The 230,686-nt window shown below is 48.6% G+C and carries 190 protein-coding genes and 1 tRNA gene (1 of these 191 cut by a window edge); 108 read left to right on the top strand and 83 right to left on the bottom strand.

Annotated elements, in window-relative coordinates; translation table 11 throughout:
* Positions 1 to 5: the start of a helix-turn-helix domain-containing protein gene (locus ACFOET_RS01755; protein WP_379018937.1), read on the bottom strand. Its footprint begins 328 nt before the window's first position; 5 of the gene's 333 nt are visible here — the first part of the coding sequence; the start codon lies at positions 3 to 5; the stop codon falls past the left edge of the window.
* Positions 6 to 104: 99 nt separating this feature from the next.
* Here ACFOET_RS01755 and ACFOET_RS01750 point away from each other — a divergent pair, with 99 nt between their 5' ends.
* Together ACFOET_RS01750 and ACFOET_RS01745 are read left to right on the top strand one after the other, a co-directional pair.
* A complete protein-coding gene (locus ACFOET_RS01750; protein ID WP_379018935.1) occupies positions 105 to 428 on the top strand; it encodes a SymE family type I addiction module toxin in 324 nt (107 codons plus the stop codon).
* The gene (locus ACFOET_RS01745; protein WP_379018933.1) at positions 425 to 706 is read left to right on the top strand and encodes a CHC2 zinc finger domain-containing protein; all 282 of its coding nucleotides are present in this window, start codon (positions 425 to 427) and stop codon (positions 704 to 706) included. The genes ACFOET_RS01750 and ACFOET_RS01745 overlap by 4 nt, the downstream gene beginning before the upstream one ends.
* Before the next feature lie 102 nt (positions 707 to 808).
* On the opposite strand, the gene ACFOET_RS01740 is transcribed toward ACFOET_RS01745, so the two are convergent.
* From ACFOET_RS01740 to ACFOET_RS01715, 6 genes are all read right to left on the bottom strand, one after another.
* Positions 809 to 1,384: a hypothetical protein gene (locus ACFOET_RS01740; RefSeq protein ID WP_379018931.1), complete on the bottom strand. Its 576-nt coding sequence runs from the start codon at positions 1,382 to 1,384 to the stop codon at positions 809 to 811.
* Positions 1,385 to 1,486: 102 nt separating this feature from the next.
* Positions 1,487 to 2,200 carry an ATP-binding cassette domain-containing protein gene (locus ACFOET_RS01735; protein WP_379018929.1) on the bottom strand — a complete coding sequence of 238 codons (714 nt, stop codon included), beginning with the start codon at positions 2,198 to 2,200 and terminating at the stop codon, positions 1,487 to 1,489.
* A gap of 7 nt (positions 2,201 to 2,207) precedes the next feature.
* On the bottom strand, positions 2,208 to 3,152 hold the full coding sequence (locus tag ACFOET_RS01730) for a glycerophosphodiester phosphodiesterase family protein (RefSeq protein ID WP_379018927.1): 945 nt from the start codon (positions 3,150 to 3,152) through the stop codon (positions 2,208 to 2,210).
* A 59-nt stretch (positions 3,153 to 3,211) separates the two neighbouring features.
* Entirely contained in the window at positions 3,212 to 3,727 is a 516-nt protein-coding gene (locus ACFOET_RS01725) for a shikimate kinase (RefSeq protein ID WP_379018925.1), read from the bottom strand.
* Between the two features lie 4 nt (positions 3,728 to 3,731).
* Complete coding sequence (locus ACFOET_RS01720; protein WP_379018923.1) at positions 3,732 to 4,895, bottom strand: BT_3928 family protein; 1,164 nt, start codon at positions 4,893 to 4,895, stop codon at positions 3,732 to 3,734.
* On the bottom strand, positions 4,888 to 5,436 hold the full coding sequence (locus ACFOET_RS01715) for a DUF1599 domain-containing protein (RefSeq protein ID WP_379018921.1): 549 nt from the start codon (positions 5,434 to 5,436) through the stop codon (positions 4,888 to 4,890). The genes ACFOET_RS01720 and ACFOET_RS01715 overlap by 8 nt, the downstream gene beginning before the upstream one ends.
* A 71-nt stretch (positions 5,437 to 5,507) precedes the next feature.
* Between ACFOET_RS01715 and ACFOET_RS01710 the strand changes: the two genes are divergently transcribed.
* Entirely contained in the window at positions 5,508 to 6,302 is a 795-nt protein-coding gene (locus ACFOET_RS01710) for a HipA family kinase (protein WP_379018919.1), read from the top strand.
* Positions 6,280 to 6,663, top strand: a complete 384-nt coding sequence (locus ACFOET_RS01705; protein ID WP_379018917.1) for a DUF3037 domain-containing protein — start codon at positions 6,280 to 6,282, stop codon at positions 6,661 to 6,663. The genes ACFOET_RS01710 and ACFOET_RS01705 overlap by 23 nt, the downstream gene beginning before the upstream one ends.
* A gap of 6 nt (positions 6,664 to 6,669) precedes the next feature.
* On the opposite strand, the gene ACFOET_RS01700 is transcribed toward ACFOET_RS01705, so the two are convergent.
* From ACFOET_RS01700 to ACFOET_RS01685, 4 genes are read right to left on the bottom strand one after another with little or no spacing between them, the layout of a single operon-like run.
* On the bottom strand, positions 6,670 to 7,101 hold the full coding sequence (locus ACFOET_RS01700) for a c-type cytochrome (RefSeq protein WP_379018915.1): 432 nt from the start codon (positions 7,099 to 7,101) through the stop codon (positions 6,670 to 6,672).
* Positions 7,098 to 7,742, bottom strand: a complete 645-nt coding sequence (locus ACFOET_RS01695; RefSeq protein ID WP_379018913.1) for an SCO family protein — start codon at positions 7,740 to 7,742, stop codon at positions 7,098 to 7,100. Before ACFOET_RS01695 ends, ACFOET_RS01700 begins: the two co-directional genes overlap by 4 nt.
* 5 nt (positions 7,743 to 7,747) lie before the next feature.
* Entirely contained in the window at positions 7,748 to 8,191 is a 444-nt protein-coding gene (locus ACFOET_RS01690) for a transposase (protein ID WP_379018911.1), read from the bottom strand.
* Between the two features lie 46 nt (positions 8,192 to 8,237).
* Entirely contained in the window at positions 8,238 to 8,894 is a 657-nt protein-coding gene (locus tag ACFOET_RS01685) for an AlbA family DNA-binding domain-containing protein (RefSeq protein ID WP_379018909.1), read from the bottom strand.
* Positions 8,895 to 8,988: 94 nt separating this feature from the next.
* Between ACFOET_RS01685 and ACFOET_RS01680 the strand changes: the two genes are divergently transcribed.
* The 3 genes from ACFOET_RS01680 to ACFOET_RS01670 all read left to right on the top strand — a co-directional run bounded on the left by ACFOET_RS01680 (position 8,989) and on the right by ACFOET_RS01670 (position 11,922).
* Positions 8,989 to 10,215 (top strand): MFS transporter, encoded by a 1,227-nt coding sequence (locus ACFOET_RS01680; RefSeq protein ID WP_379018907.1) that lies wholly within the window; start codon positions 8,989 to 8,991, stop codon positions 10,213 to 10,215.
* A 335-nt stretch (positions 10,216 to 10,550) separates the two neighbouring features.
* Positions 10,551 to 11,249: a CoA transferase subunit A gene (locus tag ACFOET_RS01675; RefSeq protein WP_379018905.1), complete on the top strand. Its 699-nt coding sequence runs from the start codon at positions 10,551 to 10,553 to the stop codon at positions 11,247 to 11,249.
* Positions 11,250 to 11,262: 13 nt separating this feature from the next.
* Positions 11,263 to 11,922: a 3-oxoacid CoA-transferase subunit B gene (locus ACFOET_RS01670; protein WP_379018903.1), complete on the top strand. Its 660-nt coding sequence runs from the start codon at positions 11,263 to 11,265 to the stop codon at positions 11,920 to 11,922.
* A gap of 3 nt (positions 11,923 to 11,925) precedes the next feature.
* On the opposite strand, the gene ACFOET_RS01665 is transcribed toward ACFOET_RS01670, so the two are convergent.
* From ACFOET_RS01665 to ACFOET_RS01655, 3 genes are read right to left on the bottom strand one after another with little or no spacing between them, the layout of a single operon-like run.
* Positions 11,926 to 12,561: a uridine kinase family protein gene (locus ACFOET_RS01665; protein ID WP_379018902.1), complete on the bottom strand. Its 636-nt coding sequence runs from the start codon at positions 12,559 to 12,561 to the stop codon at positions 11,926 to 11,928.
* Positions 12,551 to 13,462, bottom strand: coding sequence for a DPBB and LysM peptidoglycan-binding domain-containing protein (locus ACFOET_RS01660; RefSeq protein WP_379018900.1), 912 nt, complete (start codon positions 13,460 to 13,462; stop codon positions 12,551 to 12,553). The genes ACFOET_RS01665 and ACFOET_RS01660 overlap by 11 nt, the downstream gene beginning before the upstream one ends.
* Positions 13,463 to 13,480: 18 nt before the next feature.
* Entirely contained in the window at positions 13,481 to 14,236 is a 756-nt protein-coding gene (locus ACFOET_RS01655) for a DUF4905 domain-containing protein (RefSeq protein ID WP_379018898.1), read from the bottom strand.
* Positions 14,237 to 14,265: 29 nt separating this feature from the next.
* On the opposite strand from ACFOET_RS01655, the gene ACFOET_RS01650 reads away from it, so the two are divergent.
* A complete protein-coding gene (locus ACFOET_RS01650; protein WP_379018896.1) occupies positions 14,266 to 15,621 on the top strand; it encodes an NfeD family protein in 1,356 nt (451 codons plus the stop codon).
* 60 nt (positions 15,622 to 15,681) lie between these two features.
* Complete coding sequence (locus tag ACFOET_RS01645; RefSeq protein WP_379018894.1) at positions 15,682 to 16,161, top strand: Dps family protein; 480 nt, start codon at positions 15,682 to 15,684, stop codon at positions 16,159 to 16,161.
* Positions 16,162 to 16,235: 74 nt separating this feature from the next.
* On the opposite strand, the gene ACFOET_RS01640 is transcribed toward ACFOET_RS01645, so the two are convergent.
* Together ACFOET_RS01640 and ACFOET_RS01635 are read right to left on the bottom strand one after the other, a co-directional pair.
* Positions 16,236 to 17,792, bottom strand: coding sequence for an OmpP1/FadL family transporter (locus tag ACFOET_RS01640; protein ID WP_379018892.1), 1,557 nt, complete (start codon positions 17,790 to 17,792; stop codon positions 16,236 to 16,238).
* Between the two features lie 109 nt (positions 17,793 to 17,901).
* Positions 17,902 to 19,086 (bottom strand): hypothetical protein, encoded by a 1,185-nt coding sequence (locus tag ACFOET_RS01635; protein ID WP_379018890.1) that lies wholly within the window; start codon positions 19,084 to 19,086, stop codon positions 17,902 to 17,904.
* Positions 19,087 to 19,270: 184 nt separating this feature from the next.
* Between ACFOET_RS01635 and proS the strand changes: the two genes are divergently transcribed.
* The 5 genes from proS to ACFOET_RS01610 all read left to right on the top strand — a co-directional run bounded on the left by proS (position 19,271) and on the right by ACFOET_RS01610 (position 24,285).
* Positions 19,271 to 20,743 carry a proline--tRNA ligase gene (gene proS / locus ACFOET_RS01630; protein ID WP_379018888.1) on the top strand — a complete coding sequence of 491 codons (1,473 nt, stop codon included), beginning with the start codon at positions 19,271 to 19,273 and terminating at the stop codon, positions 20,741 to 20,743.
* A gap of 9 nt (positions 20,744 to 20,752) precedes the next feature.
* A complete protein-coding gene (locus tag ACFOET_RS01625) occupies positions 20,753 to 21,544 on the top strand; it encodes a Rossmann-fold NAD(P)-binding domain-containing protein (RefSeq protein WP_379018886.1) in 792 nt (263 codons plus the stop codon).
* Positions 21,545 to 21,633: 89 nt separating this feature from the next.
* The gene (locus ACFOET_RS01620) at positions 21,634 to 22,782 is read left to right on the top strand and encodes a cystathionine gamma-synthase (protein WP_379018885.1); all 1,149 of its coding nucleotides are present in this window, start codon (positions 21,634 to 21,636) and stop codon (positions 22,780 to 22,782) included.
* Between the two features lie 6 nt (positions 22,783 to 22,788).
* Positions 22,789 to 23,670 carry a TIGR02757 family protein gene (locus tag ACFOET_RS01615; protein ID WP_379018883.1) on the top strand — a complete coding sequence of 294 codons (882 nt, stop codon included), beginning with the start codon at positions 22,789 to 22,791 and terminating at the stop codon, positions 23,668 to 23,670.
* A gap of 18 nt (positions 23,671 to 23,688) precedes the next feature.
* Positions 23,689 to 24,285 (top strand): TlpA family protein disulfide reductase, encoded by a 597-nt coding sequence (locus ACFOET_RS01610; protein ID WP_379018881.1) that lies wholly within the window; start codon positions 23,689 to 23,691, stop codon positions 24,283 to 24,285.
* A 24-nt stretch (positions 24,286 to 24,309) separates the two neighbouring features.
* Here ACFOET_RS01610 and ACFOET_RS01605 read toward each other — a convergent pair whose 3' ends face one another.
* Positions 24,310 to 25,290 (bottom strand): 2-hydroxyacid dehydrogenase, encoded by a 981-nt coding sequence (locus ACFOET_RS01605; protein WP_379018879.1) that lies wholly within the window; start codon positions 25,288 to 25,290, stop codon positions 24,310 to 24,312.
* Positions 25,291 to 25,373: 83 nt separating this feature from the next.
* Between ACFOET_RS01605 and pyrF the strand changes: the two genes are divergently transcribed.
* Entirely contained in the window at positions 25,374 to 26,207 is an 834-nt protein-coding gene (gene pyrF / locus ACFOET_RS01600) for an orotidine-5'-phosphate decarboxylase (protein WP_379018877.1), read from the top strand.
* 13 nt (positions 26,208 to 26,220) lie between these two features.
* Here the strand turns inward: pyrF and ACFOET_RS01595 are convergent, their stop codons facing one another.
* The 3 genes from ACFOET_RS01595 to lon are packed head-to-tail and all read right to left on the bottom strand — an operon-like array spanning position 26,221 to position 30,613.
* Complete coding sequence (locus ACFOET_RS01595; RefSeq protein WP_379018875.1) at positions 26,221 to 26,775, bottom strand: NADPH-dependent FMN reductase; 555 nt, start codon at positions 26,773 to 26,775, stop codon at positions 26,221 to 26,223.
* Between the two features lie 37 nt (positions 26,776 to 26,812).
* The gene (locus tag ACFOET_RS01590; protein ID WP_379018873.1) at positions 26,813 to 28,105 is read right to left on the bottom strand and encodes a hemolysin family protein; all 1,293 of its coding nucleotides are present in this window, start codon (positions 28,103 to 28,105) and stop codon (positions 26,813 to 26,815) included.
* Positions 28,106 to 28,153: 48 nt separating this feature from the next.
* Positions 28,154 to 30,613 carry an endopeptidase La gene (lon, locus tag ACFOET_RS01585; protein WP_379018871.1) on the bottom strand — a complete coding sequence of 820 codons (2,460 nt, stop codon included), beginning with the start codon at positions 30,611 to 30,613 and terminating at the stop codon, positions 28,154 to 28,156.
* A gap of 422 nt (positions 30,614 to 31,035) precedes the next feature.
* Between lon and ACFOET_RS01580 the strand changes: the two genes are divergently transcribed.
* Positions 31,036 to 31,710, top strand: coding sequence for a tetratricopeptide repeat protein (locus ACFOET_RS01580; protein WP_379018869.1), 675 nt, complete (start codon positions 31,036 to 31,038; stop codon positions 31,708 to 31,710).
* Positions 31,711 to 31,762: 52 nt separating this feature from the next.
* Here ACFOET_RS01580 and ACFOET_RS01575 read toward each other — a convergent pair whose 3' ends face one another.
* Together ACFOET_RS01575 and gpmI are read right to left on the bottom strand one after the other, a co-directional pair.
* A complete protein-coding gene (locus ACFOET_RS01575; RefSeq protein WP_379018867.1) occupies positions 31,763 to 32,275 on the bottom strand; it encodes a hypothetical protein in 513 nt (170 codons plus the stop codon).
* A gap of 62 nt (positions 32,276 to 32,337) precedes the next feature.
* Complete coding sequence (gpmI, locus tag ACFOET_RS01570; RefSeq protein WP_379018865.1) at positions 32,338 to 33,867, bottom strand: 2,3-bisphosphoglycerate-independent phosphoglycerate mutase; 1,530 nt, start codon at positions 33,865 to 33,867, stop codon at positions 32,338 to 32,340.
* Positions 33,868 to 34,150: 283 nt separating this feature from the next.
* Here gpmI and ACFOET_RS01565 point away from each other — a divergent pair, with 283 nt between their 5' ends.
* The 7 genes from ACFOET_RS01565 to ACFOET_RS01535 all read left to right on the top strand — a co-directional run bounded on the left by ACFOET_RS01565 (position 34,151) and on the right by ACFOET_RS01535 (position 39,575).
* Positions 34,151 to 34,504, top strand: a complete 354-nt coding sequence (locus ACFOET_RS01565) for a DUF4783 domain-containing protein (RefSeq protein WP_379018863.1) — start codon at positions 34,151 to 34,153, stop codon at positions 34,502 to 34,504.
* Between the two features lie 141 nt (positions 34,505 to 34,645).
* Positions 34,646 to 35,506 (top strand): carboxylating nicotinate-nucleotide diphosphorylase, encoded by an 861-nt coding sequence (gene nadC, locus ACFOET_RS01560; protein WP_379018861.1) that lies wholly within the window; start codon positions 34,646 to 34,648, stop codon positions 35,504 to 35,506.
* Between the two features lie 46 nt (positions 35,507 to 35,552).
* Positions 35,553 to 36,203 carry a glycerol-3-phosphate 1-O-acyltransferase PlsY gene (gene plsY / locus ACFOET_RS01555; RefSeq protein WP_379018859.1) on the top strand — a complete coding sequence of 217 codons (651 nt, stop codon included), beginning with the start codon at positions 35,553 to 35,555 and terminating at the stop codon, positions 36,201 to 36,203.
* A gap of 99 nt (positions 36,204 to 36,302) precedes the next feature.
* Positions 36,303 to 37,115: a M48 family metallopeptidase gene (locus tag ACFOET_RS01550; RefSeq protein WP_379018857.1), complete on the top strand. Its 813-nt coding sequence runs from the start codon at positions 36,303 to 36,305 to the stop codon at positions 37,113 to 37,115.
* Positions 37,116 to 37,189: 74 nt separating this feature from the next.
* Positions 37,190 to 37,843, top strand: coding sequence for a pyridoxamine 5'-phosphate oxidase (gene pdxH / locus ACFOET_RS01545; protein ID WP_379018855.1), 654 nt, complete (start codon positions 37,190 to 37,192; stop codon positions 37,841 to 37,843).
* 17 nt (positions 37,844 to 37,860) lie between these two features.
* Complete coding sequence (locus ACFOET_RS01540) at positions 37,861 to 38,361, top strand: NADH-quinone oxidoreductase subunit C (RefSeq protein WP_379018853.1); 501 nt, start codon at positions 37,861 to 37,863, stop codon at positions 38,359 to 38,361.
* A gap of 8 nt (positions 38,362 to 38,369) precedes the next feature.
* Positions 38,370 to 39,575 carry an NADH-quinone oxidoreductase subunit D gene (locus tag ACFOET_RS01535; protein WP_379018851.1) on the top strand — a complete coding sequence of 402 codons (1,206 nt, stop codon included), beginning with the start codon at positions 38,370 to 38,372 and terminating at the stop codon, positions 39,573 to 39,575.
* A 232-nt stretch (positions 39,576 to 39,807) separates the two neighbouring features.
* Here the strand turns inward: ACFOET_RS01535 and ACFOET_RS01530 are convergent, their stop codons facing one another.
* From ACFOET_RS01530 to ACFOET_RS01505, 6 genes are all read right to left on the bottom strand, one after another.
* A complete protein-coding gene (locus ACFOET_RS01530) occupies positions 39,808 to 40,398 on the bottom strand; it encodes a porin family protein (protein WP_379018849.1) in 591 nt (196 codons plus the stop codon).
* Positions 40,399 to 40,764: 366 nt separating this feature from the next.
* Positions 40,765 to 41,913 (bottom strand): molecular chaperone DnaJ, encoded by a 1,149-nt coding sequence (gene dnaJ / locus ACFOET_RS01525; protein WP_379018847.1) that lies wholly within the window; start codon positions 41,911 to 41,913, stop codon positions 40,765 to 40,767.
* Positions 41,914 to 41,927: 14 nt separating this feature from the next.
* On the bottom strand, positions 41,928 to 42,512 hold the full coding sequence (locus tag ACFOET_RS01520; protein WP_379018845.1) for a nucleotide exchange factor GrpE: 585 nt from the start codon (positions 42,510 to 42,512) through the stop codon (positions 41,928 to 41,930).
* Between the two features lie 141 nt (positions 42,513 to 42,653).
* Positions 42,654 to 43,334: a cell division ATP-binding protein FtsE gene (locus ACFOET_RS01515; protein WP_379018843.1), complete on the bottom strand. Its 681-nt coding sequence runs from the start codon at positions 43,332 to 43,334 to the stop codon at positions 42,654 to 42,656.
* A 3-nt stretch (positions 43,335 to 43,337) separates the two neighbouring features.
* Positions 43,338 to 43,541, bottom strand: a complete 204-nt coding sequence (locus tag ACFOET_RS01510) for a fructose-6-phosphate aldolase (protein ID WP_379018841.1) — start codon at positions 43,539 to 43,541, stop codon at positions 43,338 to 43,340.
* Positions 43,542 to 43,583: 42 nt separating this feature from the next.
* Entirely contained in the window at positions 43,584 to 44,600 is a 1,017-nt protein-coding gene (locus tag ACFOET_RS01505; RefSeq protein WP_379018839.1) for an acyl-CoA reductase, read from the bottom strand.
* Positions 44,601 to 44,753: 153 nt separating this feature from the next.
* On the opposite strand from ACFOET_RS01505, the gene ACFOET_RS01500 reads away from it, so the two are divergent.
* Entirely contained in the window at positions 44,754 to 45,104 is a 351-nt protein-coding gene (locus ACFOET_RS01500; RefSeq protein WP_379018837.1) for a 4Fe-4S dicluster domain-containing protein, read from the top strand.
* A 106-nt stretch (positions 45,105 to 45,210) separates the two neighbouring features.
* Here ACFOET_RS01500 and ACFOET_RS01495 read toward each other — a convergent pair whose 3' ends face one another.
* The gene (locus ACFOET_RS01495; RefSeq protein WP_379018835.1) at positions 45,211 to 45,681 is read right to left on the bottom strand and encodes a universal stress protein; all 471 of its coding nucleotides are present in this window, start codon (positions 45,679 to 45,681) and stop codon (positions 45,211 to 45,213) included.
* Positions 45,682 to 45,757: 76 nt separating this feature from the next.
* On the bottom strand, positions 45,758 to 46,405 hold the full coding sequence (locus ACFOET_RS01490; protein WP_379018833.1) for a YceH family protein: 648 nt from the start codon (positions 46,403 to 46,405) through the stop codon (positions 45,758 to 45,760).
* Between the two features lie 165 nt (positions 46,406 to 46,570).
* On the opposite strand from ACFOET_RS01490, the gene ACFOET_RS01485 reads away from it, so the two are divergent.
* Complete coding sequence (locus ACFOET_RS01485; RefSeq protein ID WP_379018831.1) at positions 46,571 to 47,410, top strand: histone deacetylase family protein; 840 nt, start codon at positions 46,571 to 46,573, stop codon at positions 47,408 to 47,410.
* Positions 47,411 to 47,441: 31 nt separating this feature from the next.
* Complete coding sequence (locus ACFOET_RS01480) at positions 47,442 to 48,497, top strand: nucleoid-associated protein (RefSeq protein ID WP_379018829.1); 1,056 nt, start codon at positions 47,442 to 47,444, stop codon at positions 48,495 to 48,497.
* A gap of 17 nt (positions 48,498 to 48,514) precedes the next feature.
* Here the strand turns inward: ACFOET_RS01480 and ACFOET_RS01475 are convergent, their stop codons facing one another.
* The 8 genes from ACFOET_RS01475 to ACFOET_RS01440 all read right to left on the bottom strand — a co-directional run bounded on the left by ACFOET_RS01475 (position 48,515) and on the right by ACFOET_RS01440 (position 56,599).
* Entirely contained in the window at positions 48,515 to 49,642 is a 1,128-nt protein-coding gene (locus tag ACFOET_RS01475) for a Gfo/Idh/MocA family protein (RefSeq protein WP_379018827.1), read from the bottom strand.
* A 150-nt stretch (positions 49,643 to 49,792) separates the two neighbouring features.
* A complete protein-coding gene (locus tag ACFOET_RS01470) occupies positions 49,793 to 50,686 on the bottom strand; it encodes a sugar phosphate isomerase/epimerase family protein (protein WP_379018825.1) in 894 nt (297 codons plus the stop codon).
* A 67-nt stretch (positions 50,687 to 50,753) separates the two neighbouring features.
* Entirely contained in the window at positions 50,754 to 50,972 is a 219-nt protein-coding gene (locus ACFOET_RS01465; protein WP_379018823.1) for a heavy-metal-associated domain-containing protein, read from the bottom strand.
* 135 nt (positions 50,973 to 51,107) lie between these two features.
* The gene (locus tag ACFOET_RS01460; RefSeq protein ID WP_379018821.1) at positions 51,108 to 53,525 is read right to left on the bottom strand and encodes a heavy metal translocating P-type ATPase; all 2,418 of its coding nucleotides are present in this window, start codon (positions 53,523 to 53,525) and stop codon (positions 51,108 to 51,110) included.
* A gap of 121 nt (positions 53,526 to 53,646) precedes the next feature.
* Entirely contained in the window at positions 53,647 to 54,210 is a 564-nt protein-coding gene (locus ACFOET_RS01455) for a helix-turn-helix domain-containing protein (protein ID WP_379018819.1), read from the bottom strand.
* Positions 54,211 to 54,485: 275 nt separating this feature from the next.
* The gene (locus ACFOET_RS01450) at positions 54,486 to 54,938 is read right to left on the bottom strand and encodes a methyltransferase family protein (RefSeq protein ID WP_379018817.1); all 453 of its coding nucleotides are present in this window, start codon (positions 54,936 to 54,938) and stop codon (positions 54,486 to 54,488) included.
* A 282-nt stretch (positions 54,939 to 55,220) separates the two neighbouring features.
* Positions 55,221 to 55,961: an SDR family oxidoreductase gene (locus ACFOET_RS01445; protein WP_379018815.1), complete on the bottom strand. Its 741-nt coding sequence runs from the start codon at positions 55,959 to 55,961 to the stop codon at positions 55,221 to 55,223.
* A gap of 59 nt (positions 55,962 to 56,020) precedes the next feature.
* Positions 56,021 to 56,599, bottom strand: coding sequence for a Crp/Fnr family transcriptional regulator (locus ACFOET_RS01440; RefSeq protein ID WP_379018813.1), 579 nt, complete (start codon positions 56,597 to 56,599; stop codon positions 56,021 to 56,023).
* 677 nt (positions 56,600 to 57,276) lie between these two features.
* On the opposite strand from ACFOET_RS01440, the gene ACFOET_RS01435 reads away from it, so the two are divergent.
* From ACFOET_RS01435 to ACFOET_RS01400, 8 genes are all read left to right on the top strand, one after another.
* Positions 57,277 to 58,524 (top strand): site-specific integrase, encoded by a 1,248-nt coding sequence (locus ACFOET_RS01435; protein WP_379018811.1) that lies wholly within the window; start codon positions 57,277 to 57,279, stop codon positions 58,522 to 58,524.
* 34 nt (positions 58,525 to 58,558) lie between these two features.
* Positions 58,559 to 58,699: an AlbA family DNA-binding domain-containing protein gene (locus ACFOET_RS01430; protein ID WP_379018809.1), complete on the top strand. Its 141-nt coding sequence runs from the start codon at positions 58,559 to 58,561 to the stop codon at positions 58,697 to 58,699.
* Positions 58,692 to 59,891 carry an ATP-binding protein gene (locus ACFOET_RS01425; RefSeq protein WP_379018807.1) on the top strand — a complete coding sequence of 400 codons (1,200 nt, stop codon included), beginning with the start codon at positions 58,692 to 58,694 and terminating at the stop codon, positions 59,889 to 59,891. The genes ACFOET_RS01430 and ACFOET_RS01425 overlap by 8 nt, the downstream gene beginning before the upstream one ends.
* Before the next feature lie 134 nt (positions 59,892 to 60,025).
* A complete protein-coding gene (locus ACFOET_RS01420) occupies positions 60,026 to 60,832 on the top strand; it encodes a hypothetical protein (RefSeq protein ID WP_379018805.1) in 807 nt (268 codons plus the stop codon).
* A 130-nt stretch (positions 60,833 to 60,962) separates the two neighbouring features.
* The gene (locus tag ACFOET_RS01415; RefSeq protein WP_379018803.1) at positions 60,963 to 61,232 is read left to right on the top strand and encodes a helix-turn-helix domain-containing protein; all 270 of its coding nucleotides are present in this window, start codon (positions 60,963 to 60,965) and stop codon (positions 61,230 to 61,232) included.
* Between the two features lie 247 nt (positions 61,233 to 61,479).
* On the top strand, positions 61,480 to 61,950 hold the full coding sequence (locus ACFOET_RS01410) for a plasmid mobilization protein (protein WP_379018801.1): 471 nt from the start codon (positions 61,480 to 61,482) through the stop codon (positions 61,948 to 61,950).
* Positions 61,940 to 62,914, top strand: coding sequence for a relaxase/mobilization nuclease domain-containing protein (locus ACFOET_RS01405; RefSeq protein WP_379018799.1), 975 nt, complete (start codon positions 61,940 to 61,942; stop codon positions 62,912 to 62,914). Before ACFOET_RS01410 ends, ACFOET_RS01405 begins: the two co-directional genes overlap by 11 nt.
* Positions 62,915 to 62,950: 36 nt before the next feature.
* A complete protein-coding gene (locus ACFOET_RS01400) occupies positions 62,951 to 63,565 on the top strand; it encodes a hypothetical protein (RefSeq protein ID WP_379018797.1) in 615 nt (204 codons plus the stop codon).
* 5 nt (positions 63,566 to 63,570) lie between these two features.
* On the opposite strand, the gene ACFOET_RS01395 is transcribed toward ACFOET_RS01400, so the two are convergent.
* The 10 genes from ACFOET_RS01395 to prmC all read right to left on the bottom strand — a co-directional run bounded on the left by ACFOET_RS01395 (position 63,571) and on the right by prmC (position 75,255).
* Positions 63,571 to 64,503: a helix-turn-helix transcriptional regulator gene (locus tag ACFOET_RS01395; RefSeq protein WP_379018795.1), complete on the bottom strand. Its 933-nt coding sequence runs from the start codon at positions 64,501 to 64,503 to the stop codon at positions 63,571 to 63,573.
* A 560-nt stretch (positions 64,504 to 65,063) separates the two neighbouring features.
* Positions 65,064 to 65,444, bottom strand: coding sequence for a hypothetical protein (locus ACFOET_RS01390; RefSeq protein WP_379018793.1), 381 nt, complete (start codon positions 65,442 to 65,444; stop codon positions 65,064 to 65,066).
* A 13-nt stretch (positions 65,445 to 65,457) separates the two neighbouring features.
* Positions 65,458 to 65,787 carry a hypothetical protein gene (locus ACFOET_RS01385; RefSeq protein WP_379018791.1) on the bottom strand — a complete coding sequence of 110 codons (330 nt, stop codon included), beginning with the start codon at positions 65,785 to 65,787 and terminating at the stop codon, positions 65,458 to 65,460.
* 15 nt (positions 65,788 to 65,802) lie between these two features.
* Positions 65,803 to 66,603, bottom strand: a complete 801-nt coding sequence (locus ACFOET_RS01380) for a hypothetical protein (protein ID WP_379018789.1) — start codon at positions 66,601 to 66,603, stop codon at positions 65,803 to 65,805.
* 206 nt (positions 66,604 to 66,809) lie between these two features.
* Positions 66,810 to 70,136, bottom strand: a complete 3,327-nt coding sequence (locus tag ACFOET_RS01375; RefSeq protein ID WP_379018787.1) for a TonB-dependent receptor — start codon at positions 70,134 to 70,136, stop codon at positions 66,810 to 66,812.
* A 147-nt stretch (positions 70,137 to 70,283) separates the two neighbouring features.
* Positions 70,284 to 71,219: a FecR family protein gene (locus ACFOET_RS01370; protein WP_379018785.1), complete on the bottom strand. Its 936-nt coding sequence runs from the start codon at positions 71,217 to 71,219 to the stop codon at positions 70,284 to 70,286.
* Between the two features lie 166 nt (positions 71,220 to 71,385).
* Positions 71,386 to 71,964, bottom strand: coding sequence for an RNA polymerase sigma factor (locus tag ACFOET_RS01365; RefSeq protein ID WP_379018783.1), 579 nt, complete (start codon positions 71,962 to 71,964; stop codon positions 71,386 to 71,388).
* 511 nt (positions 71,965 to 72,475) lie between these two features.
* Positions 72,476 to 72,548: transfer RNA gene (locus tag ACFOET_RS01360), tRNA-Lys, on the bottom strand.
* A gap of 161 nt (positions 72,549 to 72,709) precedes the next feature.
* Positions 72,710 to 74,359 carry an amidohydrolase gene (locus tag ACFOET_RS01355; protein WP_379018781.1) on the bottom strand — a complete coding sequence of 550 codons (1,650 nt, stop codon included), beginning with the start codon at positions 74,357 to 74,359 and terminating at the stop codon, positions 72,710 to 72,712.
* Between the two features lie 11 nt (positions 74,360 to 74,370).
* Positions 74,371 to 75,255, bottom strand: coding sequence for a peptide chain release factor N(5)-glutamine methyltransferase (gene prmC / locus ACFOET_RS01350; RefSeq protein ID WP_379018780.1), 885 nt, complete (start codon positions 75,253 to 75,255; stop codon positions 74,371 to 74,373).
* Positions 75,256 to 75,340: 85 nt separating this feature from the next.
* Here prmC and ribD point away from each other — a divergent pair, with 85 nt between their 5' ends.
* From ribD to ACFOET_RS01325, 5 genes are read left to right on the top strand one after another with little or no spacing between them, the layout of a single operon-like run.
* Positions 75,341 to 76,405, top strand: a complete 1,065-nt coding sequence (ribD, locus tag ACFOET_RS01345) for a bifunctional diaminohydroxyphosphoribosylaminopyrimidine deaminase/5-amino-6-(5-phosphoribosylamino)uracil reductase RibD (protein ID WP_379018778.1) — start codon at positions 75,341 to 75,343, stop codon at positions 76,403 to 76,405.
* Positions 76,405 to 77,283: an ABC transporter permease gene (locus ACFOET_RS01340; protein ID WP_379018776.1), complete on the top strand. Its 879-nt coding sequence runs from the start codon at positions 76,405 to 76,407 to the stop codon at positions 77,281 to 77,283. Before ribD ends, ACFOET_RS01340 begins: the two co-directional genes overlap by 1 nt.
* A gap of 12 nt (positions 77,284 to 77,295) precedes the next feature.
* Entirely contained in the window at positions 77,296 to 78,051 is a 756-nt protein-coding gene (locus ACFOET_RS01335; RefSeq protein ID WP_379018774.1) for an ABC transporter ATP-binding protein, read from the top strand.
* A gap of 38 nt (positions 78,052 to 78,089) precedes the next feature.
* Entirely contained in the window at positions 78,090 to 79,388 is a 1,299-nt protein-coding gene (locus ACFOET_RS01330) for a DUF2851 family protein (RefSeq protein ID WP_379018772.1), read from the top strand.
* A complete protein-coding gene (locus ACFOET_RS01325; RefSeq protein ID WP_379018770.1) occupies positions 79,382 to 79,603 on the top strand; it encodes a PspC domain-containing protein in 222 nt (73 codons plus the stop codon). Before ACFOET_RS01330 ends, ACFOET_RS01325 begins: the two co-directional genes overlap by 7 nt.
* A 3-nt stretch (positions 79,604 to 79,606) precedes the next feature.
* On the opposite strand, the gene ACFOET_RS01320 is transcribed toward ACFOET_RS01325, so the two are convergent.
* Positions 79,607 to 80,248, bottom strand: coding sequence for an ankyrin repeat domain-containing protein (locus ACFOET_RS01320; protein WP_379018768.1), 642 nt, complete (start codon positions 80,246 to 80,248; stop codon positions 79,607 to 79,609).
* 459 nt (positions 80,249 to 80,707) lie between these two features.
* Here ACFOET_RS01320 and ACFOET_RS01315 point away from each other — a divergent pair, with 459 nt between their 5' ends.
* The 10 genes from ACFOET_RS01315 to ACFOET_RS01270 all read left to right on the top strand — a co-directional run bounded on the left by ACFOET_RS01315 (position 80,708) and on the right by ACFOET_RS01270 (position 89,657).
* Positions 80,708 to 81,871 (top strand): COG1470 family protein, encoded by a 1,164-nt coding sequence (locus tag ACFOET_RS01315; protein ID WP_379018766.1) that lies wholly within the window; start codon positions 80,708 to 80,710, stop codon positions 81,869 to 81,871.
* A gap of 3 nt (positions 81,872 to 81,874) precedes the next feature.
* Positions 81,875 to 82,858, top strand: a complete 984-nt coding sequence (locus tag ACFOET_RS01310) for an ABC transporter ATP-binding protein (protein WP_379018764.1) — start codon at positions 81,875 to 81,877, stop codon at positions 82,856 to 82,858.
* The gene (locus ACFOET_RS01305; protein WP_379018762.1) at positions 82,842 to 83,906 is read left to right on the top strand and encodes an ABC transporter permease; all 1,065 of its coding nucleotides are present in this window, start codon (positions 82,842 to 82,844) and stop codon (positions 83,904 to 83,906) included. Before ACFOET_RS01310 ends, ACFOET_RS01305 begins: the two co-directional genes overlap by 17 nt.
* Before the next feature lie 47 nt (positions 83,907 to 83,953).
* The gene (locus ACFOET_RS01300) at positions 83,954 to 84,520 is read left to right on the top strand and encodes a UbiX family flavin prenyltransferase (RefSeq protein ID WP_379018760.1); all 567 of its coding nucleotides are present in this window, start codon (positions 83,954 to 83,956) and stop codon (positions 84,518 to 84,520) included.
* A 131-nt stretch (positions 84,521 to 84,651) separates the two neighbouring features.
* The gene (locus ACFOET_RS01295) at positions 84,652 to 85,923 is read left to right on the top strand and encodes a dihydroorotase (protein ID WP_379018758.1); all 1,272 of its coding nucleotides are present in this window, start codon (positions 84,652 to 84,654) and stop codon (positions 85,921 to 85,923) included.
* 1 nt (position 85,924) lies between these two features.
* Positions 85,925 to 86,602 carry a hypothetical protein gene (locus tag ACFOET_RS01290; RefSeq protein WP_379018756.1) on the top strand — a complete coding sequence of 226 codons (678 nt, stop codon included), beginning with the start codon at positions 85,925 to 85,927 and terminating at the stop codon, positions 86,600 to 86,602.
* Positions 86,603 to 86,613: 11 nt separating this feature from the next.
* Complete coding sequence (locus tag ACFOET_RS01285) at positions 86,614 to 87,195, top strand: DUF4199 domain-containing protein (protein WP_379018754.1); 582 nt, start codon at positions 86,614 to 86,616, stop codon at positions 87,193 to 87,195.
* Between the two features lie 56 nt (positions 87,196 to 87,251).
* Positions 87,252 to 88,202, top strand: coding sequence for a glycosyltransferase family 2 protein (locus ACFOET_RS01280; protein ID WP_379018752.1), 951 nt, complete (start codon positions 87,252 to 87,254; stop codon positions 88,200 to 88,202).
* 468 nt (positions 88,203 to 88,670) lie between these two features.
* On the top strand, positions 88,671 to 89,432 hold the full coding sequence (locus ACFOET_RS01275) for an MBL fold metallo-hydrolase (protein WP_379018750.1): 762 nt from the start codon (positions 88,671 to 88,673) through the stop codon (positions 89,430 to 89,432).
* Positions 89,433 to 89,504: 72 nt separating this feature from the next.
* On the top strand, positions 89,505 to 89,657 hold the full coding sequence (locus ACFOET_RS01270; RefSeq protein ID WP_188753692.1) for a lmo0937 family membrane protein: 153 nt from the start codon (positions 89,505 to 89,507) through the stop codon (positions 89,655 to 89,657).
* Here ACFOET_RS01270 and ACFOET_RS01265 read toward each other — a convergent pair.
* Positions 89,654 to 90,346, bottom strand: a complete 693-nt coding sequence (locus ACFOET_RS01265) for a 2-C-methyl-D-erythritol 4-phosphate cytidylyltransferase (protein WP_379018748.1) — start codon at positions 90,344 to 90,346, stop codon at positions 89,654 to 89,656. The genes ACFOET_RS01270 and ACFOET_RS01265 overlap by 4 nt on opposite strands.
* Positions 90,347 to 90,363: 17 nt before the next feature.
* Positions 90,364 to 91,413 carry a tRNA preQ1(34) S-adenosylmethionine ribosyltransferase-isomerase QueA gene (gene queA, locus ACFOET_RS01260; protein ID WP_379018746.1) on the bottom strand — a complete coding sequence of 350 codons (1,050 nt, stop codon included), beginning with the start codon at positions 91,411 to 91,413 and terminating at the stop codon, positions 90,364 to 90,366.
* 173 nt (positions 91,414 to 91,586) lie between these two features.
* On the opposite strand from queA, the gene ACFOET_RS01255 reads away from it, so the two are divergent.
* Positions 91,587 to 92,831, top strand: coding sequence for an ABC transporter permease (locus ACFOET_RS01255; RefSeq protein WP_379018943.1), 1,245 nt, complete (start codon positions 91,587 to 91,589; stop codon positions 92,829 to 92,831).
* 32 nt (positions 92,832 to 92,863) lie between these two features.
* Here the strand turns inward: ACFOET_RS01255 and ACFOET_RS01250 are convergent, their stop codons facing one another.
* Positions 92,864 to 94,006, bottom strand: coding sequence for a pyridoxal phosphate-dependent aminotransferase (locus ACFOET_RS01250; RefSeq protein WP_379018941.1), 1,143 nt, complete (start codon positions 94,004 to 94,006; stop codon positions 92,864 to 92,866).
* Positions 94,007 to 94,271: 265 nt separating this feature from the next.
* Between ACFOET_RS01250 and purL the strand changes: the two genes are divergently transcribed.
* From purL to ACFOET_RS01230, 4 genes are all read left to right on the top strand, one after another.
* A complete protein-coding gene (gene purL / locus ACFOET_RS01245; protein WP_379018744.1) occupies positions 94,272 to 97,952 on the top strand; it encodes a phosphoribosylformylglycinamidine synthase in 3,681 nt (1,226 codons plus the stop codon).
* A 72-nt stretch (positions 97,953 to 98,024) separates the two neighbouring features.
* A complete protein-coding gene (locus tag ACFOET_RS01240; protein ID WP_379018742.1) occupies positions 98,025 to 98,996 on the top strand; it encodes a cation diffusion facilitator family transporter in 972 nt (323 codons plus the stop codon).
* A gap of 172 nt (positions 98,997 to 99,168) precedes the next feature.
* Positions 99,169 to 101,592 carry a penicillin-binding protein 1A gene (locus tag ACFOET_RS01235; protein ID WP_379018739.1) on the top strand — a complete coding sequence of 808 codons (2,424 nt, stop codon included), beginning with the start codon at positions 99,169 to 99,171 and terminating at the stop codon, positions 101,590 to 101,592.
* Positions 101,593 to 101,665: 73 nt separating this feature from the next.
* Positions 101,666 to 104,803: a peptidase MA family metallohydrolase gene (locus tag ACFOET_RS01230; protein ID WP_379018737.1), complete on the top strand. Its 3,138-nt coding sequence runs from the start codon at positions 101,666 to 101,668 to the stop codon at positions 104,801 to 104,803.
* A gap of 50 nt (positions 104,804 to 104,853) precedes the next feature.
* Here ACFOET_RS01230 and ACFOET_RS01225 read toward each other — a convergent pair whose 3' ends face one another.
* Positions 104,854 to 105,192, bottom strand: a complete 339-nt coding sequence (locus ACFOET_RS01225; RefSeq protein WP_379018735.1) for a GIY-YIG nuclease family protein — start codon at positions 105,190 to 105,192, stop codon at positions 104,854 to 104,856.
* Positions 105,193 to 105,303: 111 nt separating this feature from the next.
* On the opposite strand from ACFOET_RS01225, the gene ACFOET_RS01220 reads away from it, so the two are divergent.
* From ACFOET_RS01220 to ACFOET_RS01165, 12 genes are all read left to right on the top strand, one after another.
* Positions 105,304 to 106,086 (top strand): XRE family transcriptional regulator, encoded by a 783-nt coding sequence (locus ACFOET_RS01220; protein WP_379018733.1) that lies wholly within the window; start codon positions 105,304 to 105,306, stop codon positions 106,084 to 106,086.
* Positions 106,087 to 106,192: 106 nt separating this feature from the next.
* Positions 106,193 to 106,663: a ribosome assembly cofactor RimP gene (gene rimP, locus ACFOET_RS01215; protein ID WP_379018731.1), complete on the top strand. Its 471-nt coding sequence runs from the start codon at positions 106,193 to 106,195 to the stop codon at positions 106,661 to 106,663.
* A gap of 1 nt (position 106,664) precedes the next feature.
* Complete coding sequence (nusA, locus tag ACFOET_RS01210; protein WP_379018728.1) at positions 106,665 to 107,903, top strand: transcription termination factor NusA; 1,239 nt, start codon at positions 106,665 to 106,667, stop codon at positions 107,901 to 107,903.
* Between the two features lie 108 nt (positions 107,904 to 108,011).
* Positions 108,012 to 110,963 carry a translation initiation factor IF-2 gene (gene infB / locus ACFOET_RS01205; RefSeq protein ID WP_379018725.1) on the top strand — a complete coding sequence of 984 codons (2,952 nt, stop codon included), beginning with the start codon at positions 108,012 to 108,014 and terminating at the stop codon, positions 110,961 to 110,963.
* Between the two features lie 131 nt (positions 110,964 to 111,094).
* Positions 111,095 to 112,465, top strand: coding sequence for a tryptophanase (locus ACFOET_RS01200; protein ID WP_379018723.1), 1,371 nt, complete (start codon positions 111,095 to 111,097; stop codon positions 112,463 to 112,465).
* 136 nt (positions 112,466 to 112,601) lie between these two features.
* Positions 112,602 to 113,564, top strand: coding sequence for a formylglycine-generating enzyme family protein (locus ACFOET_RS01195; RefSeq protein ID WP_379018721.1), 963 nt, complete (start codon positions 112,602 to 112,604; stop codon positions 113,562 to 113,564).
* Positions 113,565 to 113,597: 33 nt separating this feature from the next.
* Entirely contained in the window at positions 113,598 to 114,917 is a 1,320-nt protein-coding gene (locus ACFOET_RS01190) for a Gfo/Idh/MocA family protein (protein WP_379018719.1), read from the top strand.
* 23 nt (positions 114,918 to 114,940) lie between these two features.
* On the top strand, positions 114,941 to 115,951 hold the full coding sequence (locus ACFOET_RS01185) for an FAD:protein FMN transferase (RefSeq protein WP_379018717.1): 1,011 nt from the start codon (positions 114,941 to 114,943) through the stop codon (positions 115,949 to 115,951).
* A 1-nt stretch (position 115,952) separates the two neighbouring features.
* Positions 115,953 to 116,873 carry a hydroxypyruvate isomerase family protein gene (locus ACFOET_RS01180; protein WP_379018715.1) on the top strand — a complete coding sequence of 307 codons (921 nt, stop codon included), beginning with the start codon at positions 115,953 to 115,955 and terminating at the stop codon, positions 116,871 to 116,873.
* Between the two features lie 91 nt (positions 116,874 to 116,964).
* On the top strand, positions 116,965 to 118,221 hold the full coding sequence (locus tag ACFOET_RS01175; RefSeq protein ID WP_379018713.1) for a nucleoside permease: 1,257 nt from the start codon (positions 116,965 to 116,967) through the stop codon (positions 118,219 to 118,221).
* 108 nt (positions 118,222 to 118,329) lie between these two features.
* The gene (locus ACFOET_RS01170; RefSeq protein WP_379018711.1) at positions 118,330 to 120,009 is read left to right on the top strand and encodes a GMC oxidoreductase; all 1,680 of its coding nucleotides are present in this window, start codon (positions 118,330 to 118,332) and stop codon (positions 120,007 to 120,009) included.
* A gap of 154 nt (positions 120,010 to 120,163) precedes the next feature.
* Positions 120,164 to 120,733, top strand: a complete 570-nt coding sequence (locus ACFOET_RS01165) for a gluconate 2-dehydrogenase subunit 3 family protein (protein ID WP_379018709.1) — start codon at positions 120,164 to 120,166, stop codon at positions 120,731 to 120,733.
* 17 nt (positions 120,734 to 120,750) lie between these two features.
* On the opposite strand, the gene ACFOET_RS01160 is transcribed toward ACFOET_RS01165, so the two are convergent.
* Positions 120,751 to 121,641, bottom strand: coding sequence for a M20/M25/M40 family metallo-hydrolase (locus ACFOET_RS01160; protein ID WP_379018707.1), 891 nt, complete (start codon positions 121,639 to 121,641; stop codon positions 120,751 to 120,753).
* 181 nt (positions 121,642 to 121,822) lie between these two features.
* Between ACFOET_RS01160 and ACFOET_RS01155 the strand changes: the two genes are divergently transcribed.
* From ACFOET_RS01155 to ACFOET_RS01135, 5 genes are all read left to right on the top strand, one after another.
* The gene (locus ACFOET_RS01155) at positions 121,823 to 122,467 is read left to right on the top strand and encodes a LuxR C-terminal-related transcriptional regulator (protein WP_379018705.1); all 645 of its coding nucleotides are present in this window, start codon (positions 121,823 to 121,825) and stop codon (positions 122,465 to 122,467) included.
* Between the two features lie 270 nt (positions 122,468 to 122,737).
* A complete protein-coding gene (locus tag ACFOET_RS01150; RefSeq protein WP_379018703.1) occupies positions 122,738 to 123,250 on the top strand; it encodes a hypothetical protein in 513 nt (170 codons plus the stop codon).
* 28 nt (positions 123,251 to 123,278) lie between these two features.
* On the top strand, positions 123,279 to 129,146 hold the full coding sequence (locus tag ACFOET_RS01145; RefSeq protein ID WP_379018701.1) for a DUF7927 domain-containing protein: 5,868 nt from the start codon (positions 123,279 to 123,281) through the stop codon (positions 129,144 to 129,146).
* An 84-nt stretch (positions 129,147 to 129,230) separates the two neighbouring features.
* Positions 129,231 to 130,241 carry a PorP/SprF family type IX secretion system membrane protein gene (locus ACFOET_RS01140; RefSeq protein ID WP_379018699.1) on the top strand — a complete coding sequence of 337 codons (1,011 nt, stop codon included), beginning with the start codon at positions 129,231 to 129,233 and terminating at the stop codon, positions 130,239 to 130,241.
* 19 nt (positions 130,242 to 130,260) lie between these two features.
* A complete protein-coding gene (locus tag ACFOET_RS01135) occupies positions 130,261 to 132,204 on the top strand; it encodes an OmpA family protein (protein WP_379018697.1) in 1,944 nt (647 codons plus the stop codon).
* A gap of 72 nt (positions 132,205 to 132,276) precedes the next feature.
* Here the strand turns inward: ACFOET_RS01135 and ACFOET_RS01130 are convergent, their stop codons facing one another.
* Together ACFOET_RS01130 and ACFOET_RS01125 are read right to left on the bottom strand one after the other, a co-directional pair.
* Complete coding sequence (locus ACFOET_RS01130) at positions 132,277 to 133,116, bottom strand: prephenate dehydrogenase (protein WP_379018695.1); 840 nt, start codon at positions 133,114 to 133,116, stop codon at positions 132,277 to 132,279.
* Positions 133,117 to 133,151: 35 nt separating this feature from the next.
* On the bottom strand, positions 133,152 to 134,318 hold the full coding sequence (locus ACFOET_RS01125) for a pyridoxal phosphate-dependent aminotransferase (RefSeq protein WP_379018693.1): 1,167 nt from the start codon (positions 134,316 to 134,318) through the stop codon (positions 133,152 to 133,154).
* Between the two features lie 107 nt (positions 134,319 to 134,425).
* Here ACFOET_RS01125 and ACFOET_RS01120 point away from each other — a divergent pair, with 107 nt between their 5' ends.
* From ACFOET_RS01120 to ACFOET_RS01100, 5 genes are read left to right on the top strand one after another with little or no spacing between them, the layout of a single operon-like run.
* Positions 134,426 to 136,246, top strand: coding sequence for an ABC transporter ATP-binding protein (locus tag ACFOET_RS01120; protein WP_379018691.1), 1,821 nt, complete (start codon positions 134,426 to 134,428; stop codon positions 136,244 to 136,246).
* A gap of 59 nt (positions 136,247 to 136,305) precedes the next feature.
* Positions 136,306 to 137,514, top strand: a complete 1,209-nt coding sequence (mqnE, locus tag ACFOET_RS01115) for an aminofutalosine synthase MqnE (protein ID WP_379018939.1) — start codon at positions 136,306 to 136,308, stop codon at positions 137,512 to 137,514.
* 9 nt (positions 137,515 to 137,523) lie between these two features.
* Entirely contained in the window at positions 137,524 to 138,150 is a 627-nt protein-coding gene (locus ACFOET_RS01110; protein ID WP_379018689.1) for a histidine phosphatase family protein, read from the top strand.
* Entirely contained in the window at positions 138,150 to 138,896 is a 747-nt protein-coding gene (locus ACFOET_RS01105; RefSeq protein ID WP_379018687.1) for a menaquinone biosynthetic enzyme MqnA/MqnD family protein, read from the top strand. Before ACFOET_RS01110 ends, ACFOET_RS01105 begins: the two co-directional genes overlap by 1 nt.
* Before the next feature lie 12 nt (positions 138,897 to 138,908).
* Positions 138,909 to 139,358, top strand: coding sequence for a MarR family winged helix-turn-helix transcriptional regulator (locus ACFOET_RS01100; protein WP_379018685.1), 450 nt, complete (start codon positions 138,909 to 138,911; stop codon positions 139,356 to 139,358).
* Positions 139,359 to 139,452: 94 nt separating this feature from the next.
* Here the strand turns inward: ACFOET_RS01100 and ACFOET_RS01095 are convergent, their stop codons facing one another.
* Complete coding sequence (locus tag ACFOET_RS01095; RefSeq protein WP_379018683.1) at positions 139,453 to 140,214, bottom strand: ZIP family metal transporter; 762 nt, start codon at positions 140,212 to 140,214, stop codon at positions 139,453 to 139,455.
* Positions 140,211 to 140,795, bottom strand: coding sequence for a phosphatase PAP2 family protein (locus tag ACFOET_RS01090; protein WP_379018681.1), 585 nt, complete (start codon positions 140,793 to 140,795; stop codon positions 140,211 to 140,213). The genes ACFOET_RS01095 and ACFOET_RS01090 overlap by 4 nt, the downstream gene beginning before the upstream one ends.
* A 154-nt stretch (positions 140,796 to 140,949) precedes the next feature.
* On the opposite strand from ACFOET_RS01090, the gene glmM reads away from it, so the two are divergent.
* The 3 genes from glmM to ctlX are packed head-to-tail and all read left to right on the top strand — an operon-like array spanning position 140,950 to position 144,772.
* On the top strand, positions 140,950 to 142,335 hold the full coding sequence (gene glmM, locus ACFOET_RS01085) for a phosphoglucosamine mutase (protein WP_379018679.1): 1,386 nt from the start codon (positions 140,950 to 140,952) through the stop codon (positions 142,333 to 142,335).
* A 57-nt stretch (positions 142,336 to 142,392) separates the two neighbouring features.
* Entirely contained in the window at positions 142,393 to 143,832 is a 1,440-nt protein-coding gene (locus tag ACFOET_RS01080) for an arginine deiminase family protein (RefSeq protein ID WP_379018677.1), read from the top strand.
* 25 nt (positions 143,833 to 143,857) lie between these two features.
* On the top strand, positions 143,858 to 144,772 hold the full coding sequence (gene ctlX, locus ACFOET_RS01075; protein ID WP_379018675.1) for a citrulline utilization hydrolase CtlX: 915 nt from the start codon (positions 143,858 to 143,860) through the stop codon (positions 144,770 to 144,772).
* A gap of 130 nt (positions 144,773 to 144,902) precedes the next feature.
* Here ctlX and ACFOET_RS01070 read toward each other — a convergent pair whose 3' ends face one another.
* The gene (locus ACFOET_RS01070; protein WP_379018673.1) at positions 144,903 to 145,898 is read right to left on the bottom strand and encodes an acyl-ACP desaturase; all 996 of its coding nucleotides are present in this window, start codon (positions 145,896 to 145,898) and stop codon (positions 144,903 to 144,905) included.
* A 156-nt stretch (positions 145,899 to 146,054) separates the two neighbouring features.
* Here ACFOET_RS01070 and ACFOET_RS01065 point away from each other — a divergent pair, with 156 nt between their 5' ends.
* Positions 146,055 to 146,513 carry an NUDIX domain-containing protein gene (locus tag ACFOET_RS01065; protein WP_379018671.1) on the top strand — a complete coding sequence of 153 codons (459 nt, stop codon included), beginning with the start codon at positions 146,055 to 146,057 and terminating at the stop codon, positions 146,511 to 146,513.
* A gap of 74 nt (positions 146,514 to 146,587) precedes the next feature.
* Positions 146,588 to 147,766, top strand: coding sequence for a glycosyltransferase family 2 protein (locus tag ACFOET_RS01060; RefSeq protein WP_379018669.1), 1,179 nt, complete (start codon positions 146,588 to 146,590; stop codon positions 147,764 to 147,766).
* Positions 147,767 to 147,773: 7 nt separating this feature from the next.
* On the opposite strand, the gene ACFOET_RS01055 is transcribed toward ACFOET_RS01060, so the two are convergent.
* Together ACFOET_RS01055 and ACFOET_RS01050 are read right to left on the bottom strand one after the other, a co-directional pair.
* Complete coding sequence (locus ACFOET_RS01055) at positions 147,774 to 148,550, bottom strand: 4'-phosphopantetheinyl transferase family protein (protein ID WP_379018667.1); 777 nt, start codon at positions 148,548 to 148,550, stop codon at positions 147,774 to 147,776.
* A gap of 2 nt (positions 148,551 to 148,552) precedes the next feature.
* The gene (locus ACFOET_RS01050; protein ID WP_379018665.1) at positions 148,553 to 149,776 is read right to left on the bottom strand and encodes an ROK family protein; all 1,224 of its coding nucleotides are present in this window, start codon (positions 149,774 to 149,776) and stop codon (positions 148,553 to 148,555) included.
* 204 nt (positions 149,777 to 149,980) lie between these two features.
* Between ACFOET_RS01050 and ACFOET_RS01045 the strand changes: the two genes are divergently transcribed.
* The 4 genes from ACFOET_RS01045 to ACFOET_RS01030 all read left to right on the top strand — a co-directional run bounded on the left by ACFOET_RS01045 (position 149,981) and on the right by ACFOET_RS01030 (position 156,343).
* Positions 149,981 to 151,252: a Gfo/Idh/MocA family oxidoreductase gene (locus ACFOET_RS01045; RefSeq protein WP_379018663.1), complete on the top strand. Its 1,272-nt coding sequence runs from the start codon at positions 149,981 to 149,983 to the stop codon at positions 151,250 to 151,252.
* 28 nt (positions 151,253 to 151,280) lie between these two features.
* The gene (locus ACFOET_RS01040; protein ID WP_379018661.1) at positions 151,281 to 154,688 is read left to right on the top strand and encodes a DUF1080 domain-containing protein; all 3,408 of its coding nucleotides are present in this window, start codon (positions 151,281 to 151,283) and stop codon (positions 154,686 to 154,688) included.
* Between the two features lie 193 nt (positions 154,689 to 154,881).
* Positions 154,882 to 155,271 (top strand): response regulator, encoded by a 390-nt coding sequence (locus tag ACFOET_RS01035; protein WP_379018659.1) that lies wholly within the window; start codon positions 154,882 to 154,884, stop codon positions 155,269 to 155,271.
* Entirely contained in the window at positions 155,255 to 156,343 is a 1,089-nt protein-coding gene (locus tag ACFOET_RS01030; protein ID WP_379018657.1) for a sugar transferase, read from the top strand. The genes ACFOET_RS01035 and ACFOET_RS01030 overlap by 17 nt, the downstream gene beginning before the upstream one ends.
* A gap of 16 nt (positions 156,344 to 156,359) precedes the next feature.
* On the opposite strand, the gene ACFOET_RS01025 is transcribed toward ACFOET_RS01030, so the two are convergent.
* On the bottom strand, positions 156,360 to 157,220 hold the full coding sequence (locus ACFOET_RS01025) for a beta-1,6-N-acetylglucosaminyltransferase (protein WP_379018655.1): 861 nt from the start codon (positions 157,218 to 157,220) through the stop codon (positions 156,360 to 156,362).
* Positions 157,221 to 157,456: 236 nt separating this feature from the next.
* Between ACFOET_RS01025 and ACFOET_RS01020 the strand changes: the two genes are divergently transcribed.
* The 5 genes from ACFOET_RS01020 to ACFOET_RS01000 all read left to right on the top strand — a co-directional run bounded on the left by ACFOET_RS01020 (position 157,457) and on the right by ACFOET_RS01000 (position 163,500).
* Positions 157,457 to 159,289, top strand: coding sequence for an ABC transporter ATP-binding protein (locus tag ACFOET_RS01020; RefSeq protein WP_379018653.1), 1,833 nt, complete (start codon positions 157,457 to 157,459; stop codon positions 159,287 to 159,289).
* 56 nt (positions 159,290 to 159,345) lie between these two features.
* Complete coding sequence (locus ACFOET_RS01015; RefSeq protein ID WP_379018651.1) at positions 159,346 to 160,485, top strand: glycosyltransferase; 1,140 nt, start codon at positions 159,346 to 159,348, stop codon at positions 160,483 to 160,485.
* A 1-nt stretch (position 160,486) separates the two neighbouring features.
* Positions 160,487 to 161,467 (top strand): glycosyltransferase family 2 protein, encoded by a 981-nt coding sequence (locus ACFOET_RS01010; RefSeq protein ID WP_379018649.1) that lies wholly within the window; start codon positions 160,487 to 160,489, stop codon positions 161,465 to 161,467.
* Positions 161,464 to 162,474, top strand: coding sequence for a UbiA family prenyltransferase (locus ACFOET_RS01005; protein ID WP_379018647.1), 1,011 nt, complete (start codon positions 161,464 to 161,466; stop codon positions 162,472 to 162,474). Before ACFOET_RS01010 ends, ACFOET_RS01005 begins: the two co-directional genes overlap by 4 nt.
* An 87-nt stretch (positions 162,475 to 162,561) precedes the next feature.
* On the top strand, positions 162,562 to 163,500 hold the full coding sequence (locus ACFOET_RS01000; RefSeq protein WP_379018645.1) for a class I SAM-dependent DNA methyltransferase: 939 nt from the start codon (positions 162,562 to 162,564) through the stop codon (positions 163,498 to 163,500).
* 78 nt (positions 163,501 to 163,578) lie between these two features.
* On the opposite strand, the gene ACFOET_RS00995 is transcribed toward ACFOET_RS01000, so the two are convergent.
* Entirely contained in the window at positions 163,579 to 165,021 is a 1,443-nt protein-coding gene (locus ACFOET_RS00995; protein WP_379018643.1) for a hypothetical protein, read from the bottom strand.
* A gap of 435 nt (positions 165,022 to 165,456) precedes the next feature.
* On the opposite strand from ACFOET_RS00995, the gene ACFOET_RS00990 reads away from it, so the two are divergent.
* The 10 genes from ACFOET_RS00990 to ACFOET_RS00945 all read left to right on the top strand — a co-directional run bounded on the left by ACFOET_RS00990 (position 165,457) and on the right by ACFOET_RS00945 (position 178,552).
* On the top strand, positions 165,457 to 166,134 hold the full coding sequence (locus ACFOET_RS00990; RefSeq protein WP_379018641.1) for a TolC family protein: 678 nt from the start codon (positions 165,457 to 165,459) through the stop codon (positions 166,132 to 166,134).
* A gap of 12 nt (positions 166,135 to 166,146) precedes the next feature.
* On the top strand, positions 166,147 to 168,309 hold the full coding sequence (locus ACFOET_RS00985; RefSeq protein WP_379018639.1) for a GumC family protein: 2,163 nt from the start codon (positions 166,147 to 166,149) through the stop codon (positions 168,307 to 168,309).
* Between the two features lie 59 nt (positions 168,310 to 168,368).
* On the top strand, positions 168,369 to 169,823 hold the full coding sequence (locus tag ACFOET_RS00980) for an O-antigen ligase family protein (RefSeq protein ID WP_379018637.1): 1,455 nt from the start codon (positions 168,369 to 168,371) through the stop codon (positions 169,821 to 169,823).
* Positions 169,824 to 169,951: 128 nt separating this feature from the next.
* A complete protein-coding gene (locus tag ACFOET_RS00975) occupies positions 169,952 to 171,139 on the top strand; it encodes a glycosyltransferase (RefSeq protein ID WP_379018635.1) in 1,188 nt (395 codons plus the stop codon).
* Between the two features lies 1 nt (position 171,140).
* Positions 171,141 to 172,331: a glycosyltransferase gene (locus ACFOET_RS00970; RefSeq protein WP_379018633.1), complete on the top strand. Its 1,191-nt coding sequence runs from the start codon at positions 171,141 to 171,143 to the stop codon at positions 172,329 to 172,331.
* A gap of 37 nt (positions 172,332 to 172,368) precedes the next feature.
* On the top strand, positions 172,369 to 173,403 hold the full coding sequence (locus tag ACFOET_RS00965; RefSeq protein WP_379018630.1) for an ATP-grasp domain-containing protein: 1,035 nt from the start codon (positions 172,369 to 172,371) through the stop codon (positions 173,401 to 173,403).
* A 1-nt stretch (position 173,404) separates the two neighbouring features.
* On the top strand, positions 173,405 to 173,983 hold the full coding sequence (locus tag ACFOET_RS00960; protein ID WP_379018628.1) for a gluconate 2-dehydrogenase subunit 3 family protein: 579 nt from the start codon (positions 173,405 to 173,407) through the stop codon (positions 173,981 to 173,983).
* 15 nt (positions 173,984 to 173,998) lie between these two features.
* Positions 173,999 to 175,501 (top strand): lipopolysaccharide biosynthesis protein, encoded by a 1,503-nt coding sequence (locus tag ACFOET_RS00955; protein WP_379018626.1) that lies wholly within the window; start codon positions 173,999 to 174,001, stop codon positions 175,499 to 175,501.
* A gap of 111 nt (positions 175,502 to 175,612) precedes the next feature.
* Positions 175,613 to 176,815 (top strand): glycosyltransferase, encoded by a 1,203-nt coding sequence (locus ACFOET_RS00950; protein WP_379018624.1) that lies wholly within the window; start codon positions 175,613 to 175,615, stop codon positions 176,813 to 176,815.
* 66 nt (positions 176,816 to 176,881) lie between these two features.
* Positions 176,882 to 178,552: a GMC oxidoreductase gene (locus ACFOET_RS00945; RefSeq protein WP_379018622.1), complete on the top strand. Its 1,671-nt coding sequence runs from the start codon at positions 176,882 to 176,884 to the stop codon at positions 178,550 to 178,552.
* Between the two features lie 7 nt (positions 178,553 to 178,559).
* Here ACFOET_RS00945 and ACFOET_RS00940 read toward each other — a convergent pair whose 3' ends face one another.
* From ACFOET_RS00940 to ACFOET_RS00895, 10 genes are all read right to left on the bottom strand, one after another.
* The gene (locus tag ACFOET_RS00940; RefSeq protein WP_379018620.1) at positions 178,560 to 179,798 is read right to left on the bottom strand and encodes a glycosyltransferase; all 1,239 of its coding nucleotides are present in this window, start codon (positions 179,796 to 179,798) and stop codon (positions 178,560 to 178,562) included.
* Between the two features lie 78 nt (positions 179,799 to 179,876).
* On the bottom strand, positions 179,877 to 180,635 hold the full coding sequence (locus tag ACFOET_RS00935; protein WP_379018617.1) for a hypothetical protein: 759 nt from the start codon (positions 180,633 to 180,635) through the stop codon (positions 179,877 to 179,879).
* A 29-nt stretch (positions 180,636 to 180,664) separates the two neighbouring features.
* On the bottom strand, positions 180,665 to 181,717 hold the full coding sequence (locus tag ACFOET_RS00930) for a sugar-transfer associated ATP-grasp domain-containing protein (protein ID WP_379018615.1): 1,053 nt from the start codon (positions 181,715 to 181,717) through the stop codon (positions 180,665 to 180,667).
* 157 nt (positions 181,718 to 181,874) lie between these two features.
* Positions 181,875 to 182,735 carry a glycosyltransferase family 2 protein gene (locus ACFOET_RS00925; protein ID WP_379018613.1) on the bottom strand — a complete coding sequence of 287 codons (861 nt, stop codon included), beginning with the start codon at positions 182,733 to 182,735 and terminating at the stop codon, positions 181,875 to 181,877.
* A gap of 37 nt (positions 182,736 to 182,772) precedes the next feature.
* Positions 182,773 to 183,672 carry a glycosyltransferase family A protein gene (locus ACFOET_RS00920; protein ID WP_379018611.1) on the bottom strand — a complete coding sequence of 300 codons (900 nt, stop codon included), beginning with the start codon at positions 183,670 to 183,672 and terminating at the stop codon, positions 182,773 to 182,775.
* A 223-nt stretch (positions 183,673 to 183,895) separates the two neighbouring features.
* A complete protein-coding gene (locus ACFOET_RS00915; protein ID WP_379018609.1) occupies positions 183,896 to 184,960 on the bottom strand; it encodes a sugar-transfer associated ATP-grasp domain-containing protein in 1,065 nt (354 codons plus the stop codon).
* 290 nt (positions 184,961 to 185,250) lie between these two features.
* The gene (locus tag ACFOET_RS00910) at positions 185,251 to 186,585 is read right to left on the bottom strand and encodes a hypothetical protein (protein WP_379018607.1); all 1,335 of its coding nucleotides are present in this window, start codon (positions 186,583 to 186,585) and stop codon (positions 185,251 to 185,253) included.
* A 166-nt stretch (positions 186,586 to 186,751) separates the two neighbouring features.
* The gene (locus ACFOET_RS00905; RefSeq protein WP_379018605.1) at positions 186,752 to 192,673 is read right to left on the bottom strand and encodes an amino acid adenylation domain-containing protein; all 5,922 of its coding nucleotides are present in this window, start codon (positions 192,671 to 192,673) and stop codon (positions 186,752 to 186,754) included.
* Positions 192,674 to 192,681: 8 nt separating this feature from the next.
* Entirely contained in the window at positions 192,682 to 201,168 is an 8,487-nt protein-coding gene (locus ACFOET_RS00900; RefSeq protein ID WP_379018603.1) for an amino acid adenylation domain-containing protein, read from the bottom strand.
* 11 nt (positions 201,169 to 201,179) lie between these two features.
* Positions 201,180 to 207,749, bottom strand: coding sequence for an amino acid adenylation domain-containing protein (locus tag ACFOET_RS00895; RefSeq protein WP_379018601.1), 6,570 nt, complete (start codon positions 207,747 to 207,749; stop codon positions 201,180 to 201,182).
* Between the two features lie 265 nt (positions 207,750 to 208,014).
* Between ACFOET_RS00895 and ACFOET_RS00890 the strand changes: the two genes are divergently transcribed.
* Positions 208,015 to 208,938, top strand: a complete 924-nt coding sequence (locus ACFOET_RS00890; protein ID WP_379018599.1) for a glycosyltransferase family 2 protein — start codon at positions 208,015 to 208,017, stop codon at positions 208,936 to 208,938.
* A gap of 44 nt (positions 208,939 to 208,982) precedes the next feature.
* On the opposite strand, the gene dapA is transcribed toward ACFOET_RS00890, so the two are convergent.
* From dapA to ACFOET_RS00865, 5 genes are all read right to left on the bottom strand, one after another.
* Entirely contained in the window at positions 208,983 to 209,876 is an 894-nt protein-coding gene (gene dapA, locus ACFOET_RS00885; protein ID WP_379018597.1) for a 4-hydroxy-tetrahydrodipicolinate synthase, read from the bottom strand.
* 231 nt (positions 209,877 to 210,107) lie between these two features.
* On the bottom strand, positions 210,108 to 212,132 hold the full coding sequence (gene ligA / locus ACFOET_RS00880) for an NAD-dependent DNA ligase LigA (RefSeq protein WP_379018595.1): 2,025 nt from the start codon (positions 212,130 to 212,132) through the stop codon (positions 210,108 to 210,110).
* A gap of 65 nt (positions 212,133 to 212,197) precedes the next feature.
* Positions 212,198 to 212,929 carry a hypothetical protein gene (locus ACFOET_RS00875; RefSeq protein WP_379018593.1) on the bottom strand — a complete coding sequence of 244 codons (732 nt, stop codon included), beginning with the start codon at positions 212,927 to 212,929 and terminating at the stop codon, positions 212,198 to 212,200.
* A gap of 111 nt (positions 212,930 to 213,040) precedes the next feature.
* Positions 213,041 to 214,072, bottom strand: coding sequence for a glycosyltransferase family 2 protein (locus ACFOET_RS00870; protein WP_379018591.1), 1,032 nt, complete (start codon positions 214,070 to 214,072; stop codon positions 213,041 to 213,043).
* A complete protein-coding gene (locus tag ACFOET_RS00865) occupies positions 214,069 to 214,944 on the bottom strand; it encodes a lysophospholipid acyltransferase family protein (RefSeq protein WP_379018589.1) in 876 nt (291 codons plus the stop codon). Before ACFOET_RS00865 ends, ACFOET_RS00870 begins: the two co-directional genes overlap by 4 nt.
* Before the next feature lie 94 nt (positions 214,945 to 215,038).
* Here ACFOET_RS00865 and ACFOET_RS00860 point away from each other — a divergent pair, with 94 nt between their 5' ends.
* Both ACFOET_RS00860 and ACFOET_RS00855 read left to right on the top strand, forming a co-directional pair.
* On the top strand, positions 215,039 to 215,644 hold the full coding sequence (locus ACFOET_RS00860; RefSeq protein ID WP_379018586.1) for a WbqC family protein: 606 nt from the start codon (positions 215,039 to 215,041) through the stop codon (positions 215,642 to 215,644).
* A 68-nt stretch (positions 215,645 to 215,712) separates the two neighbouring features.
* On the top strand, positions 215,713 to 216,366 hold the full coding sequence (locus tag ACFOET_RS00855; protein WP_379018584.1) for a hypothetical protein: 654 nt from the start codon (positions 215,713 to 215,715) through the stop codon (positions 216,364 to 216,366).
* 2 nt (positions 216,367 to 216,368) lie between these two features.
* On the opposite strand, the gene ACFOET_RS00850 is transcribed toward ACFOET_RS00855, so the two are convergent.
* Both ACFOET_RS00850 and ACFOET_RS00845 read right to left on the bottom strand, forming a co-directional pair.
* Positions 216,369 to 217,010, bottom strand: a complete 642-nt coding sequence (locus tag ACFOET_RS00850) for a hypothetical protein (RefSeq protein ID WP_379018582.1) — start codon at positions 217,008 to 217,010, stop codon at positions 216,369 to 216,371.
* A gap of 57 nt (positions 217,011 to 217,067) precedes the next feature.
* Positions 217,068 to 219,695, bottom strand: a complete 2,628-nt coding sequence (locus ACFOET_RS00845) for a valine--tRNA ligase (protein WP_379018580.1) — start codon at positions 219,693 to 219,695, stop codon at positions 217,068 to 217,070.
* A gap of 181 nt (positions 219,696 to 219,876) precedes the next feature.
* On the opposite strand from ACFOET_RS00845, the gene ACFOET_RS00840 reads away from it, so the two are divergent.
* Entirely contained in the window at positions 219,877 to 220,740 is an 864-nt protein-coding gene (locus ACFOET_RS00840; protein WP_379018578.1) for an EamA family transporter, read from the top strand.
* 59 nt (positions 220,741 to 220,799) lie between these two features.
* On the opposite strand, the gene ACFOET_RS00835 is transcribed toward ACFOET_RS00840, so the two are convergent.
* The 3 genes from ACFOET_RS00835 to ACFOET_RS00825 are packed head-to-tail and all read right to left on the bottom strand — an operon-like array spanning position 220,800 to position 224,642.
* Positions 220,800 to 221,696, bottom strand: coding sequence for a hypothetical protein (locus ACFOET_RS00835; RefSeq protein ID WP_379018576.1), 897 nt, complete (start codon positions 221,694 to 221,696; stop codon positions 220,800 to 220,802).
* 44 nt (positions 221,697 to 221,740) lie between these two features.
* Positions 221,741 to 222,571 carry a DUF2490 domain-containing protein gene (locus ACFOET_RS00830; protein ID WP_379018574.1) on the bottom strand — a complete coding sequence of 277 codons (831 nt, stop codon included), beginning with the start codon at positions 222,569 to 222,571 and terminating at the stop codon, positions 221,741 to 221,743.
* Position 222,572: 1 nt separating this feature from the next.
* Positions 222,573 to 224,642, bottom strand: coding sequence for a hypothetical protein (locus ACFOET_RS00825; protein WP_379018572.1), 2,070 nt, complete (start codon positions 224,640 to 224,642; stop codon positions 222,573 to 222,575).
* Positions 224,643 to 225,017: 375 nt separating this feature from the next.
* On the opposite strand from ACFOET_RS00825, the gene ACFOET_RS00820 reads away from it, so the two are divergent.
* The 4 genes from ACFOET_RS00820 to ACFOET_RS00805 all read left to right on the top strand — a co-directional run.
* On the top strand, positions 225,018 to 225,635 hold the full coding sequence (locus ACFOET_RS00820) for an IMPACT family protein (RefSeq protein WP_379018570.1): 618 nt from the start codon (positions 225,018 to 225,020) through the stop codon (positions 225,633 to 225,635).
* 1,704 nt (positions 225,636 to 227,339) lie between these two features.
* Positions 227,340 to 227,504 carry a hypothetical protein gene (locus ACFOET_RS00815; protein ID WP_379018568.1) on the top strand — a complete coding sequence of 55 codons (165 nt, stop codon included), beginning with the start codon at positions 227,340 to 227,342 and terminating at the stop codon, positions 227,502 to 227,504.
* A 7-nt stretch (positions 227,505 to 227,511) separates the two neighbouring features.
* The gene (locus ACFOET_RS00810) at positions 227,512 to 227,652 is read left to right on the top strand and encodes a hypothetical protein (protein WP_379018566.1); all 141 of its coding nucleotides are present in this window, start codon (positions 227,512 to 227,514) and stop codon (positions 227,650 to 227,652) included.
* Between the two features lie 119 nt (positions 227,653 to 227,771).
* On the top strand, positions 227,772 to 230,686 hold a 2,915-nt coding region (locus tag ACFOET_RS00805), incomplete at its 3' end, for a hypothetical protein (RefSeq protein ID WP_379018564.1).

Here is a 230,686-nt window from a genome sequence, read left to right as displayed (position 1 = left end):
GTCATTTTTGTAGGATTTAATACAGCAAAAGCTGTGTTTTTACAAAGATAGGAACAAAAAATGTAGGATAAAAATCAAGAATGTTTGTTTAAGTCATACACCTTGTGGTTTTACGGCAAGTTTGTAGGATTTTAAAATTTTTACTTCTGGCAAAGAAAAATAACAAACAGGTCAAGGTACAGGCGAAGTACCGCCCCAGTCAGAGCCGTTGTGTCGGGGCTACCGGCAAGGATGTGCCGTGGCTCAACCTGAGCGGGGTATGGCTGTCGGAAGCAGGCTTTAATATCGGAGATACGGTGCGGGTGGTATGGCGTTCGGGGCTGTTGCTGATAGAACGCATTGAGTTCAGCGAAGAAGAAAAGGAGCAGGTAGAATATAAAGCCGCTCTGCAGGAAGTAAAGCAGACCCTTAAAAAGCTTGCCCAATGACCATACCCGATATTAAGGCGCAGCTAAGCATTGTAACGGTACTGGAGCATTACGGCATCCGTATGAACCGTAACCGAATGGTATGCTGTCCCTTCCACGATGACAAAAATCCGAGTATGCAGGTGTACCCGGACACGAATACGGTGTTTTGCTTTAGCGGTAACTGCTCAAAGAACGGTAAAGCAATGGATTGTCTTGCCTCTTGCCATACCCTAAAGATTCAAACCAAGCCGTTGATATACAACAAAGTAAAAACAAAAACTTCTAACAGGATATAAGAGATATTGTGGAAAACGCCGGAATACCAAACTTGCAGAAACAAAAAGGCTGCCTCAAAAATTACTTTTGAGACAGCCTCTTGTCTAACTTGTATGCAGCGATTAACGCTGTCCGGGAAGGTAGATCTGGAAGCCTAAGGCTGCGCCCAGTCCGCTTTGTCCTGTTGCTCCGGAAACGGTGGCTTTGCTGTAGTTGTATCCTGCCGTAACTTCAAGTGCTACACTGTTGGTGATGAAATGTGCATAGCCGACGTTTGCACCCAACGCAAGTGATGCACCTGAACCGGGGGAACTGCCTGAAATGCCTACATCACCCTGTGCGAAGAAGCGACCGGTTGAGCTTGCCCCTTCAGGGAAATAATAGCGAACAAATGGCGCTACGCCGTATCCCCATATATTATCGTTGTCAGGTACGGTGGCCAATGAACCGATCACTGACAAACCGATAGCGACACCATCCGAAATAAAATAACCGGCGCGGGGATTCAAGCTAATATTAAAGTTTTCGCCTTCAAAGCTATAGCCTAAGCTGCCTAAACTACCGCCAACAATCCAATTGCCCTGCTGGATGGGCGTTACACCCACGTTGGCCGACGTCTGTGGCTTGTTGACTTGCTGGGCATTCACCGCGAATGCTCCCGCTAAAAACAATGCTGAGAATAGAAATACACGTTTCATGGTCTTCTGTTTAAAGTTTAATTATTAAATTGATATCGTTTTAACTATATGCAAGTAAACACAAAACGTGCCATATTGTTTATCAGGGTAGGGGCAAAGTGATTATTTGTTGACGGTCAGACGAATAAAAAGTGCCTCCAGACCTTTATCCGGATACCTTGAGCCGAGTTCGGCAAAGGGGAAGGCGGCAATGATCTTACCTTGGTGAATGATGACCACGTCATCACAGATGGCTTCAACTTCCTGCATGATATGGGTGGAGAGCAGGACGGTTTTTTGCCGGCCGAGCTGCTTGATGAGCGACCGCATGTCCTGTAGCTGATTAGGGTCGAGGCCTGATGTGGGCTCGTCCAGTATCAAGACGTCGGGGTCGTGCAGGATGGCCTGTGCCAGGCCCACGCGCTGGCGGTAGCCTTTGGACAGTTGGTTGATTTTGCGGTGCTGCATCGGTGCAAGACCGGTCATGTCGATGACATCGGCGATACGTGCTTGCCTGTTTGGTATGCGGTGTATATCAGCCAGAAAGGCAAGGGCTTCGCGCACGTAAAGACCGGCGTAAAGCGGGTTGTTTTCAGGGAGATAGCCCAGGTGCCGGCGCATCGCGGGGCCGCCATGCTGGATCTGTACACCGCATAGGGATGCTGCTCCGGAGGTAGGCGGTATGCTGCCGGAAAGGATCTTCATCGTGGTAGACTTGCCCGCACCGTTCGGGCCCAGAAACCCGAGAACCCGGCCGGGCCGGGCGGTGAACGAGATGCCGTTGAGCGCGGGCTGTGCGCCGTATGACTTATAAAGCTGGTTTACTTCGATCGACATACAGGGATTATTTCGTAAAAGGGGATGTCAGCTTGTGTCTGTTGCGGTACGCGTTTAGCGCTTTGCCAGCCTCTATCGGCCTGTCCGTGGAAAGGATGTCTGCCCCGCGTTCGACCAGGCCAACGTAAACAGTGTCGCCGCGTGTGGCTGCTTGTTTATCGAGGTTGCCCATGGTGCCCAGTATGCATAGTATGCCGTGTCCATGAAGCCGGTCGTATAGCTGCGGGGAGGCTTCGCTTGTACCCACAAAAGCAACAAGCCTGTTGTCAGGAACATTGCGGTCGCCAAGCCGGAGCAGGTCGTCGGTCGAGCGGATGGATGCTGAGATCATGATATTGGGGGCCAACTGGTGCACCGCCGCCGCCTCATCGGCGCTGTAGGTGATCACCACGCTGTAGGCCGCGGCGTTGTTGCGGCGTATCGCTTCAATCACCGCAGCGTAGGGAACACCCCGCTTGACGTCGATGGTGAAAACCACTTTTCCCTTACCCCATTTCAATGCCTCATCAAGCGTAGGTATGCGGTAATTGGTTGCCTTGCCCTCCGGGTCTTTCAGCCGCATTTTCCGCAACGCGGCGAAATCGGTTTCATGGATTTTTCCTGAGCCGGTGGTGGTGCGGTCGAGCGTTTCGTCATGCATCAGCACCAGCACCGAGTCTTTGCTCATGCGGACATCACATTCAATGATGAGGGGCTGGTACCGGAAGCTGTTTTCGAAGGTTTCAATAGCATTTTCGGGAAACCCGGGCATGGGACCGCCGCGGTGTGCGCTGATCAGGGGATAGCGCTTTTCATCATAGGTAAGAAAACGATACAAGTCTTTTACCGTGGAAAGCTGGATATGGTTGGGTGAATACCGGAAATCCGCACCTCCGATATTGGAGTGCAGGCATGAGCCGAAAAAAATAGAAACAAAGGCAACAGTGAAAAAAACCGTAAATCGTTGATTCATAAAAAAGAATTTAACCAACAGGCAAACTTGGCATAAAGATAACGATTTCTCGGCAAAGATCAACCGATCAGGCGTATCAGATCGGCTAATTGAAGGGATAGCTGGTTGACCTGGTGGGTCGCCTGCTCGTAATAGGGGGTGCGTTCTTCCAGCTTGGTGGTGATGTAGGCCAGCAATTCGTCGCCGGATAGACCGCGAAGTGCCGGTCGTGCCGCAATGTCGGTCTGCATAAGCCGGTCCCACAACGCTTTGGGCGGCAGGTAAAGATAAACCGTGGTGCCGGTTTGGTTCATCCAGGCCATGTTGTCGAAATAACAGGGGGTGCCGCCTCCGGTGGAAACGATAGCATGACGGTCTAAGGACAGGCTTTTCAGTTTGTCGCGCTCCAGTTCCCTAAAGGCAGCTTCGCCGTGGAGCGCAAAATAATCGGTAATGGCCATCCCGGTAGCGCTGACGATCTCATCGTCGAGGTCGATGAAAGGGCGTTTAGTCTTCGCAGCCAGCTTGCGCCCCCAGGTGGTCTTGCCGCTGCCCATGAAGCCGACCAGGAATACGGGCTTGCTGTTGTCACTCATCTTATTAATCCTTGCCGAAATACTGCTTGTCCAGCGTATCGAAGTCGGGAAGTGTGTTGTAATGCCACTTGTCGACGACGGTGCCGTTTTGCATTAACAAGACACCTGGATTGGCCCGTACCATGCTTTTGAGTGGCACGGCATCGGCATAGAACACTTCCGTCAGCAGGTCGAGCCTGGAGCTGATGCGGTCGGCTTCCGCTGCGCTGCTCGACGTCAGTAACACGGATCGGATGTTGTATGCTTCTGCTGCATGCTTCGCAAGTGCGTTGATTTTGCTGAGCGCATCGAGATTGGACTTTTCCAGATCCCACGCAACCACAATCAGGTTATAGTACGGGTTTTCGATGAGCTGCTGGGTGAAGTCTTCCCCATTGGCATCGGTGATCATGAGATCCGGGATGGGTACCTGATAGCCTTTTTTTACCAATTTGCTTTCGGGATCCCCGATGATTTCCCAGTTTTCGTCTTTCCACAGTTCATCGGCAAGGTACACCTTGTCGGATACTTTTTTCTCTTCTCCCGAGGTCTTGTGTTTGAGGGTATAGATTACATCGTACTGATCCCCGACCTCGCCTTCGGGCAATGCCATCAGGGACGGGAGGTGGTTGCCTTTTTTATAGGGCAGGAAATCAATGAACGGCAGGAAATTGACCGTGTATATGCCGATGCCCAGTGACACGACAACGAGTGCCGCGGTAATGATGGACCGGGTGTAGGCATCGTGGATGAGCGGGGCGATGTATTTCCGATTGACAAAAATGACCAGGATAAATGCCAGTAAGATCAGGTCTTTGATAAATGACTGCCATGGCGTGAGCGGGATGGCATCGCCGAAACAACCACAGGACGTTACCACCTCGAAAAACGCGGAATAGAACGTCAGGAAGGTGAAAAACAGAATCAACAGGAGCAGACCCCAGGCCACTGTGCGCGCCCAAAAGCCCAGCAGGAGAAGGGCGCCGAGCAGGATCTCAAGCCCACAGACGACCACGGCAATGGTTACCGAGTGGTCGTTGAGAAAATGGGTGCCAAAGACGTGAAAATATTCTTCCAGCTTATACCCAAATCCGGTGGGGTCGTTGGCCTTGATGAGTCCGGAGAAGATAAAAAGTAGCCCGGTGAATACCCGGCAAAACCATAGTATGTAGTGGCGTGCGCTATTCATAGTGGTCGGCGATTCCAAGTTTAATCAATGCAAAAACGGCGTAGTTGAGCATGTCCTGATAGTTGGCCTTTACCCCCTCGGACACAAGGGTTTGTCCGGCATTGTCCTCAATCTGCTTGACGCGGAAGATCTTCATCAGGATCAAATCGGTGAGCGATGTAAGCCGCATATCCCGCCAAGCTTCGCCGTAGTCGTGATTTTTTGCGAACATCAATTCCTTGGTTTCCCGGACGGCCTGGTCGTATTTTTGGCTCACGGTTTCTACTGGAAGATCTTCATTGCCGTCCTCACCGAGTTCCAGTTGTATGATAGCAATGACGCAGTAGTTGACAATACCGATATACTCTTCGGTGATCCCTTCGCCGACCATGGATATCTTGGTGTCTTCCAGCGTGCGGACGCGCTGGGCTTTGATAAAAAGCTGGTCGGTAATGGAGGAGAGCCGCATGATGCGCCAAGCGGTCCCGTAATCGGCGGTTTTTTTAATGAATAGTTGTTGACAATGTCTGATAACATTGTCGTATTGTTTTGAGGTATCCATGTCGGAGCAAAGATAAATAATTAGTTGGGGAAACAACTGCAACTTGCAAGTGCGCGCGATGTTATCTATGTTTGGGCGTGGATAATTCGACGATACGAACGGTGCAGGTGACCCGATACGTGACACCGTTGCGGGAAGGCGGGTCGCTGCCGGCAATTGCGGAGGCCGATGACGGCTTCCTGTATGCACTTAAATTTCGGGGGGCAGGCCAGGGGGCAAAGGCGCTGATCGCCGAGCTGCTGGGCGGCGAGCTGGCGCGTGCCCTGGGTTTCCGGATTCCGGAAATCGTATTTGCCCAACTCGATGAAGCGTTTGGCCGCACCGAGCCGGATGAGGAAATACAGGATTTGCTGCGGGCGAGCACGGGGCTCAACCTCGCCCTGCATTACCTGTCGGGTGCGCTGACGTTTGACCCGGTGGTGACCCGGCTGGATGCGTCGCTGGCCTCGCGCATCGTGTGGCTGGATTGCCTGCTGACCAATGTAGACCGGACAGCGAGAAACACGAATATGCTGATGTGGCATAAGGAGCTATGGCTTATCGACCACGGGGCGTGCCTGTATTTTCATCATTCCTGGGACAACTGGCAGGAGCAGGCGGCCAAGCCTTTCCCGCAGGTGAAAGACCATGTGCTGTTGCCGTGGGCAGCTGAACTGGCAGACGCTGACGCCGAACTGGGGCCGAAGCTGACGCCTGCTGTCATCCGGCAGATTGTACAGCTTGTGCCGGACGAATGGCTGGCGGGCCAGCAGGGAGTAACTCCTGAAGATGCGCGGGAGGTGTATGCCCAATTCCTTGAAATGCGGGTAGCTGCATCGGGTAGTTTTGTTAACGGAGCGCAAGATGCAAGGAAAAGAATTGTTTGAGTACGCGGTGATCCGCCTGGTGCCCAGGGTAGAGCGGGAGGAGTTTCTCAACATCGGTGTGGTGTTGTATTGCCGCGGGCAACGGTTCTTGTCCATGCGCTACGAACTGGATATGGCGAGGATGCAGGCTTTTGGGGCTGTATGTGATCTGGATGAACTGGAAGCATACCTCCAGGCGTTCGAAGCAATCTGTAAGGGAACAGCGGGCGGTGGGCCCATCGCCCTGCTGCCGATAGCGGAGCGCTTCCGGTGGCTGACCGCCAAACGGAGCGCCGTGATTCAGACCTCACCTGTACACCCGGGGCTGTGCGGAGATGCCGCTGAAGCGCTTCAGCGGCTATATGACGAGCTGGTAGCCTGACGCCGCTCAGCGCCCGCAGTCGGCCAACGACCGTTGCACCTCCTCTAGGGTGAAGATGCCCTGCTCGTTGCCGAACGAATTGCCGATATAGGTGAGTAGGTAAGCAATTTCTATCGGCGCAAGATGGGGGTTTGCGGGCATTGCCGTATCAAAATGCCGTCCGTCGACCTTAATGGGGCCGGATAGGCCGTTGCTGATCATGCAGGCGAGCTGCTCGCGGTGATCGATCAAAAACGTACTGTCCGTAAGCGGCGGATAAAGGTCGCCCAGGCCTTCGCCTTTTGCGCCGTGGCAGTTTTGGCAGTGCGCAACATAGAGCTTCTGCCCGTTTACCGCGTATTGCGCTGTACGGATGGCCTGCTCCCCCTGGCAGGACTGGACCATCAGGTACACGGCCAAAAGGGCCCAACCGATGCACAGGCAAGTGTTGCGTGTCACTTGTACTCGCTCAGCAGGATCTCCAATTCATCAAATAAAAGCTGCAACTGCGCGTCGTCCGTGCCGTCATAGGCTCCGCGGATGTGCTTGTCGTGGTCGACCAGCAGGAAGTAGCCCGAATGGTCGTATCCGCCGGGCGCGTTGCTGTCTTCTTTGGTGTAAACCATGTAGGCATCTGCCAAGCTATAGATGTCGGCTTTGCTGCCGGTCACGAACTGCCATTGGTCATTGGTGACGCCCAGTTTTTCGGCATATGCCTTGAGCACGGCGGGCGAGTCATGGCGGAAATCGATGCTGTGTGACAAGAAACGCACACGCTCATCGCCCTTGTATTGCTCGTATACCTTCAGCAGGTTGCGCTGCATGGTGGGGCAGATGCTGGGGCAGTGGGTGAAGAAGAAATTGGCGATGTAGACACTGTTGTCAAACGTGCGGTTGGTAATCAGCACGCTGTCTTGGTTGAGCAGCTGGAAATCGGGGATGCGATGATACACCGTATCCGTGACGGTTTGGCCGTCGACGTCTTTGGTTACCGGCTCGCGTGCCCCTAATATAGGAAGCGTCTTCTGGGTGCCGCCGGTACATGCGGCAATGGATATGAGCAGAAAGGCGCCAAGCAGTAAATGGATCGGGATGCGCATGCCGGTCAGAATTGTGCCAGTTTATCGGCGCTCTCCTTGCTGACTTCGTCGAAAAGCTGCCGCATTTCTTTTACTTTTCTTACTTCGCCCTCGTAGTATTCCTTGGCTTCGCCGGTCGATTTGTCCTGCGGATCTACCTCAAATTCGGTCATCCAGTCCATCATTGCATCGGTAGCCTTTTCCAATCGGCTCTTCAGCGCGGTAAGCTCGGTGCGGGTCTGCGCGGTGTCGATGTCTGGGTTGGCTTCCTTGATTTGGGGAAGGTGGACCAACAACGAGTCTATCTTGATGGTATTGCGGTCAAAAACACTGATCTGGGGCATGATTTCATCGTGGATCGCTATGGCCTCTTCACGTAGCTGGTCGACCTCTTCGGTTTCGTCATTGCCGCCGTTGCATGCCGTCAGAAACAGTAGGCCGGCACCAATGTGTAACATGGTTTTTTTCATGATCATTCGATACTGGTTATCCGGCAAATATAGGAAACAAAGGTAACTAACCGGACTTTTCCGTATAATATTCTTCCTGTGATCCGCTGTGTACTTCGAGGACGCCGGCGACGATCAGGTCGACCAGGATGCGCTGTGTCTTGCGCCTGGAAAGACGCAGGTGCTTGCACAGTTCAGGAAGCTGAGGCCTGGGGTGGGCATGCACGTATTCCAGCAGTGCTTTTTCCTTGTCGGTATAGTTGATAAACACACCCTGCGGTTCGTTGTCGCGGTGGAGCACGTCTACCACCACTTTCCCGGCGAGCACACTTTTGTCCTTCACCCGTATATATACCCACCACTTCTGGTCGTCGCCGAGGGCATAATGTGGCTTGGTGTCGCTTTCGGCCACTTCGGCCACCAACACCAGCTTGTCATCCACATAGACTTCTTCGAAATGGAGATCGATGGCGGGCCGGCAATACAGGTGGCCGGCACGCTGAAGCATATAGCGTTCTTCATCTTCGTTTTTTATGCCTTTGATATGACCGTTGTCTGCAACCCCCACCAGCAGCGTACCGCCTTTGTTGTTGGCAAAAGCAACCAACGTCTTGGCGATCTTTTTGCAGTTGCTGATTTTGTTTTTGAAATCGAGCCGCTCGCCTTCCCCTTGCAATATCAATGTCTTAATGGTCACGTTTTTCAGTTGCCAGATGATGAGCATTAGGCGTTACTAAGGTAGCCAAATATCTTGAAAATAGGAAAATAGTCTGGCATTGCGATTAAAATTTTATTTTAGCGCGTTAATTTGAAAAGCCATGGCCAAGGAGAACCTTTCCAACACCAAAAATGCCTGGTTGCTGGTCATTGTCGCCGCACTGGGTTATTTCGTAGATATTTATGACCTGGTGATTTTTTCCATTGTACGGGTGCAGAGTTTTCATGACATCGGCATCCCCGAGGCGGAGATGCGTACGGACGGTGAGTATGTGCTTAACATGCAGATGGGCGGCTTGCTGCTCGGGGGATTGCTCTGGGGCGTGCTGGGCGACAGGATTGGCCGCATCAAAGTGCTGTTTGGCTCCATCTTGCTGTATTCGCTGGCCAATATCGCGAATGGCTTTGTGCAAGACATTCATTCCTATGCGTTGATCCGCTTTATTGCGGGTATCGGCCTGGCCGGTGAGCTCGGTGCTGGCATCACCCTGGTGAGCGAGACCATGAGCAAAAACAAACGCGGCTACGGTACCATGATCGTGGCGTCCGTGGGGGTACTCGGGGCCGTGGCGGCCTACTATGTTTCTGAAGTATTCGATTGGCGCAACGCATACTTCGCCGGCGGGGCAATGGGCTTGCTGTTGCTGCTGCTCCGCGTGGGTACGTTTGAGTCGGGCATGTTCAGGGAGATGACGGGCAAACAGGTTGAAAAGGGAAAGCTGAGTATGCTGTTTACGGACAAGGCACGCTTCACACGGTATGTGTGGTGCCTGTTGATTGGACTTCCCATTTGGTTTGTGGTGGGCATATTGGTAACCCAGGCGCCGGAATTCGGTAGAGCACTGGGCGCGCCGGTAACGCTGAGTGCGGGCAAGGGGATCCTGTTTACGTACCTCGGCCTCTCCATCGGGGATGTGCTTGCCGGCTTGTTCGCGCAGGTGACCAAGTCGAGAAGGTTGGCCGTGTTCCTGTTTCAGCTACTGATTATCGCTACATCGGTGTGGTACCTCAGTAGTGAAGGCCTCACCGAGCAGCGGTTTCACTGGATCGCATTTTTTATGGGGATTGCCATCGGTTATTGGGCAACGTTCGTAACCATTGCTTCTGAACAATTCGGCACTAACCTCCGGGCCACCGTGACAACCACAGCCCCCAACTTCGTCAGAGGCGCATTGATACCCTCAACCCTGTTGTTTGAATTTTTTGTCCGGCGCTCAGACATCATCACGGCCGCCTATATCATGATCTTCCTGCTCACAGGCATTGCCATGTTTGCCATCAGCCGGCTGAAGGAAAGCTTCAATAGGGATTTGGATTTTGTAGAGTGACCGCGCGGCTACCGCTTTGGGCATTTTTTGCACTGTTTGCCGCGCTTATATTTCTTGCAGCATTTTTTGAAGTCGCAGCCACAACCCTCACGGTAGGGATTTATCCCCTTGTAGTTTTCGGGATCGGTAGGGCAGACCAGCCCCGTGGGTAGCTGTTCTTCAATGAAATATTGGAGTCCTTCGCACATGTCGCTGCAAATTTAATCTTTATTTAGATAAATTCCAGTTAAGCGTGAAAAATTTTATGGCCGGTGCCATTGATTTGCACCGTTCTTCCAACTTTTGTATCTTGTCGACGTCCTGATAAGCAGGGAATCACCAGATATAAGCATTTTATGATAAACAAAGTAGTAAACAATGCGCAGGAAGCTATTGCCGGTATGACCGATGGCATGACCTTGATGCTTGGCGGTTTCGGTCTGTGCGGCATTCCGGAAAACTGCATCAATGAAATCGTCAAACAGGGAATCACCGGCCTTACGTGCATATCAAATAATGCGGGCGTAGACGACTTCGGCATCGGGTTGATGCTGCGCAAGCGGCAGGTGAAGAAAATGATCGCTTCTTATGTGGGCGAAAACGCTGAATTTGAGCGACAGCTGCTCAGCGGCGAATTGGATGTGGAGCTGATTCCGCAGGGTACGCTTGCCACACGTTGCCTCGCGGCGGGATATGGCATGCCGGCCATCTTCACACCCGCGGGCGTGGGCACCGAAGTGGCTGAGGGAAAGGAGGTACGCAACTTCGGCGGCAAGGATTACCTGATGGAAATGGCGTTTGAAGCCGATTTTGCCATTGTGAAAGCGTGGCGGGGCGACACCGCGGGCAACCTTATCTATCGCAGGACGGCGCGCAACTTCAACCCGATTATGGCCATGGCAGGGAAGATCACCATCGCGGAAGTGGAAGAGCTGGTGGAGGTGGGCGAGCTGGACCCCGACCATATCCATACGCCGGGTATTTATGTGCACCGGATTTTCCGGGGAACAGACTATGAGAAACGGATCGAACAGCGGACGGTGAGGGCTAACTAACATCAACGACAACATGCTAGACAAAAACGGAATCGCTAAGCGGATTGCGAAAGAAATAAAGGACGGATACTACGTTAACCTGGGGATAGGTATTCCCACGCTGGTGGCCAACTACATCCCTGACGACATCAGCGTGGTGCTCCAGTCGGAAAACGGACTGCTGGGCATGGGCCCCTTCCCGTACGAAGGCGAGGAAGACCCCGACCTGATCAATGCGGGGAAACAGACGATCACCATGCTGCCCGGATCTGCCGTTTTTGACTCGGCGATGAGTTTTGGAATGATCAGGGCGCAGAAGGTGGACCTGACCATCCTTGGCGCCATGGAGGTTTCCGAGTACGGCGATATCGCCAACTGGAAGATACCGGGTAAGCTTGTCAAAGGCATGGGCGGCGCCATGGACTTAGTGGCATCGGCGAAAAACATTATCGTAGCCATGCAGCAGGTAAATAGGGCAGGGGAAAGCAAGCTGCTGCCTGCCTGCACGCTGCCGCTGACGGGTGTACGGTGTATCCGGAAGGTCGTCACCGAAATGGCGGTTTTTGAAGTGGACGCCGAAAACGGTGGTTTCTGCCTGCTCGAACGCGCGCCGGGGGTCAGTGTCGACGAAATACGCAATGCAACGGCCGGCAGGTTTTCGACGCGCGGCGATGTGCCGGAAATGCAACTATAGGGTCTATAGGGCGTTGCGCCGCAGTTCCGCGGATATTTCATTCGTGACGGCGATGATGGGTTGCGGGTCATCCGTGTTATTCATGATGACACGGTCGCATTGATCGCGGAACGGCAACAGGTATCGGTGGTAAGCAGGCATCACGTGGTTTACCCATTTATACCGTACATCATCGCCGTTATACCCGCGCTCCAGTAAATCCCTGCTCAGCCGCCTTTGCAGCGCCACCTCTTCATCGGCATGAAGGAAGATGCGGTGGTCTAACAGGGCATTGACCTCTTCGTAGTAGAATATGAAAAGGCCCTCGACGATGAGGATCGGGGCGGGCCTGGTTTCGCGTATTCGGGGCTTGATGGCGGGATTGTTGAACGTATATTCCTCGCGATATATGGTATGTCCACTAAACAGCGAGTCGATATCCCGGTAAAACGCCTCCCGGTCGATCGCCGTCGGCAGGTCGAAATTGTAAAGCTTGTTTTCTTCCTGCGTTTTGGTGTTGGCAGGAATGTAATAGTCATCCTGTGAGATCAAAGCGACCTCGTGTGCAGCAAAATGGTTGAGGAAGCAGTTGAGGAAAAATGTTTTTCCGGACCCGCTGCTTCCGGCGATACCGGCTACATAGGGGCGCTTAGTTGCCATCGACCGGGGCACCATACGATATTTCCACCTGGAACCGCCTATCAAGGACGCCGATGAGCGATGCTGCCGATTTTGAAACGACAATGATGGCGTCTTTCGTTTCGGCCGTATCGGCAAACTTGCCGACCACTTTGATCAGCGCCGTGCGGCTGGTCATGGGGTTGGTAATCTTGATGACGGTACCGATGGGTGCCGTACGGTGCAGGGCCAGCATGCTCCCCGAGCCCTGGTTGAGGTCGTCAATCCATACGCCGATGCCTTTTTCGGTCATCTCCCGGATCCCGTACCTGTTGGTCGGGATGTCGACGGTCTCGGTGTCCGCATCTGCTGCGGTATCGGTGACGATGATATCATTGGCGGTGGGGGCCGGCGGAGGCAATTCTTTATGCGGTATTTTCAATATCGTACCCGCCTTCAGGCTGTCGTCGGTAAGTCCATTTGCGCGCTTGATGCTGGCTACCGAAATGACAAACCGCTTGGAAATGGTAAATAAAGTTTCGCCTCGTCCAACCTTGTATTGGGTAAATTCACCCTCCGCAAGGGCGGCAGGTGATGCCGGCTGCCCACGGTGCGTGCCGGTGCCCGGATCTGCGGTGCCTTGGGCTGCTGCGCCCGACGCGTCAGCGGTTTCCGCCGGAATCCGTACGGTGTCACCAACTTTCAACGCTTTGTTGCCATTGGCGGATATGATGGTCCTGACAGGCACGCGGTACTGGCGGCTTAAACCGTAATAGGTCTCTTTGGCCTCCAACTGGTGGATGATGATTTTTTTGCCGTCCTCGTACTTGACGCCAATGGAATCTACGGGTGCCGATGCAGCTTTCAGCGATAAGCCGCTACCCCCGACCAGGACGGCTAAGAAAAGTGTGCGGTATAAATAGGTGTTATTGCTAATGTTCATGGTACAATTTAGTTGCAATTATACTAAATACGATACAATTTCCCGTTTAGTATCGCCAATTAAGAAAAGCTGGTCGGCAATCGCGAAGAATAGCTCGGGTGCCATCTTGGTCAACCCCTCCATCACCACGTTGTCGTCCAGGACGCTTAAGCCGTTTGATATAACCATTCTTACCTGATACGTTTGGTGCTCGCGCTCGTGAAATGCCCACACCTCATTCAACCCGACAGTACATTGGAAGACATCGCCATGTATCCGGTAACGTTGCAAAAAGACCGGAGGATCCGCAATGTGCCGCTTGGGTAAGACAATTTCCGGACCCGCAGGTTTATCTGCCGAATTGTTAATTTGTGTTAAATCTCCGGTGTGCAGGTCGAGCCGCTGCTCGAAGCCGCCCGCATAATTCCGGTGGCGTACGATAAGCTGACTGCCCTGGAGCGCAAGTAAAACATAGCTGTGCTGCTCCCAGACCACCTCGCCGTTGTGCGCGTCGATGCACGCTATACCTGCACTTTCCGGACTGTTTTGTCCGAAAGCCTTGACGACGAGTTTGCCGTCTGCAATGCCTGCCAGTGTCCAATTCCGGTCGGCATACGGTATTTCATGGATGCAGGATGTTCCTGTGCGGTAGTCCAACGCGGAGAATGACGGGTTGCCTGTGCGGTCTTCCCGTGTTTCAACGGCAAGCAAGCCGGAGGCAGTGTCTACCTCTATGCGCCAAATAAGTCGTAAAAAACTTTTTCGGAATACTGTTTTTAGCGTATATTTATCCATTGGCTCCAAAAATATAAGCTTTGACTGATATGGGTGAAAAAATCCGAAGGAAACTGCTGGCATGCCTGGCATGCTTGATCGGTATATTGGCCAGCGCGGTGGAGGTGCGGGCACAGCACGTCTATCGCTTCGACCTGAAGGAGGACATCGGGCCGAATGCCTGGCGGACCGTAAAAAATGCGTATGCCGAGGCGGAGAAGCGGAACGTGGACCTGGTGCTCATGGAAATGAATACCTTTGGTGGGATGGTTAACTTTGCGGACTCCATACGCGTCCGGATACTGGACTCTCCGCTGGAAACCGTGGTATTTATCAATCACAATGCTGCCTCGGCCGGTGCGCTGATTTCCCTGGCGTCAGATCGTATTTACATGAGCAAGGGGTCAAGTATCGGAGCGGCCAGCGTGGTGGACCAAAGTGGGCAGGTGCTGCCCGAAAAACATCAGTCGTATATGCGGGGCCTGATGCGCGCCACAGCGGAAGCCAAGGGGCGTGATCCGCGGGTGGCTGAAGCATTCGTGGATGGGGACGTGGATGTGCCTAACCTCAAACCGCCTGGGAAAGTACTCACGCTCACCTCGTCGGAAGCCGTAAAGATTAACCTGGCGGAGGCCGAAGCCTCATCTATCGCTGACGTATTGGCAGCGGAGGGGATAACTGAACCTCAGCTGACCCAGCATCAGGTGACGGCCATCGACCGGATTATTGCATTCCTGATTAACCCTGCGGTCAGCGGTGTGCTGATTTTGCTGATCATGGGCGGGATCTATTTTGAACTGCAGACGCCGGGAATCGGATTTGCGTTGGTGGTGGCGGCTATTGCGGCGGTACTGTTTTTCGCGCCTTTATACATCCAAGGGCTTGCCGACAACTGGGAGATCGCACTGTTTATCGTCGGCCTGATGCTGATTGCACTGGAACTGTTTGTTATTCCAGGCTTCGGCGTAGCCGGCATATTGGGCATCGCTTGTGTGATCTGCGGACTGGCGTTCAGCATGGTGATCAATGACTATTTCAATTTTTCAATCGGTGAACCAGGTATGTTATTCAATTCGTTTTTGTTGGTCACCGCATCCATGATCGGTGCTACGGTGATCATGGTAATCTTTGGCAAAAGCCTGCTCCGGACACGGGCGTTCAAACGGCTGGTGCTGCAGGATGAACAACGCTCGGCAGAGGGCTATACCTCGTCGGTAAAGGATGTGTCCATGGTCGAAAAGGAAGGTATTGCGAAGACGGTGCTCCGCCCGTCGGGCAAGGTGGAAATCGATGGACGGTGGTACGATGCTGTCGCGCTCGATGGGTTCATCGATATCGGGGAGGCGATATATGTCGAGAAACATGAAAACTATAATCTTTTTGTCAGAAAGAAGCGTACGATATAGCGCTGCCGGAAACATTTCGTACAATGGGGTGTTTTATCAACGAACATAAATTTAAGTATCATGAACCCAAAATCAATCAGTTTAGAGGAAAAGAAATTGCGACCTGTAGTTGATCACCTCAATGACCTCCTTGCCAACTACCATATCCACTATCAGAAATTGAGGGGGTGCCACTGGAATGTGCGGGGCAATCATTTCTTTACCCTGCATGCTAAATTTGAGGAGCTGTATACCAATGCGCTGACGACCATTGACGAGTTGGCCGAGCGTATCCTCACGCTGGGGAAGTCGCCGTACAGCACGTTCAGAGACTATGTGGAGCATGCGGAGATCCAGGAGGCGAATACCATCGGAATGAATGATATCGACATGGTGAAGGCCATAATAGATGATCTGGAGGCACTCATTGCCATGCAGCGCGACCTGTTGGAAATTACCTCGGAGGCGGAGGACGAAGGCACCAACGACATGATCAATGCGTTCATGCAATTCAATGAAAAGCAGAACTGGATGCTTCGTGCCTTTGTGAACAAGGCTTAGCTCAATAACGAATAGAAAAGGGCTGCCTGAACATGTTCAGGCAGCCCTTTTCTATTATCGATCTTCCGGGCGTCTTAAAATTTAAAACCCACGGTAAGAAATAAACTGTTGCGTGAATTGGTGATATCAGCTACGGGGCTGTAATCTCCCGCAGCATCATCCAACAGGTATGTCTGCCAGCCGTATTTCTGCGTAAAATTCTGATAGGCCAGATCGATGTAGACGTTGTCCAGCCGGTATCCAAGCCCGCCGGAAACCGTCTGGGTCGTCAGGTCAACGTCGCTGTAGGGGCTGCCGTTGTGGCCAAAACCCGCCCGTAACAGGAAGGAAGGCGCGATCAGGTACTCGCCGCCGACCCGGACGTTGACAGCGCTTGTATAGGCATTCCGGATATCGGTATTCATAAAATTGTCTGTAGTTGAATTGACGGAGGAAAATTGCATACTGGCGTAATCTACGTACTCGATATCAGCGCTGATAAGCCCCTGGCCGAATATCCCCGCGATTCCACCGTTGATGCGGTATGGCGTACGAAGGTTGTAGTCGTAATAACTCGGCTCGCCTTCACTTGGGAAATCCTCTACGGAACCATCAGTCAGGTAATTCGTGATGCCGAAGTAGTCCTCGTAGTCGTTGGTGAGCCGGTACCAGGTTGGGGTAGTGGCCGACACACCGATCTGAAGGTAATCGACCGGCCGGAAGATGACACCGAGTTTTGCCTTAAATCCATTTCCCGTGGTTGTAGACCAGTATTCATTGTCAAACTCATACTCGGACCCCAATAGTGGATTGTAGGCCTCGTAATCGTCATTGTTCGGATCTACAAACCGTGAACCGGGGTTCATACTGTGGATATATCCGTAATCTTGCATAAACCCGTCTTCCAGGAACAGGTAATTGACGTCGTGGTTGACGCGGGTGAAGCCTACACTACCACCGATGTAAAACCTGTTTGCGTAGTTGGCGCCGAAGGAAACGTTGGTCTCCGACTGAAAACCGGTTTCCCGATTAGTTAAGGTTTGTACGTTGTCCAGCATGGTCATGGGTACATAATCATACCCGTTATTGGTAGCGCGTTGGTCAACCATACCCGCGTCCCAGCCGAAATTACCATAGGCATTGGATTCGTCGTACGCCTCGTACGCCATAAAATCGGCGATGCTGTTTTCGAAGTTGACGCCCGTGAAGCCAACGGTGGAGTTGAAATTATTGGTCTTGTTATACGCGATACCAATGTTGAAGTTCAGCCAACCGGAGGTGAGGTTGGTACCCCTTGCCCGGCGCGCCGGCATATGGAAAACAGCACCGATTTGGTTGAAGCCCAATTTGTCTACATTGTACCGGCTGTTTGTGCCGAAATAATTCGCCCTGTTTAAGTCGTTGGCATAATCAAAGGAGATGCTGATGTCCGACTGTCCGAAAAAGCCCAGGCCAGCAGGGTTGCCGGAGATGGAACTCAGATCGCCGCCAAGCGCATTTTGAGCATTTCCCAGCCCTTTGAACCGGGCGGTCGCACCTTGCTCGGGTTGCGAAAAACGGAGAACATCCTGTAAGTATTGGGCCTGAACGGTTAAGCAGAAAAAGCCTAACAACAGCGAGGAGAGTGCTATTCTTTTGATATACATATTCATGGTTGGTTTCAATTGAAGTTATAGAAAAGCCAACTAAATTATATTTTCGGAACTGTACCGATAAAAATCGAATTTAGTTGGCTCCCTTTATACAACTATTTAAGGGTGCTTATCCGCGGCCTCTTCCGCCGCCGCTACTACGGCCGCCGCCGCCGCCACCACTTGAACCGGACGAGCGTGACGGAGGAGCTACGGATGACCCCCGTGAGCTGCTACCTGATGAACGCGGTGCTACGCTGCTGGGGCGAGAAGGAGCCGCAGGTCTTGCGCTACTTCCCGACGGGCGCGTTGTAGACGCCGGTCTTGCACTGCTTCCTGACGGACGACGTGTTGTAGACGCCGGTCTTGCACTGCTTCCTGACGGACGACGTGTTGTAGACGCCGGTCTTGCGCTGCTTCCCGATGGACGCGCAGTGGTTCCCGAAGGCCTCACGGCTTGTCCGGCAGGCCTGCGAGACGTACCACTTCTGACACCTTCGGTATTGCGAGTGCGGCTAGAGCTGGTACGAACCGCATCGCGTGAACCTGCGGCACGGCTGGTGCCTCTGACACTTGATGTGCCACTGCCCCGTGTAACTGCGGTACGCGATGAAATACGTCCGTTAGCATCGCGCGATATGGCGGTGCGGGTTGCAGTGCGGTTACTCATCCGGTCGCGTGACGAGGTGCGGGTTGCCATGCGGCGGTTGTCGATAATGACACCTCCGGGGTAATAGCCACCACCCCAGCCGCCCCAGCCACCCCAGCCCCAGCGGCTGTAAGCATATGGGCCGCCAAAGCCTCTGCCGAAATACGGCGAGCCCCAGCCCCAATATCCACCGAAATACGGGTTGTGCCAGCTGCTGCCCCAACCGAGGCCCCAGCCGCCGCCCATACCCCAGCCAAAGCCAAGGTTCCAGCCGCCGCCCCAGCCCCAACCGGGTCCATACCAAGAGTTGAACCCAAACCAGGGATCGAACCAAGGGTCGTAATATCCCATGCCGGGAGTGGCATAGTGGAACCGGTTTATCCGGTTGGCATATTCACTATCACTGTATTCGTCCGCGTAGTATTCATTATACTCACCGTTATCTGCATATTCGTCGGCGTAATATCCATCCTCGGCATAATACTCATCCTCGGCGGCACCTTCGTCATAATAATAGTCTGGGCTTTGATAGCTTTTTTCTACCGCCCGGGCGTTATTATTATAGACGTCGTCGCGGAAAGCAACCTGCCGGGAAGTGCTGCATGCACTTAAAAACAGGATGCTTGCTAAAGCTATCGCGCTGACTGTCAAATTTTTGGTATTCATGTTAATTATCCTTTCGTTTGGTTAAAGCCCTTGCTTTTATACTTATAGACTATTTAACGCCGGTTTGGTTTAACCGGGCCTTCATTTTTTATTCGGTATTTTGACAAAACGGGCTACCTTTGCTGGGCAAAACTTAAACGGGTGTCAGTCCGCGAAATGTTATACTAATTTTTGGAATACAACTATGAGCAAAGGAATTACAAGCCGGGAAACGGATTACTCCCAATGGTATAATGAATTGGTCGTGAAGGCTGATCTTGCCGAGCATTCCGCGGTGCGGGGTTGTATGGTTATCAAGCCCTATGGCTATGCCATATGGGAGAAGATGCAGGCCGCATTGGACAAAATGTTTAAAGACACGGGCCATAGCAACGCGTACTTCCCTTTGTTTATCCCCAAATCGTTTTTTTCTAAGGAAGCCTCCCACGTAGAAGGCTTTGCAACGGAGTGCGCGGTGGTGACCCACTACCGCCTGAAAAATGACGGATCGGGCAATATTGTGGTAGACGAAGATGCCAAACTGGAAGAAGAACTTATCGTCAGACCAACCTCGGAAACCATCATCTGGAACACCTATAAAGGTTGGATTGAGTCGTACCGGGATCTACCCATTCTGGTGAATCAGTGGGCCAATGTCGTCCGCTGGGAAATGCGGACGCGGTTGTTTCTGCGCACGGCTGAGTTCCTGTGGCAGGAGGGGCATACCGCACATGCCACCAAAGAAGAAGCCGTGGAAGAGGCTCAACGGATGCTGGACGTTTACGCTGATTTTGCCGAAAATTGGATGGCCTTGCCCGTGATACGCGGGAGGAAGACGGAAAATGAGCGGTTCGCAGGGGCGCTGGACACGTTGTGCATTGAAGCACTGATGCAGGATGGCAAGGCTTTACAGGCTGGAACGTCCCATTTTCTCGGGCAGAATTTCGCTAAGGCATTTGATGTGAAATTCACGGCGAAAGACGGGAAACAAGACTACGTTTGGGCGACTTCCTGGGGTGTATCGACGCGATTGATGGGCGCATTGATCATGGCACATTCCGACGACAACGGCCTGGTACTGCCACCGAAATTGGCGCCGATACAGGTGGTGGTTGTACCGATATTCAAAACCGAGGAAGAACAGCATGCCATCGGCGCGCTGGCCGACCGGCTGCTGGCCGAGCTGAAGGGAAAGGGTATCAGCGTGAAGTATGACGACCGTGACACGCATCGCCCGGGCTTCAAGTTTGCCGAATGGGAGTTGAAAGGCGTGCCGGTACGCATAGCTGTAGGCGCGCGCGATATGCAGAACGGCACGGTAGAGATCGCGAGACGCGATACGCAGGCCAAGGAAACGGTATCCCAGGACGGGCTGGCAGACCGGGTCGAACAATTGCTTGACGCGATCCAACGTAATATCTATGACCAGGCACTGGCGTTTCGCGAGGCGAACTCTGTGGAGGTAGACACTTATGATGAGTTTAAACGAGTGCTGGAAGAGCGCGGTGGCTTTATATCGGCGCATTGGGATGGTACCGTGGAGACCGAGAAGCTGATTAAAGAGGAAACAAAAGCGACCGTTCGCTGCATACCCTTAGCCAACAAAGAAGAAGCGGGTGTATGTATACGTACCGGGAAACCCTCAGCACAGCGCGTACTGTTTGCAAGGGCGTATTAGCACATGGTGATGATGAACGTGCTGATTGTGGGGTGTGGATGGGTAGGCACCTACGTGGCCACCCACCTGCTTGAAGAAGGCCACCGCATATGGGCTACCTGCACCTCCATCGCGAAGGCGGAACAACTGGCACAATGCGGACTGATGTCGCATGTGGTTGACTTCGATGTAGCTGATGGGTATCCGGACGTCAGCGGGACGGTGTTCGATCTGGTCGTCGTGAGTGTGCCCATCACCCGGAGGGATGCACGGGATGTGGTGGAACGCCGGTTTGATCGGTTATGTGCGTTTTTGAACAGGCTATCGTTCAGGCAGTCCATATTTTTCGGCTCGGTAGGGATCTATCCCAAGGTGAGCGCGGTGATCACGGAAGACACGTTTGCCGCTGATGAGCTGGATGACAAACTGTTCCGGGGTGAATCGATGCTGCGCTCGGCGTTTCCCGATATTAATATCCTGCGGCTGGGTGGCTTGTTCGGTTTGGAGCGCGTGATCGCCAAACATTTCGCGGGCAAGGTCTGCGAGATCGGCAGCGAGACCGCCAATTTCGTGCATGTTGAAGATGTCTACGGAATTATTCGATCCATGCTGATGCAGGGGTCCCGGCGGAAAACCTATAACGTGGTATGCCCTGAGCATCCGTTGAAAAGGGAGGTCATCGAAGTGTCTGCGGTGAAATATGGCTACGGCCTGCCTGCGGCCTTTGTGGATAACCACCGAACAGCCAAAGTGGTATCGCCGGATAGGCTCCTTGCCGACTTGGGCTACCGCTTCATATACCGGTCGCCATTGCACTTTTGACGGTACCGCGACCAAACCGTATTCTTTTATTCGGTAAAGTTTGGTTAACTTTGTCTTCGCAGTACCTGAAAACTAAATAAATACGCATCATGGGATATAAATTTGCAACGAATGCCATACATGCCGGCCAATCTGCTGACCCCACTACCGGAGCCGTGATGACACCCATCTACCAGACGTCTACCTACCAGCAGGCCGCACCGGGCGATCATAAAGGGTATGAATATTCGCGGGGTACCAATCCCACGCGAAGGGCGCTGGAAGAATGCCTGGCTGTGCTGGAAAACGGCAAATACGGACTTGCGTTTTCCAGTGGAATGGCGGCTACAGAAACGGTGTTGAAGCTGCTGAAGCCCGGCGATGAAGTGATAACCGGCGACGACCTGTACGGTGGTTCGTACCGGATTTTTACCAAGGTTTACGAACGCTATGGAATCCGGTTCCATTTCGTGGATATGTCTCAGCCTGAACAAATAGAAAGTAAGATAAACGGGAATACCCGATTGATATGGATCGAAACACCGACTAATCCGACGCTTAAATTGGCGGATATCGCTGCGGTCGGACAACTGGCTAAAGATGCTGGAGTGCTTCTTGCTGTGGATAACACGTTTGCGTCGCCCTATCTGCAAAATCCACTTGATCTAGGGGCAGACATCGTGATGCATTCGGTGACTAAATACATCGGTGGGCATTCGGATGTGGTAATGGGAGCGCTCGTAGTAAAGGAGCAGGAGCTTTACGACCGGTTGTTTTTCTATTATAATGCGTGCGGCGGGACACCGGGGCCGCAGGACTGTTTTCTCGTGCTGCGTGGCATCAAAACATTGCACCTGCGTATGCAGGCGCATTGCAATAACGGACGCGAAGTAGCTGAATATTTGAAAACGCACCCGCGCGTGGAAAAAATTTATTGGCCGGGATTTGAAGACCACCCCGGCCACGCCATCGCCAAGCAGCAGATGCGCGATTTTGGTGGAATGGTGTCTATCGTATTGAAGGGCGCATCACTCCAAGAGACCTTCGACGTGGCTTCTTCATTTAAGGTGTTTACACTGGCGGAGTCGCTCGGCGGCGTGGAATCGCTGATTAACCATCCGGCTACCATGACACACGGGTCCATCCCGAAAGCGTTGCGTGAGCAGGTGGGGGTGGTAGACAACCTCATCCGCATCAGTGTGGGCGTAGAGGATATCGGTGATTTACTGGCTGATCTGGAACAGGCGTTGGACAGGTAAGCTCCGTTGATTGAGGGTAAAGTGACTGCTGAGATCAAGACGTTTTTGGACCGTAAGGTCGCTGAATACAACCGGCCGGGGTTTATCGAAAGTGATCCCGTATGTATTCCGCACCGGTTTACACGCCGGCAGGATATCGAAATCATGGGGTTTTTTGCGGCGGTGCTGGCCTGGGGGCAACGTAAGACCATCATCAACAAGAGCACGGAGCTGATCGCGCGTATGGACGGGGCGCCGTTTGACTTCATCCGCAACCACCATGAAAGCGACCTGAGGCAGTTGCTGGGGTTCAAGCATCGTACATTCAATGATACGGACTTGCTTTATTTCATCGAATTCTTCAGGGTGCATTACGCTCGGTACGATTCATTGGAAGATGCGTTTATCCCACCCACGGCGAACGTTGAATTCCGTGCTGAATTCATCGAAGTGCATCCGCACGGGGATTCCGGCCAACGTGTTGCTTCTTCGGCGTGTTTTGCGCAGGAATTGAGCAGACCGGCGTTTACGATAGCGATGGCGCTGAACTGGTTTCGCAGCTACTTTTTCAGCTTGCCTGACTATCCGTTGCGTACGCGGAAGCACATCAGTTCGCCTGCCCAGCATTCAGCATGCAAACGGCTGAATATGTTTCTGCGCTGGATGGTGCGCAATGATGGTCAAGGGGTTGATTTCGGCTTGTGGACTCGGATTTCTCCTGCAGCGCTGGTATGCCCCTTTGATGTGCACGTAGAGCGTGTCGCCCGTAAACTGGGGCTGATCCGCCGTAAACAAGCTGACTGGAAGACGGCGTGCGAACTGACGGACACCCTGCGGATGTTGGATGCCCATGATCCGGTAAAATATGATTTTGCCTTGTTTGGACTAGGGGTCGAAGGGGCGTTATAGAACAAAACTCTGATTTAAATGAAAAAAATTAGCACTTCCACGGTTATCACCCTCTCGCTGTGTTTGTTTATGGCCGTACTGTTGTTGAGCCCGGACGCGAAGGCATGGGTGAGCCGCGGCCTGATGGCAATCGGTTTATACAAGCCCGATCTGGCCCAAAATGCGGATGATACAGCGCAGCCTACACCTTCCGCGGCCGCAGGACAGCCTTCGGTTTTCGTTATGGATGGCCAAGGTACCCCGATTGATGTTGCGAACCAATCGGATAAGGTGGTGTTTATCAATTTTTGGGCTACTTGGTGTCCGCCCTGTATCGCCGAGATGCCTTCTATCGACAAGCTGTACCAGCAATTCAAGGACGATGAGCGTATCGTCTTTGTGATGGTAGATGTGGATAATCAATATGAAAAATCCAGGCAATTTATGCTTGACAGAAAACTGAGCCTGCCTGTGCACGTTCCGTCTGGAAATATTCCGGGCGATTGGCTCGGCAATTCGATTCCGACCACCGTTATCCTTGACAAGCGGGGGCAAATCGCAGCGCGCCATGAAGGGATGGCCGACTACAGCCGCCCTGAGGTAGTCGAATTTATCCAAAAACTGGCTGCCGAATAGCCAACCGGCACATGGGGAAGGTAGTTATTGCTCGTATACTTCTGGGTTGACACAGTAGGGGAGGTGGTCGCCCCGGAGACCCGCGAGCAGATTTTCTACCGTCAGTTTCATCATCTTCATCCGGGTTTCAATCGTTGCCGAACCGATATGCGGTAAAACGGCGACATTGGACATTTCCAGGAGCGGATTATCAGGTGCCATCGGTTCCGGATCCGTGACGTCGAGGCCGGCCCCCCAGATTTCACCGTTTTCCAGGGCAACGCGGAGGTCTTCTTCATCATGCATTGAGCCCCTCGCAGTATTAACAAAGATGGCCGATGCTTTCATTTTGGAGAAGGCATCACCGTTGAATATCCCGTGCGTCTTGCCGCTGAGGTTGGCATGCACGCTAAGCACATCGCTTTGTTCGAGCAATTCGTCAAATGATACCCTGCGCGCATCCAGATCGCGTTCGGCCTGTTCGTTATGCCCCCGATTGTGGTAAATAACGGGCATGTCGAAGGCAAACCGGCAGCGCTTGGCCATCTCATAGCCGATGCGCCCCAAACCGTATATTCCCAGCGTTTTTCCCTGCAAATCGATGCCGAGATCAACCATGGGATCGAAAAATCCCCAATTGCCGCGCAGGATTTCCTTGTGTTTGTGAATCGCCTTGCGCGCAACATTTTGCATCAGTAAAAAGGCCGTGTCTGCAGTCGCTTTGCTTAATACGCCGGGTGTATTGCCAATGGGTATTCTCAGTCGGGTGGCAGCGGCCACGTCTACATGATCATAGCCTACGCTGCACAACGCAATGACGCGGAGATGCTCGCATGCCGTTAAAAAACGGTTATCGATAGCATGCCCACCAACGCTGAATACGGCATCACTGGATTTTGCATACCGGATGAGTTCGTCGGGAGCCAGATCGCGTTTTTCCGTCCACTCGGAAACAGTATGGCCTTGATCTGCCAATGATTGCTTGATCGTTTCGGGGACTACGCGGGTTATAAAAACACTTGCCATATTCGGATAAGTAAATATACGGTTTTAATTTTTTAACAGCGATTTTTGTCTTAGGTTTGCGGGAATAAAAAGCATACGCAACGATGACCAGAAGTGAACTCATCCGTCAAATCAAAACTAAGCGTTCTTTTCTATGTGTGGGCCTCGATACCGACATCAACAAGGTGCCGGCGCACTTGCTTGGCCACGATGATCCGGTCTTTGAATTCAACCGGCAGATCATCGAAGCAACCGCAGACCTTTGCGTTGCTTTTAAACCCAATATCGCATTCTACGAAAGCCGGGGTATGGCTGGATGGAAGAGTCTGCAGAAAACCTGGGAAATATTGCCCCGGGAGTGTTTCCGCATTGCCGATGCAAAAAGGGGTGATATAGGTAATACATCCGCGATGTATGCGGCAGCATTTTTTGATCAACAGGCCTCTGGCCTCGGCTTTGACGCGGTGACGATAGCGCCGTACATGGGGCACGATTCGGTGCAGCCGTTTCTGGCGTTTGAAGGCAAATGGGCCATTATTCTTGCACTTACTTCAAACACGGGGGGGCTGGACTTTCAAACCGTTGAAGACAGGAACGGCACACCGCTTTTTGAACAGGTGATCCGGAAAGCAAACACCTGGGGCAATGCCGGAAACCTGATGTATGTAGTAGGTGCCACCCGGGGAGAGGCATTTGCGGCGATACGAAAACATGCACCGGATCATTTCCTGCTGGTACCCGGGGTGGGCGCGCAGGGGGGAAGCCTCAGTGATGTATGCCGGTACGGGATGAACGCCGAATGCGGATTGCTGGTGAACGCTACGCGATCAATCATATACGCGTCGGCGGGGACCGATTTTGCTGAGCGGGCGAGGCAAGAAGCGTTGGCCCTTCAGCAAGAAATGGAAAAAGAACTGCTGAACAAAGGGATCATCTGACGTCGGTGGCGTATTAGCCGTTTATGGTCTCTACCCACCTGGCAAAGGCCTCCATAAAGTCCTGTAAAAACTTTTTAGTCGTATCCTTAACAAGGTCTCCATTTTCTCCGAAAAGCTCATTTGCTTGCCCGATGTATGCTTCGGGCTGTGCCATTGTCGGCACGTTGAGGTACGCTAAGGTTTGCCGCAGGTGATGATTTGCGCCGAACGCCCCGATTGCGCTGGGTGATACACTGACCACCGCGGCCGGCTTTCCATCCCACGAGTTTTCCCCATAGGGCCGGGATCCGACGTCCAATGCATTTTTGAGCGCACCCGATATTGAGCGGTTGTATTCGGGGGTCACAAACAAGAGACCATCACACGCCCTGAGCCGGTCGCGGAACATGACCCACTCTTTTGGGGGCGACTCATCAAAATCTTCGTTGTACAACGGCAACTGACCGATATCCATCCATTCAAACTGCAACGATTGGGGGGCAAGCGCCACCAATGCATTGGCAGTTTTCCGGTTCAGGGACGCCTGCCTAAGGCTTCCCACGCAAACTGCAATTTTATAAGTCGTCATATCCTTATAAGCAGTTACGTCGCGAAAATGTTTGTTGCTAGCCGACGAAAGTGGCCAATACCTTATCGATACGGTTGCCATCCATGTCTACCACCTCAAACCGATGGCCCTTCCATTGCACGAGTTCGCCCGCTGTGGGCATGTGGCCGAGTTTGAGCAAAATGAGGCCTGCAATGGTACTGATACTCCCCAAGCTTTCTTCATCTTCCTCTGTGATTTCTATGCCGAGCACAGTGAGTAGATCATTGAGCTGATACTGCCCGTCAACAAGCATGCTGCCGTCTTCACGGGTGACGATTTCGGGCCTTTCGGCGGTATCTCCATCGGAGATGTCGCCCACGAGACTGCTCAGTATGTCGTTGATGGTGACAATACCCTGCAGCGAGCCGTATTCGTCGAGTACCACCGCCTGGTGTATTTTGGACGTCCTGAATTTATTTAATATGCTATAAGCGGAGCTGTTTTCATGAACATAATTGAGCGGCTGTGTGAGCCCCTTAAGCTGGATCGGTTCTTCAATCAGGTATTGTTTGAGCAGCGACTTGATGTGTACCACGCCGATGATGTTATCTAAACCACCCTGACATACGGGATAAACCGTATGGCCGCTTTCCAGTATCGTTTCTCTGTGCGACTCGTAATCGTCATCGATATCCAGCCATACAATATTGCTGCGATGGGTCATCAGGTTGAATGCTTTTTTGTCTCCGAGGCTGAATACCCGGTCGACGATTTCATGCTCGATATGTTCGATGGCTCCAATATCTGCACCTTCATCAACCAAGGCCTTGATTTCTTCTTCAGTGACCGCATGTTGCGAAGTCTTTATATTAAGCAACCTGACTATGCCTTCGGTCGTTACGCTGAGCAGCCATACGAAAGGGGCGACCACTTTGCTTAAAAAGTTCATTGGAAAAGCGATAACCATGGCATATTTTTCGGGAACAGCTAGTCCGATGCGCTTTGGAACCAGCTCGCCAAGCACCAGCGTAAGGAACGTAATGAGGACGACCACGATGGTGATGGAGACCTGTGCGCTGTATCCGCTGAGCCAGGAAACGTCTGAGAGGTATATATCCAGGCGCTGGGCGATGGTAGCCCCTCCGAATAGACCCGTAAGGATCCCGATCAACGTGATGCCGATCTGTACCGTTGAAAGAAATCGATTAGGCGAGTCTTTAAGTTTCAGGACTTGCTTTGCGGCAAGGTTTTTTTTTTCGGCCAACACCTGCAAGCGTGCCTTTCGACTCGATACGATAGCAATTTCGGAAGCCGAAAAAATGCCGTTTAACAGAATTAATGCTAAGATAATCAGCGACTCTGTAAGCATGTAGCGAAGATAGCAATTAATTTATACAAACAAAAAGGTGAAGAGGCGTTACGCCCCTTCGGGAATAAGTATCTTGGCCTTCCTGACCTTCTGTTTGAGCAGCGCAATATTAATCACTTCATGCATCTCGGTGACATAGTGGAACGTTAGGTCCTTGATATAGTCTTCCTTGATTTCCACGATATCTTTCCGGTTGGCTTTCGAAAGGATCACTTCCTTGATGTTGGCACGCTTGGCCGCCAAAATTTTCTCTTTGATGCCGCCAACGGGGAGCACTTTGCCGCGAAGGGTAATTTCTCCGGTCATGGCAAGCTTCGCTTTAACCTTTCGTTGAGTGAAACTGGAGGCCAGCGCTGTAAGCATGGTGATACCGGCCGAAGGCCCGTCTTTAGGAGTGGCACCTGCAGGAACGTGTATATGTACGTCCCATTTGTCGAACACGCCGTAGTCGATTCCGAACTCATCGGCATTTGCCCGCAGGTACGCCATCGCGATACTGGCCGATTCTTTCATCACCTCACCCAGGTTTCCTGTCAGTGTCAGCTTGCCCTTTCCAGCGCTCAGGCTGGATTCGATATACAGGATATCGCCGCCGACCTGCGTCCAGGCTAATCCGGTGACCACCCCGGCTACCTCGTTGCCTTCGTAGAATTCCTTATCAAAGATGGGTGCGCCAAGGATTTTTTCTACTGCTTCAGCGTCAACCGGTTTTGGTAGGGGGTCGTTCATGACAACGCGGGTGGCTATGCCACGTACGATTGAACCGATTTTCTTTTCTAAGCCACGCACACCCGACTCGCGGGTATATTCATCGATGATTTTTTCGACAACCTTGGGCCGGAGGGATAGATCTTTGGGCTGAAGGCCATGCAATTCCCGCTGCTTGGGAATCAAGTGCTTCTTGGCGATCTCGATTTTTTCCTCGATAGTATATCCATTGACTTCAATGACTTCCATCCGGTCCAGCAACGCAGGCTGTATGTTGGCGAGCGAGTTGGCCGTGGCGATGAACATTACGTTTGAAAGATCGTAGTCCAACTCGACATAATGGTCATAAAACGCATTGTTCTGTTCGGGATCGAGTACCTCAAGTAATGCAGATGACGGATCGCCACGGAAGTCGCTCCCCACCTTGTCGATTTCGTCCAGTACGAATACCGGATTGGCCGCACCCGCTTTTTTCAGCGATTGGATGATGCGCCCCGGCATGGCACCGATATAGGTCTTCCGGTGCCCCCTGATCTCGGCTTCATCGCGGATGCCCCCAAGGGCCATGCGCGTATACTTTCGTCCGAGTGCCTTGGCTATCGATTTGCCCAACGATGTCTTTCCGACACCCGGAGGGCCAACGAGGCAAAGGATCGGCGCCTTCATGTTGCTCTTCAACTTCAGTACAGCTAAGTACTCAATGATCCGTTGCTTCACTTTATCCAAGCCGTAGTGGTCGCGGTCGAGTACCCGTCGGGCGCGCTGGAGATCAAAGTTGTCTTTCGTGACTTCATTCCATGGCAATTCAAGTAATAACTCGAGGTAATTGACCTGTACGGAATAATCTGCCGCAGCGGGGTTGATGCGTGCCAGTTTGTCAAGCTCCTTATGGAAATGGTTGGCTACCTCCTTTGACCATTTCTTGGCTTTGGCACGGTTGCGCAGGTCTTCCATTTCAAGGTCGGGTGTATTGCCGCCAAGTTCCTCCTGAATGGTTTTCAGTTGCTGGTTGAGGAAGTAGTCGCGTTGTTGTTTGTCCAGATCGCCCCTTACCTTATTCTGAATCTGGTTTTTTAACTCCAGCAACTGAAGCTCGATATTAAGCTGCTCGAGCACCTTTGATGCCCGTTTTTCCAAATCGGCGATTTCCAGCAATTGCTGCTTAAACGGAAGATCGGCATTGAGGTTGGAGGAAATGAAATTGATCAGGAAAGCAGGGCTTTCGATGTTCTTAATGGCGATGCCCGCCTCGCTGGGTATATGAGGGGAGAGCTGGATGATTTGCAGCGCCATCTCTTTGACAGACGAGATCAACGCATTAAGCTCTCTGCTCGGCTTGTGTTTTTTTTCCTCAAAACGTTCGATATATGCTTTGAGGTACGGCTCGCTTTGGATGAGGTTGCTCAATCTGAAGCGCTGTTTTCCCTGAATGATCACCGTTGTGTTGCCGTCTGGCATCTGCAGGATCTTGATGATCATTGCTACGGTGCCAACCTTGTTGAGCTGCTCAAACGACGGATCCTCAATAGCCATGTTCTGTTGTGACACCACACCGATGATGCGGTCTCCTTTATAGGCCTCCTTGACCAGTTTAATGGATTTGTCACGCCCTACGGTGATCGGTATCACAACGCCGGGGAATAGGACGGTGTTGCGTAGCGGGAGGATGGAGAGCGATTCGGGAAGATCCGCATTGCTCATTTCGTCTTCGTCTTGCTGACTCAAGAGGGGAAAGAATTCCGTATCTTCGTTTATAATGGGGATTGCCTGATTGAAATCAAATGGATCAAAATTGCTCATGAATAGTTTTTCGTATATGATGGCGCCAATATGGCAGCCAAGTTCATTGTGCTAAACGCTAAATTGCTTTTATTAGGTAATTGCAAGGCCTATGCCAATAGTAGACTTTTTGGTAATTATTTGCAAAGATGGGTCGTATAAGTCACAACCGCTGAAAAAAAGTCAGCCAAAGGAACAGGTGGCTTGGTTACTCACTGTTTTACATATCAGCTAAGATAAGGATTTATATTGAAATTTGCGTGTCAAATAATAAAATCACTGTTTTTGAGTTATAGTTCATATTAACGAGATGTGGCAGTAAATTGCGATTGCATGTAATTATCAGTATGTTTGTAGCACGAAAATTGAATTATAATGGACCGCTAGGCTGTTTATCAGGAAGATATGGGTTTGGCTAGAAAAATTGTCTAATTTTAAAAGTGATGAAAATAGGTAAATTGAACATGGTTTTTAAGCAGCTTAACCGGAGCGTCGTCGGAGGAATACTATGCTTGGCCACCTTCGTGGCACAGGCGCAGACCACCGAGACGGCCCCCAGCAACCCCAACGTTCGATTAGGGCAAAAGGCCTTGATTGACGGCGATTTCAAGGCGGCGGCAAGTCACCTGCAGAAAGCGCTGCCGGCGGAATCAGGCGATCCGGATGTGATGTACATGTTGGGCTATTCTCAATATCAGATTGGCGATTACAAGAAAGCCGTGGAGTCGTTTGGCAAAGTGGTGGAACTGCGGCCTGATCATGAGTCTGCTTATTACTACCGCGGGAAAGCCAGCAATATCCTTGCCGTTCAGACGGAAACCAAGACGAGTTCCGCTAATCGGGAAAAATTGCTGAATGCTGCGATCGCCGACTATACTAAGGCAATCGAATTAAACCCGGGTGACGTGAAGTATTTTCAAAACCGGGGAATAGCCTACCGGGATCTCGGTATTTTACGGGGCACAGCCGGCGTAGCGAACTATGACAAGGCGCGGGCAACCGAAGCGTATGACAAGAGTATTGCAGATTTCGAGCGGGTGCTGACGATGACGCCGGGCAAGAAAGATATTCAGACAGAGGTGAAGAAAGCGAAAGTGTATCGCGATAATCTAAAATAACGCATTAAATCAGTTGGTAAAGGCTTTGACGGATGTACTGTCAAAGCCTTTTTTATTGGATAGTGCCCGATACCATATACCGGCTCTCGCCGATGAAGCGGACCTGCTGTTGCTTGTTGATGCGATAAACCGAGTCGGGATAATAATCGAGCTGCTCTTCGGTTTGGTAAAGCATATTACTGACTCTGTTAACAACAGCAATATGTTTGACGGTGCCATCCGGCCGTTTTTCTACCGTAATCCGTGCGGTCCGCAATTTGGGGTCGAGGCTGGTATACGTCAGGGTGGACGCCGTACTGTCCACGCGGTAACTGGCGCGCCAGGCTGGTTTGTTGATGTCCGATTCGGTAAACAATGCCAGTTCTTTATGCCAGTTGTTTATCTGTATGGTGCGATGTTCGGGTTGTCCGCCTTTTGAGACTACTTTGTCGATGACAGGGGCCTCACGTTGCATTCGCGCTGCTTCGCTATTAAAGTAGCCCTCCAAACTGAAATAAGGCGTGGTAGCACTTGCAGGTTGCTCCACTTCCGGACGGTTGCAGGCAGCAGCAGCCCATATCAGCATTGCGCTTAGGCAAAAACAAGCGTTGGATAAACGATTGTGCTGGATCATAATCGTCCGTGCTGCTAAACCAATACATTGCCCGTCATTTCACCGGGGATAGGCAACTGCATCATCTTCAATATCGTAGGTGCAATGTCGCCTAATTTTCCGTCCGATATCGACCTATAGTCGTTGTCTATGAGAATGCAGGGCACCAGGTTGGTGGTATGGGCAGTATTGACCGATCCGTCTTCGTTGACCATGAATTCGGCGTTGCCATGGTCGGCGATGATGATAAACGAATAGCCTTCTGCAAGACCACATGATACCACTTGTTTGGTGCAGCGGTCTACCGTTTCGACGGCTTTGACTACCGCTTGGAATACGCCGGTATGACCTACCATATCGGGATTGGCAAAATTGAGACAGATGAAGTCCGGTTTGCGCTCCGTCATATCCTTGCATATCGCATCTGCGACATGCTGGGCACTCATCTCGGGCTGCAGATCATACGTGGCTACTTTCGGTGATGGGATAAGTATCCGGTTTTCGCCCTCGAACGCTTGTTCGCGTCCGCCTGAAAAGAAAAAAGTGACGTGGGGGTATTTTTCCGTTTCAGCTATGCGGGTTTGCGTTCGGCCATGAGCCTCCAACACTTCGCCAAGCGTGTTGGTGAGGTTGTCTTTGGTGAACAAGACTTGGACCTGCTTAAACGTTTCATCGTAGGTAGTCATGGTGAGGTACTGCAATTGCAATGGGTGCATGTTCAGCTCCGGGAACGCACGCTGTGTAAGCGCAATGGTAATCTCACGACCACGATCGGTCCGGAAATTGAAGCAGACCACTACATCGCCATCTTTTATCGTGGCAATGGGCGAGCCGTACGCGTCAGTCCTGACGATCGGTTGTACGAACTCATCGGTGACGCCCGCATCATACGATTGGCGGATGGCTTGGGCAAGGTCTTGAGCTGGTCTGCCGACACCGTGAACCAATAAGTCATAGGCTTGCTTAACCCTTTCCCAACGGTTGTCGCGATCCATGGCGTAGTAGCGCCCCACAGCTGAAGCCAGCTGTCCGGTACTGGAGCTGAGAAACGCCTCCATGTCGTTGACGTATCCGATGCCGGAGTTGGGATCGGTATCCCGGCCATCCAAAAACGCATGGATAAAGACCTGGTCACTACCCAATCCGGCTTGTTTCGCAGCCTCACAGAGCCCTTTCAGGTGCATGGTATGGGCGTGGACTCCGCCGTCGGACAACAGGCCTATGAAATGCACGTGCTTGCTGCCGGATTTGGCGTATTGGAAGGCGGCTTGCAGCGTTTCGTTTGTGCTGAACTCCCCGTCACTGACGGCTTTGTGTATTCTTCCGAGTTCTTGATATACCACCCGGCCGGCTCCCAGGTTCATGTGGCCGACCTCCGAGTTGCCCATCTGACCAGGGGGAAGGCCGACAGCCTCGCCGGAAGCTTCGAGTCTTGAGTTGGGATAGTTGGCTAGCAACTCATCTAAGTTTGGGGTATTTGCAGCCTGTACCGCATTCGTATGATCTTCTTTGCCATAACCTAATCCATCCAAGATTATGAGCGCTACTTTTTTTTGATTGTTCACGGAGCAAATATAGGGTTTTTTGACAAAAATGGCTTCAAGAACAAGGACAAGAGGGACAGCCGAGCAGGGTAAATACTGGCATGTTTTTGGCTATATTGGGTTAGGGGATAACGTTGCTCGATATAAAATTCGTTTTGTAGAAAAAAGGCTACACTGAATAACAGAAAGAACGTTTAATATTGTTGAATCAATGCAAAGGATATTTGAATAAACAATTACCGTGGAAGTGAAGGGAATCAGATTTATCAAAAAGGCAGGGTTGGCAGGGATAATGTGCTTGTGTATGGTGGCAACCCTAGCCCACACCAATGATGTAGTCGATGATATTGCATCGTGTATCAGGAGCGCAAACACCAAAGGGCTCTCCAAGTATTTTTCTTCTACCGTAAGCATGACCCTCATGAACGACGAAGGCATGTACTCGCGCGTGCAGGCGGAAATCATCTTGCGTGACTTTTTCACCAGGAATACACCGACGGGTGTAAAAATCGCACACCGGTTGGACTCCAATCCGAACTTCCGCTATGTGGTGCTCAATCTTGAAACGTCTAAAGACACGTTTCGGGTTTCCTATAAGCTTACCAACAACGAAAACGCATTCCATGTCACGGAATTCCGCGTGGAACCCATCTATTGACCGAAGCTAATTTTAACTTTTATTCTTATTTTTTTGTTTTAAATAGTCATCTTAGCAGCGTTTTTTCAAAGGATGCTCATGTGGTTATGTCATGGGCAAAGAGCCCCGTTGGAGGCTTTGTTGCATTTATCCGATAGCTAGATGATTCAGGAAGGAAAAGAAAAGCTGTACCGATTTATAACCGAGGCGCTTGCAGAAGACGTCGGCGACGGAGACCACACGTCGTTGTCAACGATTCCGAGTGGCAAACAGGGAAAAGCGTTGTTGATTATCAAGGAGCAGGGAATACTGGCAGGGGTTGAAGAAGCGCTTGCCGTGTTTGACCAGGTGGATAACACACTGCAAGTTGATGTACTCCGAACCGATGGCGTATCTGTGCATAAGGGAGACATCGCGTTTCGCGTCATCGGCCCCATGCGCAGTATACTCCTCGCTGAACGGCTGGTGCTGAATATCATGCAACGGATGAGCGGGATAGCGACGGCCACGCACCGTATCGTCACGGCAATGGAAGGGACCGGCACTAAGCTATTGGATACGCGGAAAACCACACCGTTGCTGCGCTTTTTGGAAAAAAAAGCGGTATCCATTGGTGGTGGCGTAAACCATCGATTCGGGCTATATGATATGATCCTAATTAAGGATAACCATGTAGACTATGCCGGCGGGATAAGCGAAGCCGTACAACGGGCGAATGAATACCGCAGCTTACTCGGCAAGCCATTGGCTATCGAAGTGGAAGTGCGGAATATGGATGAACTGAAGGAAGTGCTAAACGTAGGGCATATTGAGCGCATCATGCTGGATAATTTCACTCCGGATCAAATACGTGAGGCGTTGACGTTGATTGATGGCCGGTTCGTAACGGAAGCTTCGGGCGGGATAACCGAAGAGAATATCCGTGACTATGCTGATACAGGAGTGGACTACATTTCCATGGGCGCACTCACTCATTCGGTGAAGAGCTTGGACATGAGTTTGAAAGCCAGCCCCCTCGATTGACAGGGTAATTATTGTTTTTTGCGTCTTTTTCGTTAATTTGCGATTCATGATATCGATGTATTTAGTCGGAGCGGTTGTGTTGGCTTATCTCTTTGGTTCCATTCCTACAGCAGTATGGCTAGGGCAATCATTCTACGGCGTGGATGTGCGGGAATATGGAAGTGGTAATGCCGGGGCGACCAATACGTTTCGTGTATTGGGAACGAAAGCCGGAGGGGCTGTGATGCTGATCGATATCCTAAAGGGCTGGACAGCGACCAATCTTGCTTACTTCATCGGGCCGTCTGTGACAGGCCCCCAGGCAGCCGCTCAGTTTGTAAATTATCAACTCGCCCTCGGTGTAATTGCTGTTGTGGGCCACCTGTTTCCCGTCTTTGCCGGGTTCAGGGGAGGGAAAGGCGTGGCTACGTTGTTCGGAATGATATTGGCCGTGCATTTTCAGGCGGCGATGGTATGTGTTTCGGTGTTTATTGCTGTGTTACTGCTGACGCGCTATGTGTCGCTAAGCTCGATAAGTGCCGGGTTTGCATTTCCGTTTAGTATCGTTTTCTTATTTCATACATCGGTGAAATCAGTGCTGCTTTATGGCATGTGCATATGCGTACTTATTCTAATCACACACCAAAAGAATATCGAACGCCTGTTGAAAGGCAAGGAATCAAAAGTGTATCTGTTCCGGAGGCGAGCGAAGGTATAGCGCCCGCACAAAATCGGCATATATATTGCTTTTACTTGCCGTAGAAATTGCTTTCAACCAAGTTTTCTTTAGCTGAATTGTATATATACGTTAAATATCATGAAACTAATCATCAAAAAAATCTGCTTATTGTCAATTGTCGGGTTGTTCATCTCGTGCGCAACTGTACCATTGACTGGTCGTAGACAGTTAAGCCTGGTAAACGAATCAGAGATCCAGCAACAGGCTGCACTGGCCTATAAGGATTTCCTGGGCGACTCGAAGACCAAGGTTGTCAAGGGCACGTCGCAGGCACAGATGGTGCAACGCGTAGGCAAGAACGTAGCCGCCGCCGTGACACGCTTTCTGCAGGAAAATGGGTACGGCAACCAATTCGATTTCAATTGGGAGTTTAACCTCATTGACGAAAACCAAATCAACGCATGGTGTATGCCCGGCGGTAAGGTTGCGGTGTATACAGGCATTTTGCCGGTTACGAAAACTGAAGCGGGACTCGCCACTGTCATAGGACATGAAATAGCGCATGCCATTGCAAAGCATTCCGCAGAGCGCATGTCACAGTCGATTATCGCACAAGCCGGTGGCGTGGCGGTGGACGTGGCCACGGCCGAACGATCAAATACCACGAGGGCAGTGCTTAATACAGCCTATGGGCTGGGCGGGCAGCTTGCACTGCTAAGTTATTCCAGAAACCAGGAGAGCGAGGCTGATCGGTTGGGATTGGTCTTCATGGCGATGGCCGGGTATAACCCTAACGAGGCGGTTGGTTTCTGGGAACGGATGGCGCAAGCAAAGCAGTCGCAGGGTGGGGGAGCTCCGCCTGAATTCCTTAGCACACACCCCAGCGACGCACGCCGGATAATCAACATCCAGAAGTTGATTCCCGAAGCCATGACCTACTACAAGAAATAGGCGAACCGCTTCGTTTTTTGTATATTTGTGCCGCCGGGAACACCTGGAGTTTGCGGTCTGCAATCTCTTATGAAATGGTATCGAAGAAAAACGACATAGCTTCAATCCGTGTGGAATACGATATGGGTAGGCTAACCGAAGCCGAAGCAGCAACGGATGCACTCGCCCAATTCCGAAAATGGTTTGACGAGGCGGTAGAAAAAAAGGTCATGGAACCTAATGCCATGACGCTATCGACGGTGTCGGCCGACGGACGCCCTTCGTCGAGGATCGTATTACTGAAGCACTTCGACGATGTGAGCTTCGGTTTTTTCACCAACTATGAAAGTAAAAAAGGGGAGGAGCTGCGCATCAATCCCAACGCTGCGCTGTTGTTTTTCTGGCCGGAATTGCAGCGGCAGGTGCGGGTAGTCGGACGCGTGGAGAAAATGCCCGAAGCGCTTTCAGACACCTATTTTCAATCCAGACCCAAGGGCAGCCAACTGGGCGCTGTAGCTTCGCCGCAAAGCCGGGAAATTGAAGGGCGATGGGTGCTTGAAGCGCAGCTGGCCAAACTGGAAAGCGAATATAAGGATACGACCCCGGTGCCACGCCCTTCACACTGGGGCGGATATTTCCTGATTCCTGACCTGCTTGAGTTTTGGCAGGGGAGGGCAAGCCGGCTCCATGACCGGTTGGTATATAACAGGCAGGCGACCGGTTGGAAAATCACTCGTGTAGCTCCTTAACGCATATTTATACAAAGATGGAGCTTATCATACGCATAAAAGCACTGTTGGAAAGCCGGTTGGGAGATCAGGCTGTAGTTGCCTTGGAGGAAGCAGGTTTGCAGTCGGCACTGGTGCTCAACAGTGCGTACTTGCCGCAGGCATGTTTGATTTTGCGCGATCATGAGGAAACCTATTTCGACTTTCTGTCCTGTATCAGCGCGGTGGACGACGGCGTGGCGGCCGGCACGTTTACGGTGGTATATCACATAGCCTCTATTCCTTTCAAACAACAGATGGTGCTGAAAGTAGTTATACCGAACGACAGGAATTTGGAAGGCCTCCCTACCGTGCCGAGTGTTGCGACGATATGGCGGACAGCGGACTGGCATGAGCGAGAGGCATTTGACCTGATGGGCATTTATTTTGAGGGGCACCCGGATCTGAGGCGAATTCTGCTGCCCGATGACTGGGAAGGGTATCCGCTAAGGAAGGACTATGAAGACGCTGAATATTACCACGGAATCCCGATTAAATAAGTGGAGGAATGATAGCTAGAGGCGACACACCATATCAAGAAGCGTTAAGGGCTTATGAGGCACGTCTTGCGGCTGTGGGCGCCGAGGAGATGGTGATCAATATGGGGCCACAGCACCCCTCCACGCACGGTGTGCTGCGGCTGCAGCTGATTACGGATGGCGAATTGGTAAAGGAAGTCATTCCGCATGTCGGCTACCTGCATCGCTGCTTTGAAAAGCATGCAGAATCGATGAGCTATGGCAAGACGATCCCGTTTACCGACCGGATGGATTACCTCGCGTCGATGAACAACAGTCATGCCTTTGTGATGGGTGTAGAGCGGATGCTTGGCATCACAGATAGGATTCCGAAACGGATCGAATACATCAGGGTGCTGGTGTGTGAGTTAAACAGAATTGCTTCACATCTGATCGCAATCGGTACCTACGGCATCGATATCGGCGCCTTCACGCCGTTTATGTGGTGTTTCCGGGATCGCGAACACATCATGAATATGCTGGAATGGGCATCCGGGTCCAGAATGCTGTATAATTACATCTGGGTAGGTGGACTGTTCTATGATCTGCCGGTGGGTTTTGAGGAGCGCTGCGGCGAGTTTATCCGCTACTTCAGGCCTAAACTGACCGAATTGGACGAATTGTTGACCGACAACCAGATCTTTGTTTCACGGACCGCGAATATAGGGGTGTTGCCCGCCGATGTGGCTATAAACTATGGTTGCTCTGGACCTATGCTGCGTGCTTCAGGTATCCGCTGGGATCTGCGGCGAATCGACGGTTATTCAGTGTATCCGGAGATCGATTTTGATATCCCGGTGGGAAGCGGGGAAATGGGTAGCGTAGGCGACTGTTGGGATCGCTTCAAGGTGCGGGTCGATGAAATCAGGGAGTCTGCCCGCATTGTCGAACAGTGTCTTGATCGGTTGACCAAAGAACTGAAACGGACACCTGATTTCGATCCGCGAGCGCTGGTGCCGAAAAAAGTGAACCTGCGGGCACAGGACTATTACGTGAGGGCAGAAAATCCGAAAGGGGAACTCGGTTTCTACTTTGTGACCCAGGAGAAAAGTGATATTCCCAAGCGTATAAAAGCCCGTGGCCCCAGTTTTCACAACCTATCGGTGCTTCCAGAATTGGCGAAAGGGGTGCTTATCGCTGATTTAATTGCTATATTAGGGTCGATAGACATTGTTTTGGGCGAAGTGGACCGATAACTTGGTGTGGAAAATCGTAAAATAATTTGGATAGGTGTAGAATAAACACTATATTTGCAGTTCATAATTTAGGTTTATAATTGGTTAGTAAAGGTTTCCATTCTCCCCGTTTGGAAACCTTTCTTTTTTTTGAGCATATTGATTGAATTGAAGTGCCCATAACATAATTAATAAAAAAATGCTTGAGCTTATGGAGCCCAAGCATTTTTCATTATAATGGCGGCAGTTTTTCTTAAAAGTAAAACTGTACGCCGATACGCGGAGCCAATGAATTGGCGTTCAATCCGAACGAGTTGGTCGTAACGTTTCCGCCTTCTTCTGGTTTCAAGGTGGTGTTTTGATAGTACAGACCTCTTACCGAAAGTTCGATTCCGATCTTACTGGTGGGAAAATAAGCGAAGCCAGGAGCCAACTCAGCGCCATATTGCTCTGTGTTGCCTATTTTGGTGTCCCCGTCTTTGGCTGTGCCCCATCCCATAGGTACAGAAAGCTGGCCAAAGAACTTAAAGTCGCCATCACCTTTGTATAGTCGAGCAAACGGCGCAACACTGAAAACGCCAAGTTTGTTGCCATCGAAAGCGAAGGAACCGGTGTTTTCCTGATAAGAATAACCAATACCGGTTCCGATAGCGAAATTGTCGCTAACGAAAAATCCGACAGAAGGCAAAATGCCAAGAGCGTGAGCTTCGCCATCTGCATCTTTCACCTTCGTATAGTCATACGATACATTTCCGCCGAGGATGGTTTTGCCTTTTTCAGTTTGGGCATTGGCTGCAAATGTAACTGCAACGGCTGCTGATAAGGTTAAAAATAGTTTTTTCATTTTTGTAAATTATTTAGTTAAACAATTATGGTCATGTAATTCATATTAAACAGACCATCTGACTATGATGGTCAGTATGCAATACCGGTGCCAAGAACTGTCATGAAATCGTAACGAGTGTCACCAATGTGTCTCTTTTTCTTCGCAACAAGTAGTGGGCTGATAATTGTCTCTTTACGGTCAAATAAACGTCACTATAGCGTAGTGTTTTTCCGAGGGCATACGCCATAACGCTATGTTCTGCGACCTTAAGCATCCCCCCTAATTAGGTTGTTGACTTGTTGACATAATTTGTCAGCTTTGCTGATGTAAAAAAGGCCAAGCTGTCATAGCTTGGCTTATCAAAGCATTTTGTATGTCTGCGAGTTACTCGAAGTACTCCTTGATGCGTTCGAAAAAGGTTTTTTCAAACCTCCCCGGTTGCGGCCTGAAGTTCGGGGAGTTTCGCAGGCGCTCGAGCAGTTCCCGCTCTTCAGGTGATACGGCTTTCGGGGTCCACACGTTGACATAGACCAGTTGGTCGCCTTTGTGATACGAATTCACTTCGGGTACTCCTTTTCCTTTCAGCCGCAATATCTTTCCAGCCTGAGTGCCCGGTTCTATCTTGATTTTGGCCTTGCCGTCTATCGTCGGGATTTCTACGCTTGTGCCCAAGGACGCGTCGACAAAATTGATGTATAAGTCATAAACGACGTTGGTGCCATCCCTTTTAAGGCTCTCATGTGGTATCTCTTCAACAAGAATGATGAGGTCACCGGGAACACCGCCGCGGGGAGCGGCATTTCCTTTTCCGCTCATGGAAAGCTGCATGCCTTCGCTTACACCGGCCGGGATATTGATGCTGATGGTTTCCTCGCCACGAACAAGTCCATCACCGTGGCAAACCGAGCATTTCGCGGATATCTCCACGCCTTCGCCACTGCAGGTAGGGCATGTGCTTGTGGTCTGCATCTGTCCGAGAATGGTATTCGTCACCCTGCGCACGGCACCTGTTCCCCCACAGGTTCGGCAGGTGTGGAACGATGATTTATCTTTGGCGCCGCTGCCATCGCAAGCGGAACATACGACCTGTTTGTTTACTTTTATCTTTTTCTCCGCTCCTTTAGCGATTTCCTGGAGCGTTAGCTTAACTTTTATGCGCAGGTTGGACCCTTTGGCCACACGGCGTCCGCCGCGTTGTCCGCCGCCACCGAAAAAGCTTTCAAATGGGCTGCCGCCGCCGCCGAAAATGTCGCCGAATTGGCTGAATATGTCTTCCATATTCATGCCCCCACCCCCGTAGCCACCGGATGCACCGCCTGAATGGCCGAACTGGTCATAACGCTGCCGCTTCTCGGGATTGCTGAGCACTTCATAGGCTTCGGCTGCTTCCTTGAACTTTTCTTCGGCCTCCGAGTTGTTCGGGTTTTTGTCAGGATGGTACTTAATGGCCAGTTTGCGGTAAGCCGACTTTATCTCTGCTTGGTCCGCATTGCGCGAAACACCCAGTACGTCATAATAATCTCTTTTTGACATGCTTACTTAATGTGTTAACTTCCCACGACGACCTTGGCGTGCCGTAATACTTTTCCGTGTAAAAAATACCCCTTTTCGATTTCGTCGATCACTTTGCCTTTGAGGTCGTCGTCTGGGGCCGGTACGTTGGTGATCGCTTCCTGTAGTTCAGCATCAAAGGGTTTGCCGATAGATTCCATTTCGGTCAATCCCTGATGGGTCAATATGGTTTTTAATTTATGTCCTACCAACGATACGCCCTCTTTCAACGGGCCAACCTCCGTAGCGGTTTCAATAGCTTTTAATGCACGATCGAGATCATCAAGTACGGGCAGTAAATTTGCAATTATTTCTTTACCAGCTGTTTGCATTAACTCAATACGTTCCTTGGCCACACGCCGCTTATAATTGTCGAATTCGGCATACAACCTCAGGTATTTATCATTGACCTCGGCCAGTTCAGCGGCCAGCTGCTGGCCTGCCTGGGGCTCTTCCGTAGCAGTGGTTGCCTCCTGGTTTTCAACTGAGGTAGTATCGGTTGACTGTGCTTCTTTTTCAGCAGATTGTTGTTCTCCCATCAGATTGTTATCCTTTTCTTTTCTTTTCTTATTACTTGCCATAGTTGTCATATCGTATTGTCAACTGCAGCTGAATGTGTTTCAATTTCGCTGCCAATGGTTAAATGCCGTCACCCTGTCAGTTTTGGATGGTGTTGTGCTTACAAAATGTCGGTATGGACGAACTGGTACACGCATAAGCAGCTATATTGACACCTTGTCATGCATCGCGCCGTCAGCAGTTTTGACTATGCGGGACGGCATATTGCGAATAATTTGATAATCGTGGGTGGCCATCAAAATGGCCGTCCCCGACCGGCTGATTTCTTTCAGCAGCAACACAATTTCCTCGGACGTCTCAGGGTCAAGATTGCCCGTGGGCTCATCGGCGAGAATGATTTCGGGATTGTTTAGCAAAGCCCGGGCAATGACCACCCGTTGCTGCTCACCACCTGATAGCTCATGCGGCATTTTTTTCAGTTTGGAGCGAAGCCCTACTTTTTCCAATACATCAAGCATTCTATTATTAATGAGGGCTTTATCTTTCCATCCGGTGGCCCGTAGTGCAAACTCAAGGTTTTTTTCTACGGTGCGGTCGGTGAGGAGGTGGAAGTCTTGAAAGACAATGCCTAGTTTCCGGCGAAGGAAAGGAACCTCACGCTCGCTGAGTTTTTTGAGATCGAAACCGGCCACCATACCTTCACCGCTGGCGATATGAAGGTCGCCATAGATAATTTTAAGGAGACTGCTTTTGCCGCTTCCCGTCTGGCCGATAAGGAATACAAACTCGCCTTTGTCGATTTTCAGGTTCACGTTGGAAAGCACCAAGTGCTTCGGCTGGTAGATGTCAACATTTTTGAGTGTAATTACCGTATCGCCTATCATAAGCTATAATTCTAATTTCGTAATTTGTCCAAAAGGCATTTCCTTAACAACTTCCATGATGTATGCAGCTTTATCGGCCAATCCAAGTTTATCAAGCGATTTGTCCGGCCGGTCCACCCTGAAGTAGGCAAGCAATGTGAAGGAGTCGTCGCGTAACTGGACATAATCCGGTATTTTAGCTACGCCTTTGACCTTAATGACATACATGATGGGACAAAGTTAACATTAATTGGCTGAAAGATAAAGAGCTCATCGGTGTGCAGCCAAAAAATCTAGCGTATTCACGCCGTCGGCATAATCGGCTAAGGCGGGCAGTTGGCTTTGGCCAGGCGCAACCACCGGGGTCGGTACCCCAAGGTTTTCGATGCTCACCACGCATTGCAATTGTGGGGCCAATGTGCGCAACCGTTCGGCAAGTGTATCAGTGTTGGTGTATTCTTCGAGGTAAAGTACCGCCAGTGGCGACGCCATTCGGTCGTCCGGCTTTACCAAAAGAAAGCCGTTGTCATAATGAGATTCCCGGTTAATGAGGTAAATGGATTTATTGTAGTCGTAGTTGTTAGCGTACTTGTGATGATTGATTACGTCGGAAAATGGAGCTATCCCATCGAGGATCGTTTTGATGTCGTAACCCTCCGGAACAAACAATTTGGAGACGCTGCGGCAGCCGAGTCCGTAATAATCAAATATATCGCTGCCCAACTGCATGAGTTGGCTTGAGGTTTCTTTGCCGGTCAGCACAGCCACGCTGTTCCTATTTTTCCGGATAATATGTGGCTTTCTACCGAAATAATAAGAAAAATACCGGGCGCTGTTGTCGCTGCCCGTAGCAATAACCAGATCGAAATTCTGCAGCCGTTCGGCGATTGCGATTCTTGGCGTAAAACGAGGTTCGACCTCTTGCAGTTTGCTCAATAGGTGAGTGGTTAGCACCGGGTCGTCCGCCGAGGGCTTCACCTGAAGCTTAAAGCCTGCGCAAAGCACGCACAGGATATCATGGAATCCAACGAGCGGTATATTTCCGGCTAAGACCAACCCAGCCGTTTTGTCGCAATCCCCATCAAACGGATAGGGTGCCAACCAGCTGTGCAGTTTGTCTTCCGTTAGGTTTAGCGCCGCGGCATGCAGCGCTTTATGGACATTAGCGGGCGTAAACCAGGCGTTGTGCTGATAGGCTGCGTCAACAGCCTGTAACAGGCATTGCTTGTCAGATAGTAGGTATTCACCCAATCGGATGAAGGCTTCGATGCGTTGTTTCTTTGTCAAAATGTAACCGTTAGACTCTTAGTTGCACAATATTTGTTGTATATTTGCGAAATAAACAGCTGTCCCGTAAAAAGACTACTGACTTTGTAGTAAACTTTTGGGGATCAGGTTGCAAAAATAGGGTTTTATTTTATCATATAGCGTAAGAGTTAGATGGCGATCAAAATAACAGATGAATGCATTAATTGCGGGGCCTGTGAACCGGAATGCCCCAACAATGCGATATACGATGCAGGGGTGAGCTGGCGGTTTTCCGAAGGCACGGAATTGAAAGGAATCATTGACTTTGGTGATGGGACCACCCTTAATGCGGATGAAGAGCAGCCTTCGTTGTCAGACGAAGTCTATTACATCGTTTCGGATAAATGTACGGAATGCGTTGGTTTCCACGACGAGCCACAGTGTGCGGCGGTTTGCCCCGTAGACTGCTGCGTGGATGATGAAGACGTCCGGGAAACGGAAGAAGAGCTATTGGCGAAAAAAGCCTGGCTTCACGGGGAATAAGAAAATCATCGCGAAAGCATAAGTAGGTTAGTAGAGATATAAAGAGGCCTTCTGTTTTAACGGCGGAAGGCCTTTCCGTTGTGCGGGCTAAGCGCAGCAGCTAGCACTAACATTTTCCGGGCACCACGAGTACCGGGCATGATGCTCTTCTGACCACGCTTTCGGACACGCTGCCAGAGATAAAATGGTCAAACCCTGTGCGCCCATGTGTCCCCATGATAATCAGGTCAGCACCCCATTCGCTGGCTACGGTAAGGATCTCCTGCTTCGGGCTGCCTATCCGGTTGAAGACAAAAACCTCTTTCACGTCATGGAAATCTTTGCTGATTTCATCGAGCATGGCCCGGGAGTTTTCTTCCTGTATCTGGGTGGCTTCAGGAACAACGATAGGCTGTTGTCCCATCAATGGGTCGGCGCCATAATTTGTCGGTGCCGCTGGTTCGATCACATGAATCAGCGCAACCGATGCTTCCATGAGCTTCGCAAGACCGTATCCATGCTGCAACGCTTTTTTTGAACAGTCGCTGTCATCTGTAGCGATGAGTATGCGGCTGTATTTTGTAGGTTTCGTTTCCATATCAGTTTGTGTCATAGCCTTCGCAAACGTAACAAATATAAGATAGTTTAGTTTTTTTCGTTTATTCGTTGCCAACTTAAGATAGCTCTTGCATCAATTTGTCAAACTCGGCCCGCAGGGCTGCCATTTCAGCTTCGACTTTGGTAAGCCGGGCCTCCAGTTCTGAGGAAGGACCTGCTTCGTTAGGCTCCGTATCACTATCGTAGGGAAGCTCATTTCCTCCTAAGAGATGCATATAGCGCGCTTCTTTTTGACCGGGCCGTCTAGGCAGTTGGCGCACGTAAGGTTGGTCGGCGTTGGCAAGGTTGTCGAGAAACGATTGCAGGTCATCAAGCGATTCAAATTCGTGCATCCGGCCTGAATTGGTGTTCAGCTCGCCCGGGGTCTGCGGACCGCGTAGCAGCAGGAGGCAGATAATGACCACTTCAGCAGGGATAACCGGATATAATACCGCAAAATTGTGCTTGTATTTGGTTACTCGGCTTGAGCCTCCTGTCACCGTCGATACCAGCCCTTTTTTTCGAAGAGAATCCAGTGTGGTGATCACCGTCGTGTCATCGTAGTTTACCACGGGTTTGCGTGATGTTTTTTGGTTGCAAGCGGCGACCAGCGCATTCAACGTCAAGGGATAATATTCAGGCGTTGTTTTCGCTTTTTCCATCAGCACGCCCAATACGCGTTGTTCTTCGGTGGATAAGACGGGAAGTGTGGCAGTTGTATCCATGGTTTATGGCGCGTCAATTTTGTTAGTTTTCAAAAATGATGTTTTTATCCCAAATAAACAACTTTGTGTGTAAAAGGCTTCGTCAATTGCTATCTTCGTGGCGTGTTAAAAATCGCAAATCACCATTGCTATTCACACCCGCTGCCGGAGGGCCATCGGTTTCCGATGGCGAAGTATGAATTGATTCCGGCACAGTTGCTTCATGAGGGTACAGCAACAGCTGGCAGTTTTTTCGAACCGCAATTAGCAAGTTTCGAAACCATTACGTTGGCGCACGAACCTCAGTATTGCCGGCATTTACTGGATTTGACACTTGATCCGGCCATGGTGAGGCGGATCGGTTTCCCGCTGTCTCACCAATTGGTGGCGCGCGAGTTGCGCATTGTGCAGGGCACCGTGGATGGATGTCTGTATGCCATGGAAAATGGTGTCTCGTTTAATGTGGCAGGAGGCACGCACCACGCCGGCGCTGATTGGGGCGAAGGCTTTTGCCTGCTGAATGATCAGGCGGTGGCCGCAGCCTATCTCATCGATGAATCCATTTGCCGGCAGGTGTTGATCATTGATCTGGACGTACACCAAGGAAACGGTACGGCACAGATTTTTGAAGGCAAACCAAGCGTATTTACATTCTCCGTGCACGGTGAACGTAACTTCCCTTTTCGCAAGGAGCGGTCTGATTTGGATGTCGGGTTGACGGATGGGATCGGGGACGACGCGTATCTCAGCCTATTGGCTGACAAGCTGAACGAAGTTTTCAATATGGTAAGGCCGGATTTCGTGTTTTACCAAGCAGGAGTCGATGTGCTTGAAACGGATAAGCTGGGGAAACTTGCGCTGACCAAAGAAGGGTGTTTTAGACGAGACGAGCTTGTATTCCAGTCGTGCCGATCGGCGGGTGTGCCGGTGCAAGTAAGCATGGGTGGGGGATATTCCGCACACATCAAGGATATCGTCGATGCACACTGCAACACGTTTAAAGCCGCCGTTCGTATCTATGATTGAAATATATAATTGATAATTGTCATAACCGACCATGTTTTACCATACAGACGCCACTATTGAGCAGTTGGCTATTCATCGAGTGGGCAATAAGTGCCAGGACGAGTTTTATGTGCTTAGTGATAAGCCGGTGGTTTTGCAGGATGAATTGCTGGCAAAATTGCTGATGCATTATTTCCTTAGCCCATTCGGAAAAGTAAATGAAGTCTACCGCTTATTCCATTCCAGCGGCACCACTGCGCTGAATGAGATCTATCATTTCTCCCAAGCTTTCTTCGGTGGCGAATTGAGCTTTCACGAGTTGGGTGTGCAGGTCTGCAAACATTTATTTGAGGCGTCAAACCATCCCAATATCAAAGGCGGCGAACTTTATGTGGTACACCTCCGTGACGTGCAACTGGAAGGGGAGGTACATGAAGCCGTAGGGGTATTCAAATCAGAAAACAAGGAAGCCTACCTGAAAGTATCTCCGGTACAGGGTGCATTCGACCTTGGTTATGAACAGGAGGCGATAAACATCAATAAACTGGACAAAGGGTGCCTGATCATCAATTCAGAACCTGAGGAGGGGTACAAGGTATTGGTCATTGACCAGACGAACCGCCAACAGGAAGCTGCTTATTGGAAAGATGATTTCCTTGGTGTACGATTGCGTAATGATGCGTTCAACAAGACCGGTAATTTTCTTAAAGTCTATCGGCAATTCGTGAATGAGGGGTTGGATGAAACGTTCAACTTGGAAAAGGCGGATAAAATCGATTTGCTTAATCGGTCTATGGATTATTTTAAGGACAAAGAGGCTTTTAAGCAGGACGAATTTGAAGAGGAGGTATTGGGCAATCCTCAAGCGGCCAGCCTATTCAATACATACCGGCAGCAGTTCGAGGAGGAATATGAATCGCCCTTGGGGAGTCATTTCGATATATCGAGCCAGGCTGTAAAAAAAGCGCAGGCTACCTATAAGAGCGTTTTAAAATTGGATAAAAACTTTCATATCTATGTACACGGAAAACGGGAGTACATAGAAAAAGGCTATGACGAGGAGAAAGGTTTAAATTTCTATAAACTCTTCTTCAAAGAGGAACACTGACATTCCTGATGCCAGCACTAGACCAGCTTCAATTCCTGTTTGTTGCCAGTTGAACAGGCTTGATATATGGCGTCAAGTATTTTCAGGTCCTTTAAGCCCTCCAAGCCATCTACCGGCACGATCGGCTTATTGCCGTCGAGGATGATTCCGGCCATTTCGTCCATTTGCACGGTTTGATGAACGACATGAGGCTGCGTAAGCTCCCCCTTGTTTGTCCGCCCCTTTATGGGGCCATACCCGGTAGCAGGTTGCAGCTCAGCAAAGCCCTTTTCGCCATTAAGGAAAAAGCGGTCCAGGTAATTCATGTTATAGGTAGAGAGGCAAGAAGCCACCGCGCCGCTCGGGAAACCCAACTGGAATTGGATGGTTTCATCCACCCCATCCTTAAATTTGGCGGGATCTGTTTTGCTCTCTTGGGCGGTGACCCAAACAGGTTCTTCACCGACCATGTAACGGGCCCCATTAACCGCGTAGATGCCAATGTCCATCAAGGCACCGCCGCCCGCCAAATCCTTGTCAAGCCGCCATTGGTTGGGGTCTCCGATGCGAAAGCCCGACAACCCCTGGAAAAAAAGTATTTTACCTAACTCGCCCGATTGGCGCATGCGTACCACTTCCAAGGTGTTGGGCTCGAAATGCATACGGTAGCCAACCAGCAGTTTTACGCCTGCGGCTGCACATGCATCCACCATTTCCTGCCCTTCCTTTGCATTCACGGCCATTGGTTTCTCGCAGATCACGTGTTTCCCGGCTTTGGCTACGCGTATGGCCTGATCGTGATGAAGGGCGTTAGGAGTGATGATATAGACCGCGTCAATCGTTGGATTGTCGCGGATTTCATCAAAATTAGTGTAGTTGTAGCGACTCTTTTCAGGAACATCATACTTAGCTCCCCACTTTTCCAGCTTGCCCGGTGTGCCGCTGATAAGGCCGGTTATTTTAGCACGCTCGCATGACTGCATGGCCTCAGCAACCCGGGAGGCATAACCACCAAGGCCCATGAGCGCAACCCGTAACACTGGCCCTTGACTATGTTGCGCTAAGGGCGTTGCCTTGCCGAATGCAGCCTGCGAAGACAGGAATGGTAGGGTGATGGCCGAGGCAGCTAATTTTTGCAGAAAATCGCGACGTGAATTTGTGGTCATAATACTTGTCTTGGTTTGTACTTTTCAGTTAACAAAACTACCGCTGGATAGTTTTGTCTTTTGCCTTGTTGCAAACATATAAAATATCGCCTATTGGCAGGTAGCCCAAGGGCATTTAATTTTGGTCCCGATCTTGGCGAGGAGGTGACACTATAAATATTTCTGCAAATGTTTCTTAAAATAGGCTGCACTATCAGCCATACTTTTCATGGCGCTGTGGGTATAGTTGCCCCCTTGTTCCAGATAGAAAAATTCAAGTCCGGACGCGATGGGATCTGGAAGTACTTCAGCATAGTTGATGGCACCATTTCCGAGCTCGGTATAATCGTTTGTCGTTTTGTCCATATCTTTTATATGCCATAATGCGTAGCGGCCGGGTTGTCTGCTGACCAGCTCGCTTGGAGCGTACCTTGATGCACGCACGACCCAATAAATATCCATCTCAATTTTCACAAGGGCCGGGTCTGTCTCGTTCAGGATAATATCAAAACCGTTTTCCCCGTTGTAATCTATAAACTCGAAATCATGATTATGGTAAGCAAACCCAAGCCCTGCAGCAGCTACCTGCTCGCCTATGATATTGAGTTTGTTCGCTAACAGCTTGAAATGATCCAATGACCGTTGATCAGGGGCTAACCATGGCCAGGTAATATATTTCATATTCAGGGCACGCGCGCCGCTGATGCATTGGTCTACAAACCGTTTCAATACCTCATCGGATTGGTCTAGATATGGCGAAAACCCGAAGTGCCCGCTGGAGACAGTAAGCCCGAGATCATCTAATATCCTCCCGAATTGGGAAGATTTATAACCGTAGCATGTGCCTTTTTTTTCATCAAATCCAAAGATCTCAAAATCCTGATAGCCCATGGCTTTTGCCGCGCGCAACGAGGCGATTGCATCTTTCATCATCTCTTCGTGGATCGTAAAGAGCTGAAGACCTAGTTTAAACTTGGGTTTTTCAACTAACGAAAAACCAGGCAGGGGTAACATCGAGGTTGTTCCTAGGGCGGTTACAGACTTGATAAAACTTCTTCTTTTCATTTGTATAATCAGGGCTAATAATTGAAGATACTAAGAAATCGGCCAATTAACTGTCTTGTGTCAAGCGTTATACGATCGGCTCTGCTTTAAAGCCTTTGTGTTTGATGATGTTCACGACCTCGTCTTCGGTAATTCCTTTAGCACTTACAGTAAGTATTTTGTCGGCATTGTCCGTATCAACGTTCCAATGGCAGATACCCTCGGCGTTATCTAAATCAGACTGAACCTTTGATACACATCCACCGCAGTTGAGGGTGGTCTTAAATTTCAATTCTTTCGTTTCCATCGTTATAAACTTTTAATTGTGATATAATCATTGAAAATCATGCTGTTTGCGATTTATTCTTCTCTTACAAAATTCGCTACCGATGACTTTCTCATTGTTGTACAATTTCTTGTTTGATTTATGAGATTTACTGTTTTACTTTTTCCACTTCAGCCGTAAACTATTACTTACCACACTGACGCTGCTCAATGCCATTGCAGCACCTGCAATCATCGGACTTAGTAAAAAGCCGTTAATTGGATAAAGAATTCCTGCGGCAATCGGAATACCGATAAGGTTGTAGATAAACGCCCAAAACAGGTTTTGCCTAATGGTAGCTACGGTCTGTTTTGAAAGCCTGATTGCCTGCGGAATTTTAGTAAGATCTGACGAAATAACCGTCATTTTGGCTACATCCATGGCGATGTCCGAGCCTTTGCCCATCGCGATACTTACATCGGCTGTGGCAAGGGCCGTACTGTCATTGATACCATCGCCGACCATTGCAACGGTTTTGCCTTGCTGTTGCAGTTCTTTTACAAAATCAGCTTTGTGCTGTGGCAATACTTCGGCCTTATAATGTTTGATGCCTGTCTGCTCGGCAATGGCTTTTGCCGTGGCTTCGTTATCGCCGGTAAGCATATACAGGTCGATACCCATATCCTGCAATGCGCTGATTGCCTGTGCCGATGTTTCTTTTATTTTATCGGAAATAGCCACAACGGCGAGTGCTTCCTTGCTATTAGCAAACCAGATAACGGTTTTGGAGCGTTTGCCCCACTCATCGGCCTGCTGTTGTAATTGTTCGGCAATGCGGATGCTATTTTCTGCTAACAGTTTTTTGTTGCCAACGTAGTAGGCTTCATGATTATGGACGGCTTTTGCTCCTTTACCGGTGATGCTGTCGAAATTTGATATCGCGGTTGTCGCCGCTTCGTTCAGGTGTCTTACTACGGCTTCTGCCAAGGGGTGTTCAGATTGCTTCTCAATACTTAAAAGAATGTCTTTGGTGGCATCGTCATTGTTAAGCCACCTGATACCTGTTACCTGCGGCCTGCCCTCGGTAATCGTTCCGGTTTTGTCTAAGATAATTGCACTGACTTTTTTGGCTAATTCCAAACTCTCGGCATCTTTGATCAACACCCCTTGTTCCGCACCTTTACCTACACCGACCATTATAGCCGTAGGCGTAGCCAACCCTAATGCACACGGACAGGCAATAACCAATACCGTAACGGCTGCTAACAATCCATGTACGACGCCGCTTTCCCCGCCGAGTATCAACCAAAGCATAAAAGTAACGACTGCTATCCCCATAACGATGGGCACAAAAATCCCTGCAATCTTATCCACCAGCTTTTGTACGGGTGCTTTACTTCCTTGTGCGTCCTGTACCATTTTGATGATTTGGGCAAGCATCGTTTCTTTGCCCACTTTCACGGCTTTGAATTGAAAGCTTCCTTTTTGGTTGATTGTTCCTGCAAATACGTTCTCGTTTTCTTTTTTAAGTACCGGAACGGGCTCTCCGCTCAACATGCTTTCGTCGACATAGGAGTTGCCCGATATTACCATACCGTCCACCGCAATCTTCTCTCCGGGTTTTACCAAAATAACATCACCTGCGTTTACATCTTCGATAGCGGTTTGTTTTTCGGTTCCGTCTGCTTGAACGACGGTTACTGTTTTAGGTTGTAAGCCCATTAGCTTTTTAATGGCTGATGATGTACTGCCTTTGGCGCTCTCTTCCAACAGTTTTCCTAACAGGATGAATGCGATAATAACGGCTGCGGCTTCAAAATACACGTGGGCGTGTAGTCCTCTCTGATGCCAGAAATCAGCAAACAGCATATTGAATACGCTGAACACATAAGCAATCCCTGTACTCAATGCAACCAATGTATCCATATTGGCGGAACGGTGTTTTGCTTGTTTCCACGCATTGATGAAAAAGCCGCTACCTAACCACAACACAACAGGGGTTGAAAATGCCCACATAATCAGGTCGGCATAAGCGATATTCATAAAGAACATACCGATCACTACAACAGGTAAGGACAGGATGATTGCGCAGATGGTTTTGGTCTTCAGTTGTTTGAATTTCTTTTCGTGGATGGCTTTGATTGTCTCTTGCTGTTTGCTTTCGTCTTCAATCAATAAATCATAACCGCCTGATCGAACAGCCTTTTGAATTTTTGATACGTCCACCATATCAGGCAGGTATTCTACCGTAAGGTTTCCGGTAGCGAAGTTTACCGATGCATTGACTACGCCGGGTTCGTATTTGACAATGCTCTCGGCACTTCCTGCACAGGAAGCACACGTCATTCCTAAAACGGGGAACGTACGTTTTATGGTGGTAACGCCATAGCCGAGGTTTTTTTCGGCGTTAACCGCTTGGGAAACAACTTCTTCGTCTTTTACCGTTATGGCGGCTCTGTGGTTGTTCAGTTCCACCTTGTGGCTCTCGATGCCTTTGACCTTTGCAAGCGCCTTTTCTACGATCAAGGCACAGTGCTCACTGTCCACATCCTCTAATGGAAGATAAATGATTTCTTTATTATTATTTGTTGCCATACCTTGATTGTTCGCTATTTTACAAAGCAAAATTGGCAATTATTACAATGAAAGCTATTGTAGTATTATGGAATTGATTTGTAAGATTTACGGAAAAGTTTTGAAAGTAGTCGATGTAGCATTAAACCTCATCTAGCGGCTTTCTTTTATCCTCACGGATTTGTTTGAAATGGCTCGGCGAGAGTCCAGTTACTTTCTTGAATTGGTTACTTAGGTAGGCTACACTCGAATAGTTCAGCCGGTAGGCAATCTCGCTCAACGACAATTCGTCATATACCAGTAGCTCCTTTACCTTTTCTACCTTTTGAGCGATATAGTATTTTTCAATCGTAGTACCCTCAACTTCCGAAAAAAGATTGGACAGGTAGTTATAGTCGTGATGCAGCTTTTCGCTCAATACGTCCGATAAATTGTTTTTAATATCACCGTCCCGATAATGTACCAGCTCAATAATGACATTTTTTATCCGTTCTATCATCCGGCTTTTCTTGTCGTCGATAACTTCAAAACCTAAAGGGTTCAAAGCATTTTCCAGCTTCATTTTTTTTTCTGCTGTGGGTTCCTGTTCAAGTGTTATCTCTCCGAGTTTGATGTTTTTTATCGTTAAACCGAGTTTGTCTAATTCGTTTTGCACCACCATAATACAGCGATTGCAGACCATATTTTTTATAAATAGTGTTGCCATGCTAATTTTTGCTCACATCAGTAATGAATGATCCTATCGAACAAATTTACGATTTAATACGCTCAATTTCACCTTCAACAATATACAGAATACCTGTTTCAATCTTACGGTAATTGTTTTCAAAGGCCGGTTTATATTATATAACCCCGCTTTCATCAAAAAAGGCCAAAAACATGTGTGTTAGTGTGAAAATTTTCGACGAAGACATCGAACTTCGAAGTTGAAACCCCGAAATATCGGTATTTGTTGCCTATGCGGTATTGTCGGAAGTTGTTCTAAATCCACCGTCTTGTTTTGTGTTGGTAATCTCTGTACTCTTTGTCAAATTTTCTTTTCAATTCATTTTCTTCATAAGGGATATACCAAAGATTACAAATCAGAAAAAACACCAACGGAAAAATAAAACAAATCCAATTATTACATAGCAACGTAACTCCGATAACTATTAATAGAAAACCTAAATAAATCGGGTTTCTGCTCCATTCAAAAACTCCGTCAGTAATCAAATTTTGCGGTTCCTTGAAAGTGAGGATTTCGGTTTCGTTTTTTGTGATTTGTTTGGTTGCAGAAAAGACCAATACCGCACCAAGCAAACAAATTGCTATTCCCAGTGACTTAAATAAAACTTTGTTTCCAATAGGGAAGTTTGGCGAGAAATATGAACCTATAATCGTTAAGATAACGGTCGTCAATAAAAGATAAGGTGGGGTGAACCAATGCATAATCATATAGCGAACAATATTATTAATATAACAGTACTTCACAATCGAAGCCGTTATCTTTCAAGGGATTGGTTGTCACTTTTTGATACCTCTCGTGAAGTTTCAATCCTTAAAATTTTGTCGCAGTCTTCAAGGTCAAAATTCTACTGCATTTTCGGAAGCCTGCCCAAATTCGGTTTTAATGACTGCATGTCTGCCTTTGTAAATACCGACGTTTAAATACGTAAATCATTGTGCTGAAAAATTAGTTGCCAATCCATTATGGTATGGTTGAAATCATAGCTTTCATCATTCTATAGCGTTCATTTTCCTAAATGCGAGTTTGGGAAAAAACCTCGATAGTAAATATAGCTTTTTTACACCTGCAACTCTGATTTCGGTTTTGTTTTTGCTAAGTCCTGTAATCATTTCGTCGATCGCTTTTTCGGGGCTTATTGCAATTTTCGGAGGCGTACCACCGTGCCAAGGTGTATTTACGGCTGGGAAAAGGACTTCTATAACCTTTGTCTGATTGTTTTGCAACTGGTGCCGCAGCGTTTGGGTAAACGAGTGCAAAGCCGATTTGGTGGCATTGTAGAACGGATAAATGCTTCTCGGAATATAAACCAAGCCTGTTGTTATATTGATGAGCGTTGTGTTGGACTGTGCAGATAGGTAGTTCAAAAACAATTTGGATAAATGAATAGGAGCAATCAGATTGGTGTTTATTTCGTCAACGGCTTTTTCATAGCTTTTTTCATCATTCAGAAAGTCCGTTCTGTAAACAATAGCCGAGTTGTTAATGAAAACATTGAGTTTTGGGAAACTCTCCATTATCCGATTGTAGAGCTGTATTCGCTCCGCTTCTTTGGAAATATCGCATTGGTAGGTTTCTACGCTTGGGAGCAATCTTTTGGTTTCTTCCAACTTTTTAAGGCTTCGTGAGCAAACAATTACTTGGTTGCCTAGCCCTATAAACCTTTTCGCCATTTCCAACCCTAATCCCGAAGTACCTCCGGTAATCAGAATTACATTGTTCTTTAGTATCATAATGAATATTTTTATGATACAAAAGTATTTAGGTCAATTCGTATATAAATTGACCTATGTTAACTGGTGGTTTTTTTTCTAATTCTACTTAAACTCTCTGGTTTGATACCGAGATAGGAAGCGATAATTTGCAGTTTTATCCGCTTTTCGAGGGTCGGAAATTCTTCTTGGAAAATTTTATAACGTGTTTCTGCATCCAACAGGAGCAACTCACGTTCTCTTTTTTCTTTAACGCAATATCCTTTTTGCAATAAAAGGATTAAAAATTTATCCCAAAACGGATTTTGTTTTTTAAGTTCTAACCATAGGTTGTAATTGATTTCGAGAATGACGGCATCTTCCAACGCTTGAATGTAAAACAGCGATTTTTGCTGATGTAGCATTGCGGAATAGGCTGTCAGTACATTTCCTGTCAGTATCAATCCTTTGGTAAATTCATCACCTTTGTTATTGACGTAATAGTAGCGGAACAGTCCATCAATGACAATCCCGAATTTTTTAGGCACTTGTCCCTCGGAAATAAAAAACTCGTTTTTTTTTAATTGCTTGATTTTGGAGATACTCAATAAATCTTCTTGTTCCTTTTCAGGAAGATTTATTTGAGATAAAAGACTTTTTATTTCCGTGAGTTCAGCCACAATTTTCTTGTTTATAGATGTAACAAAATTAATAAATATTTCTATTGCTGTTTCGCTTTGCGTGTGGGATAGAATAAACGTCCTTTTGCGGTCCTGGGAGGCCCGCAAAAGTCACAGCGGATAGCCCGACCCGTCTGGGTTTTTTGATTGTCTGCCGCGACGAGGTGAAGTGCAGACGGTGGCACGTGCAAATCCTACTTTTCGTCCTGCTCGTCCATTTTCTTGATAAGCTCCTCCTCATCCCGGCTTAAATAACAAAGCCCCGACTTTCGCCGAGGCTTTGTGATCCCGCTGGGATTGTTGGCGTCCCACATTTCCCGCACTCAAAGGCCGCCAAGAGAAAGTTCGAACCCGGCCACCCCGACCGAGAAGCCTGCAAAGGCAGTCAAAACCCCTCTAATCGTATGATAAGAGGGGTTTTTCTTTTTTTCTTACCCCAATTTGTTCAAGTAAAATCAAAGAAAATGGGACCTATTCGGTTACCCATTTGCTTTTCCTAGGTTTGGGTCCCTGAAAAGGATTTAAAAATCTGAAAATCAGTTTACTGTATCTGTTTGTTTTGGCGCTTTTTGCAGCCTTCCGGTACCCGTGTCTCCCCATTTTCGGGACCCATTTTGTATCGGATGTGCGCAAACGGCACCAAAGCACGAGACATGAAACTTTAAAACAACGTTGATATGAAAATACAGAACTGCACATTCGGGGTAATATTTTACCTCAAGAGACAGAAAACAACGACACGGGGCAAGGCGCCCATCTGTGCAAGGGTAACGGTGAACGGAAAACGTACCGAAATATCGGTCAAGCGTTCCATCGCTGCCGGTCAGTGGGATGCTAAAAAGGGAATGGCCAAGGGCAGCCGTCAGGAGATTGCCGAACTCAACAGGTTCCTTGATCGCTTCAAGACAAAGATTATCGACACCTACCAGCAGATGGTACTTTCCGGCTGCACGATAGACGGCCCGGCGATCCGTGACCGGGTCATGGGGTCGGCCCAATCGGGGCCAACGCTCATCGGTTTGATCGACCACCACAACAAGGAGCAGGAAAGCAAGCTTGCCCACGGTACGATGAAGAACTACTATACCACACAAAGCTATATCAAACGCTTCCTGAAAGAAAAGTACCGCCGTACCGACATATCCCTGTCGGAGCTGAACTACACTTTTATTTCCGACTTTGAAAGCTACCTGCGTAACTACAAGCCGAAAGACCACCACAGGGCACTGAACAACAACGGTATCATGAAGCATATAGAACGCCTGCGCAAGATGGTCAACATGGCGGTTACTGCGGACTGGCTACCAAAGGACCCTTTTGCCAAGTTCCGCAAGCACTTTGACAAGGTGGAACGTGAAAGCCTGACAAAGGAGGAACTTACCAAACTTGAAAACAAACAGTTCAAGATCGAACGTTTACAGCAGGTGCTGGATATGTTCCTTTTTAGCTGTTACACAGGACTGGCGTACATCGACCTTTCCGAACTTACACCCGGTAATATTATTACGGGCATCGATGGCAATCTTTGGATATCCACAAGCCGGGCAAAGACGGACACCAGCGTCCGGGTGCCGATACTGCCAAAGGCAAAAGAATTGATGGAAAAATATAGGGACGATCCGAGGGCGGTCGCAAACGGTACGGTATTCCCGGTAATCTCCAACCAGCGCATGAACGGCTACCTGAAAGAGATAGCCGAAATATGCGGTGTCAACATAGACCTGACGTTCCATATTGCCCGCCATACATTTGCTACTACCGTGACATTGAGCAACGGCGTACCGATAGAGAGCGTATCGAAGATGCTCGGCCACACCAGCATCCGTACCACCCAGATTTATGCCAAAGTGGTCGAGAGCAAACTGAGCGAGGACATGGGCAGGTTGCAGGAGAGACTTGCGGAAACATTACAGATAAGCAGCTAAAAAGCGTATTTTTGTTAACCATAGGATAAGGGATATGCCTGAACAACAGAACATAGAATACAAACAGTCATGGCGTGACGAATACCTGAAATGGGTGTGCGGCTTTGCCAATGCGCAGGGAGGCCGGATTTATATCGGTATTGACGATAAGGGGAAACATTACCGGTGTGGATGATTATAAAAAACTTATGGACGACCTGCCCAACAAGATTGTCCAGCAGCTGGGGCTGGTGGTGGATATCGACCTGCATGAAAAAGAAAGCAGACATTATATAGAAGTCACGGTGCCGCAGAGCACTGTACCTATTTCCTATCATGGCATATACCATTACCGGAGCGGGAGCACCAAGCAGGAGCTAAAGGGAACAGCCCTGCACAATTGGCTGCTGAAGAAAAGCGGCAGGAGTTGGGAAGATATACCCGTCCCCGGTGCTACGGCCGATGATCTGGATATCGACACGATACAATCGTTTTTAAAAAAGGCCATCAGTAAAGACCGTATCCCGGCATCCGCCGCCGAAGAAGACATCATGTTGCTGATGAAACGTCTGAACCTGCTTACCAAGGACGGCGAACTGACCCATGCCGCAATATTGCTTTTCGGCAAACGGCCTTATGCCCTTTCCCCTACAACCAGTTTCAAGATCGGTCGGTTTGGCAAGAGTTCGAGCGACCTGCTGTTCCAGGATATCATAGAGACCAACCTGCTGACCATGATCGAAAAGATCATGGACAAACTGAAGGACCGCTATCTTATCCGGCCGATCTCCTACAAAGGCCTTGAGCGTATGGAGCCGTTGGAATATCCCGAACCCGCATTGCGCGAGGCCATATTGAACTCGATTATCCATAAAGACCATTCAAGCACCTGGATTTTTCTCCGTGTCTATGATGACCGCCTGCACCTCTGGAATCCGGGTATTTTACCGGAAGAGCTGACTGTTGAAGAACTAAAGCAGGAACATTCCTCTTATCCACGGAACAGGAATATTGCCGGTGTATTTTTCAAGGCCGGATATGTCGAAGCCTGGGGACGTGGCACCAATGATATTATCAAGGCTTGTAAAGAGGCGGGGCTACCCGAACCTCTTATCGAGGAAAATCAGGGTGGACTTAGCATCGTATTCCTGAAAGATATCTATACAGCGGAATATCTGCGTAAATTGGATATTAATGAAAGGCAGATCAAGGCTGTATTATACATTAAGGAATATGGAAAAGTCACCAATGCATCCTATCAAGAGATCAATAATACCGGCAAGACATTGGCCACCGAAGAGCTTAGCGATCTCGTAAATAAAGGGTTAATCCAACAATCGGGAACTAAAGGTAGGGGAAGCAGGTATGAGTTGGTGCGAAAGATTTAATTGGCCGCTAATTGGCCGTTATGACCACTAATTGGCCGCTAATTGGCCGGAAAGCGTTCATCGTTGCCTGTATATTCTTTTCTTTTCGCCCGCACAATCAGTATATTTGTCTGTTTACCAACAGATAAGCCACCATGAAAGAACTGTCCTATTTCAGTACCCGTCCACGTTTTGGCGAAGCGCATCCGTACGACATCGGCATGCCGTTCTTCTGGTGGAAAGGGCACTACGACATCCATTTCCTCAATACCCTTTACCGGATCGACGAGGACGAGTTTGCCGACTTCTATGCCTACCACCTCGATCATTTCAAAGAAGCGAACAGCAATGCAGATGAAAGCGAGTTTTTCGGCCATATGCGTGACATCGTCAAGGACGAACTCAAAAACCTCATTGTCGACGACAAGCGGAAGTCGAAAGACCTGCACCGCCGTACCGTGCAGCGCAAACTGCACCTGCGGGCATTCCTCGGTTACCTCGATACGGTGGACGACTGGAAAGCCGACAGGACAAAGGACGAGATCATTGCGGCAAAGGAGGCCGAAATCGTCCAGTTCAAAGAAATGGTAAACGAGCTCAAACAGCAGGTACGGGAACTGAAAAAGCGGGATACGGACGACTACATCAATATCCCCAAGGGCTACCTGCTGACCGTCGCCGACCTGCTCATCAAGATGCAGGAAAAGGAAACGCCCGAAAACAAAGAGCTTGTCTTTTCGATACATTCCAGCGTATGGGTCAAGATGCTGTGCCGCTACTTCCGCCACGACAACCGGCCGATCAGTCCCGAAACGTTGCGGCGCTATTTCCCTGCCGACCGTAACGACATGGGCAGCAAATATGCCGAAATCCCGAACAGATACCGACTGTTCGATATCGTCCCGGCAAAAAAGAGAAGCTACCCCACCCCTCATATTCCTATAAAACCGCACCGATTTTAACCAAGCGTTATCCGTTGGTCACGGGCGCGCCTCTTTATTCCTTTTTTTTGTACCAAAAGCAGACGGAAACGCACCGTTGTGTTTCCGTCTGCCGATAACAGAATTCTAACACCTAACAAAGGAGTAAACGATGAACGTAGAACTTATCACGAGTGGCGACCTTGACCAATTGAAGAAAGAGCTGATCGAAGAGATCAGGAAGAACAACCCCCATCCGAGGAAACACGGTGACGAGCCGAGGGCACGGCTGAAAAGCTATAAAGTGCGCAAACTTCTGGGCATCTCCGCCGGAACGTTGCAGAACCTGCGGGTAAACGGAACGCTGCCCTTTACCAAGATCGGCGGGCTGATGTATTACAAGTTTGAGGACATCCAGAAACTGATGGAGGGAAGGGAATGAAGACAAACCCAATAAGCAATTTAGCTGGACATATAGCCAATCATTGGGCAGGTTATCCAGTGGACTATTTGGCTATACATACCGTCCATCAATCGGCAAGCCAAATAGTAGGCAAGCCAACTGGCAAAGTAGCCTATCCGCCCGATGTTCCGGAGAGGGAAACCGTCCCCAAACCGGTATCTTCCGATGCCGTCATGACAAAGGTAGACCTTTGCCGTTTTGTAAGGAGCAAGTTTATTTTTTTGCAATGCAAAAAACCTTGCCGCCGGCCTTCGGGGATGGCGGCAGGGCCTCTGCTCCCGGTGGTCGCAACCGTCAAAACCTGGAGGGCACAGCGATGAAAGCACCGGCAAAAAAAGAAGAGAATGCCACCAAAAAGCGCACCCGTGGACGGCCGAAAAAGGCGGTCACCCGGAGCATCTCGCTGGTGGTACGGCTCACGCCCACCGAGCGGTTGCTGATTGCGGGCAAGGCGAGGGAAGCAGGCATCAGGATCAGTGACTGGTTCCGCCGTTCTGCAAGATCGGCTACCGTGGCACCGAGACTGTCCAGGGAGGATGCGTCCCACCTGCGTACCCTGTCGGGCATGGCTAACAACCTCAACCAGCTGACCAAGCTGGCACATACCCTCGGACTGGTATCGCTGCTTGCCGACCTGCGCACGTTACTTGGCATGGTGGAAAAACTGATGGAAAGGATAACCGGGTATGATCGCTAAGGTATTAACTGGCAAGAGCTTTGGGGGCTGTGTTCGCTACCTGCTGGAACGGGAGCAGGCAAAGGTCATCGATGCCGTAGGCGTACGTGACTACGATGTGAAGTCCATCATAGACGACCTGAACGCCCAGCGCAAATTGCGCCCCACGCTTGGCAATGCCGTAGGGCATACCGTACTGAGCTGGAGCAGCGAGGACAGCGGCAAACTGACGGTAGAAAAAATGGCGGAACATGCAAGGGAATACATGGCAAAGATGGGGATCAAAGATACCCAGTACCTTACCGTATTGCATACAGATAAATTGCATCCCCATGTCCATATCGTCTACAACCGTGTGGACAACATCGGCAAGACCATCAATAACTACAACCACTGGCAGAAGAGCCACAAAGTGTGCCGGGAGATGACCGAACGCTACAGCTACCATTTCGGCAAAGGCAAGGAACAGATGAACCGGCAGGCACTGCGCGGAAACGACAAACTCCGCTATGAAATATACGATGTCCTGAAAGCCACCCTGCAACAGGCCACCTCATGGAAGCAACTGAAAAAGCTGCTCCATGCAAAGGGCATAGCCATCCATTACAAATACCGTAGCGGCACGAACGAAATACAGGGAATTTCATTTGAAAAAGATGGTGTCAGATTCAAGGGTTCGGATATCGACCGCCAGTACAGCTATGGAAATATCAACAACCAACTGAACGGCAACCGTCAGCAGATGGCAGAAACCCCATCGGCCGGGCGCTCATTGGCAGATGAGATACGGGATATATTAAGGGAGCAGGATACCTCACAACACGCACAGCAACCAGACGAAGCATCACAGTTTACGGATCTGTTGGGCACCCTATTGGACGGGGTACAGATCTACAACGACCCCGATCCGGTGGGCGATGCCGAAAAGCACAGGCGCAAACGTAAAAAGCGGGAAGCGGAGCAATCTCGTGGAATGCGCAGATAAAAGACACAGTAACATGAAAATAGAAAAACAACAACTATGGAACATTTAGAGGAAATCAGCAAAACGGTGCAGGACATGGCAGAACTGCAACTGCAACAGGAAAAGCGGCTGGTCGAAGTGGAGAACCGCAAGGTACAGCTGCCGGATTACGGCCCGGTATTAAAAGCCATACTGAAACAGGTGGAAACCAACGGATCGCAGGCATCGGACAATACCGCTGTAAACGGTCTTTCCGAAAAGGTCGGACAGTTGAATGCAAAGATGCCGGACAGGTGGAGGATCATCCATCTGCATGATTTCTCGCCCGGGTCAACAGGGTTTATCATCGGAGGTTTCCTGCTTTTGCTGGCATTTGCTGCCGCTCTGGCCATAGCCATCAACCTCCGGCAACGGAACAGCGAACTATCCGCACATTCGGTCAGATACAGGCTGGTGCGCCAGTACTATCCCAATGCCGCAACGTGGACGGAACGGAAGTACGCCCGTGCCCCCGATTCGGCACGGATGGAGGTGGAGCGGCTGGAAGCCGAACAGGAGGCATTACGGCTTGCGGAAGATGCCGCAAGGAAGAAAGAGGCAGAGCTGCTGGAGGCGAGGGAAAGGGCCGAAGGCCTAAGACGGGGGCGCAAGCATAACCGGGGTACGGAATAACAATACTACAGATCGTTCATCTTCCTCGCCAGCTCCGATCTCGAATTGACGAGGACCTTTCCGAAGATGTTCTGTACGTGTTTCTTTACCGTCAATTCGGATATGAACAGCTTTTCGCCGATTTCCCTATAGCTCAACCGTTCACAGACCAGGTACACGATCTCGGTTTCCCTGCCGCTTAGCCCGAAATGCCTGCCGTTCCTTTCAATGGACTCCGGGTGGATCGGCACCAGTTCCAGATCGGCGATCAATTTCTGCTCGGCACGGCCAAGCCTTATCGAATGGCATAGCATCAGGACACTGACCGTGAGGAAGCCAAGATTGGCAAAAAGTGTCTCGGTGAGTTGTCCCCACCCGTTATAGACCACCATCGGCATGGCAGACCAGGGCACCATCGCGGCATAGGCTGCCAGTTCTTCGATGAACAGCCGTGTGTCGGGATTTTCCCGGTAGGCATGGCGGATGGACCCCGCCATGGAAACCAGCAGGACAAGGGAGTAAATAGTCGGGTCGATGAACCCGTAACGCCGGGTGAAGTCAATGTCCCCGTGGATGGAATAGGCGATGACGAAGAATACGAGGTATGGGAGCATCAGGAACAGGGGACCGCCGTAGATGGCATGGAACCGGAGCCTGTACAGCCGGAAGGCTTTATGGAAGTAGAGCGGATAATAGGAGGCTACGGAAAAACCGATGCCGTTTACGATGATGTGCTGGATATGGATGGGTATGGCATAACGTGAATCAGGGAACAATCCGTTTGCGGTGTTGAGCAGGAGCATGAGCACCAGCAGTCTGAGGTACCACAGCCTGGTTTTATCATGTGTCCTGCTCAGGTAGAGGGCGCCCTGTGCGCCGAGCAGGATGAGCTCGGTGATAATGGCCAACAGTGTGGCGGGGTGCATCTGTGTACAGGCTATGTTCATGTCTTTTTCCATTGGGCGATGGAAGGACATTCGCAGAATGGCCTGTTTGGGTAGGGGCTCGCTCCCCCCGTCTGTCAAAGTGGTACTGGTATACCAAACAAAACCGACAGGCAAGCCCATACCCAGGCAGGCCCGCACGTGTTCCGTTTTGTTTTTAAAAAATTACCAGTTTTCTTTGACCCGGAAGCGTGTGCACGCTAGTCTCTTCTATCGCTGTTTCCAGCGTTGTTGTTATTTGTTCATCGTATCATTTTACCATAGGCCGTTGAAAATTTAAAGGTCTTTCCCCTTATGTTCCCGGCGCAACAGCCGGAACGAGAAAAACAGAAAAATGCCGATCATGATGTATCCCGCTATGTAAATCATTCCATCCATATCGGCTCCATTTTATTTGCTTTCCCATATATACGGTTTGCGCATGCACTTGTAGCAGATGTAGCGCTTCAATGGCAAAAAGAAGAAAAATGTCTTCACCCACCATGCACGCGGTATCCGGTCATGCAACCAGACCGTCTTGCAGTGCGGGCAGCGGTGTAACGCTTGTTCCTGCATGATATGCTCCGCCACGGTTGTCATCGCCCTGCCAGTTGTCCACTCCGCGCTTCCGCTTCATCGGCGCAGGGAATGGCCATTGACCATCCCTCCGGTACGGTTTCCCCCATGTACTGCCGGGCGTCCGGGCTGCCTGCTTGTTTTTCAGCTTCCCGCATCGCAATCAGCGAACCGATGAAGCACACGGCCAGCAGCAGCGACCCCAACGGGCTGTGTACGAAACGTTCGAACCTGCCGATCCGGATAATCGGGTAGGCGTGGCCTACCGATGGGCCGATGCCTTTCAGTTCCCCGATCTTTCTGTCGAGGTAAACCGAATAGCATAGCATCGCCACATCCAGCAGGGCTATCGCAATCAAGAGTAACGTAATATCCATACCTGTTTCCTTTCGTTTTTCCATGAAAACCATCCCGTTAAACCGCCCTCACGCATTCCAGTTGTTCCAGCACCAACCGGTATTCCGGGGAGTCAGCTGTCGTTTTCTTGCGTGCCTGCCGCAGTGCGGGCGCCACGATGCCGACGCGGATGCTTCGGTGCAGGGCGTTGTATTCAGCAATGCAATCGGCCAGTTGGGCCAGCAGGATTTCGTAGCGGGCATACGCCGCTTCCAGCCGCTGGCGGCCTTCGGTTGCAGGGGTAGGGATGGCGCCGCTGCTGCTTCGGCTGCCATCCCCCTGTAATTCCTGCAAGTGGTTTAGGGCCGCCACCAATGCGTTATGCTGTCGCTTGCTGATGGCTTTCATAACGACTCTAATAATTTAATTCGAATATGCTGACTGTAGCGCTACGGAAAAGTTCCAATATGGTTCGATATTAGGATAAAAAGAAAATAGAGCTCCCTCAACGTCCGACAAGTACAATATATGTGCGCCTTTATTGATATCGATTGAATTGTATGTAACAAAAACTTCGACGCCTTCCACCATAACCGGGCTAAAATCCTCCTTCAATATCTGCGCTCTACCATCAAATCCAAAAGGGGAGTCCATATTGTCTGTAATATCTATGGTTTGATAGGTTTCGGGCAATTGATTGGTAATATTAAAAACGGTATCCCCTTTTTCATGATAAACAACCTTTCGACGCGCGGGAGGTCCGGACAATTGTTCAAGAACCTGATAAAACACTAAATGAAAAGGTTCGCCATTGGTCAACTCTGCTATCTCACTGTTGCTATTGACAATCCTAAATTTCAACTTCCCCTCCTCCTTCGGTTCGTTCAAATCTTCCTTGCGCATTAACGCAACAGGTATCTCTTCGTTGATTTTAAAAAGCACCAGCGTATCCCGATCGGGTTTGAGTTGAAAACTCCCTTCAAATTGCGTTTCATCATCGCCATTATACAGCGTAAAAGCGTTGTCGCCTTCGGTAACCGGTACTTTAATTGAACTTGAGGCGTACTTATGCCCGTCAATTTCTATCTTATAACCGTTTTCATAGTTTTCTATGAAGAGCGTAGTAAAGGGCGTGTAGCTGTTTTCCTCTTCCCACTTCTGGCAGGACTGCAATACGCCGCCCAGCATCCCTATGAGCAGCAGGTAACATATATTCTTTTTCATCTGTATATAATTTGTTTTTTAATGGTGATGAAGCTATCAGATTTATTCATTAGTGTATGTTTTCAATGGCATTCAAGATGGCTGAAGCCGTTTATTCATTCCCCTGTGTGGCTTGAATAAATCATGATGGTTTCATTTTTTATTTTTTTAATGGGGCCGCTTCAACATAAGCGATACGGCCCCGGTGTTTTTGTTTGTTCCCTTATTTAAAAATTATACGTCAGCGACAGGCTAAAACGGCTTCCCTCTTTCCGGCGGTACAGTATCGTGTCGTTATCTTCTTTGTTGTACCGTAAGTCTCCTTTTTGTAATTCCTCACTGATGCCTCCGCCTTCGATGTTGAATGCTTCCGTATTGGCATAAAAGATGCTCCAATCGTTCAGCAGGTTCGCCATATTGAATTTGACCTCCATGCGTTTTTTGAGTAGGCGGGCGTACAATTGCCCATCCAGCTGTCCCGGCACCTTTTCATATTCTACTTGCCAAGGGTCAGCCGCTGTCAGGTTGGTACGGTATCCGCGCTGGTTATAGCTTGCCGTCAATCCAAAGGATTCTCCCCAATAGCCCAAGCCCAGATTCAATAACCAGGGTGATTGTCCCAACAGTGGGCGGTCCTGGTTGCCCACTCTTTCCTGCCGGAATGCATATTCCCCATCGCCCTCTACGCCACCACCCCATGGTGTCATCACCTTCACGTTTGATTTTAATAAAGTTCCATTGCCATAGACAAAGATATCCTCCCACCAATCCTGCTCCCCCACAAAGCCCAGGTTTTTACGTACTTCCAGCTCCAGCCCCAGATTGGTTGCCGACTCCATATTGGTAAGTTTATAGTAATTACCCTGACGCAAAGAACCGTCCCTGATCAGCTCAATGGGCCTGTCCAGGTATTTATAATACCCTGTCAGGGAAACAATCTCCCCGGCTCCCGGATACAACTCAAAACGCAGATCCACATTGTCCACCACGGTAGACTCCACGCGGTCACCCGAGACATTGCCCTCCAGCTCAATATCATAGAACCCAAAGAACGAACTCTCCCGGAAATCCGGCCGGATGACCGTGCGTGAATAGGATGACCGTATATTGAACATGGAGGTGACCTCATAGGTGGCGTTGATGGACGGCAACCAGCGCCAGCCACTTTCCTTCACGCCCCGACGAAATGCAATAAAATCATCTACCTCTGTATACTGGCGATCCAAGATTTCCTCCTGGCTGTTGTTCAGGTCAAAGGATTCCCCGCGCACACCGTACACGAGGCGCAGTCTGTTCCATAACTTCTGGTCTGCCATCACATACACGGCGTGTGATTTCATATATCCGTCGAATACGCGGCCGTTAATATTTGTTGCCCAATAGTATGCCTCGTTGACACCGCTGCCGATATTCGCCGGATCCAGGATGACCTCATAGGGTTTTTCGATATTGCTTCCCCTTGCCGAAAACGGGATCATGCGGAATACCGACAGGTCCCGCCGTTTGTCAAAGCCCTGATAGCCCAATTTCACCAGGGTGCTGAGCGTTTCGCCTGTCCCCAGGGATTTGGCAAAGCTCGTTGCCCAGTGGAAATCATCCTCATTCACCTGCGTCCACATGCGCGAATCCTCCAATAGGTTATCACCACCGGATTGGGAAGGATTTCTAACATTGGGGGTCTGGAAATAATACTCGTCTCCGATCTGGGTGGTCAACCGGTATTTAAACTTGCGCTCATCCAGGATGCGCTGGCTAATTTTGTTGTAGGCGACCATGCCCGTCGCCTTGATATCCCAGGGCAGCTGGTATTCGCCGCTCAGCTGATGCTGCAGCAAGGACATGGCTTCGGGCAGCTGGTATTGCTCTTTACTGGGGCCTTGCGTCAGATCGGCATAATTCAAGCGGATGGTCTCGTTGTAATTGCTACTATAGGTACGCGCATACATGTTTTTTAGCGTAATCTTAAATCTGTCTCCCTGCAGCCCGAGGTTAGCCGCCAGCCCGCTGTTGCTGTTGAAGCGGTAGGACATCCCCGCGCCGTTCTGCCCCATTTTGGTGCTGTCGATAAAGTGAACTGCATTTCCGTGATTAGCGCCCCGCACATTGTTGAATTGCCATACCTGCTGCTCATTGCGCAGGCTTGCCGCTGCCGAGAAACCGAAACGCATGCCGCTATTCAGGTTGTATACCCGCCCGATAGACAGGCGGTAGTTTTGGTTGGGCGTTCCATTCGCGTGCTTCCTTATCAACGCGTCTGCCGAAAGCCTTTTAGACTGTGCCACGGCATCCAGGCTACTGTAGGGGATACCCTTTTTCGGAATCAGCTCGAAATCCCCCGTCTGATTGTTGCCCGGAGGCGGAACTTCAATATTGCTGGGGAACCGCCAGGACTGCATACCCTCCGGCAATTTCGCTGCTTGATCGAAGAAACCGAAATATTCCGCGTTTTTCCGCTCGCCCAGCTGGTAGAAATCCTTGCCGATGGCCTGGCTGTTGAAACCCGAACCGATCTGTATGCTCGTGAAGTTTGCATCCGGGATATCGATGGTATTCACCGACACCTGCCCACCGGAAAACTCGGAAGATACATCCGGCGTTGCGGTCTTGTTGACCACCACCGAGCTCACCATCTCGGCAGGGATGATGTCAAAAGAGAAATCCCGGCGGTTCATCGAGGTGCTCGGGATGCTTACCCCATCGAGCATCGCCTGGTTGTACCGGTCAGACATCCCCCGTACAATCACGTTACGGTTGTTGACGGTGGTCAAGCCCGTGATGCGTTTCAGCGCGGCGCCCATATCGTTGTCAGGCGTACGGGCGATCTGCTCGGCGGAGATGCCGTCGGTCACCGACGCTGCATTCTTTTGCTGTGCATACAAGCCGGCGACGCTCTCGCGCTTATAGCTGCCGGTAACCACCACCTGCCCCAGTTCGCTGGTCGCTGCGGCCAGTTCGACGCTCAGCCGGGTGAGTTCCCCTGGCCGGACAACCACCTCGGTAATCCGCTTGGTCTGGTAGCCCAGGTAGCTCACTTCCAACGTATAGGTGCCTGCGGGCAGGGGCAGCTGGTAGCTGCCGTCCACACCGCTCTGGGCGGCATTGCCGCTGCCCACCACCCTGATGGAAGCCCCCGCGAGTGTTTCGCCCCGGTCGTCTATGATTGTGCCGGAGATGCGGCCGGGGCGCTGGGACTGCGGGGTTGGTGCAAGCTTTTTGTTGTGGTCAACCGTTACGGCGATGGCCCGGCTGTTAACCATCCTGAATACCAGCGGGCTCTTGTGCGCTAATGCTACAAGTACGGTGCCCAGGGGTTGGTTGCGGTATTGCACATCGCGGAGCACGACGGAGTTGATCTGTTCGAGGTCATAGATGAAGTTGATATCGGTCTGTTCGCTGAAAGAGCCGATCAACTGATGTGCCTGCACACGCTGATGGCTGGCATTGACGGTTGCCTTGATGTCCTTTAGGCTTGCCTGTGTCTGGAACGGCATCATGAAAAAAAGGAGGATATGGCATAATGTGGTCATTATGGGTACTTGTTTAATATAATTCATTACTTTTTCCGTACTTTCGGAGATTAAATGGGTGAATAGTGTCGATACTTATTTACTCGTTTTTCAATCCGTTGCCCCGACCTAGTCGGTACAACATCGGGAAGTATCACCGGCCAGGGTGGTGCTTCCTTCTTTTCTACCGGGTAGCTATTTCTTCATAATGCTATAAGTTTCGTGATCGATCATGTTTATTTTCAGGGGATGGATATGCGCCAGTGATTGCAGTATTTCATCCGCCGTCATGCCATCGAATGAGCCGCTGACGCGGTAGGCCGACAATCGGTCATCGTCCAGCCTGATGGAAATGTTTTTTAAGTAGGCCACACGGTACAGCACACTTTTAAGACTTGCCTGTGCGAACGAAAGACTTTCCGCATCGGCAGGATTTGCCGCGATATCAAAATCGGAAAGCTGCCCCGTGGCATGCTGCGCATCCCATTCATAGCCCTGTCCGGGGGTTAATGCCAGCTCGTCAGCGGTTGCAGTATTGGTTATCTTTACCTTTCCGGTATAGAGGTTTACCTTTTCAAAACCTTGTTGTGCGTAGTTTTCTACGGTAAAGGAGGTTCCCAACACCGTAGTTTCCAGGTTGCCGGCACGCACCCTGAACGGCCGGGAAGCGTTTTCGGTTACCTCGAAAAATGCTTTTCCTTTCTCCACGAATACGTCCCGTAAAGTGTCGCTGAACCGTTCGGGATATGAAAATACCGTACCGGGGGCAAGGGAAACGGATGTTCCGTCAGTAAGGGTGATCTGCACTTTTTTGTTCCGTTCTACCTGTATGGTTTTATAGGTGATCTGCGGAACGGACATCTTTTTATATTGCCATAGCTGATAGCCTCCCATAAGTAGCAGCACTGCGGCCACCGCAGCCACACTCCGCCATATCTGCCGGGTTTTCGTTCTTCGGGGTGTTACAGGCTTTCCGGTATAGGGATACTGTTCCGCTACCCGGTCAAAATCAGGGAAATTCTCGTCAAACTTACCTTCGGCAGCCTGCTGTATATAGTTTTCCAGTTCCTCGCCGGAAAGTTCCCCGGCAAGGAAACGGCGGTGCAGTTCGTTCGCTTCGTTTTGCTCCATCGCGTTGTTTTTCTGTGCTTATCGTGTTTAATATGCACGGGAAGAGCAAAACGGGTAGTGGTTTAGCTAAATTTTTCTAAACTTTATGCAAGTAACTGTTTACCAGAGCGATTAATTCCGAAAAAATCGGCCTTTGGGTTGACTGATGGCGGGGATGTCAGAAAAGTTACCCCCAGAAGAGGGCGAACAGTACCAAAATCCGGCAAAGGTCGTCCATGGCCAACCGTTGTGCCTTGACAAAGCGGTCTGCTTTTTTGAGGTGGTATTTTACATTGTCTATCGAAATGGATAGCCTTTGTGCAGTCTCTTCGTAGCTTTTGTCTTCTATCCTGACCATCTGGAAAACTTCTTGCCTTTTGGACGGCAGGCATGAAACGGTTGATTTTACACGGTCGAGATCAATGGAAGCCTGTATTTTCCGTTCTGTATTTTCGTTGGACTGCGCATCCAGGTATCGCAGACGGAACGCTTCCCTCAGCTTTCTGTCGGATTTGATCTTTCTGAACCATCCCAACACGGCGGTACGGGCAATGGCCATCAAGTAGTTTTTTATGCCCTGCTCTGCATCCAGCCTGTGCCGGGCATCATACAGTTTGAGAAAAATATCGTGGGTGAGTTCTTCTGCCGTTTCACGGCAACGGGTGGTGCGGTAACAATAGGCAAGCACCTGCACGCGGTAGCGTTCATAGACCGCAGCAAAGGCAGCTTGTTCTCCTGCTATAAAATTCGCCGTGGTGTCTTCCATGGAAAATCACTAAGTGTTGACACGGCAAAGTTATGTGTAGCTGCATTAACAGGGTGTTAAATATCGGTGAAGAAAATTTTAACGGATTAATATGGCTATTGCCCCACGCGCATTTGCGGCCTGCGAAGCCCTGCCCATGCACAAATCCCCTTTCACGGCTCTCGCTTTGGGCATTTACGGAATGAATCCGTGGACTAAATTCCACCTGTACAACTATCGGAGGATAGCGGTCAAACAAAATGAAAAAGGATTACCACCATAACGGTTATTTTTGTACCTTTATGGCAACAGACGTACATTGACTGATTGAAACAGGTGCTGCCAAAAGACCAAACGACTGGAAAGCAGGTTATATAAAATGGGACCTATTCGGTTACCCTTTTTGGTAGATTACTTGGTAATAAGCATAAAATCAACGATTTAGGGGAGTGGTAGAAAATCCGGCCACCCCTTCTGTTCTCATCCCATCGGAAACAAAAAAAGCCCAATCTTTCGACTGAGCTTTTTTTTGTGATCCCGCTGGGATTCGAACCCAGGACCCATACATTAAAAGTGTATTGCTCTACCAGCTGAGCTACAGGATCGTTGCTTTTATATCCGTTAAAGGAACGCCTTTCCCGTTTTGGAAAGTGGTGCAAAGATAGAATTATCGACAGTATCGTCCAAAATAATTTTCAGATAATTTTGTGTCTGTGATTAACCTTCTTGGTTTCAGTGAAAAGCATTACCGGTTGTGGTTATGTAATCAGTCAAGTGCTCTTTCATACACGGTTTCGCCGGCGATGACGGTCTGCAATACGGCAACATCACGCAACTCGTCTGCCGGAATGCGCATGATGTCTTTTCCCAACCGGACGAAATCAGCTTTTTTCCCTATTTCAATGCTTCCTCTCGAATCCTCTTCAAACGCTGCATATGCTGCCCATATAGTCATGCCACGCAGTGCATCGGCGCGGGCTATCGCATCTTCTGGCTGAAAGCCTCCTTCAGGGTAGCCATCTTTGTCTGCGCGGGTTACGGCGGCGTGAAAGCCCCATAGCGGATTGATGCCTTCAACCGGAAAGTCACTGCCAATAGCCAGCAGCCCGGTCTCATTAAGCAGCCGCTTATAGGCGTAAGCGCCTTTGATGCGTTCGGAGCCGATACGATCGCCTGCCCAGTACATATCGGATGTAGCGTGGGTGGGCTGAACAGATGGAATAACGGAATACTTCCCGAACTTTTCGAAGTCTTCTGGCGCAACGATCTGAGCGTGCTCGATGCGCCAGCGACGGTTGTTTTCGCCGTTGAGATGTTTGCCATAGAGGTCCAGAATAAGGCGGTTGGTGGAGTCGCCGATGGCATGGGTCGCCACTTGGAATTCGCTGGCCGCGATGCGGGCGATCGCCGAGTCGATGGTCTGCAAATTGAACAGCAGAAAACCGGAAGTCTCCGCATCAGTGTATGGCTCCAGCAGGCATGCCCCGCGGGAACCGAGTGCACCATCGGCCAGTATTTTGAATGTATGGGCAGTGAGTCGCTCGCTCACATAAGGCCCGGTGGTGAGGTAGTGGTCAAGGTTTTCTTCAGACACATTGATCATCGCATGATCGCGTATACGCAGCACCCCTGTTTTGTATAGGCTGTCCAGCAGTTCAATCGTCGTACGGTCAAGGCCTGCATCGCTCACTGTGGTTAGGCCAACAGAGACGCAGGCGGCTTCAGCTTCCTGCAGCATCCGGACGAGATCCGGTACGGTTGGGTTGGGAATGACGGAAGACACGAGTCCCATGGCATTGTCGACCAATATGCCGGTGACACGATCGTTCTTTACTTCTACCATCCCGCCGTCAACTGTGACGGGGCCGGAGATGTTTGCCGATTCCAGCGCTTTGCTGTTGGCAATTGCTGCATGGCCATCCACCCGAACCAGGTAGACGGGGATGTCCGGAAATGCTTCATCGAGCGGGCTTCGATCTGGAAAGGCCTTGGTCTCCCAAAGGTTCTGATCCCATCCGCGGCCGCGCAGCCAGGAGGCATCGGGATGGCTTTCCCTGAATGTTTTGAGACGGTCTATAATTTCTTCAAATGATTTGGCCCCGGTCAGGTCAGCTTGACCGAATGTCAGTGCAAAACCGAGAAAGTGGGCATGCGCATCGTATAATCCAGGATACACCGGCAATCCCCGAGCATCAATGGTTTCCTTCGCTTGATATACCGAAAGGACCTCTTCATTGGTGCCAACAGCAATGAATTCGCCGTCACGTATGGCAAAGGCTTCGGCCGTCGAGAAGGCCGAATCGACCGTATAGACAACGGCATTGTGTACAATGAGGTCGGCTTGCTTGGTGCCATTGCACGAAAAAGACAATGCGGAAATGGCGATCAGCAGGGGAGCTAATGAGTTCTTTGTCATATGATATAAGGTTAGTCGTTATCTGCAATAGCATGAATTATGCGGTCGGCGCCGTGCATGTCCTGGTGAAGGGTTATCTGCCGAAAACCCTTTTTTACCAGTAAGTCGTATACATCCTGTCCGTATCTGCGGTTGATCTCAAAATAGAGATCGCCAGGAGGATGTGAATGCGTTGACGCGAATGCGGCGATATGCTCATAAAACAGCAGCGGAGCGCTTCCGTTTACAAAAAGCGCCAAGTGGGGCTCGTGGGCAAGCACATTCTGGTGCATTTCACGTCGTTCAACATCAGTGATGTAGGGTGGATTGCTTACCACGATGTCGAAGAGCTGATCTGACGGGAATACCGAGTCCCACTCCAGTATGTCGGCATGGATAAATGAGATTTCAGCCGACTGGATTTGAGCGTTTTGCCTGGCGACCTGCAACGCTTCCTCGGAAATATCCAACGCGTAGACAGTCGCATGGGGTAGCCGTTTTTTCAGTGAGATGGCTATGCAGCCGCTTCCGGTCCCGATGTCGATGATGCGAAGGGGCTTGTTTGTCGCTTTCCGGTGTTTGTTGATGACGAGATGTACCAATTCTTCGGTCTCCGGCCTGGGAATCAATACCGACTCATCGACAAGGAGCTTCATGCCCATGAACCAAGCGTATCCCAATAGGTATTGAACCGGCTTTGCCTGCTTGAGGAGCGCCAATGCGTGTGTAAGCCAGTCGGCGTCGGTTTCATTCAGCGGAGCTTGTTTTCTTAGCAAATAGTCCTGCTTGGACCATCCTAAGCGGTCTTCAAGCAATAGAAAACAGAGCAGCCGGGCTTCGTTGGCATCATATAGTGGGGCCAACTCATTTACAAACTGTTCTTCGGTAGCCGCTACGGTTCGCATCAGCACAAACATACAGCATACTTTCGGTTTACCAAAACGTTAGCAGTCGCGGCGCGGGGCTTCATGATAAAATAGCAATTTTGAGTAAGTTTGCACCATGCAGGAACATGAGCGTTATATCAGGCGTTGTTTGGAATTGGCTCAACTGGGAATTGGGGCGGTAAGTCCCAATCCGATGGTTGGTGCGCTGTTAGTGCACCAGGGGCGGATCATCGCCGAAAATTACCACCGTAAGTTTGGCGGGCCGCATGCTGAAGTGCTGGTAATTGAAGAGGTATTGGAGAAATTTGGCGACGGCGCGATGGCCGTGTTCAGCGAGAGCACGATGTATGTGAGTCTGGAGCCCTGCGCACATTATGGCAAGACCCCTCCGTGTGCCAAATTATTGGCTGAATACCGGATCCGGCGCGTGGTCATTGCGTGCCGCGATCCGTTTGACCAGGTAAATGGTCGGGGTATTCAGCTTTTGAAAGATGCCGGAATCGAAGTGATTGAAGGCGTGTTGTCTCAAAAGGCGCTTTGGTTGAACCGGCGGTTCGCCACGCGGGTGCAATACCAACGCCCTTATATTATTCTGAAATGGGCGCAAACTGCAGATGGCTTCATGGCGCCGGCAGATGGTACGCAACAATGGATAACGGGAGAAATGGCAAAGCAGCTCGTTCATCGTTGGCGCAGTGAAGAGGATGCCGTATTGGTAGGAGCAAGGACAGCACTCGCTGACAATCCTCGGCTGACAGTGAGGGAATGGCGGGGAAAGAACCCTTTAAGGATACTTATCGATAAGGACCTAGCTGTGACTACGGAAGCCAACATTTACGATAATGATGCAGACACCATTGTCTTCAATGCAGCAAAGTCGGACTGGGTCGGTGGTGTCAAGTACATCGCCGTAGAGGACATGGACTGGTATTTGCCGCAGAAAATTGCGTACCAGCTGTATTTGATGGATATACAGTCGCTTATTGTAGAAGGCGGGCGCAAGACGCTCGATTTGTTTCTTAATGCAGGGCTGTGGGATGAAGCGCGTGTATTTACATCTTCCGATGCATGGGGTACGGGCATTGAGGCACCGGTAATGCATGTGGCATCGGCAAGTAATCAGGCGGTAGGTCCGGACCGGTTGACGGTCTATCATCGGAACAATAATAGCGACGGTTGATGGATTTTTACTTAGCAGCACTTATCCAGGCTATGTGCTTCGGTCCATTGGTCATCGGGTTATTCCTGTCGATGAAGATCTTCAATATTCCTGACATCACAACGGACGGAAGCTATACGCTGGGCGCAGTTATCACGGCGGTGGGCATGGCGAATGGCTATTCGCCGCTTGGGGTCTTGTTGCTGGCTATGTTCGGCGGCGCGATAGCGGGCAGTTTCACTGCATTAATTCACACCCGGTTGCGCATTCATGCGCTATTGGCCGGTATACTGGTGATGACTGCGCTCTACTCAGTCAATCTGGTGCTGTTGGGTCGCGCAAATATGCCGTTGCTCGGCTATCGCGACGTGTTTACGGCATTCGGCTTATTTTCACGCGCGGACGACAATATGTTGGCGGTGCTGTCAGCTTTTTTGGTTATCCTGTTTTTTATTATGAGCTATTTGCTGCGTAGCGATTTCGGTATCGCTATGCGAGCCACCGGTGACAGTGAACCCATGATCAGGGCGCAGGGCGTAAATACGGCCCGAATGAAGGTGTTTGGCTTGGCGATTTCCAATGCACTGGTTGCTTGGAGCGGATCGCTGATGGCACAGTTCCAAGGGTTTGCGGATATCAACATGGGCATAGGTATTGTCATCAGCGGTTTAGGTGCCGTGATTATCGGCGATACGGCGATCAATTTTTTGAAGATACGAGCTATACCGGCAACACTGGGCTGTGTGCTTTTAGGTATGGTAATCTTCCAAAGTATACTGGCTACGGCGCTCAGTGCAGGCATCGACGCCAATTTATTGAAATTGACTACCGCTCTGTTGGTGCTTGTCATTGTGGCGTTGCCCCGAGTGGGCGAATTCTTGCAGTTTGGAAGACGATAACAGCGATAAACAGTGTTAGATATTCAACATGTAATCAAGGTTTTCAATTCGGGAAAAGCTACCGAGGTAGTTGCTATTGCTGATATGACGCTTCGGCTCGATGCCGGAAGCTTTACCGTTGTCGTAGGGGCTAATGGGTCTGGCAAAAGTACACTCCTCAATCTTATTGCAGGAAGCATGTATGCTGATAAAGGTAAGTTGCTGCTGCACGGGCGGGAGATCCAGCGGCTGCCCGATTATAGGCGCGCCCAATGGATTGCCCGTGTGTTCCAAAACCCGCTGATGGGCACCGCCGCTTCGCTGAGCATATTGGATAACTTTCGGATGGCAGCCCTTCGGAGATCGCCTAAGTGGATGAAGATCGGTGTCCATAAGCGTTTCCGGGAGTCGGTTTATGACAAGATAGCGGCCTTAGGAATGGGGCTCGAGCATAAGCTTGCCCAACCCATGGGGATACTGAGTGGCGGACAGCGGCAGGCACTAACCTTGCTGATGACCGTGATGGCAGGGGTGGACGTGCTGTTGCTCGATGAGCCATCCGCGGCGTTAGACCCGCGGTCTGCCCGGGAGGTTATGGAGATCGCCGACCGGCTTGTCCGCGAACATGGGCTCACGGCGCTGCTCGTGACGCATAACATCAGCGAGGCACTGAGGTACGGATCGAGACTCATTCAAATGGAGGGCGGGAAAGTGATCCGTGATTATGACCAAAACACTAAAAAATCACTCACCCATGCCGAAGTGGTGTCTTGGTTTGATTATTACTAAGATAGCTGTATATTTGATGTGCATTATTGCCTAAAACCATGGTCACCTTATCAGAAGATATCTTGCACTTCATCTGGAAGTACCGCCTATACCACCACCAGCACTTATGTACCGTATCGGGTAAATCGCTTACTGTCTTGGAGACGGGTGTGCACAATCGCAATGCGGGGGCAGACTTTCTGTCTGCGCGCATGCGCATCGGCGACATGGAGTGGTCTGGCAATGTGGAAATCCATGTCCATGCTTCGGACTGGTACGCGCATAAGCACCAACGAGATAACGCATACAATAATGTGGTGTTGCATGTGGTGTACGAAAATGACAGGTCCGTAAACCGTGCGGATGGAACGGTTCTGGAGTGTCTTGAGTTGAAGCCGCTAATCCCGACACCTATACTTCACAAATACCGGGAGCTGATGAGTGGCATGTACTGGATTCCCTGCGAAAAGCTCATTAGCACCGTTTCTTCACTACATTTGACGCAATGGCTTACGCGATTACTGGTGGAGCGCTTTGAGCGCAAGGTTGCCGCGTTTTATGAAGTGCTCAACCAACAGCAGGGAAATTGGGAAGAGACCTGTTATATATGGATAGCGCGGTATTTCGGAAGCAATGTAAATGCACAGGCGTTCGATCAGCTCGCCAGGAGCCTGCCCTCGCGCATACTCGCCAAACATAAGGACCGTCCGCTGGCTATCGAAGCCCTTTTTTTCGGCCAGGCCGGTTTTTTGGAAAACACCGCTTTTGAAGAAGAATACCCCCGTAGATTGCAGGAGGAATACCACTACCTTCGAAAACTACATTCGCTCATGCCCATGGATGCGTCGGTATGGAAATTCATGCGCGTACGTCCGGGAAACTTTCCCTCGATACGCATTGCGCAATTTGCCGCGCTCTGTGCGCGGGCGGAGCATTTGTTTTCGGCAATCGTGCAGACGGAGTGCACGGATGAGCTCAAGGCCTTATTTGAAGCCTTGCCTGTGAATCCCTATTGGCTGAGGCACTACCGTTTTGATGCGGCGTCTCCTTTACATAGCTGCCAATTAGGTGTACAATTTATTGATATGTTGTTGATCAATGTGATTGCTGGTATTTTATTTGCTTATGGTAAATATATTGGTAAAGAAATGTATATTTACCGAGCTGTTAGGTTGTTGGAAAACCTGAAAGCAGAAAGTAATGCGATTATAAAGCGTTTTTCAAAGTTGGGCGTCGGTGTGAAACAAGCTTCTGAATCTCAGGCTTTGTTGCAGATGAAGGCTTATTATTGTGATAAGAAGAAATGCTTGGATTGTGGAGTAGGGGTGCAGTTGATTAAACATAACGAAAGATGGTAAAGCGAGTACTCTTGTTTTTCGAACGACGCTCTTTTGGCGTATGTACCTATATTGGGGAGCGCCTTGGGATATCAATCTCTAAGCTACGTTTGTTTTTTATCTACACTTCCTTCCTCGCCGTTGGATTTCCCATTATTTTTTACTTTTTAGCCGGAATAGTGCTGGACTTTCGGAATTACATAAAGCGCATGCGTCATCAGCTTTGGGACTTTTGACAGTCATTCAATTTTCAGAATGTTGGCGATTTCCATGTGCCCTTTTTCTGCGGCTAGGTCAGACGCCGTTTTGCCCATATCATTCTTGATTTCGAGAAGCGCGCCGTTCTCCAATAACAGGATGATCAAGTCGATATTCCCGTTTTGCGAAGCGAGATGGAGCGGGCTGGTACGGGATGACTGCAATACATTTACCTCTGCACCTGCCTCGATCAGCATTTTAGCAATACTGTCAAACCCCGAACCGATGGCAGCATGAAGCGGGTATACATTATATCCGTTTTGTGACTGTATATTAGGGTCGGCTCCATTAGCCAATAGTAGGCGGACAATATCTTCGTTGCCAAAATGGGTGGCGACTCCCAGCGGGGTAAAGCCGTGTTCAGAAACAGCATCTATCAAATCAGCACGGTTCAGTACCTGCTCTACGAGGCCGGCCGCAGCCGCTTCGTGAATCGTCAATTCATCGATGTGTTTCAGGAGTACTTTTACGATCTGGGGCTTGTTATAATAGCAAGCCAACAGCAACGGGGATATGTCGTGACTGGTTTTCTGTTTACTAAGACCGGGATTTCCATTCAGCAGATTTTCTATGGCAACGCTGTTACCCATTTCAATGTATTCTTCCAATAGACTAAGACTCATATAGCTGTTATGTACCAACAATCAAAATACAAGGACGAATTAACTAAAAAAATATCAAACATGCACACTGTCGTGCATAAAACGAATTCGGTAAAGCGTTTTCTCGTTGGGAGGGAAAACGCCACGCAACAGGCGAAAGCTGGAGAAAGCAGCGGTTTTGTGTAATGAGAAAGGAACATGGTTCGATTTCTTGTAGTATTACATCTACAAAAACGTTTTTTAACACGATAAATGTTTTGTATCATCATTCTTAGGTGTACTTTTGTAATGCCCTCCCAAAGGGCATGTTTTTCATAGGTAGATGTAGGGTCGAATATTCAATTATTCGGCCCTTTTTTGTGTCTTGATTCCTCGCACTAGACAAAATGTTAAAAAATGCAAAAATGATTTTTGATTTTTCGTTGAATTTCTATTTTTGCGGGCGTACTGTTTATCATTCTAAATTAATTATAGTTTTTTATGCTAACATGTGCCAATACTTCGCCTAAAGGTATCATTTTATTATTGTGGTTTTTCGGACTAGTTCCGAATTCCCTGGGTTATCGGACGGTCGTAGCACAAGGTGTTACGCTGTATACCCCGTACACAAAAATTTCTGTGCCCCCCGGAGAGTCAATAGACTATTCCATTGATGTAATCAACAACGGCGGCGGATTAAGAAATGCCGAGATAGCCGTCGTAGGCCTGCCCGAAGGTTGGTCTTATGAGCTTAAATCTGGTGGTTGGACTGTTGAGCAGATAGCTGTGCTGCCGAAAGAGAAGAAGAATTTGTCCCTCAAGGTGCAAGTGCCCTACAAAGTGGACAAGGGTACCTACCGTTTTCAAGTTGCGGCGAAGGGAATTGCTCAACTGCCCCTGACCGTAGTGGTGTCTGAGCAGGGTACCTTCAAGTCGGAATTCAACACGGATCAAGCCAATATGGAAGGCGCGGCCAATTCGACGTTCACTTTTAATTCGACGCTCAGGAATCCGACCAATGAAGAACAGGTATACGGGTTGCGTGCTCAGGTCCCACAGGGTTGGAATGCGCTTTTCCGTGCCAACGGAAAGCAAGTGTCTTCGATAAATATTGGTCCCAACCAGACCCAGAACGTTACCATTGAGCTGGATCCGCCAGATCACTTGGGTACCGGCAAGTACAAGATACCCGTGGTAGCTTCCACCAGCGGGATGTCATCTAGCTTAGAGTTGGAAGTGGTGATCACAGGTTCTTACAACCTGGAGCTCACGACGCCTTCGGGACGATTGAACACCACCATCACCGCTGGTGGTGACGAAAAAATAGAAGTTGTCGTAAAAAATGTAGGGTCGGCACCGCTGAAAAATGTGGAGATGAGATCGTCGGCTCCTGTGGACTGGACAGTAGAATTTGAGCCAAGCAAAATTGATGTTATCGCTCCGGGCCAAAACGCACAAGTCTTCGCTACGATAAAAGCCAGCAGAAAGGCAATAGCCGGCGATTATGTAACGAATTTTGAAGCCAGAACCGCAGAGAAAACGGCGACCGCGTCCTTCCGCGTTTCCGTGCGGACGCCATTGTTGTGGGGGTGGCTGGGTATCTTAATTATTCTCGGCGCGTTGGGCGGCGTTTATTATTTATTTCGCAAATACGGAAGGAGGTAGTCCGTGGAGCAGCCCGTTATTGAGCTTAGAAAGCTTACCAAGAAATACGGCGACTTTTTTGCAGTGGACCATTTAGACCTTTCCATTTCGAAGGGCGAGATATTTGGTCTCCTTGGCCCGAACGGCGCCGGGAAATCCACAACGATTCTGATGATGCTCGGACTAACCGAACCTACGTCGGGTCAAGTTCGCGTGTGCGGGATCGATTCCACGGTGAATCCAATTGACGTTAAGCGGCGTGTCGGCTACTTGCCTGACGATGTGGGTTTCTACGATCAGTTGACCGGACGCGAGAACTTGCTGTACACCGCACGGCTCAATCGGTTGCCCAGGCAGGAAGCTGAACAACGGGTCGACAGATTGCTCGCACGGGTGGGTTTGTACGACGATGCCGGTAAAAAAGCAGGAAAGTACTCCCGCGGGATGCGCCAACGTTTGGGACTTGCTGACGTGTTGGTTAAGAATCCTGAAGTGATTATTCTTGATGAGCCGACGCTTGGCATCGACCCGATTGGGGTACGTGAATTCCTTGAACTAATCGTTTCGCTTAGTCGGGAGGAGGAAATTACTGTTCTTCTTTCTTCACATCACCTGCATCAAGTGCAGCAGGTATGCGACCGGGTGGGTATCTTTGTTGCCGGAAAACTCCTAGCCCAAGGAAACGTTGCGGCACTCTCCAAAGCATTATTCTCCGACAAAGAACCATATGTTATTGAAGCAAAGATTGCCAACATGTCATCTGATGCGACGGACAGCGTTGTAGAAGCGTTGAAACTGCAACTGCTCGGATTAGATGGAGTAGGTTCGGTGCAATTTGATACGGATCGATTTTATATTGGTGGCACCCAGAATGTATCGGTAGATGTGGCCCATGCGATTGTTAATTCTGGGTTGGGGCTTGCATCGCTAAGCATGAAAGAATACGGACTTGACGATATCTACGTAAAATATTTCGAGGGAGGCGAATTGTATGAAAAAACCGCATAACGCTATCCATCAATCAAAATATCAGCCATGGGCTACGAGGTTGGCAGACGCTATCGGGCGCTACCGGGCGGCCGCGATGGAAAAAAGCCGGCAAGCGGTGATTCATCCGTTTTGGGTGATTGTTCAAAAGGAGGTGGCTGACCATGTGCGCGGATGGCGGTTCAATATATTGCTGTTTTTAATCCTGCTGACATGTTTCGGCTCACTCTATACGTCGATCACCAGCTTGATTGAAGAAACGGCAAAAACCAAAAGCGCGGATGATCCGTTCTTTTTTTTGAAACTGTTTACCCTGTCTGACGGATCGTTGCCCCCTTTCCATGTATTCATCGGTTTTCTTGGCCCATTGCTGGGTATAGGCCTCGGATTTGACGCGATCAATTCTGAGCAGAATGCCGGCACCTTGAGTCGGGTTATGGCACAGCCTATCCATCGTGACTACCTGATTAATGCGAAATTTATGGCGGCACTGATTGTTATCGGCGTCCTCTTCTTTGCATTGGGTTTCTTGGTGATGGGGTTCGGTATGTTTATTATCGGCATACCGCCTACGGCCGAGGAATTTCTTAGAATCGTGTTTTTCGTTTTGTTGAGCGTGCTTTACGTGGCGTTTTGGCTGAATTTATCTGTGTTTTTATCCATCCGGTTTAGGCAAGCCGCTACTTCGGCATTGACGGCGATTGCTGTTTGGTTGTTTTTTACGGTGTTTTATCAGATCATCGTGAACCTGATTGCCCGGGCGATGCTGCCACCTGAAACGGCCTCGCCCCAGCAGCTTATCGGCTATCAACAGTTTGTTCTCAACTTGATGCGTGTCGTGCCAAGCCAACTATATACGGATGCGACAACCACCTTGCTTATGCCTTCCGTTCGGAGCCTGGGGCCATTGACAATGGAACAGGCCTATGGAGCAATACCAAGCCCGTTGCCACTGGGGCAAAGCCTGCTGATTGTTTGGCCGCAGCTTACCGGATTGATAGCGGCAACAGTAGTCTGCTTTGCGTTGTCGTACGTGTCGTTTATGCGAAAGGAAATTCGGTCAAGGTAGCGGTTTACGGCCACTTTTTTTTAGCTTTGGCATTTATATCTGGAATTATGCCGAGAAAAATTGTAGTGGCCATTACAGGCGCAAGCGGAGCTGTTTACGCCAAATTATTGCTTGACAAATTAGTTGCTATGCGATCGCAGTTGGATGCCGTGGGAGTGGTGATGTCTGATAACGCGAGAGCGGTGTGGAAATTTGAGCTGCAGAATGAAGACTATACCCAATACCCTTTTCAGTTTTATAAAAAAGATGATTTTTATGCGCCGTTTGCGTCCGGATCTGCAAAGTTTGATAGCATGATTGTGTGTCCCTGTTCCATGGGGACGTTGGCTCGGATCGCAAGCGGCATGTCATCTGATTTGACTACCAGAGCCGCTGACGTGATGTTGAAGGAAAGGCGGAAACTCATCCTAGTGTCAAGAGAAACGCCACTGAGTCTTGTACATCTGCGCAACATGACGACTGTCACCGAAGCCGGAGGCATCATTTGCCCGGCGAGTCCATCGTTTTATAGTAGTCCGCAAGATTTTACGGAATTAGCCGCTACCGTGATAGATCGCGTACTAGCGTTGGCCGGATTGCAAACGGATGGCTACGAATGGGGAGAAGGGCGATAAAATCAAAATAAAATAGTTTCCGTTACTTTTGATTTTGTACTTTTGTACGTTAATGAATGTGCATATCGCCATAATTCCCATAACAATCAGCTTTCCGGTTTTATTAGTACCTGTTTCTCGTTTATTTATACATGAATAACGCACTCATCAAATCTGCTAGGATTGCCTTTGCCGACACACCTTTCCACGGTAAAGAAATGGATGTATTGGTCGAAAAGGGAGTGATCGTTAAGATTGCAACCGAAATCACTGTTGACAATGAAAAGGTAAGCATTTTCGATGCGAAAGGGCAGTACCTCGCGCCCGGCTTTTTTGATATGAATGTCAATTTCGGCGAACCGGGGCTGGAAACAAAGGAGGACATCGATTCGGGATGCGCAGCCGCAGTGGCCGGCGGATTTACCGGCGTAGCCGTTCACCCCAATACGCACCCGCCCGTACATAGCCGATCAGAGGTGGCACTGATCGTTAATCGGGCGAAGCGTTTGCCGATTGATGTTTATCCCGTGGGCACCATCAGCAAGAAACGTGAAGGAAAAGAACTGGCCGAGCTATATGATATGAAACTCGCGGGTGCAGTAGCTTTCAGCGACGGGAACAGGCCTGTTCAGCAGGCTGGTTTAATGAGTAGGGCGCTGCTTTATTGCAAAGGGTTCGCTGGGACTGTTCTGTCCTATCCGGAGGATGTATCTGTTGCTGCGGGCGCCAAGATGAACGAGGGTGTCATGAGCACATACCTCGGAATGAAGGGCAATCCCAATCTCGCTGAAGTGCTTATGATCGCCCGCGACCTTTACCTTGCCGAGTACAACGCCGCGCCGATACACTTCACCACGATCAGTACAGCAGAAAGCGTAGCGCTGATCCGGAAAGCCAAAGCCAAAGGAATAAGCGTAACCTGCGACGTCGCTGCTCACCATCTGGTGATGACGGACGACCTTGTTGCTGGTTTCGATAGCAACTACAAAATGAGTCCACCGTTGCGCACCATCACTGATGTAAAGGCGCTTAGGAAAGGGCTTAAAGACGGCACCATCGATGCCATTGTATCGCAACATACGCCTCACGAGGTTGAAGTTAAGCAAGTGGAATATCAAATCGCAGCGGAGGGAATTATCGGGTTGCAGACCGTATTGCCATTGGTCCTGCAAGCTGGCTTGACCGTCGAGCAGTTGGTTGACAAGCTCGCGATTGGCCCAAGGCGTGTACTCGGGCTTCCATTTCCTGAATTCAGGGAGAAAGCGGAGGCCAATTTCATCTTGTTTGATACCGAAAAGCAATGGCGTTTTGATCGGCATAGTAATCGTTCCAAGTCAAGTAACAGTCCGTTGCTGGGCAGGGAATTGAAAGGGGGCGTAACAATGTTGATCAATAAGCGTCAACTAATAAAAACACAGCTTTGATATGATGGACCACCATGTGTATAGCGCTCTGGAAGCTGCCATAAAGACGTACGGAGAAAAATCAGGAAATTCTGTAGATAGCTTGTTGGCTCGGGTGCTGCGGGTGCTCGAGTCAGACGATGCGTTTCTGGAAAAGGTTTCGCAGTTGGATGAAGCAGTTGACGATTACCCGGCGTTTGAGGAATTAAGGGAGGTAATTTTCGATTTATTGTTGATAAATTTTTTCGCTGCCGACGTAAAAAAACTGGAAAGCGATTATTTGGAATCGGCTGAATGGGAGGATATTGAGGAGCAGACGATCGACAGAGGTACTGAAATATTGAATTTGTTGCTTTACCTGCGCGAGTGCGTTGACGAAGAAATTGAACCGCAGCTCGAAGATTACCTTAAGGAGTTCCTGCTCGTGGATGAGGACGAATTTCAGGACGAATATCGGATTTACGAGCCGATAATCGCCAATCAGCTATTGGTTGATAGCTCATATCGTGAAATTGCTGAAGTTTCAACTAAAATTCCCGAAAGCCAAGAGCTCAGCGAATTGTTTTACCCTATAATGGGTTTCTTTTACGAACAACGCCCCACTGCAGAAGACCTGAATGAATATGTCCGATATAGCAAAAAGAAGGCGCTCGACTTGTCCGTATATAATCTACTCGTAGCCTATAATCACTCATTGTAAATCACATAGCCATGACAACAAATCTAAACACCGAATTAAAGGCAAATGCAAAAAAAGTAGCGATCAATAATGCACTTATATGGGCCGTAATTAATATTATTATATTTCTGTTGGTGTACTATGCAGCACCCACCTTGCTTGGCAATTTTGCTTGGGGTTTTATCCAGATGGCCATCGGGATCGGATTGGCAATATACTTCACGCTTGATTTACGGAAAAAAATCGGTGGATATTGGTCCTTCCGGGAAGCACTGGGTAATATCTTTTTGATGTTCTTTGTGCAGGTGGTGACCGTAACAATTTTTACCACGGTATTTGCAAAGTGGATCGAGCCAACCTACGCGGATACGATGCGGGAAGTCACGCTTAATGCTACAACCAAGATGGCTGAAACCTTCAGCTCCGACCAGGAGGTCATTGATAAAATGATTGAAGAAGCAGAAAAAAGCGTTGAAAAGCAAGTCAATCCAGGTTTTATGGACATGATTCAAGGATTAGCCATTGCGACCATTTTCTACTTCGTCGGCGCGCTCATATTTGCTGCTATTTTCAAGCGGAATCCGCCATTGTTTACGCCTGTTGAAGAAGAATAGTGGGTTAAAGTCGTGCGATTTAGCTATGTTTGCAACATCGCATAGCTACACGTATTATGGATATTTCTGTTGTCGTCCCCTTATATAACGAGGTCGAATCGCTTCCGGAGCTAACCGCTTGGATTAAACGAGTAATGGAGGATCATGGATTCAGTTACGAGGTTATCTTAGTGGATGATGGCAGTACGGACGGATCGTGGATGGTCATCGAAAACTTGAAAGCTGTAGACCCTAGAATTACGGCGGTGAAGTTCAGGCGCAACTATGGTAAATCCGCGGCCCTAAATGTGGGTTTTGCGGCAGCGCAGGGCGATGTAGTCATCACCCTTGATGCGGACCTGCAGGATAGCCCTGATGAGATCCCTGAACTGTATCGAAGAATTACCGAGGAGAATGTTGACCTGATATCTGGATGGAAAAAACAACGGTATGATCCGCCAACTAAAACTATACCGACGAAGCTGTTCAATGCCGTAACCCGAAACATGTCAGGTATACACAATCTGCATGATTTCAACTGCGGGCTAAAAGCTTACAAAAAGGAAGTGGTGAAAAATATCGAGGTATATGGAGAGATGCACCGGTACATTCCCGTCATTGCCAAATGGGCCGGCTTTACGCGCGTCGAGGAGCAGGTGGTGCAGCACTACCCGCGCAAGTACGGCAGGACGAAGTTTGGCCCAGCGAGGTTTATCAAGGGCTTTTTGGACTTGCTGTCTATTTTTTTCGTCGGCAAGTTCGGTAAGCGACCGATGCATTTTTTCGGTGCAATGGGCGTGATTAGTTTTTTAACCGGGTTTTTCATTGCTGTCTGGTTGATTGCAGAAAAACTCATCAGTATCGCCAATCAAAGCCCCTACCGCAATGTGACCGAGCAGCCGCTGTTCTTTTTTGCCTTGGTGGCCATCCTTATCGGTACCCAATTGTTTTTGACCGGCTTCATCGCTGAACTGGTGTCTCGTAATAGCGTTGATCGCAACAACTACCAAATCGAAAAGGTGATATGAGCAGTTTGTGCGTCTCGTTGCATTTTTAGCACTATTTTATCATATGCTGCATAGGGCTGGGGTTCATCCAAAACTTCGCGACCGGCCAGTCCTAAGGCCCGAGTGCACGGACACGCCCTAGCAAACTATTTGTGGAGAAAACGCGTTTGCGATTTCATCGGATGTGTTGTATTTTGGCAAGCTAAAAATTAGTTTACCATTGTTGCCCAATACACAACACAGTCTTGACAAGCTGGAGTCCCTTTTGAAAGATATCGGATATCGAGTGAGGTATGAAAAAGGAAACTTCAAAACCGGCGCGTGCGTACTCCAAAACAGTAAGGTAGTGGTTGTAAATAGGTTTTCTAATCTGGAAATGAGAATTAATGCGTTAATAAGCATATTGCGGGACTTGCCAACCGATAGCGGCACACTCAATGAGAAGCAAAAGCAGTTTTTACGAAGTATTAAACAAACCAAGTTAACGATTTGACCGTTAAATTTTTAGGAACGGGTACATCTCAGGGCGTTCCCGTAATTGCATGCGATTGTCCGGTTTGCACATCTTCGGACAAGAAAGATAAGCGCTTAAGGTCTTCGGTTTTGGTGGAGATAGGTGATAGGCATATCGTCATTGACACGGGTCCGGACTTCCGGTATCAGATGCTCCGCGAGCAAGTTACCCAGTTGGACGCTGTGCTGTTTACGCACTCGCACAAGGATCACATAGCCGGGTTGGACGATGTGCGGGCATTCAACCGGCAGCAAGGGGCTATAGCGGTTTACGGCACAGCAGAGGTTCACCACGCTCTGAAACGTGAATTTTACTATGCATTTACGTTAAAGAAATATCCAGGTGTACCGCAGTTGAAGCTTTTTGAAATTTCAACACTCCCTTTTGATCTTTTCGGGGTGAAGGTAGTGCCCATTGAAGTCATGCACTATATGATGCCTGTTCTGGGGTTTCGGATAGGAGGGTTTACGTATATCACCGATGCGAAGACGGTTACTGACGCCGAGATCAGGAAGATCAAAGGCACTAAAGTTTTAATTGTGAATGCCCTGCAACGAGACCCACATATTTCGCATTTTACGCTGGACGAGGCGGTAGCTTTTGCGCAACGTGTCGGTGCTGAGCAGACGTATTTCACGCACATCAGTCATAAATTGGGGTTGCACAAGGAAGTGCAAAAGGAGTTGCCGGCTGGAATATCCCTTGCGTACGACGGGCTCGTACTGAATCGTTTTTAAATCGGCCGGCATCAAACATTTTTCACATCCTGCTGTTGGTATAATATTGTTAATCATTAACCTCTTACAGTTATGGGAAATTTGCTTTATGTTATCGCCGTGATTCTGGTTATCGCTTGGGCGATTAGCTATTTCGGTGGTTATTACACCGGTGGGATTATTCACATTTTATTGGTTATCGCTATCATAGCGATTCTGCTGCGCGTCATACGGAGCGCTGCCTAACGCCTTGCGCTAAGGAGTATCTCCGCTAAATGGAGGTCTTCAGGAAAGGTAATTTTGATATTACGGGTATCGCCATCCACCAGTGTGATGGGATACCCTTTTTTTTCTACGACGCAGGCGTCATCGGTCGATTGTTCGGCGTTGCCCTGCTCGTAGGCAGTCGCTAAGATAAGGCCGTTGAAGGTTTGTGGCGTCTGCATTAAATACACGTTCTCTCGTCTGTAAGCGTTGTTTTTTAAACCGCTAAGACTTTTCAGGCGAACTGAGTTAACACTGGGAATAGCCAGCGCCGCTGATCCGGAAATCGATGCTTGTTCGTACGTTTTATCGATGAAGGCTGGTGTGATCAAAGGCCGGGCACCGTCGTGGACCGCAACGATACTGCACGATAAATCTAAGCAACGCGACTTGATTGCCGCCAGTCCGCTTTTAACACTATCGAACCGGCTTACGCCTCCGCCAACCACTGAGTGCGGAACCAGGAAGCGGTGTTTTGTACAAAGCTGGTCCCACTCGGGTAACATGGCAGGCGGGAGCACGACGATGATTTCAGGCGAACTTTGGCTGCTATGGAATGCCTGGATGGCGTGCATCACGATCGGCAAGCCATCCAGCAACAGAAACTGCTTTGGTGTCGCCGTTCCCATCCGGCTTCCTGTTCCCCCGGCGACAATGATCGCGTAATTCATGGCTTAGCCTAGCGCGTTTATATTATGAGCATGGCGTCGCCGTAGCTATAAAAACGGTATTTTTCCTTTACCGCAATTTCATACGCGTTCATGACGTGCTCATACCCGCCAAAGGCAGCAATCATTACCAAAAGGGTTGATTCAGGAGTATGAAAATTGGTGATCATACTGTTGGCGATGCTAAAATCATAAGGAGGATAAATAAACTTGCTGGTCCAATCATTTGCCGGCTTTAGGTGTTTGTCGGCAGATACTGAAGACTCAATAGCTCGCATGGAGGTGGTGCCAACAGCGCAAACCCTCTTTTTGTCATCGATGGCCTTATTCACAATTTTGGCAGCTTCTTCTGGAATGACGAACTGTTCGGAATCCATCTTATGCTTGGTAAGGTCTTCCACTTCCACCTGCCTGAACGTGCCCAGTCCGACATGCAGCGTAACCTCTGCAAACTCTACTCCTTTAAGTTCAAGGCGCTTCATCAGTTCCCGGCTGAAGTGTAATCCAGCTGTTGGGGCAGCCACAGCACCTTCGTGCTTAGCAAATATTGTCTGGTAGCGGTATTTATCTTCTGTGGTTGCTCTGCGCTTGATGTACTTCGGAAGGGGCGTTTCGCCGAGCAGCTCAATATTACGCCGGAATTCTTCATCCGTTCCATCAAATAAAAAGCGGATGGTGCGGCCGCGGGATGTAGTATTGTCCACAACTTCCGCCACCAGCAGATCATCATCGCCGAAATAGAGTTTATTCCCTACCCGGATCTTCCTAGCGGGGTCCACCAAGACATCCCACAACCGAAGTTCTTTGTTCAGCTCACGCAAAAGAAATACTTCGATGGTTGCTCCGGTCTTTTCCTTATTACCATACATACGGGCAGGAAACACCTTCGTATTGTTGAGTATCATTACATCTTTGTCATCGAAGTAATCCAGGATATCTTTAAAAATCTTGTGTTCGATTTTGCCGGTTTTGCGATCGAGGACCATTAATCGGGATTCGTCGCGGTTTTCGGTTGGCTCGTAAGCAATAAGGGACTCAGGTAAATTGAACTTAAATTGTGATAGCTTCATGTTGATGCAAAATTTTTTAGATAGCGGCACAAATTATATGCCCAACGTATAAATTAGCGTGCAAAGTTATGGAAATTTTTAATATCGCGCGCCGTCCAACGGCAGATTGTCATGAAAAAAATGTTAACTTAGCCTGTAACTTATCGCACGTTTTACGATCTTAATCGCATATGATGTTATTTCTGAGACTAATCGGTGAGAGCTTTGGTTTTGCTTTTTCGGCACTTCGGGAAAACCGCACGAGAACGCTGTTATCTTTATTGGGAGTTACCATTGGCATCTTGATCATCATCGGCGTGTTCTCGGCGGTGGATACATTGCGCGCAAATCTGGAAAACAGCGTTGAAAAGCTGGGAAGTAAGACGGTTTATGTACAAAAATGGCCATGGGACGGGGGGCCTGATTTTCCGTGGTGGAAATACGTAAACCGCCCTGAACCCGATATTCGCGATTACCAAGCGCTACGGGGAAGGCTGACCACGGCCGAGGACATTACATTCAATATAGACATCGGAAACAGGACAGCACAATACGGCAACAATAACGTTTCAGGTGTTACCGTCTCGGCGGCCTCTCATGAGTTATATAACATCCGTAAACTTGAGATTGTGAACGGGCGGTACTTTACCGAGTCAGAGTCCAATAGAGGCAGTAATGTGGCTGTCATCGGGGCAACCATTGCCGAGGGGTTGTTCCCTAACACCGATCCCATAGGCAAGGCGCTGAAAGTGCTCGGACGAAAAATCACCGTTATCGGTGTCTTCAAGAAAGAAGGAGAGGGGATGATTTTTGATGTGTCAATGGACAATGTTATTTTGGTGCCCCTGAATTTCGGGAAAAATGTTATTAATGTCCGCAGGGCAGATTCCTATATCATGGTCGGCGCCCGGCCCAATGTTGCCTTAGAAGAACTAGAAAGCGAACTCCGTGGCGTGATGCGATCGATCCGACGGCTTAGTCCGCTGGAGGAGGATGATTTTTCGCTAAACAAAACCACCATCATTACCGCTCAGCTGGATGCCATGTTTAAAGTGATCAATTTGGCAGGCGGTTTTATTGGTATCTTCTCCATTTTAGTAGGCGGTTTCGGAATCGCCAATATTATGTTCGTCTCCGTGAAAGAACGTACACATATTATCGGTATTCAAAAATCCCTGGGCGCTAAAAATTACTTCATCCTTTCCCAGTTTCTGATCGAAGCGATAGCGCTGTGTATTATTGGCGGCTTGATGGGCCTATCAGTTGTGTATTTGCTTGCCTATTTGGTTAAACTTGCATTCGGTTTAGCCATCATTGTTGATGTCGGGATGGTTGTACTTACCATTGTATTGTCTACCTTAATCGGTCTTATTGCTGGTATTGTGCCTGCGGCAATGGCCGCACGTCTTGATCCAGTTGAAGCGATCCGAAGTAAGTAGCCGGTAATCCAGACCACTCGCGAAACAGCAACTCAACGAAGTTTTCCTAGCGCTTCTTTCATCCGGCGTAACGCTTCCCTGAGGTTTTCATCGGACGCCGCGTAGGACAAACGGATATAGTTGTTGTTTCCGAACGAATCGCCTCCTACCGTGGCTACATGGGCCTCATTTAATAGATACAATGCAAGATTTGCGGAATCGCGGATGACATTACCGTTTAGGTCTTTTTTGCCAAAAAACGAGCTGATATCTGGGAAGAAATAAAAAGCCCCTTGTGGAAGATTCGTCTTGACACCCGGTATGTCTTTCAATAGGTTATATACCAATTCCCTGCGCCGCGCAAAAGCTTCTTTCATATCCACGACCGTTTCAAGCCCCGCTTCCAATGCTACGATACCCGCGCGCTGTGCAATGGAGCAGGTGCCCGACGTGGTCTGCCCTTGCAATTTATCGTTGGCACTGGCAATCTCCTGGTTTGCGGCTAAGTAACCGAGTCGCCACCCGGTCATCGCAAATGCCTTTGAGAAGCCGTTGATCAGAATTACGCGGTCTTTGATGCCCTCAAATTGGGCAATAGACTCATGTTTGCCAATGAAGTTGATGTGTTCGTAAATCTCATCGGATATGATGTAGATATCCGGATGCCGTTCGAACACGCGAACCAAACCCTCCAATTCGGCTTTTGTATAAACACTACCGGTGGGATTGCAGGGCGAAGAAAACATAAAGACCTTGCTCTTCGGTGTTATAGCTGCTTCCAGCTCTTCCGGTGTGATTTTAAAGTCGCTTTCAATCGTTGTATTGATAAATACAGATTTGCCTTCAGCTAACGTAACCATCTCCGAATAAGATACCCAATACGGAGTTGGGATAATGACCTCATCACCGGGGTTAATCAGCGTAAGAATGGCATTGGAAAGCGATTGCTTTGCGCCGGTTGATACCACTATTTGTGAAATATCATAATCCAGCCCGTTCTCTTTTTTTAATTTATTTACGATGGCTTTTCGCAATTCGGGGTACCCGGGTACTGGAGAATACCTGGTGTAATTTTCGTCCAATGCCTCCTTTGCGGCTTGCTTTACGTGCTCCGGCGTGTTGAAATCCGGTTCGCCTACACTTAGACTGATGACATTGACGCCTTTTGATGCCAGTTCGCGACCCAATTTGGTCATTTTCAGGGTAGCTGACTCAGACAGGTTATTGATCCTATCGGAAAGAATGGATGGTGTATTCATGGTGCGCAAACTTAGGGAAAATTGAGCATTTAATAAAACAAGTTTTTCGCCAATCGGTGGTAATGCGGTAGCAGACTTACCGATCTGCGTAAGCAGGGAGTCATTTCTGGATGCCATATTTTATTGCAAAGGGAGAGGATTAATGCAAAATATTAGCCGTATCTTTGTAAGCAGATAACGACGCTATCGAGGACAAATAATAATGATCCATTTCTTCGTGAACCCCAAGAACACCGTTTATGGTGTTCAGATTGAAAAAGAACTTCCTGCAGAAGATATCGCCAAACTCAGTTGGTTATTTGGCAATGCAGCAAAAATTGATGCGCTTGTATTAAATGACTATTATGTCGGTCCGCGCGCGGCGATGATTACACCTTGGAGTACCAATGCCGTGGAAATTACTCAAAATATGGGTATTGGAGGCATTACCCGCATCGAACAATTCGACAGGGTGGATGCTGGATTTACGGATTTTGATCCGATGATATCCCAAAAGTACAGTGCATTGACACAACAGATGTACACCATCAACGTCACGCCTGAACCAATTCTGGAGATCGATGATATTGATGCTTACAATAAACAGGAAGGTTTGGCATTAAGCGCGGAGGAGGTTGCCTACCTGAATACCATCGCCGAGAAAATAGGTCGTAATTTGACGGATTCGGAGGTGTTTGCATTTTCCCAGGCAAACTCAGAGCATTGCCGCCACAAAATATTCAATGGTACGTTCGTCATCGATGGTAAGGAACAACCAGCTTCATTGTTTAAACTGATCCGGAAGACATCGGAGACCCATCCCAACGAGATCGTTTCCGCCTATAAGGACAATGTAGCATTCATCAAGGGGCCGGTGGTAACCCAGTTTGCACCGAAGTCTCCCGATAAGCCGAATTTCTATCAAGAAAAACGATTTGAATCAGTAATTTCCTTAAAGGCGGAAACACACAACTTCCCTACGACGGTAGAACCGTTTTCCGGTGCAGCTACCGGTTCAGGCGGGGAAATACGTGATCGCCTCGCTGGTGGCCAAGGTGCGCTGCCTTTAGCCGGAACGGCAGTTTATATGACGGCCTATTCCCGGTTACTGGACGATCGTCCGTGGGAAAAGGCAATGCACGAACGCCAATGGCTGTATCAGACGCCAATAGATATCCTGATCAAGGCGTCTAACGGTGCGTCGGACTTTGGTAATAAATTTGGGCAGCCCCTGATTTCAGGTTCGGTATTGACCTTTGAACACGAAGAGAATAGTCGCAAATTGGGGTACGATAAAGTAATCATGTTGGCTGGCGGTGTAGGTTATGGGAAAGCAGAACAAGCAAAAAAACATACGCCCAAAGCCGGTGACAAGATTGTCGTCCTCGGTGGCGAAAATTACCGCATCGGCATGGGCGGAGCTGCCGTGTCGTCCGCAGATACAGGCGCTTTCGGTTCAGGCATTGAGTTAAACGCAATCCAGCGTTCCAACCCGGAAATGCAAAAGCGGGCAGCAAACGCTATACGTGCATTCGTAGAATCGGATCACAACCCCATTGTTTCCATCCATGATCATGGCGCGGGCGGACACCTCAATTGCCTGTCTGAGCTGGTAGAGGAAACAGGAGGTGAAATTGATTTAGATAAATTACCGTTAGGTGACCCTACGTTATCGGCCAAAGAAATCATCGGAAATGAATCTCAGGAGCGCATGGGGCTGGTCATCGGTGGAAAGGACATTGATGCGCTGCAGAAGGTGGCCGACCGCGAACGGGCACCGATGTATACCGTTGGAACTGTAACAGGAGATCATCGGTTTGTTTTCCAGTCCGGATCAACGGGAGAAAAACCTCTTGACTATGCGTTGGCAGATTTTTTCGGTTCCTCTCCCAAGACTGTCATGGTTGATAAAACGGTGGCCCGCCGATACGACGATATCTTTTATGATAAAAAAGATATCCCCGCTTACCTCAATCAATTATTGCAGTTGGAAGCTGTAGCTTGCAAAGACTGGTTAACCAACAAAGTGGATCGTTGTGTAGGTGGCCGTGTGGCTAAGCAACAATGTGTTGGCCCGTTGCAACTGCCATTAAACAATGTCGGTGTAATGGCGCTTGATTACCGATCAACAGAAGGTATTGCGACGGCCATAGGCCATTCGCCGTTGACGGCGTTGGTCGATCCCGTCGCCGGTTCCCGCAATGCTATCGGTGAAGCACTGTCCAATATGGTGTTTGCTCCCATCAAAAACGGGCTGTCGGGGATCTCCCTTTCGGCTAATTGGATGTGGGCGTGCAACAATGAAGGCGAAGACGCTCGATTGTACCAAGCGGTAAAAGGCTGTTCGGATTTTGCGATCGAGCTAGGTATCAACATCCCAACCGGTAAGGATTCGCTGTCTATGAAACAACGGTACGCGGATAGCGAGGTAATAGCTCCCGGCACGGTCATCATCTCAGCTGCGGCCAATTGCACAGACATCAACAATGTAATCGAACCCGTACTGAACAAACAAGCAGGTTCGGTTTACTACATTAACCTGTCGCGGGACAGGCTCAAGTTAGGTGGCTCGTCATTCGCGCAGATCCGCAATAAAATAGGCGTAGAGGTTCCGACAGTGGCGGATGCAGCTTATTTCAAAACGGCATTCAATGCCATCCAAAAGCTGGTAAGCTTGGGCCATGTGGCAGCCGGACACGACGTCGGATCGGGTGGTTTGATCACCACGTTGCTGGAAATGTGTTTTGCGGATGTGGATCTTGCGGCGGACTTTGATTTAAGCGGCCTTAATGAAGCGGATACGGTGAAAGCGTTGTTCAATGAGAATATCGCGGTGGTCTTGCAAGCAACGGATGACGGTGTATTTGAGGCTACATTGGAAGCTGCTGGTGTGGAAGCCGTAAAAATCGGCACGCCAATCGAAGCTTCGGAAATATCGATCAGAAATAATGGCGATTGCTTTACATTTAATGTAGTTGAGATACGTGACACCTGGTACAAAACGTCTTATTTGCTTGACCAGAAGCAATCAAAAAATGGTACTGCTGATAGACGCTTCGTCAATTACAAAGCGCAGCCGCTGCAATACAAATTCCCGGCCCACTTTACGGGAAAGAAGCCATTGATCGATGACTCGGAAAGCGGAATGTGGCGCCCGAAAGCAGCAATCATACGCGAAAAGGGATCAAACTCAGAGCGAGAGATGGCCAACGCGATGTACTTGGCTGGTTTTGACGTGAAGGACGTTCATATGACCGACCTTATTTCTGGCCGTGAGACTTTGGAAGACATCCAATTTATCGGTGCCGTCGGTGGTTTCTCCAACTCCGACGTGTTGGGATCTGCCAAAGGTTGGGCTGGCGCCTTTCTGTATAACGAGAGCGCTAAGGCCGCGTTGGATAATTTCTTTGCCCGCCCCGATACGCTGTCGGTGGGTATTTGCAACGGATGCCAGTTGTTCATGGAGTTGGAGTTAATCAATTCGGACCACGAAGTACATGGCAAACTGTTGCACAACGAATCTCAGAAGCACGAATCGAACTTTGTTTCGGTAGTTGTTCAGGAAAATCACTCGGTTATGTTGTCATCGTTGGCGGGAAGCAGGTTAGGGGTCTGGATTTCCCATGGCGAAGGCAAGTTTGATCTGCCTTATGAAGAAGGGCGGTATCATATTACAGCAAAATACGCTTATGAGGAATACCCACACCATCCAAATGGCTCAAAGTTCGCTGTAGCGATGCTATGTGATCGGACGGGTCGCCACTTGGTAACCATGCCCCACATCGAGCGTTCCATCTTCCAATGGAATTGGGCCCACTACCCCCATGGGCGACGGGATGAAGTATCGCCATGGCTTGAAGCGTTTGTCAATGCAAAAAACTGGTGTGTGAAGCACAGGCCCTGAAAGACTGTATCTGGCGCGTAAGGCTCAGGCGTTGAGCACAGGTTTACTACTTTTGTTGAAAGGTCTGGGGATTTGAACAAGCAGAAAAACATCATCCGACTTGCGCTCGGCACCGGAATTGTGCTGATGCTGGTTAAATTTGCGGCATATCTGCTGACAAACTCGAATGCGATATTGACTGATGCAATGGAAAGCATCGTCAACGTGGTTGCCTCCGGCTTTGCCTTTTATAGTATTCATTTATCGGCACGACCAAAAGACCAAAATCATCCCTATGGTCACGGAAAAGTAGAGTTCTTCTCCGTCTTCTTGGAGGGTGGGTTGATTTTTATTGCCGGCTTGCTTATCCTGAGCAAAGCCTGTTACAATATCTTTTTCCCCGAGGCATTGGGTAACCTAACGGAGGGTATGGGACTGCTTGCATTTACCGGCGTGGTAAATTTTGTATTAGGTTCCTACATGGTGCGTCAAAGCCGGACACTCAATTCGCTCACGTTACTCGCCGATGGTAAACACCTCCAAACCGACGCATACAGCACGGTAGGACTGGTGGTCGGGCTATTTGTCATTTATTTAACTAACCTTTCATGGATAGATGTCCTGTTATCCATCGGCCTGGGTTTGTATATATTATGGAGCGGATATAAACTGCTTCGCAAGTCCATCGCTGGTCTGATGGATGAATCGGATATGCAGCTTGTGGCTCGCGTTGCAGCGATCTTACAGAAGTACCGCAGAGACGATTGGATCGATGTGCATAACCTGCGGGTACAACGCTATGGACACGAATTGCACATCGATTGCCACGTTACACTACCAAATTATTACGACCTAAACAGCGTGCACGACCAAGTGTCGGCTATCGATCGATTGATAAATAGACATTTGCATGCCAATACTGAATTGTTTATTCATGCAGATCCGTGCATAGCGGCATGCTGCCAGTATTGCAGAGTTAAAGATTGCCCCATCCGTAGTGAAATCCAGTACAAAGACGTTGTTTGGGATAAAAAATTAATCAGCAAAAACGAGAAGCATTTTTGACTTGGCCTTCGGCATTCTGCAACGTTGCTTTGTTCGTTGATGCTGATAATTTCACTATGGAAAATTAAAGCCGCCGCGAAATAACGATTTATCCAATTAATGCAACACAAAATGTAGCATAAAGCGTTAATGAACCGTATACAATGTCAAAACATTTCTTCATCTTTACCCGATGTTTAAGGAAATACGGAACCGTTTTTTACGCTACATCGTACTAACCATTTACCTGATTATTTTGGTAGTTTGCATGGTGGAAGTGAATTTCCTTTGGCTATTTGGATATTCTCCGACGGTCAGGGATATTAGTAAGCCGCTTCAAAACGTTGCCTCCGAAGTATACACTGCAGATAGCGTTCTTATCGGCCGTTACTTCAAAGAAGACCGCTCACCGGTGCCTTATGATAGTATTTCCTCCAACGTGGTGAACGCGTTGATCGCGACCGAAGATATTCGTTTTTTTCGCCACCACGGCGTAGATTTTTGGGCGATATTTTCGAGCATTTTATCTACAGCGCAGGGAGAAAAAAGGGGCGGGAGCACGATTACACAACAATTAGCGAAGAATCTATACAGAACGAGGTATAACCAGTCCGCCGGGCTTTTGAACAATGTGCCCGGTGTCCGTATCCTTGTCATTAAATTTAAAGAATGGGTGACGGCATACAAACTGGAGGGCCAATACAGCAAAAGTGATATTATCACAATGTATCTGAATACGGTATCGTTTAGCAATAACGCTTACGGCATCAAGACCGTGTCCAGACGATACTTCAGTAAAGAGCCAAAAGATCTTAACGTGGCCGAGTCCGCAATGCTCATCGGCATGCTCAAGGGTACCACCCTTTATAACCCGATACGCAACCCTGAACGTTCTCTCGAGCGGAGAAACGTCGTTTTGAGTCAAATGCACAAAGCAGGGTTCCTTTCTGACGAGGACCACAAGGCCGCAATGGCAGCGGAGCTGGGATTGCATTTAGGAGAAGTTGAGGACGTCGGATACGGCGACTCTTATTTGCGCACTGCCGTGGAGCGATGGTTGTCGTCGTGGTGCGAAAAAAACGGATATGACATTTATGTCGACGGTCTAAAGATTTACACTACTATCGATTCCCGTGTACAGCGCCACGCCGAAGAGGCGGTTTCGGAACAGATGAAGCCTTTGCAGCAACGACTGGAAAATGCGTGGCGCGGTGAAATCCCCTGGCGTGATTCGGAGGGTAACGTGATAGAGGGATTTTTGGAAAATCTGGCAACGAGAACAACTTACTATCAACAGTTGGAGAAAAAATACAATGGTAATAAAGACAGTGTTTTCTACTACCTCAACCTGCCAAAAGAAATGGAAGTATTTACTTGGGATGGTCTTGAGCAGGTCAATTACTCCACTATGGACTCCCTTGCTCACTATGCAATGATGCTTAATACCGGCCTTATGGCTATGGATCCTTATAACGGTGAGATTAAAGCATGGGTAGGAGGGATCAACCACCGCTATTTTAAATACGACCATGTGTTTCAGGCCAAGCGGCAGGCAGGGTCTACCTTTAAACCTTTCGCTTATCTTGCGGCCTTGGAAGCGGGTATGTCGCCCTGTGACAAGTATGTAGATAAGTTTGTCCGTATCGTCTATTCGGAAAACGGTGAGGAAAAAAAATGGGAACCAAAGAATGCCGACTGGGTTTTCAGTGGCAGGGAAATGTCGTTGCGCTGGGCGTTGGGCAGGTCCGTCAACTCCATCACGGCCCAGATAACAGAGGAAGTGGGATGGGACAAGGTCGTGGAGGTGGCGCACCGCTGCGGAATAACAAGTCCACTGACGTCCGTGCCTTCGGTGAGTTTGGGATCGAACGATGTCAGTGTATTCGAAATGGTCAACGCGTATGCTACTTTTATGAACAGGGGAAAGCGTGTTCAGCCGATATTAGTTTCCAGGATCGTGGACTATGATGGCAATACGGTAGCCACGTTTAAAACCGTATCTACGCAGGCAATCAGCGAAGAGGTGGCATGGCTGATGGGGTATATGCTCAGAGGCAGCATGGAAGAGCCTGAAGGTACGTCGCAAGGACTCTGGGAGTGGGATTTGTGGCGAAATAAAAACCAGATTGGCGGAAAAACCGGCACCTCTTCTGACTATGTGGACGGTTGGTACATGGGCATGACCAAGGACCTCGTAACCGGTGTTTGGGTTGGGTGCGATGAGCGGAGCATCCATTTCAGAAATTCGCAAACAGGCGAAGGGTCACGCACGGCTTTACCGGTGTTTGGAAAGTTTATGGAGAAGGTTTATCACGATGATTCCCTTCCCTATGGCTACGGTCCGTTTCCCGAACCGCAAGTAACCATAAACAGGAAGTATGATTGCCCAAGCCCGCGTCTGGGCCGTCGAGATAGCACATTGCAGGATACAATCGTCCCGCTGCGTCTACCCGACTCCCCAACGCTGGATATTCAGGTAGACATCGAGGAGTTGCGGCGGCAGCTGGATAACAATGTGCCCGTAACGGAGGGCAGCACCCCAAGAGAAGAAAGGGATATGCCCGCTGAACAGCAGCCAAACAATAAAATAAGGATCAAGTATCCGGTAAATCAATAATATGTTGCAGATAATTAAACTTTTTCATCGATATTCGTTCAAATTAAACATTTGTACCATACATTCGTTTCCCATGACTCACCTTAATCAAACCGCGAAGCTTGCATTGCTAAATGTCTTTATGGTGTTGATGTTTAGCTCGATTGTCATCGAAGTTCAGGGCCAGTATTTCGGTCAGAATAAAATGCGATACAGGTCGCTTAATTTCAACGTGTACGAAACCCCGCATTTCAACCTGCACTACTATTTGCAGAACGATACGATGGTCAGGTGGATCGCAAAGGAAAGCGAAATTTGGTATGAACTTCACCAACAGGTATTCCGTGACACGTTTGTGCGCAAGAACCCGATCGTTCTATACAGCAACCATCCGGAATTCCAGCAGACGACCACCGTGCAAGGGGAAATTGGAGTAGGCACCGGTGGTGTCACTGAAGCATTCAAGACGCGCGTTGTCATGCCTGTCATGCAAATAAACCACCAAACCAGACACGTTCTGGGACACGAATTAGTACATGCCTTTCAATACCGGGTGTTGATGGAAGGAGGTGATTCGACGCGGCTGGAAAACATCGGCAATATTCCCTTGTGGATGGTAGAGGGAATGGCGGAATATTTTTCCATCGGAAAAAAGGATGCTTTTACCGCTATGTGGATGCGTGATGCGTACCTGAATAACGATATCCCTTCGCTGCGGGCAATGACTGAAAATATGAACCGCTATTTTCCCTACCGCTTTGGGCAGGCATTCTGGTCATATATCGGATCTACTTATGGCGATACGGTAATTATGCCGCTGTTTAAGGCGACCGCGATGTATGGCTATGAAATGGGGATTCGGCGAGTCTTTGGGTACGATGCGCAGACGCTTTCCAACCTGTGGCGGAACAGTTTGGAAAATGCTTACCGCAATCTTCCGATTGACACCTCGAAGGCCCCGGTTGGGCGTTCCATCATCAACAGCAAAAACTCCGGTCGCTTGAATGTTTCCCCGGCCATTTCACCCGACGGCAAATTTGTGGCCTTCCTGTCGGAGAGGGATTTATTCAGTATCGACCTGTTTTTGGCAGACGCCCAGACCGGCGAGGTCATCAGGAAACTATCGAGCAGACTCACAAACACCGACATCGATGAATTTAGCTTCCTGGAATCGGCCGGCGCTTTCTCGCCGGATAGCCGCCGATTTGCCTTTAGTGTATTCAGCAGGGGTAGGAGTAAGTTGATGGTTGTTGATGTTTCCAATGGCAAAACCCTGCACTTGGAGGCGATGGGAGACATCACCGAGTTTGCCAATATCGCTTGGGCTCCCGACGGAGAAACGGTCGTGTTTTCGGGATTGAAAAACGGGCATAGTGATATCTACCTGTATAATCTCAGCACAAAGCGGCTGACTCAGCTTACAAACGACTGGTATTCAGACTTCCAGCCAAGTTTTTCGCATGATGGCAGATATATCGTATTTAGCACCGACCGTGTTTCGTTGCAATCGGACACAAGAAGTGTGGATATTCCGATGAATATTGCGCTGATCGATGTGGAGACAAATGAAATCACGAACTTGGATGTCTTTCAGGGTGCGAACAACCTGAATCCGCAGTTTTCCCCGGATGACAGTCAGATTTATTTTCTGTCAAACAGCGATGGCTTCCGCAACATGTACCGGGTTACGTTGGCCGACAATAAGGTAGAACGGATGACGCAGTATTTTACAGGCATCAGCGGTATAACCGAGTATTCGCCGGCCCTAAGTTTGTCGGCCAACGGCGACGTTGTTTATTCCTATTACCGGAGAAATGAATACAGTGTGTACAACGCAAATGTATCCGAGTTTGAGCCGGAAGAAGTCGATCCTTATGTAGTGGATTTCACGGCGGCCATGCTACCCCCTCCCGACAATTTTGGAGTGGATGTGGTGAATTCAAATCTCGACAACTTTAACCTATTCCAGCGTATCGAGGACGATCAGATTGCCTCAATTCCATACAAACCCAATTTTAAGTTAGATTATCTAGCAAACAGCGGAATGGGCTTGGCAGTAGGAAGCCGATATGGTGCGGGCATCGCAAGCGGAATTCAAGGGATGTTTTCGGATATTTTGGGGCATAATCAGATTTTTTCCGCGCTATCCATTAATGGCGAAATATACGATTTCGGTGGACAGGTAGCTTACATTAATCAAAAGACCCGTATCAATTGGGGTGGAGCTGTTTCGCATATTCCGTTTATGTCCGGTTTTTCAATGTATGCCGAGCGGGATATCGGCAATGGGCCGGAACCGATACTGGATACCTACATTGTCCGCACTTTTCAGCAGCAAGCAGAAGCGTTCGGTGCCTATCCGTTTTCTCGGCATCATCGGTTCGAGATGGGTGGAGCGATTGCCCGTTACAGCTATCGTGTGGACCGTTGGTGGCAGAGTTATTTCTATGGATACGGCGGTCGGGACCGGATACCGAACGACGAGATTGACCAGACCCCCTTGGGCTATTACTACGGCAGTCTGAATGCATTTAGTGTGCAACAGGCTAATGCGGCGTTTGTAGGCGACAACGCGGTATTTGGGATAGCCGCTCCGCTACAGGGATTTCGCTACCGGATCGGAGCAGAACAGTATTTTGGAGACCTCACGTTTACGGCATATAATATTGATTATCGAAAGTATAACCGCTATAGTCCTGTCACGCTAGCCCTTCGGGCTTATTCCTATATGCGGGTCGGCGGAGAGGGTGACAACAGGGTGCTTTTCCCTTTGTTTTTGGGGTATCCCCATCTGATAAGAGGATATGAAAGTGCGTCGTTCAGGGGCAGCGGCGATGAACGGTTCAACTTCAATAGCTTGATGGGAAGCCGTATTGCTGTTGTCAATTTTGAGGTTCGGCTGCCGTTTACAGGCCCCGAGCGATTAGCTGCAATTCGATCCGGAATGTTGTTTTCTGATCTAAATTTTTTCTTCGACGCGGGTTTAGCCTGGAACGGCGATTCTCACGTTGCATTCAGAAGCACACCAAGATTGGTGGAGACGGTGCCTAGTCTTGATCCCAGCCAGCCGGATGTAAACGTCTATGAGCGTGTCCCGGCGCTAAGTGCTGGTGTGTCCCTGCGAGTTAACCTTTTCGGCGCTATGATTCTTGAGCCGTATTATGCATTCCCGTTTCAGCGCACTGATGTTCGCTTCGGTACATTCGGCCTGAATTTCGCACCCGGCTGGTAGTCGGTGATGTGCTTTTTTGTTCGGTTAGTAGCGCCCCGTTCGGTAGGGCGTTAATGTCGACTAACGTGCGGTGTATAGCTTACCGGATGCAGAAAGTCGGCGGATCTAAACTGAGATGGCCGGACGTCCAACCAATTGGGGTTGCTCTTGCGTATCAGGCGTTCCTTTTGCATGCGTGTGTAAGTACTCATTTCCCTGAACCTGCGCAACGCAAATTCTTCCGAAGAGAATGACTCGTGGTATACCAAGCGGAAGATTCGTAGATCCCCTTCAGGCAACAGCCCTGTCATTTTTTGAAAGGTGCCTGCCACCTTTTGAAGATTGTCTGTCATACCAACATGGAGGTTGCTGCGATTGGAATCGGTAAGGATATAAACGTACGTAAGCATGATGTTGAAAATTATTTAGCGTATATGTTGCCGCTTTCGCAATTAGTTACTAACTTTATTCGCACAATAATACTAACTAATTTAGGTTATTCAAATTTATTTATTGTTTTTATGTCGAATATTGCTAATAATCTTAAATATCTTCGTAAGAAGAAAGGCCTTACCCAGCAGCAATTTGCAGATGAAATGGGCATCAAGCGTGCTTCCGTGGGAGCTTACGAGGAAAGTCGCGCTGAACCGAAATACGAACTGCTTACGAGGATTGCTGATTTTTATGGATTGACGATGGATGAGCTCGCCAATGATACCATCAATGATAAATGGAAACCAACCCCACGCGGAAATGCCGCCAATGTAAGGGTGTTGAGTATTACAGTGGATGGCGAAAATAAGGAAAACATCGAGCTGGTACCGGTAAAGGCCAGTGCTGGGTACCTTAACGGATATGCAGATCCCGAGTACATCGCGGAGTTGCCGAAGTTTAGCTTGCCCATGTTTAGACAGGGCACTTACAGAGCCTTCGAAATTAAAGGTGACTCCATGTTGCCGCTACAACCTGGAAGCGTCGTCATTGCCGAGTACGTGGAGAACTGGAATGATATAAAACCCGGCCATACTTACGTCGTAATTTCTCGCAACGATGGAGTGGTTTACAAGCGGATTGCTTTTAAATATAAAGCAGACAAAGGGCTTAAACTTTTGTCGGACAACAAAACCTATGATCCGTATTGGGTTCCAGCTTCCGATATATTAGAGGTATGGCAGGCTAAAGCCTATATCAGTACCCAGTTACCTCAGCCGAGCCCTGAACCCACGATGGAAACGCTTACGGCTATGGTGGCACAGATGCAGAAGACCATTAGCACCGTTGTGGACAAGCGCCAGGTCGATTAATTCAGCTATTTTTTGAATATCAAAGATTTTATTTATCTTTGCATTATCTTGTAAAAGAGGGGACCGTGTTAGTCCCCTTTTTTCATGGTAAAAATTTGTTTAAGTAGTGGTTTTTTCAATAGAAGATAAGGTTAAGGCACTTATTGCGCAAAAACTTGCGGATAGACAAGATTTGTTCCTGGTGAGCGTGAAAATGCATTCAAACGGCAGATTAGAGGTGCTGATTGATGGCGACAATGGTGTGAGTATTCAGGACTGTGCGGAGATCAGTCGCCATGTCGGCTTTCATCTCGAAGAGGAAGACGTTATCGCACATGCCTATCGATTGGAAGTGTCGTCACCGGGGATTGATACGCCGCTTACTTCAGTGAGGCAATATCAAAAAAACCTTGGAAGAAACATTCAGGTAAGACTTCATGACGGTTTGAGTAAAGAAGGTAAGCTGATTGAGGTAACGGATGAAACCATAGTGATAATTGAGAAAATAAAAGAAAAGGGGAAGAAAGCCGCCGAACACCAAAGCCAGATTCCCTTTGAACATATTAAAGCAACAAAGGTGGTAATTTCATTTAAGTAAAATGAGCAGTAATATCAATTTGATTGACTCTTTTCAAGAATTTAAAGAGTTCAAGAACATCGACCGCCCTACGGTCATCAGTGTATTGGAGGAAGTGTTTCGAAGCATGATTCGTAGGAGATATGGTACCGATGAAAATTGTGACGTCATTGTCAATCCGGACAATGGTGACTTGGAAATCTGGCGCACACGTGTGGTTGTTGAAGATGGGTTTTCTGAAGATGACGATTTGGAAATTGAATTGGCTGAAGCACGGAAATACGATCCTGATCTTGAGGTCGGGGATGATTACATCGAGGAAATCACTTTGGAGAGTTTCGGCCGCAGAGCCATTTTGGCTGCAAGGCAGACGCTGGTTTCTAAGATTTTGGAGCTTGAGAAGGACGAAGTATTTAAAAAGTATAAAGATCGGGAGGGCGAACTGATTACGGGAGAGGTGTATCAGATCTGGAAAAAAGAAACATTGGTGCTCGATGATGATGGTAATGAATTGATCCTGCCGAAGACCGAACAAATTCCAGCAGATTATTTTAAAAAGGGCGATACCATACGGGCTGTAGTGCACAAAGTCGAAATGGTTAACGCAAATCCCCGTATTATTATATCACGAACGGCTCCCGAATTTTTACAGCGCCTGTTCGAACTGGAAGTGCCTGAAATTTTTGACGGGTTGATCACTATTCGGAGAATCGTTCGCGAGCCAGGAGAGCGGGCTAAGGTTGCGGTTGAGTCGTATGATGACCGTATTGACCCGGTTGGAGCGTGTGTGGGGATGAAGGGATCCCGTATACACGGGATTGTGCGCGAATTGCGAAACGAGAACATCGACGTAATTAATTTCACGAATAATACACAGCTCTACATTCAACGGGCATTAAGCCCAGCTCGTATTGGGTCCATTAAATTGGATGATGAGGATAAAACGGCGGCAGTATACCTCAAATCAGACCAAGTGTCATTGGCCATCGGACGCGGAGGACACAATATCAAGCTTGCAGGCAAGCTTACCGGATATGAAATCGATGTTTATAGGGAAGCTGAAGAAGTGGAAGAGGACGTAGATATTGAGGAATTCGCAGATGAAATCGATGGATGGATCATTGATGAACTAAAACGCGTAGGTTTGGATACGGCAAAATCGGTATTAGCGCTTTCGGTCGAAGATTTGGTGCGACGGACCGACTTAGAGGAAAACACCATCCACGAGATCGTACAAGTATTGCAAGCTGAGTTTGAATAGTGTGATTGGCAGGGAGCTATTGCGTTGATGCTTTTTTAATTCTTTGCCGATAAACACTTAAAAAAACATATTTTTGTATCAGCACAATAAAAAGAGATTAATAATTAGATGTCAGAAGGTAAAAGCATAACGCTGCTGAAAGCAGCAAAAGAACTGAACATTGGTATAGGTACGGCTGTTGATTTTTTGGTCAAGAACGGCTACGATATTGAGTCGAAGCCAGGAACCAAACTGGACAGCGAAACCTATGGTGTTCTTCTAAGGGAGTTCCAAGGGGATAAAATCGTGAAGGAGGAAGCCAATCAAATCATTATTGGCAAAATTCGTCGTGAGGAGACTCCTGCTTCGGAACCGGTTGTGCAAAAAGCCCAGAAAGACACTGAAGCCGAGGAAATACTCATTAAGAATACAGGTGCATTTACTCCGGAAATGAGGCAGGTTCCTCATATGGAGAAGGATAAAGCACAAGAAAAGAATCTGGAAAAGGCTGAGGAGAAGCCACATCCTTCAGGCATGAAGATTGTCGGCAAAATTGATCTCGACAACCTTAGGGGGGGCAAATCGCAAAAAGATGCACCCAAGGAGCAGAAGGAAGCCCAGAAGGATGCCGGTAGCGAACAGAAAGCGGAGGAAAAGCCGCAAGAAAAACTGTCGGAAAAGCCGCAAGAGAAGCCGGAGGAAAAGCCGCAGGAAAAACCGGAGGAAAGGCAGCAGGAAAAACCACAGACGGTAGCGGAACCCAAGCAGGAGCAGCCGGCTGAACGAGAAGTTGCCGCTCCGCAGCCTCCTACGCCGCCACCCGCCCCTGAGGTCGCTAAACCGGAGCCGCAGAAACAGCCGGAACCTAAAGAAGGCACTCCTGCACGACAGGATGATGTGATACGCGCACGGGCGCAACGCTTATCGGGTCCAAATGTGGTAGGGCGGATCGACCTAACAGCACATCAGCCGAAGGAAAAGCCCGTAGCTTCCTCATCCAGTTCGTCGGGTGTTTCTCCCCATGACCATAAACGCAAACGGAAGCGCAAAGATAAGCCCGTGGGCCAGCGTCCGGGCGTTGGTGCGCCTGGGCAACAGGGAGGTCAGAAGGGCCGCCCCGATTTCAAGGGCAAACCAAGACCAGCGACTGGAAGTCGGGAGGAGCCAACGGAGAAAGAAATCCAGGATCAAATTAAGGCGACGCTTGCCCGTCTGAGTGGTGTGGGTAAGTCAGGGAAGTTTGCGCAACGTGCTAAACTCCGCCGCCAAAAAAGGGATGACATTGCTCATTCCGCTGAAGAGGCCGCTTTGGAACAGGAAATGATGTCCAAAGTGCTGAAAGTCACCGAATTCGTGACTGCAAATGATTTGGCAAACATGATGGGCGTACCGGTGACCCAAATTATAGCTACCTGCATGAGCCTTGGGCTTTTTGTGTCCATAAATCAGCGCTTAGATGCTGAAACAATAGCTATTGTGGCTGATGAATTTGGCTACGAAATTGAATTTGTCAAACCTGAAGACGAGGAAAATACCGAGCTTGAGGAACCTGATAAACCAGAAAACCTGATTCCAAGGGCGCCAATTGTGACGGTAATGGGGCATGTTGACCATGGTAAAACTTCGTTGCTTGACTACGTGCGCAAAACCAATGTAATTGCCGGAGAAGCGGGGGGAATAACCCAACATATAGGTGCATATGAAGTAACGCTTGATGGCGGCCGGAAAATCACGTTTCTCGATACGCCCGGTCACGAAGCATTTACTGCCATGCGTGCCCGGGGCGCAAAAATCACGGACATCGCAATCATTGTAATTGCAGCGGATGACAGCGTCATGCCACAGACGAGGGAAGCGATCAACCATGCGCAGGCCGCTGGGGTCCCTATTGTTTTCGCGTTCACGAAAATTGACAAGCCAGGGGCTAATACGGATAGAATCCGGGAGCAACTTTCCGCTATGAATATTTTGGTGGAAGATTGGGGAGGCAAATATCAATGTCAGGAAATTTCCGGTAAGACAGGGGAAAATGTAGATCTACTGCTCGAAAAAGTATTGCTGGAAGCCGAATTACTTGAATTGAAGGCCGATCCCCATAAACGTGCTGTAGGTTCGGTTATCGAGGCCAGCCTCGACAAGGGCAGAGGAAATGTTACTACCGTACTAATACAGGCCGGAACGCTCCGCGTAGGGTCTGCAATATTAGCAGGATCTCACAGCGGGAAGGTGAAAGCCCTGTATAATGAACGGGGGCAAAAAGTGTCTGAAGCGGGCCCCGCCACGCCGGTCCAGATATTGGGAATGTCTGGGGCACCCACAGCGGGGGATAAGTTCTATGAAATGGAAAGCGAGCCGGAGGCACGGCAGGTAGCTAACAAAAGACTGCAACTGCAACGTGAACAAGGGTTGCGTACCCAAAAGCATATTACCCTCGATGAAATCGGAAGGCGACTGGCGATTGGAAACTTCAAGGAACTTAACGTTATTGTCAAAGGTGACGTGGATGGATCCATTGAAGCACTATCTGATTCGCTGCTTAAGCTATCGACAGAAGAAATCCAAGTCAACGTAATTCATAAATCCGTCGGTCAAATTTCTGAATCGGATGTATTGCTCGCATCCGCGTCGGATGCGATTATCATCGGTTTCCAGGTGCGGCCGTCTACAGGAGCACGCAAGTTGGCCGAGCAGGAGCAAATCGACATCAGGCTATATTCAATCATATACGATGCGATCGACGAAGTAAAAGCGGCAATGGAAGGCATGCTCGAACCCAAATATGAGGAGAAAATTGTCGCCAATGTTGAAATCCGGGAGACCTTCAAGATTAGTAAAGTAGGTACTATCGCCGGTTGTATGGTGCTCGACGGAAAAATAAACCGAAACCATAACATACGGGTAGTCCGAGACGGCGTAGTGGTATATACGGGACACCTTGCGTCGCTCAAGCGATTCAAGGATGATGTGAAGGAAGTGTCTGCTGGCTACGAATGTGGATTGAACATTCAAAATTTCAATGATATTAAAGAAGGTGACATCATTGAGGCGTATGAGCAAGTAGAGGTGAAAAGGAAACTCTAGTTGTTCTACGATGTGGAAAAATATCATTAAAAGGCCATCTTAGCTTGTAGTGGACTTCGTGCAGCCTGTTAAGGAATAACAGGCTGCTTTTTTTATCCATTTCATTAGTTGACCTGTAATGATTAGTTGCCATGCATACGATTATAGAACCGTTTAGAATAAAATCGGTTGAGCCGATTTACTTTACCACACGCCAAGAGCGCATCCAAATCTTAAAACAAGCACACTACAACCCATTTTTGATTAAAGCCAAAGACGTCGTCATCGATCTGCTGACCGATAGCGGCACCAGCGCGATGAGCAGCGAACAATGGGCGGGAATAATGAGGGGCGACGAGAGCTATGCCGGAAGCGATAGTTTTTTCCGTTTCCAGCATGTGGTAAATGATATAACCGGTATGCCCTTTGTTATCCCCACGCATCAAGGCAGAGCATCTGAGAAAATTATTTTCACAATACTGGGGGGCAGGGGAAACTATGTCTTAAGTAATACGTTGTTCGATACGACCCGAGCCAATGTGGAGTTTTCCGAAGCAACGGGAGTCGATCTTCTTTGCGAAGCAGGCAGGGATCCTGCGTTAGAAGCGCCATTCAAAGGTAATATGGACACTGAGGCGTTGCTGTCGTTCATTGAAGAAAAAGGAGCAGCGGCCATCTCAATGGTCATGCTCACGTTAACAAACAATTCCGGAGGTGGCCAACCCGTAAGTATGGCAAATATAAGGGAGGTGAGTTCCATATGCAAGCAGTACGGTGTTCTGCTTTTTATCGATGCTTGTAGATTCGCTGAAAACGCATATTTCATCAAACTTCGGGAAGCAGGTTATGAAACCAAAAGTGTCATTGAAATCGCTAAAGAAATATTTTCTTACGCCGATGGCTGCACCATGAGTGCTAAGAAGGATGCGTTTGCAAACATTGGAGGTTTCATAGCTGTCCGGGATGAGCAGTTAACTGAAAAATGCAGGAACCTGTTGGTGATTACCGAGGGATTCCCCACCTACGGCGGGTTGGCGGGCCGTGATCTGGAGGCTATTGCCATCGGGCTGCGTGAAGTTATGAATGAAGACTATCTGAAATACCGCATAAGGAGCATTCAATATATCGGCGAAAAGCTTGATGTGTATAACATCCCGTATATCAAGCCCACCGGTGGGCACGCGGTTTATTTGGATGCCAAGCGTTTTATGGATCACATTCCCGTACACGAGTACCCTGGGCTCGCCTTATGCAGTGCGCTGTATGTCGAAGGAGGAATACGCGGTGTCGAAATCGGATCAGTGATGTTTGGTAAGCGAGCTGAGGATGGCAGCTTGATTTCTCCCCCAATGGAGCTGGTGAGGTTGGCCATTCCCAGACGGGTGTATACACAAAGCCACATGGATTATGTAACGGAAGTCGTTGCGGAAGTCTATAAACAGAGGCGCCGTTATCTTGGTTATCGGATTACGCATGAGCCGCCGTTTCTCCGGCATTTTACGGCGAGGTTTGAACCCGTATAATTCTGGCTCCGTAGTTGTAACGCGCATGTATGCTCACACAGCTATGATGTAATTACGCCTAAAAGTCTTATTAAATTTTGAGTTTACATAAAAAGGACTTATTTTCAGCCACCAATTTTTATTGATTATAGCTGAAATGTCTGTGAAGTCTGTATTTTTAGTAAGTTTAGTTCTACTGAACATCGCCATCGCTCAAGAAGATTCCAAACCTTATGCGCAGCATATTGAAGGCACTAACCTGGCTTTTACCATGCAGCCGATTCCCGGCGGAGAATATCTCAGGGGTAGCGAACAAGGCAAGGCGGATGAACGGCCTGTACACCAAGTAAAGTTGGATCCATTCTGGATGAGTACCCACGAAGTGACGTGGGATCTATACGAGCCATTCATGTACAAGGACTTTGAGTTGTCACGAAGCGGCGGTAGTGTGGCTCCAGAAGTGGACGCGGTGACACGACCCACAAAGCCCTACCTAGATATGACGTTCGGAATGGGGAAGGAGAATCACCCAGCATTGGGTATGACCCAATATAATGCCATCCAGTTCTGCAAGTGGTTGTACGTTCGTACCGGAGTATTCTACCGCCTCCCCACAGAGGCGGAGTGGGAATACGCCTGCCGGGCCGGCAGTACCACTGAATATCACTTTGGGGACGATCCATCACAGTTGGACGAGTATGCGTGGTATAAAGCAAACAGCGGAGCTAAAACTCACCCAGTGGGCGGAAAGCAACCGAATGCTTGGGGGCTTTATGACATGCATGGCAATGTTGCCGAGTGGACTTATGATCAGTACGTCGCGGATTTCTATCGGCAATTTGACGGCATTACTGCTAACAATCCAGTCGCAATACCCGAGAAACTCTATCCGCACAGCATTCGCGGCGGGTCATTCGAAGATGGGGCTGCCGATCTGCGATCGGCGGCACGTATGCCGTCTGACCCTTCTTGGAAGCAGATGGATCCTCAGATTCCTAAAAGCAATTGGTGGTTTCCCGAAGCACCTTTTATCGGAATTCGACTGGTAAGGCCGGTCAATGTGCCTTCCGAAGAGGAAATCCTAGCTTATTATGACAAAGCCCCAATTCAGGATTATTGATACACGCCAAAATATAGATCTAAAACATAACAGATGGATACAAAACGAGTAGGCGAGCAACGCCGTGAATTTTTAAAGACGTCTGCATTGCTGGCAGGCAGCGCAGTGCTGAGTGGAATGCCTTTTATGGGTGCGTATGCAGAAGGTGACGATGTGATCAAAGTAGCCGTTGTGGGCTGCGGCGGCCGAGGCACCGGGGCGGCTTTCGACGCCATTGCTTCAGGGGCTAACATAAGAATCGTAGCACTAGCGGACGCGTTCCGCGACAGGCTGGACGAGGCGTACACCAAATTGTCGGAGCGCCATGGAGATAAGCTGGATGTTACCGAAGATCGTAAGTTCGTGGGCTTCGATGCATACAAACAAGCTATTCCGTTGGCAGATGTGGTCATTCTGGCCACCTCACCAGGCTTTAGACCAATACATTTCGAAGAGGCCGTCCGGCTGGGCAAGCATGTGTTCATGGAAAAGCCGGTAGCTGTGGATGTGCCGGGCGTACGTAAAGTGCTTTCGGCGGCAGAAGAAGCCAAGCGGAAAAAGTTAAATGTGGTCGTTGGTTTGCAGCGCCGTTATCAAGCGAATTACCGGGAAACTATCAAACGTATTCAGGATGGTGCGATCGGTGATATTGTTTCCGGCCAGGTCTACTGGAACAGCGGTGGTGTATGGGTGCGGCCGCGTACGCAGGAACAGACCGAAATGGAATACCAGATGCGTAATTGGTACTATTTCAACTGGCTGTGCGGAGATCACATCGTCGAACAGCACGTGCATCAGCTCGATGTGGCAAATTGGGTAAAAGGCAGTTATCCGGTGTCGTTTCAGGGCACAGGCAGCCGCGCATGGCGGACCGGCAAAGAGCACGGCGAGATTTACGATAACCATTCGGTGGAGCTTACCTATGCTGATGGATCAGTGATATATAGCCAATGCCGGCATTTTGAAGGAACTTCCAACAGGGTGGATGAGACCTTTCAGGGTACGAAAGGTCGGGTTTTCCTGTCCGCTGGGAATGATGGCGCCCTTTGGGACTATAAAGGGAATGAACTGTTCAGCCATCCAAAACGCGGAAATCCCAATCCCTATCAGCACGAACATGTGGAGCTCTTTGACGCAATAAGCAAGGGAGAATACAAATTCGAAGACGCTGAATACGGTGCATATAGCACGCTAACAGGAATAATTGGTAGACTGGCTACGTATTCGGGTCAGGTAATCAAATGGGACGATGCGTTGAAGTCAAACATTGACCTGATGCCTGAGCGATTCGCGTGGGATGCCTTACCGAAAGTATTGCCCAACGAGGAAGGTTATTACCCTTATGCCATTCCAGGCCAAACAGTGGTGCTGTAGTGATAAAAAGATCGTTATTTTGGATGCTAAGCATAGGCTTTCCTGTGCTGCTGGCAGGTATTAAAAAAGGTGAATTGGAGCGGTATGTTTTATCAGGAACAGCTCAAGGGACTACCTATACGGTTACCTATTATGCTAACGATAAACTTGTCCATCGGGCTGAGATAGACAGCGTCCTCGCCGTAATTGACAGCTCGATGTCATTATACAAGCCTTATTCCCTGATCAATAAGATCAATGCCGGTGGCCGCGGAAAGTATCCAATCGACGAGCATTTTTTTCGGGTATTCACAAAATCGTTGGCGATACACAAAGACAGTAAGGGGATTTTCGATATTACTATAGCGCCGCTGACCAACCTTTGGGGGTTTGGGACAACAGAGATTGAGTTTTTTCCCGACAGTATCCAAGTGGATAAGGCCTTGGCTTGTGTAGGAATGGATAAGTTGCGGTTAAAGGGTCGACTGTTGGAGAAAAAGGAGCCCTGCGTGCAACTTGATATGAACGGCGTAGCGCAAGGGTATAGTGTGGATGTGTTGGCGGACTACCTCGAAGGCAAGGGAATTACCCATTACGTTGTGGAATTGGGTGGTGAATTGCGGGTAAAGGGGCCCAAGCCGGACGGTACGCCGGTGCGGATCGGAATAGAACGTCCAACAAGCGGAGACAGCGGTCCGCTAGCCATCAATGATGTGGTGGAAATAACTGAAGGCGCAATCACCACAGCAGGTAGCTATCGTAACTATATGCGAGACGGGAACCGGAAGGTTTCCCACCATATCAGTCCGACAACTGGATATCCGTTTAACACGGAAATCATCAGCGCCACCATTTATGCGAAGGATGCCGTAACAGCCGATGGTTATGACAATGTCATCATGGCTATGAATGCGGATGAAGCGATAACGTTTGTAAACCGGCGCCATGGTATGGAAGTTTTCGTGCTATACATAGATGAAAGCGGGAACGTGAGAGACACGATGAGTATGGGTTTCAGCAATATGATCACCAGCAAAACAAATAATCTGAACTAACATGAAAAGAGGCCAATTTATTCGCAACGCATTGTTGGCAACCGGGGCGGTTGTCAGCGGAAAAACGGTAAGTGCTTTTGAAAGAGAGATAAATGTAAAAGAAAACAAACCATTTAACTTGAACTATGGTCCGCATCACGGCCAATTCGAAAATCATGCGGGAAAAAACATCACTGACCAAATTCAGTTTATGTTTGACCAGGGCTTCAGAAGTATCGAAGACAATGGCTTTTCTCGGCGGACTGTCGAAGAACAAGAGCGTATAGGCAACCTCCTGGCGAAATTGGGAATGACCATGGGTGTCTTTGTCCTGGATAAGGGAGGCAACGGTGCAAACACATTGGCAGCTGGAAAACAGGAGCATGTGGATATCTTTCTGAAGGGGTGCCGCCAAGCAGTAGAACTTGCAAAGCGATGTGGCGGCAAATTCACAACGGTGGTGCCTGGCGATTTCGTCAGGAACTTGCCGTTGGATATCCAAACGGCCAACGTCATTGAGGCGCTGAGGCGTGGCGCAGAGATACTCGAACCTCATGGTATCGTGATGGTGTTGGAGCCGTTGAGTGATACACCGGATCTCTTCCTGCGAACATCCACCCAGACTTACCTTATTTGCAGAGGGGTGAACAGCCCGTCATGTAAAATATTATATGATGCATACCACATGCAGCGCAACGAAGGCGATCTGATTGCCAACATCGACCGTTGCTGGGATGAAATCGCGTATTTTCAGGTAGGCGATAATCCGGGCAGGCACGAACCTACCACGGGAGAAATCAATTATAGAAACGTATTTAAACACATCTATAACAAAGGCTATCGAGGCGTTGTAGGCATGGAACATGGCAAATCAACCAAAGGCAAGGAAGGGGAGGTGAAGTTAATTGCTGCTTATCGTGAAGTAGACAGTTTTTTAGCTTAAATGATGTTAATATAGTTGTAGTATTCGCCAATATATCCCATATTCGTCGCTGAATAAATAACATTTTCACTGTTTCGTTTTTGTATCGACTATGAACATAAGTATAAGAATCAAGTTGTCTTTTATGATGTTTCTCGAGTTTTTTATCTGGGGAGCATGGTTTGTGACATTGGGAAATTTTCTGCCAAATAATTTGCAGGCTTCTGATTTAGAGATATCCAATGTGTTCTCTACTCAGTCATGGGGTGCGATTATCGCGCCATTTATTATCGGCCTTATTGCTGATCGATATTTTAATGCCGAGCGCATTTTGGGGGTTTTACACCTCATAGGCGCGTTTTTGATGTATCAGATGCACCAAGCTCCAGACGTAGGGGTGTTCTATCCGTATGTGTTGGCCTATATGATCGTCTATATGCCTACCCTTGCCTTGGTCAATTCTGTTTCGTTTAGGCAGATGCCAAACCCCGAGAAGTCGTTTTCGGGTATCCGGGTATTTGGCACGATAGGATGGATTGTCGCTGGGTTAACGATTAGTTTCCTGGCATGGGACTCGCAGGAGGGTATCGCACAGGGATTATTGAGTAACACGTTTCTGATGGCCGCGGGAGCGTCCCTCGTGTTGGGCGTATTTAGTTTTACGCTCCCTAAAACTCCACCGGCTAAAAGAACTTCGGCTGAAAAAAGCAGTCTCTCTGAGATAATGGGTCTTGATGCAATCAAACTGCTGAATAACCGCAATTTTTTGGTTTTCTTCATTTCCTCAATCTTGATTTGCATTCCCCTGGCCTTTTATTACCAACTTACCAATAGGTTCCTGTCGGAAGTGGGGATGGAAAATGTTACCGGAAAAATGGCAATTGGGCAGATTTCAGAGGCGTTTTTCCTTTTGCTGTTGCCTGTGTTCTTTACCCGTTTCGGATTCAAAAAAACCATTATGGTGGGGATGTTAGCATGGGTAGTCCGATATGTACTCTTTTCCTATGGCGACGCGGGCGAACTCACGTTCATGCTTCTTATAGGTATTGCTCTTCATGGCATATGTTATGACTTCTTTTTTGTTTCCGGACAGATATATACCGATGCCAAGGCGGGTGAAAGATATAAAAGCTCGGCTCAAGGGTTGATCACATTAGCCACTTACGGAGTCGGACAGCTGATAGGATTTTGGGTGGCAGGGTACGTGAGTGAGTACTACCATGGCCTGAGAGATGGAAGCATCAATGAGTTCTGGCAGCAGGTATGGCTTATCCCCGCCGGTATTGCTGTGGCGGTGCTGTTGATCTTCACATTGCTCTTCAAAAACGAAAAAGTAGGAAAAGCTGAGACTCAAGCGCAAACGACGTGAGTGTTCCTGCAATAAATCAGCAAAAGTGAGGTCATAGAAGCAGAGGGTAACATTTAACAGGAATCTTTGTAACGAAAAAATAAACTGAAAAAACTAAATAATACAAATATGGCAGATAATGTATATGACGCGATCGTGATCGGGTCAGGGATAAGCGGGGGATGGGCTGCAAAAGAATTGACCGAGAAGGGGCTAAAGACCATCATGTTGGAGCGCGGACGTAATGTAGAGCACGTAAAGGATTATCATGCCTCGACTAAGCACCCGTGGGAGTTCCCTCACCGCGGCGGGCGTACCCAACAGATGATCGAAGATTACCCGGTATTGAGAAGAGACTATCCACTAAACGAAAAAAACCTCGATTTTTGGGTTAATGAAAAGGAAAGCCCTTACGTAGAAATAAAGCGCTTCGATTGGTATCGCGGCTATCACGTAGGGGGGCGGTCGCTAATGTGGGGGCGCCAAAGTTACCGGTTAGGTGACCTGGATTTTGAAGCCAACGCTAAGGATGGCCATGGGGTGGACTGGCCAATCCGGTATAAAGATATTGCCCCATGGTACAGCTATGCCGAAAAATGGGCAGGTATCAGTGGCAATCGCGATGGATTGGACGTATTGCCCGACGGTGATTTTCTGCCGCCCATGGAGATGAATGTGGTAGAAAAGGATTTGGCGGCTCGAATCAAAGCACATTACAATGGAAAAAGACACTTCATTATGGGCCGTGTGGCTAACCTTACAACGCCGCATGAAGGTCGAGTGAATTGTCAATACCAGAATCAATGCTGGTTGGGATGTAATTTCGGCGCATATTTCAGTACGCAATCCTCTACGTTGCCAGCTGCTGCGGCGACGGGAAATCTTACGCTTCGTCCTTTTTCCATTGTTACACGTATTCTGTATGACAAAGACACAAAAAGAGCAACGGGTGTTGAAGTATTGGACGCTGAAACCAACCAGACTTATGAGTACTTTGCAAAAATCGTTTTCGTTTGTGCGTCCGCTTTCAACTCTACATGGATACTGATGAATTCGGCAACCGACGTTTGGGACGGCGGACTGGGAAGCAGCAGCGGCGAGCTTGGCCACAATGCTATGGACCATCATTTCCGTTGTGGTGCTAGAGGAAGAATGGAAGGGTATGAAGATAAATACTACTATGGACGCAGGCCTACAGGGTTGTATATACCACGTTTTCGCAACGTCGGGGATGACAAGCGAGATTATATCCGTGGCTTTGGCTATCAGGGAGCGGCGAGCCGTGGGCGTTGGAGCGGAGAAGTTGCTGAAATGAGTATTGGAGGTGCGTGGAAAGATGCCATGTGTGAACCAGGCGAATGGTCGGTTGGTTTCACGGCGTTCGGAGAGATATTGCCGTATCACGAAAATCGGATCTTCCTAGACAAGAACGTAAAAGACAAATGGGGTCTGCCTGTCTTAGCTATGGATATGGAAATCAAAGAGAACGAAATGAAGATGCGAAAAGACATGATGGACGATTGTGCGGAAATGCTGGAAGTGGCCGGAGTGAAAGACGTGAGCACCTATGACAATGGTTATGGTTTTGGACAGGGTATCCACGAGATGGGCACAGCGCGAATGGGAAGAGACCCCAAAACCTCTGTGCTCAACGGAAATAATCAGGTATGGGACGCGTTAAATGTGTTTGTTACTGATGGCGCCTGTATGACATCCGGGGCATGCGTAAACCCTTCGCTCACGTATATGGCTTTGACAGCCCGTGCCGTTAACTTTGCCGTAGCGGAGTTGAAAAGTGGAAATTTATGAGCAGGAAACACAGGGTTTGTCGTTTCGCTGTAATAGCCGGCGTGATTACATCGGCGGCGAATGGGCGGAGCTCCGGTAAAACGTTGCCACGACACAAGGCAGAAAGTCGGATGGCCGACTTTAATTGACAATAAAAAAATTAAAATACGATAACATGAACAGAAGAGAAGCTTTGGCAAGGGTAGCTTGGATCATGGGGGGAGCCGTTGTTGGTGCCAATCTATTCTTAGAGGGGTGTACACGGAAGGCCGCAAAGGATGTCGAAGGTTTGTTTGAGCCAGCTACCGTGGATTTTCTCGGCGATGTGGCAGATACCATTCTACCACCGACAAGTAGTCCAGGTGCGAAAGAGGCAGGGGTAGGGGCTTTTATCCCGGTGATGGTCAAAGATTGTTACACAGATGAAGAACAGAAAACGTTCATCAATGGGCTTGACAAGCTGGAAAATGCAGCGGAAGAAAAGTTCGGCCGCGGATTTCAGGCATTAAATGCCGAAGAGCGCACCGCATTATTGGCGGAAATCGATAGAGAGGCTAAAACATATCAGCGCGAAAAAGCCGGAGATGATCCGGACCATTATTTCCATTTGTTTAAACAGCTAACGCTATTAGGTTTTTTTACCTCAGAACTGGGCGCAACTAAGGCGCTGCGATACGTACAGGTGCCGGGCAAATATATTGGGGACTACCCTTACAAAAAAGGAGACAAAGCATGGGCTACGTAGAACAGGGACTCTCTGTTCTACCTATTGCTTATTACCGCTTCACGGTCTACTTTCTTCAATACCTCTAAAACCGCCAATACCGCGTTGTAAAAAAAGTCGGGTTGGATACGTTCATAGGTGTCATTCGGCGTATGATAGTCTGCATGGTCCTCCACACCGAAGTATATAAATGGAATACCCGCCTGATGGAATACTGCGTGATCACTTTGCATAGTCCAGTCATCGCTACCACTGCCGGGTCTGTCGTGCCCTGTTTTCAGCATGACAGCAGGGTTTTCATAGGAGACGAAAGGTATTAAAAACGGATAATGATAGGTGCCGCAGGCATACAGTTCGTTGCGGTCACTGCGGCTCACCATGTCCAAATTGACGTTCAGCACGATGTGCTCAAGGGGAATCGGAGGCGCATGGACAAACGCCCTGGCACCGCGCAGCCCCATTTCCTCGGCATCAAATGCCGCGAAGATCAGCGTATGGTTTGGTCTGTGCTCGCTAAAATAGGCAGCCAGGGCCAACAAGGCTGCTACCCCACTGGCATTGTCATCCGCTCCGTAATAGATTTGGCCGTCGCGTTCACCGAGATGGTCATAATGCCCCGAGATGACAATGGCTTCTTTGCGTTTGCCGGGGATGCATCCGATGATGTTGTGGCCTTTTAGGCTGTCTGTTATTGCAAACCGATCAATGTACCTTTCATGAAATGACTTCAGGCTTAGTGCTTGGAATCGGGCGGTGATATAGTCAATCGCCTTCTGATGCCCTTCGGTGCCCGGCTTTCGGCCTGCAAATGCAGCGGATGATAATGTTCGGATGTCGTTTAACAACGTATCCCTGTTTATCGGCTGAGCTGCGGCGCACGAGCTGATTACATAGTAGAAAAAAGCAGCAATATAAATCTTAACCTTCATTGTCCGTCTCTTTTGCATTTCTTAAGGTGCGGTTTGGTTGCCACGTTGTCGTTCGTACACATTTTTTTGCCGTTTGCATGCTTTCACTTTTCGTTGGATGTTTAACCGCCTAACTTAGAGCCAGAAAAATTTAAATCACTGATTTATTAATTTTTAATCGCCTTGCCTGACATAGTATACAATGGGAAATAGCTTAGCAAATATACAACGAAATATTTTTTTGACCTACAGCCACGAGATTATCGGGGTCGCAATGAAGTGGCTATTGGAAAAGTATTTTCCAATGTCAATAATTGGTGAAGCACGGAACTTTCAGGAAACACTTAACGACTTACCGAAGAAAGAATACGACCTGGTAGTGTTAGATGCGGAGATCGCTGACAGCACCCATCTATTGGGTGTAGTCGAACACATTAAATCATTAAGTCCCAAAACTCGTATACTGATTTTTTCAGAGCTTGATGAGGCGATATATGGCCCCAAATACATTGCTTTTGGGACCAACGGATACCTGGCCAAGAATGCCGACATCGATAGTATCGTAGAGGCAATTAAAATCGCCCTTGATGGCGAAACAGAAGTGTATAAAAGGGATAAAATTGAGGAGACGTCAAATGAATTCGTCAAATCCAATTTGTCCGACACTCTATCCCAACGAGAAGCCCAGATTGCCGAACTACTGGTCAAGGGAACCACGCTTACGGAAATCAGCAAAAAGATCGGCCTTAGAGATACGACCATTAGCACCTATAAAAAGCGGATATTCGAGAAGGTGGGCGTCAAGACGCTATCAGATCTTATTGCCGTATGGAAAATTTATAAGTGATTTGAGTACGGCCACCTTTGTTTGCTAAATACCCATCCTTTCTAGTGTTTTGATGAAGATATTGTAGGCTTTATACTACATATCTTTCTGTTCACACACGTTTTCTTGTCGTTTGTGTACACCGAATTGACGTTCATCAACCTATTCGTTCTTTTTGTGCTGCAGAATTGATTTACATCTATTATCAAATTATTGGAAAGCGTGAATTCAAGCATTTTTAACATTGCCAAGAATGGGGTGGTCCCCAGTCTTAAAATTACAAAAGGTCATATGGATACGTCAACGTTTAACCGCATGATAGGGCGTGTATTAACTTTAGCACTGGTATTGGGATTGAGCATTGATGCCAAATCTCAGCAAGTTGAGGTTGCCGAATTGGACAAACAAATCACTCAACTAACTGAAGAGGAAGGTGAAGAGTTACGAAGCCTTTACTACGATTCGAATGCAAGTGTTTTTTACCGTTCAGATAAATCTGAACCCATTCAGGTGGGCAAGGGGCGGACGAAGGTAATCCATGTTGATGCCACAAGGTTACCTGTGCTTTCGAACGTGGATGGACCGTTTGTCAGTATGGTGGTTATAAACTTTGCAAGCGTAGGAGCTAACGGTTCATACTCGATTTCTGCTCACGACTTGGCAAATTTCCCATTATTGAAATTTGTGGTGTTTGTAGCCAACGGTGATGCGGTTGCTGAGCGGCTGGCAAGGAGCAGCGTAAAGGACCTTACCGGAGATGAATCGTATTCCATACTTTATAAGTCAGTAATCCAGGCCAACTAAGCCGATAATAATAACTAACCTACTTCTCATGGAGAATATTTACAGAGCTTTTAACCAGCAGCGAACGATATTTATTGGTGTACTCTTGTTACTTTTAGGTTCGTTTGCCTTCCCGGACGGGGCTGCTGCCCAGGTCAGAAAACCGTTTACCCAGCGTCCATCCAACCACCCGGACAACTTGGTCAATGGCCAGCCGATTAAAAAAATCTATAATGTCAAGGGTGATTTTGCGATGATCGGCAATACCAATATGCGGCGCACGGACGAAACAGATGGCGACAACAGTAACCAGCGAATGAAATTTGTCAATGTCGACGGCAACATGATAAATTCATCTGCTGCAACGTTGCAGTTGCCGGCAGGCATAGATCCAAATTGCACCAACATTGTGTTTGCGGGTTTGTATTGGAGTGGACGGGCCAATACAGATGATATGAACGTGAGGTCATCCTCCAAGATCGAGTATTCATACAATGACATTCCTGCCAATCATCACAATCAAACTATTGGCAACTATACGCGTGCTATTGCCTATACCAATTACCGTTTTGCGATCAGCGAAAACGGAGATGAAAGGATCTATACGTTTTCCTCGACCGTTCCCGGGCAGCCGACCGTTCAATTCAAAAGGGAAAAGCACCGAGGCAGTCCCATTACCTATCGGTTGGGAACGACAGGTACTTGGCTAATCCCTGCGGACGGGCAACAGAGCAGTGATGACGGGATCACTCAGACCCTCGACGTGCCTTTTGTTATTTTTGACGGTGGTGCCAATGGGGCCAAGTTATCACTCGATCAGATTGCTTATCGCAACAGTTCCTCGTTGCGTATATCGGTCACCGGCAAGTATGAAGTTGAAAACGAGGTGCCGGTATATTTGAGTAAGCGAAAGGTCAAAATAAAAGGTCCGGGCGCAAGTCAATATACCGAATTCGAGGCGAATGTAAACGATATCCGGTATAATAATATTTCTGGTGAAGACAATAACCAGATGTATGCTGGCTACGTTGAAATTACGGATTATGTCAAAAACAATCGGTTCGGTGAATACACCGTTGCGGATCTAGCACTTTTCGAAGGACATGGTGGGGCGGCCGGTTACTACGGCGGCTGGGGAATGGTAGTCATTTATGAAAATCCAACGATGAAGTGGCGGGATGTCACCATTTTTGATGGCTTTGCCTATGTAGCGGGAAGTGTTACCGAAGACTATACCATAGATCTGCAAGGATTTCAAGCTGTTGAAAATGGACCTGTAAACGTTACGCTGGGAATCATGGCGGGCGAAGGTGATCGAAATATTGGTGAGCCATCTGCGCCGGACTATTTCGAGATAGCCACGGCGGCGACATACATGAATGCGAGCCCCACTTGGGAACGGTTGAGCCATGCCGGAAAACCTGAATATAACTTTTTCAATTCATCAATTTTTACCGGTGATAATCCCCGAAATCCAACACTGACAAACAATGTGGGTGTGGATATCTCCCGGTTTGATATTGCTAATACCGACAATGCAATTATCGGCAATAACCAGACCGGAACCAAGTTTCGGTACGGAACCAACCAGGATACGTATATTATATATAATATAACGTTTGCTGTGGATGCCTATATCCCTGAGGTAGAGCCAGAGAATACCTTGACCGCTGTTGATGGCGTTCCGGTTCCCGATCAACATAGTCCCAGCTTAGAGCTGAATCCGAATGAGGAGCTGACGTTTACATTGACGATCAAGAATACAGGTGCGGAGCCAATCAACAATGCAGTTGTTAATATCCCTATGCCTTATACCGGAACGTATGTTTCCAGCGCTGGTGTAGGCCATAATGGACTTGTGCCGAGTGGAGAGCCATCCTTTAATCCATTAACCGGAATATTGACTTGGGATCTCGGCGTGCTACCGAAGCTGGCGGATCCTAATGCAGTATTGGCAACACTTACATATAACGTACGGGTTACCGATGACTGTTACATCTTGACAAATAGCGGCTGTCCGGCTTATGTAATTGTTGACGGAAGCGTTAGCGGTACTGGGGCAAATTCGGGTGCGAGTTTAGGTGACGCTGGTAACTTTATCTTTGGAAAGACCAACGGCGGCGCGAGTTGTGAGAACTCGCCGATTACTTCGCCGACCCCCATAAAAGTGAACCCGGGGGCGGAATGCGCTGGAAATGAATTCGAGAACAGAACGATTTTGTTTTGTGAAAGCGAAGTAGTAGACGGTGAAATACCGGTATCCATCATCCGTAATCAATTCCCGGCAGGAACGCGGTTCTATTCGGACATAGATCCGGAGACTTTTCAAGGAATAGGCACAGAGTACAACAACGATAATCCGTTCACTGGAACGCCCGGGTCTGAGGTTACATATTACGGCATTCCACCGCGTGGTGAGGGAAGCACCTGCTATTTCATATTTAAGATAGCGGTTATGAGTATCTCGGGTACGCCGGAAATCACCGACCCAAACTATTGTGTGGGAGATGAAGCGTCGCTATTGAATGAAATGGCAGAGGTTACGTCGGAGGGATATCAGCTGTTCTTCTACGAGACAGAAACGGCTACTTCGCCGATTGACGGGTCTGTTCGGCCTTCCACCGATGAACCTGGCGTAATCACTTATTGGGTTGCTCAAGGTACACCCACATGTATCGGAGAGCGCGTACCGCTTACGATCACCATACACCCCAGGCCTGAAATCATCGATCAACCGATCGATATAACGATTTGCGAAGGGGAGACGGGATCGGTTTCCGTTACCGCTGCGGGCGAGGAGCTTAGCTACACGTGGCAGTATTATGATAGTAATGAAGGCGCCTGGCAGAACCTAACAAGCGGTACACCGTTTCCTGAGGTAACCATAGATGGACCTACAGCTACGCTCGCAAATGCGGACACGATTTTCAACGGTGGACGCCTTCGGGTCATTGTATCGGGCAAGGGCGATTGTGAAGTTGTCTCAAACGAGGTAACGGTGACGGTGACGAGTATTCCGGCCCCTACGACGGACAAGGTCACGCAGGAGTTTTGTCAAATCGATGTGCCGACGGTCGGCGACCTGATTGTTGAAGGTACCGATATCAAATGGTACGACGTCGAAACGGGCGGTGACCCGCTCGATGTGGCGACCGTTTTAATCGATGGGGTCACCTATTATGGCACACAAACGGTAGATGGCTGTGAAAGCGTCGAACGCCTGGCCGTTACGGTCTTATTGAATTCGATCGATGGCGGTGAAATTTCTGGAAGTCAAACGGTTTGTCTGGGAACAACACCTGCGATAATAACCTCTTTGACTCCTGGAACCGGTTCCGGTGATATCGTCTATCGCTGGGAATCCAGTATCGACGATGGCACAACCTGGAGCCCTATTCCAGCTGTTTCAGGCGAGCAACATTCGCCGTCTACACTCACACAGACAACTTCGTTCCGCCGTATAGCCACCTCAATCTTAAATGGCGTGGAATGTACAGCGTATTCGAATGCAGTTCTGGTCACGATCAATAACGATTGTGCAATTACTTCCAGAAAAGACGTTACTGATGCAAACGGCGACGGACTGGCGAATGCTGGGGAACAATTAACCTATACAATTGCGGTAAATAACACTTTTGATCGGGATGTTACGGTAAATATCGTAGATCAGATACCCGCTCATACAGTATATCTAAGCAACACAACTGGTGGAAATTATGCCGCTGCTGCTAATGAAATTACTTGGAATGATCTAGTTGTCCCGGCCGGTACGGAAATTTCTGTGTCGTTCATTGTTGAGGTGGTTGATAACTTAACAGGCGTCTCAGTAATTCAGAATATAGCGGTTGTAACCGGTGAGGTCATCGAAACTCCACAGACGCCGGCGGTAGATATCGATACGGACCCGGTGAAATCATTCACCTCGTCCAAGGCTGCCGACAAGCAGTCGGTGAGCGCGGGCGACGAGCTGACTTACACGATCACGGTGACCAACACGGGAGATGTGGACTACGGGGGCATCGCCATCGAGGACGCAATACCTGCGAACACGGTCTATAAGGAAGGCAGCGCAAGCGCCGGTGCGGCCATAAGCGGCAACACACTTAGCTGGACGGTCGATGTGCCGTTTGGCGAGAGCCGTGCGGTTAGCTTCACGGTAGTTGTAGCTGAAAACCTGACGGGCGTGGAAGCGATCCGCAATGTCGCTGTGGTTACGGGCGACGATCCGGAGACGCCGGAAGAGCCGGAAGTGGAGACGCCTACGGACCGTGTGAAATCATTCACCTCGTCCAAGGCTGCCGACAAGCAGTCGGTGAGCGCGGGCGATGAGCTGACTTACACGATCACGGTGACCAACACGGGAGATGTGGACTACGAGGGCATCGCCATCGAGGACGCAATACCTGCGAACACGGTCTATAAGGAAGGCAGCGCAAGCGCCGGTGCGGCCATAAGCGGCAACACACTTAGCTGGACGGTCGATGTGCCATTCGGCGAGAGCCGTGCGGTTAGCTTCACGGTAGTTGTAGCTGAAAACCTGACGGGCGTGGAAGCGATCCGCAATGTCGCTGTGGTTACGGGCGACGATCCGGAGACGCCGGAAGAGCCGGAAGTGGAGACACCTGTTACTTCAGACAGGCGATTCGAATCAAGCAAAACGGTATCCGATGCAACTGGCGACGGAAAAGCACAGGCCGGCGAGGAGCTTTTATACACAATTACCGTTAGAAATACCGGCACGGAAGATTACAACGGTATTACCATTGAGGATGAAATCCCTGCATATACTACATACGTAGCGGGCAGCGCCACCCACAACGCGACATTTAGTAACGGTAAACTCACTTGGCTCATTAACGTCGGTTATGGTCAGGAAGTCTCTGTAAGCTTCGAGGTGCAAGTAATAGCAGATCTGGAAGGCACAGAAGTTATCCGAAACATCGCCACGGTCACTGGAGGTACCCCGGAGAATCCAGAGGTAGAACACCCTGAATCTCCTGAAATTCCGGTGATTACCGGACCTGTCGCCCACAACGACGAGGCAGATACGGAGCAAGGAGAACCAGTAACAATAATAGTGATTGACAATGATGAAGCTGGAAACAGCCCGATCGTTCCGGCATCAGTTCGGTTAGTTGATCCACTTACCGGCGATAAGGTGATGTCCGTAGCCATTGAAGGAGAAGGGGTATATGCCGTCGGCGCGGACGGAAACGTAGTGTTCACTCCCGAAGCCGGTTATGTAGGAACGAGTACGGTCAATTATACCGTAAAAGACGAAAACGGATTGGAATCAAATGAGGCCACTATCTCGGTAACTGTCGAAGGCGTAGCCGCTGAAGTGGCGCCGACAGCAGTAGATGATCATGCAACAACCCAATACGGCCAACCTGTCACCATAGCAGTACTGAACAACGACCAGCCGGGAAGTAGCCCGATTGCACCGTCCACAGTTCGGTTATTGGACGCGAACGGCAATCGCGTTAGCACAGTTACCATTCCAGGGGAAGGGCGATACGAAGTAAATGCCCAGGGCATTGTAACCTTTACGCCCGCTGATGGTTTTACCGGTACAAGCACCGTCCACTATGAAGTAAGTGATGAGAATGGACTGGTGTCTAATGTAGCCAACATTTCAGTCACCGTCGGTACCCGGCCATTCAAGATACCAAATGTATTTACGCCAAATGGCGACGGCCGGAACGATGTGTTCGAAATCGTAGGGCTCGAAGCCTTCGATCGCGTGGAAATCACGGTAGTGAATCGCTGGGGAAATGAAGTGTACCGGAACAGTAACTACCGGAACAATTGGGATGGTCAAGGCCTGAACGAAGGTACCTACTACTATGTGATTATTTTACATGAGGGTGGCCGGCAGGAAAGGCATGCTGGATGGGTGTTAATTAAACGCCAATAACTTAAAAAAATATTTAATCTGCAATCAGGACAGTATATCCCAGCCTCAACATTGAGGCTGGGTGTAAACTCCAAAACAATAACTATGAAGCATATCATAAAATCAGCGGTATTGGTGATCGGCATGGGGATGGTGTGGCAGGCGCGCGCCCAACAAAACATCCAATTCACGCAATACATTTTTAACTCGATGAGCGTAAACCCGGCTTATACCGGGTATAAGGAGGAGTGGTTTGGGCAATTGGGTTTACGTAGCCAATGGGTGGGGCTTGAAGGCGCGCCTCAAACGGGTTTGCTATCTATTGATGGTATCGTAGATCCGTTGAACAAACGGCACGGCGTAGGACTTCAGATCACGGCGGATAAACTGGGGCCGCAATCGGCAACGTCAGCATACGCTAATTACGCATTCCGTCTTCGGTTGAATGAAGAAGATACTCAGCGGCTAAGTTTCGGTATCGGCGCTGGTGTAACACAGTATAGTCTGGACGGCGCAATATTGGATCCCATAGACGGCAGCGACCAGGTTGTCCCAGCCGGAAAAATCAGCAATTGGGTGCCCGACATCCGTTTTGGCGTCTACTACTACAATCCGAGGTGGTACGCAGGGGTATCTCTAATGGACCTGCTTTCGGGCGATCAAAGCAACAATATCTTCCGCTGGGACAATACAACCACGGATAACATACGGCGTAAGCGGCACCTTTATTTTATCGGCGGCGCATTGTTCGACCTTTCGCAGGGATTGAAGCTCCGCCCGAGCTTGTTGGTAAAGGAAGATTTTCAAGGGCCTACGAGTTTGGATCTGAATGCAATGTTTATATTCGGCGAGCGATTTTGGCTCGGCGCAGGATGGCGTACCGGCGTGACGGTTTTCGAACGGACGTATAACCGGGTGAGCGGAAATAGCCTCAGCGGTCGTAATTCATTCTCTGCAGTCACGCAGCTATACGTTACCGATGCGCTGCGGATCGGTTACTCATACGATTACATCGTAAGCAGGCTTTCGAATGTTCAGAACGGATCGCACGAGGTGACGTTGGGAATAACGTTTGGCGCGAAAGGACAGCGTATTTTAAGTCCGAGGTTTTTCTAAGCTTACAATTGTCATAAATATGAAAAAGAATTACCTAGTAATAGTAATAGCCGCGCTGATGTCGTTCATCGATATCAGTGTCGCACAGGAGCAACCCAGCTTACGAGACCGGGCGGATGAGTTATACAGACGCTACGAGTACGCGAATGCAGCGAAATTATATGTGAAACTTGTCGATACACGTAAACCGCGCTTGCAGGACCTGGAACGCTTAGCAGATAGTTATTGGAAAATGAAGGATTATGAGGCGGCTGAGAATTGGTATGCACGGGTTGTTGAGCAAGATGAGAGTTCTCCAGGTAACCTACTCCGATACGGAGAAGTCCTCAAAGTCAATGGCAAATATGCTGAAGCGAAGCGTCAACTGGAAGCTTACGCCGCAAAGACAGGCAATGCGTCAGACGTAGCTGTGCAATTGGCCGGATGTGATTCCGCGATACGCTGGATGGCGTCACCCACTTCACACAACCTCCGCAACGAAGCCGACGTAAATACGGCCAATTCGGAATTTTCGGTTTTCCCGGTAGGGGATGAGGTATACTATACCGGAGAGCCGACCGGTCAGTCTTTAAATGATACCTATGGTTGGACCGGCAATGCATTTTTGCGCGTTTACACCGCGCCGTTGTCTTCAGCCGGCACACTCGGTACACCATCGCTTACCGAGCGCATCAACAGTGAAAAATACCATGTCGGACCAGTTTCAGCAGCGAAAGACGGCAATACCCTTTACGTGACACGCACACACACAGGCAAGGACGGCATGCGGCAAAAAGAAGGGAAACGCCGGTTTACTACCCATACATTGGAACTTTTCATCTACCGCTTAGAAAGCGGCGTCTGGGTAGAAGAGCCCTTTGCCTATAACAATGCAAAGGAATATTCTGTAGGGCATGCCGTGTTGTCACCTGATGAGCATGTGCTTTACTTTTCAAGTGACATGCCCGGTGGTCACGGCGGCACGGATATTTGGTACAGTGAACGGCAGGCTGATGGGACATGGGGAAGCCCGGTAAATGCGGGAGCAACAATTAACAGTGCAGGGGACGAATTATTCCCCAACATAGCGCCTGATGGTACGTTGTATTATGCGAGTGATGGATTCGCTGGAATGGGCGGATTGGACATATTCCGTGCGTCGGGGGACAGAGCGCAATGGAGCAAACCGGAAAATCTTAGGTATCCAATTAACAGTGCTTCCGACGATTTTGCCTACCTGATATATCGTGAGGACGAGGCTGCTTACCGTGGGTTCCTGTCCTCAGATCGGCGTGGAGGGAAAGGTGGAGATGATATCTACTCGTTTTCATTAGAAAAGCCGAAAATCATCATTATCCTTAGCGGTACTACAGCTGACAAGGCATCTGGCGAACGGTTACCTGCGACAGCTGTAACGCTTTACGATGGCGTTCGGACGATCGTCGCAAAAAAGAACAGCAGTGATGCGGGTACGTTCGAGTTCGTGCTCGATCGCGACCGTGATTATACCGTTTTGGGACAGAAAGAAGGTTACCATGCCGACTCAGCTAAAGTCAGTACTCGGGGAATTACCCAGTCGGATACCCTGGAAGTCGCGCTTTTACTTGAACCGATTTTTACAGTGGGGAAGACATTTGAATTAGAGAATATCTATTATGATTTCGATAAACACAACATTCGTCCGGATGCAGCAGCCGTATTGGATGAACTGGTTCGCACCTTGCGAGACAACCCAACGTTGAAAATCGAGCTTTCCAGCCATACCGATAGCCGCGGCAGCCATGCATACAACGAAGGACTGTCGCAACGGCGGGCACAGTCAGCGGTTGACTACCTGGTAAGCCGCGGCATCGCACGCGAGCGCATGGTGGCCAAAGGTTATGGAGAAACGCGGCTGGTAAATCACTGTGCCGACGGCGTACCGTGCTCGCGTGAAGAGCATCAAGCCAACCGGCGGACAGAGATCACCGTATTGGCATACTAATATTCATATTGACCTAAAAATCAAAGGGCAGCCGAAGCGGCTGCCCTTTGTGCTTTAAAAGAACAGAGCGCTTTACCTTAAAATGCGTCTGATCTTATTTGACTTTTTGATTAACTTGTAAAAAAGATCATAATCTTCCCTATCCAACACATCATAGATTTGCTGAAGTTGGCGGATGTGTTCCTGTAGTACCTCTAATACATTATCTCGATTTTGCCTGAAAATCGGTGTCCACATATCCGGAGAGCTTTTCGCGAGCCTGACAGTCGACTCGAACCCTGAACCGGCCAGCTCGAAAATACGGCCTTGGGACTTTTCTTTCTCCAAAACGGTCAGTGCTAACGCAAAAGATGTGACGTGCGAAATATGAGATACGTATGCCGTGTGCAGGTCATGTTCATTTGCGCTCATAAATGTGGTATGCATTTCCAGTTGCTCGATAATTGCGTCTACGGCTTCAAATGCATCCTCATCACTGTTCATTGCGTCGACGTACACCATCATCTTGCCTTTAAACAGATTCGGAATGGCAGCCTCCGGGCCGGAGTGTTCTGTGCCTGCCATTGGGTGGGCTGCCACCAGTCTTCCACGTTTTGGATGATCTGATACCGCATGCAAAATGGTCTTCTTTGTCGAGCCCATGTCGACGATCACCTGATTACTAACCCGATCGAGAAGGGGGGGCAGAAGATGCAGGATTGCGTCCACCGGAACGGTCAGGAATACGATGTCACTTTCCTTGACTGCCTTTTCAAGTGCGACGCCCTCTTGGATGAGGCCCAGTTGAACGGCCTTTTTTAAATTATTCTCATCTTTGTCTACTCCCAGAATCCGGGTGGCGATTTTCTGTTCCCGCAAGGTGATGGCAAGTGAGCCTCCGATAAGCCCCACTCCGATAATAGCTACATTCATTTGTATTTGCGTATTTTTTTACCATATACTGGGCATCAACTTCCCCATACATTCGCGATGCGTTCATGTGCTTGCTCCAGCACGGCCTCTGTGGCACATAAACTTGCACGGATGTATCGGTTGCCGCCATCACCGAAAATTCCACCCGGCGTAATGAATACCCTTGACGCCTGCAATAGTTTGTCACTCAATACATATCCGCTTGCGTAGGTGTCAGGGATCTTGGCCCAGACAAACAACCCAACCTGCTGCCGATCATATACGCATCCTAACATAGTTAAGAGCTGGCATACCTTTTCCCTTCTCCGACGATAGGTGTCGTTCAGTTGTTCATACCATTCAGGGCCCTGAGCCAGCGCTTCGGCAGCGGCCATCTGTATGGGGAGAAACATGCCTGAGTCCATATTGCTTTTGAATCGCATAATCTCACCGATTCGTGCTTCCGTGCCGACAAGCATTCCCACACGCCATCCGGCCATGTTAGCTGACTTGCTCAACGAGTTGAGTTCGACGGCTACATCGAGTGCGCCTTCAGTAGCAAGCAGGCTGGCCGGTCGGTCGTTGAGGATAAAACTGTAGGGGTTATCGTGGCACAGTAATATTCCGTATTGCTTTGCAAAGGCGACTGCTTCATCAAAAAATGCAGCGGGTGCAGCCGCGCCGGTAGGCATGTGCGGATAGTTCAACCACATGATTTTCACCCTGCTCAGGTCGCTTTTGGCAAGCGCATCCAAATCGGGCAACCAGTTGTTTTCCGCGGATAGCACATACGGAATGCCCTTCGCCCCGCTCAGCCGAACCGCAGCGGCGTATGCGGGGTACCCCGGATTTGGTAAGAGCGCTTCATCGCCATCTTGTAAGTAAGTCATACAAATGTGCACAATGCCTTCTTTGGATCCAATCAGGGGAAGTACATTGTTGTCGGGGTCTAATCGCACGTTGTAGAAACGTTTATACCAGTCCGCTATCGCTTGGCGCAAAGCCGGAGCGCCCTTGTAGCTTTGATAAGCATGGGTGTGAGGCAACGAAGCATATTGATGAAGCGTTTTGATCACCGACAAATGTGGTGGTAGATCCGGGCTCCCGATGCCCAGGTTGATCACTTTCTCACCTGTCTTATTCAGTTCGTCAATTTCCCTTAGTTTTTTTGAAAAATAGTACTCGTCGGTATGCTGCAGCCGTTTGGCAACCTCTATTTGCATTTTTTTACGTTTAGGCGACTAAATTAAGTAAAACGATCCAATTATTCCCTCCGTATTTTTCAGTCGGCCCTTCTTTTTTGGTAACTTTGCCGCTTGTTTAGTTCTGGATGAAGACTTATTTTCGACTACTTTCATATGCCAAACCGATTGGAAAATTTGCTGTACCTTACGTCATTACCACGTTATTGAGCGTTATTTTCGCTACACTCAACCTTGCACTAATTATCCCATTGTTGCATACGTTATTTGAAACCAGTGATCCAGATGTTCAGGTTGCTAAGCCCGAAAACTGGTATAAGGTGGCCGACTACTTTAATTATTATGCGACTCAGGCCAGCTTAACGTTTGGGCCGTTCGAAGCATTAAAAAGGGTGTGCATTATCATTATCGTATCGGTTTTTTTAAGTAACCTTTTCCGGTATTTCTCCCAGCGGATTATGGAAAACTTGCGTATCCATACACTGTTGAACCTGCGTAAGGCAGTGTTTGACAATGTAATGAATCTCCATGTCGGATATTTCAACAACCATCGGAAAGGCGATATTATTTCCAAGATCGCGTCAGACGTGCAGGTAGTTCAGTATTCCGTTACCGCAACCTTGCAGGTCGTGTTTAAAGAACCACTTACACTTTTCTTTTTCATCGCGGCGCTGTTTTTACTTTCTCCAAAATTGACGGTCTTTGCGATTACGGTTATCCCGCTATCGGCGTTTATCATTTCGCGCATTGTCAAACGGCTAAAAGCGCAGGCCACTGAAGCGCAACAGATATACGGCAACATGATCAGCTATTTGGACGAGGCACTGGCCGGAGTCAAAATCATCAAAGCATTTAATGCTACAGAACTCATTAAACGGAAATTCGACCACGAAAATATCCGTTTTTCGAAAATAAGCAGGCGGATGGTACGGCGTCAGCAATTGGGATCGCCTGTGTCAGAACTGCTTGGAGTGGCGATGGTTGCCATTGTACTCCTTTATGGTGGACACCTCGTGCTGAGCGGTTCCGATGAATTATCGGCTTCGGCATTTATCGCGTATATCGCCTTGTTCTCGCAGGTCATGCGGCCAGCGAAGGCGCTTACCGAGTCATTTGCTAATATTCATTCAGGAATCGCTGCAGGTGAACGGGTACTTGACCTAGTCGACCAAAAAAATGAATTGCCTGAGTCGTCCGATGCAAAGCATGTTAGGGCGTTCAAGGAAGGAATAAGACTGGTCAATGTAAATTTTGCATATGGGGACAGGCAAGTGCTGAAGGGCATCAACCTCGATGTCCCAAAAGGCAAAACCGTTGCTTTGGTTGGGCCGTCCGGGGGCGGTAAATCGACATTGATGGATTTAATTCCGCGTTTCATTGATGTCAGGGAAGGTGCGGTTTTACTTGATGGTGTAGATATCAGATCTCTGAAAATAAACGATTTAAGGGAGCTTATAGGATTTGTCAATCAAGACTCCTTTCTCTTCAATGATACCATTTACAATAACATAGCATTTGCGGCGGAAAACGTCACGATGGAAGACGTGGTCGCGGCAGCCAAGATAGCCAACGCCCACGAATTTATCCTCGAAACCGAAAAAGGGTACGACACGCATATCGGCGATCGTGGAATCAAGCTGTCTGGCGGCCAACGCCAACGAATATGCATTGCAAGGGCTGTACTTAAAAACCCGCCGATCATGTTGCTCGATGAGGCCACGTCAGCATTGGACACAGAGTCTGAGAAACTCGTGCAGGACGCGCTGTCAAAATTAATGAAAAATCGTACCACACTGGTCATTGCACACCGCCTTAGTACCATCCAAAATGCGGACAAAATCGTGGTGCTCGACGGAGGTAAGATAGTCGAAGAGGGTACGCACCAGCAGTTGTTAGCCAATGAAGGACTATACAAGAAGCTGATTTACATGCAGCAGTTTGGTGATTGAGTTTGGTTTATTTGCATATGAGCCTCGTTATGGCTAAATTTGCTACAAAGATTCAGGATATGGACGCCGAAAAACGAATCACTTTCCTTCTTGAAGACAAGAAGTTGGATGTGCAACTCAACACCATAGCCGCTAAAGTATACCACGGAGAGCGGATAAGCGAAAGTGAAGGCATACTGCTCTATGAGAAGGGCGAGCTCGGTTACCTGGGGGTCCTAGCTAATTTCATCCGGGAGAAAAGACACGGAAATATTACGTATTTCAACCGCAATTTTCATATCGAACCCACCAATCTTTGCGTGTATGATTGCAAATTCTGTTCATATTCGCGGATGATTAAGCACCGTGAAGACGGTTGGGAAGCAACGATGGAGCAAATGCTCAATCAGGTTAAGTCTTATGACAACGAGCCCGTCACCGAAGTCCATATCGTTGGCGGAGTGCTCCCGCAGTACAACATGTCCTTTTACATGGACCTGTTTACGGCTATCAAGAAGCATAGGCCCAGCCTTCACGTAAAGGCGCTTACCCCCGTAGAATACCATTACATCTTCAAGAAAGCAAAGGTGGACTATGCGACCGGCATGGCGATGATGAAGGATGCAGGCTTGGATTCAATGCCCGGCGGTGGTGCAGAGATCTTTCACCCCGAGATACGGGAGCAGATCGCCAAAGATAAGTGCAATGCGGATCAATGGTTGCAGATTCACGAAGCCTGGCATAACCTAGGTATGTATTCAAACGCCACGATGCTGTATGGGCACATCGAGCAATACAGGCACCGCATTGATCACTTGGAACGGTTGCGACAGTTGCAGGATAAAACAGGTGGGTTCCAAACATTCATTCCGCTCAAGTTCAGGAATAAGGACAATCAAATGTCTCATGTGCCCGAGGTGTCTGTAATCGAAGACCTGCGCAACTACGCCGTAAGCCGCATTTACTTGGACAACTTTCCTCATATCAAAGCATATTGGGCAATGATAAGCCGCGAGACAGCTCAGCTTGCTTTAAGTTTCGGGGTGGATGACATTGATGGAACGCTCGATGATACCACCAAAATATATTCCATGGCCGGAGCAGAGGAGCAACGCCCAGCAATGTCTACGCGTGAGCTCGTTGAATTGATCAAAAATGTAGGCCGGCACCCAGTAGAAAGGGATACACTTTACCGCGTTATTACCGACTATAAAGACGCCATCTTTGACGAGGAAGGGGGCGCGAAGCAAGCGGCGTATTATCAGTTACCTGTATTAGATAACAAATAGAAAACGTTTTTGGAAAAAATATTCTACATCATCCGCCATGGCCAGACCGATTTTAATCGCAAAGGGATTGTGCAGGGCCGGGGGGTCGATTCTCCCCTCAACGAAATGGGTCGGAAGCAGGCGGACGCGTTCTATAAGTATTATAAAGATGTAAGTTTCGATAAAATTTATACATCCACCTTATTGCGAACGCATCAGACGGTTGCTCCGTTCCTTCAGCAGGGCGTACCTGTAGAACAATTGGATGGACTCGACGAAATCGGTTGGGGAATGTACGAAGGCAAGGAACAATCACCTGAAATCATGGAGGGTTTCGCTGACCTCACTACCCGCTGGCGCAATGGCGAGCTGGATGTTTCTGTGGAAGGCGGCGAATCCCCCAATCAGTTGGTCAGCAGGCAGCGCAAAGCGCTTGACCACATGCTTTCCAAGCCAGAGGAGAAGATTGTATTGATCTGCATGCATGGCAGGGCTATGCGAGTTCTTCTATGTATGCTCATTAATCGTGACCTTGCCTTGATGGACGATTTTCCGCATACCAACACAGCGCTCTATAAGGTACGGTTTGACGGAAAAGAATTTTATATCGATGAGGCTTACAATACGCAGCACTTGGAGGAGCTACTTGTCGACTAATGGAAAAAACAAAAATTTCTGTAGTATCCTATACCAATACGCTTCCGTTTGTTCACGGACTGCAACACTCTCCTATTATTGAACAGATTACATTGAGCTTCGATGTTCCGAGCAGGTGTGCATCAAAACTGATCGATGGTCAAGCCGATTTAGGCATTGTACCTGTCGCTGCCTTGCTCGATATTGCCAATCCGCAAATTGTATCTGATTATTGCCTTGGCGCTGACGGTGCTGTAAATTCAGTATTTATTTTCAGCGAAAAACCTGCTCGCGAAATCAAGACGCTCCGATTGGATAGACAGTCGAAAACCTCAAATGGGTTAGCCCAGATTTTACTCCGGCACTACTGGAAACAAGAGGTAACTATCGTCGAAGGCAATGCAGACGCTTACGTCGAAATCGGCGATCGCACCTTTGGAAAGCAGCAGCTGCATCCCTATGCATACGACCTGGCCTTCCACTGGCGCGAGTTTACCGGTTTGCCATTCGCATTCGCCGTATGGGTAGCCAATAAACCGCTTTCGCCGGCGTTTGTCAAAGGCTTCAATGAAGCATTGGCGTACGGATTGGATCAGCGCGAAAAACTCATCGAAAAGCTGCCGTCAAAATCCGATTTCGATTATCGGGAATACCTCATGGAAAATATTGACTACCATTACAACGAAGGGAAAAAGGCCGCAGTATCAATGTTTTTAAGGCTGATGGAGACATTAGAACCGCATCCGATTAACCATTATGCTGGCTAAGATGACCATACCATGAAAATTGAAGATGAAATCCAAACCTCCAAGTTCCGCGATGAGCGGCACAAAGCGACCGTAAACATTGTTTTCACCAGCAATTGGATCACCCATATTTTAGAAAAGCGGGCGAATGCCCAACAGATTACCTTACAACAGTTCAATGTGTTGCGGATATTAAGAGGTCAATATCCAAATCCCGCTACCAACAGCATGCTGAAAGAACGCATGCTGGATAAAATGCCGGATGTGTCACGGATCATCGATCGCCTGGTGACCAAGAAGTTGGTGTCTCGGGGTAAATGCGATAGTGATCGGCGCGCTGTTGACGTCTTGATCACTGAAAAGGGGCTTGGTGTCCTGGCTGAGCTCGAAGAAAGCATGCTGATGTTAGACATCCTTGAAAAAAACATCAGCGAGGAAGAATGCAGGCAATTAAATAGTCTGCTTGACAGGTTGCGTGGATAATGCTAGCAATGAGGCAAAGTGCCGCTTGGCACCCATAGACCTTCACTTGCTGTGTTAACCATAACGCAATTTCCGTCATCTCTGACGGCACTAATTAGTGTGCATGAGTATGTGAGTGAGAATCAAACATGAAGTTCAACAGCGAAATCGCAATCCCCAAGGCAACAGCGATCATTTTTTTTCTATTGAATTGATGATGATCGGCTGTTCCCGACTCGAATAAAATTGTCGTCGATATGTGTAGGAATATACCAATGACAACGGCCATGATCCGGTCGAAATACTGTTCAATACCACCCCCCATTCCCCCTGAACTAATGCCTTTGCTGATTAAGAAACCTAACGGTGTCATAAAGGCAAATATGGCCAACAATATGATGATAGAACGTCTGGAAGCCGCTGAATGTAGCAATAGGCTGCCCAGCGCAAATGCTGCCGGTATGTGATGCACAGCAATACCGAACACCAACTCGTGCTGATGGTGAGAGGCGAGCGGCATCCCTTCCAGCAGCGCATGTAGGCACAAGCTGATCATAATCCCCCACGGAAGTATGCCCTTAACGGACTTATCGGAATGATGGATGTGCCCATGCTCAATTCCATGAGAGAATTGTTCTAAAACAAGCTGGAAGATAAATCCAAGGAGTACAAACAAACCGATCGTTTCGCTGGCGGAGCTATGGGTGTGGTACACATGAGGAATCAGATGCAATACCGTGATTGAAAATAGATAGGCCCCGCTGAAAGAAAGAATAAGTTTCAGCATGTTGGTGTTTTCGCGTCTTACAAAAAACACAGCTATGCCGCTCACAAAAGCAGAAATGAATAAAATGGCAACGATTAAAATAGAATTCATATGGTGTTTCTTACAGGTCTAAGATCAGAACTAATAAAACGGAAAGTGATGCCGGTGAGGTAACCTATTATGCTCCCCAACAATGCACCGCAAATGATGTCCAACGGATAATGAACACCTACGTATACCTGTGCGGTGCTAATTATAGCTGCCCAGAAGAGCGCAAGCCACAGGATAGGTTTCCATCGCCGATAGAAGATCATGATGAGTATTACTGCTATCGAGAAGTGATTGGTTGCGTGCGAAGAAGTAAAGCTATAGCCGCTGCCGCACCGAACAAGAACGTTGATGTCTTCTCGAAATTCGACGTCATTGCATGGCCTCACCCGTTGAACGGACTTCTTAATGACCGAAGAAGACAACGAATCCGATATACCGAACGTGATCAAAATAAACAAAATAATTAATATCCCTTTTTTCCCGTAATTTCTAATGGAGAAGATAATGATGAATAGGTATAACGGTGCCCATGTGTAGGGGTTGCGCAAAATAGGCATTAACCAGTCAAAGAAAGTATTGCTTAATCCCTGATTGATAGCCATAAAAGCTTCCTGATCTAAAGAAATGAGTTGGTCGATCATTTAAATTAAACAAAGTTGCAACAAAAGTAGTAAATAAATAATGATACGCAAGTAAAAAAACATCAATCGATTGCACGGGCTAAATATACGAGGCATTTAGGAATACCAGACAATGTTTCTATTTTTACCGAAATATTAGCGCAAAATAACACTTATGTCACTAATCAAATCCATTTCCGGTATCAGGGGCACCATTGGTGGAAAACCAGGCGAGGCACTCACCCCGGTCGATATTATTAAATTTACAGCAGCATTCGGACGTTTTATTCAGGAACGCAAAGGGATCAACAAAATGGTTTTGGGCCGCGATGCACGCCTTTCGGGGGGAATGGTTCGCGACCTGGTGGCCGGGACACTGCAAAGCGTCGGTATCGATGTGGTCGATCTTGGCTTATCCACAACACCCACCGTGGAAATCGCCGTGCCGGCCGAACAGGCAGGTGGAGGTATCATTATTACGGCCAGTCACAATCCTGCCCAATGGAACGCATTGAAGTTGTTGAACAGTGACGGTGAGTTTATTAGTGACGCCGAAGGCAGACAAGTGTTGGACATTGCCGACCAACTTGATTTCTGTTTCGCCGATGTGGATAAGTTGGGTAAGGTAAGTACCGATGACACCTACCTGCAGAAGCATATCGATCAGATTCTGTCACTACCGTTGGTGGATGCCGGCGCGATACGGAAAGCGGGATTTAAAATCGCAGTTGATGCAATCAATTCCTCAGGTGGTATATTTGTGCCCGCCTTGTTACAAGCCCTAGGAGTGGACACCATATACCGAATCTATTGCGAGCCGGACGGGCGCTTTTCCCACAATCCCGAGCCCCTAGCGGAAAACCTCACCGATCTTTCGGCGCTGGTTGTTGAGAAAGGTGCCGATTTAGGCATTGCCGTTGATCCTGATGTCGACCGGCTGTGTTTTGTGATGGAAAACGGCGAAATGTTCGGCGAGGAATACACGCTGGTCGCGGTGAGTGATTACGTGCTCAGACACACCCCCGGGGATACGGTGTCCAACTTGTCGTCGACAAGGGCACTCCGCGATATCACGGAGGCGCATGGCAGGCAGTATCACGCAGCTGCCGTCGGTGAGGTCAATGTGGTTGCAAAAATGAAGGAAGTAGGTGCGGCAATTGGAGGAGAAGGAAATGGCGGGGTGATTTACCCGGAAATACATTACGGCCGGGATGCATTGGTAGGGATTGCACTTTTTCTTACCCATCTTGCCAAGAGCGACAAACGCATCTCAGCCTTGCGTGCCGGCTATCCGCAATATTTCATGTCCAAAAACAAAATCATGCTGAAGCCTGATATGGATATCGACAGTTTGCTGAGGGCCATGGAACAGCGCTATGCTGACGTACCACATAGTACCATTGATGGATTGAAAATCGATTTTGAGCATGAATGGGTACACTTGCGTAAATCCAACACCGAGCCGATCATCCGGGTCTACTCCGAAGGCCCGACACCCGAAAGGGCCGCGGCCATCGCTCAGCAAGTGATCGCGGAGATTGAGGCCATTGTCGGAGCATAGCGCTTCTTACCTTACAGCAAATTTCGTATCTTGCGCACTTCCGGTAAATAAATCGCTATGCAAGATCATTCCATTTACGTGTCATCCGAAATAGGTCGGCTGCGGAGGGTGTTGGTGCACAGCCCTGACAGTGGCCTTGGTAAGGTGGTCCCTTCCAAAGCACAAGACTGGTTATTTGAAGATATTGTGCACCTAAGCACCATCAGGAGCAATGAATACGACTATTACGTTAAGTTGTTGCTTTATTTTCTTGACAGCGAGAAAATATGTGGCAAGGTGGCTGCAATAGATGCACCAGAAAACCACCGCAATTTTTACAAGCCTGATCATCCGGATTTTTACGGTTCTCAGCACGTGGTTGAGTTGCAGGTGCTACTTATGGAAATTCTTGAAGACCAAGCTATTAAAAGTCAATTGGTCGCCTCCGTATGCGCTATCGAGGCATGCAGCTACGAAGTGCAGCGGGAAATGATGGAATATCCACCGGCCACGCTAGCCCAGGTATTTTTCAGCGGTACCCCCGATGAGAGCGAAATGATCTTCCCGCCGATTCCTAACTTTATTTTTACCCGCGACATCGGTATCGTGATCAACGACCATATTCTTCTCAACAGACCCATGAAAGAGGCTCGCAAGCGGGAAGCGCTAATCGCTAAATACATTTTTTACCACCACCCGATTTTTGCGGCGAATCGCGACAAAATCATCGAACTGACAGACACGCAGCATCATTTCCTGCTGCCCAGTGATACGGCCATGAACAAAGTAACGCTGGAAGGGGGCGATGTAATGGTTGTGAGTAAGGATCATGTGCTGATCGGGGTGAGTGAGCGCACAAGCCGTGAAGCAGCGGCTCAGGCTATAACCCGGCTTTTCGCAAAAGACGTGGTCCGAAAGGCCACGATCGTCAGAATCCCCAACAAACGTGATTACATGCATATCGATACGGTTTTTACACAGGTGAAGAGAGACGTTTGGGTGATGTTAGGGGATTTTTCCAATGCGTATGAGGGAGGGCGGCAGACCGACCATGTGCATCGTGCGCTCCGGATTCAGCCTCACCACGCCAATGATTTGGAAATACTTCAGTTTGAAAAGGGGAGGCTGTCTGAGCCGCGCCCCTTCCACTCGTTGGAAGACCTGTTGGTAAATATCAGCGAACAGGACCTTGGCTGTAACCGGGGAAGCGTCCGCTTCATTCTGTCGGGAAATAATGAATTTCCCTATGACGCACGCGAGCAATGGACGGATAGCTGCAACCTGCTTGCCCTCAAAGAGGGGGTAGTGCTGGGTTATGACCGGAATGACAGGACATCTGAAGCGTTTCGCACGGCGGGTTTTGATGTGGTAGACGTAAAAACGCTGTTGGCTGACCTGGAATCGGGCCGCAGGCGGGCCGATGAGTTGACCGACACGCTGGTATTGATGCCCTCCGCCGAGCTCTCACGGGCGAGGGGCGGCTTCCATTGCATGAGTATGCCCTTGCTGAGAGACTAGTTAACGGGTGTAAAAACATCGAATCATGACCATATTGATGATCCGTCCGGTACGTTTTGGCTATAATGCGCAGACCGCCGTGAACAATGCGTTTCAGGTCGCAGAAGCAGTCGGCGACAATGTTCCGGAACAGGCGATACATGAGTTCGATGCGTTTGTTCATAAACTGCGCGATCACGATATCGATGTACTGGTGATTAATGACACACCCGAACCCCATACGCCCGACAGCATTTTTCCCAATAATTGGATATCGTTCCACGATAATGGTACAGTGGTACTATATCCTATGTTTGCGGAAAACAGACGTTTAGAGCGTAAACCGAGCGTCCTGGAGGCCGTCTACAACCGTTTCCACGTTGAGCAGCGTATCGATTACACCGAAAATGAAGCAAACGGTAAATTTTTGGAAGGAACCGGCAGTATGGTGCTGGACCGCGTAAACCGCATCGCTTATGCATGCCGCTCACCGCGTACCGACGAATCGCTGGTGCGAGCGTTCTGCAGTCAGATGGAATACGAACCGGTTATTTTCCAGGCGGTCGACCGTGGGACGGCGATTTACCACACCAATGTCATGATGTGTGTCGCCGATCGGTATGCTGTCATTCACTTGGCGTGCATTGATGCGGAAGACCGTGCGCGGGTGGCAACATACCTGCAACGGACCGGAAAGGCAATTGTGGCCATTAATGCTGAACAGATGGCAGCGTTCGCCGGCAATATGCTGCAGGTCGAAAACAAACAAGGCAAGCGGTTCCTCGTCATGTCATCGAAGGCTTATCATTCGCTTGAGCCTCAGCAGAGAGAGCTGTTGGAATCATTTAATCCGATTATCCACACACCGCTTGAGACCATTGAACGGCACGGCGGAGGAAGCGCCCGTTGCATGATGGCGGAAGTGTTCCTTCCGCTCATCTCGAATGGTCAGCAACGATAAGGATGTTTCGCCGGTTTATGGAAATTGCAACCTAACGTATCCGATGCATTTCGGCGGTTTGCGTCGATTGCTATCGCCGGCCTTCAATGATCGTTTGTTATTTGTGCAGCAGACACACATCCGATTCATGCTACGCATGAATCCACTTAAAGGCATAACTTTTTTCAGGTAATTTCATTCGGTCCGCCAAACGCAGCAAGCGGTCCGGTAGCCGCATCAGGTAATCCCTCGCGCGCTCACCGGCTTCGTTCAGCCCAGTTGCATACTCGACCTTCCATTCACGCAACAATTCTCTTAAGATTTCGACGTAATCAATTGCAGTGTATACGCCTAACCGTTGCGCTGCATCAGAAAAATGCGTAAATGCCTCGCCTTGGGGTTCTCCCGATTCCCGGAGCATGTGGGCGGGCATTACGATCTTCTTGCGCATCATGTCTTCAAAGGCGAGCAGCACTTCACTGGCATCGACCTCCATGGCCTTGGAGATGAACGACATATAGGCTTTGGCGTGCCGTGCCTCATCAGAAGCGATAACACCGCACATTTTCGCGAGCAGCTTATCACCGTCTTTCTTAGCAAATCCCGCCACACGTCGATGGGATACGTTCGTGGCCAACTCCTGAAAGGATGTATAGATGAAATTCCGGTAAGGGTCATTACCCGTACCGATATTGATTCCGTCCTGCAATAGGTATTGCGTGGAAATTTCCATCTCCCGCATATTTACTCTCCCCGAAAGGTACAGGTACTTATTCAGGAGATCGCCGTGGCGATTCTCTTCCGCAGTCCAGGCGCGTACCCACCTCATCCATCCGCCTTGGTCGTTTTTGTTAACATCTTCAACCATAGAGAGCCACGACTCATAGGTAGGCAACGCTTCCTCGGTAATCGTATCCCCAATCAGCACCGCAACGAGGTCATACGACAGTTCTCTGGCGCTTTCCTGCAATTCTTTCACCTCTTGGAAAAACGTATCCCGAGAAGCATCGGGAAGAAAATCGGCAGGCTGCCACATTTCCTCCACCGGTTTCAGGTACTCGCTCATTTCATTCAGCATGAAAGGCTCCAGGTAAGCCATTACCTCTTTTCTTGATCCTTCGGGTATCTCTTGTTCTAACTCTTGCATACTTTCTGCAAAGGTAAATAAATGGGTCGACAATATGACAACAATCGCATGAATAACCGTAATTTCGGACGGTCTTTCCGAATTAACGGATGAACCCCTATGGTTGTTTTCAAGTTTCGCAATAAGCGTAATTTATTAAACAAGAGACTAAAGCATATGAGTGAATTCAATATACGGGTATACGGCATTCTGATCAACGACCGTAAAGAGGTGCTGCTCAGTGACGAGCGAGAATACGGAATGGAATTTAGTAAATTTCCCGGGGGAGGGTTGGAGTACGGAGAGGGGCTTCGGGAAGCACTTGAACGAGAATATATGGAAGAATGCGGTGTCCAGATCTACATCTTGCGCCATGTGCACACCACCGACGTGTTTCTCAAATCTGCATTTAACGATAGCCAAGTGCTCGGTGTTTACTATTTGGTGAAGATCAGCGGACCACTACGCTGCCGATTCAGTAATACGCGCTTCGATTTTATTAAAGGGGTGGAGCGGGATCAGGTATGCCGGTGGGTGCCGTATGATAAGCTGCGTGAACAAGACCTTACGTTTGAGATGGATCGCGCTGCGTGGCGGGTGCTGATGTCGGAAAAGAGCCACGGTTTGGAATTTTGAGCGCATACCCATCGTCAATTGCCAAAAAGGAAGGCAATTATTTTTTACCTTCGTGCCGTTTTTAAAGCGGATCAATGGAAACTGTTTTTTGGATTAGTCTGTTCGTTGTTTTCTATACCTATATTGGTTATGGGATGGTATTATATGCCTGCGTTACAATTAAAAGGAAGGCAAGGCGTAAGCAAAATGTTCAGTCTGGTTCGGTTAGCGCTGATGCGCTGCCTTCATGCACCGTAGTCGTAGCTGCATACAATGAAGCGTCCATTATCGAACAGAAAATTGCCAATACACTTGAACTGAATTATCCTGCAGGGAAAATCAACTATATTGTTGTCACCGACGGTTCTACCGATGAAACAGCCCACCTTGCCGGCAACTGTTCCGCCATTTTGCACCTGCACACACCTGAGCGCCGGGGGAAGATTGCCGCTATTCATCGGGCTATGAAACAGGTGCATTCCGAGGTTGTTGTGTTCACTGATGCCAACACATTACTGAACCGCGATGCGCTGATTGAGTTATGCAAGCATTACGCGGATGAACAAGTAGGTGCAGTCGCGGGTGAAAAACGCGTGCATACCGGTGATGAGGCGGATGCGAGCGCCGCCGGGGAAGGATTTTACTGGAAGTATGAGTCGGCTTTGAAAAAGTGGGATTCAGAGTTATATACCGTCGTGGGCAGTGCGGGTGAGTTGTTCAGTATCCGTAAGGACCTTTATGAAGCGGTTCCTGAAGACACCATATTAGATGACTTTATGTTATCCATGAGAATAGCTGAAAAGGGCTATCGGGTCATTTATGAGCCTATGGCGCATGCTACGGAAACAGCATCCGAAAATGTCAAGGAAGAACTCAAACGGAAAATCCGGATCGCTGCAGGAGGCATTCAGTCTATTGTCCGGCTGAAACGGTTGATGAACCCGTTTGTCAATCCGGTATTGACCTTTCAATACGTTAGCCATCGGGTGTTGCGGTGGACAGTCACCCCGGTATTGCTGTCCGCTATCTTTGTGCTCAATGCAATTCTGTACAGTAAAGGCGGTAATTCGGTGTATACCGCGCTATGGTACGGTCAGGTGTGTTTTTATTCGCTTGCATTTGTCGGCCTCCTTCTTGAACACCGGGAGCTTAAGATAAAAGCCGCGTTTATTCCTTATTACTTTTGCGTGATGAATTATGCCGTGTTGGCCGGAATCGTCCGCTACCTGAATGGACAGCAAAGCGCAGTTTGGGAGCGCGCGCGCCGAAAATAATTTTCGCCTATAGTTTATAGAAGTGCAGATCACTGATCGGTGCCGGCGTAGCTATGCTCCCGATGAAGTCATTGCCGATACGAAAGGAGTACAAAAAGATGTGATCTGGCGGTTGCCCTCCGATCACGCTTTTTTCGGCATCCCAGGTGCCGTCTAACACCTCGAAGAGGGGAAGATGCTCGCCAATCCCTTCGCCTGTCAGTTTTAAAATAGCTTCTTTCCTTGTCCATAACGTATAAAAACGGAGACTGGCCTCTTCTTTGCATGATTTTATAAAAGCGATTTCACGCGTAGAGAAGCAGGCTTGTAGCAGGTCTTCAACATCAAGCGGCCGTTTCAACCACTCCACATCTACTCCGATGGAATGATGAGCCAGGCCGATCATAACCGTGTTTTCTGTGTAGGATAAGTTGAACCCAATGGAATCATTAGCCGGCGAAAATAACAAGGGCTTGTTATGATGGCCCTTTTCAAAGCAAACCGCGGGAGGATCCACACCGGTTTCGCGAGATAGCAGGGTCCGGAGCACCGCATGCGCGGCTTTAAACCGCATGGCGTGTGCCGGCTGATGGAGCCGCCCGCTTCTAACAATTTCATGACAGGTCAATATGCCGCCGTACTGACCAGACAGCCACTGATCGACTCTCACAGGTTCGGCTACCCAAACGGCTGGCCACTTGTATCCCAATGCACCGCTGATGACCTTCCAGCCGTCGAGCCATTGAATGCTGGTCATCCACGAGGACGCAACTGCGACAGTAGCGGTATTTCCATCTTTATTCATGGTTAGTCATCGCTCTCCGTTTTGGCGATGAGCCCGCCGAAATATTTTTCGAACGTGATATGGGCGATTCCTTTTGCGCCTGCGTCGGCGCCCAACGGAGAAAGCTCCACGTTGACCATGTCTCTCAGCTGCGTCATACAGTAGGTGTTTATCGCATGTTGGATCGGGATGGTGATGTATTGGTTTGCAGCTGCGATTTTTCCCCCTAAGATGATTAGTTCTGGGTTAAACAGTTGGATGAGCGTAGCAATACCTTTTCCGAGTTTCTCGCCGTTTTGTGAAAGTATGCTTATGGCGTACTGATCACCCTTATTCGCTGCATCGATGACGCGCTGGGGCTCAATATTCTCGATCTCCCGTTCTGAAAGCTCATTGAGTAAAGAGCTTTGGCCAGATTGAATCCCTTCTTTGGCCATTCTGGCCAATGCAATACCCGAGGCTACGGTCTCCAGGCACCCCCTTTTTCCACAATAGCATAACTCACCGTCTTCCACAAAAGGCATGTGGCCCATCTCACCTGAAAAGCCGGCCGCTCCGTTCCGAAGCTTGCCGTCCATGATCACCCCTAAACCGATTCCCCAATCCATTAAAATGACCAAGACATCTTTTCTGTCTTTCGCCAAGCCGAATTTTAACTCCGCTATTGCTGCACTTTTCACATCGTTAATGATGAATGCCGGCCTCCCGAATTGCGTAGCGATGTACTCCTGCAAAGGCATTTGACTGCTCGAGTTCGTCATGTACGTGTGGTTACGACCATCCTTACTGTTAATGAGTCCGGGCATACTGATACCTATAGCCAGAATCGAGGCCATTGGAATTGCTGAATCAGTCATAAAGTCGTTTAAAAGATTGTTCAAGCCGATTGCCGACGTCCAGTCTTTCGTTAGTACAAAGGGTGACGAAGACGAATGCGCAAATGTATTGGTGTTGTCCACGATCGTCATTTTTACCCTGAACAATTCGACTTCCACGCATAAAACAAAGAACGTGTTGCCCTTGATCTTATTCAACACCGGCTTCCTGCCGCCAATGGAACTCCCTTTTTCATTTTGCTCGAGAATACCTGACAGCGCCAGACTGTTGATCAGGTCAAGGGTCTTTGGAGCGCTGATCTTAAGGTGCCTACAAATGGCCGCGTTTGTCATACCATTTTCAGCGATCAACGCTTTCACCAGTTTCAATCTAAGGCCTTGATTTTTCTTTTCTATCTTCGACTTACTCACCAGATAATTTGTACTAATAAACGATCGGGGCATAATATGGATTTACTGTTCAAAGGTAAGGATTAAAACGATATGGCCATCCAGTTTTGCGAGTTATTTGCATATATGCAATGCCTTTTGAAAAAAAATACAAAAAGTTTTTGCGTTAATGACGGAAATGATAAATTTGTGACTGTAAGACCGATTCGGAAATCAAAATAAAACATGAAGGCGAAAAACAAATCCCGTCGGGAATTTATTAAAAAAACATTGATTGGGGCAGCGGCATTCAGCATTGTTCCCCGCTTCGTATTAGGTGGACAGGGATACTTGGCGCCCAGTGACCATCTCACCAAGGGCGTAATCGGTGTGGGAGCTATGGGTCGTGGCCATTTCGGATATGCTGGGACGAAAACTGTAGCGGTCTGTGATGTAGACACCCGGCACCTGGCGCTGGCAGTAAAGCAACTTGGAGATAAAGGTGTAAAGCAATTTTCAGAGTTCAGGGAATTAATCCAGCTACCGGAAGTTGATATCGTCCATATCGCTACACCACCACATTGGCATGGCATTATGGCGGTTGAAGCTGCACGGATGGGAAAAGATATTTGGTGCGAGAAACCAATGACCCGTACCATAGGCGAGGGTAAACGGGTGGTGGAAGCGGTCAAACAGCACGGTAATATTTTCCGTTTGAATACCTGGTTTCGCTTTGATGCTAATTTTTATGGCATGAATGTGCCGGTAAAACGTATCAAAAAGCTTGTGGATTCCGGTATGCTAGGGTGGCCGCTTAAGGTAACCATCAGTAAACATACCGGATTCGATTGGAAATTTTATTGGGTGGGAAAAGCGGACCTGCCCGTGGAGCCAATCCCCAAAGAACTCGATTACGACCGTTGGTTGGGCCCAGCCCCGTATAAGCCTTATAGCGCGCACCGGGTACATACCACGTTCCGGGGTTACTGGGATTATGACGGGGGCGGATTGGGTGATATGGGGCAACATTATATTGATCCTGTTCAGTATTTCCTAAACAAGGACAACGAAAGCCCTATTTCAGTCGAAGTCGACGCGCCGCAGCAGCACAGCGATGCGGTGGGCACCTGGCGCCGAATTACATATACGTATGCCGACGGTTGTCAGATTGTGCTCGATGGTGAAGGCAAAGACGTGGGAATGCCCTATATCGAAGGGCCCAACGGGAAGTTGTTTAGGGGCTTTAAGTCCGATATTCCGGATATGGAGCGCAAACTAGCAACGTTTCCCGACCCGGAACCTCAGGTAACCGACTTTGTGGAGGCCGTAAAGACTCGCAAAAAATTTGCACTGAATGAAGAAAATGGCCACCGCTCATGTACGGTAGTGAATATGGGGCTGGTGGCATTGCGCCTTGGCCGGTCGCTTAAGTTCGATCCAGAAAACCAGGTGTTCATTGACGATGATGCCGCTAATCGGCTGATAGATCAGCCCATGCGTGGACAATGGTCGATCTGATTTGTTTATATTAAACGCTATAACTCCCATGACGAAATTTATCTACGCGCTTTTAGCGCTCGTTATATTGCTACCGCCCGTGCACGCCCAGCAGGGTGATTCACGCACAACAAGCACCAAAATAGCCGATTTGCTGGCGGTGCAACCGTCCGAAACATCCGAGCGTTTGCGTGACGCGATGGGGCAGATCGAACGATTCTCCGCATCGGATATCGCCGCTTTGCTACAGCGGCTTCAACCTCAGGGCGCTGCTGGCAATGCAGGAATTGAGTATGCAACAAACAGCTATAGTTATCACGTGATGCTCCCCGGAAAGGAGAGGCAGCGAACTACGTTCATTAAAGGCGCCGTGGAAGCGCTGGCCTCAAACCTAGATAGGGACGCGAAGGGATTCATTATCCAGTTACTGCAAAATGCCGGCGACGATACAGCCGTGGATGCGCTTGGCTCCTTTCTCGACGACGAATACCTCAGTGAGAAAGCGTCGCGGGCGCTTGCGCGTATCGGTACCAAGCAGGCCGGAGAAGCACTGCTCAGCGCCTTGTCCAGTGCAAGTGGTCGTGCGGAAATCAATATTGTAAATGCATTAGGGTTCATGGCATATGCTCCGGGCACGCAAGCTGTTGAAGCGAGATCGGACGCTACTGATCCTGCGCTGCGCAAAGCCGCATTGCATGCGCTTTCCAGGATCGGTGGAGCCACTGCTGCACCCGTGCTGGCCCGTGCGGCAGAACACGCCGGATATCGGTATGAACCAACGGGGGCAACTGCAGCATATACCAACTATGCTTACGGGCTGGCCGCAGCGGGCGAAAGTGACGCCGCTGGAAAAATTGCTTCCCGGCTATATAAAAAGGCAAATGGCGCGGACCAGTTGTACACCCGCATTGCAGCGCTGGGATTGCTCTCCGATATTAGCCAGCCGAAATACGTAAAAACGCTATTAAAGGCAGCGCAAGACGAAAATCCGGTTTACCGCAACGCTGCATTGGCCTTGCTGGCCCCCCATTTGAACGACCACATGGCTGCACGGCTGCTCCGCAGGCTTCCTCGAGCTGACGAACAGGTGCAAGCGGATGTGCTGCGTTACATGGGCGAGCAGGGTCAGGCATTGGCGCTGCCGGCTATCAAGCAGGCATTACATTCCGATTCGCCTAAGGTGCGTGTAGCTGCCGTGGAAGCCTTACATAAACTGAATGATGGAACAGCAACCGAAGAGCTGATCGGTTTGCTTCCGGCAAGTGATCAACAAACCCGGCAGGCTATCAAGCTTGCATTGTTGTCATCCGACAACAAACAGCTTTCTCAATTGGTCGCCGAAGCGCTGTCCGGTGAAACAGCGCCTGACGTTCAGGTCTTGCTGATCGAGGTCTTAGCCCAACGGGGTGCTGGTGAAAGCGTACCGGCAATATTGCACGTCATCGGAAGCGATGCGTCACAAGAGGCGAAGTCGGCGGCCTATGCAGCCTTGCCGCAGATCGCTCGGCCCGATGACCTCGAGCAGCTGTTGAATCTATTGGCTAACGCAAAGCCCGAGCATGAAGCCCCCCTACAAAATGCGGCTGTGGTAGCGGTCAACCGAAGTGAAGACCACCATGCAGGGATTCAGCGCGTCATTTCATTTCTGAAAGCAGCCGATGTATCCGAGCAGCCGAAGTTTTTCCCGATCCTGTCAGGAGTCGGCGGCCCGGAAGCATTGGAGATTGTGTCCGGTTTTGCCGATCAACATGATCCGGCACTGCGCGGCGCCGCTGTTTCAGCATTGGCCAATTGGACGGATGATGGCGCCCTGCCGAAATTGGTGGAGATAAGCCGCAAGAAGGTGATCGATTCCCATCAGCGCAATGCTGTCATCCGTGGACTGGTACGGATCGTTGGTATTTCGGACGCTCCGCCAGAACAAAAAGTACTTCATCTGCGCGACGTAGCTGAAATAGCAGAAAACGTGGAGCAAAAACGGCTGGTCTTACGAGCGTTGGAAGCGAACAAGACCTATAATGCGTTGATGTTTGCGGGCAGTTTTCTCGATGATGATGAGCTGAAAGCCACCGCTGCCAATACGGTAATGAATATCGCTCTGGAGGACAAGCGCTTTTACGGAGCAGACGTAAACCGGTTGCTGAATAAGGTTCTCGGTATCCTTTCAGGAAGTGAAAGTAGTTATTTGCGTGAGGCTATACAGAAGCACCTGAACGAGTTGCCCAAGGGCACAGGCTACGTACCGTTGTTCAATGGGAAGGACCTAACGGGATGGAAAGGGCTGGTTGCCGATCCTATCAAGCGCGCGGCAATGGACGCGAAAACACTGGCCGAAAGGCAGGTACAGGCTGACGAGGTAATGCGCCAAGGGTGGTATGTCGAAGGCGGAGTACTCCATTTCAATGGGAAAGGAGATAACATTGTTACCGTGAAGCAATATGCAGATTTCGAACTATTAGTCGACTGGAAGCTGTCAAAGGAAGGAAAGGATGGGGATGCCGGTATCTACCTTCGCGGAACGCCTCAGGTGCAGATTTGGGATACCTCCCGCGTCAATGTCGGAGCACAGGTCGGGTCCGGAGGCTTGTATAACAACCAGAAGCACGAAAGCAAGCCACTCAAAGTGGCTGACAATCCGTTGGGAGAATGGAATACGTTTCGGATCATGATGGTGGGCGATCGGGTGACAGTTTACCTCAACGGCGAGCTGGTGACTGACAGCGTGGTACTCGAAAACTACTGGGACCGGAGCCTGCCTCTGTTTCCCAAAGAGCAGATCGAACTGCAGGCACACGGCACCCATGTTTCTTACCGCGATATCTACATTCGGGAGCTACCCCATAAAGAAACTTTTACGTTGAGTGAGGAAGAAAGAAAGGAAGGGTTTGAGGTGCTGTTTGACGGCACAACCCTGGATGCCTGGACCGGCAATACTACCGCCTACCAGATAAGTGATGAAGGTACGTTGGCGATCTATCCTACGAAAGGATCCGGTGGCAACCTTTACACCAAAGATGAATTCTCCGACTTTATCTACCGTTTTGAATTTCGGTTGACACCGGGAGCAAACAACGGCATCGGTATTCGCACGCCGATGGAGGGTGATGCCGCTTATGCTGGGATGGAGATACAGGTACTGGATGATGGTGCCGACATGTACAAAGATTTAGCTCCTTATCAATATCACGGATCCGTCTATGGCATTATTCCAGCCAAACGAGGGCACCTCCGGCCCGTAGGGGAATGGAACGAGCAGGAAATTTACATCAAAGGCAATAAAATCATCGTCACACTCAACGGTACGGTCATCGTAGACGGAGATCTGGCCGAAGCGGCAGAAAAGGGTACGCTTGATAAGAAAGAACACCCGGGATTGAAACGTAAATCCGGACACATCGCTTTCCTCGGCCATGGGTCGGAAGTTCACTTCCGAAATGTTCGCATCAAACGTCTGTAACATCATTTAATACCGCTTTTTTAGCCGGCAGTGCATTACAATTGCACTGCCGGCTTTGTTTTGATCGGTGATGTCCGTTTATTGTAGTGGAATCGCTACAATTGAATTGATTTGCAGGGTTTTTTGTTTCTTTTTGCGAAAAATCACGGAGATTTGCCCTTGAAAATAACATCGCGTACTCACCAAGTCTGGTATGAAGAAAAAGATCCTTTTAATTGAAGACGAACCAACCATACAACGATTGTTGTGTTTTATACTTTCCAAAGATTTCGAGGTGCAGGTTGCTGCAAATGGTTATGAAGCTTTTCGTTGGTTAGAACAGCGTCATATTCCAGATTTGATCATTATGGACTGGGTGATGCCTCACATGGATGGTAAATCCTTTTTGAAGTGTATAAAAATCAGTGGGGTATATAGTGGCATCCCAGTGATTGTACTATCAGCATCCACAAATATTTTGGAGGAATTGGGTCAATTGCCGTATTCAGTTAATAAATGTCTACACAAGCCTTTTGACCCGCTCATTTTGAAAGAAACCATTGGAAACATATTTAACGCATCGGCTTATGGATTTGTTAACTGAAATCAAACAGGAGAATAAGTTCCTAACTATTTCAATCGCCTACCTAGGCACCAAATTCGTCGACGAATTGGATGCCGAATTTAATGACGACATCGATGTTATCCGTTTTGATAAGTTAACCACGCTTGAGCAATATATTGGTACGCAATCCATTCTGTCTGGACCGGACATTCTGGTACTGGAAGTAGAGGATGACCTCGGTGGTTTCCACGCCTTCGTAAAACGGGTGAAGGAGAGCCCCGTCACCCAGTCGATCAGCATTATTATTTTAGGATTCAAGAATAACAAGCAGTTACTAACAGAGGTGTTCTCGCCTTATGTAAACGATATCTATTGTTACCCCTTTAACGTATCGAATATTGAAGAACGGCTGAAGTTCATCATCAAATTTAAACTAATTGGTGAGGTGCCCAACTTGACTCACGAGGCAAAAAAATCGGAGCAAGAATACCGAATGCCTATCTCAAAGCGGGTATTTGATATATTGGTTTCCGGTACATTATTGCTAATACTTGCACCATTCTTAGCCTTGATCGCGTTGATTATCAAACTCGATTCAAAAGGGCCTGTTATATATAAAAGCAAGCGGGCAGGCAGCGGGTATAAAATCTTCGATTTTTACAAATTTAGATCGATGCGGGTTAACGCCGACAAGGAGCTGAGTAAATTTGCTGCATTAAACCAATACGCTGTCAACGATAAAAGTGCGGCGTTTGTGAAGATAAAGGATGACCCGAGAATCACCAAGTTCGGTTCCTTTCTGAGAAATACAAGCATCGACGAGCTGCCCCAGCTCTTCAATGTACTCAAAGGCGATATGTCCTTGGTAGGCAATAGGCCTCTGCCATTATATGAGGCTCAACTGCTCACCTCAGATGAATGGGCTATGCGTTTTCTTGGTCCGGCAGGTATCACCGGTCTTTGGCAGGTGACCAAAAGAGGTAAAGGCGAAATGTCAGATGAAGAACGCAGAAAGCTTGATAACGACTACACCACGAATTTTTCGTTTTGGATGGATTTAAAGGTATTATTGAAGACCATTCCTGCATTAATACAGAAAGAAAAAGTATAATTGAGGTAGGCAGGTCTCAAGAGCGTTCCAACAGGCACGAATCGATAAGGTCCAATATTTCGCTGTCGACGTCAGGATTAAATTTTCTCGCAAATAGCTTCCCTGAGTTTGCCAGCTTGTAATAATCCGCGATAGTTAGCGTTTTAGGGCTGGCTCTTTGTTCTGACCAGTCTATATATCTCAAATTATCGTTTACAAGTTCCTCTCTGAATGGCGAGTTGTACAAAATCGTCTGGAAGATGAATTCATCCGGGCCCCAGGTATGCTTAAAAAATCGGATCACCTGGGGGTTATTATCGGCAAAAGACAAAATATACTTCACGTGGTTAAGGGATAATGTCATCCACTGCGAGCGACCCGTAAAAACCATTTGGTTAGGTATTTTACGTATTGGAGTAATTTGGTTGACCACTTTTTCGATCAGATACTTGCCCGGGAACGCGTAGTCGGTGAAATGGTATTTCGTTATTTTTTGTTGCGCTTCCATCCACCAAGGAGAATCGTCGAAATGCATTTCCATGAATGAGTTCCCCTCATGTTTCTGCAAGATTTCGTATATCGATCCTGCTGCTTTTAGCGGATAGTCGGCTGCGCTGATCAAATTAATAAAGCTAAAGCGGTGGCTGGTTGATAGTATCTCTTTGAACGATTGAAGCGTGGCTTCTACCATGCTAAATGCACCCCACACGATTTTTTTCCTATTTTTTATGAACCTTAGGTTGGTATGGTGATGAAGCGCTTTTAAGAATGGATCAATAGGGCTGTTCTTATCGATATGGACGAAAATATCGGCGGTTGGGTGGGTGACTGCATTGATTAGTCGAGCCAACTGCCGGGGGCATTCATGTGCAAGTATAAGGTGGGCAATCGCCGCCATGAACAGGTGTGTCTTAGTACTGTCGATTTTTCTCTACAAAACTAAAAATCTAAGTTGTACCGGCATAAAAATACAGTATTTTATATTGATTTTTGCGCTACGTTTTAAATAGATTATACTTGTCTCTTCTGCCCATGTTACTATTACACGCATCGATGAACATTGATTGATCCTTAGTATTGTGGTTTTTTGAGCGATAGTTAATTGAAATATGTTTATGTCTAACGCTATGATCGATGGTTAAAGCCAAATTCTTTTACTATTCGTCTATTCTTTCCAGTCTAAAATTAGCTCGTACCATCAAGCTGGTGTGGGCATTGGAACCTTGGAAGACGGTTTTGGTGATCGCGTTTATGTTCATTTCTACCGGCCTACTCTTCCTATCGCTGTATGCGTTAAAGGATTTGATTGATGTCGTATCCAATCAGGAAGTTGGCTCCCCTGAATACGGTTCGCTCGTGATCCGACAGGTGTTAATAGCAGGAGGGTTGGCTGTTTTGCATACTGTCGTAAATTCCATATCTGCTTATTTCTCGGAATTGCAGTCTACGCTCGTTTCCGAGAAAATCGATGACATGATTCACAGGCATACGGTCGATTTGGATATGGCCTATTACGAGGACCCGGAATATTTTAATACGCTGAAGCTGGCAAAGGAGGCCGGAGGGGGGCGGCCCAATGCGGTCCTTATGGGTTTACTCAGCATGTTAAGCGCGGCATTAAAAATGGCGGCGGCTTCTGTGATTATTATATCTATCGATTGGCGTTTGCTTCCTATTTTATTGCTTTTCGTGCTGCCTATGTTTGCGGCTCGCATTTATTATTCTGAAAAATATAATGCGTTACGCGTAAAAAACACACCTGTTGAGCGGATATCCAGTTACTTTGGTCACCTCATCACCTCGGAGCTCTCCGCCCGCGAGATCAGGAGTTATAATCTAGGGGACTATTTTAAAAGGAAATATTTCGGTATACGCACACACCTCATTGGCGAACGGTTGAAAATAAGCCGTCAACGTAGCAAGGCCGAATCGATGGTCAGCGCATTGGCTAGCCTTGGTTTCTTTTCTTGCATTTATTTTGTTACGTTAGGCGCAATCGATGGCAGGGTGTCAACGGGCGATATTGCCGTCTTTGTCGTTATGTTTCCGATGATATTCGGCTATCTACAGGAACTCACATCCGGCATCACCGCTGTTTATTCCAACAATATGTATGTCAAGTACATCTTCGAATTGTTCGATCTCCGAACGGGATTGTACGAAAATCCGAATCCAGTTCCAATTCCCGGGGCGTCTGTACACGATTTGACGTTGGAGAACGTAAGTTTCAGGTATCCCCACGCGGACAAAATGGTTCTAAAGGACGTTTCGATCGCAATTCCTCAGGGCAAATTGGTTGCTTTGGTGGGGCTTAATGGTTCAGGAAAAACCACGTTGATTAAACTGCTCGCTCGTTTATACGACCCCTCAAACGGCCGTATCACACTCAACGGTCTTGATATACGGGAATTTAGCCTTTCAGATTACCGCAAACAAGTTGGTATTGTTTTCCAGGATTTCTATAAGTACAACGTTACCGCTGCCGAAAATATTTTTTTAGGCGATATTGGCCGTGCCCAGCATGCGCATGACGATGTTGTCCACGCCTCCAAACTGGCTGGATCACACGGGTATATTATGGAGTTCGAAAACAATTACCAGACAATGATGGGACGCGTGTTTGACGGTGGGCACGAAATCAGTGTTGGGCAATGGCAAAAGCTGGCTACGGCGAGAGCTTTCTACAGCGCAGCAAGATTCTTAGTACTTGATGAAGCAACCAGCGCGCTCGACGCGCAATCCGAGCATCGTTTACTCGATGCGTTAAAATCGACGCTTGACACTCGCGGAGCATTAGTTATCAGCCATCGCTATTCCACGATTAAGCACGCGGACTATATCTACGTGCTGTCAGAGGGTTCAGTCGTTGAGGCAGGAACCCCGGACGTACTCAGTCGTCAAAACGGATATTATGCTCAAATTTTTGATGTAGACTTGCGGCAAGAAAATACTATAGCGGAACAATAATGAATCGTAGAAAATCAACAACAAAAAAGCAAACTGTATTCATAGCTTCGTCAATTATGGACGCTTGGGGAGGGAGCGAGGAACTATGGGTGAAAACGGTTCCTTATTTGCAGCTTGCAGGTTTTAATGTGGTTGTTTGCAAGCATTATATTCACCGGGAACACAGACGAATTGCCGCTTTGATCGATGAAGGAGTTACTTTCTTATCGACAGCGCCGGCAAAGCCGTTTCTGATTCGTCTGTATTGGAAAATTGTCAATAAGATAAGGTTTTGGTTAGGTATTAAAGGGGATCCGGAAAAGCCTTCCTTTTATTATTCTTATGACTCACTAACGTTCAAGAAATATTTAAAGCAGTACAAACCTCGGATTGTGCTCGTATCGCAGGGAGTGAATTTCGACGGCTTACATTATGCACACGCCTGCTTGGATACCAACGTCCCGTATGTGTTGGTATCTCATAAAGCCGTAGATTTTTATTGGCCGCAGCATTTTGAGCACCGAGAGGTAATGCGATCCATTTTTAAGAAAGCGCGTCATTGCTTTTTTGTCTCCCGGCATAACCAGCGATTAACAGAAGAGCAATATGGTGTTCGCCTTCCGGAAAGCCGGGTAATTTTCAATCCGGTGAAGCCGACGGAATACATCCCATACCCTTCATCGGAAAAAGTTTTTCAGTTATGTTGTGTGGGAAGAATTTTTATCGTCGAAAAAGGGCAGGACATGCTAATTCGGGTATTGAGTCAACCGAAATGGAAGTCGCGTCCGCTGATTGTGAACTTCATTGGAACCGGTCCGGACGAGACTATCCTAAAGGAGCTTGCCCAGTTACTCGATGTAACAAACGTCAACTTCTATGGCCATGTAGATAACGTCTATGAACTTTGGAGCAAATCCCATGCACTGGTACTTCCTTCAAGGACCGAGGGATTGCCCTTGGTTATTGTAGAAGCGATGATGGCCGGACGTCCGGTCATTACGACAGATGTTGGTGGGAATAGGGAGCTTTTGGAGGAGGGTGTCACCGCATTTATCGGACATGCTAATGACGTGTCGTTTCAGGATACCATGGAGAGAGCATGGGAGAACCGTGAGCGATGGGAAGAGATGGGCAAGCAGGCTTCCCGTTTCATTCGGAGCCATATACCGGACAAGCCTGAAAAAATATTTGCAGAATATTTACTATCCAATTTCTAATATGGCTTCACCACTGATTACAGTTATCATCCCCACCTACAACCGCGCAACCAAAGTGCTCACTGCTATCAAAAGCGTTAAAAACCAGTCATATGGCAATGTGCAACTCATTGTGGTTGACGACGGCTCGACCGACAATACCGGGGATCTGTTGTCTCACATAGATGGCCTGACTTATATTTACAAACCAAATGGCGGACAAGCTTCGGCTCGGAACGCAGGGCTACAACTCGCAAATGGAGACTTTATTGCGTCGCTTGATTCGGATGACTACTGGGAACGGGATTTCTTGGAAAAGGCCATGAACGCATTAAATCGCTATCATGCAGACTTTGCGTTCGCCAATTGGAATCAAAAAACGCAATACACAACAGATTGGAGGGATTTTCTTTCAAGTGATCCTTATTTGGTACCCTATATAAAAGAACCTATTGACGGTTGGTATAGGCTGTCCTCGGAAGAATTACGGGCGTTGTACCTAAAAGCTTGTCCTTCGCCTTCTTCATCGGTTGTAATGAGAAGGCAGTCGATGGTTGGAGGATGGGATAACCATATGAACATCGGAGATGATTGGGGGTTATACCTTGATATGATATTTGCCAAACCTTGTGCAGCAGTGTTTACGTTAGAGCGCCTATGGTATAAGGATATCGATGGTCAAAACATCTATGATGGAAGGAGCTGGCATGAGGTTGTACAGTTGTTATTGGTGAAAGATACTGAGACAATCATGAAACGGTACCGTACAGTATTGTCAGTGAATGAAATGGAAATTCTAAGGAGGCGTTACATTAAAGGGTTGATGGAGTTGGCTAAGCATAAGTTGATTAGGGAGAAGAGGGCGACGGAGTCATGGACTTTAGTTAAAACCGCGCTGGGAGAAAAACCGGTCTATGCGATTGCTCAGGTTCCGAAACTGGCGTATACAGCGTTTAACAATCACTTTATTCAACGGTTCGTAAACTTGTTCAATATCCTGTGAAACTCTTTGGTATCATACGCGCGCCTGAATGGTGGGGATATAAATTGCCACCGCTGCTATCGGTCGGTTATGCGACCGCTTTAACGTCAGGAACTACATTATATCACGTTGCTCCGCTGTTTCTTTTCTTTTTAGGCTCATTGGCAATTGGCGCTGTTTATGTGAGTATAATTAATGATATAACGGATATCGAAGAAGATATAGCGGTAGGTAAAACTAATCGGATGGCTAACCTGTCACCATTGTGGCGCGGGGCGCTGATAACTGGATGCTTGGCTATCGGTGGCATCTTCGGCTATTTCATGTGGCCAGACATACAAACGATCATCTTCTATACGTTCGCCTGGATGTCTTTTAGTTTATATTCGCTCCCTCCCTTTCGTTTTAAGGAACGCGGCTTACTGGGGGTGCTTTGCGATGCATGTGGAGCTCATTTGTTCCCATCTTTACTTATGGTGTCCGGTATAAGCTATACGGTCGGTATGGAAATCGACTATTATTGGCTAACATTAGTTGCGATTTGGGCGTTGATGTTTGGATGTCGGGGAATCCTTTGGCATCAGTTTCTTGACAGGGAAAACGACATTAAAACAAACATAAGCACATTTGCGACTAGGATAGCTCCTGAGAGGTTTAAACCAGCAGCCCCTGCTTTTTTTGCTGTCGAATTGGCCGCATTTGGGGCTATGCTAAAACATGTCAATTTAATAGCTGTTTGGATATCGTTAGTATTGTATGCTGTGTTGGTTATTATCCGTTACTCACGCTATGCTAACATTCCCATCATTCTGATTACTCCTAGGCATAAGCATACTCAAGTACTCATGATTGATTACTATCAAACGTTCTTTCCATTGAGTCTATTGCTTGCTGCGAGTTTCAGCCAGCCGCACGTCTGGGGATTACTGATTGCCCATGTGGTCTTGTTCCCCAGCAATATCATAGTACCTGCACGAGATTATTGGATGGCCATTGCTGCGTTATACCGACAGCTACGTTATTCCTGAGGTTTCGATTTGAATACCGGGAGTAACCTGTTCAGGCCAACGAAGTGGTTAGCCATCAATAACTCGAGTTTAGTCGAGTGTAAAAAAATGAAAATTAATATTAAACAAATGTTATCTAATTCTGAACAAATCAAGAAAGCTGACCTATTGTACGATGAACGATATGCGTCGATATATAACCAGATATGGTGCGAAAAAAATCATTGGAAACCTCTTAGTGATTTCTACGAAAAGATTCTCAACAGCTTATTGCAGTCAAGTAAGAATTGGTTGGATGTAGGTTGTGGAACTGGCTATTTACTGAGTAAGTTTTCGGAAGTTGACCGAAGCGGAATGGATTTATCGGACGACATGTTACATATAGCTAGATCGGCCAATCCAAATGCCACGTTTTACAAGCAAAGTATGACGGAAAAAAGACCGGAATTGGAAGGGAAATTTGACTTGGTGACCTGTACCGGCCAACCGTACTGTTATCTCCCCACAATGGGTGATATCGAATTAGCTATTGCCAGATTAGCTGAATGGACAGCCAAAGACGGGAAATGCATGGTGGCACCAAGCGATCTAGTCGATATAATGGATATCGAATTCCCCCATGATCTATATGATTTATCCGGTTTGCCACTCAGTCGTGGTGTGACGACATTGGGAGTAGTTTGGACTAGTAAGGAACATGATGGGGCTTACTATTATCAATTATGTCCACATTTAGATCAGTTGGTTCGCTGGTTTGGGGACCATTTCCGGAAAATAGAGATTTTATTGCGTCCAAAGTCGGAAGAGGGCACGACCAGGGTACTTAGGCGAGTCATTGTAGCTAGTGAGAAACGTGATATAGGTGACGATACCCCTCCAACAATTATACTGCCGTCGGAGCCATTATTTGACGTTCGGAAAAACACAGAAGAGGCACAGTCCCCAGTCTCCGAACTGTCCAATAAGGATTTGTTAAAAGAATTGGCGAAACGCTTGAAATCCGGTAGTCTGGTCAAAGCTGCCGTTAAAAAAATAGTTTCGGGGTAAATCGTCTGTTCTGGTATCCCAGCACCCCAAGGTTACCGGATGGCTATGGCAGCGCTGTATCGGCAGATCAGGTATTCGTTATAATAACTCAACAAAGACAGGAGTTTCTGTCACCTTGATGGCTAGCTCACCACCGGAAACGGCAACCGTTTGGGTGTTCATCCGGTCGGAGTCAGGATTCAGTTCGTGGATTTTCACCTGACTAACCTTTCCAACCTGAAGTTTGTAAGTTTCCTCGCGCCCGATTTCATCGGGAACAGTAAGCACATAGATTGTTTGTTCATCGCGTTGATAGACGTCGACAATAGGATCTTCGTTAATGGTCCCTCGATAATAATACTCTCCGATAAGGTTCTTTGCTTGTAACAAATAATACCAAGCGGGCCTACTTGTATTTCCGTCAACCTTGTCAACAAATCCGGAAGACATGTATTGCGTGGTGCTTTTGGCACTGACATCGTACAACATATAGTAAAACAATTTGCTTATTCCGGCGCGTGCATACATCAGCGCTGAACGGATGCTCCAATCGGCATGCGTGACTAAAGCGGATTTGCCTTTAATCGGAATTGCCTTTTGACTGCTCCTCTGGTTTACGTCATACCCGATTTCGGTATTCCATACCTCGATACCTGGAAGGTCCTTTTCTGCAAAAGATAAAAACCTTTTTGCTACTCCGGGAGAAAGCGAAATTTCGGGAGCCACGCCTCGTTGCTTTTCTCTATTGTGCGTTTCGTGCTTGTTATTGGAGTAATGGTGATAATTTAATACATCGAAGCATAGGTCTATGGTGCCGTCCGCTTTTCTCCCCCGATGCGTCTCACACCAGGCAATCATTTCGTTGACGAAATCCGGCTCTGCGGCAATTCCGCCCATCACTACCGTCATGGTTGGGTCCGCAGCTTTAACGCCTACTCCCGGTCCCAATGTGCCTTTGTGGCCGTCATAAAAAGCCGACATATTCGCTGCATACTCTGAGCCTGTTTGCTGAGCGACTTTTTTGGGTTTCCACCACCGATCGGGTTCATTGTTACACTCGATATATCGGATAAGGTTCAATCCTATTTTAACCTCGTTGGGATCATAATGAGGTTTCGGGTCAACGTGGACTAAGCTTGGATCTACGTCTTTGTTTGCGCCGTATCTCGCTGCAAACTGAAAACCTAACTGAGCAAACTTAATGTATGACTTTGGATCCGATAAATCGGCACCGTAGGGCGCCGGCACATTTTCCGAATCCCGTTTTTCAGGAGGGTACGTAGCATTAAGCCAGTCGGGAATTGTCTTCAAACAGACTAATACCATAATGTCTTGCTCTTTGCACCATTGATATATCTCGTCGTATTTCCAATTCCCTCTTGCGCTCGGATTGTAGCGGTATTTTCCCTCGTCGTTTTCGATCTGGCGCCAGTCAAGGTAATGACGGAAACTGGAAAATGGTTTGAAGAAGAATGTATGATCCGGATGTGTTGGAATCCGTTGGTCTCCAAAGTTCCACTCAAATGCGTTTACGCCTAACATATCTTTAAACTTTATGTTAGCAGCGGGCTTTTGTTGTATCAGACCTTTTTGTGTTGCGCCCAGTTGTGAGATACTTGGCTGCTCAGCGTAGTTAGTGCAACAAGATAAAATTCCAAACGCGTAAATCGATATCAATAAGAATACCTTCCTCATACCATTCATTTTTCAAAAGCTAACTTATTTAACAACAAGCAATAGCATCGGACAAAAAACATCAGCAAAGCTATAAAAATGAATGTAGTTTTTAAACTACAATATAAAATAAATATGGGCTTTAGCCATTACTTATTCTCTCATTAGAAATACTTTTGCTTGCCTTTAGAAGACAACGACAATGTTGATCGAGTATTATGGTTGCTTGTTGTTTTCTGTACGAAAAACACTATTTGTCGCCTAAGGCGTGAGAAACATATAAAGTCTGTTAGAACGAAAAATATGAATAAAGTTGTATTGATCATGGCAATTCTGATGTGGATATCCACAGCTATTCAGGCGCAGGAGTCGATTATTCGAGATATCGACTACCGCTATCTGGATACCTTGATAGCACTGGCAAAAAAGAATTATCCGCGGTTGAAAGTAATGCAAGAGGAGGAAGCGATTTCTAAGTCAGCGTATAACACTTCAAAGCTGACCTATTTGGACATGTTCAATGGGTCTTACATCTACCGGCCGCGTAATAGACCAGCCGTGAGCGAACTTAACCCATATTTTATTAATGGCTATCAGGTCTCCGTCGGGGTAAACCTTGCTGGACTGATTCGAAAGCCGAGTTCAGTTAGACAAGCAAAAAGAAGTTATCGGATTGCTCAACTGGAAACTGAACGGTTCGAAGCTGAACTTGAAAGTGATGTAAGGTCTGCGTATTACTCGTATTTGCAGTCGATTAATATGCTCAAGCTCAGGACCCAGTACGCCCAAGATAGTAAAATTACATTTGACCGGGTTCAAAATCAGTTTGAGCGGGGCGAGGCGCCTGTAGATGCCTATACCATAGCTCGGTCAGAGCTTTCTGAGGCAAACTCATCGGTCATTCAGGCTGAAATCAATTACCTCAACGCAAAGGACGGGTTAGAGCTGTTGATTGGGGTAAAACTAGATAGCATAAACTAATACGAATAGAGGATGATTGATTTTAAGAAACTTTTGCGGTTCTTCTTACGGTACCTGTGGCTGATCATCACATTTCCAATCGTTACCATTGGCTTTGTATATTTTCTGGTTAAAGACATGCCAGATAGCTATACCTCGCAATCTTTAATTGCAACCAATTCGTCGGAAATGACGAGGTTAGGGACTGCTCAACAGGTGCCGCGCCAATTATACTCCAATATGATTGGTATGGTGAAAATGAAAAAAGTGATGGATGCGGTAGGGTATAGACTCGCCCTGCATGACTTGGAAAGTGAAGGTCAGGCGTTCAGAGCTCCCAGCGAGAAGGTAGCAGCGCTTTCGCCAACTGAAAGGAGTAGAATTATCGACACCATGAGAAGCAGATTATCTGGGGGCATGGTCAATTGGGCTTCTGATGTGGACACCGCAATCACAGACGTTCTCGAGTCGATGGGTTATGGCCGTGATGCAATTGCAGACAACTTAAATGTCAACCGTTATGGCGAAAGTGAATTTATCGGAATTTCTTTTACGTCCGAAAACCCCGAACTCTCTGCCTATGTAGTTAATACCGTGGCAAATGAATTTATCCGGTATTATCATGGGGTGATCGCGAAAGTGGATGTTCAGGCCGTTAGCGTACTTGACTCCCTGTTACGGCAAAAAGAGCGGATAATGCAGGAAAAGAACGACCAGCTGCGCGATTATCGATCGAGTAGCGGGATCCTTAATTCCAGCAGCCATACAGGTATGGTCTACCAACAAATTATAAATCTGGAAACCAGCCGTACGCAAAAAATCGCCGAAATCGAATCTACACAAGGAGCAATAAGGGATATCACGGCTAGGTTAAATGACCCCTCCGAAGTCAGCATGCGAGCCAATATATCCGAACTGAACAACGAGGTCATCTTGTTGGACGGACAGTTGGAAGCTGCAAACAGAAGGTATATAGAAAATAACTTTGGCGCGGCTGAAAAGAGGCTTGTCGATTCATTGCAGCAGGAAAGGCGGAAATTAGTAGCCAGATCCGCTACTCAATCCTTGGAAAATCCGCAAGCCAACCGAACATTGTTGCAACAAAAGGTGGTTGAGTTACAGACCGTTTTGGCATCCCTCCGAAATAGCGTTCGGGCAATTGAATCCGAATTGGCGTTGGCCAGACAACGGTACAATGCGATGGTGCCGATGGATGCAGGATTAAAGAACCTGGAGCGCGACGCAGAATTGGCCACGAGCGAATACATGGAAATGCTCAATAGACATAATCAGGCTGGATTTCAGTCTAATGCCGGTTTACGGCTGAGTATTGTTGAGCTTGGCTTGCCAGGGTCTGCACTGCCCTCAAAGAAATTGGTATATATGGCATTGTCGGGTGTGGCTAGCGCATTTGCTTGCTTGGCTGTACTTACCCTGCTGTTTCTTCTCGACCGTAAAATCGTTGCTGTAGACCAGTTGAAATCTGCGACCGATGGCTCGGTGCTGGGTTGCTTAAATCAAGTAGCGATGAATGGCACAAGTGTTACGGGTATTTGGCGGGAGGCGGCGACCAATCCGCAGTTCGGCCTTTATCGGGATCTGCTGCGCTCATTGCGGTTCGATATCAATCGTAGTATGCTGAATGGGCATAACAAAATTTTGGGCATTACCAGTTTGAAATCGGGTGAGGGAAAAACTTTTTTATCAGCAAGCCTTGCCTATGCATTTGCGGTAACTGGTAAGCGCGTGCTGCTTATCGGGAATGATGTGAAGGGGGTATCAGATGACATGTCCGCCAATGGAAAAAATGAAAAAAAGAATAAGGAATTGCAGGAGTTTGAGACATTTCTGGTCAAGCGTGAAATCCAAGCGGAGGATCTGATTACGGTTTTGCATCGCAATAGCAAGAATTCGTCCCTGTTTGAACTCCAAGACACCAATTCACTTCAAATCGGATTTAACACATTGAAGGAAAAATTCGATCTGGTTATCATTGACATTGACAGCTTTGAGAACTTTAATCAGGCCAAGGAGTGGCTGATGTTTGCGGATAAATCCATTTGTGTATTTGAATCCGGCGGTATCATTGATGATCAGCAGGAAAATCTGATTGCGTATATTCAAAACCATCCGGGATTTATTGGTTGGGTGTTGAACAAGATCAGGGTTAAACCGGCACTAAGTCCCGCAAACTAAGTATTGACGTTTTCGCTGAACAAATCACTGGCTGGATAAAAGGAAAAAGTTCGATAAAGATGGAAAGATTGGTTAGTAACAAAATCTCTATTCCGATTGTGCTATTGGCATTGTCGCTGGGGATTGCATACTTAACCAGTGTGGGGGGTGAGTTGATTCCTGTGGCTGTTATTAGTGTTAGTGTAGGTGCTGTCTTCATAGCGCTGCTTTTTAGAAATCCAATATGGGGCCTTTATTTAACGTTATCATTTTCTTTCCTGATTATGTTGATAACAAGAGAAATCAGCCCACGAGTCCAGGTAGGGCTGGGAGTAGAAATACTGTTAATACTTACTTGGATCGTCGCATTTTTCAATAAAATAAAAGCGAATTGGAAAGCCGCTAATAGCGACGTTACGGCTTTGGTCATTTTGTGGTTTATTATTAGTGTCTTTGAGATCGTGAATCCGTCTGCCCCAAATGTGATGGGGTGGTTTTATGAAGTACGTACAACCGCGCTAAACCTATTGCTCATTATTCCGCTCACGATGATTCTGTTCAACAAAGAGCGACACTTAGATGTATTTTTAAAGATCATTATCGCCTTTTCGCTCGTGGCCGCACTCAACGGAATCAAGCAGTTAATGGGCGGAATGTTACCGGGTGAAATGGCTTTTTTGAAAGCAAACACTGGTACTCACTTCATTAACGGGAAACTCCGCGTCTTTTCATTTTTCACTGATGCAGGGCAATTTGGTGCCTCTCAGGCGCATGTCGCCTTGATCTGCTTCATTTTGTCAGCAGCTCCGATTACGTTATGGAAAAGGGCGGTATTGGTGGCTATCGGTGTCGTACTATGCTATGGAATGTTAATTTCGGGCACCCGGGGGGCGCTTTTCGTTTTCGCTGGTGTGCTAATTGGCCTATTTCTTACTAAGAAATTCAAATTACTGTTTTTGGGAGTGATGATGATGATTGGCTTAGTGGCGTTTTTGAAATTTACTACCATCGGGCAGGGAAATTATCATATTAGGCGACTGCGTACAGCCGTAAATCCAGAACAGGACGCGTCATATATTGTTCGCTTAAACTCGCAAGAACGGTTGCGTACGTATTTGGCCGCAAGACCATTCGGCGGTGGCTTAGGAACCATAGGCGGAAATGGGCAGGAATTCAATCCAAACGGGTTTTTAGCGACAGTTGAACCCGACAGCTATTGGGTCAAAGTCTGGGCGATGTATGGTATTGTCGGCCTCGTCATCTGGTTCGGTATCATGATGTACATCATGGGTAAATGCTGTGGGATCATCTGGAATATAAGAGATCCAGTACTGCGAATAAAACTGGTGGCACTGGTTTCGGGCACGATTGGTATCTTTATCGCTAGCTATGGTAATGAAGTTATTAACAGAACGCCTTCTTCAATTATCGTCTACATGTCTTGGGCTATTATCTTTGTAGCCTCAAAATGGGATAAACCTGACGTGCTAGAGGCCAAGGAAGAAAAGCGTCCCTCTGCAGTATATTTAAATTAACAACAGTTACTTACATGCCTTTTGAAATTTTCATCATTCCAGGAATCATTGCTTTTCTAATTGGAATCCGTAACGGTGCAAAGGTCAACCCCACATTGCCGAAAACTGAGAAAAAGTAGGGGCTGCACATGATTAATCAAAATATAGTCGTAGTCGGACAGCAGCCTTGGGATACAACGCTTGGAAGCAATTGTAAGGATATTGCCATGGAGTTTAGCAAGCGTAATAAAGTGCTTTACGTCAACTCGCCGCTCGATAGGTATTCGTCCATCTCGCTCAGGAAGACCCCGCCAGTACAAAAGCGTTTGCGGGTAATAAAAGGAACAGAGGACGGCTTTATAGAGGTAAAGAAAAACCTATGGACATTCTATCCCGGCTGTATTGTTGAGTCGATTAACTGGCTTGATAATATACCTATTTTCAATGCCGTCAATCGGTTCAACAATAGACGTTTTGCGAGTAGCATTAAGCGATGTCTGACACATCTGGGGTTTGACGATTTTATCCTTTTCAACGACAATGAAATTATCAAATGCCATTACTTGCAAGAGTACCTTAATCCGAGGGTTAGTGTTTACTATTCGAGAGACCTGATTATAGCGGCGCCTTACTGGCACAAGCATGGAAGTCGGCTGGAACCGCTGCTGATTAAAAAAAGCGACGTCTGCGTCGCCAATTCCATGTTCTTGATGAACTATTGCAAGCAATACAACGAAAACTCACACTATGTAGGGCAAGGGTTTAACGATCAATTGTTTGCCAATTTCGCGGGCGATACACCTGCCGAGATGAAGGGCATAAAAGGTCGTATCATCGGATATGTCGGCGTATTGCACAGCAGTCGATTGGATGTCGACGCCATGATTTATATTGCCAGAGAACGGCCCGAATGGACGCTTGTCCTGGTGGGGCCTGAAGACGAAGGGTTTAAGCGGAGTAGTCTGCATGATTTACCTAACGTATTATTTTTAGGGATGAAAGACGGCAGCGAATTACCAAGTTATATTCATGCGTTCGATGTTTGTCTGAATCCTCAAGTGTTAACGCCATTGACTGTCGGAAATTATCCACGAAAAATAGACGAGTATCTTGCGATGGGCAAACCCGTGGTGGCCTTGCAAACGCATGCCATGGAAATGTTTTCATCGGTCACGTATCTGGCGCAAAGCAACGAAGACTATGTTCACTTAATTGATTTGGCGCTTCGAGAAGACTGCGAGGGCCGGCAAAATCAGCGGAGAGCTTTCGTACGGGCTCACACCTGGGAAAAGTCGGTAGAAGCTATTTACGACGCAATTGAAGCATTGAAAAAATAACATGAATCCAGAGACGTTGTTACATTTTGTTTGGTACGGTATTCAGCTGGTTGTTGGTTTCAACCTGATTTGGCCCGTGCTGTTGTATGGCATATACTTCGTTAGCAGAAAAACGTTAAGCACGGGACAGGAAGCCGTAGGTCCGCGGGGCGATTACGCAGTCATTGTGACCGCATATGAACAGACGACCATGATCCCAGCGGTTGTTGATTCGTTGTTGCGACTCGATCACGATCAGTTTATCATCTATGTCGTAGCTGACAAGTGCGACGTGTCATCCCTCCGGTTTGATGACGACCGGGTGGTTTTACTTAAACCCGAGGAGGTGCTAGCGGGCAACGTAAAATCACACTTTTTTGCCATTGATCGATTCTTGCGGCCCCACGACCGCCTAACAATCATCGACAGCGACAACCTCGTCGAACCGACCTATCTGAAGGAACTCGATCGGTCTTTCAACTTGGGATATAACGCCGTACAAGGTGTCCGCAAGGCCAAAAACATGGACAGTATATTTGCTTGCTTAGATGCCGCCCGCGATTTATATTATCATTTTTACGATGGAAAGATACTGTTCGGTTGCGGATCATCTGCAACACTCGCTGGTTCAGGTATGGCGTTTACGGTCGATTTATATAAGGAATGCCTGCTCGGGAAAGCAGTAGAAGGGGCCGGTTTTGACAAAGTATTACAATATGAGATTGTCAAGCGAGGGGAGCGGATCTGTTTCAATGAGTGGGCAGTGGTCTTTGATCAGAAGACGAGTCACGCAGACCAACTGGTGGCCCAGCGATCGCGTTGGATAAACACCTGGTTCAAATACTTTACCTATGGTTTCAGCCTGGTCAAATCAGGCTTAGTGAAGGCAAGTAGGAACCGGTTTTTGTTTGGGACGGTATTGCTACGTCCTCCATTGTTTGTTTTTTTGATTTTGTCCGTCCTGTTTCTCGTCATAAATTGGATAATCGGTAGTGCGCTGACTAGTGTGTGGCTGGCTGGAATTGGCTTATTTGTCGCCGGTTTTTTCCTGTCACTGTATGCATCGGGCGCAGACCGCGGAATCTATCGAGCACTCATCAATATTCCCAGCTTCATGTTTTATCAGGTGTTGGCATTGATGAAATCCAAAAAAGCAAATGTAATTTCGGTGGCGACCAAACACACAGACTATAAACAAGAAAATGATCAATAGTTATCTGGTCCGGAAAGGAATTATTAAAAAAAAGCATATGAAAATTGCGATACATCATACCCCCGGCACGTTTTCGAATCGTTGGATCGAACACTGTGAACAACATGGCATAAATTACGGAATCGTAAACTGTCATGATAACCATATTGTCGATCAATTAAAGGACTATGATGCGTTGATGTGGCACTATTATCATGACAATTACAAAGACTCGCTGTTGGCTAAGCAGCTCCTTTATGCATTGGAGCAAGCGGATAAAGTGGTCTTCCCAAACTTTTATACCAACTGGCATTTCGACGATAAGGTCGGCCAGAAATATTTGCTCGAGCTCTTTGAAGCGCCGCTCGTTCCATCTTACGTTTTCTACGACAAGGCTGAGGCGAAGCGGTGGGCAAAGGACACTTCCTACCCGAAGGTTTTCAAGACACGGAGAGGAGCGGCGAGTGCAAATGTGCGACTCGTGAAGAACAATAGGGAATGCATGCGGCTGATTGATCGGGCTTTCGGGAAGGGGTTTGGACAGTTTGATCCCTCTCAGGCATTTGCAGACAGGGTAAGGCGTTTTTGGGAAACTAAAAATTTACTCGAATTGGTCAAAGGATTGGCCCGATTTGTAAGCCCGCCAGCATATGCGCGAAAGGCCGGCCGTGACAGAGACTATGTCTACTTTCAAGACTACATCCCAAACAATGATTTCGATATTCGGCTGATCGTAATTGGAGACCGTGCCTATGGTATGAAGCGGATGGTCCGTAGCGGGGATTTCAGGGCTTCTGGAAGTGGGCATTTCGTTTATGACGATATCGAAGCCGATGTATTGCGAGTCGGATTCGATGTTACCAAACGGCTTAAACTTCAATGTGCTGCTTATGACTTCATTTATCATGATGGAAGGCCGTTGATTATCGAGGTGAGTTTTGGATTTGGTATCAAAGGGTCCAGTAAGTGCACGGGGTATTGGGATTCGGAATTGAAATGGCATAGTGGAGAGTTCAACCCACAGGGATGGATGGTTGATGCCGTGCTCGAAGAAGTTATTCGGTCTAAGGAAACAAGGACGATTGTCGAATGAAATGTTAATCGATAGAAAAAAGGCGATTGCCTACATGGTATTTCTCGTTGCGGGACTGGTTGTTTTCATATCTATAAAGTGGTTTCTGCGTGTGCGCGGTGTCAACTTGACGGCCTTGACCGAAAAAAGGCAGCTGATTGCCGAACTTTCAGAAACCATCATTCCTCGTACCGACACAGCCGGCGCTAAAGACGCACATGTGGCCGATTTTATTATTGCTATGGTCACATACGGACTTTCGAAACCGGAACAATGGACGTTTCTGATAGGGTTGGAGGACGTCGATAGATTCTGTGTTAGTCGTCTTGGGCAAAATTTTATTTCGTGTTCCGCTATACAGCGTACTGAAGTTCTTCGTTTTTTCGAAGAAAGCGAATGGACAAGCTTTAGGGTGGCTCAAAAAATCAGGAATAAGTTGTTTGGGCGTTCTTTTTTCAACTTGCTTAAATGGCTGACCGCTATTGGCTATTGTTCTTCGGAGGTGGGCGCTACAGAGGCGCTGATTTACGACTACCTACCGGACGTTTACAAAGGCTGTATCCAGCTGGAAGCTGGACAAAGCGCATGGGCAATTAAATAATTTACGTTAATTATTGTGGTAGAAGCGAGAAAAGTTTATAGGCGGTGGTTTGATACGGATCATCTCACAGGAAATCTAAAGAAGAGGTCAGTAAAGGGCGGGGTCAATACTGTGTTTGCACAGCTTTTCTCTTTTGGGACCCATATGATTTCTACGGCTGTCATGGCTCGCCTTGTCAGCCCGGAAGGCTTCGGTGTGGTGGCGATGGTTACAGCAATCACTGGGTTTGTGGTGATTTTCAAGGATTTGGGGTTTTCTTCTGCAGTTATACAAAATAAGTTTGTCACCCAAAAGCAGATCAGCACCTTGTTTTGGCTGAACATTATGTTTAGTTTCGTAATATCTTTAATCATACTCGCGCTAGCGCCGGTCATGGTGTCATTTTACGGAGAACCTCGATTGTTTAATATCACATTGGCATTTGCGTTCAGTATTTTTTTTGGCGGTTTTTCATTACAACATAACGCCTTGATGAAAAGGCAGATGAGATTTAAACAATTGTCAAGTGTTAGGATGCTGAATGCTGCCGCGAGTGTCCTGATTGGTGTCGTTTTAGCATGGATGGGATTTGACTATTGGGCCATTGTCGGTGCGACAATAGCGCAAACGGCGTTGAACGTGATACAGCTCTGGACTGTTTGCAATTGGCGGCCAAATTTAGTGTTTGATGTAGCCCGTGTTCGTCATTTGGTAAGATTCGGGGCTGGCGTAACCGGGTTTGACTTGGTAAATTATTTTTCAAGAAATGCGGACAATGTGCTCATAGGCCGTTTCATCGGCGCTACTGCATTAGGGTTATATAGCAAGTCATATCAACTATTGATGCTTCCCATCACCCAATTAAGGGGCCCATTGACTACCGTGGCCTTACCGGCGTTAAGTACGTTACAACGAGACCCCAAGAAATACGCTGAATTTTATAGGCGTTATGTTTTCATCCTTGCTTTTTTTTCCATGCCCTTGGTAGCATACTTGGCAGTATTTTCGGAAGAGGTCATTTTGTTGGTTTTAGGCGAAGCATGGATTGATGTGGCCTATATCTTCGAATTACTGGCCTTTGCTTCGTTCATACAACCTGTTGCTGGTTCAACGGGACTGGTAATGATTACGACAGGGCAGACAAAGCGATATTTTATATGGGGGGTGATTAGTGCGATTGTCACGGTGCTGGGATATCTGGTTGGCATCAATTGGGGCATAACGGGCATCGCAGTTTCCTACATCGTCGTCAACTATACGTTGTTGTTTCCGGCGTTACATTGGAGTCTTAAGGGGTCGCCAGTCTCCATCTCCATGTTTTTAGCAGAAATTCAATACCCACTTCTGTTTTCAATTATCAGTGCGGCAGCCTGCTGGTCAACTAAGAATTTCTTCGGAAATTGGCCGGACTTATTATTGGTAGCCGTCGGTTGTAGTATTGGTTCCCTCGTCTATCTATCGCTTTGGTTTGTTTCAAAACATACTCAAAATAAGTTTAAAGGGGTAATGGAAATCAAAAGTCTCATATTAAATAAATAACGATTGCACAACAAAATGGAGCGATTTATCATAAACTGTTCGTCAAATAGAAATAGCCAAGCAATTTGCCGGTTTAGCGGGCTCCGCTTAGCGTACTTTGCATAAAAAAATATGGATAAGCTGGATTTTGTTTTCGTTAGTTTACAACGCATAAACACCGATAGGGATTCTACGTCAACCGCTATTGCGAAAGAACTGGCCAAAACGCATCGTGTGTTATATGTTAATCCACCGATTGACAGAAAGACATTATGGTTTGGCAGTGATGATCCATATATTAGCGATCACATAAATTTACTTCGAAGTAAACAAACGCCGGATAACTTGGAGAAGGCCGATGACAATCTTTGGGTTCTCACACCGCTGAATATCATTGAGTCGATAAACTGGATTCCACACACGAGTGTTTTTAAGCTGCTGAATAGACGGAATAATTCCGTCTTCGGGACCGAAATCCAAACTGCATTGAATAAAATTGGTTTCGAAAGATTTATCCTTATAAACGACAAGGATATATTCAGAAGTTTCTATTTAAAAGAAATCCTTCGGCCCCGTTTAAGTGTTTATCTGGACAGGGATTATATCGTGGGCATGGATTATTGGAAACGGCACGGAACCAAGTTGGAACCGGACCTTTATGCAAAATCAGATCTGGTGTTGTGTAACTCTCCGGGATTTACACAACAGGCGATGAGGTACAACCCGAATAGTTTCTATATTGGAAATGGATGTGATATCACACTTTTTGATCCTGCGCGCCACTACGATGTTCCGGAAGAAATAGCAACGTTAAGGGATCGTCCTATTGTTGGTTACGTAGGTGCCTTGCTGGATATTAGGTTAGACATTCCGCTGCTTGTGTATTTGGCGGAATCAAGGCCTGCATGGAACCTTTTATTAATAGGCCCCGAGGACGAGGCTTTTGCAAACAGCACGCTACACACACTGCCCAACGTAATTTTCCTCGGCAAAATAGAAAATAGCTTGGCACCGGCATACATCCGCTATTTCGATGTATGCATCAACCCACAGATTAGGAACACGATCACCGAAGAAAATTTCCCATTAAAAATCAACGAGTACCTGGCCATGGGAAAGCCTACAGTCGCAACTAAAACGAATGTAATGGAGCAGGTTTTTAGTTCAGTAGTGTCACTGGCGTCGTCGCAAGAGGAGTTTTTGCACTGTATCGAGACTTGTTTGGAGAGCGATACACAAGCGGCTTCGCAAGCTCGGATAAACTGCGCACGGTCGTTCAGTTGGGATAAAATAGCACAGAATGTTGTCGAGATTATCACTCAGCACTTGAAGTAACAGCTACAAGTGTTTGAGTCACTACGAATCCCCTCAAATATGCGTTTAAACACCTACATAAACACAATGCAAACTTACGATGCGATCGTTATAGGATCGGGGATAAGCGGTGGCTGGGCTGCCAAAGAATTAACCGAAAAAGGGATGAAAACGCTGTTGCTAGAGCGCGGAAAAGACGTAAAGCATGGCGACTACCCGACGGCTATGTTGCACCCGTGGGATTTTAGCCTTCGTTTAGCTAACCCGACATCGGATTACTATGAAAATCCCATACAAAGCATGGGGTATGATCAGAGCAACAAGATGTTTTATGTAAATGACAGTGACCATCCTTACATTCAAAATAAACCATTTAATTGGTATAGAGGGTATCAAGTAGGTGGACGCTCGCTTACTTGGGGGAGACAATGTTACCGCCTGAGCGATCTTGATTTTGAGGCCAATATCAAAGAAGGTATTGCTGTCGACTGGCCCATTCGTTATCATGACATAAAGCCATGGTATGATTACGTGGAGTCATATGTAGGGGTAAGCGGCAGGAAGGATAATATATCACATTTGCCGGATGGGCCTTATTTGTCTCCTATGGAATTAAATTGTATAGAGCAGCATTTAGAGAAAAGCGTCAAGCAGACCTACGGCCGGACGCTCACTGTAGCGCGCGTCGCAAACCTGACAAGTGGATGGAAGGGAAGGGGGCCATGTCGCTATCGGAACCTATGCTCACGCGGCTGTCCATATGGTGGGTATTTCAGTAGTAACAGTGCTACCATTCCGCAAGCGCTGCACACCGGTAAATTGACCTTGCGGCCTTTTTCGATTGTAACGGAAATTTTATATGATAACGCCACTGCGAAGGCGAAGGGCGTACGGATCATCGATGCAATTACCCACGAAGTAATGGAATTTTATGCTCGAATCATATTTCTCAATGCATCAACTATACCTACTGCAGCCATCTTGCTCAACTCGAAGTCACCTAGGTTTCCAAACGGCTTGGGTAATGACAGCGACCAGGTGGGCCGTAACCTCATGGATCACCATTCATCTGCTGGCGCGTCAGGTATGTACGAAGGCTTCAAAAGCCAGTATTACAAAGGTAGACGTCCCTGTGGCTTCTTAATACCCCGGTTTCGAAATCTGGTCGATGAAAAAAGCCGGAGCCCTGACTTTTTACGAGGCTACCAAGTTCAAGGGGTTGGGCGTAGAGACGGTTGGCAGGAGAAAATGTTGTACCTGCCAGGCTTTGGCGAGGAATTTAAAAACAATTTGACGTCACCCGGGCCGTGGACCGTCTGGATGGGGGGATGGGGAGAATGTTTGCCGTACCAAGACAATCGAATAACATTAGATCGTTCCCAAAAAGACCGGTGGGGTTTGCCTTTAGTGAACGTCGATTTTTCTTTTAGGGAGAACGAAAGAGCGATGCAGCAAGATATCCAACGGAGCTGTCATGAGATGTTGGAAAGTGCAGGATTTAAAAATATTGAAGTTTTCAATTATAATAGGCCAGGCGGGAGTACAGTACATGAGATGGGAACAGCCCGCATGGGACGCGACCCTCGAGCCTCCGTAGTGAACCGTTTCAACCAGCTGCATGATGTGAAGAATGTATTCATAACAGACGGAAGCTGTATGACTTCATCTGCTTGTCAAAACCCTTCGTTAACCTACATGGCTCTGACTGCCCGAGCTTGCGACTATGCCTATAATCAAATGAAGAAAGGATTGTTGTAGCGTTGATCTACTCGGCCAAAACTTCGCAATAATACTTTTCCAATTTCCCGCCGAGGATTTTGGAGTCGAAGTTGTGGACTACGAAATCTCGGGCAGCTTCGCCCATTTTTTTTCTAAGGTCAGTGTTATGCACCAAAAGTTCTATTTTATCCGCAAAAGCCTCTTCGTCCCGCTCCGGTACAACAAAACCATTAACCCCGTTTTCTACACCGTACTTCATTCCTCCGGCATCTGATACAATGACGGGAAGACACATAGCCTGGGCTTCTTGAATAACCAGCCCCTGGGTTTCAGCTCTTCCATCATCATCTACAATACCCGGCAACAAAAATAAATCAGATTCGTCCATGATTCGTATAATCTGTTCTTGAGTCTTGAAGCCGGAAAAAATAATATGGTTTTCTAAGTTGTATTGAATTACTAACCTTTGAAGGTTTCCCAACTCTTTACCATTACCTACAATATGGAATCTAAGGCTTTTTATCTGCCTGTTATTGATTAAAATATGGGCAATTTTAATAAGTATAGCGCATCCCTTGAGTGGAATTAACCGGCCGCAAAAAAGAACATTGGTGAATTCAGCAATCGTTTTTGCCTTAGAAGGCTTGTAATATTGTGTATCTAAACCTACGGGCAAAAGCTTGATGCGACGATAGTGCGGATTGATATTTAAAATCAGCGATTTTCCGAAGTCGTTGTTTACAGTAATTAATGTGTTGTTAGCAAAGAGCTCCTTGTAGCGTTTGCGATTCAAAGCTAATTCGTTCGGCATCATATCGTAACCATGAAACGTTGTTATTAGCTTGCTCTTTTCGAAAAACCCAAGGTATTTTCCCTTGAAAAAAAAATCGCTCATAAAACCAAAATGGGCGTGAACGATGTCGAAATCTGCTCCTAAACGATTGAATGCAAGTAGTTTGTAAAATACCTTCAGCTTTAAAGCGTCAATTTTAAATCTGAAAATATTGAGCGCTCTAATGTGGTTACGACTTGGATTTCGTATACAGGTCTTGATAAAACATGCAAGCCGCTTTAACGCTGAATCGGGTATGTCCACGTAGGTCGTTTTAGCAAGCAAGTCGTACTGGATGACCTTTGGATGTGGAGGGTGTTTCAGCTTACCCCAAGATAGGATCGCGATGTCATAGCCCCGGTCCAGTAAATAAACCATTTGATTCACGATAAATGTTTCAGATATTCTTGGGAAATCCGGTATCAAGAATAAAATCCTTGGCTTTTTATTCATTATATTTAATAGGAAGGTGTTGTTCCGAAAAACATTCGAATGAGTAAATCGGAAGTTAATCTGGTGATAAATTGAGCGTTATAACGAGATGATTTTTTTTACAACCTTATAAAAGAATGTGTTTTTTATCGGACGGGCTGCCTTGTCAACGTGGTACCTCCGTAGTGCCCCTTTGCTGAACCTATATTCAAGCCCTTCTTCAATCGTATACATACACGGGTTGCAAATACCACACGGTTTGTTGCTTTTAGGAAGATGACAAAACCACGTTTTATTCATAATATCAATGTAGTTCATTTCTTCGGCCCACCTCTTCATTGCTAACTTATTAGCATCCAGTATAGGGAAGCGATAATGTCCAAAAACCTTGATTAGACTTTCAGTTGAAACATCTTGATCTAGCACGTAATAATCGCCGATTAACTCGTCCTGCTTTTTTATCAAGCTACCGTGTTTTTTTATTATTGACGATGCCTTATCGTCTTCGTGAATAGTCAATTCTAAATTTTTAATTGTTACCGCAAACCTTGCTAACCAATCATATTGGCTACCAAAGAAGTTAGTTTTTAATATTTCATTGTACGCATCTGTGATTTCCGGATTTTTAACGATATCCTCTATCTTTATGGAGATCAGTTCGGAAATAACGCACTTTGTTTCTGGGTGCTGGCGAATGTCCTTTGTGATAATATCGATAGCCCTTAATTCGAAGTCTTTGGACTTTCTCGTGCTTTCGAGAAGGTAATATGGCTGAATCGAAACTGGTTTATTTGCTAACTGCAGAATTCGGTATGTCGAATCCCATCCACCAGTCCAAAGAAGATGAATCTTTTCCATAATTATTTTATTATGTGGCGCGTTTCTAACTATTTCGAGGTCCTCCAAAGATTCTCCCAACCCAAATCCGAGAAACAAGGACCTTGGGTTGCTTCAGAGAATTTGATTCCGTTGTGATTTCCATTCCACTCCATAATTTTAACGTCATCGTTTTCATCAACAATCATATCCCAGCCAATACATCGGGCAAGCGGCATTGATTTATGAAGGGCTACAGCAGTTGAAATACACTTAGCAAAATTCGGTATTTGTTTTTTTGCAAACAGGGTGCCTGTATCTGGATGCCTGTCTGTCAGGTTCCAATTTGGCATAAAACCTTGATCATGCAATGCTCCCGTTTCCAAATTAACCGGAATCAATATACGGGACTCAGAGTTAATATGTGTGTCTTTACTGCGTCCTAACCGGAGAAAACAGGCTCTTGCAGTGCAACTGCCATAATCATCTATAGCTGTGGTAATACGTATTGTGGCGACTGAGTTGGGCATAAACGCTTTGAAAAAAGCATGCTGCTTAATATATTCTTGAATAACGCCATCGCCAAGCGTCTTTATCTTATTGACATCAAAGTTTGATTCATCAAAGATCGAGATCCCGAAACCTCGGCCTGAGTTGTCTTTTTTAAATACAACCTTATTTGAATCCCTGAAAACATATTCTTTGATTTTTTCTGGCGGAAAGGCGCAATAATCAGTTGTAAAAAAGAGCCCGTTGGTATAATATAGAAGGTCTGGAAAAATGTTCTCATTAAATAGTTTGTTTGTTAACGATTTAAGGTCGCCAATTTTGCCATATTGTCCCTTTAATGCAGGAACCACAATTTTGCCGTAGTAATTGTCGGGTATCCACCCTTCTTTAAAGGACCCGGCTATTGCACTGTATACGTAGAGCCAAGGCGCATATCCTCTCCATCCCAAGATATCGCCTGCATATTCATTTGAGAGCTTTATAAATCTTGCATCGGTTTTCCCTTTAATTGATTCAATACTTTTTAACGTCTCAATGGCAGAATTATTAAGTGATTTGTGATATTCATACGTTAAATACTTCTGGACCAAATTCTTTATGGCTTTTCTTTTCATCGTTCATAACGTTAATAGGCATTCTAATTTTGGCTTTCAAATCTTGCCTTTGAAAGCGAGTCAAACCAGGTTCACGCGAGCATTCTGGGGCGCTTTTGGATGGTGTTTTACCGTTTTAGCATGATACAATCTTACGTTTCGTTAGCTATTTAAAAGATCAGTAGTTCTCCGAAGTTTTGGTGTCATGTTCCGGTAAAGGTCTGAACAGTGAAAAAAGGCGTTTGATCTCTTTGCGGATTCTATTAAATAATACCTTGGCGAAACTTCCTTCGGATTGCAGCGTCCGTGGCGCTGTCCAAACGCGTGAGCGGTTAGCTTTCATTTGTTTGATTTTTCCAAACTTCATCAGGTCAAAGCACATTCTGCCGTCCTCGCCACGTATATTGTGATCCACAAAGCCAATAGCGCGCCCATTCGCAGCAATATACCCCATGCTCATACCGTATGCATTAAGGTATGGCCGTTTGAAGTGCCTCAATTCGGCAACCATATCCTTCATTTTCTCGAGTAAATACAATTTCCAGCGCGGATATTTCTCGTCGGGTAAAAAGGAATATCGACCGTAAGCGCATACGACTTTCGGCTTCTTTAACACGCCGATCATATCATCTACCCAAGTAGGCGGATATAAACAATCGGCATCTGCCAGAAGAATGTATTTTCCACGCGATTGTTGCTGACCCAATTCTCTCGCAGGTCCCGGCCCTTGAATCGGTTGAAGGAAAGTTCCTACGTCAAGTCGCTTTAGCGTTAGGTCCGTATGATCTGTAGAATTATTGTTAATAACAATAATCTCAAGTGGTAGCACAGTTTCCATACGGGAAAGACTATCAATGCAGTTCAAGATGTTGACTTCTTCATTCCATGCGGCTATGACAACAGAAACCAAAGGTGCGTCACTTTGCAGCCTTTTGAGCCGGCCATTTATTTGTGCAAAGACCTCGCCGGGAATTTCCCGATAGCTTCCGAATTTATGATTACAGGCGTTAACCCAGTTTGGAATACGTAATGCGCTCATTTAGAATATTAAAGTGTATATAAAACATTTGCCCATGTTAAGGCTGATAGGGCTTATACCGAACATTTACATTCTCGAAATTGATCCGTAGATCAATTAACCTGTCAATTTCGGTATTGGAAACAAAAATGTTTTTCTCGGCTTTTGCTTTGAATATTTTTCTGTTTTCCTGGTCATAATAGTCCCAATCTTTTCCGTTATCTCCTAAATTTTTTATTTTTTCATCCCGAGAATTGCTGATATAATTCAGAAAGTTGTCAATCTGCACTTTTTTGTACGTCAGTCCGCTTCGTACCGCACGCTCTCTCAATTCATAATCCTGGAAACCGGTAGGGTAGAAGTCCTCGGAATATCCGCCTAGTTTTAGAAAGTTTTTCCGGCTTAGCGCAATCCGTCCCACGGTTCCCCACAACGGATCTCGTTTAAATTGTACGATACAGTTTTCGCCGATTGTATTAAATAGGTAGTTCAGGTAGAAGGCAAAGTCTTTTCCGGTGAAATTGTCACCATCTACGTTGCATACGACATCTCCGGTAGAGAAGTAGTGCGCTAGATTCTTTGCCTTAGACGCATGAAATGTTTTGGGTTCCGTCGTGTGAATATAACGCAAAACGCCTTTGTCGATATAGGACTTAAAATTTTCGCGAATAAAACTATCCAAATTATCTGTTGAGTTATAGTTTACTAAGCAAATCTCCAAATTGGGGTAGTCGATATTATCAAGGATATTTTGCAATAAGGTCTTTTCTAACTGGTACAGCCTGTTCATACAAGTAATACACAGCGATATTTTGTAATAAGTTAAGTCCGGAGCATAAATTGCCTCCGGGAGCTTTTCGATTTTCAACCTTCTTAATTTACTATCTCGTATTTCACGTAGGCGCTTTTCCCAGCTGAGTGGAATGACTCGTGATAGCAATAAACTGAATGTCGACATTAACGTTTAATTTTTAGTTCAAAACAAAGACCGCATCCGATACATAAGATAAATATACTTTAACGAGATATTTACCGATCGGATGGCCAAAAATAAGATTAAGGTATTGAAGTTGGCTGCAAACTCATAAACAATACTTTTTCTTGTCGTCAAAATTCTACAATTGCATCGATATTGATGACAGTCCGGTGATTGCTCATTAGTTGCGGTACTGGTAAGTGACTTAATCAATTAGCGATCTTTGCTTTTTCCAAAGCGTTTCCCAATGCAAATCTGAGAAACAAGGACCCTGGGTTGCTTCTGAGAATTTTATGCCATTATGATTTCCATTCCATTCCATAATTTTGACATCATTGTTTTCGTCGACAATCATATCCCATCCGATACATCGTGCTTGGGGCATCAATTTATGGAGCTCTAATGCGGTTGAAAGACATTTGGTGAAATTCGGGATCGATTTGTTTTCGAATAAAATTCCGGTATCAGGATGTCGGTCTGTCGTAGTCCACTTTGGCGTAAATCCATGTTCATATAAATTTCCTGTCCTTAAGTTAATTGGAATCATGATATGGGAATCAGACTTAACATGGGTATCTGCATTGCGCCCAATTCTTAGATAGCAGGCTCTGACAACAGAATTACCACCATCATCTATTGTGGTAGTGAAGCGCATCGTCGCTACCGAGTTTGGCATAAGTTCGTTAAAAAAGGCATGCTGCCTAATGTAATCTTGGATAACACCATTACCTAACATTTTTACTTTATTGACGTCAAAGCTTGATTTTTCAAAAAATGAAATCCCGCGGCCCTGCGCTGAATTATCTGATTTAAAGACAATCCGATTTGACTTTTTAAAAACGATTTCCTTGATCTTTTCTGGTGGAATAACCTCGTAGTCTGTTGAAAAAAACAATCCGTTTGCATAGTAAACAAGATCAGGGAAAACGTCCCGTTTAAATATTTTGTTGTTAAATGATTTGAGGTTTGCAACCCTTCCATAATCACCTTTCAATGTAGGAACCACTATTCTACCGTAATAGTTGTCTGGTATCCACCCTTCCTTGAAAGAGCCAGACACGGCGCTATACACGCTGAGCCAAGGGGCGTACCCTTTCCAGCCGAAAACATCGTTCGCGTATTCATTTGACAGTTTAATCAACTTTGGATCGGTCTTCCCCTTTATTGATTCGATGTTTCTTAATATTTTACCGGCAGTGCCATTGAGCATGGTGTGATATTCATACGACCAATATCTCTTGACCAATTTCTTTGCAATTTGTCTGATCATAAGTGTTATGGGTTTACTATTTGGTATTATTTACGTGCAGAAAAGTATTCGACTTTTACAGTTGGTTTTTAAATCACTAGCTTGTTTTACAGATTTTTAATGTTTTAGAGCATCTTCAGTCGCTTATATAGATACGTTGCCAGAATCGCACAATCGGTCAGCTAACTTGACAGACCACCCCCAAGCATGTATATATAAAAGTAGGTGTATGTTGACTAAATCAAAGGAAGAACGGCGCGAATATTTTGTTTTGTAGTTGAAACACTACAATCGCCTATACGACCGGGATGTTAGCGTTCGACCGCACCGATGGATGGTGAACTTGTATTCCGCTGTGTGCCATAGAAATCGAACGTCAAAAAGTTGGGTGCCCCGTTCTTGTACGCTTCCGATTTTGTCGATAGTTTGAAGTTCGTTTCGTTAACAATACCTGCGGCACTCGCCGTAGCAAAATAGCGGTTATTGGTTTCGTTGAGCTTGCCATCTTCGATGGACATGTAGCTCACGATATGGCTTTTAGGATGTGGCGATGGTAAATCGAACGCCAGATTGTTAAATACCTCCAGTTTCCCTCCGAACAAGCGGTACGCGTCAACTACTACACCATACCAATCTTTTGATGTATTAAGCTTGCTGCAGGTATTATGAAAAATTTTAGCATTCGCAAAGGTGGTTTTATTGGGAATAAGGTAGCGCTCGAACGATTGGGTCTCGAAAGCGGAGTACTTACGTGAATTGACGACAATGTTGTTGAAGATCTGAATCTCTTTGGGTGTTGATCCCATGCTGACCGCCCAGGCCCTGATCGCATTTCCTTGGTGATTTGAAATATGGTTGTTGTAGAATTTGCCGTTACCTACAAGGTGAAACATCGCATTATGATTGTTATTCTCCATGTTGATGTTTGAGAGCACATTGTCATGGATGTCATAATCTTCCACCAGCCCGACATGTACTACATTTCTGGGGTTTGGGCAGTTGGAAATCTCAACGAACGAGATTTCCAGTCCCCTGATCAGTCCCTTGATATCTGTCCCACTGATTCCCCCGGGAAAATTGACAAATGCCCCGCATCTTTCAACTTTCAGGTGACTAAACGTGAGCTTCTTGGAATACGTCGCTGCACTACCATCGTATAATTTCTGCCGGTTGTAGGAGATGACGTAGTCGCGGATGTCCCGAAACTCCGCATATTGAAAAGTGAAGTCATTGATATCGCCGCTAAGTTCCACAGCGCGATAGTCATTGTCTCGAAACAAGAAACCCTTGTCATAATTCCGATGGCCATCGCCGGAAATGACCACATTAGACACGTTGTTGATCGTCAATGCGGCACGATAGCCTGCTAGTTCGACTAATCCGTCGTTTGTTATACGTACAGGGCAACCATCAATGCCCTTCAGGTTCCTTATACTAATCAGGCTATACTTGCCCGCTGCGATTGCAATGGTCGTTTTGCAATCAAACGCCTGTTTTTCACCGTCAATGGTCAATCTGCCTTTGTCGTCAGCCGCTAGTACTATCCGTTGCTGCGATGGCGGCGGTGAATCGTTCTTGCCATCATTACCGCTATCGGTGGAATCACCTTTGCCCGCGTCGGAAGGTATTGGGGAAGGAATTAGCAAGCTTTTATCACAAGACGCACAAATAGCGAAGACGATGGCTATTAGAAAAACCATCCTGACTGTCAGTACCATAATTTCATTTCATAGGGTGATGTAGGGCCCTGTTGTAGTAATTCGACTACAAAAGAAATAAAATTTTCGGTATATTTAAATTTTTTTAAACTTTTTACTTTGTAGAATTGTTTATTGCCTTTTGGACTGCATTTGCTAGGTCTTCGACCTTTTCGGGTGTAAACATGTCGAAATGCGAACCTTGTATGCCGACCACGGTTAGGTTTTCACCTAAAAACGGACTCCATCCGTTTGTTTTGGCCGACTCGTCCAGCTTACCAACCTGCATTCGAAAGCTTTTAAACAAATACGTATTCATGTCAATAGCTGCTGGTCGGTATTTCCTTCCAGCAAGGACGTGGATCAGCTGCGCCTTACTTTTCCAGTAATCTGCCGGGAACATCCGCCGGTAAGCGCGCTTGCTGACCTGTGCAAGTGTAAGTTGCAAGATTTTGTCAAAGGCAAGGAATGAGAGGAACAGAAAGGACTGGATGTAGCCGTATTGCGCAAACGCTTCTTTAAAGACGGCTCGCCAAAACCGTATTGTTCCTGCCATACCATTATCATCGGGTACCGTGGCAAACGTGTCCAATAGGCCGAGGAAGATCACCTCCTTCCCGTGCTGCCGGAGTTGCTTCACCATTTCGAATGCAATGACGCCGCCTGAAGAATATCCGGCAAGCGCAAACGGGCCATTGGGTTCGTGGGTCAGCATCTCGCACACGTAATGGGCGGCAATGCGTTCCACCGTGTGTGCAGCTTGCGATTTGCCGCTGAGGCCCATGCCCTGAATGCCGTATAGCGGTTGTTCACGGTCTAGGTAAGGCAACAGGTTCCTGACGTATAAAACGTCTAATAGCGCACCGTGCACGACAAACAACGGCGGTTTGTTGCCTGAAGCCCGGATCGGAATAACACAATCCCACCTAAGCGGATCGATGCCTTGATCGATTACAGCTGCCATTTTCTCGATTGTCGTATGCTCGAATAACGAAGCCAACGGAAGCCGTACACCGAAATGCCGGTCCACTTTAGCTACGATCCGGACCGCAATCAATGAATGCCCCCCCAGCTCGAAAAAATCATCAGTTATGCCGATCTCCTGGTCGGTCATGAGGCATTCGGACCAAATTTCCGCTAATTTGAGTTGTGTAGGCGTCGTGGCGGCGACGAATTCCCTAACTTCGTCCTTCCCGACCCCACTGTCATGCATCAACAAGGCTTTTTTATCTGCTTTTCCATTTGCATTTAGCGGGATTTTATCTATAATCACCCAGTGCCGCGGTATCATATAAGTGGGTAGTACCTTTCGCAACCGTTCAATGGCGCTCTCCCTGTTAAAGGGTCGGTCCGTATGGGGCACCACATAGGCAACAAGCAGCTTTTCTTGGTGGGTGTCGCGGTTTGCGGCAGCAACGGCACACTGCGTGACTTCATCCAGTTTACTTATAGCGCTCTCAATTTCGGCGAGCTCAATCCGGTTTCCGCGGATCTTAACCTGATCATCTTTTCGCCCGAGATACTCGATATTCCCGTCTGAAAGCCAGCGGACAATGTCGCCAGTTTTATAGCGCTTACCGACGGTCGCACCGCCGTGTCCTATGTCGATGAAAGCTCGGTCCGTGAGTTCCGGCTCACCCACATACCCGCTGGACAGACCAATGCCCCCGATATACAACTCGCCCGGAACACCTATCGGGCAATGAGTCTGGTTTTCGTTGAGCACATATATCGATGCATTGGAGTATGGTTTACCTATCGGAATGGTATGTCCGTATTCACTTGCGGGGTCGACGATGTGGAGCAATTTTCCGATCGTCGTTTCTGTCGGCCCGTACTCATTGATGATCGCACAGGTGCCTCCCGCTTGGTATACTGCCGTCACCAACGAGGTTTGGAGCCCTTCGCCCCCCAGCATTAGGATTTCTTTGGGTATAATCCGAACCCCCGTGCTGACGAGGTAGTTCCAATGGGAAGGGACAATTTTAAGAAAGTCGATCGTGTGTTGGCTGAAATACCTGCTGATATAATCCGGGTCGTTAAACCGCTCCTTGCCAAATAGGTGCAAGGTGCCACCCGTTACCAGCGCACCGAATAATACCGTATTGCCGAGATCCGTGTATATCGGGGAACCGAGCGCAAATCCGTTACATCTCGCAAACTGGGGCACATGGTTTAACAGTCCGAAGTGATAGTCGACGAGGGATTGATGATTGATGGTCACGCCTTTGGGGTTGCCTGTCGATCCGGAGGTGTAGATAACGTAAGCAGGAGATCCAGGGTCTGGTTTTACCGTCGGCTTTTGCCATCGTTCTTGCCAGACAAGGCAATCGGGCGCATCGACCACCAGAATGTTCCCAATCGTTACTAACGGCATAATAGTCGTCGCATCTCGGTCCAGGACGGCTACTTTAGCGCCGGTCTTTTCTACGATGTGGGATACCCGCTCATGCGGCAATTCGGGATCCAAGGGAACATATGCTGCTCCGGTCTTCCAGATGCCTAAGAAAGCGGCAACCATTTCCATAGACGGCTTCACGCATAGGATCACGAACTCACCCCTTGATACCCCCATCGTGATGAGCCTGTTGGCGATTTGATTAGATTTACGATTGAGTTCGCGATAGGTCATCGATTTGCCCTCGAACTGGACGGCGGTTAGCTTCGGTGTGCGTTTGGTCTGCCAGTAAAAATGGTCCACCAGGGTGGTATCGTTAGGATATTCGCAAACGTAGTTTTCGAATTGTGGGAATGGGTGGGGGATAGGCAGGCTATGGCCTATTTCAACATCGGGGATCTGAGTGACCGTTTCCAGCAGCAGTTTGAATTCATTGATCATGCGCTCGATGGTGTCACCGGCAAACAGCCGGGTATTGTAAGCCCAGAACGCGTCTATCACTTCATTACTCCTGTCGAGGTTGATGCTAAGGAAGATTTCGAACGTTTGGCTGGCACACGGGTTCGGGCGGATGTTGAGCTCAAGCCCTTCGAATTCGGCTGTTGGTCCGCCGTCTGCTTGTATGGTAAGGACAAATGGTACTAATGGTATATGAGCCTTGTCTCGCTTGATACGAAGCTCCCGGAGCAGTTCGCTGAATGTGAGCCGTTGATTTTCGTAGGCCAAATATAAGCCTTCCCTGCGCACGGACAGGTAGTTGAGAAACGATTGCCGTGGGTCGATTGTGGTTCTCACCGGGATAAGATTTACACTGTGGCCAACCATTTGCTCATATCCGCTGAGGTACTGGCCAGCGGTCGTGAGCCCAAGTGTGATATCACGCTGCCCCGTTCGGTGATATAGGAAAACCTCCACCAAAGCGGTAATCGCAGCGGCTATACTTATCCCGGCTTTTGCTGCTAAGGCACTAAGCCGCCCGTATATATTGTCGCCAAGTGTATTGCGTTTAAAATTAGCGTCATACGTGCGTGTAGCCGGACGTTTAAAGTCGAGCGGAAGGTTTAACGGCTCAACCGTCTTATGCTGGGCCAGCCAAAATTCCAACATCTTCCGGTGCTCGGAAGACTTCGAAAAAGCTTGTTGGTGGGCGGCGTATGCCTGAAGCTGCTGAGCCGGAGGAAGCCGGGGCACGCTGCCATTACTATGCGCGTTGTAAAGTGCGGCAAGGTCACGGACGACCACCCGCATAGCTGTTGCATCACAGATGATGTGATGGGCGATAAGGGTTAAACGGGTGTGCGTGTTATCAAACTGATGCAGGAATACCCGGAATAAAGGGGCGGCCGTGAGATCGAATTCCTGTCGCATTTCAGAATGGATGAACCGGTTGAATACCGCTTGCTTTTCCTGAGGGGAGCTGCCAACCGCAAAATGTTTAACCACCAGAATAGCGGTCGGCATATCTGAAATCACCAGCGATTCCTCGTCGCCAACACAGACGCGCAATGCCACATGGCGAGCAACCAAATCGGATACTGCGTTATGCATTGCCGGCACATCCATTTTTCCTGTCAGTTCCAGCGTAACCGATTGATTATAGGCTAAATTTGCCTGTCTGCCGCCAAGTTGGCAAGATAGCCATATTTCCTGCTGTTGGTCGATCATCGGAATGCAGAGCCCCGGCTCATCAGCCGTTGCGGACATCGGCATTTTCTGGTCTGCTGTAGGATAGCGGTCGACAAGCGGCTGAGCAGTATCTGTATTTAGCAGCACGGCGAAATCGCGCAGTTTAGGGTTCCTCAACAGCGCAGTGATGGATACATGCTTGCCTGTCTGGCGCCTGATTGCTGTCAAGACTTGCATGGCTGACAATGAATGCCCTCCCAGTTCAAAAAAATCGTCGTCCAGCCCCACACGCTGAACCCGCAAAACCTGAGTCCATACATCGGCCGCTAGACGTTGAGTGGCGGTATAGGTATCGGCATCGTCTGGCATCATGCCATTTTCATCGGCGTAGGGCGCTGGCAGCGCATTGCGGTCTATTTTGTTGTTGGCCGTTAGGGGGAATCTCTCCAGTGCTATCCACGCATTGGGAATCATATGGTTGGGCAAAGACATAGCGAGTTGGTTTCGCCACTCTTTTATTGTGCTTTTTGTCACCTCATATACCCCAGCTTCTGTATTCTCAGATTTTGTTAAAATGACATACGCTACCAACACCTGGATGCCGGATAAATCATCCCGTACAGTCACGACGGCGCTTTCGATACCTGTTAACCGCGATACGTGATATTCTATCTCTCCGGGTTCAATGCGATATCCCCTGATTTTTAGCTGTTCATCGGTCCTGCCGATATACTCAAGGGTATCATTTGAAAGTACCCTGACCAGATCTCCCGTCCGGTAGCGCCGCTCTCCGTCAGAATAGATAAAACGATCGGCCGTCAGTTCCGGCAGGTTCAGGTAGCCTGGGCTCAACTGGTCCCCCCCGATTAGCAGTTCCCCGATGTCCCCGACGTTGGCGGGGGCGCCGTTTTCTGTTAATACCCGCTGGGTAATTCCCGGAAGTGGTTTGCCGATAGGTACACTTCCCGCCGGGGCGTCGTTCTTCTGATAGCGATACTCGTGGGTAGATATCGTCGATTCAGTAGGCCCGTATTTATTGATGAATTCTACATATGCACACCAGGCGTCCGCTAACTCACGGGCACAGCGCTCACCTGCAGCTATTATCCTTTTCAGGTTGCTGTATTTTCGTACGGGGATGAACTTGAGGAACGATGGCGTGGCATGAATATGGGTAATTTCCATATCGTCAATAAATGCAGCCATCGATTCGTTATCCATTAAAACGTCTTGCGACGGAATGACCAACGTCGCTCCGTTGGTCAGGGCAAGGAAAATCTGTTCTACGGATGCGTCAAAGCTGTAGTTTGAAAACTGTAACACCCGTTCTAAGTGATTGATCTGTAGGAACTCAGATTGTTTTTGTATATAGTTTGAAAGTGCCCCGTGCTCAATTGTGACGCCTTTGGGCGTGCCGGTGGTGCCTGAGGTGTAGATGAGGTACGCGAGGTCCTCCTTCACAGGCTTCTCTGACTCCTTGCTTAATTCTGCCGTTTGGTTGATGAGTTCGCTGACCGTAAAAGCTGTTCCCTGGGGCAAGAAATCGGCTATCTTTTCGCTGTGGGGGCCTTCCGTCAGCACATGGCTAATTGTTGCATCAGACACCATGTGCTTGATCCGATTGGCTGGGTAGTTGACATCGATAGGGACATAGATCCCACCCGCTTTTAGCACTCCGAGGATGGCAGCAATCGTTTCTATGGATTTTTCCAGAAATAGCGCAACAAATGTTCCTTTGCGCACGCCAGCGTTGACCAGGTGGATCGCGAGGTTATTGGACGCTTCATCCAGTTTCTTATAGGTAAACGATTTGTTTTCAAAGACAACGGCAATTCCATCCGGGGCCTGTTTTGCTCGGACTTCAAACAGGTCCAAGACGGTTTTGCCATTGCGAGACGAGGCTGAAGAACCTTGCACTTCCGCTGATTGTTGAGGCAAGTCGTTTTTGTTCAAGGTAACCGGGCCGGGCATATCGTCTCCGGTTATCTTTTGGTTTTTGGTTGCGCTATCCATTATGGTTTTTATGACAATTCGTAAGCAACGGATTCGGTTTTCGTATGTTCGCTCTCCCTTCGATAGTGTTCCCAGGTTTCATTTAAAGCCGCCTGAAGTTTGGAGCCTAAATCAAACACTTTGTCTGGATAAAACATATTGCTATGCGTTTCCTCAATCGGGACAATTTTAAGATTTTTTCCAAATATCGGGCCCCAACCATTGGTGTTGTAATGAGGATAATACCTGAACGCTTCAACAAAAGGGCTTTTAAACAAATATGCATCCAAGTCATAGGGGGCCAATTTGTACCTTCTTACCGCGTGTTTGTGGAGTAGTTGCAGTTTGGTAAGCTTGTTTCTTGAAGGGTTCATCACCCTGTACAGTCTATAGCTGATCCGCGATAGGTAAACGGTCGCTACCATCTCCATTATCGCTGCAAAAGTCAGTTTGATTCTATTTTTAAATTTCACACCCTTTAAAAAATGACTTGACAAGTGCCGGTCATGGCGAAGCCACTCCCGCAGACCTGAAAACTGCGCGTGATTGACATAAGAGTCTAATAAACCGAAAAAACTCACCTGGATGCCGCGTGCCCTTAGCTGCTTGGCAATTTCGAATGCAATTATTCCGCCCGAAGAATATCCGGCTATAGCAAGAGGGCCGTCAGGTGTGTACTTAAGGATCTCCTTTACATAATACCCAGCGATTTTTTCTACGGTTCGGTGCGGTTTACTTTTGCCGCTTAACCCCATTCCCTGGATACCGTACAGCGGTTGGTCAGGATCCAGGTGACGCAGCAGGTTCCCTACATAAAGTACGTCCAACAGGGCGCCGTGGATGATGTATAACGGTGGTTTCCGACCTTCTTTCCGGAGTGGGATTACGCAATCCCATTTCATTGGGTCTTGTTTTTCGTCGATAAGCTTCGCTTGCTGTTCGATGGTTGAGTTTTCGAAAAGGCTGCCCAGGGGCAGTTTAATTCCAAAATTCTGATGAATCTGAGACATCAGCTTCACGGCGATGAGCGAATGGCCACCCAGTTCGAAGAAATCGTCCCTGATACCAATATTCTCTACTCCTAAGCAGTTAGACCAGAGCGTAACCAATTTTTTTTGCGTTTCGCTATGTACCACGGCATTGTCGTCAGCACTCGGTGTTTCCACGGGCTGTACAGATGCCTCCAGTGCTTTCCGGTCAACTTTTCCGCTCTTGGTAAGCGGAACGGCCGGTACTATTGCCCAAGCAGTTGGTACCATATAATCTGGCAGTTCCGCCTTCAGCTGCGCGATAGTTTGCTGCCGTTCAAACACACTTCCCGGTTGCAGTACCAAGTAGGCAGTGAGTTGCTTATTGTCTGTGTTTTCTCGCAGCATGACTACCGCTTCCCGTATCTCCGGTTGTTTGATTAACGCGTGTTCTATTTCACCTAACTCAATTCGGAAGCCACGAAACTTAACCTGAGAATCCTTTCGGCCGATGAACTCGATTTTACCATCCGGCATTCGACGCGCTAAATCTCCGGTTTTATAAATGCGAACACCCGGATCGGATGCAGATGGACGAAATAATTTAAATCGTGCTGCTGTTTCCGACGGGGCGTTAAGATATCCATCTGCGAGAGCCGCTCCAGCAACGCAAAGCTCCCCAACAACTCCCACCGGCTCTTCGACAAGCTGTTCATTTAATATGAAGATGCGCGTGTTGGAAATAGACTCCCCGATGGGAGGTAATGCTGGCCAATTGTCCGGGGCGTCGGGCAAACGAAACTGGGTGACCACATGTGTCTCCGTTGGCCCATATTGATTAAATAACGTTGCCCCTGTACTTTTGAAGAACGAAGCGATTTTAGGTGTAATTATGAGCTGTTCGCCAGCGGTTATCACCTCCTTTAACTGCGATGGGATCTCGTTGAACGTCATCGCGTAGTCAGCCAGTGACTGCAATGCTACAAACGGCAAAAACAGTCGATTAACACGGTTTTTCTGAATGTGTTGTAGCAACTGGCTGGGATCCACTCGCGCCTCGTCGGAAATGAGCGATAATGTTCCTCCTGTGACGAGCGTCGAAAAAATTTCCTGGAATGAGACATCGAACGATAAGGGCGAAAATTGCAATGTGTTAAAGTCGGCATTGGCCGCCGATGCTTCCATTTGCCATTTTAATAGATTCACAAGCGCGCGGTGACCCATGCAGACGCCTTTAGGCACTCCTGTCGAACCGGACGTATACAGGATGTAGATGATTCGATCCGTCTTTAAAGGAATATCCGGGGGGCTTGTATCTATTGCGTACGTTTGGTTTAACAATGATCCGACGGTCAACCTTGTGTTTACCGTGGGAAATGCAAATGGACTGTGTTCTTCAGTAATGACGAATTTCAAGGATGCTCCGCTCACGATCTGGTCTATTCGCTCCTGTGGATGGCGAAGATCAAGGGGTAAATAAGCTGCGCCGGTTTTGATGACACCCATCACAGCAGTAATTGTATCGATAGATCGATTCATCGCAATACCCACGGTGTCGCCGGACCCAACTCCGTTTTTTGCCAGCGCGTTGGCAAATCGATTGCTTCGCAAGTCCAGTTCCTTGTAGGTAACCTTCTCGTTTGCCGATAATATCGCAGGCTTGTTGGCATGACGGTCCACTGCGTCCTTCAAAAGTTTTGCTAAGCAATCATCGTTAACGTCTCTAGGGAACGCGGTATTGCTGTCTCGTTCGCTTGGCAGCAACAACGAGATGCGGTCGATTTTGGTGTCCTCGTTTGCCGATAGTTGGGTGATAATATACTCGAATCGTTCGTGAAAGGCTTCGATAGTTTCTGCGTTGAAAAGTGTACTATTATAGTCCCACCTCACACGCATACTGTCGGCATATTCGATGATATCGAGTACGAGTTCGAAATTTTCAAAGAATTTCGGGGAATCTTTCAGCTCATTCCTCAGGCCGTGAAACAACGTTGTGCCGTTATCCAGCCAATGACCTGTGTTCATGACAACTGATATCAAGGCAGGGCGAGACTTATCCCGGGGGATATTCAGCGACTGCAACAAGGTGCCGAATGTAACCCTTTGGTTGCTGAAATCATCCAACAATTGCGTTTTCCGTAACCTTAAGTAGTTCGAAAATGGTGTATTCCCATCAATGTGGCTGCGTACAGGCAGCATATTGACACAGTGTCCAATTAAATTGTCTTGGTTTGTGGCAAGTTGTCCAGCGACCGGCATGCCGGTAATAATGTCCGCTTGCCCCGTCATTCGGTATAAGAAAACGTCCAATATGGATCTAAGCACCATAGATACGCTGCAATTTTCCTTAATGCTGATTTGCTTCAGTACCTGCAATGCCTTTGCTGGTAAAGGAAATGATGCGCGTTTACTGCCGTACGTTCGTTTTTGGGGACGCAAATTGTCTGTTGGCAATTGGAGAGGTACTAGTTCTCCTTGAAGCCTTGACAGCCAATATTTCACGGCCGCTTCATGCGCGCTGCTCTGATAGTATTCATGTTCTTTTACTGCATAAGTGCTGAATTCCGGTGCTGGAGGCACTTCCGGTGTTGTGTTGGTAACGAAAGCCGAATAAAGCGCACCCAGCTCAGTCATTGCCGCATTATAGGACCAGCCATCGAAGATAATATGATGGGTCGTGAGGAACAGGTAATGCCGTTCATCTTCTAACCGGTACAGGGAAACAGAGAAAAGTGCATCATTTCTAAGGTCGAAGATTCGGCTGGCTTCTTTTTCTGCTTGTTTTTCGATGAAGGTGGACTTTTCATTCCCTGACATTCCTGATATATCTTGAAGCGTCCAATCCACATCTGCATAACTCTTTATTATCAGTTCATTACCATCGTCGCTGAAATTGGCCCGAAGCGCTTCATGTCGATTTACCAGTTGCTGGGCAGCTTTGTGAAGCGCATCCGGCTGTAACGGTCCGGACAACTCCTGCGTAAATGTGATTGTATACCCATTGTTGGCTTCATCGCCCCCCATTTCACACGCCAGCCAGATTTCCCGTTGCGGTTCGATCGTCGGTATGACATAAACGACCGGATGCGCACAGGTGGCTGAGGCATCAACAGGTTGCTGGCCAATTCCCTGGTCGTGCCCTTCCTTTTCAGCATCGATCAGGTGAGCAAGTTTTTCTATTGTGGAATGTTCAAATAGCGAGGTGATGGGTAGCCGTTTTGCTAGTTCGCGCTCTATCATCAACATAACCTTTACGGCGATCAATGAGTGCCCCCCCAGTTCGAAAAAGTTGCTATTCACGCTGATGTTGTCGACCGCCAGGAACTCAGTCCAAATCTTGTGAAGCAACCGTTCGGTTTCTGTTGACGGTGCTCGGTAGTCTTCGGCGGCAGTGTCTCTGCTAAATAATGTTGGTTGCGGCAATAGGGCTCTGTCTATTTTGCCGTTCGTAGAAAGGGGAAACCTGCTCAGTGCGATGTAAAACATCGGAACCATATAGTCGGGTAGGGAGCTCCGCAGCGCGTCTTTCCATCTTTTAATTTGATGCTCCGGCAAACTAAGTATCTGCACTTCCTCTTTGACTTCCCTGGTCGGTATCATGACAGACTTAGTCTCTGATACTTCGGGTTTTCCAGGCAAAACGCCAAGTCCCTCGGGTATAAAAACTGCCTCAACGCACCCGTCGGAGCCGTCAGAAGACCAGCGAACATGCGTGGCATATCCCATCTGTTCACCGATATTCCACAAGTCTGACGGATTGAAGCCAGATGATGGTATTGCTAGCATCCGCTCTTTCAACGTCCTGATCTGCGTATGGTTTTCCGATAGGTTGATCAACTGCAGGAGCGCAAAATCCCGGCTTAACCGGCTATTTGGAATCTGGGAAATTCGGACTATCCGTCCGGGATGTCCATTCAGCTGCTGGCGCAGCCAAGCCGAATCCGACGATGTGCCCCACTCGAGGTCAATGTCCGGTGTGGCGGCTTTCGGCGCAGTGTCCCCGACGTACAGCCAGATATCATAGTGGCATTTTGTCCCCTCATTTAGGTAATTGCCTCCACGTATTTGGACGTCTACGCTGGTTATCTCCGGTATGATTGCCGGCAGGTTGTAAAAGAATTCTGGGTCTACACTCAGTTCTTCTTCTTTCTGTATCCGAAGCTTCGTGATTTCCTTAAATTCAGCAAGCGTGGTTTGATCGTTTGTTATGCCAAGTTGATCGAGGTAAAAGTGCATGGAAATCGCACCAAGGGTTTGCATGTCGCCGATATAGAGGCAACCACCGTCTTTCAATGCAGAAGTGGCATTCTTGATTACCTTTTGCAAATATTGTAGACTGGGGAAATACTGGGCGACACCGTGCATGAAGACTAAATCGTAAGCCTCGGACTTAATGCCCGTGAAGTCGTCTGCCATGGCAGTGTATGCGTGGACATGCTGCCATTTTTCGGGGTGTAAAGCTAACTTTTCCTTCAGCTTGGTTATGGCAACCTCTGAATAATCAGTCGCGATATATTCGGCAACATCAGAACCTAACGCAAATAGCAGGTGTCCGCCACCTGTTCCCAGTTCAACGATTTTTTTCGGATTGAGCGCCCTGATTCGTTTGAGGCCTTCGTTCGTCCACTCAGCACCTTGCTCTTCGATTTCCCCACTGGTATAGTACTGCGAGATGATGGCCATATCCAGGTTTTGCTGTTCCAACGGGACATCTTCTTCGCTTTTTATTCCAAGTTCATACAAGTCTTCCCAGCGGTCTTTCCAGCCGGTCGCGTCTTCCGCATCTTGCACAACATAAGCTACCAGTGTTTTATCGCCTTTATGATCGTCCACAGCGAGCACTACCGCGTCTTTGATACCATGCTGTGCGGCGAGGGTGTACTCAATTTCGCCGAGTTCAATACGGTGCCCCCTTATTTTTACCTGATTATCTATTCTTCCCAAGTACTCAATATCTCCATTTTCGGTAAACCGGCCCAAATCCCCCGAGCGGTACATTCTTTTACCTTCCTCGGCCGAGAATGGATTAGCGATAAAGGCACTGTGCGTAAGGTCAGCACGGTCGTAGTACCCCATTCCTACGTTTGCACCAGCAATGTGGATTTCCCCATGATGCCCGATGGGCACCCGGTTGCCATATCGGTCCAAAATATAGATTTCCGTGTTAGCGAGCGGCTTTCCAAGGGTAATCGGCTGATGGTGCGATTCAATTTGTTTCATCAGGATCATGACCGTCGTTTCCGTTGGCCCATAACCGTTCCACAGCGAAGTGCAGCGTTCCAATAATAGCTTGGCAAGCCTCGGAGTCAGCGCCTCGCCTGCACTGATCGCCAACAGATCCAATGGTGTATTCCATCCAGCGGAAATGATCATTTCCCAGGTAGATGGTGTCGCGATCATCCAACTGATCTGCTCCTTTATCAGTAGTTCGTGAAGCAAGCGGCCGTCCTTCGAGGTGTCCATATCGGCAAGCACGAGTTCGCCCCCGCTGACCAGCGGAAGATAAAGCAAGACTGCCATATCAAACGAAACCGGCGTAATGGCGAGTACCCTATCCTTATCACTTATTCCAGGGCATAGTTCCATGCTTTTTAGGAAGTTCGCGACATTTTTATGGCTGATCTGAACACCTTTTGGCGTCCCGGTAGAGCCTGAAGTGTGGAGAATATAGATCAAGTCGTCCCCATTTACCTCCAAAGCCGGCTTGTTAGCGCTCAAATGAGCTGAGCGATTTAATAGTTGCTCGATATAGATGGTCTGACCATTATGTTGATATCGCCCGTGATAGTTGGTAGCGGTAAGCAAAAAGTCAGCGTTGACCTCCTCAAGTATACCGGACACGCGAGCTGGAGGGTGATTGACTTCGAATGGAAGGTACGTAGCGCCTGTTTTCATTATACCAATCAATGCGATGATTAGATGCTCAGAGCGGTCCAATGCCACACCAATCTTGTCGCCCTCTTTTAAGCCGGCTTCTATCAGCGCATGTGCGAACTGGTTGGACTGTTTTTCGGTTTCACCAAACGTTAAATATCGATCGTTGAACTTTACGGCGATGTTTTCTGAATACTTTTTAACCGCCCGGCTAAACAATTCAAGGAAAGTTGTTCCGTTCCCAAAGTCGTGGGTGGTTTCATTCCAGGTATTCAATTGGTCTAACTGCGCTTTCGGCAGGATGTTAAGCTCGGCGATACGTTGTTCGGGGTGTTCGGCTATGCTTTGTAGAAGGCATTCAAACTCGGTCATCATGCGCTTGATTGTGGCCGCGGTAAACAATTGCCTGTTGTAAGACCATTCGAGAATGAGCGAACTGTGTGAACGGGATATATTCAGGAAAATCTCGAAGTTTTCATAACGCCTCGGATTGAATAATAGCTCATGTTGCAAGCCATAAAACGACAGGTGTTCGCCCATGTTGATATCGACGTTGAAAACGATGGGTGTCAAGGCAACCCGCGAAGCGTCTCGGGCAATCTTCATCGATTTCAATAGCTTACCTAAGGTGAGCTGCTGATGATCGAAGGCATCCATGATTTCTCCTTTTCTCATCCGGAGATAGTCTTCATACCGCTGTTCGCCGCTTGGCCTGCTCCGTATCGGGAGTAAATTAACGCAGTGCCCCACCAGGTTGGTGTATCCCGAAGCCGATTGACCAGCGGTGGCTAACCCGAGCACGAGGTCTTCCTGCGACGTTAAGCGGTGCATATATGTCTCGAACGCCGTCAGCAGGACGGTCACCAGGCTACATCCATACTTTTTTCCGGTCAACTGGAGATCCTCAACAAATTTAGCATCTAAGGTAAGATCAGCGTGATCGCTTTTGTAGGTACGAACAGATGGTCGGGGGAAATCTACCGGTATTTCCAGCTGTGGGGGAGGCTGTTCGAATTGCTTAGCCCAATACGCCTCAGTTTGTCGGCACGCGTCGCTGGCAGAAAATTCTGTCAGGTATCGAACATATTCGCCAAAGCCGACAGGCCTTTCGATCTGCGGAACGCTATCTTGGACGTATGCCGAATATAAAGCGGCTAGATCCTCAAGAATGATCCCGAACGACCAGCCGTCGCACACAAGGTGATGCGCGGTCATGCGGACAAGGCATTTTTCGTCAGTGAGCCTGAAGACAGCCGCTCTGAAAAGCGGGCCGTTTTGCAGGTCGAAAGGGGTTTCCGCATCCTTGACGCCATAGTCCGCCAGAGCCTTATCCTGCGCTTCCCGGTCCAAGGCAGACAGGTCGTCATGGCGGATAGAGACGCGGCTTGCTGTGTGAATACACAACGACTTGCCGTTGGCACTGAACGTCGACCGCAACGATTCATGTCCGGTTACCACGTCCTGTAGAGCACGTGATAATGCTTCCATGCGTATACTTCCTCGCAGAACCAAGGATATCGATTCATTATAGGCGCAACTGGCTTCGGCGCCGCCAATCACGCAAGCCATCCAGATCTCTTCTTGAGATTCCGTCAAACGAACGGTTTTTTCAATCTCGCCTTGAGCGAACGGATCGAAATCAACAGCGATGGTGGTATATTTTTTTTGCTCCATAACAGCCTAGTTTAGTTAAGCACGACTTGCAGGTACTTGCCAGGGTTCTGTGTATCCTCCACAAACCATGCGGGATTACCGTCCCGGTCTTTGCCCAGTCTGGCATTCGGGACAGGAGGGGCGGCGGCAAAGCCTGTCGCCCTGGGTGATGATGTTGGAATAAAGCCCGCGTCCACCAGTTCACGGACGCTGGATTCAAATGCCTGCACCACGGCCTCGGCGTCGTGCTCGGTATGCGCGGCTGTCATAAAGCACGGAAAACCATCCAAGATATGGATACCACGCATCCGCATTGCTACGAATATCAACTCACTGTACGCGTAATCTTGATTGCACTTTACTTTCCACAACGACCCGAAATGCACGATGTGGATTGGGGTCTCGTAGCGTACACATATTTCATTGAGTTTGTCTACCAACGTTCTTGTCAAACGGTTTACGCGTTCCTGAAGCTGAGGCCCCTGCGCTTTTAAATACTCCAGCGAGGCTTTTGTGGTCGCTAGCGCCAATGGATGCCGTACGAAGGTGCCTGCGAAATACGTCACACCAGCTTCCGGCACAGAGTCGTCGCCAAAAGACCAGGAACCACCATCCAATGCGTCCATAAAGCGCTTTTTACCGGCGATGATTCCGATGGAAAGCCCTGCTCCGGCCACTTTTCCATATGTGGCAATGTCCGCTTCGATGCCAAAAAGTCCCTGTGCTCCCCGAGGGTGGAACCGGAACCCTGAAATAACTTCATCAAAAATCAATGGCGTGCCCGCTTCAGCCGTGATGGTCCGCAGCTTGCGCAAAAAGTCTATTGGCACAAATTCCGGCCTCCGGCTCTGGATGGGCTCCACAAGCACAGCAGCCAGTTCGTGCGCGCGGTCCCTGATAATCTGCAACGATTCTTCCGTCCCGTAATCCAAAATCAGCATGTTCTTTACCGCATCTTCCATAATGCCCGGAGCAGCAGGAAACGGCTTCAATTTCTTCGTGCCACGGACGATGACTTCATCCATGATACCGTGGTAGGAATTTGTAAACGCAACAATCGTAGAACGCCCGGTGACTGTCCTCGCAATGCGCATGGTTCCTAATACCGCCTCCGAGCCCGTATTGCAGAGTGCTGCGCGGTCAAATCCGGTAAAGTCGCATATCAACTGGCAGACCTCGCCTGACTTCTCGTGCTGCGGACCGATTTCATACCCTTCGTCAATTTGCTGGATAAGGGCCTCTTTAATGAGCTCGGGTTGGTAGCCGAGAAAGTTCGAGCCGAATCCATTCAGTACGTCGATGTATTCGTTGCCGTCAATATCCCATATTCGGCATCCCTTCGACCGGTTGGCTACAATCGAATAAGTGATTTCCTTGGTTTCGGGTTTGAAACCTGATACCACACGCGGGTCGGCCATATGATCCCGATGTCGTTGGGTATACGCTTTGCTCTTTGCAGTTTTACGATTGTATTGCCCGACTAAGTTATCAAGGTAAGCAGCCTGCTTGGCATCCAGATTCGAACGTTTTTGTTCAATACGTGCAGCCGCGCCGAAAGGTTTCTTCAGCTCCACGGATTCCTCGGACGTGATTTCGAGCGAAGTATTTTGCGGTGGCGCCACTGCGTTCAACGAGAGCGGGCTGTGCTGAACGCCGTTTCTTTGCAACAAGGCGACTTGCTGAGCCAGTGAGGCGATCTGCTTTGACAAAACCTCGATTGCGTCCGGCGCCGCCGAAGTTGAATCGGGACCCATCGCTGCGGCTTCAAACGGCGTGCCGTTGCGTGCCGGTTGGAATACATTCGGCTCCAGGTGCTCGTCCAGGTAAGTGCCGAGCGTGTCAAGGCTGTAATAGCTTTCATTCAAACCCCTAAACGTAATGGGTAAGGAAAACGTTTTTTTCAATGCCAACGCAACCTGCGTCAGTAGGAGCGAGTCAAATCCCAGCTCGATAAAGTTGCTATGGTGTTCGTTGACGTTGATTGCTATGCCGGAAGCATTTTCCAGAATGGCCCTGACCTGTTCGATGAGGAATTCTTTTCTTGTCATACCTTGTTTTTCATCCGTACGTTGGGTGTGGTTGGCAATAGGTAGGCTGTTATTTGCCGGTGTATGGGCAACTTGGCCGTTGGGACTGACCCAAAACGGTTTCCGGTCAAATGCGTATGTGGGAATGGCAATGCGTCTCGCCCTGCGGTTTTGCAGGGTTTTCCAATCCGGCTCAAAGCCGTATGACCAGAGCCTCCCCAGCGCCCGGTAAATAGCGCAATGTTCATCCGCTGCCCGGTTGCTGGATCCGCTGACTACCCGTTGGGCAATTTCTTTTCCATGCTGTCTGGCCAATGTGGCAGTCACGTTTCCGGGGCCGATTTCGAGGAATATCGGATTGATTTCCTTGTCCAGGAAAGTCAACGCACCGGAGAAGTTCACGGTAGCCTTAGCGTGCTGTACCCAATATGCCGGATCCGTAGCCTCATCATCGGTCAGCCAATTGCCGGTCACTGTTGAAGCAATGGGCTGGCGAGGGGTACGCAACGTAATGGATCGGAATGCGTTTTCAAATGCCGGTAACATCGGATCCATCATGCAGGAGTGAAAGGCGTGGCTGGTGTGGAGTGGCTTGTTGGCAATACCGCTGGCGCCGAGTGCTTTCGAGAAAGCATAAACAGATTCGGCTGCTCCGGAGACGACGCATAGCGAAGGCGCATTGATCGCGGCGATGGACAAGCCGGGCGGCATCAAACGCTGGATATCGCTTGCAGAAGCCCGTACCGAAAGCATTGATCCGGCGGGAAGCTCACTGATCAGCTTACCTCGGTAAGCCACCAGCCGCAGCGCGTCTTTGAGCGTGAAGACGCCAGCCAGGTGCGCAGCAACGAACTCGCCGATACTATGTCCGATATATGCGATTGGCCGAATGCCCCAGGACATCCATAGTTTAGCTAACGCATACTCCGTGATGAATAATGCCGGTTGGGTAAACTGTGTCTGTTTAAGGCGTTCGGCTGCGGCCTCCTCGGTATCGCCGCCCAAGGGAAAGATGATCCGACGGATGTCTTCACCGAGTTCGTGGTGCAAAATGGATGCACAGTCGTCAATGGCCTGCCGGTAAACCGGCTCCCGCTCATAGAGCTGCTTCCCCATGTCGACATACTGTGCGCCCTGGCCGGGGAATAGGAAAGTAACTCCGCTGGCATCTTGCTGAACGGTATTCTTAACCCACGCCCTTTCGTCCAATTGCTGACGTAGATCAGCGAGGTCCGCTGCGACGATGTAAGCACGGTGATCGAAATCCTGACGTGCGCGCTGCAGGGAATAAGCCAGGTCCTGGATCGACGTATCCGGGTTTTCAACAATAAACCGATGGAGCCGGTCGGCATACATGGTCAGGGACGCTTCGTTCTTTGCGGACCAGTTGATGATGCTTAAGGGCTTGGCCGCCGGCATATCTGCCTGTTCGGGTGCTGTCGCATGCTCGTAGCCTTCCAGAACCACGTGTACGTTCGTTCCGCCGACGCCGAATGAACTGACGCCGGCTCTTCGTTTGTCAGCAAGCGGAGCCCAGTCGGTGACCTGATGGTTGACAACAAACGGGCTGCTTGCAAAATCAATCGCTTTGTTTGCCGCGGAGTAGTTGATGGATGCCGGAATTTTTTTATGATGTAATGCCAGCACCGTCTTGATCAGACCAGCCACGCCGGCGGCGTGCGTAAGGTGGCCCATGTTGCTTTTAATGGAGCCAATGCGGCAATACTGCCGGCCGGCCTGCTCGCCAAATGCCAGCTTCAACCCTTCTATTTCTATTGGATCGCCGATCGGGGTGCCGGTACCGTGGGTTTCGACGTAAGAAATTGCCGAGGCTTCAACGCCAGCGTCTGCCAAAGCCATGCGGATGCACCTGGCCTGTCCCTCCGCGCTGGGCGCCGTGAAGCTGCCTTTGCCACCGCCGTCATTGCTGATGCCAACGCCTTTGATTACCGCATAAATTACATCACCATCCCGTTCGGCTTGCGCTTTATCCTTGAGCACCACCGCCGCTACGCCATCGCTGAAAAGCGTGCCACGTGCATCTTTATCAAAGGGTCGGCAATGGCCGTCTGCGCTGAGCATGGCCCCTTCCTCATAGAGGTGGCCGCTATGGATCGGAAAGGTGATGGCTGCCCCGCCTGCGATGGCCACGTCACACTGGCCTTTCCGGATCGCTTCAACCGCCTGCGCCACCGCCAGTAGCGATGTGGAACAGGCCGACTGGACGGTTACGGCTGGGCCTTTCAAATCCAGTGCATAGGCGACGCGGCTGGAGAGGTAATCTTTATCGTTTATGGTCAGCACGGACAGGTCGCCCGCGCTTTCGACCAGCTCCGGGTGCTTTAGCACGTTATTTACAAAATACGTATTGTTCGCCGATCCGGCGTACACGCCGATCGATCCGTCGAATTTCTGTGGTACGTGACCCGACCGTTCAAGTGCTTCCCAAGCGATTTCAAGGAAAAGCCGCTGCTGGGGGTCCATCAGCGCCGCATGCTTTGGATTTATCCCAAAGAATGCGGCGTCAAAGTCGATAGCCCCATCAACGATACCGCGGGCTTTGACGTAGTACGGCGATTGCCGCTGCGACGGTGGGATGGACGTATCCAGTTCGTCCTCATTAAACCACCGTATGGTTTCCCTGCCATTGACCAGGACTTCCCACAGCGCTTCAATCGTGGCTGCCCCCGGAAACCTGCCAGCCATCCCGATCACGGCTATGTCACTCCTGTCATGCCCGGTATCCGGGTGTTTTACCGCATCATTGAATCCGCGCGCGGGGCGGCGGCCATCGACATAGGCAGCAAGGTCTTTCACCACAGGGTATTGGTATAGCTTGATGACAGGTACTTCGATGCCCTGCTTCTTCAGAGAAAATACCGCTTTCTGAGCGAGAAGCGAATTGCCGCCCGATTCAAAGAAGTGGTCGTGCCTGCCAACGCGATCGATTTGGAGTGTCGTCTTCCACACATCAGCAATGGTCCTTTCCGTCTGATAGCGGGCGGCTGCGTAAGCATGGGCTTGCAATTTGGCGGCATCAGGGATAGGCAGTGCTTTTTTATCCACCTTTCCGTTGCTTGTCAACGGGATGGCATCGATCGGTATCAAAAACTGGGGTACCATATAATCCGGCAACGCCTGCTGAAGGTGCGCGCGGACAACTTTATTGTCGGCGAAACCTTCAGCCACATAGTACCCAACAAGCTGACAGTCGCCGTCTCCCTTTTGGTGCGTAGCTACGACGCCATGCAGAACCCCGGGCGCCGTTTGCAGCGCATGTTCGATCTCCCCCAGTTCGATTCTGAATCCACGTATCTTGATTTGGTTGTCGATCCGTCCATGGTATTCCAGCGTACCGTCTTCGGCCTGTTTCGCCAGGTCACCTGTCCGGTATAACCGTGCATCCCCATCGCTATCAAAGGGATCTGGAATAAAGCGGCTCGCCGTGAGTTCGGGTTGGTTTAGGTAGCCCTTTGCCAGCCCGGATCCACCAACGTACAATTCACCGATTGTGCCGGGCGGAACCCTATTCGTGTGTTCGTCAAGCACATAGGTATAAAGCGTTGGGATAGGTTTACCGATGATACTGGCGTTGCTGTCCGTGTGTTGACCGTTTATTTCCTGATAGGTTACGTGAACCGTCGTTTCGGTGATCCCGTACATGTTTATCATTCTGCATGCCGGATACAGCGTCATCCAGGGCGTCAGCTTCGCCGGATTCAGCGCTTCGCCACCAAAAATCACATACCGGACACGCAACGGCAATACCCGCTGCAACAACGATGCATGATCTTGGAGCATGTAAAAAGCCGACGGCGTCTGGTTTAGGATGGTTACTCCTGCATCCACCATCAGTTTGCTAAAGAGGCTCACGTCTTTGGCTACGGCTTTTGAGACGACAACCAGCTTGCCGCCGAATAGCAGTGCACCATACATCTCCCATACCGAAAAATCAAAACAAAACGAATGGAACATCGTCCACACGTCAGCTTCGCTGAAATCAAAAAGGGGAGCGTCGTTGAAGAATAGCCTTACCACATTCCAATGGGTAATCATGACGCCTTTCGGCCTTCCGGTAGATCCGGACGTGTAAATAATGTACGCAAGATCATCTCCAGTTACCGGCCAGTCGGGGCGCGAAGACGGATATGCTGCTAACATCGACGGTTCCGTCAAGCTAATTGCAATCGGCACAACAGCTCGTTCGCCAATAGCCACTGACAATGTCGGGATATGGCCGTCGCCGGTGACGACTATACTGGCATTGATATCATCCAACATGTAAGCGATGCGGTCTGTCGGATAGTCCGGGTCTATCGGAACGTAAGCACACCCGGCCTTGAGTACTGCCAGTAAGGCAACAATCATTTCCAGCGACTTATCCAGGCATACGGCCACAAGCGTTTGCGGCTGTACACCCTGAGCTAGTAATAAATGGGCGACTTGGCTGGACCTTTCGTCGAGTTCCTGATACGTCATGGACGAGCCCTCGAAAACGACTGCAGTAGCAGAAGGCGTTCTTTGCACCTGATCATAAAAAAGACTCAGAATGGTGTCGTTTTTATTGCTTTTCACTGTATAGATTTTATCGTGCCCGGATACACCAGCTGATTGTCCGCCAACGGGTCATCAATAGGTGTTTGGGGTCTGCAAAAATACGTTAGTCACAAATAAGGTAACTCCTTAGTTTCCAACTTTATTTTGTTTTGTAGAAATAAGTCTACAGATTATTCTCGGTATTTTTCGTTGTCGCTTATTTTGTAGGGGTAATGCTACAAGGGCAATATTTTGACATGGATCTGCATGGTCTGTATCTCGAAAAGTATAGTTTTGCACCGTCATGAAGCTCACCTCCATTATAACGGTCAATTACCGGCAGCCAGCGCTTACGGTTGACCTGCTTCATTCCATTGCAAGTCATGCAGACAGGCAAGCAGTGGAAGTCATTGTGGTCGACAATGGGAGCCCGCTCGACCAGCAAGCCGTGTTTGATGCCGCTTATCCGGGCGTGGTATACGTCCGATCGGAAAAAAACCTTGGCTTTGCCGGTGGAAATAATCTTGGTATTCAGCATGCCACGGGCGATTATTTGCTTTTCCTCAACAACGATACCGAGATTACCGCAAATTTCATAGCCACACTCCGGACCGAGCTTGATAGTCATCCGGACATTGGCCTCCTTTCGCCGCTTATCCTTTATTTCGAAGATAAGCGCAAGATTCAATATGCGGGGTATACGCCGATGAACTACTTCACAGGGCGCAACCGGGGCATAGCTATCATGGCCGACGACAACGGCCAGTATAACGAGATCACCACCCAAACAGGGTATTGTCACGGGGCTGCGATGGCATGCCGGCGAAGCGACCTGACCCGGGTAGGATTGATGGAAGAACATTTCTTTTTGTATTACGAGGAACTGGATTGGTGCGAAAAGTTCAGGCGGGCAGGATTAAAACTCGGTTTTACCGGTAAAGCGAGGATTTTCCACAAGGAGTCAATGAGTGTAGGTAAGGAAAGCCCGCTGAAAACTTATTTCATGAGTCGCAACCGTTGGTTGTTTATCAGAAGAAATGCGACACCGCTGCAGGCAGCTGTTTTCGCGTGTTATTACCTGCTCGTTGCTTCGCCGGTCTCGATCGGGAAGTGCCTGATTGCGGGAAAATCGGGGTTGGCCAAAGCAGCCTTACAGGCAATATGGTGGAATTTGACGCAGCCTAAAGATAGCCAGAAGCTGGGCATGCGGCTTCCTGAACATCGGTGACGATCGCTCACTAACCGGATCTGAAACTGATAAACCAACGGTATTTATATATCATGCACTGCGTTTATCGCGGCCAATTCCTCTTGGATCATCTGTTTAAGCGACTCGCTTGCCGACACAAGCGGCAGCCGTACTGTCGGTCCGCAAACACCCAACTGATGGAGCATCGCTTTCACACCCGTGGGGTTGCCCTCCGCAAAGCACAATTCCGTGATGTGCAACAACCGGGTATGCACTTGCCTAGCTTCCTCATAATGGCCTTCGCTGCAAAGCTGCACGAGCCGCGCCACGTCGGCAGGAAGCGCGTTGGCAATCACAGAAATCACACCCACGGCTCCCAGAGCCATCATCGGCAGCGTTACCGGATCATCGCCGGAGATCAACAGAAATTCGTCCGGCTTGTCGCGCATAAGCTTGCTGAACTGATCAAAACTGCCAGAGGCCTCCTTCGTGGCTACGATATTGCCCACTTCCCGCGCGAGCCGTACAGTGGTTTCCACAGTGACGTTGCTCGCCGTGCGGCCCGGTACATTGTATAGGATGAGGGGCAGGGGAGAGGCCGCTGCCACCGCTTTGTAATGCTGGTAAATGCCTTCCTGGGTAGGCTTGTTGTAGTATGGGCTGGCAGATAGGATGGCGGAGTAGCCTGTGGGATCAAAAGCATTAACCTGATGCACCACGTCGGCGGTGTTGTTACCTCCGATGCCGGCCACCAATGGTACGCGCCCAGCCACCTTTTCGGCTGTGAATTTCCATACGGCCTTTCGTTCAGCGTCCGTCAGGGTGGCCGCTTCGCCGGTTGTTCCCAGCGAAACTAAATAATCCACAGTTCCACTGATCTGATATTCGATCAATTGCGCTAACCCTTCATAGTCGACTGACCCGTCCGAATGAAACGGGGTAACCAATGCCACCCCGGCACCATGCAATTCGTTCATGTTAATGTATCTTGCCTAAATCGTGTTTTTTTGCTTGCAATAACGCTTTACTATCCGCGAAATCCCCCGCACCATCGCGCCATAGACCATGCAGCTGTCATCTGCGCAGCGGTTCAACGGCCGGTCAAAATTAATGGAAATAAATGATTTTACCGTATACTCTTTGGGATTGAAGTTCCTCCTCAGCAATTTTCCCCGGTTTTCTGCGCAGTACAATAGCGGCCTTCATGGCTAATTGTTAGCAATCAACTGCAGCAATTCCTTTTCGGAGATGATGGGTATACGCAGTTTTTCCGCCTTCGCTAGCTTCGACGGGCCCATCTTGTCGCCAGCCACGAGGTAGTCGAGTTTGCCGGATATGCTGCTCAGCAGTTTTCCACCGTGACTTTCGATAATGGCGGTCAACTCTTCCCGGCTGAATTGTTCGAACACGCCAGAGATGACAAAGCTTTTACCCTCCAAGGCATCACCCAGCCGCTTGGTCACTTTCTCTTCAACGGCCAGCTTTAAGCCATGCTGCTTTAGCCGTTCGATCTGTTCGCGGTGTATATCGTTGGCAAAATATTCAGTTACGCTTTCAGCGATCCGCTCACCGATTTCATGGACCATTTCGATTTCCGCTTTGGAAGCCGCCGCCAGTACGTCGATGTTTTTGAAGTGTAGGGCAAGCTTCCTGGCCACGGTTTCGCCCACATACCGTATGCCGAGTGCAAAGAGCACCTTTTCAAATGGCTTTTCCTTTGACTTTTCAATGCCCGCCAACATGTTGTCGATGGACTTCTGACCGAAGCGTTCCAGTCCAATCAGGATGTCTTGTTTGTCTTGGAGCGCATATATATCTATTATGTTGCGTAGCAAGCCCTGCCTGTAAAAGGTTTCGATGGTCTCATCACCCATTCCCTCGATGTCCATGGCTTTGCGACTGATGAAGTGCTGCATGCGGCCGACGATCTGCGGCGGGCAGCCCTCGTCATTGGGGCAGTAATGCACAGCTTCGCCCGCTTTGCGCACCAGCAGGGTGCTGCATTCAGGACAGCTGAGCGGATAGACGATCGGCAGGGCATCCGGCGACCGCTTCAGCATGTTGACTCCCATTACCTTAGGGATGATTTCCCCGCCTTTTTCCACGAATACGGTATCACCCTCGCGCAGGTCCAGCCGGGCTATTTCGTTGGCATTATGCAGGCTCGCCCGTTTCACGGTGGTGCCGGCCAGCAGGACGGGTTTCAGGTTGGCAACGGGTGTCACCGCTCCGGTACGGCCAACCTGGTAGCTCACCGACTGAAATACCGTTTCCACCTGTTCTGCCTTATACTTGTAGGAGATGGACCACCGGGGAGATTTAGCCGTGAAGCCCAGTTCCTCTTGCTGTCCGTAGTCGTTTACCTTAATGACGATACCGTCAATGTCATAACTCAGGTCGTGGCGTTCCTTTTCCCATTTAGCGATGAACGCGAGTGCCTCATCAATGTTGGCGCATAGGGCTGTATGCTCACAGACATGGAACCCCCATGATTTTACTGCCTCGAGGCTTTCCCAATGGTTTTTGAAGAGGCGATTCCGGTTGTCCGCATTTAAGAAGTATAGGAAGCAATCGAGCGGACGCCGTGCCACCTCCGCGGAGTCCTGCAGTTTAATCGTGCCGGCGGCGAAGTTCCGTGGATTGGCATATGCCATCTCACCGTTTTCAATGCGCTCGTTGTTGAGCCGCTGGAATGCAGGCCGGTGCATGAAGATCTCTCCCCGTATCTCGAACAGCTCCGGATAGCCCTCGGTTCTAAGCCGGTTAGGTATCTTTTTGATGGTGCGCACGTTGGCGGTCACATCGTCGCCCTGTACGCCGTCGCCCCGTGTCACCGCTCGTTTAAGGACGCCGTTTTCGTAGGTGAGGCTAATGGAAAGGCCATCAAACTTTAATTCGCACACATACTCGAAGTCATCGCCGATGGCCCGGCGTACCCTGGCGTCGAAATCGCGCAGCTCCTGTTCGCTGTACGTGTTGCTCAGCGACAGCATCGGCCAGCGATGGCGCACGGTATTGAAGCGCTGGGTGATGTCTCCACCTACTTTTTGCGTGGGGGAGTCGGCGTCGAGAAATTGCGGGAACAGCCGTTCCAGTTCTTCCAGCTCTTTGAGCTTTTGGTCAAAGTCGTAGTCGGAAATGGAGGGATTGGCCAATACATAGTATTGGTAGTTGTATTCGTTGAGTTCCGCGGTGAGCTCCTCGATACGTATAGCTGCTTCTGCTGGTGACATGCAGCGAAAATACTAATTTTATGGTTTTCGGCAATCAGCAATCGGCAACTACCGGTCACTGACCACTACTTTTCGAGCTTGCTCCATATTTCATAAATGGGATTCCCCGTAGAACTCAGGCCCGAATGGTGCCACTGCCCGTTCTCAATCTTGCCATCAAAAGAGAGCGAGGCACCCACACGGTCATTGTCGCGCGAGAAGAATTCGATGTGTTCGGTATATTTCCCGTCTTCGAACGTATAAGTACCTCCTCCCGTGCCGGAAAACTCTCCGCTTTTCACATTTATGGCAACCCATTGAAAGCGTTTTCCGCTAAGAATTTTCAGCGTTCGCCTATCGCGCAACGGCATCTGGCCCATGTCATCCCCTTGCTGCCGCCCGGTAATACGCCATACGCCGGCCATGGGTCCCTCGTTGTTGTCAGTGCGCTGCCATGTTGCGTTAGTGCCCGACAGATCCGTGCTGAGTGAGCTGCCTGATGCCTTAAACGCAAACGTACCGGATTGACCCACCCACGTCTCAGCGGGCATATTGCTTGCTGCTTTTTCGGTGTCGTATTGCCAGTTAACAGTCAATTTACCTCCTTGCGCCGAATAAGTGCCGCCCCTCGTGGAAATAAACTTTTTGTTTTTGACGTCGAAAACGCTGTGAGAAAGGTATCCGTCTACAAACACCGCAGTTTGTTCGACGTCCCCCTGTTGGGTGTGCCAGGCGCCTGCTAAGGCATCCGCCTGTTGCGCGTTGACGCTCAAACTTGCTGCGCAGATCGCAAGCATGGAAAGAATAATATAGCTCATGGTTTCACTGTATTGGTTTACAATTTGCAAAAAATGAATGAACGAGTCCGCTATGCCGGCGTTTCTAAGATAACAACTTTTTGTACAGAAAGTTGCCCTGTAGCCGGTATTTTACAAAAAGCGCCGGCGGTTAAGCATGCTGAAACGCGTCTTTCTCCCCAAATAAAACGCCCAGATGAAACTTCCACCGTACATTCCCTTTTTGCTGAACCGCCGGCTATGCCGCCTGCGCTTCCGCGCAGTCTTGAAAAAGTCAAGGAAAAAGCGTTGGTGCGACCGGCTTATTGCCCATGCATCCCTGAACTTACCTAATATCAAAAAGTGGAGCAGTGCCACCAGGTCAATCCACATCCGCGCGAACACCACCCAGCAGGCATCGATCAGGGGCAGGTTTTTCTGCATCATGAACAGGCTGTTGCGGAAATTGAGGTAGGTCTTCCGGGGGTTGCTGGCAGCCAGTGTGCCGCCACCCACGTGGTATACAACCGATTTCGAGCAATACCCGATGCGGTATCCTGTCAGCTTGAGGCGCCAGCAGAGGTCTACCTCTTCCATATGGGCGAAGAAGTCGGGATCGAAGCCGCCTGCCTCCTCCCAGCAGTGGCGTTTGATGAAAAATGCGGCACCGCTGGCCCAGAACACTTCGCAGGAGTCGTCATACTGGCCATTGTCCTGTTCTACGACATGCAGCATGCGCCCCCGGCAAAACGGGAAGCCATAGTAATCGATAAACCCGCCGGCAGCACCGGCATGTTCAAAGTGCTCACGGTGGTAATACGAGCGGATCTTGGGTTGCGCAACTGCCATGTCCGGATGGCTTTCCAGCAGTTCGATGACCGGGGTGATCCAATGTGGGGTCACTTCCACGTCTGAATTGAGCAATACGAAATAGTCGGCATCCACCTGTTTCAGTACTTCGTTATAACCTCCCGCGAATCCAAGGTTGCTTTCATTGCGGACAACGCGTATGGCAGGGTACGAGTTCGCAACAAAAGCCACCGAGTCATCGGTAGAGCCGTTGTCGCCGACGACAAACTCGATGTTGGGGTAATCGCTGTTATATACAGAAGGCAGGAACCTCTCCAAAAAAAACCTCCCGTTCCAGTTGAGTATGACGACGGCCACTTTCGGGTACTTTTTCATGCCTTGGGTTTCCTTTTCCACCGCCGGTGTGACCACAGCCACCACTCGGGCTTCCGGCGGATAATGTCTTCAGTAAAAGCGTTGTGAATGTCTGTGATGCCGTGGCCGGGTACCGCAGAGGGATTTTCCACCAGCGTGGTGAAGGTGCAGCTGTAATACCCGCGCTTCAGCCGGTCGATGTGGCAAAACACCACAGGGAAGTTCGTCATCTTGGCGATTTTCTCCGCGCCGGTATAGACCAGCGTATCCTGATTGAGAAACGGGATGAAATAATCCGAATCCCCGTGCCGGGGCGTCTGGTCGGCCACAAAGACGCTGATGTGGGGTTGCTGGCTGTGAGCTACAATCTTCCGCAGCGTCTGTTTCATCGGCACCATGACTGCACCGAAGCGTCTTCTTACGGCATTGTATACCGAGTCAACCGCCTGATTTTTCAGCGGCTTGTAGATGATAAGCACGGGGTGCTTGATCAGCAAGCTCAGCCGGTGGATGCCCAGCTCCCAATTGGCGTAGTGGGCCGCGACACCCACGACACCTCGCCCCGTAGCAAAATGGCGCTCCAAATCTTCCATTCCATAAACGACTATGCGTTTTTCAACTTCACTTGCCGAGATGCTGCGCATCTTGATCGATTCTACAATCAAGTCCGGCAGAAAGCGGTAGAATTTCCGCTCGATCGCCCTGCGTTCTGCATCTGTTTTTTCTGGAAAGGCGTTTCGGAGGTTTTCACGGACCACCTGTTTACGGTATTTGGCGACATGGTACAATACCACATACAGCACGTCCGCCAGCGCGTAAAGCGCCCAGAATGGTAGCAGGGAAATCAGGTAAAGACAGAATGATAGTACGGAAGATTTTCGCATTACGGCCATTAGTGGTGCGTGAAGCTGCAAACTTAGATAAAGTTGCCTTTATATGCAATTTAAGTTATTTTTACAGCCCAAACTCATATTTCCTTGCGTTAACATGGACAATCACCTTATCTTACCTGCCTTTTATCTGCCTCCGGTACCTTATTTCAGCGCCATCCAGAATAATGCGAAACCTATACTGATCGAACAGCACGAAAATTATATCAAACAGAGCTACCGTACCCGAGCATCGGTGTATTCAGCCAACGGCCAGCTGGATCTTATCGTGCCGGTGCAGCGCGGGCGCAATGGGCATACGCAGATGAAGGATGTACAAATCAGCAACGATTGGAATTGGCAACGGCTGCACTGGATGAGCCTACAGACCGCATATCGGAGTTCGGCGTACTTTGAATATTATGAAGACGATTTCGCACCCTTTTACACCCGGCGGTATGAGTGGCTGTTTGAGTATAACATGGAGCAGCTGGAGGTGCTGATGCGGTTGCTGAAGATCAATCGGGAAATCACTTTTACCCAGAGCTTCCGCGAAGACTATGCACCGGACACGGATTTTAGGCAGACGATCCATCCGAAACGGAAACCTGAAATGGGCAAGCCCTATTATCAGGTCTTCGAGAGCAAACATGGGTTCATACCCGGCCTTAGCGTTGTCGACCTGTTGTTTAATCACGGGCCGCAAAGCAAGGATTACTTGTAAAATGCGCAAACTTTTTAACAAACTCCCTGTTGTAGTGTAACTATATAGAACCATAGCGAACATAAAGCATGCGGAACCGATTGGTACTCTTTTTAACGCTCTTCTCGATGACGGGGAACATGATGGCGCAATCGGGCCCTGATACCCTGCATCATGGAAAAGTTTTTGTGATCAGCGGCCTTGGATGGGGGTTCGCCCTGGGCGAGACGAGCGAGGTGTTACAGGCTAAGTTTTCCAACAGCCTAGGCCTGGACATTTCGCTGCCTAACCGCCATTACTTCCTGTACCCAACGGTAGATTTCCTAACGTTTCGGTACAACCAGCAAGAACACGACCCCGACTACGCCTATGACCTGGAAAAAGGCAGAAGCAACTTTTACATCCTCAACCTTGCCGGAGGAATACGCCGGCAGCTGGGGCGGCTGAACACCTATGCATACGCGGGCCCGGGCGCTGGTGTAGTGGTAGAGCCAAGGGCTGCCGTCTCTACGGATCAAAGCCGGGTGACTATTGAAAATATAACCCACATCACCCCGACCGTAAGGGCCGGGGTGGGAGCAGATTATAAAATCGGAGGATTCTTTCTTTTCATTGAGGCCGGATGGCTGCACAACTTCCGTAATATACAGGAACGTCAGGTCAATATCATCTCGCTGTACGGCGGACTGAAGACCGATGTGACCGCATTGAAAAACAGCATGGCCCGGATCATCGGGATGTGACCTTAGTTGGCCGACACGCTCAGTTCCACGACCTCTACATCGATGGAATTAAAGAGCTTGTGCGAGGATTGAAGTTCCTGCTGGGGCTTGATCTCGTCCAGCGTGCGGACATCCACACCCCGCTGCTTTACAATATCCAGTTTCCCGCCGAGACACGGATAGTTTGCCTCGATGTCGCCGCCATTGAAACCAGTGATTCTGGCAAAACCATCCAGGCTATTGTAAAAATTGGTCATGGAAATCGGCATGAAGTTGTTGTATTGTTTTACTTCGTTCAGTGTGGAGCCAACACGCAAGCCCTCTGCTGTTTGGTACGGGCCAAAATTATTGGCGACAGCGATTTTGGTGATGGTGTTATACGGTTCCTGGCTTTCCGCCCAATAAACCGTTATTTCTTCGGCCTCATTGGGGAATACTTTGGTCACGTGTATCGTATTGCCGTCTTCTTCTACCGTGCTATTTTCCAGCTTATCTGAGCCAACCGCACTGTCTATGGCAGCGTACGAATAGCTTAGTTTTACCGGGCCGATGCCGTCGCAGGTGATCGCATGGGGGTCTGTAGCTGGTTCGTCTTGTTGGTTCTGCCCTTGCTGGCAAGCAGTGGCTATCAAACCAATGCAGGTAATGTACAATAGTTTCTTCATGATTTTTGGTAAATAGTTCAACTTAAGCCTGCTAAACTATAAAAAAACCAAACGGTTTCAAAGAAGATTCGCCAGACTTTCCTCCAGCAACTTGATCTTCGCCTCGGCGTCGGCCTTTTTGTTGCGCTCGTTGGCCACCACTTCAGGTTTGGCATTTTGCACGAAGCGATCGTTGGAGAGTTTGGCATTTACCGATCGGAGAAACCCCTGCAGGTATTCAATTTCCTTGGTGATGCGTTCCCGCTCGGCTTCCACGTCGATGTTTTGCGCCAGGCTTACATAAAACTCGTCTTTACCAACCAGGAAGCTGGTCGAGCCGGCCGGTTGTGTGGTGGCAACACCGATATCCGAAACATTGGCCATTTTCTGTATACAATCTGCGTAGCGGGCAAAGTCGATTCCCGAAGTAGCATTGATCATAAGCGGAAGCGGTGTCTTCGGTGATATTTGCTTGGCATTCCGGAGGTTGCGCACTTCAGAAACCACTTGTTGGATTCCGGCAAAGTCGGCGAGCTTCTTTTCATCATATGCGCCGCCCTTAGGGTATTCGGCCACGATGCAGCAGTCACGTTCGGCGCGTGGGCCAAACAGCTCGTCGTGCCACAGCTCCTCGCTGATAAAAGGCATAAACGGATGGATGAGCTTCAGCACGGACGCGAAAAATCCCTTAGTTGTTTCGAGGGCCTCTTTTGCAATAGGTTGCTGGTAGGCAGGTTTCATCAGTTCGAGGTACCATGAGCAGAAATCGTCCCAGACGAGCTTATAAGTAGCCATAAGCGCATCCGATATGCGGTATGCGGCAAAATGTGCGTCTATCTCGGCCATGGCCTGATTGAATCGGTGCTGGAACCAGCTGGCCGCCTCGCGCTGCGCCGGGGTGGAGGCGCTATCTGCTACCTCCCAGCCTTTGACCAGCCGGAACGCATTCCAGATCTTGTTCGCAAAATTGCGTCCCTGTTCACAGTAGGCTACGTCAAACATCAGGTCGTTGCCGGCAGGCGAGGAGAGCAGCATGCCCACCCGTACGCCGTCCGTGCCGTACTGCTCCATCAGTTCGATAGGATCCGGCGAATTGCCGAGCGATTTGGACATTTTCCGCCCCAATTTGTCGCGCACGATGCCCGTGAGGTATACGTTTTTAAAAGGCGGCCGCTGGCGGAATTCGTGGCCGAAGATGATCATGCGCGCCACCCAGAAAAACAAGATTTCAGGAGCAGTAACGAGATCATTGGTCGGATAATAATAGCGGATGTCGTCATTGTCCGGGTGGCGTGTGCCGTCGAATACCGACATAGGCCAAAGGCCCGAGGAAAACCACGTGTCCAGCACGTCATCTTCTTGGTGGATGCGCTCGGTCGACTTGCCTTCCGCCTCAAACAGGTTCCGGGCTTCTTCTTCCGTTTTGGCTACTACCCATTCGTTTTGAGCGTTGTACCAAGCAGGAATGCGCTGCCCCCACCATAATTGGCGGCTGATGGTCCAATCCTTGATGTTTTCCATCCAATGGCGGTATGTGCTGATGAACTTGTCGGGGATCAGCTTGACCTCGCCGTTCAGCACATAATCCAGCGCTGGCCTGGCCAGTTCCTTCATGCGGCAGAACCACTGCATAGACAGCTTCGGTTCAATTGCTGCATCTGTTCGTTCAGAAAAGCCGACCTGTGATTTATAAGGCTCGGTCTTTTCCAGCTGGCCGGCTTCTTCCAATAGCCGGGCGACAGCTTTGCGGGCTTTGAACCGATCTTCGCCAACCAGGATCTGTGCCTGCTCGTTGAGTGTGCCGTCGTCGTTCAAGATGTCGATGACTTCCAGATTGTGCCGGAGCCCCAGTTCATAGTCATTCAGGTCGTGCGCTGGCGTCACCTTCAAACAACCGGTACCGAATTCCATATCCACGTATTCGTCTTCGATGATCGGTATTTCACGGTTGATGAGCGGAACTAACGCCTTTCTCCCCCGGAGATGCGCATACCGCGGGTCGTTTGGGTTGATGCACACCGCCGTGTCTGCCATGATGGTTTCGGGGCGTGTAGTTGCAATGGTCAGATACGTGGCCTCTTCATCTACATCCTTCACCGCATACCGCACATAATACAACGTTTGGTTTACCTCCCGGCGGATGACCTCTTCATCGGAGAGGGCCGTGCGTCCCTGAGGATCCCAATTTACCATACGCACCCCACGGTAAATATACCCCTTCCGGTAGAGACGGATGAATGCGTCGATCACAGCATCAGATAGGTCCGGCTCCATGGTGAAGCGTGTCCGGTCCCAATCGCATGAGGCACCGAGTTTTTCCAGTTGCTTCAGAATGATGCCGCCGTATTTTTCCTTCCATTCCCAGGCATGTTCAAGGAACTGTTCACGTGTCAGCTCTTTTTTGTTGATACCCTTGTCTTTAAGCATTGATACGACTTTAGCTTCTGTCGCGATGGAGGCATGGTCGGTACCGGGTACCCAGCAGGCGTTCTTCCCTTGCATACGAGCACGGCGGATCAATACGTCCTGTATGGTGTTATTCAGCATATGCCCCATGTGCAGTACGCCGGTGACGTTGGGTGGCGGCATCACGATAGTATATGGTTCGCGGTCGTCCGGTACGGAACGGAAAAACCCTTTTTCCAGCCAGTAGGTGTACCATTTGTCCTCGGCTTCCTTTGGGCTGTATGTTTTTGCTATGCTCATGGAATATCTACGCTTTTAAGGGACGCAAACTTAGCCAAAGTTGTGATTGAAAGCAAATCCAATCATCCGGTAGCCGGCGTGCCATTACCTATTGGTTAATGCCGGTTATTATATATGGATGCGGTTGTCGCATGGTTATATCGGAAGTATTACTAACTTAGCCGATCGTCAGATCGGGCCCATGGTATTTGTATTGTTCAGTGTCGTTTGCAGTGTCACGGTTTCTGTGCTCCTCAAGTTGGCCCGGCGTTACGGTGTGGACACATCCCAGCTCATTGTCTGGAACTATCCGATGGCGGTGCTGTGTACGTGGTTTTTCCTCCGGCCAGAATGGTCGCCAGATGTGCTTCGTTTGGCACCCGTTGGGCAGTACGCCGCTTTGGCTGTCCTATTGCCGGGCATATTTTTTGCCCTTAGCGCTTCCATTCGATATGCAGGAATCGTGCGTACGGAAGTGGCACAGCGCCTTTCATTGTTCATCGCGCTTATTGCTGCCTTCTGGCTGTTCAACGAATCACTGCATGTAGGCAAGCTTGTTGGTGTCGCCATCGGCGTAGGGGGGATGTTATGCAGTATAGGCTGGCACCGCGGGCGCAATCAACATGGGATGAATCATCGCATGTGGATATTTCCCCTGGTCGTATTCTTCGGCTATGGTATCATCGACATCCTGTTCAAACAGGTTGCGCAGCACACCGGAGTGCCCTACACCACTTCGATGCTGATTGTCTTTAGCTTCGCGACGGTTGCTGCGTTCGGCTACCTGATTTATCACGTCACCGTGGCGCGCAAGAAATTTTCAGTGCATGCCATATTCTGGGGAATCGTCTTGGGCGGGTTCAACTTTGCCAACATCTTGTTTTATATGAAAGCCCACCGTGCGTTGCCGGAAAACCCTTCCATCGTATTCACCGGTATGAACGTGGGGGTCATCGCCCTCGGTACGCTTGTCGGGGTCGTGCTTTTCCGGGAAAAACTGTCGTTAATCAATAAAATAGGGATAGCCTTGGCCGTTGTATCCGTGCTGATCATTGCCTACTGGTGAGTTTTGATCGCTGACGCTGTGCGATTGCAGTAGCTTTGCGTGTTTTTAGGCAGAACCCGTTATTTCTTCAGCGGCTTGTCATCTTGCCACAAGCCGTCGTAACTGACGTTGCCATCCGGGTCATAGAGTACCCCGCTGCCGTGGCGCTTGTTATCCTTCCACATGCCTTCATACCGTTCGCCGCTCGGCCAGGTATATAGCCCGGTTCCATTCCGTTTATCCCTGTAGAATTCACCTTCATACCACTCGCCGTCCGACCAGGTATACGTCCCCTGGCCGTGTCTTTGGTTGTCCACCCATTCACCTTTGTAAACACCCCCCGACTGTTTCCATATGCCGGTACCGAATCCATTTGCCTTGCTTTCTTTTGTTTCACCCAAATAGTGTATGGTCAGGCCGTCTGCATTTTTGACGACCATCACCTGCATCTGTGCTTTCTGTTCCAATGCCCGGTTGCGGTCTCGTATCTGCCTGCCCAACTCGGTAATCCGGCGGTTCAGGCTGTCGGCTAAATGGACTGATGCATGCAATAGGCTGTCGTTTTGTCTTCGCAACAGGCCCAGTGAATCCGCAGCGGGCTGATCTATCTTTTCAGATCCGTTATCTGAGTCTAAATCGTTCGGGTGCCGATCAGACCTGTTTGTTGCATAATCGATGCGCCTCTCCAGTATACCGGCAGCGTCAGCCGGCGCGGTCCCGAGCAGTTGCTGGTAGGCTTCCGCAGCCTGCCGGTATTTGCCGGCAAACAGTAGGTCGTCGGCGTCGGCAAGGCCCGCGATAAGATCACGTGAGCTCCCGGCAAGGTGCGATTGCGTGGCCATGGCGCCGAGCCGGTCATTCTCTGCCGCTAACCGCACCCTGTCCATGGAAACGAGTGTCAATGCCAGTGCCAAGCCCCCTGCAATGGTGGCGAGGATGATTAAAGCAATAGTCGGTTTTGTTTGTTTTCCATTCATCGCAAATAGGTCATGTACGTGTCAACTAACAACATAGCGAGCCGTCAATCCTCCAAACGTGATCCCGGGAACCGCGCTTCCTTTCTACGGAAATCCAACGATATGTAGACATTTGTCCGCAATATCCAGCGGGAGGTGTACACATAACCCGCGTCCAGCGTTTGGCCGGTTGTATACATGATCCCCAACGTATATTTAAGACGCGGGTTTTGGATAAATCCGATAGATGGATTGATGCGTAAATCTTCCATCGGGCTATCGACCACAGGTTTGCCGCTCTGCATGATAATTTCCACATCGGGTGTAAAGAAAAATGTTCCGGGAATCAGCCTGCGGTTGTTTATGGGGATATTCATGTAAAACTTGTACCTCCACCGGTTCCGGAATATCCAATCGGCCCCCACGGCGTTGGAACGGCTCCACCGGTGCTCTATCCGTACGCGGTGGTAGGCCATGTTTCCGCCAAAAGGCATGGCAAAGAGATACTCATGCCAGATACGAGGTTCCAGTACAACGTTTTCAAATTCTGGGTTGCCGGGGTCAGGCGTGAAGTTGAGGCGCAAGACCGGTCCCAATGAAACGGTAAGCCGGTCGTTCACAAGGTAGTTCAGGGCATGCCGGTTGTAGACCTGTCCCATCCTGCCTATGTAGTCCGTATCACCGTCGCCCACGCGCCGATAGTGGAACTGCGCATCCCAGAACAGCCTTTCGCTCAGCCGGAACCGGCCGTAGAAGCCGTTCCACAATGCTGTGCTGTTTGGCTGGGTGATGGCCCTGTCAGGCCGCGCGTCCTGGGCGTAGGCTGTTGTATGCAGCGTAGGCGCGCAAAAAATCAGTAAAAATAGCGCAGTAACGTTCCGCTTGTTGGTCACCATCTCAAATCTTCGTTTTCAGTTCCGTAGCAGGCGCTCCATCCAGATGGAGGCCCATCAGTTCTAGGCATTTATGCACATCATTCCGGGATCGCCGCAGGTTATTTTCCAGTGCTTTGGTGTCTTCCAGCCGCAGTTCGGCCATTCTGTCCAGTAGCTGTTTGAGGTCGTTGAGCCTAATGGGCAAGCTGTCGCACGAGAGCTGTCGACGCGCTCTTTCCCACACATATGGGAAAACCGTTTCTTCAAAGGCCCGGTAGAGGCGCTCTTTTATCCGCTCATCCATATAAGTGAAGGTGTAGGGGTTCCAAATGGAACGCGTATATTGCCGATCCAGTTGCTCAAGGCGGTCGTAATAGCCGACCAGCGTATCATACAATTGCAGATAGTCCGTGTAGCAGACCTGCAGGGAATCGACGGCCAGCAAGCGACGGTACACCTGAAGCGCAGCGTACTCCTTGAACGATATATCGATGAACCGGTGTACCGAATCGCGCATTTCACCGTGAAGCCGGTTATAATCTTGGCGTTGCTCTGCATTGCTGAACTTCCGGATGACAGAGTCCCGCAGGCTTACGAGCTGGCGTTCGTTGTCTTTAAGGTCGCTTTGCGCCTGATAGCCGCCAAGCGTGCTTTCTGCGCGGCTGATGATTGCCGACACATCATCGAATACAGCCGTGAGGTGCCGGTTGAGGGAATGGGCATTGAATGCCGTTAGCGCTGGCGGAAACGGATGGGTGTCCGTTAGCTTTTCGTCCTGAAATTCGTATACCAGCTTGTCCGGATACCGGATATCTATGGCATTGTGCGCAAGGATGGCATCGTGGTCGACGTATTCGGATGCTTCATCAGCCAGGAATTGGATGACCGGCGCAATCCGGCCCACCCGGTCGCGGTAAATGCGCAGCACCCCGTAGAAGCGACTCAGCTGCTCGTTGGTGAAGCGCCCCAGTTGGGTGTTGGGGTTGTCGAAGAAATCGTCTATCAGGCTTTGCACTTCGGAGAGCAGCCTTTCATTGTTCTGATTCAGGTGCGCTTCCGCTTCTGAGAAGGAAAATTCGCTGACTTTCACCCGAATGGGGGGTACAGGGTCGCTACCGCCAGCGCCAAGCCAGACATTGCTGTCGCGGTAGCCCGCCGGCTGGATGAACACACGTTCCAGAAATTCGTTAGCTCTGGAAATGTACCGTTGGGAGCTGTCGATACTGATCACGCCGCTGATTGCTGTAGTATCCATTGCCACATTGGTATAGCCCAATGCACGGAAGTAGGCCCTGGTCGCAGGAAAACGGGTGAGCAGCCCCCTGCCGCTTTTGGCCAGCGTATCGAATCCGATATGCTTAATTTCCAACAAGCGATCGCCCATTTTATAGTAATGCTTGCTGAAAAAGCCGTGGTCGTAGCGGCGCAGTTCCTGGATTGGGCTACCGTTGCCGGTGCGGTGCGTAAACACCCAATCCCCGTTGGGAAATCCCTCTTCATCAAACTGTCCTTCCACGTGCAGTTTGGGGGTGAAGCCGATCAGGCGGCCGGTAATCTGTCCGTTTTGATATTGAGCTTTCGAATAAAACGATGTATCTGTCGGATTGGACTCGGCAATGCGGCGGACGACCAGCTCATAATCTCCATGCGCCCGGCCTTCCCGGAAATTGGCGTTGATTAACCACTCCGTGCCCGATGCATCATAGACGATGCGGCCTTCGATGGTCTGTGCCTCTCCGGCAACGGCATATTGGCGCGATGCATATTTCCAAGGCCCGTGTTTCAAGCCGTTCCGGAAGTTGCCGTCAAGCACAAGCCCATGGATCGAGTCTGTTTCCAGGTAGTGCTCTACGAAATGACGGAAAATAAACCGTCCGTCTTTGATCGTGTCGTCCTGTTGCAAGCGGTATTGGAAGTCGGCAATGCCTACCAGCGAGTCGCGGAGGATGTACCGGCCCTGGTAGCGGGAAAGCTGCTGCGCATGCAGTGACGTCAGGCTGGCTACTGTAAAGATGAGCGTTAAAAGGAGGAGAACAGGTTTGCCTGAATGGCTGATAAATCGTTGATGGTGACGCGTATGATCAATATGCATAGTTTTTTAAGTGTCCGGTTGATTTTGATGCTGAAACCGGTATTTCGTATCTGAGATTGCTGCTTAGCAAGGTAGGAAACCACGGTACGTGCGCGTGATTTCACATGAGAAGATGAGACAAAACGATGCCGTAATGGGCTATTTGCACGAATATTTTTTAATTAACTAACAATAAGTTATTTAATCACGAGCTCGAAATCCAGCTGATTTGACGTTTCCCGATTGTTCCACACTTTGTGGAATTTCGTCAACATCGGATGCACCTATCGCTACGTCCCAGAACGAGAGATGCGCCATGCTTTCCTGCGAAAATGTCGTCAATCAACAAAATTGGGTAACTTTGGTCCTTGTATCCGTATTGATTGCTACCTGCTCATGAATCTGTTTGACGACACCTATAAAACGATTGCTGGTCCCGCCGAAGGGCTGTTCAAGGACAAGGGCAGTAAGTTCATTGCTTATGCTTATCCGCTGAAGGATGAGCACGCGGTGAAAGAACTGGTCGCCTCGCTGAAGCTTATGCACCCAAAGGCCCGCCATCATTGCTGGGCCTACAGGCTCACGCCAGACCGTTCAGTCTTCCGCATCAATGACGACGGAGAGCCGTCCGGTACGGCGGGTCGTCCTATACTGAATGCGCTGCTGTCTGCCGACGTGACCAATATCCTCGTGGTCGTGGTGCGCTATTTCGGCGGTACGCTGCTGGGTGTGCCGGGACTGATCAATGCTTATAAAACCGCTACGCAGGAAGCGTTGTCGGCTGCCGATATCGTGGAGCTGACAATGAACGATGTCTATCGGGTGTCTTTCGGCTACGAGCAGATGAATGATGTCATGCGTGTGGTTAAGGAGGAAGGGCTGTCGGTGCGGGCGCAGGAATTCGACAGCCAGTGCACCATCGAACTGGAAATCCGCCAGCAGCGGGTAGAACAGGTGCTGGGGAGGCTGGGAAAGCTAGAAGGGGCGAGTGCTGTTTTTCAGGAGACGGTTTGAAGTGAGGTTTAAACACAAAAAAAGTTGAGAATGCAAACTGAGCGGCAGTTTACGTAAGTATGTCTGGCAACTTTTAAAATTTACAGACAGAAAACAATCAGAGATATTCCGCACGGGTTAGTTGGCGGGCCGCCAAGCCATCAAGCCCCATGATTCCAGAAACCAACAATGATAAATTTAATATTGGCGAGATGGTCGATTTGTTAGTTATATAATGATGCAGGACATAGTCAGGGAGAAGCTTATGCTGCTGGAATTGCATCGGTGATAGCAAAGCATGATAACCTACGGTGGATTGCTTGAATTTGTGGATTATATTTCTCCTCATTAGCCAAAAGATATCAAACAGCCCAATGGAGTAAAGGGTCGTTAAGTTTCGACCAAGTCTGATAAGGTTTCCTTAAAGAATAATTGGTTTTATGGTAGCTCAAAATATGGCAAATAACAATACGACTACGGCGCTCGCTGCCTTAATCACCAATTCCAATCCATGACGATAATTGGGAGCATCAAGCCAGTTCATTAAAGTCCATATCGGTTTGTTGATCGGCAGGTTGATAGGCACAGCCTATCACATTTATAGTCTAGACCTATCACAGCTTCCGCAATGTGCTGCAACTAAAGAACCCCGGCTCCGCTGCGATCGTCTATAATCCCAGTGAAAGCACTGAGTTGTTGTTCGGATTCCACAGTAACAGGAAATTTATTGGGGCTCCAAGACGGACTCCTACAAACTGGAGCTGAGTAAGTCGGGGCACCTACGTATCTACAACAGTTTGCAGGTGGGCAGCAAACGCCTAGTTGGCTATGCGTTGTCCGTAGATGGCAAGGTGGCTGCAAAAGAGGTAATGGTCACCCTGGGCGACTGGGCAGACAAAAGGTGATTTTCTCCAAATTGGCGTTTTATCCGGCGCATCTTCTAATTCGTTTAAAAATTTTAGTTGGCTTTTGAGGGACGCCGATGGGGGCGACTGGTATACCGCCAGTATCACTTAATTTTTAACAAAATCTGTCCAAAGTTTTGGGGGAATTATAAAATGTGGCCTTGTTCTTCAACCCATCATATGCATTTTATATGGAGAACAATCTTTCTTGGTAGGAATTAACGGGAACTTACTCGTGGATACCATTATCCCAAACCCTCGAGTGGATAAGAGTTTGTTAATCAAATGTTTTGATGTCTATGGCTCAGAAAATAACTTTTTAAGAATTAAAATCAATGAAAATGATACCGTGTTGCTGTTTAACGAACACGGAAAATGCATACCAATATTTACATTCTGTGATGATGCCCTCTCGCCGGCGCCGAACGCTTTGGAATTAAAGTGATTTTTATGATAGGCAGAGCCTATCACATTTATAGCCTATGCCTATCACATTTATAGCCTAGACGTGGTGTGAAGGAGCTTTCTGCTGTGTACCTTAGTCAATGTGATTAGTACAAGGTATATTTATACTACAATTGACTAACCCGTCAACAGCGGGGTTACCATGAGCCGAGGAAAATTCAGGCGAATGAAAAGTTTAGTAATACTTAGCATTTATGAATATGCTTTCAATGCATACAGCATTTGCACAGACCACAGTCAATGTTGCGACGGGGGCACCGGCTGAAAACGAGTAGCCACTGTACAAGGACAGAACGGCAGAGGGTTCGGGCGTGTAAGTGTGTGCACAAGAGGTGACGGGAATTTTACGCCGAGTGTGTTACATATAGACTGGTTCAAGGATTGGAGCACGGTAGGTGGCATTTCGGTGCATTCGGACAGCAAAGCTTCGCCGCATTGGTCCGACGCCCGACTCACCGATGACGGGACAAACACATTTATCGAGGTCAATTTCACCAAGGATATCCGAGCTCCTCATTGAGCGTGATATGAATCGCAAACTGCTGGAGAAAGTGGAAGAATTGACCTTGCATTTGATTGAAAAGGCCGATGAAAATCGACAACTTCGGGAACGTCTAATGAACGTCGAACAACAGATAAGTGAACTGATTATGAACCCGAAAAGCTAGAAGCAATGAAGCAAATATTATCTATTACATTGAATTTCATTACATGCGTCATGTACAAACCAACATTATACACAATTGATTAGAATAAACTCGCCGATTTTTTTATACATATCTTGACTATGATCCGAACCCTTCTTTTGCTTTTTGCACTATCTGCCATCGCGCCTGTACAGGGCCAAGACGTTAGGATTGTGCCCCCATCGCCGGAATCCGCAGCAGCATTTAAATTCACAGAAGTCCCAACTTCACTTTACACGGGTTTGCCACAGATAGGGGTGGATATCTTTACGGTGGAAGCAGGAGTAATCAGAATACCCATCCGGCTTGGCTATCACGCCCGTGGAATCCCCGTAGCAGAAGTGGCTTCCCGCACGGGGCTTGGCTGGTCGCTCAGCTTTGGTGGCAGTATTACGCGGCAGGTCCGGGGTTTGGCCGATGAGATCACGTTTGGCTACTTATTCCAGAATTACTACAACGGTGTGTTTGGAAACCCGACGTTGCGCGCACAGATGTATTCAGATGTGGTGAATTTTAACCTGGATATGGAACCAGATCTTTACATGATCGATGCCAATGGGATCGGCAACAAGTTTATACTCGACCAGGTGGACAAGAAAGCGTTACTACAGCGCCACGACGATATGTCGGTTGAGCGGCTTATGGGGACTTCGGCGTATATAGAAGGCTGGAAAGTAACCGACAACCGTGGTATTGTGTATTATTTCGGACGTTCGAAGAACGGCGCTAGGCATGCGCGCAGCGTAGACTGGACGCTCAATACCTATGTCTTTCGGCTTGGCTCGGGGCTGGCCCAATATCCTGATGACGGGGTTAGGGCGCCGAATACCTGGCACCTAATGGAAGTAGAGACACCGACAGGGCATAAGGTCGAATTTGTTTACGAAGAGGAAGCTGCCGAGCTTTACAGGCGCTCATTTGATCGGATCGAGAATAACATCCCGAGCAGTCACTTCGCTCGTGTCAGCAGCCGACAACAACAAATAAAAGAAATTATCTACGACGGAGGGAAGGTGGTTTTTGCTCCCCAGACGACAAACAGGCAGGACCTGAGCGGCGCAAAGGCGCTTGGCCGTATCAGTATCTATGACAAGCAAAACACATTGATAAAGGAATACGAATTCAGTTACCAATATACCACTTCCCCGATTGACAACAATAATGTACTGAGCTATCTGCGGACGGCGGAACCTGAAGCAAGCAAGCGGTTGTTCCTGAATAGTATACAGGAATTTGCGCCGGGATCGGGGCAGCTGCCACCCTATACGTTTACCTACAACACGGCTACCTTGCTGCCAAACAGGTTTTCGAATTCCGTGGACAACTGGGGCTTTTTCAATGGCAAGCCAAACGGCCAATACCTGACCTTCTTCACTTACGGTAGCCAGTCTGTGACCCGACAGGTAGATACCATAAGGGCTGCGGCAGGAATACTGACCAAAATGACATATCCGACCGGCGGTAGCGTTTTGTTTGCATATGAGCACAACAAAGCGGTAGCAGCACCATTTATAACAAACATGCTTTATGCCCCAAATAATCCGACGGACACCGTAGCTAAACTGGAATCATTACTAAAGAATGCGATGTATTATGCAAATGGCAAATATTCGAAACAGATAACGATAGGAGGCGGCTTACTGGGGCAATTGCACTTTGCGATAGATCGGCCATGGTGCGATCCAACCTCCGAGGAAAATTACTGCAGATACAACGTTAGGCTTTTCAATGCGTCCCGCTCTTATACACTCTACATCCCACCCGCAACAGAACGGACGTTGACAGTTATACCTGATACCTATTCGCTTGAAGTGGCCCCGGTACATCCGCAGTCGCATGATGTAAACGATTACCACAACACATTCTTTGTAACATTAAAATGGAATGAGCTTGTGGAGAGTGCGGAGGGTGGGGAAAGCGAAATCTGGTTTGCCGCCGGCAAGCGCATCAGACAGATCACGTATGCCAATCCCGACGGTACTGCGATGCGTAGAACTTACAGTTACCTTAAGCCCGAGGGTGGGACAAGCGGACAGATATTTGGGTTGCCCGCTTTCTTCACTTTGGGGGCTTATTCGCCGAGTTTTGGGTACCTGATTGCAGGACACCACGGTGCGCGGCCGGGAAGTCCGTTGACGAGCCTGCAGGGCAACAGTGTAGGCTATGAATTTGTGACAGAATATTTCGGCGACCAGCAAGCGAACCACGGAAAAACCGAATACCGGTTTACAATGTCCTTGGACGGCGGGCAATATTATAAATTTCCTTATCATCTGCCCATCGACAATGAATGGTTGAGGGGAAAGGTACTCAGCGAAAGTACCTATGAAAAGACCACGGACAGCTATGTACTGAGACGGTCTAAAATCAATCGATATGCCTATGCTGGGACACCGGATGTCGAGGGCGTTTTTTATACGCCGTTTATGCATGTCGATTCGACACATGTATACTTGAAAGCACGTACCCACCATTATCTTCCACTTTTGCAATTCGTGGCCGATCCGGATGTTCCGGGTTCGTATTCCCATCGTGTGTACTACCAAACAGGAGGCACTATGGATCTTTACGATTCGAAAGCCACCGTTTTCGAGAACGGCAGTGAAGAGTTTGAGCAGACATCAACGTTCGGGTACGACTACAACAGGCATTATCAGCTGATACGGACAGAGAAGACCACTAGCGATGGCAGTGAGGAGGTGAGCTATACGAGCTATCCGCCCGACTACGCGAATACTTCGGGTTTCATCAAGGAGATGAAGGATAACCACCTGATCTCTTATCCAATCGAACAGGTGAAATACAAGGAGGTCGGCACTACTCGGACGATCCTGTCGGGCAGTATCACTACATACAAGCCCGGTGGACAGGGTTTAGTGGACCAGGTGCTGGAATTGGAGACGGTATCGCCCGTGCCGTTGGCTTCCTTCAAGTTCAGCAACCGGTCTACGGCCGGGCAACTGCCGCCCTCGGCAGGCGGCCCCGCCAATTACTCGGCGGACACCCGGTACAAACC

It is taken from the genome of Parapedobacter deserti (assembly GCF_042646065.1).
Taxonomy (GTDB): Bacteria; Bacteroidota; Bacteroidia; order Sphingobacteriales; family Sphingobacteriaceae; genus Parapedobacter; species Parapedobacter deserti.
This window is presented reverse-complemented; position numbering and strand designations above follow the sequence as displayed.

Excerpts from the sequence above, each read along its gene's own strand:
- ACFOET_RS01745 (WP_379018933.1), top strand. The coding sequence starts at position 425 with ATGACCATACCCGATATTAAGGCGCAGCTAAGCATTGTAACGGTACTG.
- ACFOET_RS01740 (WP_379018931.1), bottom strand. The coding sequence starts at position 1,384 with ATGAAACGTGTATTTCTATTCTCAGCATTGTTTTTAGCGGGAGCATTC.
- ACFOET_RS01735 (WP_379018929.1), bottom strand. The coding sequence starts at position 2,200 with ATGTCGATCGAAGTAAACCAGCTTTATAAGTCATACGGCGCACAGCCC.
- ACFOET_RS01730 (WP_379018927.1), bottom strand. The coding sequence starts at position 3,152 with ATGAATCAACGATTTACGGTTTTTTTCACTGTTGCCTTTGTTTCTATT.
- ACFOET_RS01725 (WP_379018925.1), bottom strand. The coding sequence starts at position 3,727 with ATGAGTGACAACAGCAAGCCCGTATTCCTGGTCGGCTTCATGGGCAGC.
- ACFOET_RS01720 (WP_379018923.1), bottom strand. The coding sequence starts at position 4,895 with ATGAATAGCGCACGCCACTACATACTATGGTTTTGCCGGGTATTCACC.
- ACFOET_RS01715 (WP_379018921.1), bottom strand. The coding sequence starts at position 5,436 with ATGGATACCTCAAAACAATACGACAATGTTATCAGACATTGTCAACAA.
- ACFOET_RS01705 (WP_379018917.1), top strand. The coding sequence starts at position 6,280 with ATGCAAGGAAAAGAATTGTTTGAGTACGCGGTGATCCGCCTGGTGCCC.
- ACFOET_RS01695 (WP_379018913.1), bottom strand. The coding sequence starts at position 7,742 with ATGCGCATCCCGATCCATTTACTGCTTGGCGCCTTTCTGCTCATATCC.
- ACFOET_RS01690 (WP_379018911.1), bottom strand. The coding sequence starts at position 8,191 with ATGAAAAAAACCATGTTACACATTGGTGCCGGCCTACTGTTTCTGACG.
- ACFOET_RS01685 (WP_379018909.1), bottom strand. The coding sequence starts at position 8,894 with ATGCTCATCATCTGGCAACTGAAAAACGTGACCATTAAGACATTGATA.
- ACFOET_RS01680 (WP_379018907.1), top strand. The coding sequence starts at position 8,989 with ATGGCCAAGGAGAACCTTTCCAACACCAAAAATGCCTGGTTGCTGGTC.
- ACFOET_RS01675 (WP_379018905.1), top strand. The coding sequence starts at position 10,551 with ATGATAAACAAAGTAGTAAACAATGCGCAGGAAGCTATTGCCGGTATG.
- ACFOET_RS01670 (WP_379018903.1), top strand. The coding sequence starts at position 11,263 with ATGCTAGACAAAAACGGAATCGCTAAGCGGATTGCGAAAGAAATAAAG.
- ACFOET_RS01665 (WP_379018902.1), bottom strand. The coding sequence starts at position 12,561 with ATGGCAACTAAGCGCCCCTATGTAGCCGGTATCGCCGGAAGCAGCGGG.
- ACFOET_RS01660 (WP_379018900.1), bottom strand. The coding sequence starts at position 13,462 with ATGAACATTAGCAATAACACCTATTTATACCGCACACTTTTCTTAGCC.
- ACFOET_RS01655 (WP_379018898.1), bottom strand. The coding sequence starts at position 14,236 with ATGGATAAATATACGCTAAAAACAGTATTCCGAAAAAGTTTTTTACGA.
- ACFOET_RS01650 (WP_379018896.1), top strand. The coding sequence starts at position 14,266 with ATGGGTGAAAAAATCCGAAGGAAACTGCTGGCATGCCTGGCATGCTTG.
- ACFOET_RS01645 (WP_379018894.1), top strand. The coding sequence starts at position 15,682 with ATGAACCCAAAATCAATCAGTTTAGAGGAAAAGAAATTGCGACCTGTA.
- ACFOET_RS01640 (WP_379018892.1), bottom strand. The coding sequence starts at position 17,792 with ATGAATATGTATATCAAAAGAATAGCACTCTCCTCGCTGTTGTTAGGC.
- ACFOET_RS01635 (WP_379018890.1), bottom strand. The coding sequence starts at position 19,086 with ATGAATACCAAAAATTTGACAGTCAGCGCGATAGCTTTAGCAAGCATC.
- proS (WP_379018888.1), top strand. The coding sequence starts at position 19,271 with ATGAGCAAAGGAATTACAAGCCGGGAAACGGATTACTCCCAATGGTAT.
- ACFOET_RS01625 (WP_379018886.1), top strand. The coding sequence starts at position 20,753 with ATGATGAACGTGCTGATTGTGGGGTGTGGATGGGTAGGCACCTACGTG.
- ACFOET_RS01620 (WP_379018885.1), top strand. The coding sequence starts at position 21,634 with ATGGGATATAAATTTGCAACGAATGCCATACATGCCGGCCAATCTGCT.
- ACFOET_RS01610 (WP_379018881.1), top strand. The coding sequence starts at position 23,689 with ATGAAAAAAATTAGCACTTCCACGGTTATCACCCTCTCGCTGTGTTTG.
- ACFOET_RS01605 (WP_379018879.1), bottom strand. The coding sequence starts at position 25,290 with ATGGCAAGTGTTTTTATAACCCGCGTAGTCCCCGAAACGATCAAGCAA.
- pyrF (WP_379018877.1), top strand. The coding sequence starts at position 25,374 with ATGACCAGAAGTGAACTCATCCGTCAAATCAAAACTAAGCGTTCTTTT.
- ACFOET_RS01595 (WP_379018875.1), bottom strand. The coding sequence starts at position 26,775 with ATGACGACTTATAAAATTGCAGTTTGCGTGGGAAGCCTTAGGCAGGCG.
- ACFOET_RS01590 (WP_379018873.1), bottom strand. The coding sequence starts at position 28,105 with ATGCTTACAGAGTCGCTGATTATCTTAGCATTAATTCTGTTAAACGGC.
- lon (WP_379018871.1), bottom strand. The coding sequence starts at position 30,613 with ATGAGCAATTTTGATCCATTTGATTTCAATCAGGCAATCCCCATTATA.
- ACFOET_RS01580 (WP_379018869.1), top strand. The coding sequence starts at position 31,036 with ATGAAAATAGGTAAATTGAACATGGTTTTTAAGCAGCTTAACCGGAGC.
- ACFOET_RS01575 (WP_379018867.1), bottom strand. The coding sequence starts at position 32,275 with ATGCTGATATGGGCTGCTGCTGCCTGCAACCGTCCGGAAGTGGAGCAA.
- ACFOET_RS01565 (WP_379018863.1), top strand. The coding sequence starts at position 34,151 with ATGGTGGCAACCCTAGCCCACACCAATGATGTAGTCGATGATATTGCA.
- nadC (WP_379018861.1), top strand. The coding sequence starts at position 34,646 with ATGATTCAGGAAGGAAAAGAAAAGCTGTACCGATTTATAACCGAGGCG.
- plsY (WP_379018859.1), top strand. The coding sequence starts at position 35,553 with ATGATATCGATGTATTTAGTCGGAGCGGTTGTGTTGGCTTATCTCTTT.
- ACFOET_RS01550 (WP_379018857.1), top strand. The coding sequence starts at position 36,303 with ATGAAACTAATCATCAAAAAAATCTGCTTATTGTCAATTGTCGGGTTG.
- pdxH (WP_379018855.1), top strand. The coding sequence starts at position 37,190 with ATGGTATCGAAGAAAAACGACATAGCTTCAATCCGTGTGGAATACGAT.
- ACFOET_RS01540 (WP_379018853.1), top strand. The coding sequence starts at position 37,861 with ATGGAGCTTATCATACGCATAAAAGCACTGTTGGAAAGCCGGTTGGGA.
- ACFOET_RS01535 (WP_379018851.1), top strand. The coding sequence starts at position 38,370 with ATGATAGCTAGAGGCGACACACCATATCAAGAAGCGTTAAGGGCTTAT.
- ACFOET_RS01530 (WP_379018849.1), bottom strand. The coding sequence starts at position 40,398 with ATGAAAAAACTATTTTTAACCTTATCAGCAGCCGTTGCAGTTACATTT.
- dnaJ (WP_379018847.1), bottom strand. The coding sequence starts at position 41,913 with ATGTCAAAAAGAGATTATTATGACGTACTGGGTGTTTCGCGCAATGCG.
- ACFOET_RS01520 (WP_379018845.1), bottom strand. The coding sequence starts at position 42,512 with ATGGCAAGTAATAAGAAAAGAAAAGAAAAGGATAACAATCTGATGGGA.
- ACFOET_RS01515 (WP_379018843.1), bottom strand. The coding sequence starts at position 43,334 with ATGATAGGCGATACGGTAATTACACTCAAAAATGTTGACATCTACCAG.
- ACFOET_RS01510 (WP_379018841.1), bottom strand. The coding sequence starts at position 43,541 with ATGTATGTCATTAAGGTCAAAGGCGTAGCTAAAATACCGGATTATGTC.
- ACFOET_RS01500 (WP_379018837.1), top strand. The coding sequence starts at position 44,754 with ATGGCGATCAAAATAACAGATGAATGCATTAATTGCGGGGCCTGTGAA.
- ACFOET_RS01495 (WP_379018835.1), bottom strand. The coding sequence starts at position 45,681 with ATGGAAACGAAACCTACAAAATACAGCCGCATACTCATCGCTACAGAT.
- ACFOET_RS01490 (WP_379018833.1), bottom strand. The coding sequence starts at position 46,405 with ATGGATACAACTGCCACACTTCCCGTCTTATCCACCGAAGAACAACGC.
- ACFOET_RS01485 (WP_379018831.1), top strand. The coding sequence starts at position 46,571 with ATGGCGAAGTATGAATTGATTCCGGCACAGTTGCTTCATGAGGGTACA.
- ACFOET_RS01480 (WP_379018829.1), top strand. The coding sequence starts at position 47,442 with ATGTTTTACCATACAGACGCCACTATTGAGCAGTTGGCTATTCATCGA.
- ACFOET_RS01475 (WP_379018827.1), bottom strand. The coding sequence starts at position 49,642 with ATGACCACAAATTCACGTCGCGATTTTCTGCAAAAATTAGCTGCCTCG.
- ACFOET_RS01470 (WP_379018825.1), bottom strand. The coding sequence starts at position 50,686 with ATGAAAAGAAGAAGTTTTATCAAGTCTGTAACCGCCCTAGGAACAACC.
- ACFOET_RS01465 (WP_379018823.1), bottom strand. The coding sequence starts at position 50,972 with ATGGAAACGAAAGAATTGAAATTTAAGACCACCCTCAACTGCGGTGGA.
- ACFOET_RS01460 (WP_379018821.1), bottom strand. The coding sequence starts at position 53,525 with ATGGCAACAAATAATAATAAAGAAATCATTTATCTTCCATTAGAGGAT.
- ACFOET_RS01455 (WP_379018819.1), bottom strand. The coding sequence starts at position 54,210 with ATGGCAACACTATTTATAAAAAATATGGTCTGCAATCGCTGTATTATG.
- ACFOET_RS01450 (WP_379018817.1), bottom strand. The coding sequence starts at position 54,938 with ATGATTATGCATTGGTTCACCCCACCTTATCTTTTATTGACGACCGTT.
- ACFOET_RS01445 (WP_379018815.1), bottom strand. The coding sequence starts at position 55,961 with ATGATACTAAAGAACAATGTAATTCTGATTACCGGAGGTACTTCGGGA.
- ACFOET_RS01435 (WP_379018811.1), top strand. The coding sequence starts at position 57,277 with ATGAAAATACAGAACTGCACATTCGGGGTAATATTTTACCTCAAGAGA.
- ACFOET_RS01430 (WP_379018809.1), top strand. The coding sequence starts at position 58,559 with ATGCCTGAACAACAGAACATAGAATACAAACAGTCATGGCGTGACGAA.
- ACFOET_RS01420 (WP_379018805.1), top strand. The coding sequence starts at position 60,026 with ATGAAAGAACTGTCCTATTTCAGTACCCGTCCACGTTTTGGCGAAGCG.
- ACFOET_RS01415 (WP_379018803.1), top strand. The coding sequence starts at position 60,963 with ATGAACGTAGAACTTATCACGAGTGGCGACCTTGACCAATTGAAGAAA.
- ACFOET_RS01410 (WP_379018801.1), top strand. The coding sequence starts at position 61,480 with ATGCAAAAAACCTTGCCGCCGGCCTTCGGGGATGGCGGCAGGGCCTCT.
- ACFOET_RS01405 (WP_379018799.1), top strand. The coding sequence starts at position 61,940 with ATGATCGCTAAGGTATTAACTGGCAAGAGCTTTGGGGGCTGTGTTCGC.
- ACFOET_RS01400 (WP_379018797.1), top strand. The coding sequence starts at position 62,951 with ATGGAACATTTAGAGGAAATCAGCAAAACGGTGCAGGACATGGCAGAA.
- ACFOET_RS01395 (WP_379018795.1), bottom strand. The coding sequence starts at position 64,503 with ATGGAAAAAGACATGAACATAGCCTGTACACAGATGCACCCCGCCACA.
- ACFOET_RS01390 (WP_379018793.1), bottom strand. The coding sequence starts at position 65,444 with ATGGAAAAACGAAAGGAAACAGGTATGGATATTACGTTACTCTTGATT.
- ACFOET_RS01385 (WP_379018791.1), bottom strand. The coding sequence starts at position 65,787 with ATGAAAGCCATCAGCAAGCGACAGCATAACGCATTGGTGGCGGCCCTA.
- ACFOET_RS01380 (WP_379018789.1), bottom strand. The coding sequence starts at position 66,603 with ATGAAAAAGAATATATGTTACCTGCTGCTCATAGGGATGCTGGGCGGC.
- ACFOET_RS01375 (WP_379018787.1), bottom strand. The coding sequence starts at position 70,136 with ATGAATTATATTAAACAAGTACCCATAATGACCACATTATGCCATATC.
- ACFOET_RS01370 (WP_379018785.1), bottom strand. The coding sequence starts at position 71,219 with ATGGAGCAAAACGAAGCGAACGAACTGCACCGCCGTTTCCTTGCCGGG.
- ACFOET_RS01365 (WP_379018783.1), bottom strand. The coding sequence starts at position 71,964 with ATGGAAGACACCACGGCGAATTTTATAGCAGGAGAACAAGCTGCCTTT.
- ACFOET_RS01355 (WP_379018781.1), bottom strand. The coding sequence starts at position 74,359 with ATGACAAAGAACTCATTAGCTCCCCTGCTGATCGCCATTTCCGCATTG.
- prmC (WP_379018780.1), bottom strand. The coding sequence starts at position 75,255 with ATGTTTGTGCTGATGCGAACCGTAGCGGCTACCGAAGAACAGTTTGTA.
- ribD (WP_379018778.1), top strand. The coding sequence starts at position 75,341 with ATGCAGGAACATGAGCGTTATATCAGGCGTTGTTTGGAATTGGCTCAA.
- ACFOET_RS01340 (WP_379018776.1), top strand. The coding sequence starts at position 76,405 with ATGGATTTTTACTTAGCAGCACTTATCCAGGCTATGTGCTTCGGTCCA.
- ACFOET_RS01330 (WP_379018772.1), top strand. The coding sequence starts at position 78,090 with ATGGTCACCTTATCAGAAGATATCTTGCACTTCATCTGGAAGTACCGC.
- ACFOET_RS01325 (WP_379018770.1), top strand. The coding sequence starts at position 79,382 with ATGGTAAAGCGAGTACTCTTGTTTTTCGAACGACGCTCTTTTGGCGTA.
- ACFOET_RS01320 (WP_379018768.1), bottom strand. The coding sequence starts at position 80,248 with ATGAGTCTTAGTCTATTGGAAGAATACATTGAAATGGGTAACAGCGTT.
- ACFOET_RS01315 (WP_379018766.1), top strand. The coding sequence starts at position 80,708 with ATGCTAACATGTGCCAATACTTCGCCTAAAGGTATCATTTTATTATTG.
- ACFOET_RS01305 (WP_379018762.1), top strand. The coding sequence starts at position 82,842 with ATGAAAAAACCGCATAACGCTATCCATCAATCAAAATATCAGCCATGG.
- ACFOET_RS01300 (WP_379018760.1), top strand. The coding sequence starts at position 83,954 with ATGCCGAGAAAAATTGTAGTGGCCATTACAGGCGCAAGCGGAGCTGTT.
- ACFOET_RS01295 (WP_379018758.1), top strand. The coding sequence starts at position 84,652 with ATGAATAACGCACTCATCAAATCTGCTAGGATTGCCTTTGCCGACACA.
- ACFOET_RS01290 (WP_379018756.1), top strand. The coding sequence starts at position 85,925 with ATGATGGACCACCATGTGTATAGCGCTCTGGAAGCTGCCATAAAGACG.
- ACFOET_RS01285 (WP_379018754.1), top strand. The coding sequence starts at position 86,614 with ATGACAACAAATCTAAACACCGAATTAAAGGCAAATGCAAAAAAAGTA.
- ACFOET_RS01280 (WP_379018752.1), top strand. The coding sequence starts at position 87,252 with ATGGATATTTCTGTTGTCGTCCCCTTATATAACGAGGTCGAATCGCTT.
- ACFOET_RS01270 (WP_188753692.1), top strand. The coding sequence starts at position 89,505 with ATGGGAAATTTGCTTTATGTTATCGCCGTGATTCTGGTTATCGCTTGG.
- ACFOET_RS01265 (WP_379018748.1), bottom strand. The coding sequence starts at position 90,346 with ATGAATTACGCGATCATTGTCGCCGGGGGAACAGGAAGCCGGATGGGA.
- queA (WP_379018746.1), bottom strand. The coding sequence starts at position 91,413 with ATGAAGCTATCACAATTTAAGTTCAATTTACCTGAGTCCCTTATTGCT.
- ACFOET_RS01255 (WP_379018943.1), top strand. The coding sequence starts at position 91,587 with ATGTTATTTCTGAGACTAATCGGTGAGAGCTTTGGTTTTGCTTTTTCG.
- ACFOET_RS01250 (WP_379018941.1), bottom strand. The coding sequence starts at position 94,006 with ATGACCAAATTGGGTCGCGAACTGGCATCAAAAGGCGTCAATGTCATC.
- purL (WP_379018744.1), top strand. The coding sequence starts at position 94,272 with ATGATCCATTTCTTCGTGAACCCCAAGAACACCGTTTATGGTGTTCAG.
- ACFOET_RS01235 (WP_379018739.1), top strand. The coding sequence starts at position 99,169 with ATGTTTAAGGAAATACGGAACCGTTTTTTACGCTACATCGTACTAACC.
- ACFOET_RS01230 (WP_379018737.1), top strand. The coding sequence starts at position 101,666 with ATGACTCACCTTAATCAAACCGCGAAGCTTGCATTGCTAAATGTCTTT.
- ACFOET_RS01225 (WP_379018735.1), bottom strand. The coding sequence starts at position 105,192 with ATGCTTACGTACGTTTATATCCTTACCGATTCCAATCGCAGCAACCTC.
- ACFOET_RS01220 (WP_379018733.1), top strand. The coding sequence starts at position 105,304 with ATGTCGAATATTGCTAATAATCTTAAATATCTTCGTAAGAAGAAAGGC.
- nusA (WP_379018728.1), top strand. The coding sequence starts at position 106,665 with ATGAGCAGTAATATCAATTTGATTGACTCTTTTCAAGAATTTAAAGAG.
- infB (WP_379018725.1), top strand. The coding sequence starts at position 108,012 with ATGTCAGAAGGTAAAAGCATAACGCTGCTGAAAGCAGCAAAAGAACTG.
- ACFOET_RS01200 (WP_379018723.1), top strand. The coding sequence starts at position 111,095 with ATGCATACGATTATAGAACCGTTTAGAATAAAATCGGTTGAGCCGATT.
- ACFOET_RS01195 (WP_379018721.1), top strand. The coding sequence starts at position 112,602 with ATGTCTGTGAAGTCTGTATTTTTAGTAAGTTTAGTTCTACTGAACATC.
- ACFOET_RS01190 (WP_379018719.1), top strand. The coding sequence starts at position 113,598 with ATGGATACAAAACGAGTAGGCGAGCAACGCCGTGAATTTTTAAAGACG.
- ACFOET_RS01185 (WP_379018717.1), top strand. The coding sequence starts at position 114,941 with ATGCTAAGCATAGGCTTTCCTGTGCTGCTGGCAGGTATTAAAAAAGGT.
- ACFOET_RS01180 (WP_379018715.1), top strand. The coding sequence starts at position 115,953 with ATGAAAAGAGGCCAATTTATTCGCAACGCATTGTTGGCAACCGGGGCG.
- ACFOET_RS01175 (WP_379018713.1), top strand. The coding sequence starts at position 116,965 with ATGAACATAAGTATAAGAATCAAGTTGTCTTTTATGATGTTTCTCGAG.
- ACFOET_RS01170 (WP_379018711.1), top strand. The coding sequence starts at position 118,330 with ATGGCAGATAATGTATATGACGCGATCGTGATCGGGTCAGGGATAAGC.
- ACFOET_RS01165 (WP_379018709.1), top strand. The coding sequence starts at position 120,164 with ATGAACAGAAGAGAAGCTTTGGCAAGGGTAGCTTGGATCATGGGGGGA.
- ACFOET_RS01160 (WP_379018707.1), bottom strand. The coding sequence starts at position 121,641 with ATGAAGGTTAAGATTTATATTGCTGCTTTTTTCTACTATGTAATCAGC.
- ACFOET_RS01155 (WP_379018705.1), top strand. The coding sequence starts at position 121,823 with ATGGGAAATAGCTTAGCAAATATACAACGAAATATTTTTTTGACCTAC.
- ACFOET_RS01150 (WP_379018703.1), top strand. The coding sequence starts at position 122,738 with ATGGATACGTCAACGTTTAACCGCATGATAGGGCGTGTATTAACTTTA.
- ACFOET_RS01145 (WP_379018701.1), top strand. The coding sequence starts at position 123,279 with ATGGAGAATATTTACAGAGCTTTTAACCAGCAGCGAACGATATTTATT.
- ACFOET_RS01140 (WP_379018699.1), top strand. The coding sequence starts at position 129,231 with ATGAAGCATATCATAAAATCAGCGGTATTGGTGATCGGCATGGGGATG.
- ACFOET_RS01135 (WP_379018697.1), top strand. The coding sequence starts at position 130,261 with ATGAAAAAGAATTACCTAGTAATAGTAATAGCCGCGCTGATGTCGTTC.
- ACFOET_RS01130 (WP_379018695.1), bottom strand. The coding sequence starts at position 133,116 with ATGAATGTAGCTATTATCGGAGTGGGGCTTATCGGAGGCTCACTTGCC.
- ACFOET_RS01125 (WP_379018693.1), bottom strand. The coding sequence starts at position 134,318 with ATGCAAATAGAGGTTGCCAAACGGCTGCAGCATACCGACGAGTACTAT.
- ACFOET_RS01120 (WP_379018691.1), top strand. The coding sequence starts at position 134,426 with ATGAAGACTTATTTTCGACTACTTTCATATGCCAAACCGATTGGAAAA.
- mqnE (WP_379018939.1), top strand. The coding sequence starts at position 136,306 with ATGGACGCCGAAAAACGAATCACTTTCCTTCTTGAAGACAAGAAGTTG.
- ACFOET_RS01105 (WP_379018687.1), top strand. The coding sequence starts at position 138,150 with ATGGAAAAAACAAAAATTTCTGTAGTATCCTATACCAATACGCTTCCG.
- ACFOET_RS01100 (WP_379018685.1), top strand. The coding sequence starts at position 138,909 with ATGAAAATTGAAGATGAAATCCAAACCTCCAAGTTCCGCGATGAGCGG.
- ACFOET_RS01095 (WP_379018683.1), bottom strand. The coding sequence starts at position 140,214 with ATGAATTCTATTTTAATCGTTGCCATTTTATTCATTTCTGCTTTTGTG.
- ACFOET_RS01090 (WP_379018681.1), bottom strand. The coding sequence starts at position 140,795 with ATGATCGACCAACTCATTTCTTTAGATCAGGAAGCTTTTATGGCTATC.
- glmM (WP_379018679.1), top strand. The coding sequence starts at position 140,950 with ATGTCACTAATCAAATCCATTTCCGGTATCAGGGGCACCATTGGTGGA.
- ACFOET_RS01080 (WP_379018677.1), top strand. The coding sequence starts at position 142,393 with ATGCAAGATCATTCCATTTACGTGTCATCCGAAATAGGTCGGCTGCGG.
- ctlX (WP_379018675.1), top strand. The coding sequence starts at position 143,858 with ATGACCATATTGATGATCCGTCCGGTACGTTTTGGCTATAATGCGCAG.
- ACFOET_RS01070 (WP_379018673.1), bottom strand. The coding sequence starts at position 145,898 with ATGCAAGAGTTAGAACAAGAGATACCCGAAGGATCAAGAAAAGAGGTA.
- ACFOET_RS01065 (WP_379018671.1), top strand. The coding sequence starts at position 146,055 with ATGAGTGAATTCAATATACGGGTATACGGCATTCTGATCAACGACCGT.
- ACFOET_RS01060 (WP_379018669.1), top strand. The coding sequence starts at position 146,588 with ATGGAAACTGTTTTTTGGATTAGTCTGTTCGTTGTTTTCTATACCTAT.
- ACFOET_RS01055 (WP_379018667.1), bottom strand. The coding sequence starts at position 148,550 with ATGAATAAAGATGGAAATACCGCTACTGTCGCAGTTGCGTCCTCGTGG.
- ACFOET_RS01045 (WP_379018663.1), top strand. The coding sequence starts at position 149,981 with ATGAAGGCGAAAAACAAATCCCGTCGGGAATTTATTAAAAAAACATTG.
- ACFOET_RS01040 (WP_379018661.1), top strand. The coding sequence starts at position 151,281 with ATGACGAAATTTATCTACGCGCTTTTAGCGCTCGTTATATTGCTACCG.
- ACFOET_RS01035 (WP_379018659.1), top strand. The coding sequence starts at position 154,882 with ATGAAGAAAAAGATCCTTTTAATTGAAGACGAACCAACCATACAACGA.
- ACFOET_RS01030 (WP_379018657.1), top strand. The coding sequence starts at position 155,255 with ATGGATTTGTTAACTGAAATCAAACAGGAGAATAAGTTCCTAACTATT.
- ACFOET_RS01025 (WP_379018655.1), bottom strand. The coding sequence starts at position 157,220 with ATGGCGGCGATTGCCCACCTTATACTTGCACATGAATGCCCCCGGCAG.
- ACFOET_RS01020 (WP_379018653.1), top strand. The coding sequence starts at position 157,457 with ATGGTTAAAGCCAAATTCTTTTACTATTCGTCTATTCTTTCCAGTCTA.
- ACFOET_RS01015 (WP_379018651.1), top strand. The coding sequence starts at position 159,346 with ATGGACGCTTGGGGAGGGAGCGAGGAACTATGGGTGAAAACGGTTCCT.
- ACFOET_RS01010 (WP_379018649.1), top strand. The coding sequence starts at position 160,487 with ATGGCTTCACCACTGATTACAGTTATCATCCCCACCTACAACCGCGCA.
- ACFOET_RS01000 (WP_379018645.1), top strand. The coding sequence starts at position 162,562 with ATGAAAATTAATATTAAACAAATGTTATCTAATTCTGAACAAATCAAG.
- ACFOET_RS00995 (WP_379018643.1), bottom strand. The coding sequence starts at position 165,021 with ATGTTAGGCGTAAACGCATTTGAGTGGAACTTTGGAGACCAACGGATT.
- ACFOET_RS00990 (WP_379018641.1), top strand. The coding sequence starts at position 165,457 with ATGAATAAAGTTGTATTGATCATGGCAATTCTGATGTGGATATCCACA.
- ACFOET_RS00985 (WP_379018639.1), top strand. The coding sequence starts at position 166,147 with ATGATTGATTTTAAGAAACTTTTGCGGTTCTTCTTACGGTACCTGTGG.
- ACFOET_RS00980 (WP_379018637.1), top strand. The coding sequence starts at position 168,369 with ATGGAAAGATTGGTTAGTAACAAAATCTCTATTCCGATTGTGCTATTG.
- ACFOET_RS00975 (WP_379018635.1), top strand. The coding sequence starts at position 169,952 with ATGATTAATCAAAATATAGTCGTAGTCGGACAGCAGCCTTGGGATACA.
- ACFOET_RS00970 (WP_379018633.1), top strand. The coding sequence starts at position 171,141 with ATGAATCCAGAGACGTTGTTACATTTTGTTTGGTACGGTATTCAGCTG.
- ACFOET_RS00965 (WP_379018630.1), top strand. The coding sequence starts at position 172,369 with ATGAAAATTGCGATACATCATACCCCCGGCACGTTTTCGAATCGTTGG.
- ACFOET_RS00960 (WP_379018628.1), top strand. The coding sequence starts at position 173,405 with ATGTTAATCGATAGAAAAAAGGCGATTGCCTACATGGTATTTCTCGTT.
- ACFOET_RS00950 (WP_379018624.1), top strand. The coding sequence starts at position 175,613 with ATGGATAAGCTGGATTTTGTTTTCGTTAGTTTACAACGCATAAACACC.
- ACFOET_RS00945 (WP_379018622.1), top strand. The coding sequence starts at position 176,882 with ATGCAAACTTACGATGCGATCGTTATAGGATCGGGGATAAGCGGTGGC.
- ACFOET_RS00940 (WP_379018620.1), bottom strand. The coding sequence starts at position 179,798 with ATGAATAAAAAGCCAAGGATTTTATTCTTGATACCGGATTTCCCAAGA.
- ACFOET_RS00935 (WP_379018617.1), bottom strand. The coding sequence starts at position 180,635 with ATGGAAAAGATTCATCTTCTTTGGACTGGTGGATGGGATTCGACATAC.
- ACFOET_RS00930 (WP_379018615.1), bottom strand. The coding sequence starts at position 181,717 with ATGAAAAGAAAAGCCATAAAGAATTTGGTCCAGAAGTATTTAACGTAT.
- ACFOET_RS00925 (WP_379018613.1), bottom strand. The coding sequence starts at position 182,735 with ATGAGCGCATTACGTATTCCAAACTGGGTTAACGCCTGTAATCATAAA.
- ACFOET_RS00920 (WP_379018611.1), bottom strand. The coding sequence starts at position 183,672 with ATGTCGACATTCAGTTTATTGCTATCACGAGTCATTCCACTCAGCTGG.
- ACFOET_RS00915 (WP_379018609.1), bottom strand. The coding sequence starts at position 184,960 with ATGATCAGACAAATTGCAAAGAAATTGGTCAAGAGATATTGGTCGTAT.
- ACFOET_RS00905 (WP_379018605.1), bottom strand. The coding sequence starts at position 192,673 with ATGGATAGCGCAACCAAAAACCAAAAGATAACCGGAGACGATATGCCC.
- ACFOET_RS00900 (WP_379018603.1), bottom strand. The coding sequence starts at position 201,168 with ATGGAGCAAAAAAAATATACCACCATCGCTGTTGATTTCGATCCGTTC.
- ACFOET_RS00890 (WP_379018599.1), top strand. The coding sequence starts at position 208,015 with ATGAAGCTCACCTCCATTATAACGGTCAATTACCGGCAGCCAGCGCTT.
- dapA (WP_379018597.1), bottom strand. The coding sequence starts at position 209,876 with ATGAACGAATTGCATGGTGCCGGGGTGGCATTGGTTACCCCGTTTCAT.
- ligA (WP_379018595.1), bottom strand. The coding sequence starts at position 212,132 with ATGTCACCAGCAGAAGCAGCTATACGTATCGAGGAGCTCACCGCGGAA.
- ACFOET_RS00875 (WP_379018593.1), bottom strand. The coding sequence starts at position 212,929 with ATGAGCTATATTATTCTTTCCATGCTTGCGATCTGCGCAGCAAGTTTG.
- ACFOET_RS00870 (WP_379018591.1), bottom strand. The coding sequence starts at position 214,072 with ATGAAAAAGTACCCGAAAGTGGCCGTCGTCATACTCAACTGGAACGGG.
- ACFOET_RS00865 (WP_379018589.1), bottom strand. The coding sequence starts at position 214,944 with ATGGCCGTAATGCGAAAATCTTCCGTACTATCATTCTGTCTTTACCTG.
- ACFOET_RS00860 (WP_379018586.1), top strand. The coding sequence starts at position 215,039 with ATGGACAATCACCTTATCTTACCTGCCTTTTATCTGCCTCCGGTACCT.
- ACFOET_RS00855 (WP_379018584.1), top strand. The coding sequence starts at position 215,713 with ATGCGGAACCGATTGGTACTCTTTTTAACGCTCTTCTCGATGACGGGG.
- ACFOET_RS00850 (WP_379018582.1), bottom strand. The coding sequence starts at position 217,010 with ATGAAGAAACTATTGTACATTACCTGCATTGGTTTGATAGCCACTGCT.
- ACFOET_RS00845 (WP_379018580.1), bottom strand. The coding sequence starts at position 219,695 with ATGAGCATAGCAAAAACATACAGCCCAAAGGAAGCCGAGGACAAATGG.
- ACFOET_RS00840 (WP_379018578.1), top strand. The coding sequence starts at position 219,877 with ATGGTATTTGTATTGTTCAGTGTCGTTTGCAGTGTCACGGTTTCTGTG.
- ACFOET_RS00835 (WP_379018576.1), bottom strand. The coding sequence starts at position 221,696 with ATGAATGGAAAACAAACAAAACCGACTATTGCTTTAATCATCCTCGCC.
- ACFOET_RS00830 (WP_379018574.1), bottom strand. The coding sequence starts at position 222,571 with ATGGTGACCAACAAGCGGAACGTTACTGCGCTATTTTTACTGATTTTT.
- ACFOET_RS00825 (WP_379018572.1), bottom strand. The coding sequence starts at position 224,642 with ATGCATATTGATCATACGCGTCACCATCAACGATTTATCAGCCATTCA.
- ACFOET_RS00820 (WP_379018570.1), top strand. The coding sequence starts at position 225,018 with ATGAATCTGTTTGACGACACCTATAAAACGATTGCTGGTCCCGCCGAA.
- ACFOET_RS00810 (WP_379018566.1), top strand. The coding sequence starts at position 227,512 with ATGAATCGCAAACTGCTGGAGAAAGTGGAAGAATTGACCTTGCATTTG.